This window comes from Streptomyces sp. NPDC025651, assembly GCF_055558735.1.
Map to the genome: position 1 here is coordinate 1 of NZ_JBVHLZ010000012.1, position 222,766 is coordinate 222,766.

General features: G+C 71.4%; 220 protein-coding genes, 1 tRNA gene, 4 pseudogenes and 1 riboswitch (1 of these 226 cut by a window edge). Of the genes and pseudogenes, 110 read left to right on the plus strand and 115 right to left on the minus strand.

Translation table 11 applies throughout. The features are described 5' to 3' along the window. Positions 1–200: pseudogene (locus ACZ4D5_RS34250) on the plus strand (ABC transporter); the annotation flags it as partial. Continuing rightward, positions 197–982, plus strand: coding sequence for an ABC transporter permease (locus ACZ4D5_RS34255; RefSeq protein WP_467776387.1), 786 nt, complete (start codon positions 197–199; stop codon positions 980–982). The pseudogene ACZ4D5_RS34250 and the gene ACZ4D5_RS34255, both read left to right, overlap by 4 nt. Before the next feature lie 79 nt (positions 983–1,061). On the opposite strand, the gene ACZ4D5_RS34260 is transcribed toward ACZ4D5_RS34255, so the two are convergent. Genes ACZ4D5_RS34260 through ACZ4D5_RS34275 form a run of 4 tightly spaced genes read right to left on the minus strand, consistent with a single transcriptional unit; the run spans position 1,062 to position 4,559 of the window. Next, positions 1,062–2,303: an ABC transporter permease gene (locus tag ACZ4D5_RS34260; RefSeq protein WP_467776388.1), complete on the minus strand. Its 1,242-nt coding sequence runs from the start codon at positions 2,301–2,303 to the stop codon at positions 1,062–1,064. Continuing rightward, positions 2,303–3,010 carry an ABC transporter ATP-binding protein gene (locus ACZ4D5_RS34265; protein ID WP_467776389.1) on the minus strand — a complete coding sequence of 236 codons (708 nt, stop codon included), beginning with the start codon at positions 3,008–3,010 and terminating at the stop codon, positions 2,303–2,305. Before ACZ4D5_RS34265 ends, ACZ4D5_RS34260 begins: the two co-directional genes overlap by 1 nt. Continuing rightward, entirely contained in the window at positions 3,007–4,077 is a 1,071-nt protein-coding gene (locus tag ACZ4D5_RS34270; protein ID WP_467776390.1) for a peptidoglycan-binding protein, read from the minus strand. Before ACZ4D5_RS34270 ends, ACZ4D5_RS34265 begins: the two co-directional genes overlap by 4 nt. Continuing rightward, positions 4,074–4,559, minus strand: a complete 486-nt coding sequence (locus ACZ4D5_RS34275; RefSeq protein ID WP_467776391.1) for a hypothetical protein — start codon at positions 4,557–4,559, stop codon at positions 4,074–4,076. The genes ACZ4D5_RS34270 and ACZ4D5_RS34275 overlap by 4 nt, the downstream gene beginning before the upstream one ends. Before the next feature lie 123 nt (positions 4,560–4,682). Here ACZ4D5_RS34275 and ACZ4D5_RS34280 point away from each other — a divergent pair, with 123 nt between their 5' ends. Further along, positions 4,683–5,351 carry a response regulator transcription factor gene (locus ACZ4D5_RS34280; RefSeq protein WP_467776392.1) on the plus strand — a complete coding sequence of 223 codons (669 nt, stop codon included), beginning with the start codon at positions 4,683–4,685 and terminating at the stop codon, positions 5,349–5,351. Then, positions 5,348–6,550, plus strand: coding sequence for a sensor histidine kinase (locus tag ACZ4D5_RS34285; RefSeq protein WP_467776393.1), 1,203 nt, complete (start codon positions 5,348–5,350; stop codon positions 6,548–6,550). The genes ACZ4D5_RS34280 and ACZ4D5_RS34285 overlap by 4 nt, the downstream gene beginning before the upstream one ends. On the opposite strand, the gene ACZ4D5_RS34290 is transcribed toward ACZ4D5_RS34285, so the two are convergent. After that, positions 6,547–7,320, minus strand: a complete 774-nt coding sequence (locus ACZ4D5_RS34290) for an SIS domain-containing protein (RefSeq protein WP_467776394.1) — start codon at positions 7,318–7,320, stop codon at positions 6,547–6,549. The two genes, ACZ4D5_RS34285 and ACZ4D5_RS34290, sit on opposite strands and share 4 nt — an antisense overlap. A 159-nt stretch (positions 7,321–7,479) precedes the next feature. Between ACZ4D5_RS34290 and ACZ4D5_RS34295 the strand changes: the two genes are divergently transcribed. Next, positions 7,480–8,172 carry a metal-dependent transcriptional regulator gene (locus tag ACZ4D5_RS34295; RefSeq protein WP_055702402.1) on the plus strand — a complete coding sequence of 231 codons (693 nt, stop codon included), beginning with the start codon at positions 7,480–7,482 and terminating at the stop codon, positions 8,170–8,172. Positions 8,173–8,707: 535 nt separating this feature from the next. Then, positions 8,708–9,571: an alpha/beta fold hydrolase gene (locus ACZ4D5_RS34300; protein ID WP_362340959.1), complete on the plus strand. Its 864-nt coding sequence runs from the start codon at positions 8,708–8,710 to the stop codon at positions 9,569–9,571. Positions 9,572–9,661: 90 nt separating this feature from the next. On the opposite strand, the gene pdxH is transcribed toward ACZ4D5_RS34300, so the two are convergent. Beyond that, a complete protein-coding gene (pdxH, locus tag ACZ4D5_RS34305) occupies positions 9,662–10,378 on the minus strand; it encodes a pyridoxamine 5'-phosphate oxidase (RefSeq protein ID WP_467776636.1) in 717 nt (238 codons plus the stop codon). Between the two features lie 310 nt (positions 10,379–10,688). On the opposite strand from pdxH, the gene ACZ4D5_RS34310 reads away from it, so the two are divergent. Further along, entirely contained in the window at positions 10,689–11,789 is a 1,101-nt protein-coding gene (locus tag ACZ4D5_RS34310; RefSeq protein ID WP_467776395.1) for a citrate synthase 2, read from the plus strand. A 196-nt stretch (positions 11,790–11,985) separates the two neighbouring features. On the opposite strand, the gene ACZ4D5_RS34315 is transcribed toward ACZ4D5_RS34310, so the two are convergent. The 12 genes from ACZ4D5_RS34315 to ACZ4D5_RS34370 form a co-directional block, all read right to left on the minus strand. Then, the gene (locus ACZ4D5_RS34315; protein ID WP_467776396.1) at positions 11,986–12,579 is read right to left on the minus strand and encodes a TetR/AcrR family transcriptional regulator; all 594 of its coding nucleotides are present in this window, start codon (positions 12,577–12,579) and stop codon (positions 11,986–11,988) included. Beyond that, entirely contained in the window at positions 12,567–13,301 is a 735-nt protein-coding gene (locus tag ACZ4D5_RS34320) for an enoyl-CoA hydratase family protein (RefSeq protein WP_467776397.1), read from the minus strand. The genes ACZ4D5_RS34315 and ACZ4D5_RS34320 overlap by 13 nt, the downstream gene beginning before the upstream one ends. Positions 13,302–13,311: 10 nt before the next feature. After that, complete coding sequence (locus ACZ4D5_RS34325; protein ID WP_467776398.1) at positions 13,312–14,478, minus strand: acyl-CoA dehydrogenase family protein; 1,167 nt, start codon at positions 14,476–14,478, stop codon at positions 13,312–13,314. Beyond that, entirely contained in the window at positions 14,475–16,385 is a 1,911-nt protein-coding gene (locus ACZ4D5_RS34330; protein ID WP_467776399.1) for an acetyl/propionyl/methylcrotonyl-CoA carboxylase subunit alpha, read from the minus strand. Before ACZ4D5_RS34330 ends, ACZ4D5_RS34325 begins: the two co-directional genes overlap by 4 nt. A 33-nt stretch (positions 16,386–16,418) precedes the next feature. Continuing rightward, complete coding sequence (locus tag ACZ4D5_RS34335) at positions 16,419–18,023, minus strand: acyl-CoA carboxylase subunit beta (protein ID WP_467776400.1); 1,605 nt, start codon at positions 18,021–18,023, stop codon at positions 16,419–16,421. Next, a complete protein-coding gene (locus tag ACZ4D5_RS34340; RefSeq protein WP_467776401.1) occupies positions 18,020–19,723 on the minus strand; it encodes an acyclic terpene utilization AtuA family protein in 1,704 nt (567 codons plus the stop codon). The genes ACZ4D5_RS34335 and ACZ4D5_RS34340 overlap by 4 nt, the downstream gene beginning before the upstream one ends. A 133-nt stretch (positions 19,724–19,856) precedes the next feature. Beyond that, on the minus strand, positions 19,857–20,654 hold the full coding sequence (locus tag ACZ4D5_RS34345; RefSeq protein ID WP_467776402.1) for a TIGR03084 family metal-binding protein: 798 nt from the start codon (positions 20,652–20,654) through the stop codon (positions 19,857–19,859). A 108-nt stretch (positions 20,655–20,762) separates the two neighbouring features. Then, positions 20,763–21,842: an EamA family transporter gene (locus ACZ4D5_RS34350; RefSeq protein WP_467776403.1), complete on the minus strand. Its 1,080-nt coding sequence runs from the start codon at positions 21,840–21,842 to the stop codon at positions 20,763–20,765. 168 nt (positions 21,843–22,010) lie between these two features. Continuing rightward, a complete protein-coding gene (locus ACZ4D5_RS34355) occupies positions 22,011–22,940 on the minus strand; it encodes a C40 family peptidase (RefSeq protein ID WP_467776404.1) in 930 nt (309 codons plus the stop codon). A 25-nt stretch (positions 22,941–22,965) separates the two neighbouring features. Further along, positions 22,966–24,219, minus strand: a complete 1,254-nt coding sequence (locus tag ACZ4D5_RS34360; protein WP_467776405.1) for an SPFH domain-containing protein — start codon at positions 24,217–24,219, stop codon at positions 22,966–22,968. Between the two features lie 217 nt (positions 24,220–24,436). After that, positions 24,437–24,706: a hypothetical protein gene (locus ACZ4D5_RS34365; protein ID WP_467776406.1), complete on the minus strand. Its 270-nt coding sequence runs from the start codon at positions 24,704–24,706 to the stop codon at positions 24,437–24,439. Between the two features lie 126 nt (positions 24,707–24,832). Beyond that, on the minus strand, positions 24,833–27,682 hold the full coding sequence (locus tag ACZ4D5_RS34370; RefSeq protein ID WP_467776407.1) for an FAD-binding and (Fe-S)-binding domain-containing protein: 2,850 nt from the start codon (positions 27,680–27,682) through the stop codon (positions 24,833–24,835). 157 nt (positions 27,683–27,839) lie between these two features. On the opposite strand from ACZ4D5_RS34370, the gene ACZ4D5_RS34375 reads away from it, so the two are divergent. The 7 genes from ACZ4D5_RS34375 to serC all read left to right on the plus strand — a co-directional run bounded on the left by ACZ4D5_RS34375 (position 27,840) and on the right by serC (position 34,703). Further along, complete coding sequence (locus ACZ4D5_RS34375; RefSeq protein ID WP_467776408.1) at positions 27,840–29,570, plus strand: sensor histidine kinase; 1,731 nt, start codon at positions 27,840–27,842, stop codon at positions 29,568–29,570. Beyond that, on the plus strand, positions 29,567–30,010 hold the full coding sequence (locus ACZ4D5_RS34380; RefSeq protein WP_467776409.1) for a roadblock/LC7 domain-containing protein: 444 nt from the start codon (positions 29,567–29,569) through the stop codon (positions 30,008–30,010). Before ACZ4D5_RS34375 ends, ACZ4D5_RS34380 begins: the two co-directional genes overlap by 4 nt. Continuing rightward, the gene (locus ACZ4D5_RS34385) at positions 30,007–30,363 is read left to right on the plus strand and encodes a DUF742 domain-containing protein (protein ID WP_467776410.1); all 357 of its coding nucleotides are present in this window, start codon (positions 30,007–30,009) and stop codon (positions 30,361–30,363) included. Before ACZ4D5_RS34380 ends, ACZ4D5_RS34385 begins: the two co-directional genes overlap by 4 nt. Continuing rightward, entirely contained in the window at positions 30,344–30,979 is a 636-nt protein-coding gene (locus ACZ4D5_RS34390) for a GTP-binding protein (RefSeq protein ID WP_467776411.1), read from the plus strand. The genes ACZ4D5_RS34385 and ACZ4D5_RS34390 overlap by 20 nt, the downstream gene beginning before the upstream one ends. Then, the gene (locus ACZ4D5_RS34395) at positions 30,976–32,244 is read left to right on the plus strand and encodes a cytochrome P450 (protein ID WP_467776412.1); all 1,269 of its coding nucleotides are present in this window, start codon (positions 30,976–30,978) and stop codon (positions 32,242–32,244) included. Before ACZ4D5_RS34390 ends, ACZ4D5_RS34395 begins: the two co-directional genes overlap by 4 nt. Beyond that, the gene (locus ACZ4D5_RS34400; RefSeq protein ID WP_467776413.1) at positions 32,241–33,476 is read left to right on the plus strand and encodes a cytochrome P450 family protein; all 1,236 of its coding nucleotides are present in this window, start codon (positions 32,241–32,243) and stop codon (positions 33,474–33,476) included. Before ACZ4D5_RS34395 ends, ACZ4D5_RS34400 begins: the two co-directional genes overlap by 4 nt. 108 nt (positions 33,477–33,584) lie before the next feature. Then, positions 33,585–34,703: a phosphoserine transaminase gene (gene serC / locus ACZ4D5_RS34405; protein ID WP_467776414.1), complete on the plus strand. Its 1,119-nt coding sequence runs from the start codon at positions 33,585–33,587 to the stop codon at positions 34,701–34,703. A 91-nt stretch (positions 34,704–34,794) separates the two neighbouring features. On the opposite strand, the gene ACZ4D5_RS34410 is transcribed toward serC, so the two are convergent. Together ACZ4D5_RS34410 and ACZ4D5_RS34415 are read right to left on the minus strand one after the other, a co-directional pair. Continuing rightward, positions 34,795–35,625, minus strand: a complete 831-nt coding sequence (locus ACZ4D5_RS34410) for an ABC transporter permease (RefSeq protein ID WP_467776415.1) — start codon at positions 35,623–35,625, stop codon at positions 34,795–34,797. Next, positions 35,622–36,611: an ATP-binding cassette domain-containing protein gene (locus ACZ4D5_RS34415; RefSeq protein ID WP_467776416.1), complete on the minus strand. Its 990-nt coding sequence runs from the start codon at positions 36,609–36,611 to the stop codon at positions 35,622–35,624. Before ACZ4D5_RS34415 ends, ACZ4D5_RS34410 begins: the two co-directional genes overlap by 4 nt. A gap of 114 nt (positions 36,612–36,725) precedes the next feature. On the opposite strand from ACZ4D5_RS34415, the gene ACZ4D5_RS34420 reads away from it, so the two are divergent. After that, complete coding sequence (locus tag ACZ4D5_RS34420) at positions 36,726–37,493, plus strand: TetR/AcrR family transcriptional regulator (protein WP_467776417.1); 768 nt, start codon at positions 36,726–36,728, stop codon at positions 37,491–37,493. A 24-nt stretch (positions 37,494–37,517) separates the two neighbouring features. Here ACZ4D5_RS34420 and ACZ4D5_RS34425 read toward each other — a convergent pair whose 3' ends face one another. Then, the gene (locus tag ACZ4D5_RS34425) at positions 37,518–38,468 is read right to left on the minus strand and encodes a WD40 repeat domain-containing protein (RefSeq protein ID WP_467776418.1); all 951 of its coding nucleotides are present in this window, start codon (positions 38,466–38,468) and stop codon (positions 37,518–37,520) included. Between the two features lie 152 nt (positions 38,469–38,620). On the opposite strand from ACZ4D5_RS34425, the gene ACZ4D5_RS34430 reads away from it, so the two are divergent. Next, complete coding sequence (locus ACZ4D5_RS34430; RefSeq protein WP_467776419.1) at positions 38,621–39,340, plus strand: GDSL-type esterase/lipase family protein; 720 nt, start codon at positions 38,621–38,623, stop codon at positions 39,338–39,340. Here the strand turns inward: ACZ4D5_RS34430 and ACZ4D5_RS34435 are convergent. Then, the gene (locus ACZ4D5_RS34435) at positions 39,321–40,184 is read right to left on the minus strand and encodes an MBL fold metallo-hydrolase (RefSeq protein WP_467776420.1); all 864 of its coding nucleotides are present in this window, start codon (positions 40,182–40,184) and stop codon (positions 39,321–39,323) included. The genes ACZ4D5_RS34430 and ACZ4D5_RS34435 overlap by 20 nt on opposite strands. 95 nt (positions 40,185–40,279) lie before the next feature. Between ACZ4D5_RS34435 and ACZ4D5_RS34440 the strand changes: the two genes are divergently transcribed. Beyond that, a complete protein-coding gene (locus ACZ4D5_RS34440) occupies positions 40,280–41,230 on the plus strand; it encodes an AraC family transcriptional regulator (protein ID WP_467776421.1) in 951 nt (316 codons plus the stop codon). On the opposite strand, the gene ACZ4D5_RS34445 is transcribed toward ACZ4D5_RS34440, so the two are convergent. Together ACZ4D5_RS34445 and ACZ4D5_RS34450 are read right to left on the minus strand one after the other, a co-directional pair. Beyond that, entirely contained in the window at positions 41,212–41,373 is a 162-nt protein-coding gene (locus tag ACZ4D5_RS34445; protein WP_467776422.1) for a hypothetical protein, read from the minus strand. The genes ACZ4D5_RS34440 and ACZ4D5_RS34445 overlap by 19 nt on opposite strands. Positions 41,374–41,441: 68 nt before the next feature. Beyond that, entirely contained in the window at positions 41,442–41,789 is a 348-nt protein-coding gene (locus ACZ4D5_RS34450; protein WP_467776423.1) for a hypothetical protein, read from the minus strand. A gap of 192 nt (positions 41,790–41,981) precedes the next feature. Between ACZ4D5_RS34450 and ACZ4D5_RS34455 the strand changes: the two are divergent. Next, positions 41,982–42,299: pseudogene (locus ACZ4D5_RS34455) on the plus strand (transposase); the annotation flags it as partial. A 68-nt stretch (positions 42,300–42,367) separates the two neighbouring features. Here the strand turns inward: ACZ4D5_RS34455 and ACZ4D5_RS34460 are convergent. After that, entirely contained in the window at positions 42,368–42,799 is a 432-nt protein-coding gene (locus ACZ4D5_RS34460; protein ID WP_467776424.1) for a VOC family protein, read from the minus strand. 37 nt (positions 42,800–42,836) lie between these two features. On the opposite strand from ACZ4D5_RS34460, the pseudogene ACZ4D5_RS34465 reads away from it, so the two are divergent. The 3 genes and pseudogenes from ACZ4D5_RS34465 to ACZ4D5_RS34475 form a co-directional block, all read left to right on the plus strand. Beyond that, positions 42,837–43,052, plus strand: a pseudogene (locus tag ACZ4D5_RS34465) (DUF397 domain-containing protein); the annotation flags it as partial. 47 nt (positions 43,053–43,099) lie between these two features. Further along, positions 43,100–44,380 carry a DUF418 domain-containing protein gene (locus tag ACZ4D5_RS34470; protein WP_467776425.1) on the plus strand — a complete coding sequence of 427 codons (1,281 nt, stop codon included), beginning with the start codon at positions 43,100–43,102 and terminating at the stop codon, positions 44,378–44,380. Then, positions 44,377–44,571 (plus strand): hypothetical protein, encoded by a 195-nt coding sequence (locus ACZ4D5_RS34475; protein ID WP_467776426.1) that lies wholly within the window; start codon positions 44,377–44,379, stop codon positions 44,569–44,571. The genes ACZ4D5_RS34470 and ACZ4D5_RS34475 overlap by 4 nt, the downstream gene beginning before the upstream one ends. A 7-nt stretch (positions 44,572–44,578) precedes the next feature. Here ACZ4D5_RS34475 and ACZ4D5_RS34480 read toward each other — a convergent pair whose 3' ends face one another. Then, positions 44,579–45,034 carry a carboxymuconolactone decarboxylase family protein gene (locus tag ACZ4D5_RS34480; protein ID WP_467776427.1) on the minus strand — a complete coding sequence of 152 codons (456 nt, stop codon included), beginning with the start codon at positions 45,032–45,034 and terminating at the stop codon, positions 44,579–44,581. Positions 45,035–45,110: 76 nt separating this feature from the next. On the opposite strand from ACZ4D5_RS34480, the gene ACZ4D5_RS34485 reads away from it, so the two are divergent. The 3 genes from ACZ4D5_RS34485 (at position 45,111) to ACZ4D5_RS34495 (ending at position 47,360) form a co-directional block, all read left to right on the plus strand. Next, positions 45,111–45,653, plus strand: a complete 543-nt coding sequence (locus tag ACZ4D5_RS34485; RefSeq protein ID WP_467776428.1) for a MarR family winged helix-turn-helix transcriptional regulator — start codon at positions 45,111–45,113, stop codon at positions 45,651–45,653. A gap of 71 nt (positions 45,654–45,724) precedes the next feature. Then, positions 45,725–46,309: a Uma2 family endonuclease gene (locus tag ACZ4D5_RS34490; protein ID WP_467776429.1), complete on the plus strand. Its 585-nt coding sequence runs from the start codon at positions 45,725–45,727 to the stop codon at positions 46,307–46,309. Positions 46,310–46,367: 58 nt separating this feature from the next. Next, positions 46,368–47,360 carry an aldo/keto reductase gene (locus ACZ4D5_RS34495; RefSeq protein WP_467776430.1) on the plus strand — a complete coding sequence of 331 codons (993 nt, stop codon included), beginning with the start codon at positions 46,368–46,370 and terminating at the stop codon, positions 47,358–47,360. A gap of 158 nt (positions 47,361–47,518) precedes the next feature. On the opposite strand, the gene thpR is transcribed toward ACZ4D5_RS34495, so the two are convergent. The 3 genes from thpR to ACZ4D5_RS34510 form a co-directional block, all read right to left on the minus strand. Next, entirely contained in the window at positions 47,519–48,109 is a 591-nt protein-coding gene (gene thpR / locus ACZ4D5_RS34500) for an RNA 2',3'-cyclic phosphodiesterase (RefSeq protein ID WP_467776431.1), read from the minus strand. Positions 48,110–48,295: 186 nt separating this feature from the next. Then, positions 48,296–49,639 (minus strand): MFS transporter, encoded by a 1,344-nt coding sequence (locus tag ACZ4D5_RS34505; RefSeq protein ID WP_467776432.1) that lies wholly within the window; start codon positions 49,637–49,639, stop codon positions 48,296–48,298. A gap of 72 nt (positions 49,640–49,711) precedes the next feature. After that, the gene (locus ACZ4D5_RS34510; protein WP_362341058.1) at positions 49,712–50,149 is read right to left on the minus strand and encodes a MarR family winged helix-turn-helix transcriptional regulator; all 438 of its coding nucleotides are present in this window, start codon (positions 50,147–50,149) and stop codon (positions 49,712–49,714) included. A 143-nt stretch (positions 50,150–50,292) separates the two neighbouring features. Between ACZ4D5_RS34510 and ACZ4D5_RS34515 the strand changes: the two genes are divergently transcribed. After that, positions 50,293–50,475: a ribbon-helix-helix protein, CopG family gene (locus ACZ4D5_RS34515; protein WP_467776433.1), complete on the plus strand. Its 183-nt coding sequence runs from the start codon at positions 50,293–50,295 to the stop codon at positions 50,473–50,475. Positions 50,476–50,532: 57 nt separating this feature from the next. Here the strand turns inward: ACZ4D5_RS34515 and ACZ4D5_RS34520 are convergent, their stop codons facing one another. Further along, a complete protein-coding gene (locus ACZ4D5_RS34520; protein ID WP_467776434.1) occupies positions 50,533–51,981 on the minus strand; it encodes an NCS2 family permease in 1,449 nt (482 codons plus the stop codon). A 200-nt stretch (positions 51,982–52,181) separates the two neighbouring features. Here ACZ4D5_RS34520 and ACZ4D5_RS34525 point away from each other — a divergent pair, with 200 nt between their 5' ends. Together ACZ4D5_RS34525 and ACZ4D5_RS34530 are read left to right on the plus strand one after the other, a co-directional pair. Then, positions 52,182–52,451, plus strand: a complete 270-nt coding sequence (locus ACZ4D5_RS34525; RefSeq protein WP_467776435.1) for a DUF2530 domain-containing protein — start codon at positions 52,182–52,184, stop codon at positions 52,449–52,451. A gap of 95 nt (positions 52,452–52,546) precedes the next feature. Beyond that, positions 52,547–54,946 (plus strand): cation-translocating P-type ATPase, encoded by a 2,400-nt coding sequence (locus ACZ4D5_RS34530; protein ID WP_467776436.1) that lies wholly within the window; start codon positions 52,547–52,549, stop codon positions 54,944–54,946. Between the two features lie 20 nt (positions 54,947–54,966). Here ACZ4D5_RS34530 and ACZ4D5_RS34535 read toward each other — a convergent pair whose 3' ends face one another. The 3 genes from ACZ4D5_RS34535 to ACZ4D5_RS34545 form a co-directional block, all read right to left on the minus strand. Beyond that, a complete protein-coding gene (locus tag ACZ4D5_RS34535) occupies positions 54,967–55,806 on the minus strand; it encodes a calcium-binding protein (RefSeq protein ID WP_467776437.1) in 840 nt (279 codons plus the stop codon). A 200-nt stretch (positions 55,807–56,006) separates the two neighbouring features. Further along, complete coding sequence (locus ACZ4D5_RS34540; RefSeq protein WP_467776438.1) at positions 56,007–59,141, minus strand: sacsin N-terminal ATP-binding-like domain-containing protein; 3,135 nt, start codon at positions 59,139–59,141, stop codon at positions 56,007–56,009. A gap of 282 nt (positions 59,142–59,423) precedes the next feature. Next, a complete protein-coding gene (locus ACZ4D5_RS34545) occupies positions 59,424–60,377 on the minus strand; it encodes a DUF3027 domain-containing protein (protein WP_467776439.1) in 954 nt (317 codons plus the stop codon). Between the two features lie 393 nt (positions 60,378–60,770). Between ACZ4D5_RS34545 and ACZ4D5_RS34550 the strand changes: the two genes are divergently transcribed. From ACZ4D5_RS34550 to ACZ4D5_RS34565, 4 genes are read left to right on the plus strand one after another with little or no spacing between them, the layout of a single operon-like run. Then, on the plus strand, positions 60,771–62,183 hold the full coding sequence (locus ACZ4D5_RS34550) for an MFS transporter (protein ID WP_467776440.1): 1,413 nt from the start codon (positions 60,771–60,773) through the stop codon (positions 62,181–62,183). Between the two features lie 60 nt (positions 62,184–62,243). Next, complete coding sequence (locus ACZ4D5_RS34555) at positions 62,244–62,759, plus strand: DUF2771 domain-containing protein (RefSeq protein ID WP_362341077.1); 516 nt, start codon at positions 62,244–62,246, stop codon at positions 62,757–62,759. Further along, the gene (locus ACZ4D5_RS34560; protein WP_467776441.1) at positions 62,723–63,439 is read left to right on the plus strand and encodes a futalosine hydrolase; all 717 of its coding nucleotides are present in this window, start codon (positions 62,723–62,725) and stop codon (positions 63,437–63,439) included. Before ACZ4D5_RS34555 ends, ACZ4D5_RS34560 begins: the two co-directional genes overlap by 37 nt. After that, positions 63,432–64,325: a 1,4-dihydroxy-6-naphthoate synthase gene (locus ACZ4D5_RS34565; protein ID WP_467776442.1), complete on the plus strand. Its 894-nt coding sequence runs from the start codon at positions 63,432–63,434 to the stop codon at positions 64,323–64,325. The genes ACZ4D5_RS34560 and ACZ4D5_RS34565 overlap by 8 nt, the downstream gene beginning before the upstream one ends. Before the next feature lie 55 nt (positions 64,326–64,380). Here ACZ4D5_RS34565 and ACZ4D5_RS34570 read toward each other — a convergent pair whose 3' ends face one another. After that, complete coding sequence (locus tag ACZ4D5_RS34570; protein ID WP_055701393.1) at positions 64,381–64,764, minus strand: cold-shock protein; 384 nt, start codon at positions 64,762–64,764, stop codon at positions 64,381–64,383. A 190-nt stretch (positions 64,765–64,954) separates the two neighbouring features. Between ACZ4D5_RS34570 and ACZ4D5_RS34575 the strand changes: the two genes are divergently transcribed. Then, entirely contained in the window at positions 64,955–65,206 is a 252-nt protein-coding gene (locus ACZ4D5_RS34575; protein WP_467776443.1) for a hypothetical protein, read from the plus strand. Here ACZ4D5_RS34575 and ACZ4D5_RS34580 read toward each other — a convergent pair. Then, complete coding sequence (locus ACZ4D5_RS34580; RefSeq protein WP_467776444.1) at positions 65,199–65,828, minus strand: HAD family hydrolase; 630 nt, start codon at positions 65,826–65,828, stop codon at positions 65,199–65,201. The two genes, ACZ4D5_RS34575 and ACZ4D5_RS34580, sit on opposite strands and share 8 nt — an antisense overlap. 114 nt (positions 65,829–65,942) lie before the next feature. Between ACZ4D5_RS34580 and ACZ4D5_RS34585 the strand changes: the two genes are divergently transcribed. The 4 genes from ACZ4D5_RS34585 (at position 65,943) to ACZ4D5_RS34600 (ending at position 69,883) form a co-directional block, all read left to right on the plus strand. Then, positions 65,943–66,941: a FecCD family ABC transporter permease gene (locus tag ACZ4D5_RS34585; RefSeq protein WP_467776445.1), complete on the plus strand. Its 999-nt coding sequence runs from the start codon at positions 65,943–65,945 to the stop codon at positions 66,939–66,941. Further along, positions 66,938–68,014, plus strand: a complete 1,077-nt coding sequence (locus ACZ4D5_RS34590; protein ID WP_467776446.1) for a FecCD family ABC transporter permease — start codon at positions 66,938–66,940, stop codon at positions 68,012–68,014. Before ACZ4D5_RS34585 ends, ACZ4D5_RS34590 begins: the two co-directional genes overlap by 4 nt. A gap of 83 nt (positions 68,015–68,097) precedes the next feature. Further along, positions 68,098–68,886 carry an ABC transporter ATP-binding protein gene (locus ACZ4D5_RS34595; RefSeq protein ID WP_467776637.1) on the plus strand — a complete coding sequence of 263 codons (789 nt, stop codon included), beginning with the start codon at positions 68,098–68,100 and terminating at the stop codon, positions 68,884–68,886. A 19-nt stretch (positions 68,887–68,905) separates the two neighbouring features. After that, positions 68,906–69,883 carry an ABC transporter substrate-binding protein gene (locus tag ACZ4D5_RS34600; RefSeq protein ID WP_467776447.1) on the plus strand — a complete coding sequence of 326 codons (978 nt, stop codon included), beginning with the start codon at positions 68,906–68,908 and terminating at the stop codon, positions 69,881–69,883. A gap of 4 nt (positions 69,884–69,887) precedes the next feature. Here the strand turns inward: ACZ4D5_RS34600 and ACZ4D5_RS34605 are convergent, their stop codons facing one another. Further along, positions 69,888–70,958 (minus strand): hypothetical protein, encoded by a 1,071-nt coding sequence (locus ACZ4D5_RS34605; RefSeq protein WP_467776448.1) that lies wholly within the window; start codon positions 70,956–70,958, stop codon positions 69,888–69,890. Positions 70,959–71,107: 149 nt separating this feature from the next. On the opposite strand from ACZ4D5_RS34605, the gene ACZ4D5_RS34610 reads away from it, so the two are divergent. Continuing rightward, positions 71,108–72,307 carry a glycosyltransferase 87 family protein gene (locus ACZ4D5_RS34610; protein ID WP_467776449.1) on the plus strand — a complete coding sequence of 400 codons (1,200 nt, stop codon included), beginning with the start codon at positions 71,108–71,110 and terminating at the stop codon, positions 72,305–72,307. Here the strand turns inward: ACZ4D5_RS34610 and ACZ4D5_RS34615 are convergent. The 5 genes from ACZ4D5_RS34615 to ACZ4D5_RS34635 all read right to left on the minus strand — a co-directional run bounded on the left by ACZ4D5_RS34615 (position 72,209) and on the right by ACZ4D5_RS34635 (position 81,016). Further along, positions 72,209–72,490 (minus strand): hypothetical protein, encoded by a 282-nt coding sequence (locus ACZ4D5_RS34615; protein ID WP_467776450.1) that lies wholly within the window; start codon positions 72,488–72,490, stop codon positions 72,209–72,211. The two genes, ACZ4D5_RS34610 and ACZ4D5_RS34615, sit on opposite strands and share 99 nt — an antisense overlap. Before the next feature lie 108 nt (positions 72,491–72,598). Then, entirely contained in the window at positions 72,599–74,242 is a 1,644-nt protein-coding gene (locus ACZ4D5_RS34620; protein WP_467776451.1) for a DNA repair helicase XPB, read from the minus strand. A gap of 52 nt (positions 74,243–74,294) precedes the next feature. Beyond that, complete coding sequence (locus ACZ4D5_RS34625) at positions 74,295–76,682, minus strand: tetratricopeptide repeat protein (RefSeq protein ID WP_467776452.1); 2,388 nt, start codon at positions 76,680–76,682, stop codon at positions 74,295–74,297. Beyond that, complete coding sequence (locus tag ACZ4D5_RS34630) at positions 76,679–78,256, minus strand: hypothetical protein (protein ID WP_467776453.1); 1,578 nt, start codon at positions 78,254–78,256, stop codon at positions 76,679–76,681. Before ACZ4D5_RS34630 ends, ACZ4D5_RS34625 begins: the two co-directional genes overlap by 4 nt. Before the next feature lie 228 nt (positions 78,257–78,484). Beyond that, a complete protein-coding gene (locus ACZ4D5_RS34635) occupies positions 78,485–81,016 on the minus strand; it encodes a helicase-associated domain-containing protein (RefSeq protein ID WP_467776454.1) in 2,532 nt (843 codons plus the stop codon). A gap of 603 nt (positions 81,017–81,619) precedes the next feature. Between ACZ4D5_RS34635 and ACZ4D5_RS34640 the strand changes: the two genes are divergently transcribed. Continuing rightward, the gene (locus ACZ4D5_RS34640; protein WP_467776455.1) at positions 81,620–83,701 is read left to right on the plus strand and encodes a HelD family protein; all 2,082 of its coding nucleotides are present in this window, start codon (positions 81,620–81,622) and stop codon (positions 83,699–83,701) included. 7 nt (positions 83,702–83,708) lie between these two features. Here the strand turns inward: ACZ4D5_RS34640 and ACZ4D5_RS34645 are convergent, their stop codons facing one another. The 4 genes from ACZ4D5_RS34645 to ACZ4D5_RS34660 form a co-directional block, all read right to left on the minus strand. Continuing rightward, the gene (locus ACZ4D5_RS34645; protein ID WP_467776456.1) at positions 83,709–84,293 is read right to left on the minus strand and encodes a DUF2165 domain-containing protein; all 585 of its coding nucleotides are present in this window, start codon (positions 84,291–84,293) and stop codon (positions 83,709–83,711) included. Between the two features lie 51 nt (positions 84,294–84,344). Continuing rightward, positions 84,345–85,034, minus strand: coding sequence for a copper homeostasis protein CutC (locus ACZ4D5_RS34650; protein ID WP_467776457.1), 690 nt, complete (start codon positions 85,032–85,034; stop codon positions 84,345–84,347). Between the two features lie 153 nt (positions 85,035–85,187). Beyond that, positions 85,188–87,470: a heavy metal translocating P-type ATPase gene (locus ACZ4D5_RS34655; RefSeq protein ID WP_467776458.1), complete on the minus strand. Its 2,283-nt coding sequence runs from the start codon at positions 87,468–87,470 to the stop codon at positions 85,188–85,190. Positions 87,471–87,513: 43 nt separating this feature from the next. Beyond that, a complete protein-coding gene (locus tag ACZ4D5_RS34660) occupies positions 87,514–87,732 on the minus strand; it encodes a heavy-metal-associated domain-containing protein (RefSeq protein ID WP_467776459.1) in 219 nt (72 codons plus the stop codon). A 215-nt stretch (positions 87,733–87,947) separates the two neighbouring features. Here ACZ4D5_RS34660 and ACZ4D5_RS34665 point away from each other — a divergent pair, with 215 nt between their 5' ends. Beyond that, the gene (locus ACZ4D5_RS34665) at positions 87,948–88,901 is read left to right on the plus strand and encodes a hypothetical protein (protein WP_467776460.1); all 954 of its coding nucleotides are present in this window, start codon (positions 87,948–87,950) and stop codon (positions 88,899–88,901) included. 101 nt (positions 88,902–89,002) lie between these two features. Here the strand turns inward: ACZ4D5_RS34665 and ACZ4D5_RS34670 are convergent, their stop codons facing one another. Then, positions 89,003–89,689, minus strand: a complete 687-nt coding sequence (locus ACZ4D5_RS34670; protein WP_467776461.1) for a maleylpyruvate isomerase family mycothiol-dependent enzyme — start codon at positions 89,687–89,689, stop codon at positions 89,003–89,005. A gap of 110 nt (positions 89,690–89,799) precedes the next feature. Here ACZ4D5_RS34670 and ACZ4D5_RS34675 point away from each other — a divergent pair, with 110 nt between their 5' ends. The 3 genes from ACZ4D5_RS34675 (at position 89,800) to ACZ4D5_RS34685 (ending at position 92,125) form a co-directional block, all read left to right on the plus strand. Then, positions 89,800–90,438 carry an HD domain-containing protein gene (locus ACZ4D5_RS34675; protein ID WP_467776462.1) on the plus strand — a complete coding sequence of 213 codons (639 nt, stop codon included), beginning with the start codon at positions 89,800–89,802 and terminating at the stop codon, positions 90,436–90,438. A gap of 75 nt (positions 90,439–90,513) precedes the next feature. After that, entirely contained in the window at positions 90,514–91,590 is a 1,077-nt protein-coding gene (locus tag ACZ4D5_RS34680; RefSeq protein WP_467776463.1) for a GNAT family N-acetyltransferase, read from the plus strand. 178 nt (positions 91,591–91,768) lie between these two features. After that, positions 91,769–92,125, plus strand: a complete 357-nt coding sequence (locus ACZ4D5_RS34685; protein ID WP_467776464.1) for a Pepco domain-containing protein — start codon at positions 91,769–91,771, stop codon at positions 92,123–92,125. 45 nt (positions 92,126–92,170) lie between these two features. Here ACZ4D5_RS34685 and ACZ4D5_RS34690 read toward each other — a convergent pair whose 3' ends face one another. Together ACZ4D5_RS34690 and ACZ4D5_RS34695 are read right to left on the minus strand one after the other, a co-directional pair. After that, on the minus strand, positions 92,171–92,437 hold the full coding sequence (locus tag ACZ4D5_RS34690) for a DUF4031 domain-containing protein (protein ID WP_467776465.1): 267 nt from the start codon (positions 92,435–92,437) through the stop codon (positions 92,171–92,173). After that, complete coding sequence (locus tag ACZ4D5_RS34695) at positions 92,434–92,790, minus strand: hypothetical protein (protein WP_362341131.1); 357 nt, start codon at positions 92,788–92,790, stop codon at positions 92,434–92,436. The genes ACZ4D5_RS34690 and ACZ4D5_RS34695 overlap by 4 nt, the downstream gene beginning before the upstream one ends. A 102-nt stretch (positions 92,791–92,892) precedes the next feature. Here ACZ4D5_RS34695 and ACZ4D5_RS34700 point away from each other — a divergent pair, with 102 nt between their 5' ends. The 3 genes from ACZ4D5_RS34700 to ACZ4D5_RS34710 are packed head-to-tail and all read left to right on the plus strand — an operon-like array spanning position 92,893 to position 96,429. Continuing rightward, entirely contained in the window at positions 92,893–93,813 is a 921-nt protein-coding gene (locus tag ACZ4D5_RS34700) for a MurR/RpiR family transcriptional regulator (RefSeq protein WP_467776466.1), read from the plus strand. Between the two features lie 49 nt (positions 93,814–93,862). Next, complete coding sequence (murQ, locus tag ACZ4D5_RS34705; RefSeq protein ID WP_467776467.1) at positions 93,863–94,837, plus strand: N-acetylmuramic acid 6-phosphate etherase; 975 nt, start codon at positions 93,863–93,865, stop codon at positions 94,835–94,837. A 44-nt stretch (positions 94,838–94,881) separates the two neighbouring features. Next, entirely contained in the window at positions 94,882–96,429 is a 1,548-nt protein-coding gene (locus ACZ4D5_RS34710; protein WP_467776468.1) for a PTS transporter subunit EIIC, read from the plus strand. 52 nt (positions 96,430–96,481) lie between these two features. Here the strand turns inward: ACZ4D5_RS34710 and ACZ4D5_RS34715 are convergent, their stop codons facing one another. Both ACZ4D5_RS34715 and ACZ4D5_RS34720 read right to left on the minus strand, forming a co-directional pair. After that, positions 96,482–96,709, minus strand: coding sequence for a hypothetical protein (locus ACZ4D5_RS34715; protein ID WP_467776469.1), 228 nt, complete (start codon positions 96,707–96,709; stop codon positions 96,482–96,484). Further along, complete coding sequence (locus ACZ4D5_RS34720) at positions 96,706–96,918, minus strand: hypothetical protein (protein ID WP_467776470.1); 213 nt, start codon at positions 96,916–96,918, stop codon at positions 96,706–96,708. Before ACZ4D5_RS34720 ends, ACZ4D5_RS34715 begins: the two co-directional genes overlap by 4 nt. Positions 96,919–97,034: 116 nt before the next feature. Here ACZ4D5_RS34720 and ACZ4D5_RS34725 point away from each other — a divergent pair, with 116 nt between their 5' ends. From ACZ4D5_RS34725 to ACZ4D5_RS34735, 3 genes are all read left to right on the plus strand, one after another. Then, positions 97,035–97,874: a helix-turn-helix domain-containing protein gene (locus tag ACZ4D5_RS34725; RefSeq protein WP_467776471.1), complete on the plus strand. Its 840-nt coding sequence runs from the start codon at positions 97,035–97,037 to the stop codon at positions 97,872–97,874. Then, entirely contained in the window at positions 97,858–98,121 is a 264-nt protein-coding gene (locus ACZ4D5_RS34730; RefSeq protein WP_467776472.1) for a DUF397 domain-containing protein, read from the plus strand. Before ACZ4D5_RS34725 ends, ACZ4D5_RS34730 begins: the two co-directional genes overlap by 17 nt. 385 nt (positions 98,122–98,506) lie before the next feature. Beyond that, the gene (locus tag ACZ4D5_RS34735) at positions 98,507–99,748 is read left to right on the plus strand and encodes a lipase family protein (protein WP_467776473.1); all 1,242 of its coding nucleotides are present in this window, start codon (positions 98,507–98,509) and stop codon (positions 99,746–99,748) included. On the opposite strand, the gene ACZ4D5_RS34740 is transcribed toward ACZ4D5_RS34735, so the two are convergent. After that, positions 99,702–100,280 carry a SpoIIE family protein phosphatase gene (locus tag ACZ4D5_RS34740; RefSeq protein ID WP_467776474.1) on the minus strand — a complete coding sequence of 193 codons (579 nt, stop codon included), beginning with the start codon at positions 100,278–100,280 and terminating at the stop codon, positions 99,702–99,704. The two genes, ACZ4D5_RS34735 and ACZ4D5_RS34740, sit on opposite strands and share 47 nt — an antisense overlap. Positions 100,281–100,522: 242 nt before the next feature. Here ACZ4D5_RS34740 and ACZ4D5_RS34745 point away from each other — a divergent pair, with 242 nt between their 5' ends. Then, positions 100,523–102,637, plus strand: coding sequence for an ATP-binding protein (locus ACZ4D5_RS34745; RefSeq protein WP_467776475.1), 2,115 nt, complete (start codon positions 100,523–100,525; stop codon positions 102,635–102,637). Positions 102,638–102,692: 55 nt separating this feature from the next. Here the strand turns inward: ACZ4D5_RS34745 and groL are convergent, their stop codons facing one another. From groL to thrC, 4 genes are all read right to left on the minus strand, one after another. Beyond that, the gene (gene groL, locus ACZ4D5_RS34750; RefSeq protein WP_467776476.1) at positions 102,693–104,318 is read right to left on the minus strand and encodes a chaperonin GroEL; all 1,626 of its coding nucleotides are present in this window, start codon (positions 104,316–104,318) and stop codon (positions 102,693–102,695) included. Positions 104,319–104,650: 332 nt separating this feature from the next. Continuing rightward, positions 104,651–104,854, minus strand: a complete 204-nt coding sequence (locus ACZ4D5_RS34755; RefSeq protein ID WP_005315736.1) for a cold-shock protein — start codon at positions 104,852–104,854, stop codon at positions 104,651–104,653. 419 nt (positions 104,855–105,273) lie between these two features. Then, positions 105,274–105,549: a ubiquitin-like small modifier protein 1 gene (locus ACZ4D5_RS34760; RefSeq protein WP_095752309.1), complete on the minus strand. Its 276-nt coding sequence runs from the start codon at positions 105,547–105,549 to the stop codon at positions 105,274–105,276. A 113-nt stretch (positions 105,550–105,662) separates the two neighbouring features. After that, positions 105,663–106,958 carry a threonine synthase gene (thrC, locus tag ACZ4D5_RS34765; RefSeq protein ID WP_467776477.1) on the minus strand — a complete coding sequence of 432 codons (1,296 nt, stop codon included), beginning with the start codon at positions 106,956–106,958 and terminating at the stop codon, positions 105,663–105,665. 17 nt (positions 106,959–106,975) lie between these two features. After that, positions 106,976–107,124, minus strand: a riboswitch (SAM riboswitch). Positions 107,125–107,279: 155 nt separating this feature from the next. Between thrC and ACZ4D5_RS34770 the strand changes: the two genes are divergently transcribed. From ACZ4D5_RS34770 to ACZ4D5_RS34790, 5 genes are all read left to right on the plus strand, one after another. Next, positions 107,280–108,224 (plus strand): glucosyl-3-phosphoglycerate synthase, encoded by a 945-nt coding sequence (locus tag ACZ4D5_RS34770; protein ID WP_467776478.1) that lies wholly within the window; start codon positions 107,280–107,282, stop codon positions 108,222–108,224. Between the two features lie 65 nt (positions 108,225–108,289). After that, positions 108,290–110,359, plus strand: coding sequence for a DUF7927 domain-containing protein (locus ACZ4D5_RS34775; RefSeq protein ID WP_467776479.1), 2,070 nt, complete (start codon positions 108,290–108,292; stop codon positions 110,357–110,359). A 104-nt stretch (positions 110,360–110,463) separates the two neighbouring features. Next, positions 110,464–111,873, plus strand: a complete 1,410-nt coding sequence (locus tag ACZ4D5_RS34780) for an alpha,alpha-trehalose-phosphate synthase (UDP-forming) (protein WP_467776480.1) — start codon at positions 110,464–110,466, stop codon at positions 111,871–111,873. A gap of 86 nt (positions 111,874–111,959) precedes the next feature. Further along, positions 111,960–112,346, plus strand: coding sequence for a hypothetical protein (locus tag ACZ4D5_RS34785; protein WP_467776481.1), 387 nt, complete (start codon positions 111,960–111,962; stop codon positions 112,344–112,346). A 69-nt stretch (positions 112,347–112,415) separates the two neighbouring features. Next, entirely contained in the window at positions 112,416–113,453 is a 1,038-nt protein-coding gene (locus ACZ4D5_RS34790) for a right-handed parallel beta-helix repeat-containing protein (protein WP_467776482.1), read from the plus strand. Here the strand turns inward: ACZ4D5_RS34790 and otsB are convergent. The 3 genes from otsB to ACZ4D5_RS34805 are packed head-to-tail and all read right to left on the minus strand — an operon-like array spanning position 113,441 to position 115,869. Continuing rightward, positions 113,441–114,313, minus strand: a complete 873-nt coding sequence (otsB, locus tag ACZ4D5_RS34795) for a trehalose-phosphatase (protein WP_467776483.1) — start codon at positions 114,311–114,313, stop codon at positions 113,441–113,443. The two genes, ACZ4D5_RS34790 and otsB, sit on opposite strands and share 13 nt — an antisense overlap. A gap of 19 nt (positions 114,314–114,332) precedes the next feature. After that, positions 114,333–114,566, minus strand: coding sequence for a DUF3263 domain-containing protein (locus tag ACZ4D5_RS34800; RefSeq protein WP_467776484.1), 234 nt, complete (start codon positions 114,564–114,566; stop codon positions 114,333–114,335). Positions 114,567–114,603: 37 nt separating this feature from the next. Continuing rightward, on the minus strand, positions 114,604–115,869 hold the full coding sequence (locus ACZ4D5_RS34805) for an ABC transporter substrate-binding protein (protein ID WP_467776485.1): 1,266 nt from the start codon (positions 115,867–115,869) through the stop codon (positions 114,604–114,606). Between the two features lie 226 nt (positions 115,870–116,095). Here ACZ4D5_RS34805 and ACZ4D5_RS34810 point away from each other — a divergent pair, with 226 nt between their 5' ends. The 5 genes from ACZ4D5_RS34810 (at position 116,096) to ACZ4D5_RS34830 (ending at position 121,360) form a co-directional block, all read left to right on the plus strand. After that, positions 116,096–116,989 (plus strand): SIS domain-containing protein, encoded by an 894-nt coding sequence (locus ACZ4D5_RS34810; RefSeq protein WP_467776486.1) that lies wholly within the window; start codon positions 116,096–116,098, stop codon positions 116,987–116,989. A gap of 157 nt (positions 116,990–117,146) precedes the next feature. Next, positions 117,147–118,127 carry an ROK family protein gene (locus ACZ4D5_RS34815; protein WP_467776487.1) on the plus strand — a complete coding sequence of 327 codons (981 nt, stop codon included), beginning with the start codon at positions 117,147–117,149 and terminating at the stop codon, positions 118,125–118,127. Next, the gene (nagA, locus tag ACZ4D5_RS34820; protein WP_467776488.1) at positions 118,127–119,305 is read left to right on the plus strand and encodes an N-acetylglucosamine-6-phosphate deacetylase; all 1,179 of its coding nucleotides are present in this window, start codon (positions 118,127–118,129) and stop codon (positions 119,303–119,305) included. The genes ACZ4D5_RS34815 and nagA overlap by 1 nt, the downstream gene beginning before the upstream one ends. Before the next feature lie 156 nt (positions 119,306–119,461). Next, positions 119,462–120,397, plus strand: a complete 936-nt coding sequence (locus ACZ4D5_RS34825; RefSeq protein WP_467776489.1) for a 1-phosphofructokinase family hexose kinase — start codon at positions 119,462–119,464, stop codon at positions 120,395–120,397. A gap of 87 nt (positions 120,398–120,484) precedes the next feature. Further along, entirely contained in the window at positions 120,485–121,360 is an 876-nt protein-coding gene (locus ACZ4D5_RS34830) for a class II fructose-bisphosphate aldolase (protein ID WP_467776490.1), read from the plus strand. Here ACZ4D5_RS34830 and ACZ4D5_RS34835 read toward each other — a convergent pair. Together ACZ4D5_RS34835 and cdgB are read right to left on the minus strand one after the other, a co-directional pair. Beyond that, positions 121,357–122,343, minus strand: a complete 987-nt coding sequence (locus tag ACZ4D5_RS34835) for a carbohydrate-binding protein (RefSeq protein WP_467776491.1) — start codon at positions 122,341–122,343, stop codon at positions 121,357–121,359. The two genes, ACZ4D5_RS34830 and ACZ4D5_RS34835, sit on opposite strands and share 4 nt — an antisense overlap. Positions 122,344–122,431: 88 nt before the next feature. Next, on the minus strand, positions 122,432–124,069 hold the full coding sequence (gene cdgB, locus ACZ4D5_RS34840) for a diguanylate cyclase CdgB (protein ID WP_362341198.1): 1,638 nt from the start codon (positions 124,067–124,069) through the stop codon (positions 122,432–122,434). A gap of 442 nt (positions 124,070–124,511) precedes the next feature. On the opposite strand from cdgB, the gene ACZ4D5_RS34845 reads away from it, so the two are divergent. Beyond that, entirely contained in the window at positions 124,512–125,003 is a 492-nt protein-coding gene (locus tag ACZ4D5_RS34845) for a flavin reductase family protein (RefSeq protein ID WP_467776638.1), read from the plus strand. 137 nt (positions 125,004–125,140) lie between these two features. Here the strand turns inward: ACZ4D5_RS34845 and arfB are convergent, their stop codons facing one another. Continuing rightward, positions 125,141–125,569, minus strand: coding sequence for an alternative ribosome rescue aminoacyl-tRNA hydrolase ArfB (arfB, locus tag ACZ4D5_RS34850; protein WP_467776492.1), 429 nt, complete (start codon positions 125,567–125,569; stop codon positions 125,141–125,143). 200 nt (positions 125,570–125,769) lie between these two features. On the opposite strand from arfB, the gene ACZ4D5_RS34855 reads away from it, so the two are divergent. From ACZ4D5_RS34855 to ACZ4D5_RS34870, 4 genes are all read left to right on the plus strand, one after another. Continuing rightward, entirely contained in the window at positions 125,770–126,345 is a 576-nt protein-coding gene (locus ACZ4D5_RS34855) for a TerD family protein (protein ID WP_055696644.1), read from the plus strand. A gap of 169 nt (positions 126,346–126,514) precedes the next feature. Further along, complete coding sequence (locus tag ACZ4D5_RS34860) at positions 126,515–126,871, plus strand: PadR family transcriptional regulator (protein WP_467776493.1); 357 nt, start codon at positions 126,515–126,517, stop codon at positions 126,869–126,871. Next, positions 126,849–127,898, plus strand: coding sequence for a hypothetical protein (locus ACZ4D5_RS34865; RefSeq protein WP_467776494.1), 1,050 nt, complete (start codon positions 126,849–126,851; stop codon positions 127,896–127,898). Before ACZ4D5_RS34860 ends, ACZ4D5_RS34865 begins: the two co-directional genes overlap by 23 nt. Before the next feature lie 10 nt (positions 127,899–127,908). After that, entirely contained in the window at positions 127,909–128,418 is a 510-nt protein-coding gene (locus ACZ4D5_RS34870) for a GNAT family N-acetyltransferase (protein ID WP_467776495.1), read from the plus strand. 9 nt (positions 128,419–128,427) lie between these two features. Here the strand turns inward: ACZ4D5_RS34870 and ACZ4D5_RS34875 are convergent, their stop codons facing one another. The 4 genes from ACZ4D5_RS34875 to ACZ4D5_RS34890 all read right to left on the minus strand — a co-directional run bounded on the left by ACZ4D5_RS34875 (position 128,428) and on the right by ACZ4D5_RS34890 (position 132,307). Beyond that, positions 128,428–129,864: a M1 family metallopeptidase gene (locus ACZ4D5_RS34875; RefSeq protein WP_467776496.1), complete on the minus strand. Its 1,437-nt coding sequence runs from the start codon at positions 129,862–129,864 to the stop codon at positions 128,428–128,430. Positions 129,865–129,940: 76 nt separating this feature from the next. Beyond that, on the minus strand, positions 129,941–131,062 hold the full coding sequence (locus tag ACZ4D5_RS34880; protein ID WP_467776497.1) for a YncE family protein: 1,122 nt from the start codon (positions 131,060–131,062) through the stop codon (positions 129,941–129,943). Continuing rightward, positions 131,059–131,661 (minus strand): ankyrin repeat domain-containing protein, encoded by a 603-nt coding sequence (locus ACZ4D5_RS34885; protein WP_467776498.1) that lies wholly within the window; start codon positions 131,659–131,661, stop codon positions 131,059–131,061. The genes ACZ4D5_RS34880 and ACZ4D5_RS34885 overlap by 4 nt, the downstream gene beginning before the upstream one ends. An 88-nt stretch (positions 131,662–131,749) precedes the next feature. Next, positions 131,750–132,307 (minus strand): GlcG/HbpS family heme-binding protein, encoded by a 558-nt coding sequence (locus ACZ4D5_RS34890; RefSeq protein ID WP_467776499.1) that lies wholly within the window; start codon positions 132,305–132,307, stop codon positions 131,750–131,752. A 294-nt stretch (positions 132,308–132,601) separates the two neighbouring features. Between ACZ4D5_RS34890 and ACZ4D5_RS34895 the strand changes: the two genes are divergently transcribed. The 3 genes from ACZ4D5_RS34895 to ACZ4D5_RS34905 all read left to right on the plus strand — a co-directional run bounded on the left by ACZ4D5_RS34895 (position 132,602) and on the right by ACZ4D5_RS34905 (position 134,941). Further along, complete coding sequence (locus ACZ4D5_RS34895; RefSeq protein WP_467776639.1) at positions 132,602–133,735, plus strand: sensor histidine kinase; 1,134 nt, start codon at positions 132,602–132,604, stop codon at positions 133,733–133,735. Next, positions 133,732–134,370: a response regulator gene (locus ACZ4D5_RS34900; RefSeq protein WP_467776500.1), complete on the plus strand. Its 639-nt coding sequence runs from the start codon at positions 133,732–133,734 to the stop codon at positions 134,368–134,370. Before ACZ4D5_RS34895 ends, ACZ4D5_RS34900 begins: the two co-directional genes overlap by 4 nt. A gap of 67 nt (positions 134,371–134,437) precedes the next feature. After that, positions 134,438–134,941, plus strand: a complete 504-nt coding sequence (locus ACZ4D5_RS34905) for a hypothetical protein (RefSeq protein WP_467776501.1) — start codon at positions 134,438–134,440, stop codon at positions 134,939–134,941. 12 nt (positions 134,942–134,953) lie between these two features. On the opposite strand, the gene ACZ4D5_RS34910 is transcribed toward ACZ4D5_RS34905, so the two are convergent. After that, on the minus strand, positions 134,954–135,640 hold the full coding sequence (locus ACZ4D5_RS34910) for a pentapeptide repeat-containing protein (protein WP_467776502.1): 687 nt from the start codon (positions 135,638–135,640) through the stop codon (positions 134,954–134,956). Between the two features lie 109 nt (positions 135,641–135,749). Here ACZ4D5_RS34910 and ACZ4D5_RS34915 point away from each other — a divergent pair, with 109 nt between their 5' ends. The 3 genes from ACZ4D5_RS34915 (at position 135,750) to ACZ4D5_RS34925 (ending at position 139,404) form a co-directional block, all read left to right on the plus strand. Next, the gene (locus tag ACZ4D5_RS34915) at positions 135,750–136,970 is read left to right on the plus strand and encodes an FAD-dependent oxidoreductase (protein WP_467776503.1); all 1,221 of its coding nucleotides are present in this window, start codon (positions 135,750–135,752) and stop codon (positions 136,968–136,970) included. A 93-nt stretch (positions 136,971–137,063) separates the two neighbouring features. Continuing rightward, positions 137,064–138,080, plus strand: a complete 1,017-nt coding sequence (locus tag ACZ4D5_RS34920; RefSeq protein WP_467776504.1) for a zinc-binding dehydrogenase — start codon at positions 137,064–137,066, stop codon at positions 138,078–138,080. A 70-nt stretch (positions 138,081–138,150) separates the two neighbouring features. Then, entirely contained in the window at positions 138,151–139,404 is a 1,254-nt protein-coding gene (locus ACZ4D5_RS34925; protein WP_467776505.1) for a GNAT family N-acetyltransferase, read from the plus strand. A gap of 21 nt (positions 139,405–139,425) precedes the next feature. Here ACZ4D5_RS34925 and ACZ4D5_RS34930 read toward each other — a convergent pair whose 3' ends face one another. Further along, positions 139,426–139,905: a GNAT family N-acetyltransferase gene (locus ACZ4D5_RS34930; RefSeq protein WP_467776506.1), complete on the minus strand. Its 480-nt coding sequence runs from the start codon at positions 139,903–139,905 to the stop codon at positions 139,426–139,428. A 95-nt stretch (positions 139,906–140,000) separates the two neighbouring features. Then, a complete protein-coding gene (locus tag ACZ4D5_RS34935) occupies positions 140,001–140,924 on the minus strand; it encodes an aminoglycoside phosphotransferase family protein (protein WP_467776507.1) in 924 nt (307 codons plus the stop codon). Here ACZ4D5_RS34935 and ACZ4D5_RS34940 point away from each other — a divergent pair. Next, positions 140,923–141,606, plus strand: a complete 684-nt coding sequence (locus ACZ4D5_RS34940; RefSeq protein ID WP_467776508.1) for a rhomboid-like protein — start codon at positions 140,923–140,925, stop codon at positions 141,604–141,606. The two genes, ACZ4D5_RS34935 and ACZ4D5_RS34940, sit on opposite strands and share 2 nt — an antisense overlap. Here ACZ4D5_RS34940 and ACZ4D5_RS34945 read toward each other — a convergent pair. Then, the gene (locus tag ACZ4D5_RS34945; protein WP_467776509.1) at positions 141,584–142,297 is read right to left on the minus strand and encodes a DsbA family protein; all 714 of its coding nucleotides are present in this window, start codon (positions 142,295–142,297) and stop codon (positions 141,584–141,586) included. The two genes, ACZ4D5_RS34940 and ACZ4D5_RS34945, sit on opposite strands and share 23 nt — an antisense overlap. A 154-nt stretch (positions 142,298–142,451) precedes the next feature. Here ACZ4D5_RS34945 and ACZ4D5_RS34950 point away from each other — a divergent pair, with 154 nt between their 5' ends. Both ACZ4D5_RS34950 and ACZ4D5_RS34955 read left to right on the plus strand, forming a co-directional pair. Further along, complete coding sequence (locus ACZ4D5_RS34950; RefSeq protein ID WP_467776510.1) at positions 142,452–143,873, plus strand: NAD(P)/FAD-dependent oxidoreductase; 1,422 nt, start codon at positions 142,452–142,454, stop codon at positions 143,871–143,873. A gap of 120 nt (positions 143,874–143,993) precedes the next feature. Further along, entirely contained in the window at positions 143,994–147,218 is a 3,225-nt protein-coding gene (locus ACZ4D5_RS34955) for a Tat pathway signal protein (protein WP_467776511.1), read from the plus strand. 277 nt (positions 147,219–147,495) lie between these two features. Here ACZ4D5_RS34955 and ACZ4D5_RS34960 read toward each other — a convergent pair whose 3' ends face one another. After that, the gene (locus ACZ4D5_RS34960) at positions 147,496–148,686 is read right to left on the minus strand and encodes a hypothetical protein (RefSeq protein ID WP_467776512.1); all 1,191 of its coding nucleotides are present in this window, start codon (positions 148,684–148,686) and stop codon (positions 147,496–147,498) included. Between the two features lie 288 nt (positions 148,687–148,974). Then, positions 148,975–149,442, minus strand: coding sequence for an NUDIX hydrolase (locus tag ACZ4D5_RS34965; RefSeq protein ID WP_467776513.1), 468 nt, complete (start codon positions 149,440–149,442; stop codon positions 148,975–148,977). Between the two features lie 17 nt (positions 149,443–149,459). On the opposite strand from ACZ4D5_RS34965, the gene ACZ4D5_RS34970 reads away from it, so the two are divergent. The 14 genes from ACZ4D5_RS34970 (at position 149,460) to ACZ4D5_RS35035 (ending at position 160,551) form a co-directional block, all read left to right on the plus strand. Beyond that, positions 149,460–150,239 (plus strand): GntR family transcriptional regulator, encoded by a 780-nt coding sequence (locus ACZ4D5_RS34970; RefSeq protein WP_467776514.1) that lies wholly within the window; start codon positions 149,460–149,462, stop codon positions 150,237–150,239. 462 nt (positions 150,240–150,701) lie between these two features. Further along, a complete protein-coding gene (locus tag ACZ4D5_RS34975) occupies positions 150,702–150,968 on the plus strand; it encodes a DUF6284 family protein (protein WP_467776515.1) in 267 nt (88 codons plus the stop codon). Beyond that, positions 150,965–151,852 carry a DUF2637 domain-containing protein gene (locus ACZ4D5_RS34980; RefSeq protein ID WP_467776516.1) on the plus strand — a complete coding sequence of 296 codons (888 nt, stop codon included), beginning with the start codon at positions 150,965–150,967 and terminating at the stop codon, positions 151,850–151,852. The genes ACZ4D5_RS34975 and ACZ4D5_RS34980 overlap by 4 nt, the downstream gene beginning before the upstream one ends. After that, complete coding sequence (locus ACZ4D5_RS34985) at positions 151,852–152,238, plus strand: RRQRL motif-containing zinc-binding protein (protein WP_467776517.1); 387 nt, start codon at positions 151,852–151,854, stop codon at positions 152,236–152,238. Before ACZ4D5_RS34980 ends, ACZ4D5_RS34985 begins: the two co-directional genes overlap by 1 nt. A 25-nt stretch (positions 152,239–152,263) precedes the next feature. Next, the gene (locus tag ACZ4D5_RS34990; protein WP_467776518.1) at positions 152,264–152,767 is read left to right on the plus strand and encodes a hypothetical protein; all 504 of its coding nucleotides are present in this window, start codon (positions 152,264–152,266) and stop codon (positions 152,765–152,767) included. 14 nt (positions 152,768–152,781) lie between these two features. Further along, the gene (gene traA, locus ACZ4D5_RS34995) at positions 152,782–153,327 is read left to right on the plus strand and encodes a plasmid transfer protein TraA (RefSeq protein WP_467776519.1); all 546 of its coding nucleotides are present in this window, start codon (positions 152,782–152,784) and stop codon (positions 153,325–153,327) included. 61 nt (positions 153,328–153,388) lie between these two features. Beyond that, a complete protein-coding gene (traB, locus tag ACZ4D5_RS35000) occupies positions 153,389–155,392 on the plus strand; it encodes a plasmid transfer protein TraB (RefSeq protein WP_467776640.1) in 2,004 nt (667 codons plus the stop codon). A gap of 170 nt (positions 155,393–155,562) precedes the next feature. Next, positions 155,563–156,006, plus strand: a complete 444-nt coding sequence (locus tag ACZ4D5_RS35005) for a hypothetical protein (RefSeq protein ID WP_467776520.1) — start codon at positions 155,563–155,565, stop codon at positions 156,004–156,006. Between the two features lie 17 nt (positions 156,007–156,023). Further along, positions 156,024–156,194 (plus strand): hypothetical protein, encoded by a 171-nt coding sequence (locus tag ACZ4D5_RS35010; protein ID WP_467776521.1) that lies wholly within the window; start codon positions 156,024–156,026, stop codon positions 156,192–156,194. A gap of 89 nt (positions 156,195–156,283) precedes the next feature. Further along, positions 156,284–157,195: a bifunctional DNA primase/polymerase gene (locus ACZ4D5_RS35015; protein ID WP_467776522.1), complete on the plus strand. Its 912-nt coding sequence runs from the start codon at positions 156,284–156,286 to the stop codon at positions 157,193–157,195. Then, positions 157,192–157,545: a hypothetical protein gene (locus ACZ4D5_RS35020; RefSeq protein ID WP_467776523.1), complete on the plus strand. Its 354-nt coding sequence runs from the start codon at positions 157,192–157,194 to the stop codon at positions 157,543–157,545. The genes ACZ4D5_RS35015 and ACZ4D5_RS35020 overlap by 4 nt, the downstream gene beginning before the upstream one ends. Beyond that, the gene (locus ACZ4D5_RS35025; protein ID WP_467776524.1) at positions 157,542–158,708 is read left to right on the plus strand and encodes a DUF3631 domain-containing protein; all 1,167 of its coding nucleotides are present in this window, start codon (positions 157,542–157,544) and stop codon (positions 158,706–158,708) included. The genes ACZ4D5_RS35020 and ACZ4D5_RS35025 overlap by 4 nt, the downstream gene beginning before the upstream one ends. Positions 158,709–158,886: 178 nt before the next feature. After that, positions 158,887–159,090, plus strand: coding sequence for a helix-turn-helix domain-containing protein (locus ACZ4D5_RS35030; protein WP_467776525.1), 204 nt, complete (start codon positions 158,887–158,889; stop codon positions 159,088–159,090). Positions 159,091–159,153: 63 nt separating this feature from the next. Next, a complete protein-coding gene (locus ACZ4D5_RS35035) occupies positions 159,154–160,551 on the plus strand; it encodes a tyrosine-type recombinase/integrase (protein WP_467776526.1) in 1,398 nt (465 codons plus the stop codon). A 48-nt stretch (positions 160,552–160,599) separates the two neighbouring features. On the opposite strand, the gene ACZ4D5_RS35040 is transcribed toward ACZ4D5_RS35035, so the two are convergent. Further along, a tRNA-Thr gene (locus ACZ4D5_RS35040) sits at positions 160,600–160,673 on the minus strand. 209 nt (positions 160,674–160,882) lie between these two features. Between ACZ4D5_RS35040 and ACZ4D5_RS35045 the strand changes: the two genes are divergently transcribed. From ACZ4D5_RS35045 to ACZ4D5_RS35055, 3 genes are all read left to right on the plus strand, one after another. Beyond that, positions 160,883–162,019 carry an ABC transporter ATP-binding protein gene (locus ACZ4D5_RS35045; RefSeq protein ID WP_467776527.1) on the plus strand — a complete coding sequence of 379 codons (1,137 nt, stop codon included), beginning with the start codon at positions 160,883–160,885 and terminating at the stop codon, positions 162,017–162,019. Positions 162,020–162,243: 224 nt separating this feature from the next. After that, entirely contained in the window at positions 162,244–162,702 is a 459-nt protein-coding gene (locus ACZ4D5_RS35050) for a hypothetical protein (protein ID WP_362343746.1), read from the plus strand. A 36-nt stretch (positions 162,703–162,738) separates the two neighbouring features. Next, positions 162,739–163,458 (plus strand): nucleotidyltransferase family protein, encoded by a 720-nt coding sequence (locus ACZ4D5_RS35055; RefSeq protein WP_467776528.1) that lies wholly within the window; start codon positions 162,739–162,741, stop codon positions 163,456–163,458. A 91-nt stretch (positions 163,459–163,549) separates the two neighbouring features. Here the strand turns inward: ACZ4D5_RS35055 and ACZ4D5_RS35060 are convergent, their stop codons facing one another. From ACZ4D5_RS35060 to ACZ4D5_RS35090, 7 genes are all read right to left on the minus strand, one after another. After that, positions 163,550–165,196 carry a DoxX family protein gene (locus ACZ4D5_RS35060; protein WP_467776529.1) on the minus strand — a complete coding sequence of 549 codons (1,647 nt, stop codon included), beginning with the start codon at positions 165,194–165,196 and terminating at the stop codon, positions 163,550–163,552. 155 nt (positions 165,197–165,351) lie between these two features. Beyond that, on the minus strand, positions 165,352–166,293 hold the full coding sequence (gene rlmB, locus ACZ4D5_RS35065; RefSeq protein WP_467776530.1) for a 23S rRNA (guanosine(2251)-2'-O)-methyltransferase RlmB: 942 nt from the start codon (positions 166,291–166,293) through the stop codon (positions 165,352–165,354). A gap of 107 nt (positions 166,294–166,400) precedes the next feature. Beyond that, positions 166,401–167,804 (minus strand): cysteine--tRNA ligase, encoded by a 1,404-nt coding sequence (gene cysS, locus ACZ4D5_RS35070; protein ID WP_467776531.1) that lies wholly within the window; start codon positions 167,802–167,804, stop codon positions 166,401–166,403. Positions 167,805–167,883: 79 nt separating this feature from the next. Beyond that, entirely contained in the window at positions 167,884–168,288 is a 405-nt protein-coding gene (locus ACZ4D5_RS35075; protein WP_467776532.1) for a PPOX class F420-dependent oxidoreductase, read from the minus strand. Between the two features lie 76 nt (positions 168,289–168,364). After that, entirely contained in the window at positions 168,365–168,874 is a 510-nt protein-coding gene (ispF, locus tag ACZ4D5_RS35080; protein WP_467776533.1) for a 2-C-methyl-D-erythritol 2,4-cyclodiphosphate synthase, read from the minus strand. After that, a complete protein-coding gene (gene ispD / locus ACZ4D5_RS35085) occupies positions 168,864–169,592 on the minus strand; it encodes a 2-C-methyl-D-erythritol 4-phosphate cytidylyltransferase (protein ID WP_362342300.1) in 729 nt (242 codons plus the stop codon). The genes ispF and ispD overlap by 11 nt, the downstream gene beginning before the upstream one ends. Positions 169,593–169,884: 292 nt before the next feature. Beyond that, a complete protein-coding gene (locus ACZ4D5_RS35090) occupies positions 169,885–170,367 on the minus strand; it encodes a CarD family transcriptional regulator (protein ID WP_003953493.1) in 483 nt (160 codons plus the stop codon). Positions 170,368–170,970: 603 nt separating this feature from the next. Between ACZ4D5_RS35090 and ACZ4D5_RS35095 the strand changes: the two genes are divergently transcribed. Next, entirely contained in the window at positions 170,971–171,693 is a 723-nt protein-coding gene (locus ACZ4D5_RS35095) for a copper chaperone PCu(A)C domain-containing protein (RefSeq protein ID WP_467776534.1), read from the plus strand. A 72-nt stretch (positions 171,694–171,765) separates the two neighbouring features. Here the strand turns inward: ACZ4D5_RS35095 and phoP are convergent, their stop codons facing one another. Together phoP and phoR are read right to left on the minus strand one after the other, a co-directional pair. After that, positions 171,766–172,446: a two-component system response regulator PhoP gene (gene phoP / locus ACZ4D5_RS35100; RefSeq protein WP_030682312.1), complete on the minus strand. Its 681-nt coding sequence runs from the start codon at positions 172,444–172,446 to the stop codon at positions 171,766–171,768. Beyond that, a complete protein-coding gene (phoR, locus tag ACZ4D5_RS35105) occupies positions 172,443–173,708 on the minus strand; it encodes a two-component system sensor histidine kinase PhoR (RefSeq protein ID WP_467776535.1) in 1,266 nt (421 codons plus the stop codon). The genes phoP and phoR overlap by 4 nt, the downstream gene beginning before the upstream one ends. Before the next feature lie 273 nt (positions 173,709–173,981). On the opposite strand from phoR, the gene phoU reads away from it, so the two are divergent. Beyond that, entirely contained in the window at positions 173,982–174,662 is a 681-nt protein-coding gene (phoU, locus tag ACZ4D5_RS35110) for a phosphate signaling complex protein PhoU (RefSeq protein WP_362342310.1), read from the plus strand. 125 nt (positions 174,663–174,787) lie between these two features. Here phoU and ACZ4D5_RS35115 read toward each other — a convergent pair whose 3' ends face one another. After that, on the minus strand, positions 174,788–174,946 hold the full coding sequence (locus ACZ4D5_RS35115; RefSeq protein WP_467776536.1) for a hypothetical protein: 159 nt from the start codon (positions 174,944–174,946) through the stop codon (positions 174,788–174,790). Between the two features lie 233 nt (positions 174,947–175,179). On the opposite strand from ACZ4D5_RS35115, the gene ACZ4D5_RS35120 reads away from it, so the two are divergent. Then, positions 175,180–177,168 carry an Ig-like domain repeat protein gene (locus ACZ4D5_RS35120; protein WP_467776537.1) on the plus strand — a complete coding sequence of 663 codons (1,989 nt, stop codon included), beginning with the start codon at positions 175,180–175,182 and terminating at the stop codon, positions 177,166–177,168. 127 nt (positions 177,169–177,295) lie between these two features. Continuing rightward, positions 177,296–177,511: a hypothetical protein gene (locus ACZ4D5_RS35125; protein ID WP_467776538.1), complete on the plus strand. Its 216-nt coding sequence runs from the start codon at positions 177,296–177,298 to the stop codon at positions 177,509–177,511. A 122-nt stretch (positions 177,512–177,633) separates the two neighbouring features. Here ACZ4D5_RS35125 and ACZ4D5_RS35130 read toward each other — a convergent pair whose 3' ends face one another. The 3 genes from ACZ4D5_RS35130 to ACZ4D5_RS35140 form a co-directional block, all read right to left on the minus strand. Continuing rightward, complete coding sequence (locus ACZ4D5_RS35130; RefSeq protein WP_467776539.1) at positions 177,634–178,590, minus strand: CU044_5270 family protein; 957 nt, start codon at positions 178,588–178,590, stop codon at positions 177,634–177,636. Between the two features lies 1 nt (position 178,591). Continuing rightward, positions 178,592–179,185 carry an RNA polymerase sigma factor gene (locus ACZ4D5_RS35135; RefSeq protein WP_467776540.1) on the minus strand — a complete coding sequence of 198 codons (594 nt, stop codon included), beginning with the start codon at positions 179,183–179,185 and terminating at the stop codon, positions 178,592–178,594. 175 nt (positions 179,186–179,360) lie between these two features. Beyond that, a complete protein-coding gene (locus tag ACZ4D5_RS35140; RefSeq protein WP_467776541.1) occupies positions 179,361–179,666 on the minus strand; it encodes a hypothetical protein in 306 nt (101 codons plus the stop codon). 170 nt (positions 179,667–179,836) lie between these two features. On the opposite strand from ACZ4D5_RS35140, the pseudogene ACZ4D5_RS35145 reads away from it, so the two are divergent. Together ACZ4D5_RS35145 and ACZ4D5_RS35150 are read left to right on the plus strand one after the other, a co-directional pair. After that, a pseudogene (locus ACZ4D5_RS35145) lies at positions 179,837–180,260 on the plus strand (site-specific integrase); the annotation flags it as partial. 422 nt (positions 180,261–180,682) lie between these two features. Then, positions 180,683–180,862: a hypothetical protein gene (locus tag ACZ4D5_RS35150; RefSeq protein ID WP_467776542.1), complete on the plus strand. Its 180-nt coding sequence runs from the start codon at positions 180,683–180,685 to the stop codon at positions 180,860–180,862. A gap of 79 nt (positions 180,863–180,941) precedes the next feature. Here the strand turns inward: ACZ4D5_RS35150 and ACZ4D5_RS35155 are convergent, their stop codons facing one another. Beyond that, the gene (locus ACZ4D5_RS35155; protein ID WP_467776543.1) at positions 180,942–181,703 is read right to left on the minus strand and encodes a phosphoglyceromutase; all 762 of its coding nucleotides are present in this window, start codon (positions 181,701–181,703) and stop codon (positions 180,942–180,944) included. 126 nt (positions 181,704–181,829) lie between these two features. Here ACZ4D5_RS35155 and ACZ4D5_RS35160 point away from each other — a divergent pair, with 126 nt between their 5' ends. Further along, positions 181,830–183,152, plus strand: a complete 1,323-nt coding sequence (locus tag ACZ4D5_RS35160) for an MDR family MFS transporter (protein WP_467776544.1) — start codon at positions 181,830–181,832, stop codon at positions 183,150–183,152. On the opposite strand, the gene ACZ4D5_RS35165 is transcribed toward ACZ4D5_RS35160, so the two are convergent. The 3 genes from ACZ4D5_RS35165 to mshA form a co-directional block, all read right to left on the minus strand. Continuing rightward, positions 183,094–184,758, minus strand: a complete 1,665-nt coding sequence (locus tag ACZ4D5_RS35165; protein ID WP_467776545.1) for a glycosyl hydrolase family 28-related protein — start codon at positions 184,756–184,758, stop codon at positions 183,094–183,096. The genes ACZ4D5_RS35160 and ACZ4D5_RS35165 overlap by 59 nt on opposite strands. 294 nt (positions 184,759–185,052) lie before the next feature. Then, positions 185,053–185,574, minus strand: a complete 522-nt coding sequence (locus tag ACZ4D5_RS35170) for a type III secretion system chaperone family protein (protein WP_467776546.1) — start codon at positions 185,572–185,574, stop codon at positions 185,053–185,055. After that, entirely contained in the window at positions 185,567–186,922 is a 1,356-nt protein-coding gene (gene mshA / locus ACZ4D5_RS35175; protein ID WP_467776547.1) for a D-inositol-3-phosphate glycosyltransferase, read from the minus strand. Before mshA ends, ACZ4D5_RS35170 begins: the two co-directional genes overlap by 8 nt. Positions 186,923–187,091: 169 nt before the next feature. Between mshA and ACZ4D5_RS35180 the strand changes: the two genes are divergently transcribed. The 3 genes from ACZ4D5_RS35180 (at position 187,092) to ACZ4D5_RS35190 (ending at position 190,837) form a co-directional block, all read left to right on the plus strand. After that, complete coding sequence (locus tag ACZ4D5_RS35180) at positions 187,092–187,889, plus strand: class I SAM-dependent methyltransferase (RefSeq protein ID WP_467776548.1); 798 nt, start codon at positions 187,092–187,094, stop codon at positions 187,887–187,889. A gap of 278 nt (positions 187,890–188,167) precedes the next feature. After that, positions 188,168–189,250, plus strand: a complete 1,083-nt coding sequence (locus ACZ4D5_RS35185) for a C40 family peptidase (protein WP_467776549.1) — start codon at positions 188,168–188,170, stop codon at positions 189,248–189,250. A 273-nt stretch (positions 189,251–189,523) separates the two neighbouring features. Beyond that, on the plus strand, positions 189,524–190,837 hold the full coding sequence (locus ACZ4D5_RS35190; RefSeq protein WP_467776550.1) for a PP2C family protein-serine/threonine phosphatase: 1,314 nt from the start codon (positions 189,524–189,526) through the stop codon (positions 190,835–190,837). 50 nt (positions 190,838–190,887) lie between these two features. On the opposite strand, the gene ACZ4D5_RS35195 is transcribed toward ACZ4D5_RS35190, so the two are convergent. The 6 genes from ACZ4D5_RS35195 to ACZ4D5_RS35220 all read right to left on the minus strand — a co-directional run bounded on the left by ACZ4D5_RS35195 (position 190,888) and on the right by ACZ4D5_RS35220 (position 194,439). Continuing rightward, the gene (locus tag ACZ4D5_RS35195) at positions 190,888–191,220 is read right to left on the minus strand and encodes a DUF2516 family protein (RefSeq protein WP_190415451.1); all 333 of its coding nucleotides are present in this window, start codon (positions 191,218–191,220) and stop codon (positions 190,888–190,890) included. 112 nt (positions 191,221–191,332) lie between these two features. After that, the gene (locus tag ACZ4D5_RS35200) at positions 191,333–191,944 is read right to left on the minus strand and encodes a hypothetical protein (RefSeq protein WP_467776551.1); all 612 of its coding nucleotides are present in this window, start codon (positions 191,942–191,944) and stop codon (positions 191,333–191,335) included. 29 nt (positions 191,945–191,973) lie between these two features. Next, on the minus strand, positions 191,974–192,444 hold the full coding sequence (locus tag ACZ4D5_RS35205) for a helix-turn-helix domain-containing protein (protein WP_467776552.1): 471 nt from the start codon (positions 192,442–192,444) through the stop codon (positions 191,974–191,976). 403 nt (positions 192,445–192,847) lie between these two features. Further along, positions 192,848–193,405 carry a hypothetical protein gene (locus tag ACZ4D5_RS35210; protein WP_467776553.1) on the minus strand — a complete coding sequence of 186 codons (558 nt, stop codon included), beginning with the start codon at positions 193,403–193,405 and terminating at the stop codon, positions 192,848–192,850. Between the two features lie 83 nt (positions 193,406–193,488). Continuing rightward, positions 193,489–193,671, minus strand: a complete 183-nt coding sequence (locus ACZ4D5_RS35215; protein WP_467776554.1) for a hypothetical protein — start codon at positions 193,669–193,671, stop codon at positions 193,489–193,491. Between the two features lie 384 nt (positions 193,672–194,055). Continuing rightward, positions 194,056–194,439, minus strand: a complete 384-nt coding sequence (locus ACZ4D5_RS35220; RefSeq protein WP_467776555.1) for a hypothetical protein — start codon at positions 194,437–194,439, stop codon at positions 194,056–194,058. Positions 194,440–194,615: 176 nt separating this feature from the next. On the opposite strand from ACZ4D5_RS35220, the gene ACZ4D5_RS35225 reads away from it, so the two are divergent. Further along, positions 194,616–195,755 carry a MerR family transcriptional regulator gene (locus tag ACZ4D5_RS35225; protein WP_467776556.1) on the plus strand — a complete coding sequence of 380 codons (1,140 nt, stop codon included), beginning with the start codon at positions 194,616–194,618 and terminating at the stop codon, positions 195,753–195,755. A gap of 12 nt (positions 195,756–195,767) precedes the next feature. Here ACZ4D5_RS35225 and ACZ4D5_RS35230 read toward each other — a convergent pair whose 3' ends face one another. Together ACZ4D5_RS35230 and ACZ4D5_RS35235 are read right to left on the minus strand one after the other, a co-directional pair. Beyond that, a complete protein-coding gene (locus tag ACZ4D5_RS35230) occupies positions 195,768–197,231 on the minus strand; it encodes an MFS transporter (protein WP_467776557.1) in 1,464 nt (487 codons plus the stop codon). Positions 197,232–197,395: 164 nt separating this feature from the next. Further along, positions 197,396–197,764: a winged helix-turn-helix transcriptional regulator gene (locus tag ACZ4D5_RS35235; RefSeq protein WP_467776558.1), complete on the minus strand. Its 369-nt coding sequence runs from the start codon at positions 197,762–197,764 to the stop codon at positions 197,396–197,398. A 50-nt stretch (positions 197,765–197,814) separates the two neighbouring features. Here ACZ4D5_RS35235 and ACZ4D5_RS35240 point away from each other — a divergent pair, with 50 nt between their 5' ends. Further along, a complete protein-coding gene (locus ACZ4D5_RS35240) occupies positions 197,815–198,702 on the plus strand; it encodes an NAD(P)-dependent oxidoreductase (RefSeq protein ID WP_467776559.1) in 888 nt (295 codons plus the stop codon). Positions 198,703–198,737: 35 nt separating this feature from the next. On the opposite strand, the gene ACZ4D5_RS35245 is transcribed toward ACZ4D5_RS35240, so the two are convergent. Then, the gene (locus ACZ4D5_RS35245) at positions 198,738–199,766 is read right to left on the minus strand and encodes an oxidoreductase (RefSeq protein ID WP_467776641.1); all 1,029 of its coding nucleotides are present in this window, start codon (positions 199,764–199,766) and stop codon (positions 198,738–198,740) included. Between the two features lie 378 nt (positions 199,767–200,144). Between ACZ4D5_RS35245 and ACZ4D5_RS35250 the strand changes: the two genes are divergently transcribed. Further along, on the plus strand, positions 200,145–201,224 hold the full coding sequence (locus ACZ4D5_RS35250; RefSeq protein ID WP_467776560.1) for an extracellular catalytic domain type 2 short-chain-length polyhydroxyalkanoate depolymerase: 1,080 nt from the start codon (positions 200,145–200,147) through the stop codon (positions 201,222–201,224). Here ACZ4D5_RS35250 and ACZ4D5_RS35255 read toward each other — a convergent pair. Continuing rightward, on the minus strand, positions 201,205–202,197 hold the full coding sequence (locus ACZ4D5_RS35255) for a GlxA family transcriptional regulator (protein ID WP_467776561.1): 993 nt from the start codon (positions 202,195–202,197) through the stop codon (positions 201,205–201,207). The two genes, ACZ4D5_RS35250 and ACZ4D5_RS35255, sit on opposite strands and share 20 nt — an antisense overlap. A 110-nt stretch (positions 202,198–202,307) precedes the next feature. Between ACZ4D5_RS35255 and ACZ4D5_RS35260 the strand changes: the two genes are divergently transcribed. Continuing rightward, the gene (locus tag ACZ4D5_RS35260) at positions 202,308–203,258 is read left to right on the plus strand and encodes an NAD(P)-dependent oxidoreductase (RefSeq protein WP_467776562.1); all 951 of its coding nucleotides are present in this window, start codon (positions 202,308–202,310) and stop codon (positions 203,256–203,258) included. 100 nt (positions 203,259–203,358) lie between these two features. Continuing rightward, a complete protein-coding gene (locus ACZ4D5_RS35265) occupies positions 203,359–204,834 on the plus strand; it encodes a peptidoglycan D,D-transpeptidase FtsI family protein (protein WP_467776563.1) in 1,476 nt (491 codons plus the stop codon). An 18-nt stretch (positions 204,835–204,852) separates the two neighbouring features. On the opposite strand, the gene ACZ4D5_RS35270 is transcribed toward ACZ4D5_RS35265, so the two are convergent. Next, positions 204,853–207,024 (minus strand): HelD family protein, encoded by a 2,172-nt coding sequence (locus tag ACZ4D5_RS35270; protein WP_467776564.1) that lies wholly within the window; start codon positions 207,022–207,024, stop codon positions 204,853–204,855. Between the two features lie 66 nt (positions 207,025–207,090). Between ACZ4D5_RS35270 and ACZ4D5_RS35275 the strand changes: the two genes are divergently transcribed. After that, complete coding sequence (locus tag ACZ4D5_RS35275) at positions 207,091–207,750, plus strand: TetR/AcrR family transcriptional regulator (RefSeq protein WP_467776565.1); 660 nt, start codon at positions 207,091–207,093, stop codon at positions 207,748–207,750. A gap of 75 nt (positions 207,751–207,825) precedes the next feature. Here the strand turns inward: ACZ4D5_RS35275 and ACZ4D5_RS35280 are convergent, their stop codons facing one another. From ACZ4D5_RS35280 to ACZ4D5_RS35295, 4 genes are all read right to left on the minus strand, one after another. After that, positions 207,826–208,704, minus strand: coding sequence for an ATP/GTP-binding protein (locus ACZ4D5_RS35280; RefSeq protein WP_467776566.1), 879 nt, complete (start codon positions 208,702–208,704; stop codon positions 207,826–207,828). Positions 208,705–208,888: 184 nt separating this feature from the next. After that, positions 208,889–210,721, minus strand: coding sequence for an HAD-IA family hydrolase (locus ACZ4D5_RS35285; RefSeq protein WP_467776567.1), 1,833 nt, complete (start codon positions 210,719–210,721; stop codon positions 208,889–208,891). Positions 210,722–210,923: 202 nt separating this feature from the next. After that, positions 210,924–211,649, minus strand: coding sequence for an HAD family hydrolase (locus tag ACZ4D5_RS35290; protein WP_467776568.1), 726 nt, complete (start codon positions 211,647–211,649; stop codon positions 210,924–210,926). Positions 211,650–211,691: 42 nt separating this feature from the next. Then, a complete protein-coding gene (locus ACZ4D5_RS35295; RefSeq protein ID WP_467776642.1) occupies positions 211,692–212,588 on the minus strand; it encodes a winged helix-turn-helix domain-containing protein in 897 nt (298 codons plus the stop codon). Between the two features lie 125 nt (positions 212,589–212,713). Between ACZ4D5_RS35295 and ACZ4D5_RS35300 the strand changes: the two genes are divergently transcribed. Next, the gene (locus ACZ4D5_RS35300) at positions 212,714–212,902 is read left to right on the plus strand and encodes a hypothetical protein (RefSeq protein ID WP_467776569.1); all 189 of its coding nucleotides are present in this window, start codon (positions 212,714–212,716) and stop codon (positions 212,900–212,902) included. 19 nt (positions 212,903–212,921) lie between these two features. Here ACZ4D5_RS35300 and ACZ4D5_RS35305 read toward each other — a convergent pair whose 3' ends face one another. Then, positions 212,922–213,833, minus strand: a complete 912-nt coding sequence (locus ACZ4D5_RS35305) for a FadR/GntR family transcriptional regulator (RefSeq protein ID WP_467776570.1) — start codon at positions 213,831–213,833, stop codon at positions 212,922–212,924. A 189-nt stretch (positions 213,834–214,022) separates the two neighbouring features. Between ACZ4D5_RS35305 and ACZ4D5_RS35310 the strand changes: the two genes are divergently transcribed. Then, positions 214,023–214,208 (plus strand): hypothetical protein, encoded by a 186-nt coding sequence (locus tag ACZ4D5_RS35310; RefSeq protein WP_467776571.1) that lies wholly within the window; start codon positions 214,023–214,025, stop codon positions 214,206–214,208. A gap of 129 nt (positions 214,209–214,337) precedes the next feature. On the opposite strand, the gene ACZ4D5_RS35315 is transcribed toward ACZ4D5_RS35310, so the two are convergent. Next, positions 214,338–215,594 carry a GNAT family N-acetyltransferase gene (locus tag ACZ4D5_RS35315; protein ID WP_467776572.1) on the minus strand — a complete coding sequence of 419 codons (1,257 nt, stop codon included), beginning with the start codon at positions 215,592–215,594 and terminating at the stop codon, positions 214,338–214,340. A gap of 80 nt (positions 215,595–215,674) precedes the next feature. Further along, on the minus strand, positions 215,675–216,313 hold the full coding sequence (locus ACZ4D5_RS35320; RefSeq protein WP_467776573.1) for an RsiG family protein: 639 nt from the start codon (positions 216,311–216,313) through the stop codon (positions 215,675–215,677). 161 nt (positions 216,314–216,474) lie between these two features. On the opposite strand from ACZ4D5_RS35320, the gene dtd reads away from it, so the two are divergent. Beyond that, on the plus strand, positions 216,475–216,900 hold the full coding sequence (gene dtd, locus ACZ4D5_RS35325; protein ID WP_467776574.1) for a D-aminoacyl-tRNA deacylase: 426 nt from the start codon (positions 216,475–216,477) through the stop codon (positions 216,898–216,900). Between the two features lie 48 nt (positions 216,901–216,948). Here dtd and ygfZ read toward each other — a convergent pair whose 3' ends face one another. The 3 genes from ygfZ to ACZ4D5_RS35340 are packed head-to-tail and all read right to left on the minus strand — an operon-like array spanning position 216,949 to position 219,000. Further along, positions 216,949–217,914 carry a CAF17-like 4Fe-4S cluster assembly/insertion protein YgfZ gene (ygfZ, locus tag ACZ4D5_RS35330; protein WP_467776575.1) on the minus strand — a complete coding sequence of 322 codons (966 nt, stop codon included), beginning with the start codon at positions 217,912–217,914 and terminating at the stop codon, positions 216,949–216,951. A gap of 34 nt (positions 217,915–217,948) precedes the next feature. Further along, the gene (locus ACZ4D5_RS35335) at positions 217,949–218,395 is read right to left on the minus strand and encodes a Fur family transcriptional regulator (RefSeq protein WP_467776576.1); all 447 of its coding nucleotides are present in this window, start codon (positions 218,393–218,395) and stop codon (positions 217,949–217,951) included. Between the two features lie 32 nt (positions 218,396–218,427). Further along, positions 218,428–219,000, minus strand: a complete 573-nt coding sequence (locus ACZ4D5_RS35340) for a heme-binding beta-barrel domain-containing protein (RefSeq protein WP_467776577.1) — start codon at positions 218,998–219,000, stop codon at positions 218,428–218,430. A 248-nt stretch (positions 219,001–219,248) separates the two neighbouring features. Between ACZ4D5_RS35340 and ACZ4D5_RS35345 the strand changes: the two genes are divergently transcribed. Continuing rightward, positions 219,249–219,509: a DUF3099 domain-containing protein gene (locus ACZ4D5_RS35345; RefSeq protein WP_467776578.1), complete on the plus strand. Its 261-nt coding sequence runs from the start codon at positions 219,249–219,251 to the stop codon at positions 219,507–219,509. A gap of 92 nt (positions 219,510–219,601) precedes the next feature. Here ACZ4D5_RS35345 and ACZ4D5_RS35350 read toward each other — a convergent pair whose 3' ends face one another. From ACZ4D5_RS35350 to ACZ4D5_RS35370, 5 genes are all read right to left on the minus strand, one after another. Beyond that, positions 219,602–219,889: a DUF1416 domain-containing protein gene (locus ACZ4D5_RS35350; protein WP_030784848.1), complete on the minus strand. Its 288-nt coding sequence runs from the start codon at positions 219,887–219,889 to the stop codon at positions 219,602–219,604. A 34-nt stretch (positions 219,890–219,923) separates the two neighbouring features. After that, entirely contained in the window at positions 219,924–220,769 is an 846-nt protein-coding gene (locus ACZ4D5_RS35355) for a sulfurtransferase (RefSeq protein ID WP_467776579.1), read from the minus strand. A gap of 155 nt (positions 220,770–220,924) precedes the next feature. Continuing rightward, on the minus strand, positions 220,925–221,005 hold the full coding sequence (locus ACZ4D5_RS35360; protein WP_467776643.1) for a putative leader peptide: 81 nt from the start codon (positions 221,003–221,005) through the stop codon (positions 220,925–220,927). A 196-nt stretch (positions 221,006–221,201) separates the two neighbouring features. Then, positions 221,202–221,954 carry an LmeA family phospholipid-binding protein gene (locus ACZ4D5_RS35365; RefSeq protein ID WP_467776580.1) on the minus strand — a complete coding sequence of 251 codons (753 nt, stop codon included), beginning with the start codon at positions 221,952–221,954 and terminating at the stop codon, positions 221,202–221,204. A 142-nt stretch (positions 221,955–222,096) separates the two neighbouring features. Then, on the minus strand, positions 222,097–222,766 hold the 3' portion of the coding sequence (locus ACZ4D5_RS35370; protein ID WP_467776581.1) for a hypothetical protein. 503 nt of this gene lie beyond the right edge of the window; the window shows 670 of its 1,173 coding nt (coding positions 504–1,173); the start codon falls outside the window, past its right edge; it ends in the stop codon at positions 222,097–222,099.

Consider the following 222,766-nt stretch of genomic DNA (forward strand, 5'->3'; position numbering starts at 1 on the left):
ACCACGCCACGCCCGACGACGAGGCCCTGACCCTGCAGCTCCCCAGCGACGGCAGCCAACGCGAACTGCGCGCCGTACTCGACCGGTTGGACACCGCCGGCATCGAGGCCGACGAACTGACCGTGCACACCCCCGACCTCGACGACGTCTTCTTCGCCCTGACCAGCGGTACCGACAAGGCCGAGGAGGCCGTCCGATGAGCTCCGTCGCCCTTGCCCTGCGCGACTCCTCCACCATGCTGCGCCGCAACCTCCTGCACATCAGGCGCTATCCGTCGCTCACCCTGAACCTGCTGCTCACGCCGGTCATGCTGCTCCTGCTCTTCGTCTACATCTTCGGCGACGTGATGAGCGCGGGCATCGGCGGCGCGGACCGCTCCGACTACATCGCGTACATCGTCCCCGGCATCCTGATGATGACCGTCGGCGGCACCGTGATCGGGGCCGCGGTGTCCGTCGCGACCGACATGAACGAGGGCATCATCGCCCGCTTCCGCACCATGGCCGTCCACCGCGGGTCCGTGCTCGTCGGACACGTCGTCGGCAGCGTGCTGCAGTGCGTCGTCAGCGTGGTCCTCGTCGGCGCCGTCGCCCTGGCCATCGGCTTCCGCGCCACCGACGCCACGGCCCTGGAGTGGCTGGCCGCGTTCGGACTGCTCGTGCTCTTCTCCCTCGCGCTCACCTGGATCGCCGTCGGGATGGGCATGGCGAGCCCGAACGCCGAGGCCGCGGCGAACAGCGCGCAGCCGCTGATCCTCCTGCCGCTGATCTCCAGCGCCTTCATCCCGGCCCACACGATGCCGGGCTGGTTCCGGCCGATCGCCGAGTACCAGCCGTTCACCCCGGCCATCGAGACCCTGCGCGGCCTGCTGCTCGGCGGCGGGATCGGCAACAACGGATGGCTCGCGGTCGCCTGGTGCGTCGGGCTCGCGGTCCTCGGCTACTTCTGGTCGGCCGCGAAGTTCAACGGCGACCCGAAGTAGCCGGCATGACGGCCCCACCCGAAGGCGGCGCACCCCGACCCCCACGTCGGAGTACGCCGCCTCGCTCGTCCGCGGTGTGTCACACCGCGTGCAGCGCCAAGGTCGGCGAGAGCCGCGCCGCCCGCACCGCCGGGTAGAGCCCGGCCACCGTGCCGATCGCCAGCGTCGCGCCGAAGCCGCCTGCCATCGCCCAGGGCGGCACCACCCACGGCAGCCCGCCCGACGCGGCGTACGCGGCCGTCGCCGCGGCGCCGAGCGCGACGCCCGCGAGCCCGCCGAGGCCCGACAGCATCAGGGACTCCGTCACGAACTGCACGCGGATCTGCCCCCGGGTCGCGCCGAGCGAGCGCCGCAGACCGATCTCGTACCGCCGTTCAAGGACGGAGATGATCATGGTGTTGGCGACGCCGACCCCGCCCACGAGCAGCGCGATCCCGCCGAGGCCGAGGAGCAGCGTGGAGAACGCGCCCTCCGTCGCCGCCTTCGCCTGGAGCGCCGACGACGGGTCGGTGACCTGGACGTTGCGCGGGCTCTCCGGGTCGATCGACGGGGCGAGCAGCTTGCGGACGTCCTGCACGGAGGCGTCGGTGGAGCGCTCGTACACCGACGTCGGACGGCCGTCGAAGCCGAGCAGCTTCTTCGAGGCGTCCCAGCCGGTCAGCGCCGACCGCTCGATGTCGGGCGCCAGCGGCAGGGCGTCGAGGATGCCGATGACCGTGAAGTACCGGTCGTCGATCCAGACCTGCTGCCCCGGCGAGGTGATGCCGAGCCGCTCGGCCGCGACGTGTCCGAGGACCACCGACGGGTAGCGGCTGTTCGCCGCGTTGAACCAGCTGCCGTGCGCCGTCCTGCCGCGCAGCACCTTCAGCAGGCCCTCGGTGGACGCCTTCACGGAGATGCCGCCGGTCTCGTCCTCGGGGATCTTCTCGCTGCGCCGCACGGAGCGTTCGAGGTCGCCGGTCGCGCCGACGTCCTCGACGCCGTCCATCCGCGCGACCCGGCCCACGGCGTCGCGCGGCAGGGTGACCTTCTCGCCGGAGAACATCGCCTCGCCCGGCGCGGCGACCAGCATGTTCGTGCCCAACGCGTCGAGTTCGCGCATGAGTTGGGCCTTGCTGGAGGACGAGATGCCCACCACCGCGACCATGGTCGCGATGCCGATGGCGATGCCGAGCGCGGACAGGACGACCCGCACGGGGCGGCTGCGCAGACCGGCGGAGCCGACGTGCAGGACGTCACGGGGGCCGAGCCGCGCGGCCTTCAGCTTCGTACGTCTCGTACGCCTCGTACGCCCCTCGGGCTCCGTACGTTTCCCGGGCATCAGGCGGCGACCTCCGCGGGCCGCGTGTCCGCGACGACCCGTCCGTCCCTGATCCGCACCTGCCGCGGCAGCCGCTCGGCGATCTCCGTGTCATGGGTGATGACGGCGATGGTCGCGCCCTCCGCGTTGAGGTCGTGGAGCAGGGTCATGACGGCCTCGCCGGACTCGGAGTCGAGCGCGCCGGTGGGCTCGTCGGCGAGGAGCAGGTCGGGTTCGCCGACGACCGCGCGGGCGATGGCGACGCGCTGCTTCTGGCCGCCGGACAGCTCGTGGGGGCGGTGCCTCATGCGGTCGGCGAGGCCGACGCGCTCCAGGGCGTACGCGGCCCTGCGGCGGCGCTCCGCGCGGGAGAGCCCGGAGTAGAGCAGCCCCTCGGCGACGTTGTCGCGGGCGCTGATGCCGGGGACGAGGTGGAACGCCTGGAAGACGAAGCCGATGTGCCGGGCGCGCAGCGCGGAGAGGCTGCGGTCGGCGAGCGTCGCGACGTCGTGCCCGGCGATGGCGACGGTGCCCGCGGTGGGGCGGTCGAGGGTGCCGACGATGTGCAGGAGGGTGGACTTGCCGGACCCCGAAGGGCCGACGATGGCGAGGAGTTCGCCGGCGGTGACGGTCAGGTCGACGCCGCGCAGGGCGGCGACGCCGCCGGGGTACTCCTTGGTGACGCCCGCCAACTCGACGACGGCGGACGGGGACTGGTCCTCGCTCATACCTTCGGCACCCCCACCTTCACGCCCTCCCGCAGCCCGCCGCCGGTGACCTCGACGCGGCCCTGGCCGAACATGCCGAGCTCGACCTTCACCTCGCGAGTGCGGCCGCCCTCGACGACCTGGACGCCGAAGCCGCCGCCGGGCAGCGCGAGAAGCGCGTTGACGGGTACGGAGAGGACGTCCTTCCGGGTCTCGCCGGTGAGGTTCACCGTGACCGGCGACTGGTCGAAGCCCTCGACCTCGCCGGGGTGGTCGAAGGTGACGGTGACGGGGATCTTGGGGGTCTTGTCGGAGGGGTCGTCGCCGGGCTTGGCGGTCTTCCCGACGGCCGCGACCTTGCCGTCGACCGTCGTGCCGTCGGGGAGGGTGACGGTCACCTTGGTGCCCTTCTTCGCCAACTTGCCCTCGGACACGTCGAGTCGGACGCGCACGACCCGTTCGGATCCGGTCGTCGAGAGCACCGGCTTGCCGGGGGCGACCTGGTCGCCGACCGTGGACTCGCCGGACTTCACGCGGACCGCGGCCGGCTGGAAGGAGATCTGGTCGGGCCCGACGCGGCCGGTCTGCTCGCGGTCGTGGGCCTTCTGCCACCGCTTGACGGCGGCGGCCGTGCCGTCGGTGTACGTGTCGTCGACGGCGAGCCCTGCGCCGTGGCCGAGCGCGACGAGGTTCTCCTCCAACTGCCGTACGTCGTTGCCCTTGTCGCCCGGCTTCAGCGTGCGGTACATGGGCTCGGTGCCGTACATGAGGCGGACCGGGGCGCCGTTGACCTCGTAAAGGCGCCCGTCCCGCCCGACGGTGGAGCCGGATTCGGCGCACCACGTGAGCGTGCCCGCCGTGCCCGCGTTGACCTTGCGCTCCTTGGCGTAGCCGAGGGTGCCGTCGACCTGGGTGCTGCTGCTGAGGTCGCCGCGCTCGACGGGCGAGGTGGCGGGCGGCAGGCCCGCGCCCCGGTGGGCGGAGTCCTGCTCGCCGCCGGCGTCGGCGAGGGCGGTGACGGCGATGCCGCCGCCGGTGATCGCGAGCAGGGCCACGACGGTGGCGACGACAGCGGTGCGGCGCCTCATTCGACGATGCCCTTGCACGCCTTGGCGGCCTTCTCCATCTTCTTGGCCTCGGCCCCCTTCGGCATCGGCATGGCCTCGACCGAGCCGCCGCCGAACTTCGGGTCGGGCATGTTGTAGCCGTTCTTGCGCATGCACTGGGCGTACTTGAGCATCTTGTCCTTGTCGGCCTGGGAGATGCCGCCGCCCTTGGAGCCGCCGCCCATGCCGCACTCCTTCATGGCCTTCTCCATCTTCTCCTTGCTCATGTCGCCGCCGATGGTGAGGCCGCGGCTGTCCTCGCCTGACTTGGGCTCGGGCACGTCGAGGCCGTTCCTGCGCAGGCACTCGCGCTGCTTGAAGGCCTTGTCGGCCTCGGCGCCCTTGCCGCCGTCGGCACTGTCGGACGTGTCGCTCTCGCCGGAACCGCCGGAGCAGGCACCGGCGAACAGGGCGAGGGCGGCGAATCCTGACGCGAGAGCCGCTGAGCGCTTGCGAGTCCTCATCGAGTGGCTTCCCTTCACATGGGGCGGGGCTGACGGCCACAGGCTGGCGGGAAGCGGCATTTCGTTTCTCTCAACGGAGACGCTTACACCGGCGAAAGGTCACTCTCCGGTACACAGGGCGGCATGCGCGTACTGCTGGTGGAGGACGAGGAATTCCTGGCCGAGATGATCGCCGACGGGCTGCGGCGCGACGCGCTGGCCGTCGACGTCGCGGCCGACGGCCTGACCGCGCTGCGCAAACTCCAGCTCGGGGAGTACGACGTCATGATCCTCGACCGCGACCTGCCGGGCGTGCACGGCGACGAGGTGTGCCGCCGCGTCGTCGAGCAGCGCCTGCTGACCCGGGTCCTGATGCTGACGGCGGCGGGCACGGTGCGTGACCGGGTCGCGGGTCTGGGCCTGGGCGCGGACGACTATCTGACCAAGCCGTTCGCGTACGACGAACTGCTCGCCCGCGTCCTCGCGCTCGGCCGCCGGGCGCGCCCCGCGCTGCCCCCGGTCATCGAGCGCGCGGGCCTCGTCCTGGACACCGCGCGCCGCCAGGCGAGCCGGGACGGCCGCCATCTGGCGCTGTCCCGCAAGGAGTTCGCGGTCCTTGAGGCGCTCCTTCGGGCGGACGGCGCGGTGGTCAGCGGCGAGGACCTGATCGAGCAGGTCTGGGAGGAGGACACCAGCTACCGCACGAACGCGGTCCGCGTCACCCTCTCCAAGCTGCGCGCGAAGCTGGGCGAGCCGCAGGTGGTGGAGACGGTGCCGGGCGCCGGGTACCGGATCGTGGGGCGCTCGCTGTGAGGGCGGGGACGACCGGCGAGCGCGGCCGGCTCACCGCCCTGTACGGCGGGCTGCTCGTGCTGGCCGGTGCGCTCCTGACGGGCGTCGTGTACCTGCTCGTGCAGCAGGGTCTGTACGGGTCGATCAGCTCGGCGGTCACCACGGCGGTGCCCCGCGACCCCGTCCCGCCCTGGGCGCCCGCGCCGCTGCCGATGTCCTCCGTCACGCCTGCCCGGCGGGCGGAGCCGCTGCCCGTGGACATCGAGCAGGGCCTCGCGGTGACGAAGATCAGCGACCTCGCGGGAGAGGCCGCCCTGAACCGCCTCCTGACCGTCTCCGCGATCGTGTTCGCCGCGTACGCCGTCCTGTCGATCGCCCTGGCCTGGTGGATGGCGGGGCGCGTGCTCCGCCCGGTCGCCGTGATCACCGGGACCGCGCGCCGGCTCTCCGGGGCCAATCTGCACGAGCGGATCGCGCTCGACGCCCCGCCGGGCGAGCTGAAGGAACTCGCCGACACCTTCGACGAGATGCTGGACCGGATAGAGCAACTGGTCGGCGCGCAGCAGCGGTTCGCGGCCAACGCGGCGCACGAGCTGCGCACCCCGCTGGCCGTGCAGCGGGCGGCGGCGGAGATCGGTCTGGCCGGTGAGCCGGACCCCGAGCGCGTGGCGAGGATCCGTACGAAGCTGATCGCGGTCGCGGACGACAGCGAGCACCTCATCGAGGGGCTGCTGCTGCTCGCCGCGTCCGAGCAGGGCCTGGACCGGCGCGAGCCCGTCGCGGTGGACGTCCTCGCGCACGCCGTCGCGGACGGTCTGGCCGAGGAGGCCGCCGCGCGGGACGTCACCGTGTCCGTGCGGGCCGATCCGCTGACGGTGGAGGGCGACGGCGTGCTCCTGGACCGTCTCGTGCACAACCTGGTGGCGAACGCGGTGCGCCACAACCGGCCGGGCGGGCGGGTCGGCGTGACGACCTCGGCGGCCGGGATCGAGGTCACCAACACCGGCCCCGAGATCCCCGCCGACACGGTCCCGCTCCTGTTCGAACCGTTCCGCCGGCTGCACGAACGCACCCACGCGCGCGGGGAGGGCGCGGGCCTTGGCCTCTCCATCGTGGCGGCCATCGCGCGGGCGCACGGCGCGGAGGCGGCGGCGGAGGCGAACGGGGAGGGCGGGGGGCTGACGGTGCGGGTGCGGTTTCCGCGTCCCGCGCAGACCTAGTGCCGGTAGAAGATCCGGTCCCCGTACTCCTGGAACACCCGCCCGTTCCAGTCGTGCCCGCCGTCCACGTTCCCCGAACGGAGCAGCGGCGGCTGGATGCCGCGGCCCGCGAGGTCCTCGACGGCGGCGGCCGTCATGGCCTGCATGAGGGCGTTGGTGACGACACTGGAGGCCGGTCCGAACGGCGCCTCGACCCCGTCGAGGGTCAGCTCCGCGTCGCCGACGCCGATCTTGGAGTCGACCACCACGTCGCAGTGGTCCTTGAGGAAGGTCCCCGAGACGTGCCGCGACTTCGTCTCCGTCGCGTACGCCACCGAGGTCACGCCGATGACCTTCAGCCCCAGGGCGCGGGCGTTCATGGCCATCTCCACCGGCAGCGAGTTCCGCCCGGAGAGCGAGATGATCACGAGTACGTCGCCGGGGCGGGCCGGCGAGGAGTCCAGGACGGCGCCCGCGAGCCCGTCGACCCGCTCCAGGGCGGAGCCGAGCGTGGCGGGCATCACGTCCACGCCGACCACGCCGGGCACGGCCAGGAGGTTGATCAGGGCGAGGCCGCCCGCGCGGTAGACGACGTCCTGCGCGGCGAGCGAGGAGTGCCCGGCGCCGAAGGCGAAGAGGCGGCCGCCGGACGCGACCGCGTCGGCGAGCAGACCGCCCGCCGCGGCGACGTTCCCCGCCTCCTCGTCGCGGACCCTCTGGAGCAGACCGATCGCGGCGTCGAGATACTGACCCGCCAGCTTGCTCTCACCGCTCTGGTTGCTCTCGCTCATCGAGCTCATTCGCATCACGTTGCGGTCTGGACCACGGCCCTGTCAACACGGTCGCAGGCCGGTACTGGGCGGGAATTCCACCGGCGCGGCACGGTTGTCAGTGGTATGCGTCAGAATTGAGGGCAGGGCCAGCGCACGAGCGAATTCTGAGGGGCACCCATGTCGGGGCTGATTGACACCACTGAGATGTATTTGCGCACCATCCTCGAGCTCGAGGAGGAAGGTGTGGTCCCCATGCGCGCCCGGATCGCCGAGCGGCTCGACCAGAGCGGACCGACGGTGAGCCAGACCGTGGCGCGCATGGAGCGCGACGGCCTGGTGGCGGTCGCCAGCGACCGCCACCTGGAGCTCACCGAGGAGGGCCGCCGCCTGGCCACCCGTGTGATGCGCAAGCACCGCCTGGCGGAGTGCCTGCTCGTCGACGTGATCGGGCTCGAGTGGGAGCAGGTGCACGCCGAGGCGTGCCGCTGGGAGCACGTGATGAGCGAGGCCGTGGAGCGTCGCGTCCTGGAGCTCCTGCGCCACCCCACCGAGTCGCCGTACGGCAACCCGATCCCGGGCCTGGAGGAGCTGGGCGAGAAGGACGGCGCGGACCCGTTCCTGGACGAGGGCATGGTCTCCCTGACCGAGCTCGACCCGGGCGCCGAGGGCAAGACGGTCGTCGTGCGCCGCATCGGGGAGCCGATCCAGACGGACGCCCAGTTGATGTACACGCTGCGGCGGGCCGGCGTGCAGCCGGGCTCCGTGGTGAGCGTGACGGAGTCGGCGGGCGGCGTGCTCGTGGGCAGCAGCGGCGAGGCCGCCGAGCTCACGGCGGAGGTCGCGTCGCACGTCTTCGTCGCCAAGCGCTGAGGCCACGCGCGGGTCTTGGTCAACTTCCGCTTCCCTGGCGGAAGTTGACCAGATATTCAGTGTGCGGAATCGCAGCGCGGGAGCGTTTTGCGTGCGAGGCTGTCGCGAGAGGCATATGACCTGAGGGCTCTTGACCGTGTCGGCACCGGGTCTGGCCGCACGGCCGGAGAGGGGGCAGGAGGATGCGCCCGACTGGTGAGCGCGAACGTCCGGGCGGACGCCTGCGCGCGCCCCGCGAGCAGGCCGGAAAAGGCGAGGGCCCCGGCGCCCTCGAGCGCCGGGGCCTGTCCTCCCCTGTGCTGACCTGGAGCCCCGAGCTCTCAAGGTCATTCCCCTCGGACCGGTTTCCCCGAGCGGCCCGCCTCCCGATGAAGATCTCCCCTCGGCTGCGCCGGTCAATCCTTGAGCATGGTCACCCGAACGAGGGGTGTTATCGGCGATCCGGCCGCTTTCGAAAAGAGGTTCGATAGCGTGCTGGGTGTGGGGCAGGACCAGTCGTGGATCCCGAGCTGAATCCAGGGGGGTGCCAGGAATCATGGTGCGGCGCATCGACGTGACGGGCGCGGGTGGCGTACGCCTCGCCGCCTGGGAGTACGCCGACCCTCCCAAGCTCAGGGAGGCCGAGAGGTCACCTGGCGGGGTGCTGTTACTGCACGGCCTGATGGGCCGCGCATCGCACTGGGCGGGCACCGCCCGCTGGCTCTCCGAACGGCACCGCGCGGTCGCCCTCGACCAGCGCGGCCACGGCAGGAGCGAGAAGCCCCCCGAGGGCCCCTACACCCGCGAGGCGTACGTGGACGACGCCGAGGCCGCCCTCGTCCAGCTCGACCTCGCGCCCGCCGTCCTCATCGGCCACTCCATGGGCGCGCTCACCGCCTGGCAGCTCGCCGCGCGCCGCCCCGACCTCGTCCGGGGCCTGATCATCTGCGACATGCGGGCCTCCGCGCTCGGCGCCGCCTCGCAGCGCGAGTGGGAGGACTGGTTCAAGTCCTGGCCCGTGCCGTTCGCGACCCTCGCCGACGTCCGCAAGTGGTTCGGCGAGGACGACCCCTGGGTGGAGCGCCCCAACCCCGCGCGCGGCGCGTTCTTCGCCGAGGTGATGGCCGAGAGCCCGGACGGCTGGCGGCCCGTCTTCGACCGCGCCCAGATGCTCAGGTCCCGCGAGACGTGGGTGCACGACGCGCACTGGGAGGAGCTGGTCCAGGTCCGCTGTCCCGCGCTCGTCGTCCGCGGCCAGGACGGCGAGCTGGGCCGGGCCGAGTCCCAGGAGATGGTCCGCGTGCTGCCCCGCGGGGAGTACGCGGAGGTGGCCGACGCCGGCCACCTCGTGCACTACGACCAGCCGAGCGCGTGGCGCGCCGCGATCGAACCGTTCCTGGACGGGGTGCTGACGGGGTAGGGCGCGCCGTCTGTCGTGCCCTTCGGCCTACTCGTCCTCGATCTCCCCCAAGCTCTGAAGGAGCAGGGGGACCCCCTCGACCGGCTCAACCTATGGGCTGAGGCGTTCCAGTCGCCACCCCTGTCCGCCTTCCGTCCGCACGTACCTCAGACGGTCGTGCAGGCGGTTCGTCCTGCCCTGCCAGAACTCCACGGACTGCGGGCTCACCCGGAAGCCGCCCCAGTGCGGCGGCACCGGCACCTGCTCGCCCTCGGGGTAGCGGGCCGCCAACTCGGCGTACGCGCGGTCCAGTTCGGCCCGTGACGTGAGGACGGACGACTGGGCGCTGGCCCAGGCGCCGAGGCGGGAGCCGTGCGGGCGGGTGCGGAAGTAGGCGACGGTCTCCTCGCGCCCGACGCGCGCCGCGGTGCCGGAGACGATCACCTGGCGGGCCATGGGATGCCAGGGGAAGAGCAGCGAGACGTACGGATTGGCGGACAGCTCACGGGCCTTGCGGGACTCGTAGTTGGTGAAGAAGACGAAGCCCCGCTCGTCGAAGCCCTTCAGGAGAACCGTGCGGGAGCTGGGCCGGCCCTCGGCGTCCGCGGTGGAGACCACCATGGCGTTCGGCTCGTGGACGGACTCGCTGTCGCGTGCCGCCTCCTTGAACCAGAGCGCGAACTGGTCCATGGGCCCCGCGGCGAACTCGGCCTCGTCGAGCCCCGCCGTGGCGTACTGCTCACGCATGGCGGCCGGCTCCGGCAGGGAGTCCGGAAGGGGTTCGTGGCGGGGCGCACTGGAGTCGGTCACGCGGTCATCTTGCCGTATACGAAGGGGCGCTCGGCGGGGCGTACGTCACCTCGGAGAGGTGACGTGTGGCACTGAGTGCCGCATTCCATCGCCAAAGGTGGCACCAAGGGATATCGTCCTGCTGCCTGATCGGTTGGGTGACCACCAGCCTCACGGGGCATCACCGGGGTGACCGATCCGGACCGCGAGTCGCCGGGTTCGCCGGACATTTGGCGTACTCGACCGTGGAACCGGACCGTAACCGCCCATTTTTGACACATGGTCATGAGCTGATCGCAACCCCCTCTCTCGAAACCATCATGTCGAACCCATCACGAGGAGCCGCCTGATGTCCGACTTCGTACCTGGACTTGAAGGAGTCGTCGCGTTCGAGACGGAGATCGCCGAACCGGACAAGGAAGGCGGCGCGCTCCGCTACCGCGGCGTCGACATCGAGGACCTGGTCGGCCACGTCTCCTTCGGGAACGTGTGGGGCCTGCTCGTCGACGGCGCCTTCAACCCCGGTCTGCCGCCCGCCGAGCCCTTCCCGATCCCGGTGCACTCCGGCGACATCCGCGTCGACGTCCAGTCCGCGCTCGCGATGCTCGCGCCCGTCTGGGGCCTGCGGCCGCTGCTCGACATCAGCGAGGAGCAGGCCCGCGAGGACCTGGCGCGCGCCGCCGTCATGGCCCTCTCCTACGTCGCCCAGTCGGCCCGCGGGCAGGGCCTGCCGATGGTGCCGCAGCGGGAGATCGACAAGGCCGAGACGGTCGTCGAGCGGTTCATGAAGCGGTGGCGCGGGGAGCCCGACCCCAAGCACGTCCAGGCCGTCGACGCGTACTGGACGTCGGCCGCCGAGCACGGCATGAACGCCTCCACGTTCACGGCGCGGGTCATCGCGTCGACGGGCGCGGACGTGGCGGCGGCGCTGTCCGGCGCCGTGGGCGCCATGTCCGGCCCGCTCCACGGCGGCGCGCCCTCCCGGGTCCTCGGCATGATCGAGGAGATCGAGCGCACGGGGGACGCGGTCGCGTACGTGAAGCAGGCCCTGGACAAGGGCGAGCGGCTGATGGGCTTCGGGCACCGGGTGTACCGGGCCGAGGACCCGCGGGCGCGGGTGCTTCGCCGTACCGCCCGTGAGCTGGGCGCGCCCCGCTTCGAGGTCGCGGAGGCGTTGGAGAAGGCGGCGCTGGACGAGCTGCACGCGCGGCGTCCCGACCGGGTCCTCGCCACCAACGTGGAGTTCTGGGCGGCGATCGTCCTCGACTTCGCGGAGGTCCCGGCGCACATGTTCACGTCGATGTTCACGTGTGCGAGGACGGCCGGGTGGTCGGCGCACATTCTCGAACAGAAGCGGACGGGGCGGCTCGTCCGTCCCTCGGCGCGCTACATCGGGCCGGGCAGCCGCTCTCCGCAGGCGGTCGAAGGGTTCGACGAGATCGCCCGCTGAGGTCTGCCTCCGGCGGTCCTCCCCCCGGCCCCGCCCCTTCCCGAAACCGGGGCTCCGCCCCAGACCCCGCTCCTCGAACGCCGGAGGGGCTGAATGATCAGCCCGTCCGGCGTTCGAGGACGAGCGCGGAGCGCGATCGACCGAGCCACGGGCGGCGGAGCCGCGAACCTCGGGAAGGGGCGGGGTCGGGGAAGGCTCAGGCTTGTAGCGCCTCCTCCACCAGCCTCGTCCACTGCGCCACCACCCGCTCCCGCCGAACCCCGTCATCCGTCAGCAGATTCGCCAGGCCAAGACCCCGCGCCATGTCCAGCAGGCCCTGGATCGTCTCGCGGACACCCGGCCGCGACTCGTCCGCGCCGAGCAGCTCCACCGCGATGCGATGCGTCTCGCGGCCCACGCGGGATTCCAGCTCCGTCACGCGCGAGCCCAGCGCGGGCTCGTTCGACGCCGCCACCCACAGGTGAAGCGCCGCGCGGAACAGCGGCCCCGTGTAGAGGTCGACGAGGGCAGCGACCACCGAGGCGCGGTCCTGGGCCGGCAGGGCGCGCAACGCCGTGGAGCGCTGTTCGGCCACGTACTCCACGGCGGCGGTGAAGAGGTCCTCCCGGGTGGGGAAGTGGTGCTGCGCCGCGCCCCGCGAGACGCCCGCCCGCTCGGCGACCACCGAGACCGTGGAACCCGCCCAGCCGTGCTCGGCGAGGCAGGACACCGCCGCCTCCAGGAGCTTCTGGCGCGTGGCACGGCTGCGGTCCTGCTTGGGCGCGCGGTCGGCGGCGGTCACAGCACCCATGGGCGCTCCCGTCGTTCGAGGAACGCCGCCATTCCCTCGCGGGCCTCGGCGGAGCCGAAGAGCCGCGCGGACAGGGAGATCAGGGCGTCCGAGTGGTCGTCGAATGCGTCGAGCACCCTAGCCGTGAGCAGCTTCTTCGTCTCGGCCAGGGCCTGCGGCGCCGCCGCGCGAAGCCCGTCCAGGATCGGTTCGAGCCCGGCGTCGACGTCGGCCGCGTACGCCGTGACCAGACCGATCCGCGCCGCCTGAGCGCCGTCGAAGCGCTCCCCGGTCAGGAAGTAGCGGGACGCCGCGCTCGGGTCCAGGCGGGGCAGGAGCGGCATGGAGATCACGGCGGGGGCCACACCGATGTGGACCTCCGTGAACGCGAAGGAGGCGTCCGGCCCCGCCACCGCCATGTCGCAGGCGCCGAGCAGCCCGAGGCCGCCCGCCCGCACATGGCCGTCCACCCGCGCGACCACGGGTTTGGGCAGCGCCACGAGCTGACGCAGGAGCCCCACGAAGTCGTGCGGGTCCGGCGGCGCCTTCAGGTCCGCGCCCGAGCAGAACGCCGTCCCGGTGTGGGTGAGCAGGACGGCGCGGGTCTCGGGGTCCTTGCCGAGGTCGTCGAGCGCCTCGGCGAGCGCGCGCACCAGGTCCGCCGAGATCGCGTTGCGCCGCTCGGGGCTCGCCAGGGTGACGGTGGTGATGCCGCGCGCGGAGGAGGAGACGGAGAGAGTCATGGACGGCTCCTCAGTAGGACTTGGGCAGGCCCAGCGTCTGGTGCGAGACGTAGTTGAGGATCATCTCCCGGCTCACCGGGGCGATCCGCGCCACCCGTGACGCCACGATCAGCGAGGCGAGGCCGAACTCCGTGGTCAGGCCGTTGCCGCCGAGCGTGTGCACGGCCTGGTCGACGGCCTTCACGCAGGCGTCGGCGGCGGCGAGCTTGGCCATGTTGGCGGCCTCGCCCGCGCCCACGTCGTCGCCCTCGTCGTAGAGCCTGGCGGCCTTCTGCATCATCAGGCGGGCCAGTTCCAGCTCGACGTGCGACTGGGCCAGCGGGTGCGCGACGGCCTGGTGGGCACCGATCGGGGACTTCCAGACGCTGCGTTCCTTCGCGTACTCGACGGCGCGGGTCAGGGCGTACCTGCCCATGCCGATCGCGAACGCGGCCGTCATGATGCGCTCGGGGTTGAGGCCCGCGAAGAGCTGGAGCAGGCCCGCGTCCTCGTCGCCGACGAGCGCCTCGGGAGGCAGCCGCACGTCGTCGAGCACGAGCTCGAACTGCTTCTCCGCCGCCCGGAGTTCCATGGGGATCCGGCGCCGCTCGAAGCCGGGGGCGTCGCGCGGGACGATGAACAGGCACGGCTTGAGGTTGCCGGTCCGTGCGTCCGACGTGCGGCCGACGATGAGCGTGGCGTCGGCGATGTCGACGCCGGAGATGAAGACCTTGCGGCCGGTCAGCAGCCAGTCGCCGGAGTCCGGGTCGCGGCGCGCGGTGGTGGTGATGCGGTGGGAGTTGGAGCCCGCGTCCGGCTCGGTGATGCCGAAGGCCATGGTCCGCGAGCCGTCGGCGAGGCCCGGCAGCCACTGCCGCTTCTGCTCGTCGGTGCCGAAGCGGGCGATGACCGTGCCGCAGATCGCGGGCGAGACGACCATCATGAGCAGGGGGCAGCCGGCCGCACCCAACTCCTCCAGAACGATGGAGAGTTCGGCTATGCCACCACCCCCTCCTCCGTACTCCCCGGGCAGGTTCACGCCCAGGTAGCCGAGCTTCGCGGCGTCCGCCCACAGCTCGTCGGGGTGGCCGCCGCTCTCGGCGACGCGGGCGAGGTAGTCGCGGCCGTACCGCTTGCCGAGGGCCGCGACGGCGGCGCGCAGGGCCTGGTGCTCTTCGGTCTCAAGGACAGTACTCATGCGGGCTGTTCCTCCTGTACGACGGCGAGCAGCGCGCCGACCTCGACCTGACGGCCCGGTACGGCGTGCAGGGCGATGAGCGTGCCGGAGGCGGGAGCACAGACGCGGTGCTCCATCTTCATGGCCTCCAGCCAGACGAGGGGCTGCCCGGCGCTCACCTCGGAGCCCTCCACGGCCCCTTCGGCGACGCGCACGACGGTGCCGGGCATCGGGGCGAGCAGCGAGCCGGGGACGCGACGGGCTTCCGGCGCGGGGAGCAGCGGCAGCGGCACGAGGACGGTGTCCCCTTCGGACGTCCCCACGAACACGCGACCGTCGCCGTACCGGTCCACCGTGAACTTCCGTCGCACACCGTCCACTTCGAGAACCACGAGGCCGGGCGCCACGCTGACCACGCCGACGCCGTCGGCCGTCAGGCCGTCCCGCGTGTGGTGGTAGCGGACCTCGTGCTCGGTGCCGTCGGGCTCGCCGCGGTAGCGCTTGAGGTGGGGCTGGGAGCGCAGGTTGCGCCAGCCGCCGAACCGGGAGCGTCCCTGCGCGTCGGCGAGCGCGGCGGCCAGCGGGGCAATGGGGTCTCCCCTGTTCGAGCGAAGCCGAGAACTTGGGGATGGGTCGGGGGCGGTGGCCGCGAGCGCGGTGGCGTGGCGGTCGTAGAAGCCGGTGTCCATGCGGGCGCCGGTGAACTCGGGGTGGCGCAGGGAGCGTACGAGCAGGTCGCGGTTGGTGACCGGGCCGTGGACGGCGGCGCGCTCCAGGGCGCCGGCGAGCTTGCGCAGGGCCTCGGCGCGTGTGGGCGCGTGCGCGACGACCTTGGCGAGCATGGCGTCGTAGTGCACGCCGACGGTGTCGCCCGCCGCGTAGCCGCTGTCGAGGCGCACGCCGCCGGGTACGTCGACGCGGTGCAGGGTGCCGGTCTGCGGCGCCCAGTCGGCCGCCGGGTCCTCGGCGTACAGGCGGGCCTCGACGGCGTGCCCGCGGGCGGTCGGCGGCTCGCCTTCCAGAGCCCCGCCCTCGGCGATCCGGATCTGCAGGGCGACGAGGTCGAGGCCGAACACCGCCTCGGTGACGGGGTGTTCGACCTGGAGGCGGGTGTTCATCTCCAGGAAGTGCGCGCGTCCTTCGGCGACCAGGAACTCGACGGTGCCCGCGCCGCGGTAGTCGGTGACGCGGGCGGCCCGCACGGCCTGCGCGTGCAGTTCGGCGACGAGGCCGGGGGCGAGGCCGGGCGCCGGGGACTCCTCGATGACCTTCTGGTGGCGGCGCTGCAGGGTGCAGTCGCGGGTGCCGAGCGGCCACACGGTGCCGTGCGCGTCGGCCATGATCTGCACCTCGACGTGGCGCCCGCCCTCGACGAACGGCTCGACGAACACCTCGCCGTCCCCGAAGGCACTGGCGGCCTCGGCCCGCGCCGCCGCCAACTCGTCTGCCAACGCGGCCAGTTCCCGTACGACGCGCATGCCGCGTCCGCCGCCGCCCGCCGCCGCCTTCACCAGGACGGGCAGGTCGGCCTCGGTGACCTCGCCGAGCGGTGCGATGCCCATCAGCTCCTTGGCGCGCGTCTTGGACGCCATCGCCTCGATCGCCTCGGGCGGCGGGCCGATCCAGCCGAGGCCCGCGTCCAGGACGGCGCGCGCGAAGCCCGCGTTCTCGGAGAGGAAGCCGTAGCCGGGGTGGATCGCGTCGGCGCCCGCGGCCTGTGCCGCCTTCACGACGAGGTCGCCGCGCAGATAGGTCTCGGAGGGCGCGGAGCCCGGCAGCCGCACCGCCGTGTCGGCCTCGCGCACGTGCAGGGCGTCCGCGTCGGCGTCGGAGTACACGGCGACGGTGGCGATGCCGAGCTCGCGGCAGGTGCGGAAGACACGGCAGGCGATCTCGCCCCGGTTGGCCACCAACAGGGAAGTAATCACAAGGAGTTCCTCGCAGTACTCATGGGAAGGTCCTCACATCCGGAAGACGCCGAAGCCGCCGCGCGCGCCCTCGTAGGGGGCCGTGTGGATCGCGGACAGGCACAGGCCGAGGACGGTGCGGGTGTCGCGCGGGTCGATGACCCCGTCGTCGTACAGCCGCCCCGACAGGAACATCGGCAGGGACTCGGACTCGATCTGCTGCTCCACCATGGCGCGCAGCCCGGCGTCCGCCTCGTCGTCGTACGGCTGACCCTTGGCCTGCGCGGAGGCGCGCGCCACGATCGACAGGACGCCGGCGAGCTGCTGCGGGCCCATGACCGCGGACTTGGCGCTCGGCCAGGCGAAGAGGAAGCGGGGGTCGTAGGCGCGCCCGCACATGCCGTAGTGCCCGGCGCCGTAGCTCGCCCCCATGAGGACGGACAGGTGCGGCACCTTCGAGTTCGACACCGCGTTGATCATCATCGCGCCGTGCTTGATGATGCCGCCCTGTTCGTACTCCTTGCCGACCATGTAGCCGGTGGTGTTGTGCAGGAACAGGAGCGGGATGTCCCGCTGGTTCGCCAACTGGATGAACTGCGCGGCCTTCTGGGACTCCTCGCTGAAGAGCACGCCCTGGGCGTTGGCGAGGATGCCGACGGGGTAGCCGTGCAGGGCGGCCCAGCCGGTGACGAGCGAACTCCCGTACAGCGGCTTGAACTCGTCGAAGTCGGAGCCGTCGACGATGCGGGCGATCACCTCGCGCGGGTCGAAGGGCTTCTTCAGGTCGCCGGGGACGATGCCGAGCAGCTCGTCCTCGTCGTACTTGGGTGGCGCGACGGACGCCGGGTCCGGATCGGCGTACTCCTTGCGCCAGTTGAGGCGGGAGACGACGCGGCGGGCCTGGCGGAGCGCGTCGCGCTCGTCCTCGGCGAGGTAGTCGGCGAGGCCGGAGGTACGGGCGTGCATCTCGGCGCCGCCCAGCGACTCGTCGTCGCTCTCCTCGCCGGTCGCCATCTTCACCAGGGGCGGCCCGCCGAGGAAGACCTTCGCGCGCTCCTTGACCATGATCACGTGGTCGCTCATGCCGGGCACGTACGCGCCGCCCGCGGTCGAGTTCCCGAAGACCACCGCGACCGTCGGGATCCCCGCGGCCGAGGACTGCGTGAGGTGCTTGAAGAGGGCGCCGCCCGGGATGAAGATCTCCTTCTGGGACGGGAGGTCGGCGCCCCCGGACTCCACGAGGTGGATGGAGGGCAGCCGGTTGGCGTGCCCGATCTCGTGCGCGCGGAAGGCCTTCTTCAGCGTCCAGGGGTTGGAGGCGCCGCCGCGCACCGTCGGGTCGTTGGCGGTGATCAGGCACTCCACGCCCTCGACGACGCCGATGCCGGTGACCATGGAGGCGCCGACGGGGTAGTCGCTGCCCCAGGCGGCCAGCGGCGACAGCTCCAGGAAGGGCGTGTCCGGGTCGAGGAGCAGCTCGATGCGTTCACGGGCGAGCAACTTGCCGCGCTTGTGGTGCCGTTGGACATACTTCTCCCCTCCCCCTTCGAGGGCCTTGGCCTGCTCGGCGTCGAGCTCGGCGAGCTTGGTGAGCATGGCCTCGCGGTGCTCGGCGTACTCGGCGCTCTCGGGGTCGAGCGCGGAGGCGAGGACGGTCACAGCAGTACCTCCGGTATGTCCAGGTGGCGGGCGCGCAGCCACTCCCCGAGGCCCTTGGCCTGCGGGTCGAAGCGGGCCTGTGCGGCCACGCCCTCGCCGAGCAGCCCCTCGACGACGAAGTTCAGGGCGCGCAGGTTCGGCAGGTCATGGCGTACGACGTTCAACTCAGCCGTCTCCGGCAGCAGTTCACGCAGGCGCTCGACGGTCAGCTCGTGGGCGAGCCACCGCCAGGCGTCGTCGGTGCGCACCCACACGCCGATGTTCGCGTCGCCGCCCTTGTCGCCGCTGCGGGCCCCGGCGACGAGGCCGAGGGGGGCGCGGCGGGTGGGGCCCGGGGGCAGGGGCGCGGGCAGCGGCGGGGCTTCCAGGTCTTCGAGTACGCGGGTGTCGGCGCCGGAGGGGACGGGGCGCCGCTCCCCGTCCGGCAGCACGGCCACGTGCGCCACGTCGGCCCGGTCCACATAGGCGGCCTCGAAGACCCCGTACGGCGCCCCCTTGCCGGGCGGTGCCGTCACGTGGAAGCCGGGGTAACTGCCGAGGGCGAGCTCGATCGCGGCGCCGCTCAGGGCGCGGCCGACCGCGTCGGCGTCGGTGTCGCGCACGACGAGGCGGAGCAGGGCGCTGGCGGTCTCCTCGGTGGCGGCGTCCGCGCGGTCGGTGCGGGCCAAGTCCCACCGCACCTCGGCGGGGCGGGACTTGGCGCGGTCGAGGGCGTCCTCCAGCTGGGCGCGGACGAGGGCGGCCTTGGCGTCGATGTCGAGGCCGGTGAGCACGAAGACGACCTCGTTGCGGAAGCCGCCGAGGCGGTTGAGGCCCGCCTTGAGCTCCGGGGGCGGCGCCTCGCCGCGCACGCCGTCGATCCGTACGCGGTCGGGGCCCTCCTGGGTGAGGGCGACCGTGTCGAGCCGGGCGGTGACGTCGGGGCCCGCGTACCGGGCGCCCTGCGTCTCGTAGAGGAGCTGCGCGGTGACCGTGCCGATGTCGACGAGGCCGCCGGTGCCGGGGTGTTTGGTGATGACCGCGGACCCGTCCTCGTGCATCTCGGCGAGGGGGAAGCCGGGTCGACGCAGGGCGGTTGAGAAGTCCTGGCGCTCGGCAAAGAAGGCGTAGTTCCCGCCGGTCGCCTGGGTGCCGCACTCCAGGACGTGCCCGGCGACGACGGCGCCCGCGAGCCTGTCGTACGCGTCGGGGCCCCACCCGAAGTGGGCGGCGGCGGGCCCGGTGACCAGGGCGGCGTCGGTCACGCGACCGGTCACGACGACGTAGGCCCCCGCCTCCAGGCACGCGGCGATTCCGGCGCCGCCGAGGTAGGCGTTGGCGGTGAGGGCGCCGGGGAAACGCCCGCCGAGGTCGTCGCCCTCGACATGCGCGACCCGCACACCGAGCCCGAGCCGCTCCGCCAACTCCCGTACGGCGTCGGCGAGTCCGGCGGGGTTGAGCCCGCCGGCATTGGCGACGATCTTCACGCCGCGCTCCCGGGCGGTCCCGAGGCACTCCTCCAACTGCCGCAGGAAGGTCTTGGCGTACCCGCGCGCGGGGTCCTTGAGGCGGTCGCGGCCGAGGATGAGCATGGTCAGCTCGGCGAGGTAGTCGCCGGTGAGGACGTCGAGGGGGCCGCCGGTGAGCATCTCGCGCATGGCGTCGAAACGGTCGCCGTAGAAGCCGGAGGCGTTGCCGATGCGCAGGGGCGCCGCACTCATCGGACGCCTCCCTTCGGGACACGCCCACGACAGCGCCCCCGCCCCGCGGCAACCGGCTCACACACCACCGCGAAGCCGACGCCACCGAAACCAGACGCGCCACCGATCCATAAGGGCAGCGAGAGCGGCATCATCACTCGACGCCTCCCTTCGGGGCCCGCCCCGTGCCCGGCGGGCCCGCGAAGGCCTGGGCGATGTCCAGCCAGCGGTCGGCGTCGGGGCCCTCGGCGCGTACCGCCAGGTCGGACCGGTGGGCGCGGCGCGTGACGAGCAGGCAGAAGTCGAGGCCGGGCCCGGTCACGCGCTGGGCGGCGCCCTCGGGGCCGTACGCCCACACCTCCCCCGTCACGGGCGAGGTGAGCTCGACGCGGAACTCCTCGCCGGGCGCGCCCAACCCCCGCACGGCGAAGGCGAAGTCACGCGCCCGCACCCCGATCCGCGCCACGTGCCGCAGCCGGTCGGTGGGGGCCCTGGTCACGCCGAGCGCGTCCGCCACGTCCTGGCCGTGCGCCCATGTCTCCATGAGCCGCGCGGTCGCCATGGAGGGCACGGCCATCGGCGGCCCGTACCAGGGCAGGCGGGTACCGGCGGGGGCTTCGGCCAGGGCCTGCCACAGCCGCTCACGCCCGTCCCGCCAGCGGCCGAGCAGCTCGGCGTGCGGCAGCGCGGCGCCCTCCTCGGCACCCTCGTCCACGAACGTGTCGGGGGCCGCGGCCGCCTTCTCGGCCTCCGCGGCGAAGGCCTCCGGGTCGGTGGCGGCGAGCAGGGCGGCCCGGTCGGTCCAGGCGAGATGGGCGATCTGGTGGGCGATCGTCCAGCCGGGCGCGGGCGTCGCGAGGGACCACCGCTCCTGGCTCAACTCCCTCACCAGACGGTCGAGTTCCTCGCTCTCGCTGCGCAGGTCGTCGAGCACGGGCAGGGCATCGGACACGGAACGCTCCCCTCGGGGCACGGCGGTGCTGGGAGCATGGCAGCGCGCACAGAAACAAGCAAGCGTGCTTGCATTACTTTCCGCCGCCTCCGCGCCGGGCTTCGGCGCCTACCCGGCAACCGGCCCCGCACCCGACCCCGCGCCCGACCCCGCACCGGATTCGCCGCCCGCCCCCGCCCCAGCCCCCGCTCCGGCGACCGCGCGCCCCGCCTTCCCCCGCCCCACCTGCGTCCGCACCGCGCCCATGCTCGCCGCGATGACCAGGGCGATGGCCAGGGCCTCCGCCGCGGACAGGGCCTGGCTGAGGACGAGGAAGCCCGCGATGGACGCGATGGCCGGTTCCAGGCTCATCAGGATGGCGAAGGTGTGCGCCGGCAGCCGCCGCAGCGCGAGGAGTTCGAGGGTGTACGGCAGCACAGACGACATCACCGCGACGGCCGCGCCCAGCGCCACCGTGCCCGGCTGGAGCATCCTCGACCCGGCGTCGACGATCCCGAGCGGCAGGAAGAGCACCGCGGCGACCACCATCGCGAGGGCGAGCCCGTCGGCCTGCGGGAAGCGCCGCCCGGTGCGCGCGCTGAAGACGATGTACGCCGCCCACATCGCGCCGGCGCCGAGGGCGTGGGCGACGCCGACCGGGTCGAGGCCGTCGAGCCCGCCCCCGCCGCCGAGCAGGAAGACGCCGCCGAGCGCGAGGGCCGCCCAGACCACGTTCACCGCGCGGCGCGAGGCGATGACGGAGAGCGCGAGCGGGCCGAGGACTTCGAGGGTGACGGCCGGGCCCATGGGGATGCGGTCCAGGGACTGGTAGAAGAGGCCGTTCATCCCGGCCATGGCCACGCCGAAGGCGACGACCGTGCCCCAGTCGGCGCGCGAGTGCCCCCGCACCTTCGGCCGGCACACGACGCACAGCACGAGCGCGGCGAAGAAGAGCCGCAGCGCCACGATGCCCACCGGACCGACCCGCGGCATCACGGTCACCGCGACCGCGCCGCCGAACTGCACGGAGATCCCGCCCGCGAGGACGAGCCCGACGGGACCGAGGGCGCCGACGCGACCGCGGAGACCGTGCGGACCACGCGGTCCACCGACGGCCGCGGGCTGCGCCGGAGCCGCCTCGGAGGCGGTTGCGGGGGCCGCCTCCGAGGGCGCCGTCGATGTGGCCTGATCGCTGCGCGTGACGTTCACGGGACGAGCCTTCCCTGGTGCGATTCCCGACTGCCCGGAGTCCAGTTCCCTGGACTTCACCGTCCAAGGTAGTGCACCAGGTCAGGATTGTGGACCCTCTTTGCTCCTGTCCACATTCCCGAGAACCCGCAGATCACGAACCACTGCCCGGCGGAATCCCGCGGCGCGCTACCTCACCCGGCCGTACATGTTCGGGTTGTACCAGCTGAAGGACGAGATCCGGACACTCTTCCCGGGCCGCGGGGCCTCCAAGTACTGGCCGCCGCCCAGGTAGATCGCCACGTGGTGGATGCCGGACGAGCTGCCGTTGCCGCTCCAGAACACCAGGTCCCCCCGGCGCAGCCGGCCGCGCGAGATGGGCTGCGTGGCGCGGTACTGCGCGTCGGCGACGCGCGGCAGGCCGATGCCCGCCTGCCGGTAGGCCGCCATCACCAGGCCCGAGCAGTCCCAGCCGTGCGGTCCGTTGCCGCCCCACACATAGGGGTCGCCGAGGTGCGCCATCGCGTACTGAATGGCGGCCTCGGTGCCGTGCCTGCTGGGCGTACCCGTACCGGAACCCGGACCGGAGCCCCGGCTCCCGCCCGCGCCGCCCGTGCCCCGCGACGCGGTGGACGACGAGCCCGCGGAGCGGCCCGTATACCGCTCGTACTTGTCCTTGTGGCTGGTCCAGTACCAGTGCCCCGCCTTCCGGTACCAGTACACGCGGTCAGTGGCGTCCCAGCCCCCGCGGCCGCGGAAGACGGGCTCACCGGACGAGGCCCGGCGTCCGGTGGCGGCCGCGGCCTTCCCCGGTGAGGTCGCGGCCCCCTTCCCGGAGCGCGCCACGTACTTGTCGTAGTGCGACGTCCACCGCCACCAGCCGGTCGCGTCCTTGTACCAGTACTTGGAGCCGTCCCAGCCCGCGCGGCTCGGCGCGGGCTCGGCCGACGCGGTCCCGGCCGCCGTGCCCACCAGCACGGCGGCGCCGACGGCCGCGACCACGGCCCCGCGCACGGTGCCGCACCCGCGCCGCTCCCCGCCGGCCGCGGCCGGCGCCGCCGCGCAGTGCCCGCAGGCGCAGTCGGCGGGTATCTCTTCGGTGAATCGGGGTGTCTGCACGTGAGGGCCTCTCGTTCGGTGCGGCTCAGTGGGTGTCGACGGCGTTCCCCCGCGCCGTGTAGAAAGCCACCGTCAAGTCCTTGACCAGGGCCTTCCGTTCGTAGTCGTCGAGTGTGACGAGCCCCCGTTCGGTGAGCCTGCGGACGGTGTCGTCCACGGCGTCGAGCACCGACGTCAGCACGCTGTCCCGGTGCTTGGCGTCGATGGCGGCGATCTGGCGGCGCTGCATCGCGGCCGCCACCTCCGGCGCGTACTCCACGCGCGTGGGCCTGGCCGAGAAGACCTCGATGCCGACGGCCCTGCACTCCGCGGCGAGCGTCCTGGAGAGCGCGTCGCCCACCGCCTCGGCGTCCCGCAGGGTCGGCGCGTCGTCGGCGGGTTCGCGGAAGGAGTCGGCGGGCAGCCGGGAGACCACACGCGCGGTCACCGCCTCCACCTGCTCCCTCAGGTACGCGGTGTGGTCGTCGACCGTGAACAGCGCGCGCGCCGCGTCCTTGACCTGCCACACCACCAGGACGACCACCCGCAGCTCGACGCCCTGCGCGTCGACGACGGACATCGGTTCGCTGCGCCAGTGCCGCAGCCGCACGTCCACGCGCCTGCGCAGCATCAGCGGGCTGATCCACACGAGGCCGGTGCGCCGTACGCTGCCCCGGTACCGCCCGAACAGCGACAGGGTCCACGCGCTGCCGACCCGCCCGCGGGTGAGCCCGCCGAGCGCGAAGAGGGCGACGACCCCGCAGCCGCCGACGGCCGCCCACCGCCAGGCGTCGAGCCCGTGGTCCGGCCGCTCGGGCAGGTGCAGGAACTCCGTGATCCGCCCGGGCAGCAGGCCGCCGGACCAGACGAGGCAGGCGGCGCCCGCGAGGGAGAGCAGCGCCACGAGCAGGGCCCACCAGCCGGAGCAGGCGGGTCCGGACCGTTCGACGAGGTCGCGGTCGGGGCGGGGCGGGGAGAGCGGCTGCCGTCGCCCTTCGGGGGTCGGCGCCTCTTCCTCCCCGGCGAACCGCGGCTTCTTGGTCCGCTGCGCCGCGGTGGGCGACGCCGACTTCCTGGGCGTCGACGACTCCGAGGGCGCCGACGGCTTCGAGAGTGCCGACGGCTTCGAGGGCTTCGGCAGCTCTGCCGTGTCGCCGCGGAAGAGCAGGTCCATCGGTATGGAGTCGTGGCGGTTGCGCACGACCAGTGCGCGGGGGCCGGTGCCGTCCCCCGACGCGGCCGGTTCCGCGGGCCCTTCAGGGCCCTTCCGATCCTCGGGTTCCTTCGGCTCTTCCGGCACGGGCACAACCAGACTTCTCACGGGCGTACGTCAACTGACGCCTCGACAGATGATCATGAACCATCCCGATCCTGCCTGAACCGGACAACGGGACCTACCCGCAAAGGTCCTTTCCGGTCGGGACTTTCGTCCCGATTCGACCGACGGAACGGGCCGTCGGCACCCCGGGGCCGGGGGTGCCGACGGCCCGAAACCGTCTGTGCCGCGAATCCGCCGACTAGCGGCCGACCTTCGCACCCTGCAGGGCGTTGGTCTTGCTGGCGAGGTCGTTCTTCGTGGCCAGCTTGTCCGCGGCCTTCGCGACCGCGTCGGCGATCACCTTGATGTTGATGTCCTTGAGCGGGTTCTTGACCTCGTTCTTGGACACGGTGTTCGAGTCCACAAGCTGGTTGTCCTCGCTCGGCGACGGAGCGGCGAGGGCGGGCGAGGCAGCCCCGAGCGCCAGCGCGACTCCGACGACACCCGCAGCAGCCTTGGCCATCTTCATGCTTGGTCAGTCCTTCCGACAGCGTGCTCCGCAGGGTGCGACGGTCACGCCCCGGAGTGCCGCTCCGGCACTCGCATCACGCTGTCGACATCCGCAACGGCCCAGCTCGGCAGAGGTGTTGGGGCTTCACCTCTTCGGCCCAGGAAGCTCCTCCGCAAGGACCTCTGCCAGGTGCCTTCCGCGCACCCCCGCCAACTGCCCCAGCTGGGTCCGGCAGGAGAACCCGTCGGCGAGGACGACCGCACCCTCCGCGGCGTCCCGCACCGCGGGCAGCAACTGCTCCTCGGCGCAGGCCGCCGACACGTCGTAGTGGCCCCGCTCGAAGCCGAAGTTCCCCGCGAGTCCGCAGCAGCCGCCGCTCAACTCGCCGCCGAGCCCGGCCCGCTCGCGCAGCCGGCGCTCCGCGGCGTCGCCGAGGACCGCGTGCTGGTGGCAGTGGGTCTGGCCGACCGCGGGGCGGTCGACGCGAGGCGGCTGCCACCGCGGGGCCAGTTCCTCCAGGGCCTGGGCGAAGGTGCGGACGGCCGCGGCGAGGCGGTGGGCGCGCGGGTCGTCGCCGAGCAGCTCGACCAGGTCGGTCCTGAGCGCGGCGGCGCAGCTCGGCTCCAGGACGACGACCGGCACCCCGGCGTCCAGGAGCGGGCCGAGCCGGTCCAGGGTGGCGCGCAGGACGGCACGGGCCCGGTCGAGCTGGCCCGTGGAGACGTACGTCAGACCGCAGCACACGCCGCGCGGCGGCAGCCCGACGGTGAGCCCCGCGTCCTCCAGGACCCGAACCGCGGCCCGCCCCACCGACGGCGAGAGGTGGTCGGTGAAGGTGTCGGGCCACAGCGCGACGTCGGGGCGGGCGCCGGTCCGCGGCCTGCTCCGCCACCACTGCCGCAGCGTCCGCGGCGCCACTTCGGGCACCGCGCGCTCCGGCGCGATCCCGCCGAGCCGCTTGCCGAGCGCCGCCAACGGACCCACCCGGGCCAGGGTGTTGACGATCCGGGCCGTGCGGGTCGCCGCGACGGCCCGCAGCCAGCGCGGCAGCCACCCCATCGTGTAGTGGGCGGCGGGCCTGCGGCGTCCCTCGTAGTGGTGGTGGAGGAACTCCGCCTTGTACGTGGCCATGTCGACGCCGACCGGGCAGTCCGAGCGGCAGCCCTTGCAGGAGAGGCAGAGGTCGAGGGCGTCCTTGACCTCCGTCGAGCGCCAGCCGTCGGTCACCACCTCGCCCGCGAGCATCTCGTGCAGGAGGCGGGCGCGGCCGCGCGTGGAGTGCTCCTCCTCGCCCGTGACGCGGTAGGAGGGACACATCACGCCGGTGGGGGAAGTCGACGACGACGTACGGCACTTGGCGACGCCGACGCACCGCCTGACCGCCGCCGAGAAGTCGCCGCCGTCGTGCGGATAGCCGAAGGCGACGTCGACCGGCTCGCGCGGCAGCGGGTCGAAGCGCAGGTCGGCGTCGAGGGGCGCGGGGCGCACCAGCATGCCCGGGTTGAGCAGGCCCGCCGGGTCCCACACGTCCTTCACGCGCTCGAAGAGGCGGACGAGTTCGGACCCGTACATCCTCGGCAGGAGCTCCGCGCGGGCCTGCCCGTCGCCGTGCTCGCCCGAGAGCGACCCGCCGTGGGCGACGACGAGTCCGGCGAGGTCCTCGGAGAACCTGCGGAATCCCGCGACACCTTCACGGCTGAGGAGGTCGAAGTCGATGCGTACGTGGATGCAGCCGTCCCCGAAGTGTCCGTACGGAGTGCCGCGCAGGCCGTGTTCGCCGAGCAGCTTCCTGAAGTCCCGCAGGTAGTCGCCGAGTCGGGTGGGTGGTACCGCGCAGTCCTCCCAGCCGGGCCAGGCCTCTCCCCCAAGTCCTCGCCTTCGCTCGGACAGGGAGGTACCCCCCTCGTCCGGCATCCGCGTGGCCGTGCCGCTCGCGTCCTCGCGCACGCGCCACAGCGCCCGCTGCCCCGCCGGGTCGTCGACGACCACCGCGTCCGTCACGTCGGCCGCCCGCACGATCGACTCGGCCCGCGCGCGGGCCTCGGCCGGGCTCGTGCCGCCGGTCTCCACGAAGAGCCAGGCGCCGCCCCTGGGCAGCCCCGCGGTGTCGCCCACCAGGTCGGCGGCCATGCCCTCGACCGTCAGCGGGCCGTGCGGGAGCAGGCCCGCGGCGGCCTGGGCCGCGGCGCTCTCGTCCGCGTACCCGAGGACGGCGAGCGCCCGTGCGCGGGGCGCCTCCACGAGCCGTACGGTCGCTTCGGTGAGGACGCCGAGCGTGCCCTCCGAGCCGCAGAAGGCGCGGGCCAGGTCGACGCCGCGCTCCGGGAGCAGCGCGTCCAGGGCGTAGCCGGAGATGCGGCGCGGCAGGTCGGGGTAGCCGGTGCGCAGGAGCGCCAAGTGGCCGTCCACCAGCGGGCGCAGCCCTTCGGGGGCGCCGTCCCAGCCCCGGCCGAGGCGGAGGGCCTCCCCCTGACCGCCGACGACCGACAGCTGACGGACGTTGTCCGCCGTCGTGCCCCAGGCCACCGAGTGCGAGCCGCACGAGTTGTTGCCGATCATGCCGCCGAGCGTGCAGCGGCTGTGGGTGGAGGGGTCGGGGCCGAAGGTGAGGCCGTGCGGGGCCGCGGCGGCGCGCAGGTCGTCGAGGACGACGCCCGGCTGGACCACCGCCGTGCGCTCCTCGGGGTCCAGGGAGACGATGCGGCGCATGTGCCGGGTGAAGTCGAGGACGACGCCGACTCCCGTGGCCTGCCCGGCGATCGAGGTGCCCGCGCCGCGCGCCACGACGGGCACCCCCCGCTCCCGGCAGACCGCGAGCGCCGCCGTCACGTCGTCGGCGTCGCGCGGGGCGAGCACCACGTCGGGGACGCGGCGGTAGTTGGAGGCGTCCATCGTGTGCAGGGCCCGCGCGGTGACGGAGGGATCCACCGCACCGCGCACGGCCGCGCGGAGGTCGCGTACGAGGCCGCCGGAGTCGCCGTCGAGATCGCTCATGCCGTCCAGGATGCCTCCGCGCAGGCCCCTCCTGACCACCCCGCCCCACCCGTATTTTCACGATCCGGACGGAATGATTCCCACCTTGGTCGACAACTCTCCTATAGTGACCACGCATTGAGCAGAGAGTGTCGCTTCCGATCGAGGACCCCGATTGATGACCGCGCAAACCCCCCTAGCGCGCACCGGGACGAGTGGGGCCTCCCCTGCTCGAGCGGAGTCGAGGGCTTGGGAGAAACCGCCGCCGCGCCCGACCGCGCTCGTCCTGCTGGCCTGCGCCCTGGTCACCGCGGCGCTCACCGGAGCAGCCGTGGCCCTCGCGCCCCCCTCCGTGCGCGACCCGCTGGCGTGGGGGTGCGGGGCCGCGTCCCTCGCGCTCAGCGCCGCCGTCACGCTGGCCTTCCACACGCTGCGCGCCAACTCCCTGTTGCGCGAGCAGGTGACGGACCTACGGCAGGACGCCGACCGGATCGCGCGCGAGCAGGCCGCCCGCGCCGAGGAGTTCACCCGCGAACGGACCGCCCTGACCGAGTACTTCGCCCGTGAGCGGACCGAACTGACCGTGCGGGCCCGCACCGCCGAGTCCGAGCGCGCCGCCGCCCTCGCCGCGTGTGCCAACGCGGCGGGCCGCATGCAGGCCCTGGCCACCGGCATGCTCGCCGACCTGCGCGAGATGGAGGGCAGGCACGCGGACGAGGACGTCCTGACCGACCTCCTCCACCTGGACCACAGGACCGCGCAGGCGGGCCGCATCGCCGACTCCGTGGCGGTGCTCACCGGCGCCCGCTCGGGCCGCCGCTGGGCACGGCCCATCGTCATGGAGTCGATCCTGCGCGGCGCCATGGGCCGCATCGGCGGCTACCAGCGCGTGCGCGTCCACTCGGCCAGCGAGGTCGCCGTCGCGGGCCACGCCGCCGAGGGCGTCATGCACGCCCTGGCCGAACTCCTCGACAACGCGGCGAACTTCTCGCCGCCCACCTCCGAAGTGCACGTCTACATCGAGGAGGTCGCGGCCGGCGTCATCATCTCCGTCGAGGACAGCGGCCTGGTGATGGGCCCCGTCCAGCAGCGCCGCGCCGAGCACGCCGTGTCCGGTGAGACCAAGGGCCTCGGCGGCCTCTCCGGCACCCGGCTCGGCCTCGCGGTGGTCGGCAGACTGGCCCGCAAGCACGGCCTGACGGTGTCGTTCCGCCCCTCGGCACGGGGCGGCACGGGGGTGCTCCTGCTGATACCGCAGGAGCTGATCTCCCGCCCCTCGGAGACGGCTCCGCCCCGGGCACAGACCTCGCCGAAGCCTCAGGCACAGGCCCTGACGCAACCCCAGGCACAGCCCCTTCCGCAGCCCCGGACCACGGCCCCTGCCGCGCTCCCCGGCCCGGCCGGTCTCACGCCCTCCACCGGCACCCCGGACTCCTCCACGGAGTCCCCTGCCCCGCCCCGCCCCGCGGCCTCCACCGGGGACACGGGCACCTCCCGGCCCGCCCCGAGTACCCCGAGTACGGGCACCGCCCCGGCCACCCCCGGGACCGCCGCCCCCGAGGCCGGGACCCCCGTCCCCGAGGCCCCTCTCGACCGCGTCGACCGCGACCCCGTGCCCACGCACGAGTCCCCGGCCGACACCCCCGAAGCCGCCGGTCGCGCCGCCGCCGAGGCCGCGCCCCTGCCCAAGCGCCCCCGCGGCCGCACCCTCGCCGCCGCCGAGCGGGCCCGGGGCAACAGCGACACCGGCGAGACCCGGATCCGCCCCCGTGCCGCCGCCGACACCGCGGCCCGCTTCAGCAGCTTCCGCCAGGCCGTCCGCGCCACTCCCCCGGACCCCTCCGGTCCCTCCGAAGAGCCGGACGCCCCCGCAACTCCCCCGCACCCGGAAGGCGACACCCCCCGATGACCACCGGCACCACCCCCGGCAGCACCACCGACGCCAAGCTCACCTGGCTCCTCGAAGGGCTCCTGGAGCGCACCCCCGGCGCCCGCCACGCCCTCGTGCTCTCCCGGGACGGCCTCAAGCTCTGCCGCACCCCCGAGCTCTCCGTCGACCAGGCCGACCAGCTCGCCGCCATCGCCGCCGGCATCCAGTCCCTGTCGCACGGCGCCTCCGCCGAGTTCGGCGACGGCAGCGGCGGGGTCCGCTCGGCGATGGCCGAGTTCTACGGCGGCATCCTCTTCATCGTCGAGGCGGGCGAGGGCGCGCACCTCGCGGTCATCGCCGCCGAGGACGCCGACGCGGGCCTCGTCGGGCACACCATGAGCGAGCTGGTCGAACAGCTCGGCGAGCACCTGCGCGCCGCGCCCCGCGCGGACGGCGCCCGCACGCTGCCCGCCTCATGAGCCGCCCCGGCCGGGACGACTCCCCCGACCGGCTGTACACCCTCACCGGAGGACGCAGCCGGTCCGCGCCCGACACCCCGTTCGACCTGGTGACCCTCGTCGTCGCCGAGTCGGGACCCGTCCCCGGCATGCAGTCGGAGCACGCCGCGATCCTGCGCCTGTGCCGGCTGCCGACCGCCGTGGTGGAGGTCGCCGCCGAGCTCGGCCTGCCGGTGAGCATCACGCGCATCCTGCTCTCCGACCTGCTCGACGCGGGCCGGATCAGCGCACGGCACCCGCGCGCGGCGGCCGACCACAGTCTTCCCGACCCCGACATCCTGGAGCAGGTGCTCGTTGGACTCCGCAATCTCTGAACTGAGCGGCACAAGAAGCGAGTTGACCGCCAGCGCCGACAACGGACTGAAGATCGTCGTGGTCGGCGGCTTCGGCGTCGGCAAGACCACCCTGGTCCGCTCCGTCAGCGAGATCCGTCCCCTCAACACCGAGGAGACGATGACGCAGGCCGGAGCGGGCATCGACGAGACCGGCGGCCTCGAAGGGCTGCACGGCAAGACCTCCACGACCGTCGCCTTCGACTTCGGCCGCATCTCGCTCGACGCGCGCAACATCCTCTACCTCTTCGGCGCCCCCGGCCAGGAGCGCTTCTGGTTCCTGTGGGACCGCCTCTTCGCCGGCACGCTCGGCGCGGTCGTCCTCGTCGACACCCGCCGCCTGGAGGACTCCTGGTACGCGATCGACCGCCTGGAGCACCACGGCACGCCGTTCGTCGTGGCCCGCAACGACTTCGGCGGCCCCGCGCACACCCCGGGGCAACTGCGCGAGGCGCTCGACCTCGACCCCGGGGTGCCGCTCCTCGACTGCGACGCGCGCTCCCGCGAGTCCAGCAAGAACGTACTGATCACGCTCGTGGAACACCTCAAGTCGCTGTACGCCGACCGGCGACACGCCCCACAGGAGACCGCCAAGTGACCTGCCCCGCAACCGGCGCCGGCGCCGCCGCGCCCGGTCCCGTCCCGCTGTCCGGGCCTCGGTTCGCCACCGAACCCACCCGGCTGTACCGGGAGATGCGGCGCGACCACGGCCCGGTCGCGCCCGTCCTCCTCGACGGCGACATCCCCGCCTGGCTGGTGCTCGGCTACCGCGAGCTGCACCAGGTGACCGGCGACCCCGTCCTGTTCAGCCGCGACTCCGAGCTGTGGAACCAGTGGCCGAACATCCCCGCCGACTGGCCGCTGCTCCCGATGATCGGCCACAAGCAGCCGTCGATCCTCTACACCGTCGGCGAGCGGCACGTCGAGCGCGCCGCGATGATCGCCCACGCCCTGGAGGCCGTCGACCCCTTCGAACTCAAGGCGCACGCCGAGCAGTTCGCGGACGAGCTGATCGACCGGTTCTGCGGCAAGGGCACCACCGAGATCGTCGCCGAGTACGCGATGCTCCTGCCGGTGCGCGTCCTGGCCCGCATCTACGGCTTCCCCGACGAGCAGGGACCGGGCCTCGTCACCGCCATGAACGACATGATCGACGGGCGTGAGCGGGCGCTCGCGGGCCAGCAGCACCTCGCCTCCTCGATGTTCGCGCTGATCGCCGACAAGCACGAGAAGCCGGGCCAGGACGTCGCCTCGTACATGATCGAGACGCAACTCCCCGGCGGCGCGGGCTTCACCGACGAGGAGATCGCCCAGGACCTGATGGTCATGATGGCCGCGGGCCACCAGCCGACCGCCGACTGGATCGGCAACTCGCTGCGCCTGATGCTCACCGACGACCGCTTCGCCGCCTCCCTCTTCGGCGGCCGGCACAGCGTCGCCGAGGCCATGAACGAGGTCCTGTGGGAGGACACCCCCACCCAGAACGTCGCGGGCCGCTGGGCCTCGCGCGACACCCAGCTGGGCGGGCGCCGCATCACCTCCGGCGACCTGCTCCTGCTCGGCCTCGGCGCCGCCAACGCCGACCCGCAGGTCCGCACCGACGGCTCCGCCATGACCGGCGGCAACAGCGCCCACTTCTCCTTCGGCCACGGCGAGCACCGCTGCCCCTTCCCCGCCCAGGAGGTCGCCGAGGTCATCGCGCGGACCGGCATCGAGGTGCTCCTGGACCGCCTGCCCGACCTCGACCTCGCGGTGCCCGCCGCGTCCCTGACCCGCCGCCCCTCGCCCTGGCTGCGCGGCCTGACCGACCTGCCGGTGACGTTCACCCCGACCCCGACCTCAGCGCTAGGAGACCCCAGATGAACGGCAGTTGCGCCCGCATCGCCCTGGACCCGTTCGTCACCGACCTGGACGGCGAGAGCGCCCGGCTGCGCGCGGCGGGCCCGCTCGCCGCGGCGGAGCTGCCCGGCGGCGTCCCCGTGTGGGCGGTCACGCACCACGCCGAGGCCCGCCAACTCCTCACCGACAGGCGCCTGGTGAAGGACATCGAGGTCTGGGGTGCCTGGCGGCGCGGCGAGATCCCCGCCGACTGGCCGCTGATCGGCCTCGCCAACCCCGGCCGCTCGATGCTGACCGTCGACGGCGAGGAGCACCGCAGGCTGCGCACGCTGGTCGCGCAGGCGCTCACCCCGCGCCGCGTGGAGCGCATGCGGGAGCGGGTCGCGGAGCTGACGACGACCCTGCTCGACAGGCTCCCCGCCGACTCCGACGTGGTGGACCTGAAGGCCGAGTTCGCCTACCCGCTGCCCATGCACGTCATCAGCGACCTGATGGGCATCGACGAGGCCGACCACCCCCGCCTGAAGTTCCTCTTCGACAAGTTCTTCTCCACCCAGACGCCGGCCGACGAGGTCGTGGCGACCCTCGGCGAGCTCGCCGAGATGATGGGCAAGGTCGTCGCGGCGCGCCGCGCGGAGCCGGGCGACGACCTGACCAGCGCGCTGATCCAGGCCTCCGAGAACGGCGACCACCTCACCGACGCGGAGATCCTCTCCACGCTCCAGCTGATGGTCGCGGCAGGACACGAGACGACGATCTCCCTGATCGTCAACGCCGTCGTGAACCTCTCCGCCCACCCCGACCAGCTCGCGCTCGTCCGCTCCGGGAAGGTCGGCTGGGACGCGGTGGTCGAGGAGACCCTGCGCCACTCGACCCCGAGCACGCACGTCCTGATCCGCTTCGCCACGGAGGACGTCCCGGTCGGCGACAAGGTGATCCCCAAGGGGGACGCGCTGATCGTCGCGTACGGCGCGATAGGCCGCGACGAGAAGGCCCACGGCCCCACGGCGGGCGACTTCGACATCACCCGCACGTCCCCCACCCGCCACATCTCCTTCGGCCACGGCCCGCACGTGTGCCCCGGAGCGGCCCTCTCCCGCCTGGAGGCGGGGGTGGCGCTGCCTGCGCTGTACGAGCGCTTCCCCGACCTGACGTTGGCGGTCCCGCGATCACAGCTCCGCAACAAGCCGGTGGTGACGCAGAACGATCTTTATGAACTGCCGGTGCGGCTGAGGAACAGCCCCTCCGGCGTCTGAGGAGCGGGGTCCGGGGCGGAGCCCCGAGTCGTCCACGCCAGGTGGCAGGGAGATCTCAGCCGCCGGACACCCGAAAGACGGCGCGCCCTGAGCCGCTAGGCTCCCCCCGTGGCTGAGATCCAGATTCCCGCTGACATCAAGCCCGCCGACGGACGTTTCGGCGCGGGCCCCTCCAAGGTGCGGACGGAGGCGCTGGACGCCCTGGCCGCCACCGGTACCTCTCTGCTCGGCACGTCCCACCGCCAGGCCCCGGTCAAGAACCTGGTCGGCCGGGTGCGCGAGGGCGTGCAGAACCTCTTCTCCCTCCCCGAGGGCTACGAGGTGATCCTCGGCAACGGCGGATCCACCGCCTTCTGGGACGTGGCGACGCACGGCCTGATCGAGGGCAAGTCGCAGCACCTCAGCTTCGGCGAGTTCTCCTCGAAGTTCGCGAAGGCCGCCAAGCTCGCCCCGTGGCTGGCCGAGCCGACCGTGATCACGAGTGACCCCGGCACGCACCCCGACCCGAAGGCGGAGGCGGGCGTCGACGTCTACGCCCTCACGCACAACGAGACCTCCACCGGCGTCGCGGCCCCGGTCAAGCGCGTCGCGGGCGCCGACGAGGGCTCCCTCGTCCTGGTGGACGCCACGTCGGGCGCGGGCGGCCTCCCGGTCGACGTCGCCGAGTCGGACGTCTACTACTTCGCCCCGCAGAAGTCCTTCGCCGCGGACGGCGGCCTGTGGATCGGCCTGTTCTCCCCGGCCGCGATCGAGCGCGCCGAGCGGATCCACGCGTCCGGCCGCCATGTCCCGGAGTTCTTCTCGCTGCCCACGGCGATCGACAACTCCCGCAAGAACCAGACGTACAACACCCCGGCGCTCGCCACGCTCTTCCTGCTCGCCGAGCAGCTGGACTGGATGAACGGCCAGGGCGGCCTGGAGTTCACCACCGGCCGCACCGCCGCCTCGTCCCGCACGCTGTACGGCTGGGCCGAGGAGTCGAAGTACGCGACGCCGTTCGTCACGGACCCGGCCAAGCGCTCGCAGGTCATCGGCACGATCGACTTCGCGGACGAGATCGACGCCGCGGCGGTCGCGAAGGCGCTGCGCGCCAACGGCATCGTGGACACCGAGCCGTACCGCAAGCTGGGCCGCAACCAGCTGCGGATCGCGATGTTCCCGGCGATCGACCCGGCGGATGTCGAGGCGCTCACCAAGTGCATCGACTACGTGATCGAAAAGCTGTAGGGCTCCCTGAGACCGGTCCACGTCTGCGGGTCTGACGTGGCTGGTCGCGCAGTTCCCCGCGCCCCTTGCGGGGCACGGGGAACTGCGACTCTCAACGGCTCAGCCGCTTGAACTGCCGTACCGCCAGCGGCAGGAAGACCAGCGAGATCGCCACCGGCCAGGCCACGGACATCAGCAGGGCGTTCCGCTCGACCCAGCTGTCGCCGCCCGCGCCGGGGTTGCCGAACAGCTCGCGCACGGCCGTGCCGGTGGAGGACACCGGGTTCCACGCGGCGATCGGCGCCAGCCAGCCCGGCATCAGGGACGGCGCCACGAAGATGCTGGAGATCATCGTGAGCGGGAAGGCGACCGCGTAGAGCCCGCCCGCGGCCTCCGGTGACGGCACGACGAGCCCGAGGAAGACGCCCACCCAGATCAGGCTGAACCGCAGGAACAGCAGCAGCCCGAAGGCGGCGAGGGTGTCCGGGAGCCCCGCGCTGGAGCGCCAGCCGATCGCGAGGGCGGTCAGCGCGAGGATGGCCAGTTCGGCGCAGGCCACGATCAGGTCGGCGAGACCGCGCCCCGACGCCACCGCGGAGGGCGCCATCGGCATCGAGCGGAAGCGGTCGATGACGCCCTTCGTCGAGTCCGTGACGACGCCCATCGCGGTGTTCATGAACCCGAAGGCCATGGTCATCACGAACATGCCGGGCATCAGAAACTGCTTGTAGTCGCCGTCGGCCCCGCCGCCCGGCACCTTCATCGCCTCGCCGAAGACGAAGCCGTACAGCAGCACGCTGATGATGGGGAAGCCCAGCTGCCAGGCGATGAGGACCGGCTGGCGCAGGAAGTGGGTCAGATAGCGGCGGGTGACGTTCCAGCAGTCGGCGAGGGCCCAGAAGAGCCTGCCGTGCGCGGGGTCGGCGGTCAGGGCGACGCTCATGCGGCCACCTCCAGCTTCCGGTCGTGGTCGTGGTCGCTGTCGGACGTCTGTCCCGTCAGGCGCAGGAACACGTCGTCCAGGCTCGGCCTGCGCAGGCCGATGTCCTCGACGGGGACGCCCGCGTCCTGGAGGGTCCGGGCGACGTCGGTGAGGGCGCCGACCCGGTCGGTCACGGCGGCCTGCACGCGCCGCTCCACGTCGACGACGAGCGGTTCGCCCGCGCAGACCCGGGCGACGGCCCTGACCGCGGCGGGCAGGTCCGCCGCGTCGCGCACCACGACGTCGAGGTGGCTGCCGCCCACCGTGTTCTTCAGGCCGTCGGGGGTGTCGTCGGCGATGGCCCTGCCCCGGTCGATGACGGTGATGCGGGAGGCGAGGCGGTCGGCCTCCTCCAGGTACTGGGTGGTGAGCAGCACCGTCGTGCCGCCTGCGACCAAGTCCCGCACCGTGTCCCAGACTTCGAGGCGGCTGCGCGGGTCGAGCCCGGTGGTCGGCTCGTCCAGGAAGAGCACCGAGGGCGCGAGGATCATCGAGGCGGCGAGGTCGAGGCGGCGCCGCATGCCGCCGCTGTACTGACCGGCGCCCTTCTCCGCCGCGTCCTGGAGGTGGAACTGCTCCAGGAGCTCCTGGGCGCGCAGGGCCGCGCGCCTGGCGCCGAGGTGGAAGAGGCGGCCGAACATCTCCAGGTTCTGCCGCCCGGTGAGGATCTCGTCGACCGCCGCGTACTGCCCGGTGAGGCCGATGCGACCGCGGACGAGGCCGGGCTCGCGCGCCACGTCGGCGCCGGCCACCTCGGCGCGACCGCCGTCGAGGCGTACGAGGGTGGAGAGGATCCGCACGGCGGTGGTCTTGCCCGCGCCGTTGGGCCCGAGCAGTCCGTGCACCGTGCCTTGCTCCACCTCCAGGTCGAAGCCGCCCAGGGCGTACTTCTCCCCGTATCGCTTCTCGAGCCCCTCGGCCCGTACCGCGAAGCCGTTCCCCTTCATGGCCTGCCCCTCTTCCCCTTATCTGGGTACGCCGTACTCAATAGAGAGTACACCGTACCCAGTTTCGCGGGTACGGCGTACCCAATTCCCGCGCCGCCGCATAGGGTGAGAGCCATGACGAGCACGAACGGCGACGAGGAACAGCGCACCGGCAGCGAGGTCGCCCGGAGCCTCGAACTGCTCTGGGGCGAGCGCGAGCGCCCCACCCGCGGGCCCAAACCGGGGCTCACGCTGGACCGGATCGTCACCGAGGCGGTGCGCCTCGCGGACGCCGAGGGCCTCTCGGCGGTCTCGATGCGCCGCCTCTCCACGGAGCTCGGCACCGGCACGATGTCCCTGTACCGGTACGTCCCCGGCAAGGGCGACCTGCTCGACCTGATGCTGGACCGCGTCTACACCCCGCCCGAGGACGAGGAGCCCTGGACCGGCACCTGGCGCGAGGCCGTCGAGGCGTACGCCCGCGAGACCCTCGCCGACTACCGCAGCCACCCCTGGCTGCTCCACGTCAACCAGGCCCGCCCGGTCCTCGGCCCCGGCGCCGTCGGCGGCCTGAACCGCACGCTGTCCCGGATCAAGCCGATGGGCCTGACCGACCCCGAGCTGATCGGCGTGATCGTCATGGTCGAGGGGTACGTCACCGGGGTCGCCCGCACCCAGGTGCACGAGGCGGAGGCGGTGAAGAAGAGCGGCCTGACGGACGAGGCGTTCTGGGAGGCGCAGGGCCCGACCCTCGAAAGGATCATGAACAGCGGCCGCTACCCGGTCCTCGCGAACCTCAGCGAGGACTCGTTCGGCTCCGACTTCGACCACTTCGAGTTCGGCCTGCAGCGCCTCCTCGACGGCCTTGACGTCCTGGTCGCCCGGCGCGCGCAGGACGGATGACGCCAGCGGACACGTCCCGCCTCTCTACTTCTTGCGCAGCAGCCGCTTCAGACCGAAGAAGGCCAGTAGGACCGCGGCGAGCGCGATGGCGCCGGTCTTGAAGTCGCCGTCGACGCCGGAGCCTCCGTCGCCGCCGCCCGAACTCCCGTCGCCCGAGCCGGAGTCGGAACCGCCGCCCGCGCCGCTCACCTCCACGGACGTGACCTTGCTCTGCGCCCCCTCGGTGCCGTACATCAGCGTCGTGCCGTCCGTCGTGTACGTGACGGACTCGCCCTGCCGCTGGAACGGCACGCTCAGGCGCCCCTCCCGCTCCGGCGCCCTGCCCGCGCCCTTCCAGGCGAAGGAGGCACCGCCGAAGTACTCGCGCAGGGCGAGCTGTTGACCGTCGGGCGAGAAGGCGCCGTCGGTCACCCACATGTCCGTGTCGGCGATCTTCTTGAAGACGTTGGTGCCTGAGGCGGACATCTCGGCGGGCCCCTCGTAGAGGCTGCCGCCCTGCTCCTTCTTGTCGGCGACGTAGATCCGGCCCGTCTTGGGATGCACCATCAGCGCCTCGGCGTCGCGCGGCCCGTCCGCGTACTTCACGACGTACTGCGTGGCACGGATCGTCTGGTCCTTCAGCTCCTTCGGCTCGGGCAGCTTGTAGATCCAGACGTGGGACCAGGTGCCGCCCATGTTGTCGCCGATGTCGCCGACGTAGAGGTTGCCGTCGCCGCCGACGGAGATGGCCTCCACGTCACGCGGCGAACCGACCCCGGTCATGGTGACCGTGGCGACCGTCTCGCCCGTCCTGGAGTCGACGGCGTAGAGGAAGGCGCCCTTGTCCTGGTCGTTGTGCGTCCAGTAGACGCCGGGGTGGGCGCGGGACGCGGCGAGGCCGCTGGACTCGACGATCCGCGGGTCCTTGATGGTGAACGAGTCGTGGCCGTCGGCGAAGGCGGGCGCGGTGGACGCGCTCATGGCGACGAGCGCCATGACACCGGCACCGGCGAGAACGGACCGAACACGACCAGACGGAACACCCCGAAGCGAACGCATGCGCCCAAGCGTGCCATCCCCGCGCGCGGCCGTGCGGCGTGCTCGGTCTCACATCGCAGGTGGAGCCCCTGATCCGCCATGATGAGCGGATGCTCAGGTTCATGTTCGTCGGCGACTCGATGACGATCGGAAGCGCCGGGGAACGCACCTGGCGACACCGCATGTGGCAGCACCTGCGGAGCGCGTACGGAGACGACGGCTTCGCGGTGGTGGGCCCGCGCACCGCCCTCTACGACAAGGCGGCGGGAGCACCCGTCTCCCACGACTACGCGGACGCCTCCCCGGACTTCCCGCGCCGGCACCTCGCGGGCTGGGGCGAGGGCTGGCTGCACATGGCCCCGCGGATCGCGGGGGCGCTGGCCGAGGACCCGGCGGACGTCCTGCTCATCTCCCTCGGCCTGATCGACCTGGGCTTCTACACGAACGCGGAGCAAACAGCGGAGAACGTGCACGCCTTCGTCGCCCGGGCCCGCGAGGCGAATCCACGAATCCGGATGGTCCTCCTCCCCGTGATCCCGAACATCCGCGCCGAGTCGGACGCGCCGTTCGCCGAGGAGGTGGCCCGCTTCAACGAGCTCCTCGCGAAGGCGGTCGCGAACCTGGACACGGGCGCGTCCCCGCTCCTGCTGGCCTCGCGCCCGCCGTCGTACGACATCCACGTCGACACGTACGACGGAACGCACCCGAACGAGAGCGGCGAGGACAAGCTGGCGGGCGCGTTCGTGGAGGCGATGGCGCAGGGGTGGGGCATCGGCGCCCCGCACACGGCAGCGACGACAACACCCCTGTCTACGCAGCCCACCGGCTGATCGCGAACCCCCCTCCCTCCCGCCGCACTTCGACCGCTCCCGCCGCCCCGCCGAAGTGCGCGGGCATGACCAGCTCCCGCTCGTCCGCGGCCCGCCCGAGGACCTTGATCCGGCTCTCGGCGGCCTGCACCGGGTCCTCGCAGAAGCAGCTGCTGCAGCCGGGCGCGGCGAGTTGGGCGGGGACGTGGAGCAGATCCCCGACGAAGACGGCCCTGTCGCCCCCGGACTCGACCCGCAGCACGGAAGACCCCGGAGTGTGGCCGGGCGCGGCTTCGAGGGTGAGGTGGGCGTCGATGCGGTGGGTGCCCTCCCAGTACACGGCCTGCCCGGCCCGCTCGACGGGCGCGATGCTGTCGGCGAAGACGGCCCGGTGGTCCTCGCGTACGGCGTCGCCGCGCTCGGGTCCGAAGTAGGCGCGGTCGGCGGCGGGGACGAGATGGACGGCGTTGGGAAAGGTGGGCACCCAACTCCCGCCTTCCTCCCGGGTGTTCCACCCCACATGATCGCCATGGATGTGCGTATTGACGACGACGTCCACGTCCTCGGGCCGGACCCCGGCGGCGGCGAGCCGCACGAGGAAGTCAGTGTCGAGCCCTTCGAAGTACGGCGCGCCAGGCCGCCGCCGCCCGTTGCCCACACCGGTGTCGACGAGGACGACCCGCCCCTCGCTCCGCAGCACCCAGGTCTGCACGGCGGCGACGTCACCTTCGTGGCGGCGCCACACTTCCTCCGGGATGCCGGGGACGATGGAACGGGGGTCGAGGGAGAGGTCCGGCAGCTCGACGACGCGACGGGCGTCGACGTCGCCCAACGTGATGTGTGTGTCCTTGTGTTGTACGTCCATGAGTCGACCGTAAGGAGACCGATGTGAGCCCCTCAATGCCGGACCGCCTCATCTGAATACGCATACGTCTCACACCACGCGTACGCTCGCCCTCCATGGACGTCGTCAGCGATGCGATCTCCGCCGTACGGATCGGGCGGCCGACCACGAACCGGATCAGGGTGTCCGGCACGTGGTGCACCCGGCTCTCCTCCTACGACGGAATGGGCTTCCACGTGGTCCTGGAGGGCAGTTGCTGGCTGCTGCCGGAGGGCGGCGCACCGTTCACGCTGACGGCGGGCGACGCGGTGCTGCTGCCGAGGGGCGCGGGACATGTGCTGGCGGACTCCCCCGCCGATGAACGTACGGTCGCCCAGGCGGTGCGATTCGAGCACTGGCAGGCGACGGAGTACGCCCAACAGTCGGCCCCCTGCGCGGAGTTGCTGTGCGGCAAATACCGCCTGGACGGCACCAGCCAGACGCACCCCCTGCTGGCGGAGCTCCCGGAGGTGGTGCACCTGCCGCGCAGCCCGGAGCGCCACCCGGAGATGCAGGCGGCGATCGAGCTGCTGGGCAGGGAGGCGGGGTCGTCGCTTCCGGGCGCGGACGTGGCAGTGCCCGGCCTCCTGGACCTGCTCCTGGTCTACATGGTGCGCGCCTGGACGACGGACCCCGCCTCCGCGGCACGCTGGCCTGCGGCGCTCACGGACCCGGTGGTGGCAAAGGCACTGCACCTGATCCACACGTCACCACAATCCCCCTGGACCAACGAGGAGTTGGCGACGCGCACGGGCGTCTCCCGCGCGACACTGGCCCGCCGCTTCACCCCGCTGGTGGGCCGCGCGCCCATGGCCTACCTCACGTGGTGGCGGATGTCCCGTGCGGCGACGCTCCTGCGCGACACGACGGCCCCGCTGGACACGGTGGCCCGCCGGGTCGGCTACAGCTCCCCGTACGCCCTCTCCCACGCGTTCAGCCGGACCTTCGGTACGACACCAGGTCGGTACCGGACGCGCAGCGCGACGCTCACACAGAGCTCTTTCCAACCTCACGCCGACGTGCGATGAAGGACGAGTACGGCTTGGACGATCGCGGTGATGCGGTTGGTGCTGCGGCGGATCTTGGCGTGCGTGCTGTTGTGCCGCCGCTGCCGGCGCTTGAGTCGGCGGCCGCGGAAGGGCACCCGGACCGGGCGGCTGGCGCCGGACAAGCACGCGAAGCTCGCTCCACCAATCAAGACGCGCCCAGCAGCCCGGTCCGAGCGTGCGAGCTCGGGTATCAACTACGGACGACGCCGTCGGAGTCTGGGAGCACCTTCTTCGCCCTTGTGTGGAGCCATTCGATCAAGTGGGTTTCGAAGAGTGCGGCAGCAAAGTCAGCCTCCCAGTCCGCACTTGGATCCGGAATGATGTTCTGGCTACGGATGAATCGGACTCCAGGGTGAGCCGCCATCGAGAAGGTTGCAGTAGCCCAGACACCGCCCTCGCGGTGATCGACGGCCAGTTCATGGAGAGTTCCCTGATCAGCTTCAGTGCTGAGCTGACTCCGCAAGTTCTCCTTAGCGGATCTGAGGAACCGGGCGATCCAAGCGTCTGCGCCGAGTCCACCATATGCCGCATGTTCCATCGGAGGCATCCTTGGTTTCCATCATCTGGCCTGCTGTACCTCTGTCCGGCTCGGGGTGGCTGGCTTGTATGTGCTTGTACCCGAAATTGGAGTCACCGACCCGGAGGGGTAAATCTTCGCCATTCTTCCCGAAAAATATCGTCTTGACTTTCCATTTTCCGGACCGTGCTTGCACTGAAGATACGGATTGATCGGCTCCATTTAGGCCTGCGCAGGCAGCCGCCGGCCCACCTAGACCAATTACTAGGAGGAGGACCGGGTGCTACTGGTGACGGCGGATACCTGGGCACCGGGCTGATCATGCCGCACCGCCGGCGCAAGGGCGAGGAGCTACCCGACTGGAAGCAGGCCCACAACAAGAGCCACACAAGGGTTCGCGCCCGCGTGGAACACACCTTCGCCCGTATGAAGACCTGGAAGATCCTGCGCGACTGCCGCCTGAGGGGCGACGGTGTGCGCCACGCGATGCACGGCGTTGCCCACCTGCACAACCTGGCTCTCACGGGATGACTCCCGCCGCACGCGCGACCTGAGAGGCCCGCCGGAGATGACTCCCACCTCGCAGTCTCAGAGGAGGATCAGTCGAGGCAGAACTCGTTGCCCTCGATGTCCTGCATCGTGATGCACGACTCGTTGACGCCATCGGCGCGCTGCGTCAGCACGTGTTTCGCGCCGAGTGCCATCAGTCGTGCGCATTCGGCCTCGAGTGTGGCCAGGCGCTCGTCACCCACGAGCCCTGTGCCGGCCCGCACATCGAGATGCACCCGGTTCTTGACGATCTTTCCTTCGGGAACTCGCTGGAAGAGCAAGCGCGGGCCCGCACCCGAAGGATCGGTGCACGCGAAGTAGATCTCATCCTCGGGCGGCAGCGAGAGGTGGTACTCCTCCCACGTGGCGAAGCCCTCCGGGACCGTCGGCACGACGTACCCCAGCACCTCGCACCAAAAGGCGGCGAGGCGCGCAGGCTCCGCACAGTCGAAGGTCACTTGGAACTGTTTGATCGTTGACATCGGCGCACGGTAACAGGGCCCTGCTCATCTCCCCAGGTCGGGAGGTACGCAATGCCTAGAGGTAGCCCTCACCTGGACCAAGTCCAGCTACAGCGGCAGCCGAGGCGGCGAATGCCTGGAGATGGCTCCCTCCCCCACCACCATCCACATCCGCGACTCAAAGCTGAACCCCACCGGCCCCACCCTCCAGGTAACCCCAACCACCTGGACCGCCTTCCTCCAACATCCGCACACTTTGGTCGCCGCCCCCTAGCCGGAAGACGGACGCCCGCCCCACCCCCCTCTCCCTACCGTCCAGACATGACGGTCGAGACCACAGGCACCACGGCACACGAGACGGCGACGGCGACGCCCCTACGTACAGGCGAACGGGCCCTCGCCCCGGACCTCGCCCGAGGGCTGATGCTCCTGCTCATCGTGCTGTCCAACACCGCCTTCCACCTCTGGAAGGCGGAGCGCGGGCCCTCCGGGTGGCAGCCCGTGGACGGCGGGGTGCTCGACCACGCCGTGCAGTTCACGATGATCATCGGCCTCGACATGCGGGTGTACCCCCTCTTCGCCTTCCTCTTCGGCTACGGCATGACGCAGCTGTACCTGCGCCAGACCTCCGCCGGGACGAGCGAACGCGGCGCCGTGAAGATCCTCCGCACGCGCAGCCTCCTCCTGATCGTCATCGGCCTCGCGCACGCCACCCTCCTCATGGCGGGCGACATCGTCGGCTACTACGGACTGCTGAGCCTCGCCCTCGGCCTGCTCTTCCTGCGCCGCAGTGACCGCGCGCTGAAGTGGTGGATCGGGATCGGCGCCGCGCTGCTGCTCTTCGGGGCGCTCGAACCTGTCGTATCCGCCTGGATGCGAGGCGAGTTGGGGTCACTCGGCGACGCGGGCGCCGAACCCGGCTCGGCCGCCTACGCCGCGGACGACCCGAGCTGGGTCAGCGCCGCCAGGACCCGCCTGGAAAGCGGCCTCTTCGTCACCTTCGTCGCCGCGCCGCTCTCCCTCGTCGGCGGCGGCTTCACGGTCTTCCTGATCGGGTTCTGGGCCGCGCGGCGCCGGATCCTGGAGGAGCCGGGCCGCCACCTCCCCCTCCTGCGCCGCACGGCGGTGCTCGGCATCGCGGTCGGCTGGCTGGGCGCGCTGCCCGCCGCCCTCGCCCACATCGGCGTACTCGACGTACCGGACGACGCACAGAGCGAGTCGGGGGCCCTGAGCCTGCTGCGCGACGTCACCGGCAACGCCGCCGGCCTCGGCTACGTCGCCGCGCTCGCCCTCCTCGCCCACTGGTGGACGCGGCGCCCGACGCGGCACGGCGCACGGGCTGCCGTCGCGGTCACCGCCGTCTCCGCCGTCGGCAAGCGCTCCCTGTCCTGCTACCTCGCGCACTCCCTCCTCTTCGCTCCCCTCCTCGCCGCCTGGGGGCTGGGCCTCGGCGCACGCCTGACCAGCGCGACGATGGCGCTGGTCGCCACAGGGGTGTGGCTGGTGACGGTGGCGGGGGCGTATGCGCTGGAACGGGCGGGGCGGCGGGGTCCCGCGGAGGCGGTCCTGCGGCGCCTGATGTACGGCAGGATCAAGCCATGAACTACCAGGAACGCAGGCTGCAACGCCAAATATGGACGTACACCGGCTTCACCATCCTCGGCATCGCCATCGGGTTCGGCGTCGCCATGCTGCTGGGCCTCGGGGACACCACCCGGTCCGTCGTCGTGGGCATCGGGGCCGTACTCGGCGTATTCGGCGCCGTGGCCTTCTTGCTACGGACGGAGGACTGAACGCCCCTCACGCCGCCCGCGTCAGCCGGTTCGCCAGCGTGGACATCGTGTACGTACCGATGCCCAGGACGACTTCGAGGGCGTTGCGCTCGGTGTAGCCGTGCGCGAAGAACTCCTTCAGCCGGTCGTCGTCCACACTGCCCGCGGACGCCAGCACATCCAGCGTGAACTGCCGTACTGCTTCAAGGCGTTCGTCGTCCAGCGGCCGCTGTTCCCGCAGAGCCGCGATCACCCCCGTCTCCGCGCCCAGCTTCCGCAGCTTGCCCGTGTGCATGGTCACGCAGATGTGGCAGTCGTTGCGCACGGCCACCGTCATGATGACGACCTCCCGGGCGACGGGGTCGAGGGTCGTGCGCTCGAAGGCCTCGCTCAACTGCAGGAAGCCGTTGAGGAGTTCGGGCGACTCGGCGAGGCGGGCGACCGCGTTCGGCACTGCCCCGAAGGCGGCGGCGGTGTTCTCCATGGCCTGACGCGAGGCAGGCGGTGCGGTTTTCACTGTGTGCTCGGCAAACATCACGTACCCCTTGAAGGCCTCTAGAATGGACAACATGGTTGACGAAAAGAAGGTAAACCAGGTTGTCGATACCGGCAAGGGGGAAGGCACGGGGGAAACCGAAGGGGACGGCCGGGGCTACGAGCTCCCCCTCCTCCTCTTCGCCGGCTTCCGCACCCTCATCGACCGCCTGCACGCCGAACTCGCCCACCAGGGCCACCCCGACATCCGCCCCGCCCACGGCTTCGCGATGCAGGCCATCGGGGCACAGGGCGCCACCGCCAGCGAGGTCGGCCGCCGCCTCGGCGTCTCCAAGCAGGCCGCGGGCAAGACCGTCGACCGCCTCATCGCCCTCGGCTACGCGGCCCGCACGGACGACCCCGCCGACGCCCGCCGCAAGCTCGTCCGCCTCACCCCGCACGGCATCGACGCGTTGCGCCGCTCGGCGGCGATCTTCGACGAGCTGCGGGCGGAGTGGGCCGAGCAGATCGGCGCACGGCGCGTCCGGGCCCTGGAGGACGACCTGCGCACGGTCGTTCCGCCTGAGGCGTTCCGGCTCGACGCGGCGGGGTGGCTGGGCGGTACGTGACCTTGTCTCCGTGCGTATCGTTGTACTGCGCGGCTGCCCGTCTCAAGCGGCGGCCGGGGAGGAGCGCCACGATGACCCTTGTGGAAGACAGGATCAAGATGGCCGACAGCAACACCAGGCGCTTGGACGAGATGTTCGAGGCGCTTGAGCAGGGGCCCTTCCTCGAGGGATACAAGATCGACATCATCGAGGGGGTCGTCTACGTGGCGCCGCAGCGGGCCAACCACTGGGACATCATTCTGGGCATCCTTGAGCAGCTGAGGCCCAAGTATCAGCGTCGGCGTCTCCTGTCCGATGTCCGTATCGACTACCCCGGTGAGCTCAACGCCTTCTGCAGTGACGTGGCGCTGGTCGCCGAGGGCGCCGAACACACAAAGCAGGGCGGCTTCCTGTGTGAGGACGTCGAGTTCGTCGCCGAAGTGATCTCACGGGGCACGGGCCCGAACGACTACGGCCCCAAGAAGACCGGGTACGCCACGGCCGAAGTCGCCGTCTATCTCATCGTCGACCCCTACCAGGGCAAGTGCCACGCGTACACCCAGCCCGAGGACGGCGACTACCACGTCGTGACGACCGTCGACTTCGGCGCAAAGATCGACCTGACCCATACCTTCCTCGGCCTCACCCTCGACACCTCCGACTTCGCCCGCGACTGACCCGGGCCACCCCAACTCCCTTGCCTCTAGCCCACTCCAAGGCATTGGCTAGACCCCCATGAGGTACACACAACTCGGCCGCACAGGGCTCAAGGTCAGCCGGCTCACGCTCGGCACCATGAACTTCGGGCCGCAGACCAACGAGGCCGACAGCCACACGATCATGGACGCCGCGCTCGGCGCGGGCGTCAACTACTTCGACACCGCCAACGTCTACGGCCAGACCGTCGGCAAGGGCCGCACGGAAGAGATCATCGGCACCTGGTTCGCCCAGGGCGGCGGACGGCGCGACAAGGTGGTGCTCGCCACCAAGGTGTACGGGGGCATGGACCCGCACGGCGAGGCGACCTGGCCCAACCACGACCGGCTCTCCGCGCTCAGCATCCGCAGGGCGGTCGAGGGCAGCCTCAGGCGGCTGCAGACCGACCACATCGACATCTACCAGTTCCACCACATCGACCGGCAGACGCCGTTCGAGGAGATCTGGCAGGCCGTCGACACCCTCGTCACCCAGGGCAAGATCCTCTACGCCGGATCGTCCAACTTCCCCGGCTACAAGATCGCCCAGGCCAACGAGACCGCCCGGCGCCTCGGCGGCTACGGCCTCGTCAGCGAGCAGTGCCTCTACAACCTCGCCGTGCGCGACGCCGAGATGGAGGTCATCCCGGCCGCACAGGACTACGGCGTCGGCATCATCCCCTGGTCCCCGCTGCACGGCGGACTGCTCGGCGGCGTCCTGAAGAAGGAGGGCGAGGGCTCGCGCCGCACCGGCGGGCGCGCCGCGGCCGAGCTCGCCAAGCCGGAGGTCCGCGCGCAGGTCCAGGCGTACGAGGACCTGCTCGACAAGCACGGCCTTGAGCCCGGCGAGGTCGCGCTCGCCTGGCTGCTGACCCGGCCCGGCGTCACCTCACCGATCGTCGGCCCCCGCACGGACGGCCAGCTCGCCTCCGCGCTGCGCGCCGTCGATCTTGAGCTGTCCGAGGAGATCCTGACCTCGCTGGAGGAGATCTTCCCGGGGCCGGGGCCCTCTCCGGAGTCCTTCGCCTGGTAGCCCGGGCAGAGCCGCGCAGGAGTACGCGGGGCGGCGCGCGTCGGACAGGCCTCCGGGCCTAACCGCCGAACGCGGCCGCCACCGCCACCACGACGAACATCAACACGAGCACACCGGCCATGATCCGGTTCCTGGTCTTCGGGTCCACGTAGTCGAGGTTAACCGGCGCCGCCCGGCGCCCCCGCGCCGCCTCCCAGTGCCCACCGACCGCAGACCTCGTAGCGCGGCCGCTCCCCCGGCACCCCGCTCCTGGGCAGGTTGCTGCGTACGAGAGCCAGCTCCCCCACCGTCCACTCCGCGCCCTCGAAGGGGCGAAGGGCATCCACGTACGGCCCGAGGTCGGTCTCGCCGCGGCCGCGCGCCAGCGTCAGATGCGGGCGGTAGTGGCGGTGCTCCTCCATCGTGACGCCCGCCTTGCGCGCCGCCGCGTCCGCCCGCGCGGCAAGCAGCCGCAGCGCGCCCACGTCACCGGCGGCGCCCGCCCACAGCGCCCGTCCCCCGAAGTGTCCGCCGCCGCGCAGGGCGAGGGAGAAGGGCGGGGTGCGGTGCGCGGCCCGCTCCAGGCGTACGGAGAGGTCCGGCACCGTCTCCTCGGCCACCTCCCCCATGAAGGCGAGCGTGAAGTGCCAGCCGTCACGACCCGTCCAGCGCAGCTCGTCGGCGCCGGGCAGCGCCTTCAACTGGTCCGCGGCGGCGCCCAGTTCGGCGACCGCGACGGGCGGGGGAAGAACGGCTGCGAAGAGTCTCATGGGGAGACGCTAAGCGACCTCAGTGAAGTCCGCTGCGGTTCGGCCGCGCCCCCGCAGGGGCGCGGGGCCCTGACATATGCGGCTCCGCCGCGGGGCGCGACCAGCCACGACGCACCCGCGGACGTCCGAGGACGTGATGCGGCGTACCCAGACCCGGCCCCCCGCGCGCCCGCGCCCCGCACGGCGTCACGCCGCCGTCGCCAGCTCCCGCTCCCTCGGCACGAACTGCACGTGCTGCCGGCCGCGGCGCAGGTCCACCTTGAGCCGCAGGTTCGCGGCGCGCCCCAGCATCAGGCCGACGCCCACCGCGGCGAGCGCGCAGACGAGGCCGCCGACGGCCATGCTGACCCGGACGCCGTAGGCGTCGGCGAGCCAGCCGAAGAGCGGCCCGCCGAGCGGCGTACCGCCGGTGAAGACCATCATGAACAGCGACATGACACGGCCCCGCATCTCCGGGTCCGTGGCCATCTGGACCGAGGAGTTGGCGGTGACGTTCACCGTCAGGCCGAGGATGCCGATCGGGACGATCAGCGCGACGAACAGCCACAGGTCGGGCGCGAAGGCCGCGACGATCTGCAGCACGCCGAAGGCGACGGCCGCCCCGGCGAGCAGCCGCAGCCGCGAGGTGCCGCGCCGCGCGGCGAGCAGCGCGCCGGCCAGCGAGCCGATCGCCATCAGGGTGTTGAAGAGCCCGTACATCCCCACGCCGCCGTGGAAGATGTCGTCCGCGAAGGCGCTCAGCCAGATCGGGAAGTTGAAGCCGAACGTGCCGACGAAGCCGACGAGGACGATCGGCCAGATCAGCTCGGGGTTCTTCGACACGTAATTCAGGCCCTCCCGCAGCTGCCCCTTGCCGCGCGGCCCCCGCGCGGTGTGGTGCAGCTCGCTGGTGCGCATCAGCATCAGGCCGGTGAGCGGGGCGAGGAAGGACAGGCCATTGGCGAGGAACGCCCAGCCGGGCCCGACGGCCGCGGTCAGCGCGCTCGCCACGGCGGGGCCGATGAGCCGCGCGGACTGGAAGTTCGCGGAGTTCAGCGAGACGGCGTTGCGGACCTGGTCGGGGCCCACCATCTCGGAGACGAAGGACTGCCGGGTCGGGTTGTCGACGACGGTGACGAGGCCGGTGAAGAAGGCCGCGAAGTAGACGTGCCAGACCTGGACGTGGCCGCTGAGCGTGAGCGCGGCGAGGAAGAGCCCGCTGAGGCTCATGGCGCCCTGGGTGAGGAAGAGCAGGTTGCGCTTGGCGAACCGGTCGGCGATCACGCCGCCGTACAGGCCGAAGAGCAGCATCGGCAGGAACTGCATGGCCGTGGTGATGCCGACGGCCGCGGAGGACCCGGTGAGGCTCAGCACCAGCCAGTCCTGGGTGATGCGGGCCATCCAGGTGCCGGTGTTGGAGACGACGGCACCGGTCGCGAAGAGCCGGTAATTGCGGATCTTCAGCGAGCTGAACATCGAGGTCTTGGGGCGGATGGTCTTGTCGAGGGCGGTTGGTGCGGGGGCGGAGTCTGCTCCGGGTCCCGTACTCAAAGTGGGTTCGCCTCCTTGGCGTACGTACGTCTCCCGCGGGCGGTGCGGGAGTGCCCGCGGGGTGCCGCGGGACTACAGGTGCGCGAGCTTCTCCAGGACGGGTGCGGCCGCGCGCAGCCGCTCCCACTCGTCCTCGTCGAGGTGCTCGACCAGACCGGCCAGCCAGGCGTTCCGCTTGCGGCGGCTCTCCTCGAGCATGGCCTCGGCGGTCTCGGTCTGGGTCACCACCTTCTGGCGGCGGTCCTCGGGGTGCGGCTCAAGACGGACAAGCCCCTTGGCCTCGAGCAGGGCGACGATGCGGGTCATCGACGGCGGCTGCACGTGCTCCTTGCGGGCGAGCTCGCCCGGAGTGGCGCTGCCGCAGCGGGCAAGGGTGCCGAGCACCGACATCTCGGTGGGGCTCAGCGACTCGTCGACGCGCTGGTGCTTGAGTCGACGGGACAGGCGCATCACAGCGGAGCGCAAGGCGTTCACGGCGACGGCGTCGTCACCATGGGAGAGGTCCGGCATGTTTGTTAGCGTAACTCATTACCCTCGCTAAAGACCACTCGGTTTCCCGTGACTCGGACACCGAACCCTTTCGTCACCCATATGAGTGAGGCGACTTCAGAAAGCGACGCATCCGCCCTCGGAGCCCGTGGACCCTGTCTCGCATGGGATCGACAGTGCTCAGCCTGCGGATAGACGGTGAGCTGCTCGACCGGCTCCGGCAGCACGCCGCGAAAAGAGGAATGAGCGTCCAGGACTATGTGGTCCGGACGCTCATTCGGGACGACTTCGACGAACGCTTCGCGACGTCCGTCGAGGAGACGGAGAAGTTCTACAGGGCCGTGTGACATCTGCGGGTCGGCGGGGGCCGGTCGCGCGGTTCCCCGCGCCCCTTCGGGGCGCCCTTACGTCAGGTTCAGCGCCGGCATCAGGTAGTAGAAGGCGAACACCGCCGACACCACGTACATCGCCACCGGCACCTCACGACCGCGGCCGGCGGCCAGGCGCAGCACGGTGAAGGCGATGAAGCCCATGCCGATGCCGTTCGTGATCGAGTACGTGAACGGCATCATCAGCATCGTCACGAACGCGGGGATCGCGATCGTGTAGTCGCTCCAGTCGATCTCCCGGATGGACCCGGAGAGGATCAGGAAGCCCACCGCGAGCAGCGCGGGCGTGGCCGCCTGGGACGGGACCATCGTGGCGAGCGGCGTGAGGAACAGCGCCACCGCGAAGAGCCCGCCCGTGACGACGTTCGCGAAGCCCGTGCGGGCTCCTTCGCCGACGCCCGCCGTGGACTCCACGAAGCAGGTGGTGGCCGAGGAGGACGAGGCGCCGCCCGCGGCGACCGCGATGCCGTCGACGAAGAGCACCTTGTTGATGCCGGGCATGTTGCCCTTGTCGTCGGTCAGCCCGGCCTCGTCGCCGATGCCCATGATCGTGCCCATCGCGTCGAAGAAGCACGAGAGCAGCACGGTGAAGACGAAGAGGATGCCGGTCAGGACGCCGACCTTCTCGAAGCCGCCGAAGACGCTGATCTCGCCGACGAGCCCGAAGTCCGGGGTGGAGACCGGGTTGCCGGGCCACTCCGGGCTGGTCAGACCCCAGGAGGGGATGTCCGCGACGGAGTTGATGATCATCGCGACGATCGTCATGACGACGATGCTGATGAGGATGGCGCCGGGGACCTTGCGCACCATGAGGGCCAGGGTGAGCAGCACGCCGAGCACGAAGACGAGGACGGGCCAGCCGTTGAGGTGTCCGTCGCCGCCGAGCTGCAGCGGGACGGTGGTGTGCGCGGCGTCCGGGATACGCGAGACGAAGCCGGAGTCGACGAGGCCGATCAGCATGATGAAGAGGCCGATGCCGATCGCGATGCCCTTGCGCAGCCCGAGCGGCACGGCGCTCATCACGCGTTCGCGCAGACCGGTCGCGACCAGCAGCATCACGACGAAGCCCGCGAGGACGACCATGCCCATCGCGTCGGGCCACGACATGCGGGGCGCGAGCTGCAGGGCGACCACGGTGTTCACGCCGAGGCCCGCGGCGAGCGCGATCGGGACGTTGCCGATGACGCCCATGAGGAGCGTGGTGAAGGCCGCCGTCAGCACGGTCGCGGTGACCAGCTGCTTGTTGTCGAGCTGATGCCCGTACATGTCCTTCGCGCTGCCCAGGATGATCGGGTTCAGCACGATGATGTAGGCCATCGCGAAGAAGGTGGCGAAGCCGCCGCGCACCTCGCGGGCGAGCGTCGACCCCCGCTCGGAGATCTTGAAGTACGCGTCGAGCCCGTTCTTCGGGGGCTGCGGCGGCTCTTTGCTGGCGTCGACCGGGGCAGTGGCCGAGGAAGGCATGCGGGACCTCGTGAACTCAGGGAAGGGAAAGATCGTTAAGCATTTACTTCCGGTCGATTTGGAACTTCGTACGAAAGCAACCGGCCATTAACGAGCGGTTTCAGTATGAATACATGAGGCGGAAATCGCTATCTCCGCGCGTAGACCCTTGAGGCACAAGGGGTGTAAGGGGCGATGCCCGCGCCTCGTAAGCTGTACGCATGGCGAAGTGGACCCCTAAGCACGAGGCGCCGGAGCCCCTGGAGGGGCCCGTGGTCGCCACCATCACGGGCGGCACGATCCTCTGGTTCGTCCTCTTCCTGGCCCAGCTCCCGTTCTACGGCTGGTTCGACGACCGCGACGCGACCTGGTGGATCTGGACCTGTCTGGCCGGCGGCGGGCTCGGGCTCGTCGGCGTCTGGTACGTACGGGGGCGCGACGCCGCGATCAAGAGGGCGAAGGTCCCTTCGGGGGAGCCGCAGCCGCGGTAGTCCGTACAACCACGGGACGGGACACGTCCTACCGTGGTCGGATCTTTGGGGCATTCAAGGGGTGAAGCCCACGGACCCCGCTTACCGTCGAATGCATGACGCATATCGACGCGGGCGCCGAACTCGACCCGGTCCACCCGGTGCCGCCCCCGACCCGGGCCACCGGCCTGACCACCGCGGAGGTCGCCGAGCGGGTCGCTCGCGGCGAGGTCAACGACGTACCCGTACGCAGCTCGCGCTCCCTGAGCGAGATCGTCCGGGCCAACGTCTTCACCCGTTTCAACGCGATCATCGGCGTGCTCTGGGTGATCATGCTGTTCGTCGCACCGATCCAGGACAGCCTCTTCGGCTTCGTGATCGTCGCCAACACCGGCATCGGCATCATCCAGGAGTGGCGCGCCAAGAAGACCCTGGACGGGCTCGCGGTCATCGGTGAGGCCAAGCCGACCGTGCGGCGCGACGGCAGGGCCACCGAGGTCTCCACCTCCGAGATCGTCCTCGGCGACGTCATCGAGCTCGGCCCCGGCGACAAGATCGTGGTCGACGGCGAGGCCGTGGAGACCGACAGCCTCGAAGTCGACGAGTCGCTCCTGACCGGTGAGGCCGACCCGGTCATCAAGAAGCCCGGCGACAAGATGATGTCCGGCTCGTTCGTCGTCGCGGGCGGCGGCGCGTTCACCGCCACCAAGGTCGGCCGCGAGGCGTACGCCGCGCAGCTCGCCGAGGAGGCCAGCCGCTTCACGCTCGTCCACTCCGAGCTGCGCTCCGGCATCTCCACGATCCTCAAGTACGTGACGTGGCTGATGATCCCGACCTCCATCGGCCTGGTCATCTCCCAGCTCGTCGTCAAGGACGACAACTTCAAGGAGTCCATCGCCTACACGGTCGGCGGGATCGTCCCGATGATCCCCGAGGGGCTGGTGCTCCTGACCTCCGTGGCCTTCGCGATCGGCGTGATCAGGCTCGGCCGCCAGCAGTGCCTCGTGCAGGAGCTCCCGGCGATCGAGGGCCTGGCCCGCGTCGACACGGTCTGCCTCGACAAGACCGGCACCCTCACCGAGGGCGGCATGGACGTCACCGAGCTGCGCCCTCTGAACGGCAGCGACGAGAGTTACGTCCGCACGGTCCTCGGCGCCCTCGGCGAATCCGACCCGCGGCCCAACGCCTCGCTCCAGGCGATCATCGACGCCTACCCCGACAGCGAGGACTGGCGCTGCACGGAGTCCCTGCCCTTCTCCTCCGCCCGCAAGTACAGCGGCGCCTCCTTCAGCGAGGGCGACGGCACCGCGTCGACGTGGCTGCTCGGCGCGCCCGACGTGCTGCTTCCCGACGGCGACCCGTCCCTCGCCGAGATCGAGGAGCTCAACCACCAGGGCCTGCGCGTGCTGCTCCTCGCCCGCGCGGCCGGCGACCTCGACGACCCCGAGGTGGCCGCCGGGGCACAGGCCACCGCGCTGGTCGTCCTGGAGCAGCGCCTTCGCCCCGACGCCGCCGACACCCTGCGCTACTTCGAGGAGCAGGACGTCGCCGCCAAGGTCATCTCCGGTGACAACGCCGTCTCGGTGGGCGCCGTCGCGGGCAAGCTCGGCCTGCCCGGCGCGGAGAACACCGTCGACGCGCGCCGCCTGCCCACCGACAAGGAGGAGATGGCGAAGGCCCTGGACGACCACACCGTCTTCGGCCGGGTCACCCCGCAGCAGAAGCGGGACATGGTGGGCGCCCTCCAGTCGCACGGCCACACGGTCGCGATGACCGGCGACGGCGTGAACGACGTGCTGGCCCTGAAGGACGCCGACATCGGCGTCTCGATGGGCTCGGGCTCGGAGGCGACGCGGGCCGTGGCCCAGATCGTGCTCCTCAACAACAGCTTCGCGACGCTGCCCTCGGTGGTCGCGGAGGGACGCCGCGTCATCGGCAACATCACGCGCGTCGCCACGCTGTTCCTGGTGAAGACCGTCTACTCGGTGATCATCGCGCTGCTGGTGGTCTGCTCACAGGTCGAGTACCTCTTCCTGCCGCGCCACCTGACGCTGCTCTCCACCCTCACCATCGGCGTCCCCGCGTTCTTCCTGGCCCTCGCCCCCAACAAGGAGCGGGCCAAGCCCCACTTCGTACGAAGGGTCATGCGGTACGCCATTCCGGGCGGCGTCGTCGCGGGCCTCGCGACCTTCGCGACGTACCTCCTGGCCCGGCACCACTACGAGGGCGCGGGCGCGCGGGAAGCCGAGACCAGCGCGGCGACCCTGGCGCTGTTCCTGATCGCCATGTGGGTGCTCGCCATCATCGCCCGCCCCTACACGTGGTGGCGGATCTGCCTGATCGGCGCGATGGGTCTCGGCTTCCTGCTCGTCCTGACCGTGCCCTGGCTCCAGGACTTCTTCCAGCTGAAGCTGGTGGGCACGACGATGCCGTGGGCGGCGGTCGCGATCGCGGCGGTGGCCGCGGGGGCCATCGAACTCATCTACCGCTGGGTGGACCGCCGGTTCCCGGCATAGGGACCGCTACTGGACGTCGCCTACTGGACGTCCACGAAGTCGCTCGTCGAGGTGACGGCCGGGGTCGTGGACGTGCCGGCGAAGACGTAGCGGTAGTAGCCGTCCGCGGAGGCCGTCACCGTGGTCTTCAGGTTGCCCTTGGTGTCGGACTTGATGGTCTTGAGGGTCGTGTAGCTGCTGGCGCCCTTCTTCTTGTACTGCAGCTTCACGTCCTGCTTGGTGTAGCCCGCGTACTTCTGCGTGTCCCAGTTGGCGCGGGTCAGGGCGCCGGTGACGGTGAGGGTCTTGCCCTTCTTGATGGGCTCCGGGGAGGCGTTGGTGGTCAGCTTGGCGGCGCGCTTGACCGAGTGGGACTGGAAGTTCTCCACGAAGAACTCGTTGTCCTTGCCGTCCACAGCGCCCACGGCGACCTTCCACTTGCCCGCGAGGAGGTTGCCGTAGATGTTGTCGTTCGGGTTGGCGATGATCTCGATCGTGCAGGTCGAGGTGGTCTCGTCCGCCTTGACGCAGTCGGCGTCCTGGACGCCGTCCGGCGGGGTGATGGCGCCGTCGATCTTCGTCTCGAAGTCGCTGCCGTGCCACAGGAAGCCGATGGAGTCCTTGATGCCGTCGGGGTCGGTCAGGGTGACCGCGACCTTGACGAACTTCGTCTTCGTGGTGCCGACCACGATGTCCTTGCCGCCGTTGACGACGACCTTCGTGACCTTGGTGTCGGAAGCGCCCGCGGCGGACGGGGCGTTCGCGACGAACGGGGAGAGGTTCGGGGCGCTCGGCCCGTCGGCCGCGGTCGCGGCGGGAACAGCGAGGGCGGAAAGGGCCAGGGCGCCGGAAACGGCGGCCACAGTGGCACGGATACGCATGTTGTTTCCCCTGTTGCAAAGGGAGCTCGCGGTGCATTGCGACTGCCGTCACGCGAGTCCCGAATGATCTAGGAGTCTGTTGACTCGCAAGATCAGACCCTCGACAGGGACGACTGGTTGTACAGGTGATGAAGAATTCGTGACCGGGTAATGGAACGCCCGGTTCCGTCCCATTCGGCGGGACGGAACCGGGCATTCCGTCAGTCGAACCAGCGGTCCCGCGCCAACTCCTCGGTCCGCGAGGGATCTTCGAGCAGCGCCGCCACCTCGAAGCGGCGCGGCCACTGACCCGCCGCCCAGGCGAGCCCCGCCGCGACGCCCTCCAGCGTCGCCGCGTGCACCGTGCCGTCCGGGGTGCGCCGCCAGTCCAGCTCCACGCCGCCCGCGACCAGCTCCTCGTGCTCGACGTACGTCTCCGGGGTCGCCGCCCCGAGCAGGATCCGCACCGACTCCGGCACCGCGTGCTCGACACCCTCGCCCGCCGGTTCGACGGCCGCCGTCTCGCTCAACCGCCGCACCTGGAACAGCTCCGCCAGGTCCCCGGCCTTGCGGGGCGCCACGGGCAGCAGCGCCACGCCGTCGGCCAGCGGCAGCAGGTCGGGGGCGTCGGCGACCACCGCGTCCGCCGCGTCGACCACCACGACCTCGCCGTCCACCACCGCGCGCAGCTCGTCGGGGAGCGTCACCTGCTGCGGGTCGAGATCCGCCAGGGCGCCGTACAGGGCGTGCAGTTGAGCGGCGGAAACGGTCCGCTCCGGGTCCGCGAGACGGTCGAGCAGCTCGGCGGCGCCGCCGGGCTCCTCCAGGAGGGCGCCGACGGAGGTCCGTACGCCGAGGGCCCGCAGCACCTGCTCGTCGCCGAAGCCGGACGCGTCCGCGGCGTCGTACAGGCCCACGAGGAGCGGATCGCCGCCCTCCGCGCGCAGCCCTGCGGGACGGCGGCCGCCGAGGACCGGATTGCCGCGCAGCCACCACGCCGTGTACGAGCGGACGGTCTCCGTCGTGCCGTCCGGAAGCAGCACCCGCAGCGGCTGTGTCAGCGCGTCGCGCAGCGGCGGCCGCGAGAGCATCACAAGGGCCTGCGGCCAGCAGGCGTCGTCGACCAGGTCGAGATCCCGTACGGCGACGATCTCCGTGGCCACGGGCGGCACCGGGGTGTCCGGCAGCCGGTCGAGCACGTCCTCGCACCACACGTCCACGGCGTCCAGGAGGCCCGCGTCGTCCGGCTCGGCGAAGTCGCCCTCGCGGGGCTCCAGTTCGTCGGGGTCCAGGACGACGTCGGTGGCGCGCACAAGGGCGAAGGTGGCGAGCACGCCGCACGCCGCCAGCGGCTGCTCACCCCAGCGGTCGGCCAACTCCTGGTCGGCGAGGGCAAGTTCGTCCTCGCGCATGACCTCGGCGAACGGGCTCCCCGGCAGCACGAGCTCACCGGCGGGCGCGAGCTCGCCCTCCTCGTCGGGCAGGGCGAGGGCGCCGAGCCACGGCTCGTCGCCCGGCGCGAGGTTCGCGTCCCGCACGAGACCGAGCACGACGTCCGCCAACTCCTCGGCGTCCAGCGCCTCCTCGTCCCAGGTGTCGTCGTCGAGGGAGGCGGCCACGGCGGCGCGCACCTGCGGCGTGGTGAGCACGGCGCGGGGCGTCGCGGGCAGCGCGCCGAGCTTCTCCAACAGGGGGTGGGCGGCGTCCGGGTGGGCGACCTTCAGGCCGAGCCGGGCGAGGGAGGCGGGGTCGCGCTCGTCACCGGGCGACGGGAGCAGCACCTGCCGCGGCCCGATCGTCGTACGCCGGTCGGCCAGCGGCACCGGAAGCCCGGAGAGCCGGTCGGGGTCGACCCCGGCCAGGGTGTCGTACAGCCGCCGCCACCAGTCCGGCTCCTTCTCCAGACCGGCGAGGCGGTCGATCGCCTCGGTCAGCGGGACCCGGGCGACGCCGAGGGTGCGCAGCTCGGCGCGGCGTTCGAGGCCCGCGGGCAGCAGGCTCGGCAGCACCTCGGCGAGGACCCGTACGGTGTCGGCCCCCGCGCCCTCCACGACCTCCGCGTCACGGGGCCGCAGGACTTCCGGGAGCTCGTCCTCGTCGCCTTCCGCCCGGGGCAGGGCGGGCGGCAGGAAGGCGGTGCGCGGCAGCCGCTCCAGGATGCCGTGGCGCAGCGCGCCGTCGACCTCGCTCTTGCCGAGCGGGCCCGGCACGAGACCGATGATCCCCTCCCCCACCGGCCGCCAGTCGGCGAGGAGTTCGACGTACGCGTCGGCCGCGCGCTCCACCAGGAAGTCGGCGAGGGGCCCGGCCGCGACGTGCCGCCGGGCGGTGTCCAGGGGGAACGACGCGATGAGCAGCGCCGGTACGCCCAGCGGCTCGTCACTCGGCGTCGGCGCGTGCACGACGGGGGTGGTGCGGGGGCGCTCCGGGGCGCCGTCGGGTCCCGCGGGCACGGCCCAGGTGACGGACCAGTGCGGGCGCAGCCGCTCCTCGACGGGCCGGTCCTTCAACAGGGCGGCGTCGAGCGGGCCCTGCCTGCTGACGGTGCGCCAGCGCGTGGTGCCGTCACGGCTGTCCTCGACGACGGTGTACGGGGCCTCGGAGCGGCGCCGCAGGGTGCGGGTGGCGCCGTCGGGGGTGTGGATGCTGACTTCTTCGAGCCCGGGGAGGGCGAGGAGCAGGGCGTCGTCCACGCCGTCGAGGAGGCGGGCCACCAGGTCCTCCGCGGCGGCGTCGCGCAGGGGCAGGATGACGACGGTGTCGTAGCCGTCGGGGGCGGTGCCCTCGGCGGCCATCGGGAGGCGGAGCAGCGGTACGTGGCCGTCCCTGCGCCGCACCTCGTCGCCGAGGCCGGGGCTGAACCGGGCGGTCTCCGCGGTGAGTTCGCGGGCCTCGGACAGGGACCAGCGGACGCCGCCGGTGCGGCCGACGACGGCGGGTTCGTCGGTGACGGCGAGCACGGCGGCGAACCCGACGCCGAAGCGGCCGACGCTCGTGCTCGCGCCCGTGCCCGTCTCGTGTGCCTCCCGCTTCGCGGAGGCGCGGAGGGTGGAGAGGGACTCGACGCCGGCGGCGTCGAGGGGGGCGCCGCGGTTGGCCGCGGCGAGGACTCCGTCGCGCAGGGTCAGGGCGAGGCGTCCGGGGACGCCCGTGCGGGCGGCGGCGTCGGAGGCGTTCTGGGCGAGCTCGACGACGAGGCGGTCGCGGTAGCCGCCGAGGGCGAGGTCCTCCTCGGCGTTGGCGTCCTCACGGAAGCGGGCCGGGGCGGCTGCCCAGGCGTCGAGGACTCCGCGGCGGAGGCGGGCGGTGCCGAAGGGGTCGGTGCCCTCGGCCGCCGGCCGCACGGTCTTGCTCACGGTGGTCTGCTCTCCTCTGCGGTGGCGCTGCGCTGGCTCGGGCGGTGACTCTGCGCCGGAACGCTACCGCGTCCCGCGAGGGGCTCCGGCGGGCCTGCGGCCCGCGCCCACGTTTCGCCGCTGCGCGGCGCTTGCCCACCCACCCGTTTACCCGCCGTCAGAAGGGCGGGCGGGTGGGGAAAACGCCGCGAAGCGGCGACGCGGAAGCACGACGGCGCAGGACGGGTCCTCGGCCCCACCGCACCCGAAGCAACCGGGCACGCACGACAACGCCCGACAGGGCTAGCTGTGGCCGAGGTCCTCGCCGGGCCCCTCCGCGCTCACCGAGCCGGAGTCCGCCGCCGGCCGCAGCGGCAGGACGTCCACCTTCGTCTCGTCGAGAACCGGCGGCGCAGGCCGCGGCGGCTTCGGCATGACCGCGGCCTCCGAGTGCCCACCGCACCCGTACGACAGGGAGACCACCCGACCGTCCGCCGGGCCGAACTCATTGGCACAGACCCCGAACGCCTGCCCGAGCGAGCCGCCGATCGGCAACAGGAACCCACAGCTCGCGCACCCCGCAGGGGCCGCTTGCGCCATCGGGGTCTTCGCGCCGTACGCCTCGTCCCAGCGATCGGCGGCGACATGCAGCCCGTAGCGCGAAAGGACCCGCGCCCGCCGCATGCCCAGCTCGTCCGCGACCGCCGCGATCGAGCCGCGCGCGGGCGCGACCGGCAGATCGGCCGGCGGCCCCGCCGTGACCTCGGCGTCCTCCGCCTCGACGAGCTCCGCCAGCTCCTGAGAAGACACGGCCTGCGCCACCACGGAGTTCGGCGGCGGCTCCTCCTCGCCGGAGAAACCGGGCTCCAGACGCAGATCCTCCGCGTCCGTCGGCAGCAGGTCGCCGGGGCCCATGTCACCCGGCCGCAGCCGCTCGCTCCACGGCACCCACTCGGGGGCGAGGAGCGCGTCGGGGCCCGGAAGCAGCACCGTCTCGTCGAGCGTGACGACCTTCGCCCGCGAGGCACGGGCCACCGTCACCGCCCAGCGCCAGCCGCGGTAGCCGAACTCCTTGCACTCGAAGAGGTGCGTGACGACACGGTCGCCCTCCACGACGACCTCGACGTGCTCACCGACCACACCGGGCGCGGCGGCCTCCTCGGCCGCGGCACGCGCCAACCCCACCGCCTCGGCGCACAGGCGGTCGGGGGTACGCGGGGTGCGCGGGGTACGGCTTCGCGTTGTCGCTGCGCTCACAAGTATCGCTTCTCTCCTACGCCGTCTCACGAGTGCGCCACCCTTACGCGGGGGCACGGACGGAGCGGCAGGGGCACCTCCCAGGCTCTTCAAGCGCTGGGGGCGGGCCGCGTCAACGTCCGCGCCCGACGTCCTCGGGCGCACCTACGTCATCCATTCTGCGGGATGACCGAGAGGCGCGCGGCCAAGAACAACCGCCGCAGGCGCGCTACGCACGCTACCTTCTCCCGGCCCGTGGGCCTACACCGACGTACGCGACGACCTCCCGCGCCGCTCCCCCGAACGCCTCCGAACCCGCCCACGAGCCTCCACGGAACGTCCACGGCACAGGCGCGGCACGGCTCACATCCCGTATCCGCACTAGTCGACCCCCCGAGGGGGCACTATGACGAGGTGGCCCCCACCAGGTCGACGTCCGTAGGAACCGTCTCGCCGGGACCGGCGAGACGGACCGCGCGTGCGCTGGGCCGGGCCCTGCACTTCCCCTTCACCGGCACGGCCAGGGGAATCCGCAAGGCGACCCACGCCCACGGCGCCGGCGAATCGGGGCTCGGCAAGCTGATCGAGCTGCACGCGGTGAACGGCGCGGGGGACGTGATGATCACCGTCGCGCTCGCCTCCACCGTCTTCTTCTCGGTGCCCACCGACGAGGCCCGCGGCCGCGTCGCCCTCTACCTCGCCATCACGATGGCGCCGTTCACGCTCCTCGCCCCCGTCATCGGCCCGCTCCTGGACCGGCTCCCGCACGGCCGCCGCGCCGCGATGGCCGGCGCGATGCTGGCCCGCGCCCTGCTCGCGCTCGTCCTTTCGGGCGCGGTCGTCACCGGCAGCGTCGAGCTCTACCCCGCGGCACTCGGCGTCCTCGTCGCCTCCAAGGCGTACGGCGTGGTCAGAAGCGCCGTCGTGCCAAGACTCCTGCCGCCGCGCTTCTCCCTCGTGAAGGCCAATTCGCGGGTCACGCTCGGCGGTCTGCTCGCCACCGCCGTCGCCGCCCCCGTCGGGGCCGGGCTGCAGGCCGTCGGGCCGCGCTGGCCGCTGTACGGCGCCTTCGTGATCTTCGTGTCCGGGATGTTCCTGTCGTTCTCGCTGCCGCACAAGGTCGACTCGGCCAAGGGCGAGGCGAAGGCCCTGCTCGCCGCCGACGAGGAGCACCTGCACCTGCACGCCCGCGCCGAGGCCTCCGCCGACACCACCCGCAAACGCCGCCTCGGGCTGCGTACGGTCGGCCCGGCCGTCACCCACGCCCTCGCCGCCAACGCCTCGCTGCGCTGTCTCTCCGGCTTCCTCATCTTCTTCCTCGCGTTCCTGCTGCGCGAGCACCCGCTCACCGGGCAGAGCGCGGCGGTCTCCCTCGGCATCGTCGGCGTCTCGGCGGGCGCGGGCAACGCGCTCGGTACGGCCGTCGGCGCCTGGCTGAAGTCGCGGGCCCCTGAGGTCATCATCGTGACCGTCGTCGCGGTGGTCCTGGGCGTGGCGGTCACGGCCGCGGTGTTCTTCGGGGCGGTGGCCGTCGCCGTCCTCGGCGCGTGCGCGGGCTTCGCGCAGGCCCTGTCGAAGCTGTCCCTGGACGCGCTGATCCAGCGGGACGTCCCCGAGCAGGTCCGCACCTCCGCCTTCGCCCGCTCCGAGACGCTGCTCCAGATGGCCTGGGTGGTCGGCGGCGGCATCGGCATCGCCCTGCCGCTGATCGGCACGCTCGGCCTGTCGGTGGCCGCGGGCATCGTCGCGGTCGGCTGGCTCTCGACCGTACGGGGGCTTCTCGCGTCGGGCCGTCAGGGCGGCGCGAGAAGCCCCCGGGTGGCGTGAGCGGCACGCCCGCGACCCCCACGTAACCCGACCCCCCGACGCGCCCGATAGCCTTCGGCCATGACCTCCCTGCTCCGCGGCGGAGCCGCGAATGTGAACAGCGCGGCCCGTCGCCGCCGCACCGTGGCCGCCCTTGGCGCCGTCTCCGCCGGACTCCTCGTCCTCTCGGCCTGTGACAAGCCGACGCCGCTGGCCACCGTGACGGTCGGCAGCAAGTCGGTGAACACGGAAGCCTCCTGCTACAACGACGGCAAGGAGCTCAAGGACTCCCAGCTGAAGTCCTGCCTGATGGACAAGGACGTCAAGTCCATCAAGGTCGATCCCGACGAGAAGGTCCGCTTCGGCGTCGACCCGGAGATCGCCGAGAAGGGCTGGACGCTGCTGATGAACGGTCAGCCGCTGACCGAGGCCAGCAAGAAGACCTACGTGGTCATCCCGGGCAGCGTCTTCTTCAACCAGCAGTACGGCGGTGGCGGCAGCAAGTCGACCGTCAGCCTCCTCGAGGGCGGCAAGGGCGGCACGCAGAAGGCGACCGGCCTGTGGTCGTTCAAGTTCGAGAAGGACTCCGACTCCTGACCGTGGCCGCACCGTCCGGTCCGCGCGTCCTCGTCGCCACCGCCGTCCCAGCCGAGCTGGAGGCGGTGGCACGGGGGCTGCCCGCGGACAGCGGCGTCGACGTGGTCACCGTCGGGGTGGGCCCCGCCGCCGCGGCGGCCGCGACCTCCCTGCACCTGGGCGTCGCCGCACAGCACGACCAGGCGTACGACCTCGTGATCTCCGCGGGCATCGGCGGCGGCTTCGCGCCCGACGCGCCGCTCGGCTCGGTCGTCGTCGCCGACGAGATCACCGTCGCCGACCTGGGCGCCGAGACCCCCGACGGCTTCGCGCCCGTCACCGAGCTCGGCTTCGGCGCCGTCACCCACCGTCCGCCGCGTTCCCTCGTACGGGACGTGGCCGACGCCTGCGGTGCCGCGCGGGGCACCGTCCTCACCGTCTCCACCGTGACCGGCTCCGCCGAGCGCGCCGCCGAACTGCGGCTGCGCCATCCGCGCGCCCTGGCCGAGGCGATGGAGGGCTTCGGCGTCGCCGAGGCGGCCGCCCTGCACGGCCTGCCCGTCCTGGAGGTCCGCGCGGTCTCCAACGCCGTCGGCCCGCGCGACCGCGCCGCCTGGCGGATCGGCGACGCGCTGACCGCGCTGAGCGACGCGTTCGGGAAGTTCGCGCCGGTACTGAGGAGTTGGAACACACATGACTGAGCCCCAGGCCACGGCCCTCGACCGCCCGCTGCGCATCGCGTACTCGCCCTGCCCCAACGACACGTTCGTCTTCGACGCCTGGGCGCACGGCCGGGTGCCGGGCGCCCCCGCACTGGACGTCACGTTCGCGGACATCGACATCACCAACGGCATCGCGGAGCGCGCCGCGTCCTCCGCGCAGGCGTCCGACCTGGACGTCCTGAAGGTGTCGTACGCCGTACTCCCCTACGTCCTCGACGAGTACGCGCTGCTGCCCTGCGGCGGCGCGCTCGGCCGCGGCTGCGGGCCCCTCGTCCTGACGCGCGAGCCCGGCGTCGACCTCACCGGCAAGACGGTGGCCGTGCCCAGCGAGAAGTCGACGGCGTACCTGCTCTTCCGGCTCTGGGCCGCGGACACGCTCTCCGGCGGTGGCGTCGGCGAGATCGTGGTACTGCCCTTCGACCAGATCATGCCCGCGGTGCGCGACGGCAAGGTCGACGCGGGCCTGGTCATCCACGAGGCGCGCTTCACGTACCAGAACTACGGCCTGCACCGCCTCGCCGACATGGGCGAGCACTGGGAGGCCACGACCGGGCTGCCCATCCCGCTGGGCGCGATCATCGCCAGGCGATCCCTTGGCGAGGACCTGCTGCGCTCCCTCGCGGACGCCGCCCGCGCCTCGGTCCGCATGGCCTGGGACGACCCGGAGGCCTCGCGGCCGTACGTCCTGGAGCACGCCCAGGAGATGGACCCGGCGGTCGCGGACCAGCACATCGGCTTGTACGTGAACGAGTTCACGGCGGACCTCGGCGAGGACGGCTACGCAGCCGTGCGCGGGCTGCTGACGCGGGCGGCCGCGGAGGGGCTTGTCCCCGCCCTGGCGCCGGACGCGCTGAGGTTCCCCTGAGGAATCAGCCCGTCCGGCGATTGAGGACCGGGGTCCGGGGCGGAGCCCCTGTGCATCAGACGTCCAGCTGATCCGCTACCGCTCGCAAGAGCCCCGCGATCTTCGCGCCGGACGCCTTGTCGGGGTAGCGGCCCTTCTCCAGCATCGGCGTGATGTTCTCGAGCAGCGTCGTCAAGTCCTGGACGATCGACGCCAGTTCGTCCGGCTTGCGGCGCTGCGCGGCCGCCACCGACGGGGTCGGGTCGAGGATCGTCACCGACAGGGCCTGGTCGCCGCGCTGCCCCGCGACCACACCGAATTCCACACGCTGGCCCGGCTTGAGTGTGTCGACGCCGGCGGGCAGTACGGAGGAGTGCACGAAGACGTCGCCGCCGTCGTCGCGGGAGAGAAAGCCGAAGCCCTTCTCGCTGTTGAACCACTTGACCTTGCCGGTAGGCACGTGAAGTCCTCGTCCTCGTACTCGTCGTACTCGTCTATGCCGCATCCGCCCGTCCGGTACGACGGGCAAAACGGCTCTGGATAGCACTACAGCGGGTCGCCCGACCCGCCGGCACCAAGACTATTGGTCCGTGGGCCGGTGACAAGACGTCCCCGGATTCTTCCTACGCGCTGGGAACTACCCTGGTCGGGTGCGTGACAAAACCCAAGCGAATTCCACCGGCCCGGGCGACGGCATGGTCCGGACCGGAGCAATCGTCTTCTTCGTCGGGGCCGTGGCCACACTGGTCACCGTGGCCCCGCTGTTCCTGGGCACCGATCCCTTTCCGTCCATCGCGTACGCGGTGTGCATGCTGATGGGCGTCGGGTTCCTCATCGCCGCGGCCGGAGTGCTGCGCGGCATCGCGGTACAGCGAAGCCAGGCGAAAACCAACGCTACCTAGCGGCACCACCGGCGACGTACGCATCCAGCCAGGCCGGGAACTCCGTCAGATCGCCGAGGACCACGTCCGCGCCCGCCGCGCGCAGTTCCGCTGCGTCGCACGGCCCGGTCGCGACCGCCACGGAGAGCGCGCCCGCCGTACGCGCGCCGCGTACATCCCCGGTGTGGTCCCCGACGTACGCCGACGCACCGTGCTCGCGCAGTGCCTCGGCCTTCGCCTCCGCCCACAGCCAGCCGATGACCGCGTCGGCCTCGATGCCGAGGTGCGACAGGTGCAGCTTCGCGTTCGGCTCGTGCTTGGCGGTCACCACGATCGCCCGCCCGCCGTGCGCGTGGACCGCCGCGACGGCCTCGCGGGCGCCGGGCATCGCGAGCGTCGGCTCTATGGCGTGTGTGGGATAGATCTCACGGTAGAGATCGCCCATCTCCTGGATCTCCGCCTCGGGGAACCAGTGCCGCAACTCCTCCTCCAGCGGCGGCCCGAGCCGCGTCACGGCGAGGTCGGCGTCGATGTACGCACCCGTCCGCGCGGAGAGCGCCCGGTAGGCCGCCCTGATGCCGGGCCGGGAGTCGATGAGGGTCATGTCGAGGTCGAAGCCGACGGTCAACGCGCGTGAGGTCATGCGCCCATTGTGCCGAGGGCCGCAAACCCGCCCGCCCGTAGACTTAGCCAAGCCTTACCGACTCCGTCCCCACCTCGTCACTCCCCGTCACTCCCCGTGAAACGAGCTCAGCCGATGCGTGTGCCCGTCAGACGCGCTGCCGTGATGACGGCGGCCGTCGTGGCCCTGCTGCTCGCGGTCCTGCTCAGCCTCGCCGTCGGCGCCCGCGCGATCGCGCCGTCCGCCGTCCTCGACGCGCTGCTGCACGGCGGGCACAGCGACTCCGCCGAAGTGATCCGTGAGATGCGAGTGCCACGCACCGTGATCGGCCTGATGGTGGGCGCCGCGCTCGCCCTCGCCGGCACGGTCCTCCAGGGCATCACCCGCAATCCGATCGCCGACCCCGGCATCCTCGGCATCAGCCAGGGCGCTTCGGTGGGTGTCGTCCTCGCCATCGCCTTCGCCGGGGTGCACACCCTGACCGGATACGTGTGGTGGGCGTTCGCCGGCGCGGGGCTCGCCTCGGTCGCCGTCTACGCCATCGCGTCCAGCGGGCGGGGCGGCGCGACCCCGGTGAAGCTCGCGCTCGGCGGCGCCGCGATCAACGCGCTGCTGGTCTCCGTGACGACCGCGATCCTCACCACCAAGGCGTCCGCGCTCGACGAGTTCCGCTTCTGGCAGGTGGGCTCGCTCTCCGGGCGCGACGCCGAGATCGTCGGCCAGATCTGGCCGTTCCTGCTCGTGGGTCTGGTGCTCGTCCTCGCGGTCGCGCGCGGCCTCGACGCGCTCGCGCTCGGCGAGGACGTGGCGAAGGGGCTCGGCCAGAACGTCGCGACGGTACGGATCGTCGGCGGGCTCGGCGCGACGATCCTGACCGGCGCGGGCGTGGCCGCCGCCGGGCCCATCGCCTTCATCGGGCTCGCCGTGCCGCACATCGCCCGCGCGATCGTGGGCAGTGACCATCGCTGGGTGCTGCCGATGGCGGCGGTGCTCGGGCCCGTGATGCTGCTGGTCTCCGACACGGTGGGGCGGATCGTGTTCCCGCCCAGTGAGGTGCCCGCGGGTGTGATGACCGCGTTGATCGGGGTGCCGTTCCTGGTGACCCTGGTGCGCCGGAAGGCGGTGGCGGCGTGAGCGCGGTGACCACCGCACGGCCTCCGGTCAGGCCCGCCGGGTACGCCGTTCTCCGCGTGCGCAAGGCCGCCTTCCTCGTCCACCGCCGCGCCGCCGCGGTCGCGGCCTGCCTCGCCCTGCTGCTCGCCGCGAGCTGTCTCGCCTACCTCTGTGTCGGTGAGTCCTTCGTGCGGCCCGTCGAGGCCCTCAAGGTCGTCTTCGGGCAGCCCTCGGCCGACGAGCTGGTCGTGGGCACGCTGCGCGAACCCCGCATGGTGGTGGGCCTGCTCGTCGGTGCCGCGTTCGGGGTGGCGGGCGCGCTCATCCAGACCGTGGCCCGCAACCCCCTCGCCAGCCCCGACATCATCGGCATCAGCCAGGGAGCGAGCGCGCTCACCGTCGGCGCGATGACCTTCGGCGTCACCTCGTACACGGTCCTCCCCTACCTCTCCGTGGCCGGCGGCATCGCCGCGGCCGCGCTCGTGTACGTCTTCGCGTGGCGCGGCGGCCTGCACGCCACCCGCTTCGTCCTGATCGGCATCGGCTTCGCCATCGCCCTGCGCTCGGTGACGACGCTCTTCATGACGAAGGGCGACTACCTCGTCGCCCAGCAGGCCCAGATCTGGATGACGGGCTCCCTCAACGGCCGCGGCTGGGCCGAGGCGAACCCGCTCGGCCTGACCCTGCTCGTCCTGCTCCCGTTCGTCCTCTGGGCGGCCCGCGCCCAGCGCTCGGTCACCATGGACGACGACACGGCGACGGCCCTCGGGGTGCGCCTGGGACGCGTACGCCTCGGGCTCGTCCTGCTCGGCGTGGTCCTCGCCTCGGTGGCGACCGGCGCCGCCGGCCCCGTCGACTTCGTGGCGCTCCTCGCCCCGCAGATCGCCCGCCGCCTCACCCGCACCGCGCAGATCCCGCTGCTGTGCTCGGCGCTCCTGGGTGCCCTGATCGTGGTCCTGGCCGACCTGCTGGCCCGCCGGGTGTTCGCGCCGACCGAGCTGCCCGTGGGCGTCCTCACGGCGGCTGTCGGAGCGCCGTACCTGATCTGGCTCATCATCCGCAGCCGTTCCGTCCGCAATGGAGGCACGTCGTGACCGCCCGCCCGTCGCCCGGCCACCGCCCCCCGGCGAGCGCTGACGCGCGCCCCGATCGCTCGGCCCGCCTCACGGCCCGCGAGCTGACCCTCGCCTACGAGGACCGCACGGTCGTCGACCGCCTCGACCTCGCGATCCCCGACGGCAAGGTCACCGTGATCGTCGGCCCCAACGCGTGCGGCAAGTCCACGACGCTGCGTGCGCTCGGCCGGCTGCTGAAGCCGAAGAGCGGCGCGGTCCTGCTGGACGGCGAGGCGCTCGCCAAGCTCCCCACCAAGAGGATCGCCCAGCAGATCGGGCTGCTCCCGCAGACGCCCGTGGCGCCCGAGGCGATCACCGTCGCCGACCTCGTCGCGCGCGGCCGCCAGCCCCACCAGCACTGGTGGCAGCAGTGGTCCGACGAGGACGAGAAGGCGGTGACGGAGGCGATGGAACGCACCGACGTCGCCGCGCTCGCCTCACGCTCCGTCGACGAGCTGTCGGGCGGCCAGCGCCAGCGCGTCTGGATCGCGATGGCGCTCGCCCAGGACACGGACCTGCTGCTCCTGGACGAGCCCACGACGTATCTGGACATCTCCCACCAGGTCGAAGTCCTCGATCTGGTACGTCAGTTGAACCACGACCGCGGCCGCACGGTCGTCGTCGTCCTGCACGACCTGAACCAGGCGGCGCGCTACGCCGACCACCTCGTCGCCATGAAGAGCGGCGAGGTCGTCGCCGAGGGCGCGCCCTCGAAGGTCGTCACCGAGGGCCTCGTACGCGAGGTCTTCGGCCTGGAGTGCGTGGTGGTCCCCGACCCCGTGACCGGCTCCCCGCTGGTCGTCCCCGGGGCGCCGTGGTCCGCCGCCGCTCCCGCCCCCTCCCCCGCCTGACCTCATGAAAGGCGTCCCCATGACCCGCTTCCGCACCCCGCCGCACCGTCGCGCGCTGCTCACCGGCTCCCTGGCCCTGACCGGCGCGCTCGCGCTGACCGCCTGCGGCTCGTCGGACTCCGGCGCGGGCTCCGCGGGCTCGGGAAAGACCCGTACGGTCAAGACGGCGATGGGGGACGTCGAGGTCCCCGTCAGCCCTCGGCGCGTGGTCGTCCTCGACACCGCCGAGCTGGACTCCGCGATCACGCTGGGTGTGAAGCCGGTCGGCTCCACGCACGTCGAGGCGGAGTCGGGCTTCCTGAGCTACCTGCCCAAGGACAAAGTCAGCGGCATCAAGGACGTCGGCGAGATGCTGAACCCGAACATGGAGGCCATCGCCGAGCTCAAGCCCGACCTGATCCTGACCTCCAAGATCCGGCACGCCGCGAAGTACGACCAGCTCAAGAGGATCGCGCCGACGGTGATGACCGAGACGACGGGCTACCCCTGGAAGGAGAACTTCCAGGTGCACGCCGACGCGATGGGCAAGCAGGCCGAGGCGGAGAAGGCCGTCGCCGACTACGAGGCGCACGCCGGGAAGGTCACGGCGGCCATCGGCGGCCCCGCGAAGGCGAAGCGGACCAAGGTCAACGTCATCCGCTTCATGGAGGGCGCCGACATCCGCCTCTACGGCGAGCAGAGCTACATCGCCACGATCCTCAAGGACGTGGGCCTCGGTCGCGCGCCGATCTCCGCGAAGGCCAAGGACGGCTTCTCCTACGACCTGTCCCCCGAGAAGATCGACCTCGCGGACACGGACGTCATCTTCCAGTCCACGTACGGCGACCCGAAGAAGGCCAAGGAGACGCAGACCGTGGGCAGCAGCCTGTGGAAGAACATGAAGGCGGTGAAGTCGGGCAACGTCCACACCGTCGAGGACGAGCTGTGGATCCAGGGCATCGGCTACACGGCGGCGGACAAGATCCTGGACGAGATGCAGAAGGACCTCACGAAGTAGCCCGTCACGGCCGTTGCCGCTGCGATCTCCACAGCAGGAAGAGCGCGGAGGCGACGGCCGCGCCGCGCACCACCCACGGCCAGGTCTCGGCCATGGCGTCGCTCATGTGGCCGTCCCTGATCGGCTCGCCCCAGCGGCCGTCGCCGCGCCCCCACAGCCAGGTGATCCCCGCGGCCGCCGCGAGCCCCGGGAGGCCCATCACGGCCAGCTTGGCCTCGGTGCGGGTGAGTCTGCGGGAGGCGTAGGCGATGAGCCAGCCGCCGCCGAGGGCAAGCCAGTTGTCGAGTACGGCGCCGACAATCAGCAGGGCGGCGGCGAGGACGAGCAGCGGGTTGCCGAGTCCGGCGCCGGACGCTCCGGGGAGGCGGGGGATCCAGCGCCGCGTGCGTGCTTCCTCGTACGCCTCGTCCGCGTCGCCCTCCCCGGCTTCCTCTTCTTCCTCCCCCTTCTTCCGGAGAAGGTCACGGGGGCCGTCCGCGTCGTCCGGGGACGGCGGGGGCTTGAGTATCTCGGGGATCTCCACGCCGCCGACGAAGCCGGGGACGCTGTCGGCGAGGCCGAACGGGCTGCTGTCCACCCGCCACCAGTCGGGCTCGGAGCCGCTCGGCCCCAACTCGTCGGAGCCCGCGAGGTGCGGGGGCGAGGCCCAAGGGCCTTGCGGTTCCGCCTCTTTGGGGGCCTCCGGGGCGGCTTCCGGGGCCTCGGCGGCCTCCGGGGGCCCCGGAGCGGCGCGGCGGGGCCGGGGCACCATGCGCCGAAGCCGCTTGGCGGCGCCGTCCCCTTCGCGCTGCGCCGGTACGGCGGCGGTCGGAGTGCTCGCGCCCGCCTCCGCCGACACGTCCGCGGAGGCGCCGTCCGCGGCCTCGACGACCTCTTCCGGGGTGCCGAGACGGGCGAGGATGCGGCGGACGGCGGCGGGGCTGTCGACGACGGCCTTGGAGCGGCTGCGGTCGATCCTGTTCCGCAGGTCGGCGACCAGGCGCATCCGGGCGCCCGACGGCAGCTGCCGCTGCTGGGCCAGGTCTCCGACCCGGCTCAGATAGTCGTAGACCAGCTGGTCGCTCTCGATCCCCACGAAGTCCCCTCCGGGGCAGCACCGTTGACACCTCGCCCCGCCCGACGGTACCGCGTCCGCCCGGGCCCGGACGTCACGTCGGGATAGGCTCCCCTCCCGTGAGACGACGGACGGTGAGCGGGCGAACGCATACGGTTACGGATGCGGTGGTGGGGGCGCGTGCGGGAACCGGCGCCGCCGCCGCGGGAGTTCTCCTCGCCGTCTCCCTCTCCGCCCTCGCCGCCCTCTGCGTGATCCAGCGCGTCCCCATGGCCGACGCCCTCGTCTACCGGGCCGAAGGGGCCGCCGTGGCCCGCGGCGGGGATCTCTACGGGTTCACCGTCACCGAGTGGGAACTCCCGGCCACGTACCCGCCGTTCGCCGCCGTCCTCTTCGTCCCCACCGCCTGGCTCCCCCTCCCCGCCCTCAAGCTCGCCTTCCTCGTGGGCAACGTCGCCCTCCTCGCCCTCCTCGTCCACCTCTCCTGCAAGCTGACCGGCCTGCCCACCCGCGCCGCGCCCCTCTGCGCCGCCACCGCCCTCGGCCTCTGGCTCGAACCCGTCTTCCAGACCGTCCTGTTCGGGCAGATCAACCTCGCCCTCGCCTGTCTCGTCCTCTGGGATCTGACCAGGCCGAAGGGGGCCGCGGGGCGCACGAACGCCACGGGCGTCGCCATCGGGATCGCCGCCGGGATCAAGCTGACCCCCGCCGTCTTCATCGCGTACCTCTTCGTCACCGGACGTGTCCGCGAGGCCGTCACCGCCACGGCCGCCTTCGCCGGGACCGTGGTGTGCGGCGCGCTCGTCCTGCCCGCCGCCAGCGTCGAGTTCTGGACCGCGCGGATCTTCGAGACGGGCCGCGTCGGCAAGGCCTGGATCGTCGACAACCAGTCGCTGCGGGGCCTGGTGGCCCGGCTCGCGCACGAGGCGGAACCCGGCCTCGCCTGGGCCGTGCCCGCGGCGCTGACCGCCGCCGCGGGCCTGTGGCTGACCCGCCGCGCCGCCGGCGAACCCCGCGCCCTGCTCCTGACCGCGCTCACGGCCCTGCTGATCTCCCCGATCAGCTGGTCCCATCACTGGGTGTGGTGCGTACCGCTCCTGGCCCTGCTGATCGCCGAGGGCAGACCGCGCCTCGCCGTGGCCGTGGCCGTGCTCTTCACGGCCCGCACCTTCTGGCTGCTGCCCCACCAGGGGGACCTGGACCTCCGTCTGCCGTGGTGGCAGCAGCCGTTGGCGTCGCCGTACGCGCTCCTCGGCGTGGTGCTGCTCGCGTCAGCCTTCCGGCAGCAGAATGTCCGCGTCGTCGAACACCCGCAGGACGACGAGAAGCAGGCGGCCACGCGACACCATGTACTCGGCCACGATCTGTGAGGTCAGGCGGATCTCCCGGTCCTGCTCACCCACGCCGATCGCCCGCGACCGCTCCGTGTACGGATCGCGGGCCAGGATCTCGATGGCCTTGTCGAAGGACGCCCTGCGCACGGGGTCGAGGCGGTCACGGTCCTGGGCCGCGGGCTCGGTGTAGAGCACCTCGTAGATCTCCTGGTGCGGCATGACACCCTCCTTGCCCCTGACGCGCCTGGTTCATCGGCTTCCCGTCAGCTCACCAGCGTACCGATCGGTGACGGCCCGCGGAGAGCCGACCGGAAGCCGCTCCTGCCCTCAGCCCCCGGCCAGCAGCTCGTCCGCGTCCATGATCCGGTACGCGTACCCCTGCTCGGCGAGGAACCGCTGCCGGTGCGCGGCGAAGTCCTGGTCGATGGTGTCCCGCGCGACCACCGAGTAGAAGCGGGCCTCGTGGCCGTCCGCCTTGGGACGAAGGACCCGCCCGAGCCGCTGCGCCTCCTCCTGGCGCGACCCGAACGTGCCGGACACCTGGATGGCGACGGTGGCCTCCGGCAGGTCGATGGAGAAGTTCGCGACCTTGGACACGACGAGGACGGAGATCTCGCCCTCCCTGAACGCGTCGAAGAGCTTCTCGCGCTGTGCGTTCGTCGTCTCGCCCTTGATGACGGGCGCGTCCAGGTGCTCGCCCAGCTCGTCGAGTTGGTCGATGTACTGCCCGATGACGAGGGTCTGCTCCCCGGCGTGCTTCTTGACGAGCTCCTCCGTCACCTTCCGCTTGGTGGCGGTCGTCGCGCAGAAGCGGTACTTCTCCTCCGCCTCGGCGGTGGCGTACGCGAGCCGCTCGCTGTCGGTCAGATTGACCCGCACCTCCACGCAGTCGGCGGGCGCGATGTAGCCCTGCGCCTCGATCTCCTTCCACGGGGCGTCGAACCGCTTGGGCCCGATGAGCGAGAAGACGTCGGACTCACGCCCGTCCTCGCGTACGAGGGTGGCGGTGAGGCCGAGGCGGCGGCGGGCCTGCAGGTCGGCGGTGAACTTGAAGACGGGCGCGGGCAGCAGGTGCACCTCGTCGTAGACGATGAGGCCCCAGTCGCGGGAGTCGAAGAGCTCCAGGTGCGGGTAGACGCCCTTCCGCTTGGTCGTCAGCACCTGGTACGTGGCGATGGTGACCGGGCGGATCTCCTTCTTCGTACCGCTGTACTCACCGATCTCGTCCTCGGTCAGGGACGTCCGCTTGACCAGCTCGTGCTTCCACTGGCGGGCGGAGACGGTGTTGGTGACGAGGATGAGGGTGGTGGCCTTGGCCTGCGCCATGGCCCCGGCGCCGACCAGCGTCTTCCCCGCCCCGCAGGGCAGCACGACCACACCGCTGCCGCCGTGCCAGAAGCCCTCGACGGCCTGCTGCTGGTAGGGCCGCAGCGACCAGCCGCTCTCGTCGAGGTCGATCTTGTGCGCCTCGCCGTCGACGTACCCGGCGAGGTCCTCGGCGGGCCAGCCGAGCTTCAGCAGCGTCTGCTTGATCTGCCCGCGCTCGGAGGGGTGCACGACGACGGTGTCCGGGTCGATCCGGGCACCGACGAGCGGCTGCACCTTCTTGGAGCGCAGGATCTCCTCGAGGACCGGCCGGTCGGTGGTGGTGAGCACGAGCCCGTGGGTGGGGTGCTTGGAGAGGGTGAGGCGGCCGTACCGCGCCATCGTCTCGGCGACGTCGACGAGCAGCGCGTGCGGCACGGGGTAGCGCGAGAACTCCACGAGCGCGTCCACGACCTGCTCGGCGTCGTGCCCGGCGGCGCGGGCGTTCCACAGGCCGAGCGGGGTGACGCGGTAGGTGTGGATGTGCTCGGGCGCCCGCTCCAGTTCCGCGAAGGGCGCGATCGCACGGCGACAGGCGTCGGCCTGCTCGTGGTCGACCTCGAGCAGGAGGGTCTTGTCCGACTGGACGATGAGGGGACCGTTCACGCGAGCGCCCTTTCGTTTGGCCAAACGTCCAGTGTGCCGCATGCACGAGTGATCACATCCGGCTCACAACAGGTCGTCTGCCGACTCCGACCCTCCTGCGCACCTGGTCGACGGCATCGAGCGTGTCCACAGCCCTCGCGGTATCGCCGGTCTGGTGGTACAGCTCGGCGGCGAGCTCCAGATTCTCCAGGGCCTCGGTGTTGCACCCCTGCTGGAGCAGCGCACGCGCGAGACTCGTGAGCTCGTCGGCCAGTCCGTGATCGTCTCCGCCCTCGAGGAACGCCTCCAGGGCGAGGGTATGCAGCCGTACCGCTTTGCTCCACTTGTCCTGCTGTTGGCGGGCGAGGGCCATGTTGCCCAAGACCATCGCCTCCCCACGGCGGTCTCCCAGCCTCCGGAAGATGCCCAGTGCCTCCTGCTGCGCAGTGAGAGCGGCTTCGAAGTCTCCGGCAGCGATCAACGTTCCGGAGAAGTTGGACAGCTCGACCGCTCGCTCGTGGGGCAGGAGGAGCCCGTCGGCCATACCGAGCGCGCGTCTGTGCAGTTCCGCAGCCTGCTCCGCCTTCCCGTCACTGCATGTCGCCCTGGCGAGGCTCCCAAGTGCCTGGGCATAACCGCGCAGGTCGCCGTGTTTCCGGAAGATCTTCGCGCTCTTCCGAAAGGCGCGGGCAGCCTCCTCCGTGCGGCCCAGCTCAGTCAGTGTCTCGCCGGTGTTGATCAGAGCATGCGCCACCCCCACCCGGTTACCGGAGCGCTTGAAAAGCCGCGCCGACTCGGTGTGGGCCGCCACAGCCTGTTCGAACTTGCGCTGCTCGTGGAGGGAGAGCCCGAGATTGTTCAGCGCACTGGCCAAGGCCTGGCGCTTCTTCAGCCTCCGACAGATCTTGATTGCCTTGTGGTGCGCGCGAACGGATCTGCGCAGCTTGCGTCGCTCCCGCAGGACCACACCGAGGGAGCTCAGCAGGGATGCCTCATGAAAGCTGTCCTTGCCCCGGCGACTCGACCGGATGCCTGCGGAGAGCACTGCCCCGGCATCCTCCAGGTAACGCATCTCCGTCAGGAACTGCGAGACGGGCGCTGCCAAAGCCAGACACATCAGATCGTCGCCGGCGTCATGAGCCCAGAGTGCAGCCGCGACCAGAGTGTGCCGCTCGGTCTCAAGCCACTGCAACGCCTCGGCTCGAGCCACGAAGGCGGACGCCGCCGCGGGACACGATTCCGCAGAGGCGAAGAGCCTGTCACACGCCAGGGTCGTCATCTTGTGGAAGTAGGCGAGCAGACGCATGAGGCCCTTGCCCCAGGTGTCATCGCCCGACACGAGTCGTTCGCGGGAGTAGAGGCGCACGAGGGCGTGCTGCTGCCAGCGGCCGTACGGTTCCCGTGGCTCGACCAAGTGCCGACGAGCCAGATCCAGCAGTAGCCGCTCTGTCTCCTTGACGCTCTTCCCGTGCAACTCCGCTGATGCCTCGGTGGAGAAGTCCGGTCCGGGGTGCAGGGACATGAGCCTGAAGAGCTTGGCCTGGTCCTTTGCAAGCCTCTGGTAGGACAGCTCAAAGGCCGCCGTCACAGCACGTTCCTCCCGGCTCAGCACGGAGAGCCTGGAGTGTGCGTCCTCGAGGTCCCGTCGAAGGTGGGACAAAGGACGGGTCGGCACGTCCACGAGCAAGGACGCCACGATGCGCAGGGCCAGCGGCAAGCCACCGCATAGCGTGACGAGCCGATCTACCTCACTCTCCTCGGCCACCACTCGCGAGTCCTCGGGGAGAGCCACGCTTAGGGCGTCGCCGAGCAGCTGCCGGCCCTCGTCGACGGGCAGCTCCCGCAAGGTCAGCGCCAGGGCGTCCAGTTCCGCGAGAGAGTGCCGCGAGGAGATGAGGGTGACCGCGCTCGTGTCGCCCGGCAACAGATGGCGAAGCTTGCTGGTGGCCGGTACGTCGTCCAGGACGACCAGGACCCGTTGCCCGGCATCGGCAAGCGCGCCGAGCGCTGAACGATAGACGAGCGCGCGTTCCTCGATCCCGGAAGGAATGTGTTCCGGAGGGATGCCGAGTGCCCGCAGCAGGGTGCCGAGCGCTTGCTTCGGCGACAGCTTGTGCTCCGCGTCGTAGCCATGCAGGTCGACGAAGAGAACCCCACCGGGGAACCAGTCCTCCTCCCGCAGCGCTCGGTGTGCGGCCTGGAGTACGAGCTCGGTCTTCCCCGTACCAGCGAGCCCGGTCACCACCACAGCCCTGGCCGTCTTGTCCGACTCTGTGGGCGCCAACGCCGCGCAGACAGTATCCAGCTGAGTACGGCGTCCCGCGAAGGTCTCCGATTGCCGCGGCAATCCGGCGAGCGCGGAGTCCGGTCGGTCCGGAAGCGTCAGATTGACGGTCTGCCCCTGCACAACGATGCCGAAGAAGACTCCTCCACTGATGTGGTTCTTGACTCTGTCGTTCATTCCCCAGCCTGTTGGTGTCGGACGACAGCCCTGCTGAAGGCAAGGACCTCAGCTGTGGTGAACATGCTCCTGTTTTCTTCGGTGACGACGTACCCGACCTCACGCCAGGCATGGAGGAAGGCGGGGTCGATACCCACCTCGGCTGCGCGTTCCGCCATGTTCAGCATCATGTTGTCGAAGGACTCCTTGGTGAGAGGGGTGGGCTCGTCGGCATCGGGGTCGAAGAAGATCGGGTCGTCCGGTCCCGGTTCACGTCCGAACTTCTCTCGGAAGGCTTCCCGTTGGCGTTCCAAGCCCTCCTTCACCTCCTCTCCGTGCGGATTGTCCGCGGAGAACCGCACCACAGAGCTGCCGTCCGCGTTCCAGATGCGCTCGACGGGGTGGTCGGACCGGCGTGGCGGCGGTGCGGTTCTGCGGGCCCTCTTGCGGACCTTGTGCAGCACGGCCTCACGCCGCTCAGCCCAACGTTCGTCCGACTCCTCTTGTATGCCGCCCACGCCGTCGGCGCTGTCCATCTCCTCGAGACCGGCGGACCTTCTGCGAGTGGCGGCGCTCAGGCGCATTCTGGCGTGCATGCCCACCCAGTCCAGGAGGTCCGGGGTGACCACTGATTCCTGCGTGTACACCTCGGGAATGCCCAGTTCGAAGGCCAAGCGCGGCAGGGCGAGACCAGGTGAGCTGGTCCAGAGCAGGGCCTCCGATGGGATCGGCTCGGTGAATGCGGGCACAGCGAAAAGACGTCCGAGAGTGTCGGCGACAGACATTCCCCATTCGGGGGCGACAAGGAGGATGTCGAGCACCGGGGCCAGTGTCGACACCTCGTCCAGGGAAGCAGCCCATGCCCAGGCATGCTCCCCCATGTCCTCCAGAAGCTCGCCGGGCTTCGCCATGAGCACGGCGTACAAGGCCGGCAGCAACAGCCCGGACTCCTCCTCCACCGGCATCCCCGCATCCTGGAACCGGCGCAGTCCATCGCGGAGAACCGCCTGAAGCGTGTCATCGGCCCGCACCTGCTCCCCGTCGTCCTCCCAGAACCGCCGGACCAGCTCCACCGCATCCTCTGGTGGATCGGGAAACCGCAAACCCACAGACGGTCCACGAGCCGCTCGGCAGTCCTGAAGGGCCACCTCCGGCAGCAGTCGCCGGGGCAGTCGGCGCTGGTCGAGCCCGGCTGCTTCGAGCCGACCGGTCAGGGCCAGCATGAGTTCCCCGTTGTCCACAGGAAGCCCCAGGTCACGGCTTGCCGAGATGGCTTCGTGCACGAAGCGCTGGACCCCCTTCCCGTGCACTGTGCCTCGCAGGAGGCGCAGCCACGCATCGCGGGCGTTGGCGAACTCGAACTCGTCACTGAACGACTTGGGCCAGACCGTTCCCAGGAACAGGGCGTCCAAGGGATCGATCTCCTGGTACCAGCCCGGCTCGGTCCCCTCCTGCTGGGCGTGTCCCAGCGCCGCGTAACCCCACGCGTAAGCGCCGGCCAGGCTGAGCCGCCCTGGCGTGCTCGAGCGCAACAACCGCCCGAGGGCCTGTTCACCCAGCGTTCGCGGATCGTCGCCACTGCTGGCTTCGGCCACGGGCGCCGACGCCGCTTTACATGCCCGCTGTTCCCGCTTCTTCCTCGATGCTTTACCCACACCGCCCTCCCAGGGGCAAGGATGGCGCATCGCAGCGGCCCCGAGAGCGGTATCCCGGGAAACCCGACGAGCGGGCCGAGGAGCCCTTGGCCCGAGAGCGGACACCATGTCGAACAGGCCTTGCCAGGACGCCCGGACCACTGAGGTGTGTGACCAGGAGCCCGTGGCTCAGTCGTCGGCGAGCTCGGCGACGCCCGTGATCCGGTGCAGGGGGTAGGTGCGGACCTCGTCCGCGGTGTGGTCGTAGGCCGTGACGAAGCCGCCCTCCACGCGTACGGGGGCGATCACCCGCTGGCTCGCGGAGCCCTCCGCGTTGACGTAGCCGATCCACACCGCCTCGCCGGTCAGGACCGCGGCCTGCATCGTGGCGAGGGTCTCGGCGGCCGTGGTGCGGGGCAGCCGGCCGTCCGACGTCTGCGGGGCCTCCTTGCGGGGCGCCGTGGACGCCAGGTCGCCCGCGCGGATCGCCCGCACGGCCGCGCCGACGAGGACGGCGTCGGGCAGCGGCGGGCCGTCCGGCACGGGCTCGGGGGCCGAGCGGGGCGGGGTGCGGTGGGCGTGGGCGCGGGTGACCAGCACGTCGCCCTCCGCGGACTCGGCGGCGGGCGCGAAGCCCATGGAGCGCAGCCCGTCGAGGAGCGTGCCGGGGTCCGCCTGGGCGGCGAGCACGGTGGGCGCGAGGCGGCGCAGGCGCAGGCCCTGGGCGCGCTTGTCGGCCAGGATCTCGTTGAGCAGCGCCTCGTCGTCGCAGCGGACGTACGCGGACGCGGCGCCGATGCGGAGGTGGCCGTGCTTGCGGGCCACGTCGTCGATCAGGTACGCGAGGGGCTGCGGGACGGGGGTGCGGGAGTGCGCCGCGAGGAACGCGTGCAGGTCGGAGGCGGACTGCCCGGCGTCGAGCGCGCGGCGTACGGATCCCGGCGTGAAGCGGTAGACGGTCGCGCCGCCCTTCGACTCGACGTCGGCGAGGACGGCGAGGGCGTCGGCGAGCGGGCGCTCCAGGGGGCCGGGGGCGACGGCGGTGAGGTCGGCCTGGAGGAGGACGTGGTCCAGGGGCTCGGGCAGGAGGGGCGCGAGGAGACGGGCGGCGCGGGCGGCGGAGACCGGTTGTTCGGCGGGGCCGGAGGCCTGGGTGGGCGGCTGCTTCGGCTTGGGGGAGGGCTCGGTGTCCGGGCTCGTGTCCGCTTCCGGGTCGGCGGCCAGCAACGCCCTGCCGTGCGTCGACAGCGCGCCCCTTCCCGTGATGCCCAGCAACTCCGCCTCGTTCAGCGTCCATTGGGTGATACGGGTGCGCAGGTCGAGGGAGGCCGGGGACGGCCGGAGCCAGCGGAGGTGGGACAGGAGGGACTCGGGGGTCGGTGCCGTGCCCTCGGGGAGCGCGGCGAGGAGGGCGAGGACGCGGTGGCGGACCTCGGGCGCCACCGAGCGGTCCAGGTGCGGGCCGAGCGCGGAGAGCGTGCGGTCCTTGCCGTCGCGGCCGCCGACCAGGCCCGCGGTGCGGGTCGCCGCGAGCCAGGCCGTGGCGAGGACCGACCAGCGCTCGGGGGCGGGGAGCTCCTGCCATTCGTCGTAGGCGGGGGTCGCCGCGTACCGCTCGTCGGCCTGGCCGTCCGAGGCCAGCAGGCCCGCCGCGTAGGCCAGTTCGACCCAGAACGCGGCCAGCGGCTCGGTCGTGTCGAGGGCGACCGCCGTCCGCTTCAGGTCGCGCACGCTGAGGCCGCCGGCGCGCAGGACCGCGGGGCCGCCCTCGTCCCAGTCCTTGAGGAGCTCCTCGACGGTGGCGAGTGCCGTGTACGCCTGGCCCGCCGCCGTCGCGTCCACAACCTGTGGACGGGTCTCGCGGGCGGCCTCCACGGGCGGCGGGGTCGGCTCGGGCGTGCGGTGGGCGCGGCCCGCCCGCAGGTGCAGGGCGGCCTCGCGGGGCAGGACGACCGTGCCGGGCGCGGTCGGCAGGAGCAGGCCCCGGTCCAGGAGCCAGCGCAGGTGGCGGGCCGGGTCGGCGGTGACCTGGCCGTAGGGAGGACCCCAGACCAGCCGGGACAGGACCTCCACGGACTCGGCGGGCGCCTGGTCGAGCAGCGCGGACATCCGGGTGCGGTCCTTGAAGAGGGCGGTGAGGGACTCGACCGCCGAGACCGGATCGTGGGTGGTGGGCAGGCCCGCCGCGGCGACGATGTCCTGGACGCGGGTCGGGGACATCCCGGCGGTGGCCTCGGCGACGGTGGGGCCGAGGCCGGTGGGGGACGGGTGCTGCGGGGTGGGGGCGAGGAGTTCACGGACCGTGCGCACGAGCCGGAGACGGTCGTTCCGGCCCCAGACGAGCGCCTGCTTGTGCAGGGTGGCGAGGGCGCGGGGCAGGGCTCTGGTGACGGCGGCGTCGCCGTCGTCCCCCGCCAGGAGCGCGAGCAGCTCGTCGTACGTCGTGGGGTCCGGGGCCACGGCGAGGGTCTCCGCGACCTGCTGGGCGAACCGGTCCAGGCGCTCCAGGGCGCGCACGGCGGAGGCGCGGGTCCCGGCGCGGGTGGCGAGCTGGGTGAGGTCGGTGGGGACGGGGTTGAGGAGGTCGGGGCGGGCGTGGAGCAGGGCGGCGAGGTCGGCGTCGTCGCGGGAGCGGAGCGCTTCGGCGAGGGAGCGGGGCGGGTCCGCGGGGCGCGGCGGGGTGGGTGCGCTGTCCGTGGGCTGCGACTCGTCGGTGCTCATCCGCCTCACGGTAGCGGGTCGGGGGGCCGGGGCGGGGGCTGCGCCTTGGTTCGCCCGTGGGGCGGGCCGCGGCGTGGTGGACGTCTGCACCTGGGGTTCCGGGTGCCGCCTTGGGGCGGGCAGCGCTTGAGGCTCGCCTCCGCGTATGACCGCGAGGGCGGGGGTCAGCGCCCGAGGGCCGTCTGTGAGGCAGAGCTGCGCGGGTATGTCCGCACCCGCCATCTTGCTGCGGGTCTAGTTGCTGACGTTACTGCGGGGTCTTGTTGCTGCGGCTCGCGTGAGCTTCGTACGCAGTGCGCACATACCCCCGTGTCTCCCCGCTCCGTCTGACGTCTACGGGTCGTTGCCGGTTGCTCTGCCTGTTTGTGATGTCCGGCCGCGGAACGGCGGGGCAGAGGGACACCGCCGGGCGGCTGATCGCCCAGGACCCCGTGGAAAATCGTTGGAGTGGGCACATAGATCTCACCTAAGATGCCCCCTTCCCGCCTCCCTCATGGAGCGCCCCGCCCGGTCGGAAACCGGTCGGCAGCAAGAGCCAGAGCCGACGCAGCAGCACGAAGCAGAGGCCCGCCACAGACACCGCTGAACCGCCGGAGGCCCCCCGTGCACGCGCACGCCCAGTCCGAGTCGGAGTCCGCCGACTCCCCAGACCCCCTCGCCCGTGAGCGAGGGCACCTCGCCGCGTCCCGTTCCGCCCTGCGCGCCATGCGCGAGGACGCCGAGGCGCTCGACATCCGTGACGTCACCGCGAACTGGGTGAACGCCGCGGTCCTGGAGCGACAGCTCGACGAGCGGATCAAGTCCCTTGCCGATCTTGCCCATACGCCCTTGTTCTTCGGGCGGCTCGACTATCTGCACGCCCCTGGTGCCGAGCAGGCGGAGGGCGCGGACGGCGAGCAGTTCTACATCGGGCGGCGGCACGTGCACGACGCCGACGGGGACCCGATGGTCATCGACTGGCGCGCGCCGGTCTCCCAGCCGTTCTACCGGGCCTCCAAGAAGGACCCGATGGACATCGCGCTGCGCCGCCGCTTCGGCTACACCGGCGGCGACCTCACCGCGTACGAGGACGAGCACCTCAGCGACGCCACCGAGGGCGAGCGGACCAGCAAGCTCCTCCAGCAGGAGATCGAGCGGCCGCGCGTGGGTCCGATGCGGGACATCGTCGCCACCATCCAGCCCGAGCAGGACGAGATCGTCCGCAGTGGGCTCGGCGGCAGCGTGTGCGTGCAGGGCGGGCCCGGGACCGGGAAGACCGCCGTCGGGCTCCACCGTGTCGCCTATCTGCTGTACGCCCATCGCGAGCGCCTCGCCAGGACCGGCACCCTCGTCATCGGGCCGAACGCCTCCTTCCTGCACTACATCGAGCAAGTCCTGCCCGCGCTCGGCGAGTTGGAGGTCAGGCAGGCCACCGTCGACGACCTCGTCGCCCACGTGGAGGTGCGGGGCACGGACGGTCCCGCCGCCGCCCTCGTCAAGGGCGACGCCCGCATGGCCGAGGTGCTGCGCAGGGCCGTGCGCTCGCACGTGACCCTGCCCACCGAGCCCCTCGTCGTCGTGCGCGGGTCCCGGCGGTGGCGCGTGCCCGCCCATGAACTGGAGGAGATCGTGGGCGAGTTGCTCGCACGCGACATCCGGTACGGGGCCGCCCGGGACGCCCTTCCCCAGCGCATCGCCCACGCCGTCCTCGTCCGCATGGAGCAGGCGGGCGAGGCCCCCGACGACCGTGTGCAGGACTCCGTCGCGCGCAACGCCGCCGTGAAGGCCGCGGTCAAGGCCGTCTGGCCGCCCGTCGATCCGGCGAAGCTCGTCCTGCGGCTGCTGTCCGACGCCGGCTTCCTCGCCGAGCACGCCGAGGGGATCCTGGACGAGGAGGAGCAGAAGGCCGTCCTGTGGGCCAAGCCCGCCCGTAGCGTCAAGAGCGCCAAGTGGTCCGCCGCCGACGCCGTGTTGATCGACGAGGCGAGCGATCTCGTGTCGCGCACGCACTCGCTCGGGCACGTGGTGCTCGACGAGGCGCAGGACCTCTCCCCCATGCAGTACCGCGCCGTGGGGCGGCGCTGCACCACCGGGTCCGCCACCGTCCTCGGCGACCTCGCGCAGGGCACCACGCCCTGGGCGACCCGGAGTTGGGCCGAGGCCCTGGCCCATCTCGGCAAGGGCGACGCCGTGGTGGAGGAGCTGACGGCCGGTTTCCGCGTGCCGCGCGACGTCATCGCGTACGCGTCCCGGCTGCTGCCCGACATCGCGCCCGGGCTCGCCGCGGTCGACTCGGTGCGGGAGTCGCCGGGATCGCTGGCCGTGCGGCGCGTCGAGGACGGCGCCGAGGGCCTCGACGCCGCCTGCCTGCGGGCCTGTGCCGATTCGCTGCGGCACGAGGGGTCCGTCGGGCTGATCGCCGCGGACGCCCGTGTCCCCGCGCTCGCCGACGCCCTGACGGCGGCCGGGATCTCGTACCTCTCCCCCGGCCAGGAGACGACGGCGGAGGCCCGGCTCACGCTGGTGCCCGCGTCGCTGGCCAAGGGCCTCGAGTACGACTACGTGGTCCTGGACGAGCCCGCCGCCGTGGTCGACGGCGAGCCGGACGAGCGGACCGGTCTGCGCCGGCTGTACGTGGCGCTGACCCGTGCGGTGTCCGGCCTGATCGTGGTGCACTCGGCCGGACTGCCCGCACAGCTCGCCTGACGTCCCGTCAGGACTCCTCGCCGGAGCCGTCCGCCCTGGTCACGGCGGACGGCAGGTGCGTCACGATGAGCGCGACGCCCGCGAACGTCACGATGCGGATGGCCGCGTCCAGGCCGTTCCAGTCCTCCGACTGCCACATCGCGAACCACTCGCCGCCGATCCCGATGAAGCCCACCCCGAACAGCAGGAGGAGCATCAACAGGCCGATGGTGCCTGCGCGTTGGGCGCGGCGCAGGCCCTCCGCCCGGTGCGTCCCCGCGGGGCGGCGCAGGCCCTTGGCCCACAGGACCGTGGCCGTGCCGAGGACGAGCGCGGCCAGCGTCTCCCAGGCGATGATCCCGACGTACGCGGTGTCCTGGAGCGCGGTGGACTCCACCGCGCGCCACATCAGGTCGTCGTCCTTGAACGTGGTGTCCATCGCCAGGACATGGCGTACGAACTGCTGGTTGGAGTCGAAGTCGGTGATGTTCCCGAACGCGACGAGCGCGATGTAGAGCGCGAGCGTCCCGGTGAGCAGCATCGCGGCGACGGGCAGTGTCCCGGCCGCGAGTATGCGTTCCGCGGGGCGCGTGTTTTCTGCTGGTCTCGGCATGAGGTCCCCTCCGTTTCGACCCCAGTTCTATCGCGCCCCGCGGGGAAACGATCAATCGTCGACCGCGGCCCTCCACTGGGCGACGGCCGCCGCGGAGACCGGTGCCGACCAGCCGTCGGGCCGCGCGGCGCCGCCGATGTGGAAGGCGTCGACGCCGGCCGCCTTCAGACGCGGCAGGTGGTCGAGGCGCAGACCGCCGCCGATCAGGAGCCGCGGCTCGTACCCCTGCTCGCCGCGGCGTGCCGCCTCGGCGAGGAGCGTGGGCAGGCCGTCGTCGACGCCGGCCGCGGAGCCCGCGGTGAGGTAGGTGTCCAGGCCCGGCAGGTCCGCGAGCTGCTTGCGCAGGGCGTCGCGGTCGGCGGCGCGGTCGATCGCCCGGTGGAAGGTCCACCGGCAGCCGTCGAGGGCGGCCACCACGGTCTCCACGGCGGCGAGGTCGGGGCCGCCCGCCTCGTCGAGGAAGCCGAGCACGAACTCGTCGGCGCCCTCGGCCCTGAGCTCGCGCGCACGGCGTACGAGCTCGTCGACGTCGCCCGCGGCGAACCCGTCGGCCAGCCGCAGCATCACGCGCAGCGGGATGTCGACGCGGGAGCGGATCGCGGCGAAGGTCTCGCGGGACGGGGTGAGGCCGTCCGCGGCCATGTCGGTCACCAGCTCGAGGCGGTCGGCGCCTCCGGCCTGGGCGGCGACGGCGTCCTCGGCATCGAGGGCGATCACCTCCAGGACTGCACGCTTGCTCATGGATGTCTCTTCCTTCTGGTCGCGTCGGCTGGGCTGCCGACTACCGCCGGAAACCTGGCATAGGTCTAGTCCAATTACCAGCCTACGCGCAGAACACCCCGGCGCGAGCCGAGTCGCTCGCACCGGGGTGACCGAAGTGGCCGCGGGGACGGATCAGGACAGTGGCTTGAACCCCCTCAGGCGGAGGCTGTTGCCGACCACGAAGACCGAGGAGAAGGCCATGGCCGCGCCCGCGATCATCGGGTTGAGCAGGCCGGAGGCGGCCAGCGGGAGGGCTCCGACGTTGTAGGCGAAGGCCCAGAACAGGTTCGACTTGATCGTGCCGAGCGTGCGGCGCGAGAGGCGGATCGCGTCGGCCGCGGCCCGCAGGTCGCCGCGGACCAGGGTCAGGTCACCGGCCTCGATGGCGGCGTCCGTGCCCGTGCCCATCGCCAGGCCCAGGTCGGCCTGGGCCAGGGCGGCCGCGTCGTTCACGCCGTCGCCGACCATCGCCACGCTGCGGCCCTCGCCCTGCAGCCGCTTCACGACGTCGACCTTGTCCTGCGGCATGACCTCCGCGACGACGTGCTCGGGGGCGATGCCGACCTCCGCGGCCACCGACTCGGCCACGGCCCTGTTGTCGCCGGTCAGCAGCATCGGGGTCAGGCCGAGGGCGCGCAGCCGCCGGATCGCCTCGGGGCTGGTCTCCTTCACCGCGTCGGCGACCTCCAGGACCGCGCGGGCCTCGCCGTCCCAGGCGACCGCGATGGCGGTGCGGCCCGCCGCCTCGGCCTCGGCCTTGGCGCGCTCCAGGCCGACGGGCAGGTGGATCTCCCACTCCTTGAGCAGCTGGGTGCGGCCGACCAGGACCGCGTGGCCCTCGACGACGCCCTGCACACCGAGGCCCGCCACGTTCGCGAAGTCCTCCGGGGTGGGCAGCTCGCCCGCCTCGGCGGCGGCGCCGGCGGCCACGGCCCGGGCGACGGGGTGCTCGGAGGAGTGCTCCAACGCACCGGCGAGGCGCAGGACTTCGGAGGTCGTGGTGCCGGGGGCGGTGTGGGTGGCGAGCAGGGTCATCCTGCCGGTGGTGACGGTGCCGGTCTTGTCCAGGACGATGGTGTCGACCTTGCGGGTGGACTCCAGGACCTCCGGGCCCTTGATCAGGATGCCGAGCTGGGCGCCGCGCCCGGTGCCGACCATGAGGGCGGTCGGGGTGGCGAGGCCGAGCGCGCAGGGGCAGGCGATGATCAGGACGGCGACGGCGGCGGTGAAGGCCGCGGTGAGACCGGCCCCGTTGCCGAGCCAGAAGCCGAGGGTGGCGAGCGCGAGGCCGATGACGACCGGCACGAACACCGCGGAGATCCTGTCGGCCAGGCGCTGGGCCGCGGCCTTGCCGTTCTGCGCGTCCTCGACGAGCTTGGCCATGCGGGCGAGCTGGGTGTCGGCGCCGACGCGGGTGGCCTCGACGACGAGGCGTCCGCCGACGTTGAGGGTGGCTCCGGTGACCGCGTCGCCGGCGGCGACCTCGACGGGCACGGACTCGCCGGTGAGCATGGAGGCGTCCACGGCGGAGGTGCCCTCGACGACCTCGCCGTCCGTGGCGATCTTCTCGCCGGGGCGGACCAGGAAGCGGTCGCCGACCTTCAACTCGCCCACGGGGATGGTCTCTTCGCGCCCGCCGTCACGGATGACGGTGACGTCCTTGGCGCCGAGCTGGAGCAGCGCCTTGAGGGCGGCGCCCGCCTTCCGCTTGGAGCGGGCCTCGAAGTAGCGCCCGGCGAGGATGAAGGCGGTGACACCGGCGGCGGCCTCCAGGTAGATGTTCCCTGCGCCGTCGCTGCGCTCGATGGTGAGCTCGAAGGGGTGCGTCATGCCGGGCGTTCCGGCCGTCCCGAAGAACAGCGCCCACAGCGACCAGAGGAACGCCGCCGACGTGCCGACCGAGATCAGCGTGTCCATGGTGGCGGCGCCGTGCCGGGCGTTGGTGAACGCCGCCTTGTGGAAGGGCCAGGCCGCGTACGTCACGACGGGCGCCGCGAGGGTGAGGGACAGCCACTGCCAGTACTCGAACTGCAGGGCGGGGACCATCGCCATCGCGATGACGGGCACCGAGAGGAGGACCGCGGCGGTCAACCGCCGGCGCAGCGGCCGCAGTTCGTCGTCGGCCCGCCGCTCCTCGCCGGCGGGCTCGGATTCGTCCCGTACGGGGGCGGGCTCCTGCGCGGTGTATCCGGTGGCCTCGACCGTGGAGATCAGGTCCTGTACGGAGACGTCCTGGCCGCGGTAGCTGACCTTGGCCTTCTCGGTGGCGTAGTTGACGGTCGCCTCGACGCCGTCCATGCGGTTGAGCTTCTTCTCGATGCGGGCCGCGCACGAGGCGCAGGTCATGCCACCGATGGCGAGTTCGACCTCGGCGGTGGGCGCCGCTCCGGGGGCACCGGATGTGGTGGTGGACATGTCTGCGGACTCCTCGTGACGTGGGACGGAAGGGAAGAAGGGGTTAGACGCGGCCGACGTAGTCGTATCCGGCGTCCTCGACGGTCTCGGCGATCCGTGCGTCGTCCGGCTCGGCGGCGGTGGTGACGGTGACCAGGCCCTCCGGGATGCGCACCCGCACGGAGGAGACGAAGCCGAGGCCGCCGACGGCGTCGGTGACGACGCCCTGGCAGTGGGCGCTGTGCACGCCGTCGACCTTGTACGTGGTGGTGATCGCAGCCATGGGGCGCTCCTGTACGAGAGGGGTCGAGAGGGGTTTCGACACCCGGTGGGGCGATACCCGGGGCGGGTACCGCTGACGGGATCCATGTATACCCCTGGGGGGTACCCGGCGCAAGGGGCGGACAGGACTTGACTTAATACCCCCAGGGGGTATCTTCATGGGCATCGCGTCCGACCGGCCGGAACCACCGGGCGGGAATCACCGAGGGAGCCCCCATGAACACCGGACTGAAGATCACCGCATTCGCCGCCGCCGTCGCCGCGACCTTCGGTACCGCGTACGGAGTGGGCCAGGCCGTCGACCCGGTCACGGACAAGGCGCCCGCGGCCCGGCACGGGGAACACGACGGCGAGCGGAAGGAGGGCGAGCCGACGGCGACCGTGCCCGGCGGCCTGAACGTCTCCGAGCGCGGCTACACGCTGGACCTGGAGACGGACCGCGTCGAGGCGGACCGGCGGCAGGAGCTGCGCTTCGCCGTCGTCAGGGACTCCTCGGGGAAGAACGTGACCTCGTACGCGAAGGAGCACGACAAGGAGCTCCACCTCATCGTCGCCTCACGCGACCTGACGACCTACCGCCATCTGCACCCGACCCGCGCGGCGGACGGCACCTGGTCGACGAAGGTCGAGCTGCCCGAGGCCGGCGGATACCGCGTCTTCGCGGACTTCCGCCCCGAGGGCGCGAAGGAGGGCCTGACCCTCGGCGCCGACCTCGCGGCGGCGGGGAGGTTCGAGCCGAAGGAGCTGCCCGCGCACGACACCACCGCGAAGGTCGACGGCTACGACGTCACGCTCAAGGGCCGGTTGAAGACCGGCGCGGGCGGCGACCTCACCCTGAACGTGGCGAAGAACGGCAGGCCGGTGACCGATCTCCAGCCCTACCTGGGCGCGTACGGCCACCTGGTGGCCCTGCGCTCCGGCGACCTCGCCTACCTCCACGTGCACCCGAACGGCGAGCCGGGCGACGGGAAGACGAAGGCGGGCCCCGGCATCTCGTTCAGGACGGCGGCACCGAGCAAGGGCGCGTACCGCCTGTTCCTGGACTTCAAGCACGAGGGCAAGGTCCGCACGGCGGCGTTCACCGTGCATGCGGACGGGGCCGACAAGAGCGGGGAGAAGACCGGCGACGAGCACGGCGGCGCGGAAGAGGGCGGCGGCCACCAGCACTGACGGCGGTCCTGGCCCGACCCGGACGGACACCCGTCGCACATCGGCCCCGAGCCGCTCGGCTCGGGGCCGCTCGGCTCGAGGCCACCGCCGTCCGCGGCCGCTCAGTCGAAGAGCGCCAACTCCTTTTCCACCGCGCCCGCGAGCTCGTACCGCGTCCCCGTGAGCGGCCGCCCCGCGCAGAGCCGGATCAGGGTCGGCGCGTCGCCGATGTAGCGGGCCGGGGGCCTGCGCCCGTCGGTGGCGCCGAGGATCAGCGGCTCGTCCCACCCGTCCACGTCCGCGTGCACCGCGAGACCGGGCGTCGCCGCGCTGAACTCCGACCTGCTGTGCGCGGCGAGCAGCGGCAGCGCGTCCGCGAGCCGTTCGCCCCCGTACGCCCCCGGCTCGCCCCACGCCTCGCGTACGTCGCCCGAGTGCACCCACTCCCCCAGCGCGACGCCGTCGAGGCGCCCCTTGGCGGCGGCCATGGCGGGCCCGGCCTCCGTCATGCCGCGCTCCAGCTCGTCCACGATGCGGGAGTTGGGCCAGTCGGCCCGCTCGGCGATGTCGCGCTCGTTGCTCTCGGGCGAGTACACGCCCTTCTCGAAGCGGCTCTCCACCACCCGCGTCAACGCGGAGCCGCAGTGCGCGAGGAGATGCCGCACGGTCCAGCCGGGACAGCAGGTGCGAATCGCGTACGCCTCTTCGGGCGCGGCCCTCAACAGCGGTACGAGGGCGTCGCGTTCGGCCAGGAGAAGGCGTCCGGCACGGTCGGGTTCGTAGGTCTCGTCAGCGGTCGTCACGGTCATGGACGCAGCCAACCTCCTGAGACCGGCGCATGGCAACGGACGAGCCGGAGATTCCGGGCCGGACGCACCCCCAATACCCCCAGGGGGTACGCAGCGATTAGAGTCGCGCCATGGCCGACGAAAAGGACCTCCACGCCCGCTGGGCCGCCACCCTGCTCCGCGCGAGCCGGGGCACCCCCGACCCCGCGCCCTACGCGGACCGCCTCCTCGCCCGCTGGGCCGAGCCCCAGCGCCGGTACCACACCATCGCCCACCTGGCGGCGGTCCTGGACCACATCGACGTACTGGAAGACCACGCCGACGACCCCGAACTGGTCCGTCTGGCGGCCTGGTTCCACGACGCGGTGTACGCGCCCGACCGCTCCGAGAACGAGGAGCGCTCGGCGCGCCTCGCGGAACGGGCGCTGGCGGAGGCCGAGTTGAGCGAGGAGGCGATCGCCGAGGTGGCCCGCCTGGTCCGCCTCACCCTCACGCACGACCCCGCGGAGGGCGACCGCAACGGCGAGGCGCTGTGCGACGCCGACCTGGCGATCCTGGCGTCGCCGCCGGACGCGTACGCCGCCTACGCGGCCGCGGTCCGCGAGGAGTACGGGTTCGTGCCGGACGAGGCGTTCCGCGCGGGAAGGGCGGAGGTGCTGCGCCAACTCCTGGCGCTCCCATGCCTGTTCAGGACGGATCACGGGGCGGCCGAGTGGGAGGCGCCGGCCCGGGAGAACCTGGCGACGGAACTGGCGCTGCTGGAGGCCTGAGGCGTCCGCCGCAACACCTGAGCCGCCCGCCGAAACCAGGAGCCCGTCGCCCCTCCGCTCCCGTACTCTCTGCGCATGCTTCTCATGGGTGGGGACCGGATCGACGAGGCCGTCGCGCACGCGGCGAAGGTGCTGCGTGCGGCGGAGGACCGCGACTGGAACGCGAAGGCGGGCGGGCTCGACTGGAACTGCCTGGAGACGGCGGACCACATCGCGGGCTGCCTCCTCGCGTACGCGGGCCAGCTGGCGGGCCGGGCCGCCGACTCCTGGATCCCCTTCGAGACGGCGCTCGACAAGGGCACGGGCCCCGGGGGCGCGATCCGCGCGATCGAGGCGGCCGGGACGATCCTGACGGCGGTGGTCCGCACGACGCCCCGCGGGGTCCGCGCCTACCACCCCTACCCCTCGGGGAGCGCGGACGCGACGGGGTTCGCGGCGATGGGGGTGGCGGAGCTCCTGCTCCACACCCACGACATCGCCCGGGCCCTCGGCGTCGACGCGGAACCGCCCGCGGCGCTGTGCGAGGGGGTCCTCGGCCACCTGTTCCCGCACGTCCCGCCGTTCCCCGCGGGCGGAACCCCGTGGACGACCCTGCTCTGGGCCACCGGCAGGGGAACGCTCCCCGGCCGCACGCCCGTCCCCCACTGGCGCTGGCGCAACGCCGCCTCGCTCCCGGCGGGCGCCGTCGCCCTGCGCGAGGTGACCCCGGCGGCCGCGGCGGATCTCGCCGCGGGCGGCACGGGAGGTCTGGCCTGGATCGAAGGCGGCCCCTTCGAGGGGACGCGGACGGCCGCGGAGATGGTGACCAAGGCGTACACGTCCGGGGTGTACCGGCCCGAGTGGGGCATGTACGCGCTCGTACGCACCGCCGACGAGACGGCGGTCGGCGGCATGGGCTTCCACGGCCCGCCGGACGACAACGGCGTCGTCGAGGTCGGGTACGACCTGGCGGTGCGGGCGCGGGGCAACGGCTATGCGACGGAGGCGCTGCGGGCCCTGTCGGAGTGGGCCCTGACCCACTCCGAAGTGACGTCCCTGCTGGCGGTGACAGAGCCCGCGAACGCGGCGTCCCAGGCGGTGGTGACCCGCGCGGGGTACACCCGCCTCCCGGACCGCGACGCGAACAGGGCGTACGGCCTGCGCCGGGCCTGAACGCCTGGGTCACCGGCACACGGCGCCGGATGCCGTGACCTCGGCGGATGACGCCGCCAACAGCCCGCCCTGGACGTAGAGTTGACCCACCACACTCCTGCCCGGCGGCTGCGGCAGCCGCCGCTTCGGCGGGACGGGGTGGCGGCAGCTTCGGTGGCGGACGAGCCCAGGGGACGGGATGACCGAGAACACGACGGACCGGTTCGAGGGACAGTCCTTGCCCTTCTGGGTCGCGGCCACCGACGAAACCGACGCGATCGGCACGCACAGCGATTCCATGGGCCTCTTCGACCGGGACGGCGACGCCGTGCTCCGCTCCGTCCCCCTCGGCCCGCTCCGGAAGAACCTCGCGGACACCGTCGACGCCCTGCAGCAGATCTTCAAGGACGTCTCGGAGCGCGAGAGCACACTGCCACTGGCCGAGGCCCAGCTCTCCTTCCAGGTGACCGCGAGCGGCTCCATCCAGCTCATCGGCACCGGGCAGGTGCAGGGGACGCGCGGGCTGACCCTGACGTTCAAGCGCCCCTCGTCCTGAGCGCGCGCCCGTGTCGTAGACGGCGGCCGCCCCTGAGCCGGCCCCCTAACCCGGCCGCCCCTTGGGCCTCCGCAACCCCGCCGCCGTGAGCCTGCGCACCAGCTCCTTCGAGCCGATCTGCACGGCACCGGCCCGCACCGCGTCCTCGTAGCGGTGCGAGGGCACGTCGTAGTGATCGCGTTCGAAGGCGCGGGGCGGGCAGCCGATGCCCGCCGCGAAGGCGTGCAGTTCCTCGTACGAGACGTCGCTGACCAGGTGCGACCACAGCCGCCCGTGGCCCGGCCAGGTCGGCGGGTCTATGTAGACGGTCATGTGAGGCCGCCCACCGGCGCCACCACCACGCCCGCCTTTCCGCACACCCAGTGCGGATCGGGCCCCAACTCCGGCTCCACGTCCAGCGCGTGGGGGTCCCCCGAGCCGCACACGGGGCACAGCGGCCACCGTCCGTACCGCTCCAGGAGGGCGTCCTGGACGTCCTGGGCGACGAGCCCGGCGACGTACTCGATGCCTTCGGGCCACTGCTCGACCCACCAGCGCCGGTGCGCCACCGACTCCTCGACGAGCGAGACGACCTCGGCCTCGGCGACCTCACGGGCGACGAGGTCGGCGAGGACGAGTGCGCGGGCGGCGTGCAACGCCTGCTCCAGGGGGTCGATCGTGTCCATGCAGCAATTGTCACCCCGCGCGCACCGTGGTCGAAGGTCCCGCCGAACCTCGGGACCAAAGAGGTATTGACCCGCTCGACGCCGTGAAAATATCTTTCAAGTGTGACCAATGATGTGAAGGAAATTTTCGCGGGCGCCACGCCCCCCGCCCCCGCCGCCCTCGCGGCCAAGGTGCGGACCCTGGCGCCGTCGATGACCCGCTCCATGCAGCGGGTCGCCGAGGCCGTCGCAGGCGACCCCGCGGGATGCGCGGCCCTCACGGTCACCGGCCTCGCCGAGCTCACCGGCACCAGCGAGGCGACGGTCGTCCGCACCGCCCGCCTCCTCGGCTACCCCGGCTACCGCGACCTGCGGCTCGCCCTCGCCGGCCTCGCCGCCCAGCAGCAGTCCGGCCGCGCGCCCGCCGTGACCGCGGACATCGCCGTCGACGACCCCATCGCGGACGTCGTCGCCAAGCTCGCGTACGACGAGCAGCAGACCCTCGCCGACACGGCCGCCGGACTCGACACCGTCCAGCTCGGCGCCGCCGTCGCCGCGCTCGCCACCGCGCGGCGCGTGGAGGTCTACGGCGTCGCCGCCTCCGGTCTGGTCGCCCAGGACCTCGCCCAGAAGCTGCTCCGCATCGGCCACATCGCGCACGCCCACTCCGACCCGCACCTCGCGGTCACCAACGCCGTGACGCTGCGCGCCAAGGACGTGGCCGTCGCGATCACGCACTCCGGCTCCACGGGCGACGTGATCGAACCGCTGCGCGTCGCCTTCGAGCACGGGGCGACCACGATCGCCATCACCGGCCGTCCGGACGGCGCCGTCTCGCAGTACGCCGATCACATACTGACCACCTCCACGGCGCGCGAGAGCGAGCTGAGGCCCGCCGCGATGTCGTCCCGCACGAGCCAACTGCTCGTCGTGGACTGCCTGTTCGTGGGCGTCGCCCAGCGGACGTACGAGACGGCGGCGCCCGCACTCGCCGCCTCCTACGAGGCACTCGCCCACCGCCACAGCCCGCGTACGAACCGCTAGCCGCCGCAGCCCAGCCGCCCACAAGAGACACGAAAGAGCCGCAGACGCCATGACCTCCACCACCGACGCCACCCCCTCCCGGCACGGGGACTCCGACAACTACGGCGCACTCCGCGCCCAGCTGGCCACCCTCACCACCGAGGCGTTCCGGCCCGAGCTCTCCGAGATCGACCGGCTGCCCACCGAGGAGATCGCGCGGATCATGAACGGCGAGGACGCCTCCGTGCCCGCCGCCGTCGCCGAGCAGCTCCCCTCCATCGCCGCCGCCATCGACGGCACCGCCGAGCGCATGGCCCGCGGCGGCCGGTTGATCTACGCGGGCGCGGGCACGGCGGGCCGCCTCGGCGTGCTCGACGCGTCGGAGTGCCCGCCGACCTTCAACACCGACCCGGCCGAGGTCGTCGGCCTCATCGCGGGCGGCCCGAGCGCCATGGTCACCGCCGTCGAGGGCGCGGAGGACAGCAAGGAGCTCGCGGCAGAGGACCTGGACGCCCTGGACCTGACCGCGGACGACGTGGTGGTCGGCATCTCGGCCTCCGGCCGCACCCCGTACGCGATCGGCGCCGTCGAGCACGCGAAGGAACGGTACGGCGCCCTGACCATCGGCCTCTCCTGCAACGCGGACAGCGCGCTCGCGGCCGCCGCCGAGCACGGCATCGAGGTCGTCGTGGGCCCCGAACTCCTCACCGGATCCACCCGGTTGAAGGCGGGCACGGCCCAGAAGCTCGTCCTCAACATGCTCTCGACGATCACGATGATCCGCCTCGGCAAGACGTACGGAAACCTGATGGTGGACGTCCGCGCGTCGAACGAGAAGCTGCGGGCCCGCTCCCGCAGGATCGTCTCCCTCGCCACCGGCGCCGCCGACGAGGAGATCGAGACCGCCCTCGCCGCGACCGACGGGGAGGTGAAGAACGCCATCCTGACGATCCTCGGCGGAGTCGACGCCGCCACTGCCGCGGACCTCCTCGCCGCCTCGTCCGGCCACCTCCGCACGGCCCTCGACGCGGCCCGCACCGCCTGAACCAACCCCGCCCCACCGGGCACCGCACAGCAAGGCACCGCACCATGGCACCAGACAAGAACCGCGCCACCGCCGCCGCGATCCTCCCCCTCGTCGGCGGCGCCCAGAACGTCACGTCCGTGGCCCACTGCATGACCCGGCTCCGCCTCGGCCTCGCCGACCGCTCCCTGGTCCAGGACGAGGCGCTGAAGGCCCTGCCCGCCGTGATGGGCGTGGTCGAGGACGACACGTACCAGATCGTGCTCGGCCCGGGCACGGTCGCCCGGGTCACCCCGGAGTTCGAGGCCATGGTGGCGGAGGGCCGCACCGGAGCGCGTACCGAGGTCCCCGCCGAACACGCCCCCACCGCCGAGGAGTTGGCGGCACAGGGCGCCGCGATCAAGGAAGCGAGGAAGGCGAAGAACGCGACCCCCTTCAAGCTCTTCCTGCGCCGCATCGCGAACATCTTCGTGCCGCTGATCCCGGCCCTGATCGGCTGCGGCATCATCGCGGGCATCAACGGCCTGCTGGTCAACCTGGAGTGGCTGCCCGCCATCACCCCCGCCCTCGCCGCCATCGCCTCCGGATTCATGGCGCTGATCGCGGTGTTCGTCGGCCTCAACACGGCGAAGGAGTTCGGCGGCACACCGATCCTGGGCGGCGCGGTCGCGGCGATCATCGTCTACGCGGGCGTCGCGAACATCGAGGCGTTCGGCCAGAAGCTCTCGCCGGGCCAGGGCGGCGTCCTGGGCGCGCTGGGAGCGGCAGTCCTCGCCACCTACATCGAGAAGTGGTGCAGGAAGTGGGTGCCGGAGGCGGTGGACGTCCTGGTGACCCCCACCCTCACGGTCCTGATCTCCGGCCTCGTCACGATCTTCGGCCTGATGTTCCTCGCGGGCGAGATCTCGACCGGCATCGGCACCGCGGCCAACTGGCTCCTGGACAACACCGGCGCCTTCGCGGGCCTGGTCCTGGGCGGCCTGTTCCTCCCCCTGGTCATGCTGGGCCTGCACCAGGCCCTGATCCCCATCCACACCACCCTCATCGAGCAGCAGGGCTACACCGTCCTGCTCCCCATCCTGGCGATGGCGGGCGCGGGCCAGGTCGGCTGCGCGATCGCGGTCTTCAAGCGCCTGAAGAACAACACCTCGATCCGTACGACGATCAAGTCCGCGCTCCCCGCGGGCTTCCTGGGCGTCGGCGAACCCCTCATCTACGGCGTCTCGCTCCCCCTGGGCCGCCCCTTCGTCACGGCATGCGTGGGCGGCGCCGCGGGCGGCGCGTTCGTCGGGTTCTTCTCGATGATCGGCGACAAGGTCGGCTCCACGGCGATCGGCCCCTCGGGCTGGGCCCTGTTCCCGCTGCTCGACGGCAACAAGGGCCTCGGCCTCACCGCCGCGATCTACGCGGGCGGCCTCCTCGTGGGCTACCTGGTCGGCTTCTTCGCCACGTACTTCTTCGGCTTCAGCAAGGAGATGCTGGTGGAGCTGAACGTGGCCTCCGAGGCAACGGACGCGGGCGAGCCTGCGACGGCCCGCGTGGCACAGGGCCCTTCGGCTCCCGCGTCGGCCGGGGCCGACGGCGAAGGGGAGAGGCAACCGGCGGCGGTCTGACCTCGGAGGGGTCGGGTTCGCCGGACACCCGGTGAACCCGACCCCTCGGCGCTCACGGCAGCCGCCCCTCCCGGTTCACCTGCCGCACCCGCTCCCGCAGCACGTCCCCCGCCGGCGCCTTCCCGACGGACTCCGGCGGGCAGTCCCACTCCCTGCCGCCGCCCAGGGGCCTCAACTGCACGAGCCCTCCCTCGCAGCCCATGACCTGCCCCACGCTGCCGTCCCGGTAGTCGACGGCGTACGTCCCCGTCTCCGGCACGCTCGGGTCGCCGTCGTTCACCGCGCGCCCTCCAGTACGGCGGCGAGACGCAGCGCCGTGTCGAGGTTGCAGCGCCCCAACTCGACCAAGGGCATGGCCCCTTCGTCCGCCGCGGTCAGCGGGTCCATCCGCAGGGACGGCAGGGTGACCCCGGCCCGTTCCAGGCCCGCTCTCAACTCCCGCACGGCCCCCTCCACCGCCCGCACCCGCTCCTCCGCCGTCAGCGCCATGACCTCCGCCTCTCACACTGCGTGTTGCCGATTCCTCACCCAGCGTGTCCGTCGGTGCGTAACCTGAGAAGCGTCGGCGACCCAACAACCCCCCATGTTCGGCGGAGGAGTTGCCCATGACCCGCCCCAAGGACCTCGACCCGTCCTCCAACCCCCGCGCCCTGCTGGGCGCCGAACTGCGCCACGCCCGCGAACGGGCGGGCCTCAGCCAGGAGGCGCTGGGCGCGCCGATATTCGTCAGCGGTTCGTTCATCGGCCAGTTGGAGGCGGGTACGCGGCGGATGCATCTGGAGTACGCGGCACACTTCGACGAAACCCTCGGCACGGGGGGCTTCTTCGCCCGCAACTGCCAGGCCATCGCCAAGTCCAAGTATCCGGACCACTTCGCGGAGGCGGCGGAGGCGGAGGCGGTGGCGACGGCGATCCGCGAGTACGCGCCGTTGCTGATCCCCGGGTTGCTGCAAACAGCGGATTACGCGCGGGCCGTCTGCCGCGCATACCAGCCGACGGCAACGCAAGACGTGATCGACGGACTGGTGGCCGCACGACTGGAGCGGGCACACCTCCTGGACGACCCCACAACCCCCTTGTTGTGGACGGTGCTTGACGAAGCCGTGCTGCGCCGGAAGGTAGGCGGCGGGACCGTGATGGCGCAGGCGTTGCGGCACATCGCCGAACTCGCGCGGAGGTACCGGATCATCGTGCAGGTACTGCCGTTCTCGGCAGGAGCACACATGTCCCTGGCTGGCCCACTCAAGCTCATGGCATTCGCTGACGCGCCCCCACTCGCCTTCGTCGACGGCCTGGGCATCGGGCGGTTGGAGGACGACCCAGCAACCGTGGCCCGACACGAACTGACCTACGATTTGGTTGGGGCCAGCGCGCACTCACCGCAAGAATCCCTGGCCCTGATCGAATCAGCGGCAGAGGATTACGCCCATGAGGACTCCCCCTGAGCACGACCTGACTGCGGCAACCTGGCACAAGTCCAGCTACAGCGCCGGAGACGGCGGCAACTGCCTGGAGGTCGCCACCTGGCGCAAGTCGGCGCACAGCGACGCTAGCGGCGGCAATTGCCTCGAAGTGGCCGACGGCCACCCCGCGTTCGTCCCCGTCCGCGACTCCAAGAACCCCGAAGGACCACACCTCCGCTTCCGCGCCGCGAGCTGGACCGCCTTCGTCACCGGCATCAAGGCCCCCTGACCCCCCGCCCGCCACGCAACCGATCGGGTGCAGCCGGAGTGGGACACCCAGCCCGAGAACGTCCCACTCCGGGAAGGCCCGAGCCGGAAGTCGGCGAACCGCACGACGACCAGGTCGCACTGAATCGCGACATACTTCCCCGGTCCGCGCGGCCGAAGGATGACCGAGTTCGACCGGCCCCTCCCGCAGGTGCCGCTCCGGCCGGCCGCAAAGGCCACGCACCCCCACGTACGACACGCGCGAAAGCGGCCACCGCTCCGCTGTCGAAAAACCCTCCGCGGGCCCTCCGGTCTCCTTCCGGCGGCTACCTGACGTATCGAAGATGACACCGCACGTCATCGGCGCGCGTACGTCCCATCGACGCGGCACAACCGGAGGGGACCCCATGACCGAGCCCAACGAAGAGCAGATCGTGGATGCCTGGCAGTCCGCCGCCCACATCACCCTGGCGCCGGGACCCAGGGAAATCACCGCCACCGCACCGGAAGCGGACCAGGAGTGGACGCTGCCCGGCGGCAGGGCCTGGGTGTATCTCGCCGACCCCGCGAAGGGCCTGACCCGCCCGGTGATCCTCGCCGACGGCTTCAACACCGGCCCGACCGACCTGGACTTCCTCTGGGAGGGCCTGGAGCGGGGCGCGTACCCGTTCATCAGCGAACTGCGGGCGCGCGGCAGGGACGTCGTGATCCTCGGCTTCGACGAGCGCAGCGCCTCGATCCTGGACAACGCCGTCGTCGCCAGGGCCGCGATCCGGGAGGCGATCGCGCGGCGCACCGGCAACCACCCCCTGGCCGTCGGCGGATTCAGCATGGGCGGCCTGGTCACGCGGTACGCGCTGGCCAAGATGGAGCACGACGGGGGTGAGGAGAACGACCACCAGACCGAGCTGTACTTCTCCTACGACAGCCCGCACCGCGGCGCCTGGATCCCCATCGCACTGCAGTCGTTCGCGCACTACATCCGGCATCTGAACGCCGCCTTCTCGAACCAGATGAACAGCCCGGCCGCACGCCAGCTCCTGTGGCAGCACATCGCGGAATGGGGCGACACCCCCGAGACGGACAAGGAGCGCGGCACGTTCCTCGCAGAGCTGCAGCGGGTGGGCGGCTGGCCGTCGCGTCCCAAGAAGATCGGCGTGGCCAACGGCGTGCGCACGGGCGAGAGCAACGGCATCCGCCCCGGCGACAAGGCCTTCCACGGCAAGGGCCTGGCCATCACCGGCACCCACCTCTACACGCAGTCCGCGGGCGAGGACCAACTCGTCGCGCAGCTGCGGGTGGTGACCCTGCGCAGGCCCCGGATCCGCACCTCGGGCCTGCCGGAGATCGACGGCGCCCCCGGCGGCACCCTGGAGGGCTTCGGCATCCTCGCCGACGAGCTCAACAAGATCCCCGCCATCATCGGCCTCGGCTCCCAGGCGGACATCCGCGAGCACTGCTTCGTGCCGACGGTCAGCGCGATCGCCCTGCGCGACATCGACAGCCACGAGAGGCTGTACGGGCCGGTCACGGCATCGGCGGAGGAGGAGAGCGAGCTGGACGAGTTCCTCTGCGCCTCGCAGAACGAGGGCCACACCCTGATCACCGAGGAACTCTGCACCTGGATCCTGGACCGGCTGCCGGGCTGACCCCCTCCTGGGGGCGGGCGGTGAGCGGGGCCGCGGTCGCATCGGTCGCCCGGCACAGGACGAGGACCACGTCGTCCGTGAGCGGGCGGCCGGTGTGCGCGATCACCATGGCGTACAGAGCGTCGAGCGCGTCGCAGTCAGCGGGCTCGGCCGGCGCCTCGGCCACGCGCGGGAGAAGAGGGAAGACCGCGCCGTCGGCGCCGTGGGCCTCGCTCAGGCCGTCGGAGTAGAACAGGAGGCGCTCCCCCGGCTGCAGGAAGGCCCGCATGGCCACCGCGGCGGTCCGCAGCGCCGCGAGGCCATGCTCGCGGACGCCCCCGACGAACAGCCGCGGCCCGTACGGGGTGTGTACGACGTCGTACAGGTCCCCGCAGGCCGAGGCCCTCCGCACCGGGCTGTGGTGCCGGGTGCACACCTCGATCCCGCCGACCTCGACCGCCAACGGCCGCAGCAGCGCGCTCTGCGACGCCCGCGCCACCTCCTCATGACCGCCTCCCGGCACGACCTGCCGACGGACAGGGCACCACCCCATCCCCACGCTTACGCTCCGTGACGGCAGACGGACACCATGGCCACCGTGCCCCTGCCCAGGGGGAGTGATCGGAGTAGGCGGTGGATGACCGGTGCTGGCGCCGAGATGTGACGAAGCGATCGTCCTGCCCAAGGAAATGGACACCTCCTGGCATCCATGAGCCAGGGTCCGGGCCGACGAGCAGACTCGGGCGGCGGGGGCCACGGTCGGAGTGGTCCCAGGGACCGGAGGGGAACCCCACCATGCAGGAGTCCGGGCAGGCCCGACAGACGGGAAACCTGTCACCCGAGACAACGAGCTTCGTCGGGCGCGGGGCCGAACTGCGGGCCGTCGCGGCGGCGGTGGCCGATGCCCGCCTCGTGACGCTGACCGGCGTGGGTGGAGTGGGTAAGACGCGCCTCGCCCAGCGCGCCGGGGCCGAACTACGGGGCGGCTTCCCCGACGGGGTGTGGCTGGTCGGCCTCTCCCAGCTGAGCGAGCCGGCCCTGATGGCACTCGCCCTGTACGAGGCCCTGCGCCTCACCGACCAGACCACCCGGCCCGCGATCGAGGTGGTGGCCGACTGGCTGGCCGACAAGGAACTGCTGCTGATCCTGGACTGCTGCGAGCATCTGGCCGCCGACTGCGCCGACTTCGTACGAACACTGCTGGCCGCCGCCCCGGGAGTACGCGTCCTTGCGACCAGCCGCCGCCCGCTGGGCCTCGCGGGCGAGGACGTCGTGCCCGTGCCCCCGCTGCCCGTCGACTGCCCGGGACCAGAACTGCCGGACGCGGTGCGGCTGTTCATGGATCGCGCCGAGGAAGCCGCGCCCGGCGCGGTCCTCGCGGAGAAGGACGGCGAGGCGGTAGCGGAGATCTGCGCTCGCCTCGACGGCATCCCCCTCGCCATCGAACTGGCCACCGCTCGATTGCAAGAGATGGGCCTGGGCCTGCTCCAACAGCGCCTGGACGCCCGCTTCGAGACGCTCACCGCCCCACCCACCTGGCACGACGAGGGCGAGCCCCGGCACCAGGCCCTGCGCACCACCATCGGCTGGAGCCACCAACTCTGCACCCCGGAAGAGCGGTTGGCCTGGGCCCGCCTCTCCGTCTTCGCCGACGGCTTCGAGCAGGAGGCGGCCGAGCTGGTGTGCGCCGGAGGCCCGCTGGACAGCGACCGGATCGGAGGGCTGCTGTCCTCGCTGGTGGACAAGTCCCTCCTGCGGTCGACGACGACCCCGCGCGGCCCGCGGTACTCGATGCTCGACACCGTCCGTGAGTACGGCGAGGAGTGGCTGCGCGAACTCGGCGAGGAACAGCGCCTTTCGGAGCGGCACCGGGACTACTACCGCTGGCTGGCCCGCCTGGGCTACCAGGAGTGGTCGGGGCCCCGGCAACTGGACTGGTACCGGCGCACCACGGCGGAGCACGGCAATCTGCGTACGGCGCTCGACGCGTGTCTCACCGACCCGGACCCGCGCCTCGCGCTGGAGATGGCGGGCAGCCTGTGGTTCTTCTGGTGCTGCTGCGGTTTCCAGCGCGAGGGCCGCCACTACCTGGACCAGGCCCTCGCCAGGGAGCCGGACACCGGGCCGGGACCGGAGTGGTTCCGCGCGCTGTGGGCCGGCAACCTCCTGGCCTCCATGCAGGGCGACTTCGAAGCCGCAGCGGCGTTCGAAGCCGTCAGCACGCCGATGGCGGAGAAGATCGGCGACCCGGCGACGATCGCCGCGGCGCGCTGCGGCACGGGGGCGCGACTGGCGCTCTCCGGCCAGGTGGAACAGGCGCTGGCTCCCTTCGCCGAGGCACTGGACCCCCCGGACCGCGGCGCCTACGCCGTCAGGTTCCTCGCGATGGGCGGCGTCGCGTTCAGCCGCTTCCACAAGGGCGAGTTCGCCCTGGCCACCGTGGCCGCCGACGCCCTGCGCGAGCAGTGCGAGCAGCGCGGCGAGCTGTGGTCGCGTGGTTATGCCCTCTACTGCCTGTCGCTTGCCGCGCTGGGCAGCGGGGATCCGGCCACGGCCGTCCGCCACGCCCGTAAGGCCCTTGCCGTCAAGTGGCTGCTGCACGACGCCCTCGGGGCGGCGATGATCCTTGACGCGATGGCTCCGGCCGTGGCCGAGCACGACCCGGAGCAGGCCGCGCTGCTGCTCGGCGTCGCCGACACCCTCTGGCGCTTCACCGGCCGCGCGCAGTTCGGCGCTCCGGAACTCGTCGCGGCCCGCCGGGCCTGCGAGCGCCGGATCCGCGACGCCATCGGTGGCGCGGCGTACGAAGCCGCCTACCGAAAGGGCATGGAGAGCGACTACGACGACGGCATCGCCCACGCCCTGGAAGAAGGGCCCCGCGCAACGCCCGAGGGCGGCACCCCTGCCTGAGCAGGGGTGCCGCCCTCGGTTCGCGTGAAGCGATGAACCGCCGATCCGCGAGGGATCAGAAGTCCATGTCACCGCCCGGCATGCCGCCCGGAGCGGCGCCGGCGGCGGCCTTCTCCGGCTTGTCGGCGATGACGGCCTCGGTGGTGAGGAACAGCGCGGCGATGGAGGCGGCGTTCTGCAGGGCAGAGCGGGTCACCTTCGCCGGGTCGAGGATGCCCTCGGCGATCATGTCGACGTACTCACCGGAGGCGGCGTTCAGGCCGTGGCCGACGGTCAGGTTGCGCACCTTCTCGACGACGACACCGCCCTCCAGGCCGGCGTTGACGGCGATCTGCTTCAGCGGGGCCTCAAGGGCCAGCTTCACAGCGGCGGCACCGGTGGCCTCGTCGCCGTCCAGCTCCAGCTTCTCGAACACCTGGGAGGCCTGCAGCAGGGCCACGCCACCACCGGCGACGATGCCCTCCTCGACGGCCGCCTTCGCGTTGCGAACGGCGTCCTCGATGCGGTGCTTGCGCTCCTTGAGCTCGACCTCGGTCGCGGCACCGGCCTTGATGACCGCAACACCGCCGGCGAGCTTCGCCAGGCGCTCCTGCAGCTTCTCGCGGTCGTAGTCGCTGTCCGAGTTCTCGATCTCGGCGCGGATCTGGTTCACACGGCCCTGGACCTGGTCGCTGTCGCCAGCGCCGTCCACGATCGTGGTCTCGTCCTTGGTGATGACGACCTTGCGGGCGCGGCCGAGCAGGTCGAGACCGGCGTTCTCCAGCTTGAGGCCGACCTCCTCGGAGATGACGGTGCCACCGGTGAGGATGGCGATGTCGCCGAGCATGGCCTTGCGGCGGTCACCGAAGCCCGGGGCCTTGACGGCGACGGACTTGAAGGTGCCACGGATCTTGTTGACGACGAGCGTGGACAGCGCCTCGCCCTCGACGTCCTCCGCGATGATCAGCAGCGGCTTGCCCGACTGCATGACCTTCTCCAGCAGCGGAAGGAGGTCCTTCACGTTGGAGATCTTGGAGTTGACGATCAGGATGTACGGGTCATCCAGGGCCGCCTCCATGCGCTCCATGTCGGTCGCGAAGTACGCCGAGATGTAGCCCTTGTCGAAGCGCATGCCCTCGGTGAGCTCGAGCTCCAGACCGAAGGTCTGCGACTCCTCGACGGTGATGACGCCTTCCTTGCCGACCTTGTCCATGGCCTCGGCGATGAGCTCGCCGATCTGGGTGTCGGCGGCGGAGATGGAGGCCGTCGAAGCGATCTGCTCCTTGGTCTCGACATCCTTCGCCTGCTCGAGCAGGGCGCCCGAGACGGCCTCGACGGCCTTCTCGATGCCGCGCTTCAGAGCCATCGGGTTGGCACCGGCGGCCACGTTGCGCAGACCCTCGCGCACCAGGGCCTGGGCCAGGACGGTCGCGGTCGTCGTGCCGTCACCGGCGACGTCGTCCGTCTTCTTCGCGACCTCCTTGACCAGCTCGGCGCCGATCTTCTCGTACGGGTCCTCGAGCTCGATCTCCTTGGCGATGGAGACACCGTCGTTGGTGATCGTGGGGGCGCCCCACTTCTTCTCGAGGACGACGTTGCGACCCTTGGGGCCCAGGGTCACCTTGACGGCGTCGGCGAGCTGGTTCATGCCGCGCTCGAGGCCGCGCCGTGCCTCCTCGTCGAACGCGATGATCTTGGCCATGTGAAGTGGTCCTCCCGGACGGGGTGGAAAAGCAAACGGACCGTGCTGGTGCCCGCGACGGACGGCCTGCGTGCCTTGTGGTTCCTTGCCCCACCCGGCCTGCGGACCTCACCGACCCGATCCAAGTTCTGTCACTCTCACTCGGAGAGTGCTAAGCCCAATGATTAGCACTCGACCCCTGCGAGTGCAAGCGCCTCTCACGGATCCAGGACAGCCTCAGGGCTGCCCGCCGAGGCGCCCCGGCACACACGACCAGCGCACACGAGGGGCCCGTACCCCTGATGGGATACGGGCCCCTCGCGATGCTTGCGTCGGTGGCCGATCGCGCCGAGCTAGACGGCGAGCTTGACCATGTCCGCCTGCGGACCCTTCTGGCCCTGCGAGATCTCGAACTCGACTCGCTGACCTTCTTCCAGGGTGCGGTAGCCGTCCATCTGGATCGCGCTGTAGTGGACGAAAACATCCGCACCACCGTCGACCGCGATGAAGCCGTACCCCTTCTCCGCGTTGAACCACTTGACGGTGCCCTGAGCCATGCCTAACTCCCCTATTACTGGCCCTTGCACAGGACCGCACTTCGCGGACCCGGGTCAGACCTCACCCCCCATTGGTTGGGGGTGTGCGCCGGAACGCGTCGACCGCCGCTGAATGTATCTGTCCAACTGCCGTCTGCAACAGGTCAATCGGACGAGAATTCTGGGCACGACCGATCGGGAAAATGCGGAGATTCTGCCGGAATTCAGGGCAAGTCGGGCCAGGCAAATGCCGCATAAGGCTCAAATGGGCAGCTCTGTTTGGCTACTTCTTGTCGACTCAGGGCCGACTTCATATATGCGCTCGGCACTAACGGCGAAGCACGCTTCCCAACTGTACCGCGCTCAACCATGCAGAATTGCCCCCTCCGTTTCTCTCGCGGAGGGGGCAATTCAGATAACGCAGGGTACTTGCGAAAACATCAGCCGCCGGCGACGGCGGGAATGATCGAGACGCCCGCGCCGTCCGGCGTCGCGGTCTCCAGGCCCTGCTCGAAGCGGACGTCGTCGTCGTTCACGTACACGTTCACGAAGCGGCGCAGCTTGCCCTGGTCGTCCAGGACGCGGGCGGCGATGCCGGTGTGGTTCTTCTCCAGGTCGGCGATGACCTCCCCGAGGGTGGCCCCCTCGGCGACGACCTCGGCCTGACCGCCGGTGTAGGTGCGGAGGATGGTGGGGATACGGACGTTGACGCTCATGGGGTTCACCTCTGAAGTACGGGGCGGGAGTGTGCCCCTGGAAGGGGCGCGGGGAACTGCGCGAGGACGGACCACGACCGCACGTCGGCAACGGCGATCAGGCCCTGCGGCGCCTAGCCGGCCAGCCCCGCGGAGCGGAACGCCTCAAGGCTGGGCTTGATCGTGGCGGTGGCCTGCGAAGTCTCGGCGACGGCGTCCAGCGTCTTCAGGCCGTCCCCGGTGTTCAGCACGACCGTCGTGAGGGACGGGTCGATCAGCCCCGCCTCGACCAGCTTCTTCGTGACGCCCACCGTCACACCGCCCGCGGTCTCCGCGAAGATCCCCTCGGTCCGCGCGAGAAGCTTGATGGCATCGACGACCTGCTCGTCGTTCACGTCCTCCACCGCACCACCCGTGCGACGCGCGATGTCGAGGACGTACGGCCCGTCGGCAGGGTTGCCGATCGCCAGCGACTTGGCGATGGTGTTCGGCTTCTGCGGGCGCACGACATCGTGCCCCGCCTTGAACGCGGCCGACACCGGCGAGCAGCCCTCCGCCTGCGCACCGAAGATCTTGTACGGCTTGTCCTCGACGAGGCCGAGCGCGATCAGCTCCTTCAGCCCCTTGTCGATCTTCGTGAGCTGCGAGCCGGAGGCGATGGGGATCACGAGCTGATCCGGCAGGACCCACCCCAGCTGCTCGCAGATCTCGTACGCGAGGGTCTTGGAGCCCTCGCCGTAGTACGGCCGCAGGTTCACGTTCACGAAGCCCCAGCCCTCGCCCAGCGGGTCGCCGATGAGCTCGGAGCAGAAGCGGTTCACGTCGTCGTAGTTGCCCTCGATGCCGACGAGCTCGCCGCCGTAGACCGCGGCCATGACGACCTTGCCCTGCTCCAGGTCGTGCGGGATGAACACGCAGGACCGGAAGCCGGCGCGGGCCGCGGCGGCACCGACGGCGCCCGCGAGGTTGCCGGTGGAGGAGCAGGACAGGGTGGTGAAGCCGAAGGCACGCGCGGCTTCCAGCGCCTGCGCCACGACGCGGTCCTTGAAGGAGTGCGTGGGGTTGCCCGAGTCGTCCTTGACGAACAACTTGCCCTGCTCGACGCCGAGTTCACGGGCGAGGTTGTCGGCCTTGACGAGCTTGGTCCAGCCGGGGTTGAGGTTCGGCTTGTCGGCCACGTCGGCGGGGACGGGGAGCAGCGGGGCGTAGCGCCAGATGTTGGCGGGGCCCGCCTCGATCCGCTTGCGCAGGGCCTCCGGGTCGCCGAGGGGAAGGTCGTACGCGACTTCGAGGGGGCCGAAACACTCGGCACAGGCGAAGATCGGTCCGAGCGGGAACCTGGTGCCGCACTCCCGGCAGGAGAGTCCCGATGCGGGGCCCAGGTCTACGGGGGTGGTGGTGCTTTCGGTGGCGACAGTCTGCACAGCCATGGAGGCGAGGCCCTTTCTCCTCATCTTCCTCGCGACGCATCTCGCCGCGAGACGGAATTGGCACCTTCCCTAGCCGGGAGCCTCGCGGCGCTGACTGCGCACGAGACCGGCTGGAGGGTTGCCGGGGCTTCAACGGGCCGTATCCCTCTGCCCCTCTGGATGAGCGGTATTCGATTGTGGGTTTCAGTTGTTGATCTCAACGCGGCGGCGACCCCGACATGCGATGGTCACCGGCGTTGTTCAAGACTGTAACCGAAGCCCTGGACCCTTGAGATAGTCGTCCGAACCGCGAGATGGATCACATACGGGAGGACCCTGACCGTGCTGGAAGAGGTCGAGTGCTGGCTGAGCAGGCGTTCCTGGTCCGTCACCGACCGTCCACTGGAGCGCCTCGTCGCCGCCAAGCGCGCGTCCGGCACCTCGGTGAGCGTCGTGCTGCCCGCCCTTGACGAGGAGGGGACGGTCGGCGAGATCGTCTCCGTGATCCGCGGCGAGCTGGTCGAGAAGGCCCCGCTGGTCGACGAGCTCGTGGTGATCGACTCCGGCTCCCGGGACCGCACGGCGGAGGTCGCGGCGGCCGCGGGCGCCAAGGTCGTCCACCGGGACGAGATCCTGCCGCGCATCACGCCCGTCCCCGGCAAGGGTGAAGTTCTGTGGCGCTCGCTGCTCGTCACGAGCGGTGACGTCGTGGCGTTCGTCGACGCGGACCTGAAGGAGTTCTCCGCGGACTTCGTCTCGGGGATCGTGGGCCCGCTGCTCACCGACCCGGACGTGGACTTCGTGAAGGCGATGTACGACCGGCCGCTGGGTGAGGCGGTGGGCCAGGGCGGCCGTGTGACCGAGCTGATGGCGCGCCCGCTCCTGAACATGCACTGGCCCCGACTGGCGGGCTTCGTCCAGCCGTTGGGCGGCGAGTACGCGGCCCGCAGGTCGCTCCTTGAGCGGCTGCCGTTCCCGGTGGGGTACGGCGTGGAGCTCGGCCTGCTCGTGGACGCGCTGCACACGGTCGGCCTGGACGCCCTCGCGCAGGTGGACGTGGGCGTGCGCAGGCACCGGCACCAGGACGGGCAGGCGCTCGGGCGGATGGCGGCGGCGATCTACCGGACGGCGCAGCTGCGCCTGGCGCGTGGCCATCTCGTACGCCCCGAGCTCACCCAGTTCGAACGCGGCGAGCACGGATTCGAACCGAGGACGTATGCGATCGACACGGAGGAGCGGCCCCCTATGACCGATATCTCCGAGTATGCACACCGTCGCGTGGCGTAACCGCCCACGATCATGCGCTTTGCCTACATTGCCCATTCATGTGGGTCAGACATGCAAGGAAAGCCATGCGGCGGGCGGCGGCACTGACGCTCGCCACCGCCACCGTCGCGGCCGGGGTGCTCACCGCGACCGCGACGCCCGCCGCCGCGGAGGTCGTCGAGCCCTTCGCCAAGCGCTACGACGAATCGCTGTACGGCGACTTCAAGACCATCGGGAACACGGTCCTCGACTGCCCGACGAGCCCCGCCGACGTGGCCGCCGCCTGCAAGGAGACCCAACAGGCCAAGGGCACCAAGAACAACAACAACTTCGTCGAGCGCCGCATCGACGTGGCCGGGATGACCGGCACCTTCGACTCCAGCACCGGCCAGGTGACCATCCCGCCCGGCGCGAAGGTCGACTACGCGCGGCTGTTCTGGGGCGGCAACGCGGGCACGCACCGCTTCGGCAGGACGGTCCGCGACATCTGCGACCTCAACCGCGACGGCAACCTCCCCGTCGACCCGGCCCCCGGCGACCCGCTCACCACCCGCCCGGTCATCCGGGTCGGCGGCGGCGCCCAGTCCAGGGTGAACGTCGAGAACGCGGTGCGCACCCCGAACGCCACGCAGGGCCCGCACTACTACACCGCCGAGGCCGACGTGACCTCCTCCTTCGCGGGCGCCGCCACCGGCAGCCCCGTCGAGGTCGCCGTCGGCGACGTCTGGGCGCCGACCGGGCAGGGCTGCGTCGGCGGCTGGTCGCTGACCGTCGTCTACAAGTACGACGGGCCCAACGAGCAGTACGCCCCCGACCGCCGCAACGTCTACATCTGGGGCGGCCACGTCATCCAGCGCTCGGTCAAGAAGCGGGCGGCGGCCCCGGCAGGATCCACCACCATCCCGGTGGACGGCTTCTACCGCACCGACGGCGACATCCACGCGAGCACCACGGCGTACGAGGGCGACTGGAACACCAAGGGAGACCAGTTCCTGGTCAACGACCAGCCCGTCACCGAGTCGCACACCGGCAGGGCCGACAACTTCTTCATCAGCGAGGACGACGGCGCGGTCGACCCGAAGTACGAGAACAACCTGAGCATCGACGCCAAGGCCTTCGAGGTGCCGGACGGGGCGATCCCCGTGGGCGCCACCTCGGCCAAGCTGACGTTCACCAGCACCGGCGACGTGTACGTCCCCTCGCAGCTGGCGCTCTCCGTGCCGGTCCCCGACCTGGAGGTCACCAAGACCGCCTCGCCCGCCAAGGTCAAGCCGGGTGACAAGCTGACGTACACGGTCAAGGCCGAGAACATCAGCAAACTGCCCTACCCCGGCGCCAAGTTCAGCGACGACCTGAGCGGCAACCTCGACGACGCGACGTACAACAACGACGCGAAGGCCTCCACCGGCACCGTCTCGTACACCAAGCCGAAGATCTCCTACGTCGGTGACATCGCCCCGGGCCAGACCGCGACCGTCACCTACTCGGTGACCGTCAACGACCCCGTCAGCGGTGACGGCAAGCTGCTCAACAACGTCGACGTCCAGACCCCGCGCTCCAACTGCGACAAGGACAGCACCGACCCGAACTGCACGTCCGAGCCGGTCATCGACTACCCCGAGCCGCCGATCACCGTCATCTCGCGGCCCGCCGACCCGACCGTCCCGGCCTGCGGCTCCACCACCAACACCATCACCCTCAAGAACCCCTCCGGTGACCCGCGCATCGGCGCCTCCGCCTCGTGGCCCGTGAAGCCGGGATCCACGCCCGTCGCGAGCTCCGGCACGGTCACCAGGCAGGGCTCCGCGTACGTGTGGCGGGGCACCGTCCCCGCCCGGGGCAAGGTCACCGTCACCCAGAAGGTCAAGGTGTCCTGCACGCCCGGCGAGGTCACCGTGATCACCGTGACGGCGCCCGGCAGCAACTGCCCGAAGTCGAAGCGGGGCGGCGACGACCCGTGCACCACGGCGATCCTCGCCCAGCGGGTGCAGGGGCGGCCCGCGCCGCCGCAGCAGCCCGGACAGCCGGAGCGGCCGCGCGATCAGCTCGCCGAGACCGGCAGCGACTCCTCGACCATGCTCTACGGCGGGGTCGCGGCCGCGCTGTGCGGGCTCGGCGTGCTGGTGCTCGCCGCGGTGCGGGGACGGCGCGACTGACCTGACGTCGTGGACGGCCGGGCTCCGCGGATGTGCCGGAGTCCGGCCGTACGTTTGCCCGGCCGCACGTTTGCCCGCCCCCGGGACGGGCTACGTTTTGCCACATGGTCTCCGAGTCCGGATCGGCATCGGCCGCGGCTTCCGCGGCGCAGGTACTCGTCGCGTCCAACCGCGGCCCCGTCTCGTACGCGGTCGGGGAGGACGGGGAGCTCACCGCCAAACGCGGCGGGGGCGGCCTGGTCTCCGGGCTCAGCGCCATCGGCGACCGGGCGGACTCGCTGTGGGTGTGCGCGGCGCTCGGCGAGGGCGACAGGGAGGCGGTGCGCCGCGGCGTCGGTGAACCGGGCGTACGGATGCTGGACATCGCCGCGGACGTGCACGCCGCCGCGTACAACGGCATCGCGAACTCAGTGCTCTGGTTCGTGCACCACATGCTCTACCAGACGCCCCTGGAGCCCGCCTTCGGCCCGGAGTTCCGCGCCCAGTGGGCGGCGTACGAGACGTACAACCGCGCGTTCGCCGAGGCACTGGCCGCGGAGGCGGGGCCGGGGGCGGCGGTCCTCGTGCAGGACTACCACCTGGCGCTGGTGCCGGGGATGCTCCGCGAGCTCCGCGACGACCTGCGCATCGGCCACTTCTCCCACACGCCCTGGGCGCCCGCCGACTACTTCCGGATGCTGCCGGACGACGTGGCCGAGCAGCTCCTTCGGGGCATGCTCGGCGCCGACCGGCTCGGCTTCCTCACCGGGCGCTGGGCGGACGCGTTCACGGAGTGCTGCGTGCGGATCGTCGGCGGCACCACGGGCACCCGGATCGGGGTGCACGGTCTCGGTGCCGACGCGGACTTCCTGCGGGAGCGCTCACGCCGTGAGGACGTCGAGGAGCGGATGCGGGCGCTGCGCGAACAGGCGGGCGAGGGCCGGAAGCTGATCGTGCGGGTGGACAGGACGGAGCTGTCCAAGAACATCGTGCGCGGGCTGCACGCCTACCGGCAGCTCCTCGATGACCGTCCCGAGTGGCGCGAGCGGGTCGTGCACGTCGCCTTCGCCTACCCCTCGCGGCAGGACCTCGCGGTGTACCGCGACTACACGGCGGAGGTCTCCCGTCTCGCGTCGGAGATCAACTCCACCTACGGCACCGGCAGTTGGACCCCGGTCGTCCTGCACGTCGAGGACGACTTCGCGCGCTCGCTCGCGGCGTACCGCCTCGCGGACGTGGCCCTGGTCAACCCCATCCGCGACGGCATGAACCTCGTCGCGAAGGAGGTCCCCGTGGTCTCCGACGAGGGCTGCGCGCTCGTGCTCTCGCGGGAGGCCGGTGCGTACGAGGAACTCGGCGAGGACGCCCTGCCGGTGAACCCGTACGACGTCACGGCCACCGCCGCGGCCCTGCACACGGCGCTGACCATGCCGGACGCCGAGCGCGCCGAGCGCACCAAGCGCCTCGCCGCGGCGGCGACGGCGCTGCCGCCCGCCCAGTGGTTCCTGGACCAGCTGCGGGCGCTCACCGGCTGACGGCCGCCGTCCGGCCGCGCCCAGTCCAAGGACCGCTGCGGTTTGTCCATGGGCCCGGCGCGCCGGGCGTCACTACGGTCCCCGGCATGACCCTGCGTCGCACGAGCATCGTGGCCCTCACGGCCCTCACCGCCCTCGCCACGACCGGCGCGGGCCTCACGCCCACCGCCGCCGCGCGCTCCGGCACCGCGTACCACGTGGACTGCGCCAAGGGTGACGACACCGCGTCCGGCACCTCCGCGAGGACGGCCTGGCGCACCGTGGCCAAGGCGAGCGGACACGCCTTCGGGCCCGGCGACCGGCTCCTGCTCAAGCGGGGTACGAGCTGCACGGGGGTGCTGGCTCCCAAAGGTGCGGGTGCGGCCGGCGCCCCCGTGCGCATCGACGCGTACGGCGACAAGCGGGCCGCGAAGCCGCACATCGAGGCCCAAGGGGCGCGCGCCGCACTGCACTTGGTGAACACCGAGCAGTAGGAGATCCGGAACCTGGACCTCTCCAACACCGGGCCCGCGACCACCACCGAGCGCCGTGCGGGGCTGTACGTGCAGCTCACCGACTACGGCACGGCCGAGCACTTCGTCGTCGACGGGGTGGACGTGCACGACGTGAACGGCGCCGACTTCAAGGACCCGGACCCCTCCGGCGGCATCCTCTTCGTCGTGCGGGGGACGGCGAGGCCCACGCGGTTCGCCGGGGTGCGCGTCGAGGACTCCACCGTGCGCCACGTCGACCGCACCGGCATCGGGATCATGTCGACGTGGGACGGCCCGGGGAAGTTCGCGACCGGCGTGCGGTTCCGGCGCAACACGGCGTACGACGTGGGCGGCGACGGCATCGTCGTCCACGAGACGAGCAAGGCGCGCGTCGAGCACAACTACGTCGACGGCTTCAACATGCGCTCCGCCGGCTACAACGCGGGCGTGTGGGCCTGGGAGTCCGAGGACGCGCTCTACCAGTACAACGAGGTGACCGGCGGCCACGGGACGCGCGACTCGATGGCGTACGACATCGACGGCGGCAACGTCCGCAACACCTACCGGTACAACTACAGCCACGACAACGAGGGCGGCTTCCTGCTCGTCTGCAACGGCGAGGGCAAGGTCAGCGACGGCAACCGGATCCACGACAACGTCAGCGTCAACGACCGCAACACGACGTCTCCCTACGCCGTGATCTCGGTGGTGTGCGGGGCGGCCACCGACACGCAGGTCTACCGCAACACGGTGGTCACCGACCGCTCGGACACCGCCCTGGTCTCCAACAACGGGCCGACCGGCGTGACCTTCCGCGACAACGTCTTCGTCGGCGCGTCCACCGGGCCGGGCTCCCCCATCAAGGACACGGTCAGCACCTACGAGGGCAACCTGTACTGGAACACCGCGCAGCCCCGCGACACGAAGGCCGTGAACGCCGATCCGCGGTTCGTCTCCGCGGCGCCCACGAAGCCCGGTGACGTACGCCTGAAGGACGGTTCACCGGCGCGGGGCGCCGGGACGGGCACGGACGACGGGACCGCGTACGACTACTTCGGGAACCCGATCCCCGACCCGCCCAACATCGGCGCCGATCAGTCGAGTTGAGCGGAGACCGCCGCCAGCAGACGCACCACGCCGAGCGGTCCGTCCACCACCAGGTCGGCCCGCCCGGCGAGCTCCGCCACCTCCGCGTTGCCGCTGCACACGAGCAGGCCCGCGACACCGTCCGAGCGGAGCTTCTCGACGGCGCCGAAGGCGGGCAGGTCGCCGAGGTCGTCACCGGCGTAGAGGACGGACTCCGCGCCGACCTCGCGCAGGTACTCGGCGAGGGCCACGCCCTTGTCCATGCCCGGCGGCCGCAACTCCAGGACGAGGCGGCCGGGTTCGACGATCAGGCCGTGCCGGGCCGCCAGGTGGCCGAGCGGTTCGCGCAGCGCCTCGAAGGCGGCCCGCGGGTCCTCGGCGCGGCGTGTGTGGACCGCGACGGCGCGGCCCTTCTCCTCGATCCAGGTGCCGCGCCAGGCGCCGATCGAGTCGAGGAATCCGGGGAGTTCGGCGCGGACGGCCGCGACCCCGGGGTGCGGCTCGGCGGCGTGGACGGTGCCGGTGACGGCGTCCCAGCGCTCGGCGCCGTAGTGCCCGAGGACGACGAGGTGGTCCAGGCCCGGCACGCCCGCGAAGCCGCCGTACCGGACGGCGACGCCCGCGGGGCGCCCGGTGACCACGGCGACGGACCGCAGGCGCGGGGCGAGCGCGGCCAGCGCGGGGACGGCGTCGGGGTGGGCGCGGGCCTGCTCGGGGTCGGGCACGATCGGGGCGAGCGTGCCGTCGAAGTCCAGGGCCACGACGGCCCGTTCGGGGCGCGCGAGGAGCGCGGCGAGGCCGTCGCGCCCCGCGGGCGTCACGGGCTCGGGCAGGTCCGACGGCTCGGGCGGGTCCGGCAGGGAGTACGTAGGGTCACCCATGGGCCCGACCTTAGCCGCGTCAGCGCTCGTCGCGCCGTGACTCCCGCACCCGCCGCAGCCGATTGACCGTAATCGGGTCATGGGCGAGCGCCCTGGGGTCGTCGAGGAGGGCGTTCAGGACCTGGTAGTAGCGCACCGGGACCATGCCGAGCTGTTCCCGGATGGCGCGTTCCTTGGCGCCCGGGCCCGGCCAGTCCCGCCGTTCCAGGGCGAGGACGGCGCGGTCCCGCTCGGAGAGCTCCTGATCGGTCATGCCCGACACGTTATGCCGTGCCTCCCTCGTCGCCCGGTTATTCCGCGTTCTCCTCGGACACCGCGCGGTTCTGGATCCTGCGCAGGATCGAGGCGGGGTCGCCGCTCTTGTCGACGGTCCTGCCGATGTCCTGCTTGATGTCCGCGGAGACCTGCGCCCAGGACGTCTTGCCCACCGGGTAGAGCTGGGAGGTCGGCAGCTCCTCCAGGAACTTGCCGAGGTCGGTGTGGCCGCGGTCCTTGGCCATCGCCTCGGACGCGGAGGTCGTCACGGGCAGGATGTCGTACTCGTTGGAGAAGTCGAGCACGTTCTTCTTGCTGTAGACGTAGTCGAGGAACTTGCCGGCCTCCTTGCGGTGGCCGTTCTGCTTGAACGCCATCATCCAGTCGGCGACGCCCATCGTGGCCTGCGCCTTGCCGTTGATGCCGGGCGCCGGCACCATGCCGAACTTCACGCCCTTCTTGGCGGCCATCTTCATCAGCGTGGGGTGGCCGTTGAGCATGCCGACCTCGCCGCGCGTGAACGCCGCGAAGGCGTCGGCGCGGTTCATCTTGCCGGGCGGCGTCGGTCCGGTCAGGCCCTTGCCGACGAGCTCGTCGCGCAGCCAGGTGAACGTCTTCGCGTTCTGCTTGGAGTCGATGTCGTACGAGCCGACGTTGTCGGTGTAACCGCCGCCGCCGCTCAGCATCCACATCAGCGTCTCGGCGGGCGCCTCCTCGGAGCCCAGCGGCAGCGCGTACGGGATCTTCACGCCGCGTGCCTTGAGCGTCTTCGCGGCGGCCTGCAGCTCGCCCCAGCTCCGCGGCGGGGTGAGGTTCGCGTCCTTGAAGAGCTTGGTGTTGTAGAAGAGCAGGCGCGTGGAGGAGGCGAACGGCATGCCGTACTGGATGCGGTTGACCTCGCCGGCCTGGGAGAGCGGGGCCAGGAAGTCGGCCTGGGTGGCGATGGAGAGGAGCTCGTCGGCCTCGTAGAGCTTGCCCTGCGCGGCGTAGTCGGCGTAGGCGCCGATCTGTGCCAGGTCGGGGGCGTCGCCCTTCTTGACCATCTCCTTGACCTCGCGGTCCACGTCGTTCCAGGAGTGGACGGTGACGTCGACCTTGATGCCCGGGTTCTCGGCCTCGAAGCCCTTGGCGAGCTTGTCCCAGTACTTCTTGGAGCTGTTCGCCGCGGAGTCGCCGTAGTCGGCGGCGACCAGCTTGAGGGTGACGTCGTCGCCGCCACCGGGACCGCCGCAGCCGGCCAGGACTCCTGCCATGCCCAGTGCGGCCACCGCCGCGGTCAGTCCTGTCACGCGCCGCTGCACAGCTGTCCCACCCTCATTGCTTCCACGTTCTGAGGCGTCCCCGCCTCAATGCCCTTGAACTGCGAGTTTCCCCCGAGTCCGGACACAAGGTCTACACCACCCGCGTATCACTTGTGCAACGGCGGCCTCGGCTTTGTCCATTGCCCGGGCGGTCCGACGGCTGCTAAGCACATCACGTTCACGCACAGCACACCCGAACGTCCCGCACGACGAGGAGCCTTGCCGCATGTCGCGTACCGCAGCAGAGATAGCCACCCAGCCCGCGTGCTGGCGCAGGGCGGCGGAGGCAGCCGCCTCGTTCGAGGCGTTCCCGAAGCCGGGTGAGCGGGTCGCCGTCACCGGGTGCGGGACGTCGTGGTTCATGGCCATCGCGTACGCGGCGCTGCGCGAGGCCGCGGGGCAGGGCGAGACGGACGCCTTCGCGTCCTCGGAGTTCCCGGCCGGGCGGACGTACGACCGGGTGGTCGCGATCACGCGGTCGGGCACGACGACGGAGGTCCTCGAACTCCTCGCCGGTCTGAAGGGCAAGGTCGCCACGGTCGCGCTCACCGGCGATCCCAAGACCCCGGTCATGGACGCGGCCGACGCGGTGGCGGTCCTGGACTGGGCGGACGAGGAGTCGGTCGTGCAGACCCGCTTCGCGACGACGGCGCTCGCCTTCCTGCGGGCCGGGCTCGGTGAGATCCCCGGCGTGAAGTCGGTGGCCGACGCGGCGGTCGACGCGGAGCTCGCGGTGACCGAGCCGCTGCCCGCCCCGGTGGTCGCGGCCGAGCAGTGGACGTTCCTGGGCCGCGGCTGGACGTACGGCCTGGCCCTGGAGGCCGCCCTGAAGATGCGCGAGGCGGCGGGCGCCTGGACGGAGTCGTACCCGGCGATGGAGTACCGCCACGGGCCGATCTCCATCACGGGCCCGGGCCGGGTGGCGTGGATGTTCGGCACGCTGCCCGAGGGCCTGGCCGGTGACGTGGCCCGGGTCGGCGGCGAACTGGTCGCCCGCCAGGAGGCGGACCCCCTGGCCGACCTGATCCGCGCGCAGCGCCTCGCGGTGGCCCTCGCCGAGTCCCGCGGCTTCGACCCTGACCGCCCGCGCAACCTGACGCGCAGCGTGATCCTGAGCTGAGCCACCGGGGGCGGCCGGGGGCGTCCGGAGGGCGCCCGGGGTGAACAACCGGCGCCCCCCGCATGAACCCCCGTACGCGACAAAAAGGACCTTCGTCCCGCAGCAGTACCCGAAGTGGACTAGACCTCTCACGGGGTGACACGCGAGACTGTCCCCCGTGAGACACGTCATCGCCCTCGATGTGGGCGGCACCGGAATGAAGGCCGCCCTGGTGGGGGCGGACGGCACCCTGCTGTACGAGGCGCGCCGCCCGACCGGGCGCGAGCGCGGGGCCGAAGCCGTCGTCGAGTCCATCCTCGACTTCGCGGCGGACCTGCGCGCCCACGGCACCGAGCGGTTCGGGGAACCCGCCGCCGCGGCCGGTGTCACGGTGCCCGGCATCGTCGACTCCGAGCGCGGCATCGCGGTGTACGCCTCCAACCTCGGCTGGAGCGACGTCCCCCTGCGGGACCTCCTCAGCGCCCGTCTGGAAGGCGTCCCCGTGGCCCTCGGCCACGACGTCCGCACCGGCGGCCTCGCCGAGGGCCGCATCGGCGCGGGCAAGGGCTCCGACCGCTTCCTCTTCGTGCCGCTCGGCACGGGCATCGCCGGCGCCATCGGCATCGGCGGCTCCATCGAGCCCGGCGCCCACGGCTCGGCCGGCGAGATCGGCCACATCGTCGTACGCCCCGACGGACCGCCCTGCGGCTGCGGCCAGCGCGGCTGCCTGGAGCGCCTCGCCTCCGCGTCCGCGGTGAGCAAGGCCTGGGCCGAGGCGAGCGGCGACCCCGAGGCGGACGCCGCCGACTGCGCGAAGGCCGTGGAGTCCGGCGACCCCAGGGCCCAGGAGGTCTGGCGGAACGCCGTCGACGCCCTCGCCGACGGCCTCCTCACCGCCCTCACTCTGCTGGACCCGCACACCCTGATCATCGGTGGCGGTCTCGCCGAGGCGGGGGAAACCTTGTTCACACCGCTGCGGGCCGCCGTCGCGGCGCGCATCGTCCAGTTCCAGACGCTGCCGGAGATCGTCCCCGCGGCCCTCGGCGACACCGCCGGGTGCCTGGGCGCGGGCCTGCTCGCCTGGGACCTCCTCGACCAGCAGACCGCCCCCACAGCGACCGCCGCCACAGACACCGACCCCACGGAGGTAACCACCTGATGGCCACTAGCAAGGTTCTCGCCGGTGCACAGGTGGTCCTGCCCACCGGGACCCTCACGAACGGCCGCGTGATCGTCGACGGCACGCGCATCGCGGAGAGCTCCCCCGAGCACTCCGACGAGCTCCGTGCAGGGGGGACCCCCTTCGCGGACGCACAGACCCTCGACCTGTCCGGCCACTGGGTGGTCCCCGGCTTCGTCGACATCCACAACCACGGCGGCGGTGGCGCCTCCTTCACCTCGGGCACCGTCGAGGACGTCCTCAAGGGCATCCACACCCACCGGCTGCACGGCACCACCACCGTCGTCGCCTCCTTCGTGACCGGCGAGGCGGACTTCCTCACGCAGCGCGCGGGGCTCCTCTCCGAGCTCGCCGAGCAGGGCGAGATCGCGGGCGTCCACTTCGAGGGGCCGTTCATCTCCCCGTGCCGCAAGGGCGCCCACGACGAGACGCTGCTGCGCGACCCCGACCCGGCCGAGGTCCGCAAGCTGATCGACGCGGCCCGCGGCCACGCCAAGATGGTCACGCTCGCCACCGAACTGCCGGGCGGCATCGACTCCGTACGCCTCCTGGCCGAGCACGGCGTGATCGCGGCCATCGGCCACACGGACGCGACGTACGAGCAGACGGTGGAGGCCATCGACGCGGGCGCCACCGTCGCCACGCACCTCTACAACGCCATGCCGGCCCTCGGCCACCGCGCCCCCGGCCCGATCGCCGCGCTCCTGGAGGACGAGCGGATCACCGTCGAGCTGATCAACGACGGCACGCACCTCCACCCGGCCGCCTTCGAGATGGCCTTCCACCACGCGGGCGCCGACCGCGTCGCGCTGATCACCGACGCGATGGACGCGGCGGGCTTCGGCGACGGCCGCTACATGCTCGGCCCGCTGGAGGTCGAGGTGAAGGACAGCGTCGCGCGCCTCGTCGAGGGCGGCTCGATCGCGGGCTCCACCCTCACCCTGGACCGCGCGTTCAAGCGCTCGGTGACCGTCGACGGCCTGTCCGTGGAGGACACCGTCCGCGCCATCTCCGCCAACCCGGCCCGGCTGCTCGGGATGTACGACACGGTGGGCTCCCTGGAGCCCGGCAAGGACGCGGACCTGGTGGTCCTGGACGCGGCCTTCGACCTCAAGGGCGTGATGCGCAAGGGCGAATGGGTGGTTGACCCCTTTTAGCCCCCAACTCGGGTGATTCCACCACCCGTTCACTCCTCGTGGAACGCAAGGCGGTTGGCCCCGACCTCTGGGCCAACCGCCTTCTGTTTGGCATGATCAGACCCCGTAGGAAGGCCGACGAACAGGCGCGTCAGAAGCACTTCGGGGGTGGTACGAGTGATCCTCACCGTCACGCTGAACGCCGCCCTCGACCTCACCTACCGCGTGCCCGCGCTCACCCCGCACGCCTCGCACCGCGTCACCGAGGTGACCGAACGCCCCGGCGGCAAGGGCCTGAACGTCGCCCGCGTGCTCGCCGCCCTCGGCCACGACGTGACCGTCACCGGCTTCGCGGGCGGCGACACCGGCCGCACCCTGCGCGAGCGCCTCGCCCTCGAACCGCGCGTCACGGACGCCCTCGCCCCGGTCGCGGGCCCCACCCGCCGCACCCTCGCCGTGGTCGACGACGCGACCGGCGACACCACGCAGCTCAACGAACCGGGCCCGGCCGTCACCCCCGAGGAGTGGGCCGCCTTCCTGGACTCCTACGAGGAGTTGGTGCGCCGCGCGGACATGGCCGCGGTCGCGCTCTGCGGCAGCCTGCCGCCCGGCGTGCCCGTCGGCGCCTACGCCCTGCTGATACGGGCCGCACGCGCCGTCCGGGTCCCCGTCCTGCTCGACACCAGCGGGGAGCCGCTGCGCCGCGGCGTCGCCGCACGCCCCGACATCGTCAAGCCCAACGCCGACGAACTCGCCGAGCTGACCGGCTCCCACGAGCCCGCGCAGGCCACCCGCGACGCCCGCCGCAGGGGCGCGCACACCGTGGTCGCCTCGCTGGGCGCCGACGGCCTCCTCGCCCTCACCCCGGACGGCGGCTGGCGCGCACGGCCCCCGAAGCGGGTGCGCGGCAATCCGACGGGCGCCGGCGACTCGGCCGTGGCGGGGCTGCTCTCCGCGCTCGCCGAAGGGATGCCGTGGCCCGACCGCCTGGCCCGCGCCGTGGCGCTGTCCGCGGCGACCGTGGTGGCGCCGGTGGCGGGCGAGTTCGACCCCTCGACGTACGAAGACCTGCTGCCGCGGGTCGCGGTGACCGGACTGGCCACCGCGGCGTGAACCGCCGCAGCGACGCATAGAGCCGTTCTCGCACCACGTTTTCGCACCGCACAACGGGGCGCAGCGCCCTGGGAATTGGGGAGCATCGTGCCACTCGTCAACACCGGGGAACTCGTCGCGGACGCCCGCGCCGCGGGTCACGGAGTCGCCGCGTTCAACGTCATCACCCTGGAGCACGCGGAGGCCGTCGCGCGGGGCGCCGAACGGGCGGGGACCCCGGCGATCCTGCAGATATCCGAGAACGCGGTGAAGTTCCACGGCGGGCACCTGTCCGCGATAGCGGCCGCGACGGCAGCGGTGGCCCGCGCTTCGTCGGCCCGCCTCTCCCTCCACCTCGACCACGTGACGGACGTCGAACTGCTGCGGGCCGCGCACCCCGAGGGCTTCAGCTCGGTCATGTTCGACGCGTCGAAGCTGACGTACGGCGAGAACGTGAAGGCGACGGCGGACGCGGTGCGTTGGGGCCACGAGCGCGGCATCTGGGTCGAGGCCGAGCTCGGCGAGGTGGGCGGCAAGGAGGGCGAGGCGCCGCTGGACGCGCACGCGCCGGGGGTGCGCACCGATCCGGCGGAGGCGGCCGCGTACGTCGCGGAGACGGGCGTCGACGCCCTCGCGGTGGCGGTGGGCTCCTCGCACGCGATGACGGAGCGCACGGCGGCCCTGGACCACGCGTTGATCGCGTCCCTCGCGGCGGCGGTGCCCGTGCCCCTGGTCCTGCACGGCTCAAGTGGCGTACCGGACGAGGAGATCCGCCGCGCCGTCGCCTCCGGGATGGTGAAGATCAACGTGGGGACGGCGCTCAACACGGCGTTCACGGGCGAGGTCCGCGCGTATCTGGCCGCCCACGACAAGGGCGTCGACCCCCGGAAATACCTCGTCCCGGCTCGCGAGGCGATGGCCGGGACGGTGGCGGGTTTCCTGGGGCTGCTGAAGCAGCCCCGGGATCCAGGTGATCGGGGCTAGCCGTTGCTGCCCTCGACGAGCCACATCTGGTCGATGTTCGCCCCGGTCGTCCCGCAGAGGTCGCTCTGCGCGCAGGTCAGCGTGACGGTGTTGGTCCCCTTGGTGAGCTGGACCACCGCCCAGGTGTTGGTCCAGCCCTTCTCCCAGTCGCCTTCCTTGGCGCCGGCGAAGTTCTTCATGTTCAGGGGGCGGGTCTGCTTCTTGCCGTTGACGAGGATGGTGGCGTTGGAGTCCTTGCCGGGCACTCCGTAGTTCACCCGGAGGCTGTAGCTGCCGTCCTTGGGGATGCCGTTGACCGTCCAGGTCAGCTGGGCGCCGACCTTGTCGAAGCCCGCCACGTAGACCCCGCCGGCCGCCTTGGACCCCTCGACGTCGGAGGCGGTGGTGGTGCCGCCCTCCAGCTTCAGGGCCTTGGCGTCCGTCTTGGGGAGCTCGACGTTCTCCTCGGGCTTCTTGGACGGCTTCTCGCTGGGCTTCACGGACTCGGCCTGCGACGGCTTGCCGCCGGCCTGCTTGCCCTCGTCGCTCTTGTTGCCGTCGCCTCCGAAGAGCACCGCGGCACCGATCCCTATGGCGACGACCGCGACCACGGCGATGGCGGCGATCAGCAGGCCCTTGGTGTTGGGCCCGCGGCCCCGGCCGGCGGGCGCGGGCGCGTGAGGGCTGGTGACGGGGGCGCCGCCGGGCTGTGCCTCGGGGGCGGTGTAGTGGGCGTTCGGCTGGCCGTAGCCCTGCTGGCCCTGCTGCTGCGGGACCTGCTGGCCGTACTGCTGCGTCGGCTGGGTCTGCCCGTACTGCGGGCGCCGGTCGCCGACCGCTCTGACCTGGTTGTACGAGGACCGGGGACCCGGGTACCCGTAGCCGCCACCGCCGCTCGGCGGGGTCGCTCCGGCTGCCTGTCCGTCCTCGTACAGGTAGCCGAACGGATCGTCGTCGCCCTGCGGCGCGCTCGGCGTGTTCTCGCCGTTATTGCCGGGCGTCATTCCCAGGTCACTCCCTCACATCGCTGACGCCCGGGAGCCTACCCGGTCCGAGTGAGCCCACGGGGTGGCGTTGACCTCATCCGGACCGTCAGCCGGCCCGGCGGTGCTGCTTGGCACGGGACCGTTTCTCCACGTACATCCGCTGGTCAGCGGAGTGCAACACTTCGTCGGCCGACATCCCGCAGTGGGCCCAGCCGATGCCGAAACTGGCTCCCACACGGACCGCTCTTCCGTCGACGCGGATCGGCGGGATGATCGCGTTCCGCAGCCGGACCGCGAGGTCCTGGGCGTCGGCCCGGCCGAGGCCGTCGGCGAGGACGACGAACTCGTCGCCGCCGAGCCGCGCCACGGTGTCCCCGTCCCGAACGCCGCTGGTGAGGCGCCTGGCGACCTCGATGAGGACGGCGTCGCCGGTGTGGTGCCCGAAGCGGTCGTTGATCGACTTGAAGCCGTCGAGGTCGCAGAAGAGGACCGCGAGCCCCTTCGTGCCGTCGTCCACGTCGCCGTCGCCGCCCTCGGGGGCGATGGTGTGGACGTGGTGGTCGAAGCCTTCGTCCTGCTGGTGGGAGGCGTGGCCGAAGTCGAAGCCGTGTTCGTAGGCGGCGTCGAGGGAGTCCACCGCGCTGGGCTGCCCCGCGTGGGGCCTCCTGCAGAGCCGGGCGCTGAGCCGGGCGCGCAGCTCGGCGGAGTTGGGCAGGCCGGTGAGCGAGTCGTGGCTGGCCCGGTGGGCGAGCTGCAGCTCGCGGCGCTTGCGGTCCTCGATGTCCTCGACGTGCGTGAGCAGGAAGCGGGGCCCGTCGGCGGCGTCCGCGACCACGGAGTTCCGCAGGGAGACCCAGACGTACGTCCCGTCGCGGCGCGCGAGGCGCAGCTCGGCGCGGCCGCCCTCGGCGGAGGTGCGCAGGAGGGTGCCGATGTCCTCGGGGTGGACGAGGTCGGAGAAGGAGTAGCGCCGCATGGCCGAGGCCGGGCGGCCCAGGAGGCGGCACAGGGCGTCGTTCGTCCGCAGGATCCGGCCGTGCTGGTCGCCGCCCATCTCGGCGATGGCCATGCCGGAGGGGGCGTACTCGAAGGCCTGGCGGAAGGACTCCTCGCTGGCCCGCAGTGCCTGCTGCTCGCGCTCCAGCCTGACCAGGGCGCGCTGCATGTTGGCCCGCAGGCGGGCGTTGCTGATCGCGATGGCGGCCTGGAAGGCGTACATCTGCAGGGCCTCGCGGCCCCAGGCGCCGGGCCTGCGGCCGTTGCGGGGCCGGTCCACGGAGATCACGCCGAGGAGCTCGCCGCCGGCCGCCCCGGTCGCGTACATGGGGGCGAAGAGGCGGTCCGAGGGGTGCCACTCGTCCTCGAAGCGGGGCTCGGGGCCTTCGGTGTACCACTGGGGGACGTCGTCGTCGTCGAGGACCCAGCCCTCGGTGTACGAGATGAAGCGCAGGGCGCCCCACGGCTCGCCCATGGCGAGGCGGCGCTCCCAGGCGTCGCGGGAGCCGACGCGTCCGGTGATGAGGGCTTCGGCGGAGGGGTTGCCCGCGAAGGCGGCGACGACGAGGTCGCCGTCCGGGCGCACGAGATTGACGCACGCCAGCTCATAGCCAAGGCCGTTGACGACGCCGTCGGCGACGGTCTGCAGCGTGTCCGCCAGGCTCCGGGCCGTGTTGAGCTCCGCCACCACCTGGTGCAGCTGCCGCAGGGTCGCAAGACGGACGTACGGCTCCGACTCGGTCTCCATGCTCGTTCTCCCCGAGACCTCGACAGCAACTCCAGGATGCGCAGCGCCCGCAGTGTTCTTCAGTGCCGTTGGCACTGGTTCTTCTGTGCCCTTGTGCCCTCAGTGTCTTATTGCCACCGTCACTGAATCACAGCGAGCTGCCCACTCGGTACACAGGGTCAACAAAATATGGGTCCTGTGACTCAAGTCACAGGAGGGGAGCCGCCGTTGGTCCAGTCCCTTGGCCTAGTCCACCGCATTTCGGGGCACTGCGTGCCACCTTCTCCGAGATTGGTCCTAGGACCCGGCCTCGTCCCAAGGCCCGATGTGGCGGAGGGTACCGCCGGGCTAGCGTCGACGCGTGGCTCACGTACTGAAGACTCTCCCGGCCCCGCCCACCCCGCGCCGTCCGTCACCGGATGGGCATGCTGATGGGGTGAGCAACGACGAGTTCCGCGCGGCGATGTCCCGCCTGGCCGCGGGCGTGGTCCTGGTGACGGCGCGCGAGCCCGCCCTGGACCCCGACGACCCGACCGCCCCCGCGGGCGAGGACGTGGGCATGACGGCCACGGCCTTCGTGTCCGTCTCCCTGGACCCGCCCCTGGTGATGGTGAGCCTGCGCGAGGGCTCCCGGATGGACGACCTGCTCGCCGAGCAGCCGCTGTGGGCGGTGTCGGTGCTCGCCGAGAGCCAGCGGCACATCGCGGGGCGCTTCGCGATGAAGGGCCGGATCAGCGACCGCCTGCTCTTCGAGGACATCCCGTACGTACGGGGCTCCGCGTCCGGCGCCCCGCTGATCGGCGGGGCACTGGCGACGCTGGAGTGCCGGACGGAGCAGACGGTGGCCGCGGGGGATCACACACTGGTGATCGCCCGCGTCCTGACCGCGTCGCTGCCGAGTGCCGAAGGCGGGCCTCTGACGTACTTCAGGGGCCGCTATCGACAGCTGGGCTGAGCCCCGTAAGGGGCGCGGGGAACTGCGCGAGCAACCCAAAGAAAGCCGCAGTCGCAACTGCCGAGATCCCGGCAGACGCGTCTGCGGCTTTTTCGTGGCTGAGCGCGCAGTTCCCCGCGCCCCTTACGGGGCGCTGATCAGCCCCAGCCTTGGCCCGATCTGCCCCTCTTCGTCTCGCTCCGCTGCTTCTTGTTCCTCAGGCGGCGTTCGTTGATGCCCCGCGGGACCTTGGTCGCGCGCCGCGGCTTCGGGGGCGGGGCCGTGGCCTCGGCGAGGAGGGAAGCGAGGCGGGTGGCGGCCATCTCCCTGTTGCGCCACTGGGAGCGGTGCTCGCTGGCGCGTACGGCGATGACCCCGTCGACCAGCCGGGGCGCGAGGCGCTCCAGCGCACGCCGCTTCCACACCTCGGGCAGCGCGTCGGTGCTCGCGAGGTCGAACCGCAGCTCGACCTGGGAGTCGCTGGTGTTGACGTGCTGCCCACCCGGCCCCGACGACCGCGAGAAACGCCACATGAGCTCGGCCTCGGGCAGGAGGACCGAACCGCGGATGACATGAGGACCGGACATGCCCCCATGGTCCCGCGCCTGTCGGGCGCACGTCACGTTCTTTTCCGCCGCCCGGCCGGATCCGGCGGGTAAAGAAAGTAAAGCGAACTGGAACCTTGGGGACCCCCGACGGCGTTGGTACGGGTGAAGGTAGCTTCGTCCCCAGTACGAAGCGCCTATCGCACACTGTGCGTACGTAACGAGGGAAGGGACTCCCAACAATGGCAGTAAGCCTGTCCAAGGGTGGCAACGTCTCGCTCACCAAGGAGGCTCCGGGCCTGACCGCCGTCACCGTGGGCCTCGGCTGGGACGTCCGCACCACCACTGGCACCGACTTCGACCTGGACGCCTCCGCGATCGCGGTGAACACCCAGGGCAAGGTCTTCTCGGACCAGCACTTCGTCTTCTTCAACAACAAGGCGACGCCGGACCAGACCATCGTCCACACCGGTGACAACGTCACGGGCCAGGGCGAGGGCGACGACGAGCAGATCAACGTGAACCTCGCGGGCCTGCCCGCCGACATCGAGAAGATCGTCTTCCCGGTCTCGATCTACGACGCCGAGAACCGCTCGCAGAACTTCGGCCAGGTCCGCAACGCGTTCATCCGCATCGTGAACCAGGCCGGCGGCACCGAGATCGCGCGTTACGACCTCTCCGAGGACGCCGCCACCGAGACCGCCATGGTCTTCGGCGAGCTGTACCGCAACGGCGCCGAGTGGAAGTTCCGCGCCGTCGGCCAGGGCTACGCCTCGGGCCTGGTCGGCATCGCGCAGGACTTCGGCGTGAACGTCTGAGTCGACGCCACCGGCTGAGGATCCAGCCGACAGTCCAGAGGGCCCCGGCACCGCCGGGGCCCTCTGGCGTTCCCGCGCCCTCCCCCCCGGGTTTTACAGTTCGCGGACTATTCTGGATACTTGAATAGTCTGCAGACCGGCAGACCGCACCTGCGAAGGAGAGGGCACCGTGGCCGACGCTCACACCCCGTGGACCCGCGCCGCGCTGCCCCTCTGTCTGCTCGGGATCCTCGACGGCGAGGAGAAGAGCTACGGCTACGCCCTGCTGAACCGCCTTGCCGACGCGGGACTCGGCGGGGTGAAGGCGGCGACGCTCTACCCCGCCCTCGCGCGCCTCGAAGAAGAGGGCTCCGTCGAGGTCGAGTGGGGCGCCGGAGAGGGCGGCCCCGGGCGGAAGTACTACCGGATCACCGAGGAGGGGCGGGCGAGGCTGCGGCATGACCAGGCCGCGTGGGGTGACTTCACCCGGACCGTCGCCTCGCTCCTCGGCAAGGGGGATGACAGTGAGCAAGACGCATACGCCTGAGCTCAGTTGGGCCCGCGAGGAGGACGAGGACTGGGCGGACTCGGTCCGCGTACGGCTCGTGCTCGACCACGACGCGCCCGCCGGGCTCGCCGACGAGGTGCTCGCCGAGGCCCACCAGGTCGTGGCGGAGGCCGGGCTGCCGGCCACCGAGGTCCTCGGCGAACCGGACGCGTACGCGCGCACGGTCGCCGCCGAGCGCATCGGCGAGGAGCACCGCGCCAAGGTCGACCCGCACGGCCTGACGCCCGGCGAGCGCGTCACCGCCTCCCTCGGGACGCTCGGGTTCATCGGGTTCATGCTCTGCGTCCTGTACTGGATCGAGGACGGCCTCTGGCTGGAGGGGAGCTGGACCTCGGTCGCGGGATGCTCGACCGTCGTGGTCGTCGCCTCGCTCGGCACCCTCGCCTTCGTCGCCCGCGCCGCGGGACGGATGCGCGGCATGTGGGCCTTCCTCGCGGGGGCCGCGGGGACCGTCGCGGCCGGGGCCGCCGTCATCGACGCGGCGCCCGGGGAGCGGCTGTTCAGCGTGCCCGTGCCGGTCCTCATGGCCGTCTGCGTCGCCTGGGCCGTCGGCATCTACCTCTTCCCCGACACCACCCTGGACCGGTGGTTCACACCGAGGCCGCACCGCGACGACGAGGAGTGGCTCACGCGCCTCGAAGGGCTGCTGCGGGGGCGGCACGCCATGACGGCAGCCGAGGCGCGCGGCCATGTGCAGGAGGCCAGGCAGCACCTCGCGGGCTCCTTCGGCGAGCGCGCCGACGACGCCTTCGGCGACGTCGAGGTGTACGCGATGCGGCTCGCCGAAGGGCCCCGCAAGCGCCTGCGCCTCGCGCGGCACAAGCTGTACCGCGCCGCCGCGTTGACCGTGCTCCTCCTCGTCCTCGCCGTCGACGAGGCAGTCAGGGAGGGCCACTTCACGGGCTGGTTCGCCGCCTATGTGGGCGCGGCCGGCTGCTGGGCGTGGAACGTGTTCACCGAGTGGCGCGAGTCCCGCGGGGCGCCCGACGCGGAGCCGTCCCGCTAGCCTGCCCCGCATGATCCTCGAACCGCTCGTCGCCGTCGACGGAGCCCTGCCCGGTCACCTCCTCACCGAGGTGACCGCGCTGTACGCGGCGAACCGCGAGTTCTTCGCGCTCAGCGGGGACTTCCCCGACCCCGACGACATCCGCGTCGAGCAGGTCGCCAAGGCCCTGGCGGACGAACTCGCCCACCCCGACACGGAGGTGCTGCTCGCCCGCTCCGAGGGGCGGCTCGCCGGGGTCGCCGTCACCCTCGCCCACCACCCCGACCCCACCGACCCCGACCCGTGGATCGGGCTGCTCGTCGTGGCCGCCGAGCTCCACCGCACCGGCGTGGGGCGGGAGTTGGCGACCCTGGTCGAGGGGCGGTTCAGGGACGCGGGCCGGGACGCCGTGCGCCTGGCCGTCCTGGAGAACAACCCCAAGGGGCTGCGGTTCTGGACGGCGCTCGGCTACCTCGTCATCGGCCACCGCGGGGACCGCGCGCGGCACCGGCCGTGCGCGGTGCTGCGGAAGCCGCTGTGAGGGAGGGCTTCACCGCCGCTCCGGCTTGCCCTCCCCGTACAGCCAGTCGCCCCAGATGCCCGCGACCTTCTCGCGCGCCTCGTCGCTGCCCGCGTGCTTCTCGACGTACTCCGTGAAGTCCTTGGTGTCCGCGTTCTTGTGGCGGTACGTCCTCGCCCAGCCCTGCACGATGTCGTAGAACGCTTCGTCGCCCACGGCCTGGCGGATCTTGTGGATGACCATGGCGCCGCGGTCGTACACGGGAGCGTCCGAGACGCTGCCGGCGTCCGTGGGCTTGGCGGGCGGGAAGTCCCAGGTCTCCTCGTTGTCCTCGTCTTCCTCGTAGCGCTCGTCGTCGTAGAGCGCGTCGAAGACCTCCTGCGCGGTGTCGCCGCCGTTGTCCTCCTCGTACAGCCACTCCGCGTACGTCGCGAAGCCCTCGTTGAGCCACATGTCCCGCCACGTCTTGGGCGTGACGGAGTTGCCGAACCACTGGTGGGCCAGCTCGTGGACGAGGGTCTCGGTGTCGAAGCTGTCGGCGGGGAAGACGGGGCGGGTCTGGGTCTCCAGGGCGTAGGCCGCGTCCTCGGGCCGGTCGACGATCACTCCGGTCGACGAGAAGGGGTAGGGCCCGAAGTTGTACTCCGCCCACTCCATGACGTCCGGGACCTTCGACAGGACCTTCCTGCTCTCCTTGGCCACGGTGCGGTCGACGGCCGTGACGACCGGCAGCCCGTCCTCCGTCACCGAGGTCTCCATGTCGTACTTCCCGATGGCCACGGTCGCCACGTAGCTCGCCATCGGTTCGGCGCTGTGCCAGGCGAAGGTGGTGCGGCCGTTGTGGGTCGTCTCGCGGGTCAACTCACCGTTGGAGACGGCCTGCAGGCCCTTGGGGACGGTGATCTCCATGTCGTACGCGGCCTTGTCGCTCGGGTGGTGGTTGCCGGGGAACCACGCCATCGACCCGGCGGGCTCACCGAGCGCGAGCGCGCCGTCCGCCGTCTTGAGCCAGCCCTCCTCGGCGCCGTCGACGTCGGTGATGGTCTCGGGGGTGCCGGAGTAGCGGACGGTCGCGCGGAACGTCTCGTCCCGGTCGAGGTCGTGGGCGGGGCGGATCTTCAGCTCCTGGCCCGCGCGCTGGAAGCGGGCGGGCTTGCCCTCGACGGTGACGGCGGAGACGTCGAGCCCCTTCAGGTCGAGGTTGAAGGCGCTGAGCTTCTTGGTGGCGCGGGCGGTGATCTCGGCGGTGCCGGTGAGGTGCCGCGCGTCGGGGTCGTAGCCGAGGGTGAGGCCGTAGTGCTCGACGTCGTAGCCGCCGTTGCCCAGCTTGGGGAAGTACGGGTCGCGCACGCCGTCCGCGCCCGGGGTGCCGTCGGCGCCCGAACCGCTGCAGGCGCTCACGGTGGCGAGCAGGGCGAGGGCGCAGGTCAGGGTGGCGGCTCGGACGGCCGGAGATCGCTTGTCCACCCGATCGATCTTATGCGGCACATGTTCGGGCCTGGGGCGATATCGCCCCAGGCCCCGCCTCCTGCCCCACGGCAGGTCAGAGCACCGCGATGCCCAACGGCCGCTCTCCCGCCGGGAGTCGGCGCACCGTGCCGTCCGCCACGTCGACGACCGAGACGCCGTTCCAGTAGCCGTCGCGCGTGAAGCCGCCGGTGACGTACGCGGTGCGGCCGTCCCCGGACACGGCGACGTCCTCGTGCGGTCCGTCCAGCGCGATCACGCGCTCCTTGCCGTCCTTCGTCCGCACGGTCAGCGAGGGCCCGTCGTCGGCGTCCGGGTCGATGGGCCCGGTGCCGACCGCGAACAGGGTGCCGTCCTCGGTGACGGCCGCGCCGTGCTGGTGCGTGTTTGCGGTCATCTTCTCGACGTCGTACTCACCGGTGCGCGGGTCGAGTACGACGAGCTTCTCGCCCTCGAAGGGCAGCAGCAGCCGTCCGTCGGAGGGCCGTACGGCCGTGTAGTGCGGCTTCAGCCAGGAGCCGAGGCCGCCCTCCGTGCCGTAGGGGGCGACCTCGATGCGGCGCGGCTTCAGCGAGTCGGCGCGCACCACGGTCACGTCGAAGGAGTCGTGGCCGGTGGCGTAGACCTCGCGGCCGTCCTGGGAGACGTCGACGTCGAAGGGCCGCCGCCCGACGGGCACGGTGTCGGTGACCTCGCGCTCCTCGGTGTCGATGACCTCCAACGTCCCGTTTCCGCCGGGCACGTTGACGCCCACGTAGACGTGCTCGCCGTCGGGCGCGAGGGCGATGCCCATGCCGCCGCCGCGGTACTCGCCCGTCGTCGCGGGGCCGGTCTCCGTCTCGTACGGGACGCGGTCGACGCGCTTGCGGGCCGCGGTGTCGACGACGGCGACGCCCTCGGCCGTCGCGACCCAGGCACGGCCGTCCTCGCCCACGGTCAGCCCGTAGGGCGCCCTGCCGACCTCGACGGAGTCGATGGGCCCCTGCTCGGGGTCCACGAAGGTCACCGTGTCGGACCCGAAGTCGGCGACCAGAAGGGTGCCTTCGGGGGTCCTCGTGTCAGCGGGCAGGGTGGCGGTGGCCTTCGCGCGGGTGGGCTCGGGGGCGGCGGCGGGCGCTTCGGCCCCGGACGCGCAGCCCGCGAGGACGGCGGCGGCCAGCAGGGCCGACGTCCCGGCCGCGAGGGCACGGCCCTTCACGCGGCACCCCGCAGCAGACCCGCGATCTCCGTGAAACCGCGGCGCTCCGCGTGCGCGAGCGGGGTGGCGCCGTCCCGGTCGGCGAGAGAGGGCGTGGCGCCCGCGGCGAGGAGCAGCTCCACGATCTCCTGGTGCGCACGGCCGCCGTCGCCGAGGATGACGGCCTCCAACAGGGCGGTCCAGCCGAGGTCGTTGACGTGGTCCACGTCGATGTCGGTGACGCGGAGCACCTCCCGTACGTACGCGACGTGGCCGCGCTCGGAGGCGGGGATCACGCTGATCCCGCCGAAGCGGTTGCGCAGCTTCAGGTCGGGGCCCGCGGGCAGCAGCACGTGCAGCATGGCGACGCTGCCCGTCACCCCGGTCACCAGCCAGGGGCTGTCGGAGCGGTGGTCCTGCGCGTCGACGTCGGCACCCGCGGCCACCAGGACCCTCGCTGCCTCGACGTGGTCGCCGATGGCGGCGAGCAGCAGAGGGGTGCGCAGTTCGGTGTCGCGGGCCTCGACGCGGGCCCCCGCGTCGAGGGCGGCGGCCACCTCCGAGGCGTTCCCGGCCCGTGCGGCGTCGAGCAGCCGCTGGTCGGCAGCGGTGATGTTCATGATCGTTCTCCTCGTCGTCGTACGGGCCGGGAACAACCTCAGCATGGTGAGATCCGTCGGCTTCGGCAGCTCAGCGGCCCAGGGGGTGTCAGCGGCCCAGCGCCGCCACGCCCGCCTTGGCGAACTTCTCGTCCAGGTCGCCGCTCGGGGCGCCCGCGACACCGATGCCCGCGACGGGCGCGCCCTTGGCGGTCACCGGGGCGCCACCGGCGAGGAACAGGGTGCCGGGGATGTCCTTCAGGGTGGGGGCCTGCTCCAGGCGCTTGGTCAGCTCGGAGGTGGGGGCGTTCCAGGAGACGGCGGTGTACGCCTTCTTCTCGGCCGACTCGTAGGACTGCGGGCCCGCGCCGTCGCCGCGCAGCGTGACGATGGTGTTGCCGTTGCGGTCGACGACGGCGACGGAGACGCGCTGGTTCTCCTTCTTCGCGGCGTCGAGGGTGGCCTGCGCGGCCTTGGTGGCGGCGGCGACGGTGAGGTGCGTCGACTGCGTGAGGTTCTTGTTGCCGGCGTCGGCGGTGACGGCCGCCTTGGTGGCGGCGTCCGGGGTGCCGGCGGTGGCGGAGACGGCGCCGAAGGTGCCGGCGCCGAGGACGGCGGCGGTGGCGGCGACGGTCAGGACACGGGTGCGGCGGGACAGCTTCTGCATCGGGGGCTCCTGGGGTGAAGGCGAGGTCCGGGGTTCGAGGGGGCTTGTTTCCCTCTGCCACCAATCCTCAGGTCGCCTCCGCCCCTCACCCCTCGACGTACCGGCTGGGAGCCGCGCGCGACTCGGCCGACACCAGGGTCAACCGATCGGTTGACCCCTTTGTGGTCCCGGCGGGCCACAATGAGGGTGTTTGCCCAGTTCAGCGACTGCCTGACGGCGGTACGAGCACGAGAAGGAGGCGCCCCGGTGGAACGGCGCACGGCCGACCCCGACGCCCGCTGGCTCGCGGCCGTCATGCACACGGCCTTCTTCCTTCTGCTCGGCTCGTCGCTGGCCCGCTTCCTGATGCGGCACCCCGGCGAACCGCGCACCCCGTGGATCATCGCGCTCTCGGTCTCCCTCGCGCTCCTCTACGTGCTCGGCCCCACCGTCGGCGCCCGCCCCTCCGCGCCGCGCCGCCTCATCTGGCTGACCCTCGTCGTCGCCGTCTGGGTCGTGATCGTGATACTCGCGCCGAGCTTCGCGTGGTGCGCGGTGCCGCTCTTCTACACCGGGCTCCGTACGCTGCCGCCGCGCGCCGCCCTGTTCCTGGTGGCCGTCCTGACCGCCTTCGTGGTCGTCGCGCAGCTGAAGCTCGCGAGCGGCTTCGACCCGATACTGCTGTTCGCGCCGCCCGCCTGGGCCGCGGTCGCGGCCGCCGTCTTCCTGTACATGCAGCGCCAGGCGGCCCGCCAGCGCGAGCTGATCGACGACCTGATCCGCACCCGCCGCGAACTGGCCGCCACCGAGCGGCGCGAGGGCACCCTCGCCGAGCGCCAGCGCCTGTCCATGGAGATCCACGACACCCTCGCGCAGGGCCTGTCCAGCCAGCAGATGCTGCTGCAGGCGGCCGACCGGGTCTGGGACACGGACCCGGCGAAGGCCCGCGCCCACGTCCGCACCGCCGAGTCGATCACCGAGCACGGGCTCACCGAGGCGCGCCGCTTCGTGCACGACCTGGCGCCCGCCGACCTCGCGGACGGCGGGGGCGTCGCGGAAGCACTGCGCACGCTCGCGGCCCGCGAATCGGACGCGGGCCTGACCGTCCGCTTCCACGCGGAGGGCACGCCGGTGCCGCTGCCGGACCGGGTCAGCTCGGCGCTGCTGCGCATCGCGCAGGGCGCCCTTGCGAACGTACGCGAACACGCGGACGCGACCACGGCGGCGCTGACCCTGACGCTCCTGGACGACCAGGTGGTCCTGGACATCGCGGACGACGGCCGCGGCTTCACACCGCCGCCCGTTTCCGGGGCGCCCGCGGGCGTACGGGGCCACGGGCTGCCCGCGATCCGCGCGCGGGCGGTGCAGCTGGGAGGCACACTGACGATCGAGTCGGCGCCGGGCGAAGGCGCGGTGCTTTCGGTAGCGATCCCCTTGGAGCCACAGTGACCAGTGATGCCCCCGTCCGTCTCCTGGTCTGCGACGACCACGTCGTCGTCCGCGCGGGACTGCTCGCCCTGCTCGGCAGCGCGCCGGACATCGAGGTGGTCGGCGAGGCGGGCACGGGCGAGGAAGCGGTGGCCCTGGCCGCGAAGCTGACGCCGGACGTGGTCCTGATGGACCTGCAGCTGGGCGAGGGGATCGACGGCGTGGAGGCCACCCGCCGCATCACGTCGTCCACGCCTCCCGCCCCGCACGTCCTGGTCCTGACGACCTACGACACGGACGCGGACATCACGCGGGCGATCGAGGCGGGCGCGACGGGCTACCTCCTCAAGGCGGAGCGCCCCGAGGAGCTCTTCTCCGCGATCCAGGCCGCGTCACAGGGCCGCACGGCGCTCTCTCCCCCGGTCGCCTCGCGCGTCATGGCCCGCATGCGCGCCCCGCGGCCCACGCTCACCGACCGCGAACGCGACATCCTCGGCCAGCTCTCCCAGGGCCTCGGCAACCGCGAGATCGCCCGCGCCCTGTTCATCAGCGAGGCCACGGTGAAGACGCACCTGGGCCGCATCTACGACAAGCTGGGCGTGGACACCAGGGCGGGCGCGGTGTCAGTGGCGAAGGAACAACGCCTGCTGCCGTGAGGCGCCGGTGACCGCCGCCGTGAGGCACCCGGAAGCCCGGTCCTCCCGGCCATGACACCATCGACCCGTGCTCGACATCGGTTACGCCCTCTCCCGCCGCTTCCCCGACCCCCCGGAGCTGGACTACGGCCGGGCGGACGTCCACACCCTCCGCCACGACCTGTTCTGCGGGGACGTGTACCTGGCGGACACCAAGGCGGACCGGGAGCTGTCCACGGCCTGGGGATGGGTGCCGGTCCTGGACTTCGCGTGGGCGCTGTGCGACATCGTCGAGACGCTGGACAAGGATCCGCTGGGCAGCCGGGCCTCCCGCCCCCAGTACGCGGAGCTGGACTTCACGGAGTCGACGGACCGCATGCTGTTCGCCCGCCGCTTCGGCTGGGTGGACATCGAGGCGGACTGGATGGACCCCGAGGAGCCCGCCCTCACCTTCTCCCACACGGAACTGCGCCGCGAGGCCCGCGACTTCCTCCACGACCTGGTGGCCGACCTGACGGACCTCCACGACACGCTGGCGGACAACCCGGCGATCTGGTCCCTCCAGTCCCGCTTCCCGCGCGTCCCGCGCTGACGGCTTCCCCGCCTAGAACCCGGCCTCGGCCACCCGCACCCCCACCTGCGCCGCGAACGCCGGTGCCAGGTCGATCAGTTGCCCCGGACTGATCACCGCCCCGGCCAGACAGTCGATCCCCCGAGCCACCTCCAGCTCCCCCGCGGCCCGCAGGTCCACGTCCTTCATGCGCGTCCCGCTGAAGTCGACCCCGCGGATCGCGCAGTCCCGGAACTCCACCCTCTCCAGGGACGCGAGCCCGAAGTCCGGCTCCACAAGGACGCACCCCTCGAAGACCACGTCCCGCAACCGCGCCTTCCGCACGTTCAGATAGTCGATCTTGCCGCCCCGCACCACCACCCGCTCCAGCACTCCCCCGTGCAACTGCACGCCGCCGAGCCGCGCGTCCACCACCTCGACGTCCCGCAGCGACGCCTCCACGAGGTCCGTCCCCACCCCCCGCAGCTCCGTGAGCACGGAGTCCACGAACCGCGCACGCGTCAGCCGGGTCTCGTCGATCCCGCACCCCACCACCGCGGAGTCCATGAACAGTGCCCCACCGCCGTCCTGCCCGCCGAGGTCGAGCCCCCGGAACTCCACCCCGTCGTAGTCCCCGTCGGGCTCCAGCTCCCCTCCTCCGAAGGGCCGGAGCGGAGGCAACCGCACCTCGGCCCGACGAGCTTCCCTGACCACACGCTGCGCCTTCGCCTTCTCCGCCATCCCCCCATCGTGCACGCCCCCACTGACAACCGGGCGATGTCACATCCACCGCACCCCCGGCCGTCCAAGGAAGGAGCCCCCCCTCCACCGACCTCAGGGAGCCCGAACCATGCGCGACACCACTCACAGGAGGCCCGGCAGCCCCAGGCCCACCGCCCCCCGCATCACCGTCGTCGGCGGTGGCTTCGCCGGTCTCACCGCCGCGATCACCGCCGCCGAGGCAGGCGCCCGCGTCACCCTCCACGAGGCCCACCACACCCTCGGCGGCCGCGCCCGCACCGCCGAAGGCACGTACAAGACGAACGACGGCCCCCACGCCCTCTACAACGGCGGCCCCCACTGGACCTGGCTCAAGCAGCGCGACCTCATCGGCCCGCTCGCCCCGATCCCGCCCCTCGAAGGCACCCGCCTGCGCCTCCACCACCACGGCGCCCTGCGCCGCACCCCGCCCCTCGCCATGCTCAAGCTGCTGCGCCGCAGGACCGAACAGGCCCCGGTGGACCAGGACTTCACGACCTGGGCGACGGGCCAGGTCGGCGAGGAGGGCGCCCGCGCCGCCGCGCACTACGTCGCCGTGGCCACGTTCCACCACGACCCCGGCTCCCTCTCCGCCCGCTTCGTACAAGAGCGCCTGCGCCGCGCGGCCAAGCTCCCCCCGGAGGCGCACTACCCCCGCGGCGGCTGGGGCTCCGTCGTCGACCGCATGGCCGCCCTCGCCTGGAACCTGGGCGTCCGCACGGAGACGCTGACCCGCGTCGACAGCCTGGCCGACCTCGCCCACGACGGCCCGGTGGTCGTCGCCACCTCCCTCGCGTCGGCCCGCCGCATCCTCGGCGACGACTCCCTGCACGGGGAGAGCGGCCGCACCACGCTCGTCGACGTGGCGTTCCGCACCCGCAGGGGCGACGCCTTCGCCGTCTCCGACCTGGACCGCACGGGCTGGGTCGAGCGCTTCACCGCCCAGGACCGCACCCTCGCCCCCGCCGGCGAACAGCTCGTCCAGGCACAGATCCCCCTCTCCCCCGAGGAGACCAAGGCGGACGGCGTGGCCCGCGCCGAGCACCTGCTCGACCTCGGCTGCCCCGGCTGGCGCGACCGCCTCACGTGGCGCCGCGCCTCCGTCGCGAACGGCCGCACCGGCGCGCTCGACCGCCCCGGCACCACCTGGCGCGACCGCCCCGCGATCGACCGCGGCGACGACGTGTACCTGGCGGGCGACCAGGTGGCGGCGCCGGGACTGCTCTCCGAGGTGTCGTTCAACAGCGCGGTGGAGGCGGTGTCGCTGGCGCTCACCAGGTCGAGGCTTGACCTCAAGTCCGCTTCAGGTTGAAAGCTGAGCGGCGTACGGACAACAGCCCGGCCGCGAAGCCGCGTACGGACAGCAGCCCGGCCGAGGGGCCGAGCGCCCACCCGAGGAGTCCCCATGCACGCCATCCGCCTCCACGCCTTCGGCCCCGCCGAGAACCTCACGTACGAGGAGACGGCGGCCCCCGAACCCGCCGCGGGCCAGGTCCGCGTCACCGTGGCCGCGGCCGGCGTGCACCTCCTGGACACCGCGATCCGCGAGGGCGTGCGGGGACCGCTGCCCGAACTCCCCTCCCTGCCCACGGTTCCCGGCCGCGAGATCGCCGGCACCGTCGACAAGCTCGGCGAGGGAGTCCCCGCCCACTGGCTCGGCAAGCGCGTCGTCGCCCACATCGGCTTCGCCCCCGGCGGCTACGCCGAGCAGACCGTCACCGAGGCGTCCCGCCTGCACGAACTCCCCGCGGACCTGGACTTCGCGGAGGCCGTCGCCCTGATCGGCACGGGCCGCACGACGATGGGCATCGTCCAGTTCACCGACCTCACACCGGAATCCGTGGTCGTCGTCCCCGCCGCGGCGGGCGGCATCGGCACGCTCCTCACGCAGTACGCCAAGCACCGCGGCGCCACCGTGATCGGCCTCGCGGGCGGCCCGGAGAAGACGGCACGCGTGCGCGCGAACGGCGCGGACCTCGCCGTGGACTACAAGAACCCCGCGTGGCCGGACGAGGTGCGCGCGTACCTGAAGGAGCGCCACGACGACCGCCGCGCCACCGTCGTCTTCGACGGCGTGGGCGGCGACGCGGGACTCGCCGCCGTCGACCTGCTCGGCCCCGGCGGCACCCACGTCGTCTTCGGCTGGTCCGGCAAGGGCCTGCACGACGACGAGGCGCTGACGTTCACCGACGAGGAGCTGGCCGAGCGCGGCATCACGCAGGTCAACGTCCTCGGCCCGGCGATGATGGCCAGGGCGGGCGGCGAGAACCCCGTGCGCACCCTGGAGCTGGCCGCGCTCGCCGAGGCCGCCACGGGCCACTTCACCCCGGCCGTGCAGCGCTACCCCCTCGCCGAGGCCGCGGCGGCCCACCGCGCGCTGGAGACGCGGGGCACGATGGGCAAGGTGGTCCTGATCCCCTGACAGAACCCGCCCGACAGCCCGTTCCGAAATCCAGATGCCCTCACGACATGCGGGAACTACCGTCCGTTATATGGATATGGAACCTGTCCACCCCTCTGCGCCGCCCCGCATCCAGTTCCGCGACATCCCCGAAGCGGGCATCGACCGCGCCCTCTCCCTCGCGTACCTCGTCTTCCACGAGAACCCGGAGGACGAGAAGCGCAAGCACCACCAGGACCTGCTGCTCGGCTGCACCCGCATCGGCGCGTACGACGGCGACGAACTCGTCGGATTCCTCGCCGCGTTCCCTTTCACCGTGTCCGTCCCCGGCGGCGAACTCCCCTGCCCCTGCCTGACGTTCGTCTCCGTGGCGCCGACGCACCGGCGCCGGGGCGTGCTCTCCGGGATGCTCGCGGAGCTCTTCGCGAGGTCGGCCGCGGACGGCGCCCCGATCGCCTCCCTGTGGGCGTCGGAGGACGCGATTTACGGCCGGTTCGGCTTCGGCCCCGCCACCCTCGGCCACACCGTGGAGATCGACTCCCGCCGTCCGCTGGCCCTGCGCATCACCCCGGACGACCGCCCGCTGCGCCTGGTCGACCCGGCCGACGCCCCCGAGCTCCTCGGCGCGTACTACGACCGCACCCGCTCCGACCGCGCGGGCCGCCTCGCGCGCGGCGAGGCGTGGTGGCGCGAGGAGTGGCTGGTGGAGGAGGACGAGGAGGACGACGAGCTGTCGCCGCCCCGCGTGGTCGTCCTCGGCGACCCCGCGGGCCCCGTCGCCGGTTACGCGATCTACCGCACCAAGACCCGCGACGACGCCCCCGGCCTGGTCCGCCTGGACGAGCTGGAGGCGGACACCCCGGCCGCGGCGGCCGCGCTCTGGCGCTATCTCGCGTCGATCGACCTGACGGGCCTGATCCGCGCCTGGGGCCGCCCCCTGGACGACCCGCTGCACCTCTTCGCGGCCGACCGCGACCAGGTGCGCGTCACGGGCGAGTTCCCTGCGCTGTGGGTCCGCCTCATCGACGTGCGCAAGGCGCTGGAGTCCCGCTCCTGGGCGGCGCCGGTGGACATCGTCCTCGACGTGGTCGACGACCGCCTCCCGGCCAACGCGGGCCGCCACCGCCTGACGGCGTCCCCGGACGGCTGCGCGTACGGGGCCACGGAGGACCCCGCGGACCTCACCATCGACGTACGCGACCTGGCGGCGAGCTACCTGGGCGGCACGAAGACCGACGCCTTTGTGCGCGCGGGCCTGGCGACGGAGCACACGCCGGGCGCGGCGGCGGCCCTGGACGAGGCGCTGCGCACGGCCCGACTGCCGCACACGGTGGACGAGTTCTAGGAACCGGGAGGCCCCTGAGAGCTAGGAACGACCGCCGAGCCGCGCGAGCGCGCCGTCGGTCAGCCGGTACACGGTCCACTCGTCCTGGGGCTGCGCCCCGAGCGACCGGTAGAAGTTGATCGACGGCTCGTTCCAGTCGAGCACGGACCATTCGAGGCGCTCGTAGCCGCGCTCCCCGCAGATCCGCGCGAGCTCGGCGAGGAGCGCCTTGCCGTGCCCGCCGCCGCGCGCCTCGGGGCGTACGTACAGGTCCTCCAGGTAGATCCCGTGGACCCCGCGCCAGGTGGAGAAGTTCAGGAACCACAGCGCGAAGCCGACGACCTCGCCGGAGGCGTCGTCCTGCGCGATGTGCGCGAAGGCGGCGGGCCGCTCCCCGAAGAGCGCCTCGCGCAGCTGCTCCTCGGTCGCCCTGGCCTCGTCGGGCGCCTTCTCGTACGCGGCGAGATCGCGGACCAGGGTGTGGATGACGGGGATGTCGGCGGGCGTTGCGGTACGAATCATGGCGGCAGCAAGCCACGCGGGCCCCGCCGAGGTCAAAGCCGTCTCACCGACCGGGCAGCGGCCGCGCCCGGCCGGGCAACCGGCAGCGGCCGCGCTCAACGCCCCATGAGCCGCCGGGCGATCTCCATGTCGTCCGCCACCATCGGGCGCCCGTCCTCGGCCTCCCAGATCGCGTTCTGCAGGACGCGGCCCAGCGTCCAGGCGCGCGCCCGCTCGCGGTCGAGGCCGAGGACCTCCGTCATGGCGTCGAAGCGCCACAGCACCTCGTCCGGCTCGAAGCGGTTGTCGATGGCGGGCCAGAGGTCGAAGCCGGGGTCGCCGGCGAGCGGCTTGGGGTCGATGGCGAGCCACGGCTCGCGATCACTGGCCAGCACGTTCTCGAAGTGCAGGTCCCAGTGCAGCATCCGGTCCCCGGGCTCGCCCATGACCTCACGCACCGCGCCGCCGCACCGCTCGACGATCGCGCGCTCGGCCGGGTCGGCGATCGCCCTCAGGGTGCCGGGCAGGTCGTCGATCATCTCCGCGGCGATGTCTCCGAGCGTCCGCATGCCTTCCGGGGCGGGCCCCGCGGTGAGCCTGGCGAGGAGCTCGGCGATGACGAGGACGGCCTTGCGGGTGTCGGCCATCGTCGACAACATCCGCCCGGAGTCGAGGCGTTCGAGCAGCATGGTGCCGGTGCCTTCGTCGTGGTCCAGGAGCCGCACGGCCCCGTCGCCGTCCCACACCCGCAGCGCGACCGGCTCGCCCTCGGTCTCCTCGTCGAGGAGCTGGAACTTGACCGCGGCGGGGGTGCCGTCGCGGCGCACCACGGGCAGCACGAGCGCGGCCATGCCGTGCATGGGGTCTCCGTCGAGCGTGAGGTCCCACCGCTCGACGATGTCGTTCACGCGGTCGGGCAGCGCGGCGATGAAGGCCCGCCCCGGCTCTCCCGCGTAGGTGTGCTGCGACTCGATCAGCTCGTCCGGGATGCGAATGTCGATCACGTTCGCGACCCTAGCCGCGTGCGTGAATCGGCACATGTCATTTTTCCGGCGCGCACCTTCCCTGCGCGCGCCTCTCCTGCGCGCGCCCCACGCGATCCGGTCCTACGTCCGCGGTGCCCCGGGAACGTACCTCTGGCTCGCGGCCCTCTTCGTCACGACCGTCGCGATGCACCACATGTCGCCGGAGTTCGAGGACGAGTTCCTGCGCCGGCGCTCCACGAACATCCACGAGCTGTCCCGCGACCCGGTGCGGGTGCTGGTCTCCAGCGCGTTCTGGGTCGACGGCAGCAGCTGGCTGCCGTACGCCGTGCTGTACACGGTCTTCCACGCGACCGCCGAGCGCTGGCTCGGCACCTGGCGCTGGCTGGCGGTGGCGGCGCTCGCGCACGTGCTCGCCACGCTGATCAGCGAGGGCGTCCTGGCGTTCGCGATCCACCACGGGGCCGCGCCGCGGTCGTCCGTCAACACCCTTGACGTGGGCGTGAGTTACGCGCTGGCGGGTGTGGTCGCGGTGCTGACCTACTGGGTGCCGACGCCGTGGCGGTACGCGTATCTCCTCGTCGTCCTCGCGGTGTACGGCACCCCGCTGATCACCGGCAGGACCTTCACCGACCTGGGCCACTTCACGTCGGTCCTGATCGGCCTGGCCTGCCACCCGCTCACGCGAAGTGCCGTACCCACCGCCCCGTGGACGCTCAGGAGATCCCGGCGGCCTTGAGCTCCTTGGCGAACGCGGCCTGGTCGTACAGCGCGTCGCCCGAGGGCTTCTTGCCGTCGATGAAGACGGTCGGCGTGCCCTCCATGCCGTCGTCGGTGAAGGCCTTCATCGCCTCATCGACCCACTTCTTGTACGTCCCCTTGTTCACCGCCTCGTCGAAGGCGTCGCCCCGCAGTCCGTCCACCTTGTCGGCGACCTTCAGCAGGTAGGCCGGGGTGAAGCCGTCGTCCGTCTCCTCCGGCTGCGCGGCGAACACCTCGGCGTGGTACTGCGGGAACTTGCCGGCCTCCACCGAGGCCCGCAGCGCGTTGGCCGCGTTCACCGAGCCGCTGCCGCCGAGGTTCTTGTCGAGGAACGAGGCGATCGTGTACTCGACCTTGACCTTGCCGTCGGCCACCGGCTTCACCAGCGCCTGCGCGCCGGTCTCCTCGAACTTCTTGCAGATCGGGCAGCGCGGGTCCTCGTACAGCTTGACCGTATGCTTGGCCTTCGGATCGCCGACCGTGATCACGCCGCCCTTGACCGAGGCGGGCACACCCGCGAGCGCACCGCTGTCCGCCGAAGCGGCGGGCTTCTCCGTGACCTTGCCGCTGCCCTTGTTCTCATCGGGACCGCAGGCGGACGCGGCCGCCCCGATCAGCGCCACCGCTGCCACCGCGGCGGCGACGCGCCCGGCCTTGTGTACGGCCATGAGTTGAGCCCTCCAGGATTCGACACGTAACGCTCAAAGTATCGGAATCTATCCCGCGCCCCGACCGCCGAACGACCCGCCCCACGGGACCAAGGCCCCAGCACCCTCCGCAACCCCCTGCCCACGGCCCCCACCTGCGCAGTAACGTCCGCCCATGAGCAGCACGAGCGACGCGACCGGCACGGTCGGCACGATCAACGGCGGCATATCGTTCTGGTACGCGGACCAGGGCATCCCCACGGCCCGCACGCCACTGACCTGCGACGCCACGGCGGACGTCTGCATCGTCGGCGGCGGCTACACCGGCCTGTGGACCGCGTACTACCTGAAGAAGGCCGCCCCCTTCCTCCGCATCACCGTCCTGGAGCAGAAGTTCTGCGGCTACGGCGCATCGGGCCGCAACGGCGGCTGGCTCTACAACGGCATCGCGGGCCGCGACCGCTACGCCGCGCTGCACGGCCACGAGGCCGCGGTCCGCCTCCAACACGCCATGAACGACACGGTCACCGAGGTGATCGCGACGGCAGAGGCGGAGGGCATCGAGGCGGACATCCACCACGGCGGCGTCCTCGAAGTCGCCTACACCCCCGCCCAGTTGGCACGTCTGAAGGCCTTCCACCGAACGGAGCTCTCGTACGGCGAGAAGGACCGCACCCTGCACGGCGCCCGCGAGACGGCCGAGCGCGTGCGCGTGGCGGGAGCGGTCGGCTCGACCTGGACCCCGCACGGCGCCCGCCTGCACCCGGTGAAGCTGGTCCAGGGCCTGGCGGCGGCCGTGGAGGCCCTGGGCGTCACGATCCACGAGTCGACGCCGGTCACGGAGATCAGGCCGAAGCACGCGACGACCCCCTACGGAACGGTCCGCGCCCCCTACGTCCTGCGCTGCACGGAGGGCTTCACCGCGTCCCTGAAGGGCCAGCGCCGCACCTGGCTCCCGATGAACTCCTCGATGATCGCGACGGAGCCGTTGACGCGGGCCCAGTGGGAGTCGATCGGCTGGGAGGGCGGGGAGACCCTCGGCGACATGGCCCACGCGTACATGTACGCGCAGCGCACGGCGGACGGCCGCATCGCGCTGGGCGGCCGAGGCGTCCCGTACCGCTACGGCTCGAAGACGGACAACGACGGCCGCACCCACCCCGCCACCATCGAGTCCCTCCACTCGATCCTGACCCGCTTCTTCCCCCAGCTCACGGGCGTCCGGGTGGCCCACGCCTGGTCCGGCGTCCTCGGCGTCCCCCGCGACTGGTGCGCCACGGTCACCCTGGACCGCGCGACGGGCCTCGGCTGGGCGGGCGGCTACGTCGGCTCGGGCGTCGCCACCGCCAACCTCGCCGCCCGCACCCTGCGCGACCTGGTCCAACAGGACTCGGGCCAGTCGGGCCCCACGGACCTGACGACGCTGCCCTGGGTCGACCACAAGGTCCGCAAGTGGGAACCCGAACCCTTCCGCTGGCTGGGCGTCCACGCCATGTACGCCACGTACCACGCGGCCGACCGCCGCGAACTCACCACGCACACCGCGGAGTCGTCCCGCCTTGCCCGGTGGGCGGACAAGGTGGCGGGACGGGGCTGAGGTCCCGGGCGCGGCCCCTTCCCCTGGCCGAGAACAGGTGAAATCAGTAGCCCCTCCAGGCCCGTTGTCACACCCTTGTGCCACGATCGCCCGATCATCCGTTCAGCCTGGGGGGGCTCGATGCCTGAACCATGTCCTTCTGAGAGACGCACTTCCGCGAGACGCACGGCGCACACCGCGGCGCTGCTCGCCCTGACCGCACTCCTCGCCCTGTTCGTACCGTCCGCGCTGCCGACGACGGCGGCCCACGCCGCCGAACCGGAGTGCGCGCCGCTGGCGCTCGCGCCGTTCGGCGATCCGGGCGGCGCGGTCGGCAGGGCGGTGGTCGCCCCCGACGCGACCGCCTGCCACACCTTCACCGCCACCGAGGCGGGACTCCACCAGGTCTCGCTCGACGACAGCAACAACGAGGCGCACACCGAGGTCCACGCCGGTGACACCCGGATCGACTGCAGCGGCGCCATCTGCGACCTGCCCGCGGCGGGCACCTACACCGTCAAGGTCGTCAACAACGGCTTCGACGACGCCGAGACGGCCGTCACCGTCGTGGCGCTCGGCGACACCCGCGGCTGCGCCCCGACCACCGGGACCGCCTGGGACGAGAAGCCCGTCACCAGGAAGAGCACCGGTCCCCTGGAGATCGGCTGCCAGCCCTTCGAGGCCGAGCCCGGCGACCGCATCCGGCTCACCCATGGCACCAAGGCGTACGGCGACACCATCGCCTGGATCACCGACGCCACCGGCGCCCGGATCTGCCCCCGTTTCCCCGAGGACGGCGAGGACAACTGCGTCCTGCCGGGCAAGGGCCCCTACCGCGCCCTCTCCTACGTCTCGTACGCCGAGAAGGGCTTCCCCGCCGAGTACGCGGTCACGGCGCGCCGCCTGAACGACCCCAAGGGCTGCCGGCCCTCACCGGTCCGCCCCTACGGCCCGCTGACCGCGCAGGACCTCACCACGACGCCCTGCTTCACCGTCACTGCCGAGAAGGCGGGCAGCCACCGCGTCGACTCCCTCGACAAGGAGGGCGACACCGGCCCCGCCCGCGTGTACGACCGGTCCGGCAAGACCGTCTGCCGCACCACCGAGCAGCCCTGTCGGCTGCCCGCCGCGGGCACCTACACCGCCACCCTCGACGGCGACGACCCCTTTCACGACACCGCACGCGGCCTGATCGTCCTCGACCGGGCCTCCGGCAACGGCTGCGCGAAGGCCGACATGGGCCTGCACAAGGGCGAGTTCAGCACGGCAGGACAGTACGACTGCCTGGAGCTCGCCGCCCCCAAGGACGCCCGCGTCGCCGCGCTCACCCCGCTGGGCACCTCCGGGGTCGACGCCGCGGTGGAGGTCCTCGACAGCACCGGCACCGTGCAGTGCGACGCGGAGGAAATCGCCGCGGGCGACTGCGCCCTCACCGGGACCGCGCCCTACCGCGCGCTCGTCCACGCCGACGGCACCCCCCGCACCGGCCCGTACGCGGTCGCCGTCCACCGCACGGACGCGGCGGACGACTGCCCCGTCCTGCCCGCGGGCAGCTTCGCCGCCGACGGCGCCAAGGCCGCCTTCTCCACCGGGGACGGCACCTTCTCCCACTGCCTGACCATCCCGGCGGACGCCCACACCTCGGCCGAGGTCCTGCAGCTCGTCGCCACGTCCGGCGACGTGCCCGCCAAGTTCTCCGTGCTCGACTCCACGGGCAAGCGCGTCTGCGACCGCTACGCCACCACCCACGGCTGGACGCTCTGCGCGCTCACGCCCGGCAAGGCCCACACCGTCCTGGTCACCGGCCGCGACCAGGCCGCGAAGTACACGCTGACGCGGCGCGACGTGACGTCGACGGCGTCGTCGGCGGGCTGCGCGAAGACGCCGGCGGGCAAGGTCGGCGGCCCCTCGGTCAAGGGCACCTCGGGCACGCCCGGCGCCCTCCGCTGCCACCAGGTCACCACGCCCGCCGCCACCGACGTCGTGCACCTCAACGTGCGGGACGCGCTGAGCACCGCCGACATGTACGTCTTCGACGGCGACGGCAGGAGCGAGTGCTCCCTGCGCGCCCGGGCCTGCGCCGCCACCGGCAGCACCACACACCAGGTCCTCGCCCAGGTGCCCGTGAACCGGGAGGCGGCACCCGGGTACCGCCTCGACGCCCTGCGCATCGCCACCGCCGAGGGCCCCGTCTCCGAGTGCGCCGTCGTTCCCTCGGTCGCCTACGGGTACGGGCCCGTGACCGGCACCCTCGACGAATCGCACACGGCCACGTGCGCGGTCCTGCCCACGGCCCGCCACGACAGCTTCGAGGTCGAGATCTCCGACACCACGGGAGCCACCGAAGAGGCGGTCCCCGCCCTCTACAACAGCTCGTGGGAGAACGGCTGCCACGGGGTCGACCCGGGCGACTACACCTGCGGGGTGAACGACTCGGCCACGGAACCGGCCAAGCCCTCCGTGTTCGTCCTCGGCCTCCCGGAGAAGACCTCGACCACCTCCTACAGGGCCACGCTGAAGTGCTGGTCCGCCCGCTGCGGGGGCGAGAAGGTCACGGTGACCGGCCTGACGCCGGCCACGGCCCCCAGCGGCACCAAGCCCACGCTCACGGTGACGGGCACCGCCCTCCACCCCGACTTCACGGTCCGGCTGACCCAGGCGGGCAGGACCCTCACGGCGAAGACGAACTCGGTGTCGGCCGACAACCGCACGCTGAAGGCGACGCTCGACCTGACGGACGTCCCCGCCGGCGACTGGCACGTCAGCGTCATCGGGGGCGGCTGGGAGTACCAGCGGGGCACCTTCACCGTGACCGCCCCGGAGCTGCGCAACACCACCGCGCCCAAGGTGACAGGCACGGCCGCCGTCGGCGCCAAGGTCACCGCCACGAACGGCAGTTGGTCGGAGACCCCCTCCTCGTACACCTACCAGTGGAAGGCGGACGGCGAGGCGATCACGGGCGCCACGGCCGCGACGTACAAGATCCCGGCGGCGCACCTGAACAAGAAGCTGACCGTCACCGTCACGGCACACAAGCCCGGCCGGCAGGACGCCACCGCGACCTCCTCGCCGCTCACGATCGCCAAGGGCGCCGCCCCCAAGGCGACGGAGAAGCCGTCGATCACCGGCACCGCCGAGGTCGGCAAGGTCCTCAAGTCCTCGAAGGGCACCTGGTCGCCCACCCCGGGCACGTACTCCTACCAGTGGTACGCGAACGGATCGAAGATCACCGGCGCGACCAAGGCCTCACTGACCCTGAAGTCGGCCCAGCGCGGCAAGAAGATCACGGTCAAGGTGACGGCCCACCGCACCGGCCACCACGACGGCACGTCCACGAGCAGGGCGACCGGAACCGTCACCGGCTAGCCACGCACGACCCCGGACAGACGAAGGCCCAGGTCACCGCAGAGGTGCCCTGGGCCTTCGCCGTACCGAGCCCCCTGTCGGATTCGAACCGACGACCTACGCATTACAAGTTGTCCGATCTCGATGCGCAGGCATCCGCAACCGTCCTCACGCCTGCTCATGGCCCTACACAGCGGCGGCCTGGGATGGTGATGGATCGCGGTGGACAACGCCGCATCGGGCGCCGATCGAGACCACAACTGAGACCCCACCGCGAACCCTCCACTAGCCCCCGACGTTACGAACGTTCCCGGCGCCTTCGAGATGGCACTCTAGCGGCGAATGAGAGTGATCGGCGGAAACGCCGAAGTACACGCGCCCGCCGAGTCGGAAGACGCAACGGCCATGGCTTCACGATTTTTTCAGGACTTACCACACCCTCAAAAGAGACCTCGCCAGCAATCATTCTGGCACCCTTGAAGGTGACACTTCCCGATTCAAATGATGCATCATCGAAAAGAATGGCTGCATCGAGCAGCCTAATATCATTCAAATCCACATGCGACCCATCGAATCGCGCCCCCATAAAACTCAGCGCCCCAGATTTAAGGTCCGCACCGGCAAAATGGACATCCCCACCGAGGAGTTCTGACCCCACCCAGACTGGCCCGCCGAAGCTGACAAATCCTCCACCACCAAGCCTGCAGGAACTGAACGTAAAAGACGCCCCCGGGAGGAACTTCGCATTGCCAAAGTCAACACTACAGGATGCGAATTCGGCAAAGATGAAGGTGAATGTTGCCCCCACATCAAAAGTGGCACCGATAAACTGAACGTGCCCCCCATTGAATAGCGCCGGGACACTCTCCCCATCACCAAAGTCCACGTGCACGTTCCTGAAGGTGGTCCGATGAAACAACGTCGTACCATCCGTAAACATACACCCGCTGAAGCTGACGTCACAGTCCACGAAGTGCGCGCCATTGAACGACCCGCCGTCAAAAACAGCTCCGCTGAAATCTAGGTCGTACCCGCACCAGCTAGAATCCACCCCTGGGTCTTGGAGGTGATCTGAGATCACCTTGATGACGGTGTGGCGGACTTCTCGCTCGCCAGGATGCTCCTTGTCGCCGCTGTACGGAATCCGTAGATAACCACAGAGGAGCTTAGAGATCGTCTCACGCTGACCGCTGTCTTCATCCGCCAACCTAGATAGAGCGAAAACACCGGCCAAGCGTACAGGGGCGCTCTCACTGCCGAGTTGTTCTGCAGCTTCCTGATACCTAGTACCAAGGCTGTCTGCGTCGGCCCTGTGACTGGTCGCCTCCTCAATGCGCTGCTTCCTGTAGGAGTAGACAATTGCGAAAACACCAGCCAATAGACCTGCCGCAGTGACCGTACTTCTGGTCAAATCGAAAAGTCGATCAGCTGGCAGAGAAGAAGCTCCCCCCGGAAGGATTCCGATATTCGATCCCGTGAGGCTTGCCATGCCTGTAAAGATCAGCCAAGCGCAGACAGACGCCACAATGAACGCAAATAGGACCGAAAGAGGGAAGCTTGGCATTCGAGGTGTATGACGCCCCTTATCCAGGTTCCTCTTAACCGTAGTCGCCCGAGAAGGAAGCGGGGGAAGTCGCTTCATCAGCCAACGCATAGCAACGAAGTCTAGCGGGGAAATACTTCGGCTACAGGCAAGTGAAATCTTGCTCTGTGATCTCTACGAGCATCCCGTCGAAGTTTGGTCAGACTGCCTCATTGACACACGGATCAGGCCGCTTCACCTGGCCTCCAGGAAGCGCCGTCCATCGTGCGCACGGACATGAGGAGCTGCGGAGTCGAGGGCGTCCAGCACACGCACCGCGTAGACCTCGCCCATGCGCTGCGCAACGTCCTCAGGCGTGAGCCACTCAACGGCCGTGGACTCACTCGACGTGCGCACCTCGCCGCCAACCGGCCGGCAGAGAAAGACGAGGGCCACGACGCCCCGGCTCATGTTCTTGTAGACGCCGGTCAATCGCTCCACAGAGACACGGATGCCCGTCTCTTCCAGCACCTCGCGCACGGCGCCGTCTTCTGGTCGCTCGTCCAGTTCGAGCACCCCGCCGGGGGCCTCCCAGGTGCCGTTGTCCGCGCGACGGATCGCCAACACACAGCCATCGTCACGTACGACCACGCCCGCGACCGAGACCGAGTGAAGCGACATTGACGCGCCTTCCTGGGTAGCGTTACTCATGTACAGGACCATAGGAGGAACAGAAGGACATGGGCACCACGCCTTCGAGAGATTCCGGGAAGCCACGGTACCTACAGATCGCTGACGACCTCGCTCAGCAAATCAAGGAGAAGGTCCTGCCTTCAGGCGAGCAGGTACCCAGCGAGGCCGACCTCATGGATCGGTACTCCGTATCGCAGGGGACCGTCCGCAAGGCCATGACCGAACTACGCACGACAGGCCTGATCGAGACCCACCACGGCAAGGGTTCGTACGTAAAGAGTCGGCCGCCGGTGCGCCGCAAGTCGTCGGATCGCTTCCGGCGGTCGCATCGCACAGCAGGCAAGGCGGCGTACCTCGCCGAGGCCGAACAGGCTGGCAGCAAACCCAGCGTGCGGGTCCTCTACGTCGGCCCCACCGAAGCGCCATCAGAGATCGCCGAAAGGCTCTCGATCCCGCCGGGCACCAAGGTGCTTGCACGTCGACGCCTCTACTTCAGCGATGGCGTACCGACTGAAGAGGCGACTTCGTACCTTCCCTGGGACATCGCGAAGGACATCCCGGAGCTGTTCCAGGAGAACCCCGGCGGGGGCGGCATCTACGCCCGGCTTGAGGAGCACGGTCACACGCTGGCCGAGTTCACGGAGACGATCCGCGCCCGGTTGGCGACCAAGCAGGAGACCGTTGCTCTCAGCCTGAGCCCCGGATCACCCATCATCCACCTGACACGCGACGCCCAATCTGAAGCAGGGCGAGTCGTCGAGGTCTGCGACACCTACATGGCCGCTGACCAGTTCGTATTGGACTACCGAATCCCCGCCGGGGACTGAGCAGCCCGACTCCTGCACCACAGCCCGTCGTAGCAAATTCGCGCGGCGGGTTGACTCATGTGCAGGAGTTAGGCACTCTCTTACACATCACTCCTACACATGAGTGCAAGAGTGAAGGAGCTGCCTCGTGCGGCACCGCCAGGAGCCCCGCATTGGACGGGGGGAGGCACCCCGGCGCCTTGTCAGTCGGGAGGGCTTAGACCTCAAGGTCATGTCCCCATACGCCTTCGCCAGGCATGGCGGCTCTACCTGATACGGGAGCCGCAGTCCTGAAGGGGACTTGCACAACCTCACCTCGCTGCAGTGCCCACTCGCTACTGCGGCCGGTTGCCTCCGCTGCTCGTCTCGTACGAGCAGCGCTGAGGGGAGCCGGACTACCGACTTCAACGGCGCGCGCCTCCCGGAGCTGCAACTCCGGGAGGCGCTGTTCGGGCCGTACCTACTGCTAGGGAGAGACGACCCATGAAGCACATCGTCACTGTTCAGGACGCTGTTACGGCGTTCGCTCCGTTCATGGAGCCCACGGACGCGGAACTGGACGCCATCGAGCACGAGACGCCGCTGATCGACGCGGAGGTTGAGCTGCTCGACGTGCAGATCACCTTGCTTGACCGTCCGGTCTCGGAGCTGGGCGCGCGCCGACTGCGTCGGGCCGCGAACAAGGTCCTGGCCGCGCGCTGCGAGCTGGCCAACCTCGCGTCCGCCGCGGACGTGGACGGCGCAGCGTGAACCTGCACCGCAAGGGGCGGGCCGCCCTTGTGCTGGCCCTCGTGGGCGTGGTCGGCATGGCGTTCCGGGTCTCGTGGAACGCGCTGCGCGACATCGCGAATGCGGTCGGCGCGGATGCCACCGCGGCGACGCTCTACCCGTTCGTGGTCGATGGCCTGATGGCCCTCGCCCTGGTCGCCACCCTCGTACTGGCCGGGCGGGACCGGGCTTTCGCACTGCGCGTGCTGGGCGCCTACACCGCCGCCTCGCTGGTCCTCAACTACGTGCACGGACTGGTGCCGGAGCTGCACGGTCGATCGGTCGACTGGACTCGACTGGCCGACTGGGACCCGGCCAACTGGGCGTTGGTACTGCTGGCCACGTCGCTGCCGGTCGGTTCGATCTACTTCGGCTCGGACCTGGTGGCCAAGGTGCTGCACCATCACCCGACCGAATCCACGAATACGCAGAAAACAACGCAGGTCGATTCAAATCGGTCTACCTCTGACGTTGCCGAGTCGATCGACCCGGACGTCACCGCGGCCACCGATTCCCTGCCGCTGGCGCTCGCGCAGTCGACCGTGCCGGTCGAGGAGGAGTCGACCGATCGGGACACGGTGCGGGCGGTGGCGGCGGAATCGAGTCGACCGCACCGGGCGACCGGTCGCGTGCCGGAGATTGCCCGATCGCCCCGGCCGCGGCGCACCCCGGAGGAGTTGCTCGCTGAAGCCCGCACGGTGACGGCTGACTGGCCGGACGAGCGGTTGACCGGTGAAGGCATCCGTAAGGCCGTGCACACCTCGCCGGAGAAGGCCCGCGGTCTCCGGGAGGCGTTGCGTGCCGAGCGCGCCACGGCCGCCGCTCAGGCCAGCAAGCAGCCGGTTCTCGACGGGGTGACGGGCTGATGGGCACCGCGTACAGCAAGTGCTTCGACGCCAGCGGTGCCCGCTACGGCATCCCCACCTACCCGTGGCGCTACGCCCCCGCGGGCTTGGCCACGCGCCGACAGCTCCGCGAACGCGGTCTGCGTCCCGGTGGCCAGCCGATAGCGGCCCAAGTGATGCTGCGTCACCGCGGCCGAAAGAGCGGGGCCCAGGTCGCCTACCTTTACCGCGTCGACCGGGCCAAGCCTGTCCGGCCGATGACCTCCCGCAAATGGGGCGCGCTCGCGCTGGCGATGCTCGCCCGCCGCACCTGCCCGGCATGCAGCGTGGTCTACAGCTACTGCCTGCCCACCTCGCTCGGCATGTGCGTGCTGTGCGCCGACGCAGACCGGCAGCGCGCCGCCTGACCTCTTCGACTTCTGGAGTACCGCTGTGTCCAGTCGTACCCGTACCCGGCGTGCTGTGAAGGTGTCCGCCGGGGCCACCACCGTCCGTATCCCGCGCCAGCGTGGCCGCCGTTCGGCTCAGCCGTTCATCGTGGTCGTGCCCGACCGCCCGTCCCTGACCCGCGAAGCGCTCGGCTTCCTGGGACGGATGCTGTGGGCCCACCGTCGCCCGCTCGTCCCGCTCTCGCTCGCGTTACTGGCCTGGCCGGTCACCGCCGCGCTGCACGCGCTGGCCTGGTGGTCCGGGCTGCTGCTCGCGCCGCTGGCCGCGGGCCCGCTGGTGTGGTTCGCGATCCTGCAGCGTCGCCGCCCCGCCCGAGGCACCGTGCTCGCCTGGCGGATCGGTCTGGCCCTGCTCGCCACCGCCGCCACCGCCTGGGTCGCGCTCGCCGCCGCCTTCGGGCCGCTGGCCGGGCCGTTGGAGCTGCTGTGGCTGCTCACCTTCCTGGCCGCGCAGACCGCCTGGCTCATCGTCCGCCGCACGCACTGACCTGAGGAGACCCGATGGCTCGCACCACCAACGGCCAGCGCCAGCAGCCGACGACGAACGATGCCAAGACCGGCAAGTTCGCCAACGCCGGGGCCGCCGCCGGCGGCTTCGTCGGCGCCATGGGCGGCAGCTTCGTCCCGCCCATCAACGTCACCGTGAACAACAACAAGACTGCGGCCCGCGCCAACGGGGGCCGCCCGCACTCCGACTCCCTGCTGCCCGCCCCGGAGTTCACCTCCCCCGCGCAGGTGCGCAACTACTGCAACACCCTGCGCGCCGCCGGGGTGACGCTCTCCATCGAGGTGGCCATGGGCGTGGAGATCCTCAAGGGCGTCCTCGAAGCGGTCCCCGACCCCGAGGGCCGCGCGTTCGGCTCCAAGATCCGGGCGCGGAAGGTGGCCCGCAAGCTCGCCAAGTCCGCCGATGCGCTGCGGGATGCGGCCAAGAACGCCGCCGCCTGCTACGCGGTCTTTCAGCAGGAGTACGAGGAAGAGATCAACCGCGTCCGTCACCGCGCCCGCAAGCCGCAACAGCCGGTCATGAACTGGGCCCAGCAGTAAGGGAGGAAGAGCCATGATGCGACGCAGCGACGTCGACGAGCAGCAGCAACTCCTCCGGCTGATGGAGGCCCAGCGGGGCAACGCGGACGGCGGCGGGATCGGTGCCTACCTCCTGCACCGCGCCAAGCCCCACATCCCCCCGTGGCTGGCCATGGGCGGCACCGGCCTGGCCGGAGTGCTCGGCAACTGGCGGTGGGGCGACAGCACCGCCGCCGGGGTCGGACTCACGCTGGCGTCGGTGGCCCTGTCCGGCGGCGCCTACGTGATCGGCAAGACCACCAGCAAGCAACGCCGCCTGCACAGCGCGCTGACCACCGGGCTCGGGTCGGCGTGGCTGACCGCCGCGTGCCTGGCCGGACCCACCGCCGGACCGCTCGATGACCTCTACCTGATGGGCGGGCCCGCGCTCGCGCTCTCCTGGAACGTGCGCATGATGATGCGCCACAACCCCGAAGCCGGTGCCGGAAGTTCGGACGGTGGCCTGCTGGAGAAGGTGGGTCTGGCGGGGGCGAAGTTCGGGGCGACGAAGGTGGAGCCGAACAAGGTCACCGCCTCCCTCGCGTTGGAGCCAGGCGAGCAGACCAACGACGACGTGTCCAAGTCGCTGGCCCGCCTCGCCTCCGCCCTGGACCTGCCCACCTCCGCGGTGCGCTACCAGGCCGACCCCGGCTCGGCCCGCCGCGGCGAGCTGGTCATCGTCCCCGAGGACATGCTCGCCCAGCCCGTGCAGTGGCAGGGCCCCTCCAACGTGGGCGGCTCGATCGCCGACCCGCTGGTCATCGGCCGCTACGACGACGGGTCCCCGCTGCTGCTGTGGCTGCCCGGCAACCCGGAGGCGGGCCGCAACAGCACGCATGTGCTCATTGCGGGCGGCACCGGCTCGGGCAAGGGCGACACCGCCCTGAACGTGCTGACCGAGATCCTCTCCCGCACGGACGTCATCGTCTGGTTCTCCGACCCCAAGGAGTTCCAGGACTTCGCCCCGCTACGGCCGGGCATGGACTGGCCGGCCGGAGGCGGCACGGACACCGAAATCCTGGTCGAGGGCGTCAAAGCGGCCATTCCTGCCCGCACGCGCTGGCTGGGAGCACACGGCTACCGCCAGTGGGTGCCCGAGGCCGCCCAGGAGCAGACCAGCACCAAGCACACCTGCCGCAGCGACGGGCGGGCGTGCGGCTGTGCGGGCATGCCGTTCCTGGTCGCCTGGTTCGAGGAGGCCGCCAACACCCTGCGCAACCTGGGCGACGACGCGTTCACCGGCATCGCCCAGGAAGCCCGCTCCGCCGGGGTCTCCTTGGTCGTCTCGCTGCAGCGGCCCTCCTACGACCAGATGTCCACCAGCACCCGCGCCTCCATCCCCTCCGTCATCGCGCTCGGCTGCGACCCGCGCGATGAGGGGTTCTCCCTGCCGGACGCGGTGCTCGACGCGGGCGCGCATCCGGGCGCGTGGGGCAACCGCCGCCCCGGCTACTGCTACGTCGTCTCGCCCGGCATCGATGAGACCAAGTACGCCGCCCCGGGCCGCACGTCACAGTTCACCGTGAAGGCCGTGCCGGTCATGGAGATGCTCGCGCAGTGGGCACTGCGCAACGGCGCCACCGCGGACCCCATCACCACCGGCGCGGCCCGCAGCGTCGCCGGGACCGCCTACACCGGCCGCACCCCCGACACCGGACACCGGCCCACCACGGCCGATGCGGAGGACGACGACATGGACGACACCAGCACCGGTCTGAACGTCGATCCGGAGGACGCGGACATCGACCCGGAGGAAGAACTCCCCGAGAACCAGCAGGGCGACGACACTCCGATCTTCGACCAGGGCACCGGCCGCAAGCCGTCCCCGGAGGAGGCGCGACGGCTGTTCGCTCAGGCGCTGGAGGAGTTCGAGCGCGCCGGGCAGATGGTCGTGGGACCGGTCGACTTCAAGGACTGGTGCGACGCACACGGGCTCTCCCGCCCGTGGGTGTCGGGCCAGCTGAAGGAGGCCTACCTCGAAGGCCGGTTGCAGGAGACCAGCAAGACCGGCCGGTGGCGCATCGTCCCCACCCTGGCCGCCGCCTGACACCTGTCTGACGCCTGACACCGTCACGCGGCCCTGACACCCAAACCCCTAGGCAAACCCGGTGTCAGAAACGCGTGACGCCCTGCTCTGACACCGCCTGACACCTGTCCTGACACCCCGAGCCCGCGCCACTCCTGGCGCGGGCCCACTGGCCATCCGAGGGAGACCTCATGGACCACCACGAGCGGCCCACGGCCGTCGAAGTCCACCACCCCATACCCATCACGCCCGCCGCCCCTCTCGTCCCGGTGCAGTCGGGCCACGTCCCCGCGGTGCAGAGCATCGTCCTGCCCAACGGACAGATCGCCACCGGCTACACCCTCACCCCCACCCCGGCATCCACGCCCGCCCCGGCTCCCCAGGCGGCTGTGAGCCGGACCGCGGTGAACATCGCGCTCGGAGGCATCGGCTTCGCCGGGGTCTGCGGCGGCCTGGCCCTGGCCGCCGCCTTCATCACCGCACTCGCCGCTCTCGTCCAGCAGCTCATCATCCTCGCCGCGGTCATCTTCGGCGGCTTCATCGCCGTGCAGCTCTTCCGCACCGGCCCGCGCAGCGGCGGGACGACGGTCAACATCCGCAAGGCCGTCTTCAAGCGCAACCACTTCCACGGCTGACTAAGGAAGGACCTCACGTGTTCGACGAGGACGAGCAGTACTGCGACGACTGCGCCGACTACGGCTGCCCCGGTCACAGCTTCTGCGACCAGTGCTGCGACGACATCTGCAACGAGTGCGGTGGCTGCTCCTGCCCCGAGAGCGAGTGCCCCGGCTACCTCGCCCACTACACCGGCACCGACTACTAGCTACGCCAAGGGCGGCCCCCGCATCTCGCCAAAGAACCGGGGCCGCCCTTGTCAGCCAGTACCCAACTCAGGAACTGGAGGACTCCAGCATGACCCAACCCACCACCGACAGGCGAGAGGCCCTGTTAGGCGCAGCTCTCAGCGCTGCTGAACACGGTTGGCACGTCTTTCCCCTCCGTCCTGGTACGAAGCGGCCCGCCCTGCACGGCGAAGCGGCCTGCCCTCGTACCGGCTCGTGCGTCGACGGCCACGTGAAGTGGGAACAGCGCGCCACCGTCGACCCCGAACGCATCCGCACCGCGTGGGCGCGAGCGCCGTTCAACGTCGGTATCGCCACCGGCCCTTCCGGTCTGCTGGTCGTCGATCTCGACATGCCCAAAGGCAAGGGCAGTTCGGATGCGCCGTGCGGCGCAACGACCTTTGAGGCGCTCTGCGAGCGCGCCGGACAGCCCGTGCCCACCACCTACCGGACCCGGACCGCGAGCGGTGGGGCGCACCTGTACTTCACCGCCCCCACCGGCGTCCGGCTCGCCAACACCGCGGGCACCCTGGCCCCGTTGGTCGACACCCGCGCGTGGGGCGGCTACGTCGTCGCCGCGGGCAGCATCACCCCTGCCGGAACCTACGAGGCCTTGGGCGCCCACGACGTGGCCCCGTTGCCCGCATGGCTGCTGCGCCTGCTGCAACCGGCCCCCGGTCGCCCTGCCGAGCCACTTCGCCTTCCCGCGGTCAGCGGTACTCGTGCCGCTCTGGCCGCGCTGGAAGCCGAGTGCGCGGTGGTCGGCGCAGCGCCGGAATCGCGACGCAACATCGTCCTCAACCGGTGCGCCTTCAAGGTGGGGCGCTTCGTCGCGTGGGGCGACCTCCCCCGGCACGTGGTGGAGGAGGCCTTCCAAGGGGTGGGAGAGGCCCACGGACTCACCGCTGCCGAGTGCCGCGCCACCATCCGCAGCGCCCTGGACGGCTCCCTCCGCAAAGCCCGCCCCCGGGAGACGGCATGAGCACCCCACCCCGCCTCCCCTTGGAAGGCCAGCCTCCCGCCGCGGCAAAGCTTCGCGCCGCCGAACCGGCCGCGCCGCAACGGGCCGTGGGCGCCCCGAAGGGCGTCGCCGAAGGCGTCCTTTCAGCTCTTCGCCCTGACCCGCAGACCGGAGACGGCCGCTACCCCATCGCGTGGCTGCACATCTGCGCCCCGCGAGGCACGGTCCCCACCGCCACCTCGACGTGCGAGTGCGGTCGTAACCGCAGCGCCGTGGGCCACGGCAAGGTGCTCGCCCTCATCGACGACCACACCGCCCACCGCGACACCTGCCCCCTCCGCAACCCCCAGGAAGGACGGGCCGCCGCATGACCGACCAGCCCACCGCCCCGCCCACTATCGACGGGGCCGCACTCCTCGACGAGGTGGAAGCCTTCCACCGCCGCTTCAACGTCTTCCCCACCGAAGCCGGATACGTCGCAGTCACCCTGTGGGACGCACACGCGCACCTGCTCGACGCCTTCGACTCCACCCCCCGCCTGGCGTTCCTCTCCCCCGAGCCGGGCTCGGGGAAGTCGCGGGCCCTGGAAGTCGTCGAAACCCTCGTGCCGCGCGCCATGGCAGCCGTGGACGCATCCGCCGCCGCCCTCTTCCGGTCCGTCTCCGGAATCGACGGGGGCCGCCCCACCATCCTGTTCGACGAGATCGACACCATCTTCGGCCCCAAAGCCGGAGAGAACGAGCAGCTCCGCGGCTTCATCAACGCCGGACACACCCGCGGACGCGACATGTACCGCTGCGTCGGGGACGGCGCCAACCAGCAAGTACAGGGCTTCCCCTCGTACTGCGCGGTCGCGGTCGCAGGACTCGGCAAGCTACCGGACACGATCATGACCCGCGCCGTCATCATCCGCATGCGCCGCCGGGCTCGGAACGAGAAGGTGGAGGCCTTCCGCACCCGCATTCACGTGAGCGAGGGCAACAAGCTTCGCGACCGGCTCGCCACCTGGGCCGAGGCCATCCAGGAGCAAGTCACCGACGTCTTCCCGGAGATGCCCGAAGGCGTGGCCGACCGGCCGGCCGACGTGTGGGAGCCGCTGCTCGCCATCGCGGACGCGGCCGGTGGCCACTGGCCCAAGCGCGCCCGTGAAGCCTGCCTCGCCCTGGTCAAGGCCTCCCGCGCCAACGACAAGGGCAGCATCGGCATCCGTCTCCTCACCGACCTGCGCGATCACGTCCTGATCGGCATCGACCGGCTTCCCACCGTCGCCATCCTCGACCGGCTCAACGCCATGGACGACGCCCCCTGGGCCGACCTGAACGGCAAGCCCCTCGACAACCGGCGCCTGTCCCGGATGCTCGGTGAGTACGTCACCACCGACGGAGACCCCATCACCTCCCGCAACATCAAGACCGGCGGCGGAGTCCTCAAGGGCTACTACGCCTCCGATCTGCACGACGCCTGGCAGCGCTACTGCCCTCCACCCCCGGAAAGTCCGCTACTTCCGCTACCCGAGGGCGAAAACGCCGCCTGACCTGCACAGACCCGGTAGCGGATAGCCCTGCGCCATCCGCTACCGAACAGCGTCTATCCGCTACCGCTACCTCCTGCCGCTACCTTCCACAGGCCCCTGACCTGCGAGGTAGCGGCGGTAGCGGAAGTAGCGGACTTCCCAGAAGGGTCCCGGACGACCTGCCGAGGAGGCACCCCGGATGAGTACCGCGATCGCTGCCCCCGTCGACCGGCTGCTTTACAAGCCGGAGGAGGCCGCCGAAGCGCTCGCTATCGGCCGCTCCACCGTCTACGAGCTGATGGCCGAAGGCGCCCTGAAGTACATCAAGTTGGGCCGCACACGCCGCATTCGCCGCACGGACCTGGAGGCATACGTGGAGAACCTCGCCCCGCTGCCCGCCTGATCCTCGTACGCCCTGAGGCGCCCCGGGCACTCCGCTCGGGGCGCCTCCCGCATGGAGGCCCACATGAGCCCGCGCAAGGCCAACAACGAGTCGTCCATCTACTTCGGCTCCGATGGCTGGTGGCACGGCCGCGTCACGATGGGCGTGAAGAACGACGGAAGCCCCGACCGCCGCCACCGCCGCGCCAAGACCGAACCCGAGATCAAGCGCAAGGTCAAAGAGCTGGAACGGCAGCGCGACCAAGGCCGTGCACCCACCGCTGGCCGCAAGCCGACCGTCGCGGCGTGGATGGAGACCTACCTCACCGACATCGCCAGCCTGAAGCTCAAGCCGCGCTCGCTCGACGACTACTGGTCCAAGACCCGCAACGACATCGTCCCCGGCGTCGGCCAGCACCGCGTCGACAAGCTGCAACCTGAGCACCTGGAGCGGATGTACCGCGCCATGCTCGATGCCGGACACGCCCCCTCGCACGTGCTGAAGGTGCACCGAATCCTGTCCCGCGCCCTGAAAATCGCCCACCGCCGCCGCCTCATCAGCGAGAACGTCGCCACCCTCGTAGACCCTCCCAGCGTCGACGAGACCGAGGCGAACCCCTTCACCAAGGAGGAGGCCAAGGCCTTCCTCGAAGCAGCCGCCAAGCGCCCCACCTTCATGCGCTGGATCGTCGGCGTCGGCATGGGGTTCCGGCAGGGCGAGACCCTCGGTTTGCGCTGGCCGTACGTCGACCTGGAAGCGGAGCTCTTCCACCCCAAGTGGCAGCTCCAGCGCCTCACTTGGCGGCACGGATGCGACGACCCGCACGCCTGCGGAGCGCGCCGCCACCGCTTCACGCCGTGCCCGCCGAACTGCACCGCACATGGGGGTTACAAGCGCGGCTGCCCGAAGCCCTGCACCAAGACGTGCACGAAGCACGCGAGCATCTGCCCCCAGCGCAAGGAGGGCGGTCTCGTCTTCACCCGCCCCAAGACCAAGAAGAGCCAGAACGCCGTACCGATCCCACCCGTCTTCGTCCCCTTCCTGCACGACCACAGGGCCCAGCAAGACGAGATGCGGTCCGCGGCTGGAGAGCTGTGGCAGGAGTACGACGTCGTCTTCTCCCGGCCGGACGGACGCCCCCTCGACCCGCGAGCCGATTACGAGGAGTTCAAGGAACTGCTCGCCGAAGCCGGAATCGACGACCGCCGCCTCTACGACGGAAGCCGCCACACCGCTGGCACGATCCTGAACGAACTGGGCGTCGACATGCCCACGATCATGGAGATCCTTCGGCACACCCAGATCAGCCAGACCCGCCGCTACGTGAAGGGCAGATCCCACCTGTCGAAGGACGCGATGCGGCGCATGGGCGAGTTCTTCGTGCCTGGTCCCCAGAACCCTTCCGAGGGCCCCACTGAGACCAGAACTGAGACCCCCGACACCCGCGCGGCCCGCTCCCGCCGACGCCGCCGCATCCGCTGAACGAGAAAACCCCAGGTCAGAGCGAATCTGACCTGGGGTTTCAGGATGAGCCCCCTGTCGGATTCGAACCGACGACCTACGCATTACAAGTGCGTTGCTCTGGCCATCTGAGCTAAGGAGGCACGCGCGGCCCTGTACGGACGCGCCCGTGCAGTGTAACCAACACCGCCCGGACGACCGTCGAAAATTTCCTCGAAGGTCACAGCACGCCGACTACTGACAGACCGCGGGGCTCCGGGGTACGGTCACGAGCAGTTCACCCAGGTGGACTACACCACTCCCTCTACTCGGATCGTCCGGCACGTTCCTGCCGGTGAAGGGGGCCCTCACCATGGCCACTGTTACGTTCGACAAGGCGACCCGGATCTACCCGGGCTCCGAGAAGCCCGCCGTCGACGGCCTCGACATCGAGATCGAGGACGGCGAGTTCCTCGTACTCGTCGGCCCGTCCGGCTGCGGCAAGTCCACCTCGCTCCGCATGCTCGCGGGGCTCGAGGACGTGAACGCCGGCGCCATCCGCATCGGAGAGCGCGACGTCACGCACCTGCCGCCCAAGGACCGGGACATCGCCATGGTGTTCCAGAACTACGCGCTCTACCCGCACATGACCGTCGCCGACAACATGGGCTTCGCGCTCAAGATCGCCGGCGTCAACAAGGCCGAGATCCGCCAGAAGGTCGAGGACGCGGCCAAGATCCTGGACCTCACCGAGTACCTGGGCCGCAAGCCCAAGGCGCTCTCCGGCGGTCAGCGCCAGCGCGTCGCGATGGGCCGCGCGATCGTCCGTGAGCCGCAGGTCTTCCTCATGGACGAGCCGCTGTCGAACCTCGACGCCAAGCTCCGCGTCTCCACGCGCACGCAGATCGCGTCGCTCCAGCGCCGCCTCGGCATCACCACGGTGTACGTCACCCACGACCAGGTCGAGGCCATGACCATGGGCGACCGCGTGGCCGTGCTCAAGGACGGCCTCCTCCAGCAGGTGGACTCGCCCCGCAACATGTACGACCGCCCGGCGAACCTCTTCGTCGCGGGCTTCATCGGCTCCCCCGCCATGAACCTCGTCGAGGTCCCGATCACCGACGGCGGCGTGAAGTTCGGCAACTCCGTGGTCCCCGTGAACCGCGAGGCCCTCTCCGCCGCAGCCGACCGCGGCGACCGCACGGTCACCGTCGGCGTCCGCCCGGAGCACTTCGACATCGTCGAGCAGAACGGCGCCGCCGCGAAGTCCCTCTCCAAGGAGACCGAGGACGCCCCGGCCGGCCTCGCCGTCTCGGTCAACGTCGTCGAGGAACTCGGCGCCGACGGCTACGTCTACGGCACCGCCGAGGTCGGCGGCGAGCAGAAGGACCTCGTCGTCCGCGTCAACGGCCGCCAGGTCCCGGAGAAGGGCGCGCAACTGCACGTCGTGCCGCGTCCGGGCGAGACCCACGTGTTCTCCACGTCGACGGGCGAGCGCCTCAGCGACTGAGGACCACCCAACTGCCTTGAAGGGCCCCGCACTTCGGTGCGGGGCCCTTCCGCGTACGTTTTTGCGTACGTTCGTGGGCAACCCCGGGTTGTCGACAAATACCCCGGCACAGCGGTCATTTCGCCCCTCCGGCGTCAACACCGAACCGGGGAAACCTTCTTCTCTGTCGCTCGACCGAGTGACTAAATGTCGCCAAATCATCACCGAGCGCTACGCTCACACGCGTGACGCACTCCGCCAACTACACCCAGAAGCCGCGCCGAGCCCACCGGGGCCCCGCCCGCCGCATCGGCCGCACGCTCGCCCTCGTCCTGCCCGTGATGCTGGTGCTTTCCGGGACCCTCGCGGTCACCAGCGTCAACTGGTCGGGGAATTCCTCGGATTCGATGCTCACCGCATCCGCCGACGACCTGTCCAAGCCCGCCAAGTCCCGTGCCCCGCAGGACGTCCTGCGCGACCGCCTTCTCATGGAGCTCCAGGAGAAGAACCCGGGCGTCGCGCTCACGCACCTCCAGCAGGAGGTGAACCGCCACCCGTCGCTCGCCCGCCACTGCGTCGCGATCGCCCGCGCCCTCGGCCGCGCCGCCGTCCAGGCCTACGGCCCCAGCCGCGCCCAGTCGTACGCGCGCCCCGTCTGCGACACGTCCTTCGCGACGGGCGTGGCCGCCCACCAGAACGGCTGAGCGGCCCTGCCCGTACCGCCGCGTAGGGTTTCGGGCATGACCACGCTGAAGCCCACGCAGGCTGTCGTCCTGGCCGGAGGCCAGGGTTCGCGCCTCCGCCCGTACACCGACGACCGGCCCAAGCCGATGGTCGAGATCCCCGGCACGGGGACCCCGATCATCGGCCATCAGCTTGCCTGGCTCGCCGAAGAGGGCGTCACGGACGCCGTCGTCTCCTGCGGCCACCTCGCCGAGGTCCTCCAGGAGTGGCTCGACTCCGCCGACCTCCCGCTGAACGTCACCACGGTCGTCGAGAAGGAGCCCCTGGGCCGCGGCGGCGGCCTCAAGTACGCCGCCCGCCACCTCCCGCACGCGGACCAGCCCTGGTACGCGACGAACGGCGACATCTGGACCCGCTTCTCGCTGCGCGACATGGCGGCCTTCCACGCCGAGCGCGACGCCACCGCGACCCTCGCCCTGGCCCGCCCCCGCATCCCGTGGGGCGCCGTCGAGACCGACGCGTTCGGCCACATCACGGACTTCATCGAGGCCCCGCCGTCCCCGTACCTCATCAACGCGGGCGTGTACGTCTTCTCGGCCTCCTTCACCGCGCTCCTGCCGGACCTCGGCGACCACGAGCGCACCACGTTCCCGCGCCTGGCCCGCGAGAAGCGCCTGGCGGGCTTCCCGCTCCCCCAGGGCGCGTACTGGCGGGCGATCGACACCGCGAAGGACCTCACCGAGGCCGCCAAGGAGCTTGCCGCACAAGGCCATTGAGCCTTCCCGCGCACTCTTTCCCGCGTACGTGGAGGGGCCCCGCACAGTCACTGTGCGGGGCCCCTCCACGTACGTCACGTACGTACGGTCGTCAGCGGCCCAGGACGCCGCCCAGAAGACCGCCGGGCTCCTGGCCGCCGGAGCCGCCGCTGCCGCCGCCGGAGCCGCCCGAGCCGCCGCTGCCGCCCGTGCTGCCGCCGCCGGACGACGGGCCCGCGCTCGTGGCCGACGGCTGCTGCTGCTGCTGCGGCGCCGACTGCTGCGGCGGGGCCTGCCCCGCCGTGCTGCTGCCCTGCGTCTGGCTGGGCCTGCTGTCGGCACCGGAGCCGACCGTGCCGGTCTCGCGGGCCGTGCCCGGCGTCGTCGCGCCCTGCGAGGGGCTCGCGGAGCTGCCCTGCGTCGGGGCCCCCGAGGACGCGGACGGGCTCTGCGACTGCCGCCGCTCCTTCTTCTTCGCGGGGTCCTCGGGGAGCGGGGAGCCCGGCAGTTCGTTGCGCGGGGCCTCGCCCGGCCCGGGCACGGTGACCCGGTCCGCGTCCCGCACCGCACCGCCGAGCAGCGACCCGACGAGCAGCGTCAGACCGACCACGACGGCACCGACGAGCCCGCCCCTGCGCAGCACGCGCCGCCGCAGCTCCCAGATGTCGGCGCGCGGCCCGAGCGTGCGCCAGGCCTCGCCGGCCAGGCGGCCGTCGACGGAGTAGACGGGGGCGCCCGCGATGATCAGCGGCGACCAGGCGGCGAGGTAGATGATGTCCGGCGCGTCGTAGGCGGGGACGGTCTTCCAGCTGACCGTGACGATGAGCGCCGCCGAGAGCAGCACGCCGATCGACGCGGCGACCCGCTGCCAGAGTCCGAGGACCGTCAGCACGCCGACGATGACCTGGAGGAAGGCGATGCAGAGGCCGGCGCCCACGGGGTGCTGGAGGGCGAAGTCGCGCAGCGGCTCGGCGAGCGCCCAGGGGTGCAGCGAGTTGAGCCACTTGACCATGGAGCCGCGCTCGCCGCCGTCGAAGTAGACGGGGTCGCAGAGCTTGCCCATGCCGGCGTAGATGGAGATGAAGCCGAGGAAGACGCGCAGCGGGAGCAGCACGACGCCGAGGTTCATCCGGCGCCCGGGGTAGTAGGCGTGCCGCACGGGGTCGGCCCCGTGCCGCCGGACACGCTCCTCCTCGCTCTCCTCCCCCTCGTCGTCGTACTCGTCGAACTGGCCGTCGGCGTCGGCCAGTTGCTCGTCGTAGTCGCTGCTGGGCATCCGCATCTGCGGCAGCAGCCTGGTCTCGGGTTCGGGGGTGCGCGGCCCGATGACGCCGGGCGTCTCGGCGGTCTCGGGGCCGTCGTCGAGGTCGACGCGCGGGATGACCTGGGTGGCACCCCCGTCGTCGAAGGGCCCCTCGGCCGTTCGGCGTACGCCGGTGCCGCGCACGGCCTGCAGCAGTCCGGTCGCGCCGGGGTCGCCCGGTTCGGACTTCCCGCTCCAGACGACGGGCGCGCGGCGCTTGGTCGCCGTACCGACGACGGGAATGCGCACCGTCTCGTCGGTGGCGCCCAAGTGCCGTGAGATGCGCGGGGATTGAGTGCGCCCAGCGGCGGGGAGCTGCACGCGGAAACTCGCGTGATTGACGATGACCTGCGCCGGGTCGCTCGGCACCTTCACCATGCTCAGCGCGGGAGCATCGTCGAATCCTGACGAGCTTCCCCCCGTGGGTGTGCGGGGTGTTCTGGTGTCCACACTCATCTAACCGAGTGATGTGTGTTTAGGACACTGCCTTGACCACGCAGAAATGTCCGGGCCGCGTCAAAAGATCACCGCGGCGAGCACGTCGCGCCCCGAAGGGGCGCGGGGAACTGCGCGATCAGCCACGACGCAGCCGCAGTTCCCCACGAAGCGGCTCAGGCCCGCCGACGCGACGCCTCGTACAGCACGACACCCGCCGCCACACCCGCGTTCAGCGACTCCGCGCCACCCGGCATCGGAATCCGCACCCGGAAGTCACACGTCTCGCTGACGAGGCGCGAGAGGCCCTTGCCCTCGCTGCCGACGACGATGACGACCGGGCCGCCGAGGGCCTCCAGGTCACCGACCTCGTGCTCGCCGTCCGCCGCGAGGCCGACGACGGCGACGCCCGCCTTCTTGTACTGCTCAAGGGCCCGCGTCAGGTTCGTGGCACGGGCGACCGGCGTCCGCGCGGCGGTACCGGCGGACGTCTTCCACGCACCGGCCGTCATCCCGGCCGCACGCCGCTCCGGCACGACCACGCCGTGGCCGCCGAAGGCCGAGACGGAGCGGACGACGGCGCCGAGGTTGCGCGGGTCCGTCACGCCGTCGAGCGCGACGATCAGCGGGTCCTGGCCCTCGTCGAACGCGGCGGCGACGAGGTCCTCGGGATGCGCGTACTCGTACGGCGGGACCTGGAGGACGAGCCCCTGGTGGTTGAGGCCGTTCGTCATGCGGTCCAGCTCGGGCCGCGGCGCCTCCATGAGGTGGATGCCGCCGCGCTCGGCCGCGAGCTGCAGCGCCTCGCGCACCCGCTCGTCGTTGTCGATGAACTGCTGGACGTAGAGCGTGGAGGCGGGCACGCCGTCGCGCAGCGCCTCGAAGACCGGGTTGCGCCCGACGACCATCTCCGAGGACGCCTTGCCGCCGCGCTTGGGCGCGGGACGGCGACCGGCCGCCTTCTTGGCCTTGGCGTTGGCGATGCGGTTCTTCACATGCCCCTTGCGCATCTCGGCGGGCGGCGTCGGACCCTTGCCCTCGAGGCCGCGGCGCCGATTGCCGCCGCTGCCGACCTGCGCGCCCTTCTTGCCGGACATGCGGCGGTTGTTAGCGGCCATGACCTACCTGTCTGTCGTGATGCGTGTGCGCATACGTGCGTACGCGCACGAGGTGTACGTCTATGAAGTGTGCCGCCCGGAAGGCCGGGCGGCACATCAGCGGGTGCCTAGCGCGGGCCGAGCGTCCAGCGCGGCCCGCTCGGGCTGTCCTCGATGACCAGGCCCGACTGGTTGAGCGAGTCACGGATGGCGTCGGCGGTGGCCCAGTCCTTGCGGCCGCGGGCGGCCTCGCGCTGGTCGAGGACCAGCCGGACCAGGGTGTCGACGACGCCGTGCAGGTCTTCGCCGCGGTCGCTCTCGCCACCGGCCCAGTGCGGGTCGAGCGGGTCGAGACCGAGGACGCCGAGCATGGCCCGCACCTCGGCGAGGCGCGCCACGGCGGCTTCCTTGTCGTCGGCGGCGAGGGCGGAGTTCCCCTGCCGGACCGTGGTGTGCACGATGGCGAGCGCCTGCGGGACGCCCATGTCGTCGTCCATCGCGTCGGCGAAGGCGGGCGGCACCTCGGCGGCGGGGGCGACGACACCGCCGGCCTTCTCCACCACACGCTGCACGAAGCCCTCGATGCGGGCGAACGCGGACTCTGCCTCGCGCAGGGCCTCGGGGCTGTACTCGATCATCGAGCGGTAGTGCGGGGTCCCGAGGTAGTAGCGCAGCACGATCGGGCGCCACTGCTTGACCATCTCGCTCACGAGCACCGAGTTCCCGAGGGACTTCGACATCTTCTCGCCGCTCATGGTCACCCAGGCGTTGTGCACCCAGTACTTCGCGAAGTCGTCGCCGAAGGCCTTGGCCTGGGCGATCTCGTTCTCGTGGTGCGGGAAGATCAGGTCGATCCCGCCGCCGTGGATGTCGAAGGCGGTGCCCAGATACTTGTGGGCCATGGCGGAGCACTCCAGGTGCCAGCCAGGACGGCCGCGCCCCCACGGGGTCTCCCAGCTGGGCTCCCCCTCCTTCGCCGCCTTCCACATGGCGAAGTCGCGCGGGTCGCGCTTGCCGGTCTCGCCCTCGCCCTCGGGCTGGAGGAGGTTGTCCAGCTCCTGGTTGGACAGCTCCAGGTACCCCGGGAAGGAGCGCACGTCGAAGTAGACGTTCCCGTCGGCCTCGTAGGCGTGCCCGCGCTCGATGAGGCCGCGCATCATCTCGACCATCTCGGTGATGTGGCCGGTGGCGCGCGGCTCGTACGTGGGCGGGAGGCAGCCGAGCGCGTCGTATCCGTCGTTGAAGGCGCGCTCGTTCGCGTACCCGATCGACCACCAGGGGCGGCCCTGCTCCGCCGACTTCTTGATGATCTTGTCGTCGATGTCGGTCACGTTGCGGATGAACGTCACGTCGTAGCCGCGGTAGGCGAACCAGCGGCGCATGATGTCGAAGTTCAGGCCGGACCTGATGTGCCCGATGTGCGGGGCCGCCTGCACGGTGGCACCACACAGGTAGATCGAGACACAGCCGCTGTTGAGCGGGCTGAAGTCACGGATCTGCCGGGCGCTGGTGTCGTACAGGCGAATAGTCACCACTCCAGGGTAGTGGGCGCAGGGCAGTGCCCCGCGCCCCCTGGGGACACGGGGCACGGAACTGTGACGTTGCGGCGCCTCAGATCCTGCCGACGACCTTGCGGGCCGAGACCCGGACGACGACGCGCTGGGCGTCGTCCTTGGATCCGGGGTTGAACTCCGCGTACTTCTTCCCGGTGTACTTCACCGACAGCTCGTCGATGAGCTCCTGCCCGCCCTCGGTCGTCATCTCGGCCGTGCCCCGGATCTCCGCGTACGTGTACGGGGCGTCGAAGGGCTGCAGCAGCACCGTCACGCGCGGGTCGCGCCGCAGGTTCTTCTCTTTCCGGCGGCCGATGGTCGTCGAGAACAGCACGTCGTCGCCGTCCCGCTTCACCCAGACCGGCGACAGCTGGGGACTCCCGTCGGGCTGGATGGTGGCGACGGTGATGAAGACGGGGGTGTCGAGAAGCTGCTTGAGATCGTCGGACAGTGCGGCGGACATGGACCTCACTCCTTCGTGGGCGGCTGCTGGCTGTACGAGTGGTACGCCGGTACGCGGCGTACCACTACCCCGAATATCAGCCTCGGCCCGCCGTGCGGACGACCAACGCGGTCGCGATCGCCTGCAGCCCCTCTCCGCGCCCCGGGAAACCGAGGCCGTCGGTGGTGGCCCCGGAGACCGAGACGGGGGCGCCCACCGCTTCGGAGAGGACCTTCTGCGCCTCCTCGCGGCGCTTGCCGATCTTCGGGCGGGGGCCGATGACCTGCACGGCGACGTTGCCGACGGTGAAGCCGGCCTCCCGGACGACGCGGGCGGCCTCGGTGAGCAGGGTCAGACCGGAGGCGCCGGACCACTCCGGGCGCCCGGTGCCGAAGTGCGCGCCGAGGTCGCCGAGGCCCGCGGCGGAGAACAGCGCGTTGCAGGCGGCGTGCGCGACGACGTCGGCGTCGGAGTGCCCGGCGAGCCCGGGTCCCTCGCCCTCCCACTTCAGGCCCGCGCACCACAGCTCGCGGCCCTCTTCGAAGGCGTGGATGTCGGTGCCGATGCCGACGAGGGGCAGGACGGGGGTCGGGGTCTCAGAAGCCATCGTTGGCCCTCCGGCGTGCGAGTACGGCTTCGGCGAGGACGAGGTCCAGGGGACGCGTCACCTTGAAGGCCTCCTCGTGGCCTGGCACGACCACGACCGGCAGGCCCAGCTGCTCGACCATGCTGGCGTCGTCGGTGACGTTGTCGGTGACGCTCTCGTGGGCGCGCACGAGCGTGGCGCGGTCGAAGCCCTGCGGGGTCTGCACGGCGCGCAGCCTGGCCCGCTCGGGCGTGGCCACGACGGGCTCCGGCTCTCCGGCCTCGCGCGGCTCGACCTGCTTGACGGTGTCGGCGAGCGGCAGCGCGGGCACGACGGCGGGGGCCCCGTCGCGTACGGCCTCGATGACGCCGTCGACGGTGTCGACGGGCACCAGGGGGCGGGCCGCGTCGTGCACGAGCACGATGTCGAAGCCGGGCGGCAGGGCGTCCAGGCCGGCCCGCACGGACTCCTGGCGGCTCTCACCGCCGGGCACGACGAGGTAGTCCGTTCGCTCGGGCAGCGCGTGGTCGTCGAGGAGGGTCTTGACCTCGGGGGCGCCGTCCGGCGGTGCCACCACGACGACGAGGGAGACGGCACGGGATTCCGCCATGGCGCGCACGGCGTGGATGAGCATCGGGGTGCCGTTCAGCGCGCGGAGTGCTTTGGGGGCGCCAGGGCCGAGGCGTACGCCCCGTCCAGCCGCCGGAATGACCACCGCGGTACGGGATTCGCTAGTCATCGGTTCCGTTCAGGTTTGTGTGCTCGGCCGACATGGGTATGGCCACACCGTGCCGGGCGCGACGCCTTGACCGGACCCTTCCGTGACATCTGGTCGAGCCAGCTGCCCGAGCCCGGCACGCCAAACACGGCTCCCTGGGGGGCCGCTCACATGTCTGCCTGGGTACGAGAAATATCTGGGTACGAACATGCCGCAGCGCCCGGCGACTCCATGAAGGGTCAGCGGGCACCGCGGCATTACTGCGCCTAGACAGCGCGCGACGGCGAGGGCATGTGCCTCGGGCCGTTCGCGTTCAGGACGCGAGGACCTCGTCCAGCAGGGCCTCGGCCTTGTCCTCGTTCGTGTTCTCCGCGAGGGCGAGCTCGCTCACCAGGATCTGCCGAGCCTTGGCGAGCATGCGCTTCTCGCCGGCGGACAGTCCGCGCTCGCGCTCACGACGCCACAGGTCACGCACGACTTCCGCGACCTTGATGACATCGCCGGACGCGAGCTTCTCGAGATTTGCCTTGTAGCGACGCGACCAGTTCGTGGGCTCTTCGGCGTACGGCGCGCGCAGCACCTCGAAGACCCGGTCGAGTCCGTCCTGACCGACCACATCACGCACGCCGACGAACTCCGCATTGTCCGCTGGCACACGCACCGTCAGGTCGCCCTGGGCGACCTTCAGCACCAAGTAGGTCTTGTCCACGCCTTTGATCTGGCGAGTTTCGATGGCCTCGATCAGCGCGGCCCCGTGATGGGGATAGACCACGGTGTCGCCAACCTTGAACGTCATGTGACAGGTACCCCTTCCGTGGCTATCCATCCTAACACGAGAACCGCCTCTTCTGAATGGCGTTTTCGCAGGTCAGGGCATATCTCGGGGCTTGACAACAGCAACAGGAACGTGCTGCGGAGGGCCGCCGGAACGGGGTATTCGCAGGTGGGAGCCGCTCTCCGGGGAGGCAGAAACGCGCACGTTACACACCCCTCAAGAGCGTCCCAAGAGGCCGAACGTCCCGGTTTGCGCGGTTCCAAGCGGTGAACTCTCGATACTCCGTTCGGTGATCGGAGAGGTGTACGGAGTGATGTCCGACGCGATTCCGGAATTGATCAAGCCGCCCGATGATCAATTCTCCGGACCCCCATGCATTCCTTACCGGAAATCCGCAAGACAGGGCGCGGGAGCTCTTGACGGCTCTTATGTGAATGGTGGACGAGAGGGCAATGGCGCAGGTGCGCCGTCGAGGGGCCGGGGAGGCTCGCGTGCCCAAGGGGCGGGTCGGGTGCGGTGGCGCGCGAAGGGCTCGGTAACCTAAGCCCGCTGACACACCCTTAGGGCGGCTTTACGGCCGCCCGCCCCTCCCGTACCGCCCACGTTCAAGGAGTTGCCGCCGCCGTGAGCCGCAGCCTTCGACGCGGCGCCATCGCCGCCACCGCCATCGCGTTCTCGCTTGCCTCGCTCGCCGCGTGCGGCGCCGGCAACAACGCTCAGACGATGGAGGTCAAGCCGGACAACGCCGCGACCTCCGTCGGTGACATCAAGATCCAGAACGCCATGGTCATCACGCAGCCGGACCTGGACTCCAAGGGTCCGGCCGTGGTCTCCGCCACGATCTTCAACACCGGCAGGACCGCCCAGGACCTGGAAGCGATCACGGTCAACGGCACCGACAAGAAGGCCAAGCTCTCGCCGGGCAAGGACGACAAGGACTCCAAGCCGAACGGTCCGCTGACCATCCCGGCCGGCGGCTCCGTCGTCATCGGCGGCAAGGACAACGCCTCCGCCGTCCTGCCCAGCAGCCGCGAGGCCATCAAGGACGGCAACGCGCAGAAGATCACCTTCGCCTTCAGCAAGACCGGCGACGTGAAGCTGCAGGCGTTCGTCGTGCCCGCCGAGAGCTACTTCAGCAAGTGGGGCCCGAGCGAGCTGCCGAAGTCGCCGGACGACAAGCCGTCGAAGCCGGGCAAGCCCTCTGGCGGCGCCTCCACCGACCCCTCGGGCAAGCCGTCCGGCGCCGCGTCCACCGACCCCTCGGGCGAGGCGGCCGACGGCGCGAGCACGGACCCGTCCGGCAGCGCGTCGCACGGCGCGGGCACCGGGACCGGCGCCGGGCACTGACCGACGTACGTATGGAGAAGGGCGGTACCCCGGCCGGGGTACCGCCCTTCTCCATGGATCCGTAGGCGCTGTTTACGGCTCGAACTTGTAGCCGAGGCCGCGGACCGTCACCAGGTAACGCGGCGCGCCCGGGTCCGGTTCGATCTTGGCGCGGAGGCGCTTCACGTGGACGTCCAGAGTTTTGGTGTCGCCCACGTAGTCGGCGCCCCAGACGCGGTCGATGAGCTGCATGCGGGTCAGGACGCGGCCCGCGTTGCGCAGGAGCATCTCCAGGAGGTCGAACTCCTTGAGGGGGAGGTCGACCTTGGAGCCGGAGACCGTGACCACGTGGCGGTCCACGTCCATGCGGACCGGGCCGGCCTCCAGGGCCTGCGGGGTGACCTCCTCCGGCTCGCCGCGGCGGCGCAGGACCGCGCGGATGCGGGCGACCAGCTCCCGCGAGGAGAAGGGCTTGGTCACGTAGTCGTCAGCTCCTATCTCGAGGCCGACCACCTTGTCGATCTCGCTGTCCTTGGCGGTGACCATGATCACCGGGACGTTGGAGCGGCTGCGCAGCTGGCGGCAGACCTCGGTGCCGGGCAGGCCGGGCAGCATCAGGTCGAGCAGGACGAGGTCGGCGCCGTTGCGCTCGAATTCGTCGAGTCCGTCCGGGCCTGTCGCGGCGATCGCGACTTCGAAGCCCTCCTTGCGGAGCATGTAGGACAGAGCGTCGCTGAAGGATTCCTCGTCCTCGACGACGAGCACTCGGGTCACGGAAGGACCTCCGGGGCAGGAATGGGTTCGTACGTAGTGGTCTCGTCGGGCGGTCCGGCGTCGGTGTCATCGGCACCGAGCCCGCCGCCGTGACCTGGTCCGCGGTCGCGGTGCGCGGCCGCCTCGGGCAGCCGCAGGGTGAAGGTGGAGCCCTGTCCCTCCGAGCTCCACACGGTGACCTCCCCGCCGTGCGAGGCGGCCACGTGTTTGACGATGGCGAGGCCGAGGCCGGTGCCGCCGGTGGCCCGGGAGCGGGCCGGGTCGACGCGGTAGAAGCGCTCGAAGATGCGCTCCTTGTCCTTGTCGGAGATGCCGATGCCCTGGTCGGTGACCGCGACCTCGATGAGGTCTCCGCCGGGTGCGGCGACCCGGCGGGCCGCGATGCCCACGCGGGTGCGGTTGGGGCTGTAGTTCACGGCGTTCTCGACGAGGTTGCCGAGCGCCGCGGCGAGCTGGCCGCGGTTGCCCCATATCTGCAGGTCGGCGGTGCCTCCCGCGGCCATGGTGATCTGCTTGTGCGAGGCCTGGTGACGGCTGCGGTCGATCGCCTCCGCCACCAGTTCGTCGACACGGACGGGTTCGGCGTCCTCCAGGGGGTCGTCGTTCTGCACCCGGGAGAGGTCGATGAGCTCCTGGACCAGGCTGGTCAGGCGGGTCGCCTCGATCTGCATGCGGCCCGCGAAGCGCTCGACGGCCTCGGGGTCGTCGGAGGCGTCCATGACGGCTTCGGAGAGGAGCGACAGGGCGCCGACCGGGGTCTTCAGCTCGTGGCTCACGTTCGCCACGAAGTCGCGGCGCACCGCCTCGATGCGGCGGGCCTCCGTGAGGTCCTCGACCAGGAGCAGCACGAGCCGGGAGCCGAGCGGGGCCACGCGCGCGGAGACCGCGAGCGCCTCGCCCCGGCCGGTGCCGCGGCGGGGGAGGTCCAGCTCGACCTGGCGTATCTCGCCGTCGCGGCGGGTGTCGCGGGCCATCTGCAGCATCGGCTCGACGGCGAGCTTCCCGCCGCGGACGAGCCCGAGTGCGTACGCCGCCGAACTGGCCTTGACCACGCTGTCGGCCTCGTCGAGGACGACCGCGGAGGAGCGCAGTACGGAGAGGACCGTGTCCACGCCGGGCGGCAGTACGGGGTCGGTGTGCAGGGAGGTCCGGGTGGGGCGTTTCTGGTCGCGCTCGCTCCAGCGGAACGCCAGCATGGCGATGACGCCGGTGCACACCCCGGCGATCGCTGCCGCTGCGGCGACCGCCGCGTTCACGTCCATGCATCCAGGTTATGCGCCGGGTGAGCGCCGCTCACAGCCATACGGGTGCCGGCTCGAACACTCGTCGCCCAGAGTTCACCGAGGGGACGGCGCTGGTTCATTTGTGCCGAGCGGGCCGGGGCGGGGCCGGGCGCGGGCGTCGCCCTCCGTCGCCCACAGTTCACCTTGATGACGGGGGCGGTTCATGTGGGATGCCGGAAACGGACGCGTCCGGGCCACACCGTGGGAGCGTAGGGGCCAGCCCCCTGAGACGTACGAGAGAGGGACAGCCACATGCGGGACGCGTACCACGAGGAACTTGACTCGATCGGCGAGGGCCTGGTCGAGATGGCCCGCCTGGTCGGGTCCGCGATCGGGCGCGCCACGACGGCCATGCTCGACGCCGACCTGAAGATGGCGGAGAGCGTGATCGCCGCAGACCAGAAGGTCGACGATCTCCAGCACGACCTGGAGGCGCGCGCGATAGCCCTGCTCGCCCGCCAGCAGCCGGTCGCCACGGATCTGCGCATCGTCGTCACCTCGCTGCGGATGAGCGCCGACCTGGAGCGCTCGGGCGACCTGGCCCAGCACGTCGCGAAGCTGGCGAGGCTCCGCTTCCCGGACTCGGCGGTGCCGCGCGACCTGCACGCCACGATCCTGGAGATGGGCCAGCTCGCGCAGCGCCTGATGGCGAAGGCGGCGGAGGTCATCATCACCAAGGACGTCGACCTGGCGCTCCAACTGGAGCAGGACGACGACGAGATGGACCAGCTGCACCGCACGCTCTTCCAGCACCTGATGGACGACCGCTGGAAGCACGGCATCGAGACGGCCGTCGACGTGACGCTGCTCGGCCGCTACTACGAGCGCTTTGCGGACCACGCGGTGTCGGTGGCGAAGCGGGTCGTGTACCTGGTCACGGGCGAGCACGCGGACGAGATCCAGCCGACGGCGGCGCCGGTGGAGGGGGCGTAGCCGTCTTCCCCGGACCGTTGTCCCTGCGGGCTCCTGTCCCTGCGGGCTCCCGTCCGTACTGCCTCCGCCTCGCGCGTATGTGCCCCGTGCCGCCGGATGTCCCGGCGGCACGGGGCACACGTGTGTCAGCCGCAGCCGCCACCGCACTGGCAGGAGCCGCCTGACTGGCAGCCGCAGCTGCAGCCGGGGCCGCAGCCGCAGGAGCCGAGCAGGGCGAGCACGGGCAGGGCCTGAGCGCCGGTCGGCTGCTCGGGGGCGGATTCGGGTATGGGGGACACGGCCATGGTCTCCTCCTCGAAGGCGTACTGGCGTACTGCCTGCTGCCCATTCCATGCCCAGGACGACGGGGCGCATCAACGGCGCACGCGCGCGTGGGGAGGGCCCGGAGTGCCGGTGCATCCCAGCCGAAACTCCATTCACGTCCTTCACAGGAATGCCCTAATGTGAGGGCGCTGTGACGGGGGCTCAAGTCCCGGGCGTCTGACCCGGGTTCTTCATATGTGGGGGGTCACATATCGTGCGTACGCGCACCATCTCGACCGCGACAGCGCTCGCGGTCCTCTTCAGCTCCGCCGCCCTGGTCGCGGTGGCGTCCGGGCCCGCCGCCGCGGACTCGGCCAAGGTCCTGAACGTGAAGTCGGCGGGCGACGTGCTGGTGGACGGGGAGCACCAGCGCGTCTACGTGTCCGACCCGCGCGGCGGCAAGATCGTCGTCACGGACTACGCGGGCGCCGTCAAGGCGACCCTCGACGGGCTGCCGGACGTCGAGGGCCTCGCGCTCTCGCCCGACTCCCGCCAGGTGTACGCGGCGGTGTCCGGGCTCAACCGGATCGTCTCCGTGGAGACGTCCACGTACACGCAGAGCGCGAGCTACGCGCTCGACGGCGCGGAGAAGCCGCGCAGCCTCGCGCTCGCGAGCGGCAAGCTGTGGTTCGGCTACGGGCCCTCCGCCGGGGGCGGCATCGGCTCGCTCGACCTCTCCGGTGACGAGCCGGTCGTCACGCTCGGCCAGGACGGCGACGCGAGCTTCTACGCCGCTCCCGAGCTCGGCTCCGACCCCGAGTCGGGGATCCTGGTGGCGGGCGAGAAGGACACCAGCGACGACACCCTGACCGTGTTCGACGTGTCGGGGCCCCGGCCGACGACGGTGGCGAGCAAGTCGGTCGAGGGCGGCTTCTTCGACGACATCGCGGTCTCCCCCGACGGCACGCAGGTCGTCACGGCCAGCGGCTCCCCGTACTACCACCCGGTGTACTCCACCAAGGACCTCTCCCCCGTGGGCCGTTACGACTCCGGGGCCTACGGCGCGGCCGTGGACATCGCCCCCGACGGCACCGTGGCGGCGGGCACGTTCTCCTGGTACGGCCCGGACGTGCACGTCTACCGGCAGGGCCAGTGGTCCAAGGTCCGCGAGTACGAGTTCCCGAACACCGGCAACAGCAGCGGCGGCGACACCCTCGCCGAGGGCGGCCTCGCGTGGGCGCCGGACGGCAGCCGGCTCTTCGCGGTCTCCTCCAACAGCGAGGGCGTCTTCTCGCTGCGGGTCCTCGACGACCCCGCGAAGTCCCTGCCCGAGCTCACGGTCACCGCGCCGGAGAAGGCCCCGCGGGCCAAGGAGCTCACGGTCAAGGGCAGGCTCAGCGGGTCCGGGATCCCGGCGGGCACCTCCCTGGCGGTCACGCGCACGGACGTCGAATCGCCCTCTCCCGGCAAGGCGCTGCCCTCGGTGAAGACCAAGGCGGACGGCTCCTTCTCCTTCAAGGACACCCCGCCCGCGGGCGGCAAGGTCACGTACAAGGTCGCGTACGCCGGTGACGCCACGCACGCCGCGACGTCGGCGTCGGGCACGGTGGATGTCTCCCGCCCCACGCCGAAGCTGACCCTCGACAAGAACGGCAACGTCTACTCCTACGGCGCCGACGTCTCCTTCACCGCACACCTCGGCAGCACCTACAAGAACCGCACCGTCGAGATCTGGGCCGACCCGTACGGCGGCGACAAGCCCAAGAAGCTCATCAAGAAGGCCAAGGTCAACTCCCGCGGCGACCTGTCCGCGACGGTCGACATGAAGCGGGACACGGTGGTCACGGCCGTCTTCTCCGGAGACGCGCGCTACGCCCCCAAGAAGGCCACGTCCACGGCGTACGCCAAGGTCAAGATCTCCAGCACCGTCTCCAAGCACTACAAGACGGCCAAGATCGGCTCGACCACGTACCACTACTTCCACAAGAACACCGATCCGGTCCTCACGACCTCGATGACCTACTACAAGGGCCGCAAGCAGCGCTTCGAGGTCCAGGTCTACGGCCCCGACCGCAAGTGGCACCCCACAGGCTCGGAGTACTTCGAGCTCGCCCCCGACGGCTACTCCGCGGTCCGCCTCGGCGCCCCCGGCGCATCGGGCATCCGCGCCCGCATCCGCTCGTCGTACGTGAACGGCAGCTCGGGCGACAACGTGAACTCGACGACGCACGGCGCGTGGAAGTACCTGAACTTCACCCGTTGAGCCAGTACGCCGATCCGGCCGTGGATGAGCATTTTACTGCCAACTACAGCTAACTCCCCTGTCGGGCAAGGGCGTTGGGACTACACAGGAAGTCCGGAACACCCTTGCCTGACGGGAGGACCGCGACGTGGTGCTGACGATCGACTTCGCCTTCCTCCTGGCGGTCGTCATCTTCTTCCTGCTCCGCAGACGCGTGGCGCCCCGGACGAAGCTCGACACGGGCCTGACCATGACGGTCGTCCTGGTCTTCGGCGTACTGATCGCCCCGACCGCCTTCGGTCACTGGATCCTGGACACGGCGGGCGGGCTCGCCCAGGGCATATCGGAGTCGACGCGGCCGTGAACGGCTCGGCGGGCTCCGCGGGCGTCGACATCAAGGACGAGGACAACACCCCCGGCCCCGTCGAGCGCGCCCGGGCCCGGCCTCGCGTGGGGGCGGCCCGTGGGCCGCCCCGCCTGGCCGGTTCAGGGCTTCTCGCCGTCCCGGTCGACGAGGGACTGGGCCGTCTTCATCTCGCAGAACGTGACCTCGCCCTTCTTGTGCGAGCGCCCGGCCGACGAGCCGTCCTCGTACGTCTCCTCGTAGTCGCGCACCGCGACCGACCGGCTCCCCTGGTACCGGAAGGTGTCGGGGTCGAGGAGGTACTCCCGGCGCTGAGCGGTCTTGCCGCCCAGGTCCGGGTATACGGCGATGGCCTCATGCCCCATGGGGTCCTTCACCAGGTGCGGGACCACCTCGATCCCGGGGTCCGCGGCCAGGGCCCGGTACAGCTTGGCCATCCCCTGCGGGTGCACGGGATAGGCCTCGCTGAGGGTCGTCAGGAGCGCGACGGTCTCGAGCTGCTCACCCGTCAGGCCGGTGTCCTTGCCCATGGGGAACATGTCCGCCGCCTGCTTCCGGATCTCGGCGGGGTCGTCCGGGAGCGAGGCGAGCAGGCGATACAGCCGCCGCTGCGAGGGCTCGTTGTCGCCGTCCTCGTCGTCCTCCCTCGCGGGGCTGTCGTACTGGACCCACTCCTCGCTGACCACGGGCTTGGCGTCGGGCGCCGCGTCCGACGCCCCGTTTCGGCACTGCGCGGTCTTCAGGTAGACCCACTGGCCGTCGCGCGGATGCGGATCCGGCTGCCGCGACACCACTTCCGCCGCCTGCTCCAGGAGTGCCGTCGCGGACGTCAGGTCGGGCCCGGCAGGCCGCACGCCCCGCTCGGGTCCATCGCCGCCATCGCCACCGACGAGCATGGTCACCAGCACCGCGATGGCGACCACCGTCGCGGCGGCCCCCGCAACCGTCATGCGCCAGTCCGGCCGCATCCCGCGGGCAGGGCCCTGCCGCGCCGCTCCCAGCAGCTTCTGGCGGCCGGCCACCAGCCGCGCCCGGTCCGGCGTCGGCGCGTCGGCGCGCAGCTCGTGCATCTTGGTCATGTCATCCATGGCTTACCGCCCCGCTGTGGTCGCCGACGAGGGTGGGGTCGGCGCCGAGCGCCGCACGCATCTTGCGCCGCGCCCGGTTCAGCCGGGAGCGGACCGTGCCGACCGGCACCCCGAGGGCGTCGGCACACTCCTGGTACGTGAAGTCCGCCCAGGCGACCAGCAGCAGCACATGCCGGTCCTTCCCGGGCAAGGCCGCGATCGCCCCGGCCAGCGCCTGCTGCGAGGCCTCGGCCGTCACCCGCTCGTCGGCCCGTTCCGACCAGGACTCGGCCACCGGGTCGACGCCGGTACGGGCCAGCGCCCGCAGCGCCCGCACTTCGGAGCGGCGGTGGCGGCCGATGAGGTTGCCTGCGATGCCGTAGAGCCACGGCCGGGCACTGGCGCGCGTGACGTCGTAGCGTGCGCGGTTGCGGAAGGCGACGAGGAAAGTCTGCGCCGTGATGTCGTCGGCGTGACCGTCGCCCAGCCGGCGCGTCACATACCGGTGGATCTCGGCGGCATGTCTGTCGTAAAGCCTGGCGAACGTCTCCGGCCGGTCCAGGGATTCCTGGATGACCAGCGCGTCATCGCTGGGTGGGTCCCCCACGAGGCCCTCGCTTCTTCGTGTCATAGGAGTGGTGTGCATTCCACTCCCTGTTGCCCGAAGCGGCCAGGAGGGTTCACGGGTAGGTGTCGAACCTGACCACGCCGACGCTCATCAGCGCGATGTCCAGCAGCTTTGCGGCGCGCGCCGCCGTGCGCGGCCAGCCGGGGCGAGCAGTTCAGCGGCCCTGGCCCGGCTCGCTGGTGATCTGCTTGACCGTGTTGAGTGCGAGGTCCCAGGGGTAGTTCTTCGGCTTGCCGGACCCGGCGGGGTCGGGCGTGAAGCCGTTCTCTCCGTAGAGGACGGTGACTCCCTGGTCGCGCAGTTCTGTGACGCTGCGGTCGAGTTGGCGGTGTTGGGCGTACGCCGCGTTCACGCAGGGCATCGTCACCGTGGGGATTTCCTTGCCGACGGCCTCGGCTGCGACGCCGATCACGAACGATGAAGTGAGGCCCAGGGCCCATGAGTTGATGCCAGCCTGCATTGTTGCAGCTCCAGGGCCTGGTCGCGACCGACTGACCGGTCGTCCTTGGTCGTTGTCGGCCGGTGTTGAGCGGCTTCGGACGGCCCAGAGACGGCCCAGGTCGAGGCCACTCCCAACCCTCGGCCTTCTGATCCGTAGCCCTAAGCAGATCGGTCAGTGACGGCTATACGGGCGGCGGGTGTGGTCTTCGCCGAGGCGAGATTCCGGGCGTGGCCGAGGACGCGATCGACTTCGACTCGGAGATGATCCATGTCGTCCAGCAGCTCAAGTTGAGCCGCAGCAAGCCGGTCTTCGCTCCGCCCAAAGGCGGCAAGCTTCGTGATGTGCCGTTGTCCAGGCCTGTGGCTGCTCGCTCCGCACCCACGTGAAGAGGTTCCCGCCGGTCGAGATCACGCTGCCGTGGAAGGTTGCCGATGGCCCGCCGGTCACCAAGCGGCTCGTCTTCTTCGCTCCGCGCGGTGGGCATGTCTGGCGTACCTCGGCCACTCAGATCCGGGCCTGACGCTCCGCGTGTACGCGCATCTCATGCCGACGAGCCAAGAGCGCACGCGGAAGGCTATCGCCTCGACCTACCAGGAATTTCGTAGATCTTGAAACATGCCGCACGAAGATCCAGGACTCCCGCGTTCCATCCGTGGACGGTTCGTCCATCCATGGACGGAATGGAAGCCGCCTCCTCGCAGGCATCTTTCTTGCTAGAAAGAAAGCTTCCCACCTTGGAAGGAATTTCCCGGCACCTACGGCACACTAGGGCGCTGACCTGCCCGTTTCCGTAGATAAAACGTCTACGGAAACGGACAGAGGAACGATCCTGCGGGCTGCGCAAGGAGTTATGCACGCATAAGTGCAGAGGCTAGAGTGCGGCCGCCACCCAATTAACCTGCCTGTTTGTCCGCCAGCTGAGGCCTATGAGAAAGTCTCAGCGGCATGCGAATGCCGCCCGTGGAGGGGCGGCATTCGGTTCCTTTGCCGTGTCCAGAATCCCTAGCCAGGAAACCGAACAGGATGGAGACTCAATGGTCCCACGCACAGGCGTTACGGTCGACGTTGGCCTTCGTGACCTGCCCATGGTGCTCATCGGCTCGGCCGGCGGCGCACTTGCCCTCTGGGCCGACGCGCCTGCCGAGATCGCCGTCCCCGTAGCCCTGCTGATCGTCCTCGACATCCGCATCCACCGCTGGCACCGTCACACCTGACGGCCCAGCCACGGCCCCAGCACAGCAAGAAGCCCCCTACCAGCGGAGAACCCGCAGGTAGGGGGCTAAAGCGTTCGGGTTACTTCTTCTTGCCCTGGTTCTTGACCGCCTCGATCGCCGCCTTCGCGGCCTCCGGGTCGAGGTACGTGCCGCCGGGCTTGACCGGCTTGAAGTCGGCGTCCAGTTCGTACGAGAGCGGGATGCCCGTCGGGATGTTCAGGCCCGCGATGTCCGCGTCCGAGATGCCGTCCAGGTGCTTGACCAGGGCGCGGAGGCTGTTGCCGTGGGCCGCGACCAGGACCGTCTTGCCCGTGAGGAGGTCGGGGACGATGCCGTCGAACCAGTACGGGAGCATGCGGACGACGACGTCCTTGAGGCACTCCGTCTGGGGGCGCAGCTCGGGCGGGAGCGTGGCGTAGCGGGGGTCCTCGAACTGGGAGTACTCCGCGTCGCGGTCCAGCGGCGGCGGCGGGGTGTCGTACGAGCGGCGCCAGAGCATGAACTGCTCCTCGCCGAACTCGGCCAGGGTCTGGGCCTTGTCCTTGCCCTGGAGGGCGCCGTAGTGGCGCTCGTTCAGGCGCCAGCTGCGGTGGACCGGGATCCAGTGGCGGTCCGCGGACTCCAGCGCGAGCTGGGCCGTGCGGATCGCGCGCTTCTGGAGCGACGTGTGGACCACGTCGGGGAGCAGGCCGGCGTCCTTGAGCAGCTCACCGCCGCGGACCGCCTCCTTCTCGCCCTTCTCGTTGAGGTTGACGTCCACCCAGCCGGTGAACAGGTTCTTCGCGTTCCATTCGCTCTCGCCGTGGCGGAGGAGGATCAGCTTGTACGGTGCGTCGGCCATGGGTCCGAGCCTAATCGACCCCTGCGGATTGACGCTCCCCGTCAATTCGCTGGCCGTGATCGACTCGTGAGTCGTAAGTTACGGATGCCCAGCGCGCCACTTACATCACATCCGGGGGATGCACCCATGTCAGTCACCTCGCTCAGACGTGCCGTCACGGAGTCCGTCTCGGGGCTGCCGAAGGCCTTCTGGTGGCTGTGGACGAGCACGCTGGTCAATCGGCTCGGGGCCTTCGTCGCGACGTTCATGGCCTTGTACCTGACCTTGGAGAGGGGGTACTCGGCCTCGTACGCGGGGCTCGTGGCCGCCCTGCACGGGCTGGGCGGTGTCGTCTCCTCCATCGGCGCCGGCGTGATGACCGACCGGCTCGGGCGGCGGCCCACCCTGCTGATCGCGCAGGCCTCGACGGCCGTCTCGGTGGCGTTGCTCGGGTTCATGGAGCACCCGGTCGCCATCGCGGGCGTCGCCTTCCTCGTGGGCATGGCGAGCAACGCGTCCCGGCCCGCCGTGCAGGCGATGATGGCGGACATCGTGCGGCCCGAGGACCGGGTGCGGGCGTTCTCGCTCAACTACTGGGCGATCAACCTGGGGTTCGCGATCTCGTCCGCGGGCGCCGGGTTCATCGCCTCGTACAGCTATCTCGCGGGCTTCCTGATCGAGGCCGCCATGACCATGGTCTGCGCGATCGTCGTCTTCGTGAAGCTGCCGGAGTCGCGGCCCGTGCGGACCGCTCTGGAGAAGGCCGCGGAGCCGGCGGTCGGGCTCGGGACCGTGCTGCGGGACGGGCGGTTCATGGGTGTCGTGGGGTTGTCCTTTCTCGTCGCGCTGATCTTTCAGCAGGGGTCCGTGGGGCTGCCCGTCGCCATGGGCGAGGCGGGGTTCACGCCCGCCGACTACGGTCTGGCCATCGCCGTGAACGGCGTGCTGATCGTGGTCCTGCAGATCCCCGTCACCCGGTTCATCGAACACCGGGATCCGCGGCGGCTGTTGGTGATCTCCTCGGTCGTCGCGGGGTACGGCTTCGGGCTCACCGCGTTCGCCGGGTCGGTCGGGGTGTTCGCGCTGACGGTGTGCGTGTGGACGCTCGCCGAGATCGTCAACGCGCCGACTCAGACCGGACTCGTCGTGCGGCTCTCCCCGGTTCATGGCCGCGGGCGCTACCAGGGCATGTACACGCTGTCGTGGGCGGTGGCGTCCCTGGCGGCGCCCCTGATGTCCGGGTTCCTGATCGACCGGTTCGGGGCGGAGTGGCTGTGGGGGACGTGCGCGGTGCTGGGGACGGTGGCCGCGGTGGGGTACTGGGCGTTGATGCGGGAGATGCCGGAGGACGAGGCCGCGGCGGGATCGGGGGACGTGCCGGTGGACGACTCCCCCGCCGAGCCCCTCGGCATCAGCGCCGCAGGGCCCTCTGCGCCTCGTACAGATTCCGCGGCCGCACCTCGTCCGTAGTGCCGTACAGCTCAAGGCGCGTGTGCAGGTCGCCGGTGAAGTCGGGTACGTCGATCTGGTCGAACTCGCGGACCGTGTTGAGGCCGACGGTAGCGCTGTAGGGCGCCAGGCCGTCGATCTTCATCAGGCCGGCGCGTTCGTTGGTGACGCGGATGTTCCAGTGCGTGAAGCGGGCCCCGAAGAGGGGGCCCGCGCTCGCGTCGCCGCCGTGGCGGCCGTTGTTGTTCACCGTGATGTCGGTGCGGACGTTCGCGAAGGGCATGCCGCGGTGGCTGTCGAAGGTGCCCATCTCCATGCGGCCGCGGGACCAGACGTTGGCGGAGGAGAGCCCTTCCACGTTGATGCCGTGCAGCTGGGTGCCCGCGGGGGCGGGGGTGGTCCTCGCCTCGATCGTGAAGTCGTCGACCAGGTTGTCGTGCGAGCCCTCCCGGCAGAAGTACGGGTGGTGGGAACCGCGGCCCGCCACGCGCGTGCGGCGCAGGGTGCAGGCGGAGGCGGCGACGAGTCCGAAGCCGTTGTCGACGTGGCGTACGACGATGTCGTCGGCCCAGCAGTCGTACGCGCACTGGAACGTGACGCCGTTGTAGCCCTTGTCGAGGAGGTGCGGGGACTGCGGGGTCTCGATCGCCTCCAGGGTGAGGGCCTCGACGCCTGAGCCGGTCAACTCCCTTGCGTGGGTGGTGAGGCGGGGGTCCCACTCGGGGCGGATGTCCAGGGGGAGGGGGCGTTCGAGGGTGACCGTGCGACGGTCGGGGTCCACCGCGGTGATCCTTACGGGCCACTCGTAGGGGACGTACGAGGTGAGCTTCGTCTTGTCGCCCCAGGGGTACGCCTCGGGGCCCGGGCCGTCGCCCGCCATGTGCCGGAGGAGCGTGTGGTCCGCGTCGTCGGCGAGACGGAGGAGGACGAGGGCGCCCTCGCGGAGGCGGGTGGTGTCGGCGACGCCGACCGTCCATGCGCCGCGGCGGGCCCGGTGGACGGCGGTGAGGGTCCGCCACTCGTCGCGCTTGTTGCCGGTCCAGCCCTCGAAGGGCCAGTCCTTGGCCTTGATGGCGGCGGTGAGTGAGTCCCAACGGGCCTGCGGGCAGAGCCAGATGACGCCGCCCGCCCAGGACCAGCTGGACTTGTCGCCGCCGTAGCGGGAGCCGTAGGGGCCGATCAGCTCGGTGAGGTTCCTCGTGGCGAGGAGGGTGGTGCGGGCGCTGCCGGCGCCGCGGAGGGTGACGTGGTCGTGGGCGATGCGGATGACGTCGTCGATGCGGAAGGTGCCGGGCGGGATGAGGACCGTGCCTCCGCCGGACGCTCCGGCGTCGGCGAGAGCCCGGTTGATCGCGGGGGCCGCGTTGGACTTGCCGTCCGGGGTTGCTCCGTAGTGGCGGACGTCGAACCGGCGCTCGCGGTGGGGGAATCGGCGGGTGCCGGTCAGGGCTCCCGCGCGGCCCACGTAGGGGATTTGGGGGTGGGTGTAGGGGGTCGCGGTGAACTCTCGCCAGAGGGTGGGGGTCTGGGTCTGGCGCGGTGCAGAGGCGTGGGCCGTGCCGCCGGTGGCGGCCGCCGCGACGGCTATCGCGCCGCCGAGTACGCCACGTCTACTGGGGTACGCCATGGGCCGCCACCTTCCGTTGTCCATGGACATGAACGAGGTTCATGTCTGCGGGTTGCGGGAGCATGGCATGGGGGTGCCGCCTGGCGGAAGGGTGCGGGTCGGATATTTCGTCGCCGCCGCTTCGCGGCGGATGCTTTCCCGCCCACCCATTTCTCCGCACCGGACCGTTCAGGTAGGCCCGCAGGGGTGGGGTGCGGGCCCCACAGGGGCGCGGGGAACTGCGCGATCAGCCACGAGGGACGCAGGCGCCCGACGGCATCACTCGGCGCACCCCGGCGGAGCGCCCCGCGCCCCTCAGCCCCGCGGCTGGGTCAAGTTCGTGAACGCGTCCAGGTTGCGCGTCGACTCGCCCCGCGAGACCCGCCACTCGTACTCCTTGCGGATCGCCGACGCGAAACCGAGTTCGAGGAGGGTGTTGAAGGAGTCGTCCGATGCGGAGAGGACCGCGCCGAGGAGGCGGTCCAGTTCCTCGGGGGTGACCGCGGCGAGCGGGAGTTTGCCCGCGAGGTAGATGTCGCCGAGCGAGTCGATGGCGTAACTCACGCCGTACAGGCGGAGGTTGCGCTCCAGGAGCCAGCGGTGCACCGCCTCGTGGTTCTCGTCGGGGTGGCGGATCACGAAGGCGTTCAGGGAGAGCGAGTGCTTGCCGACGATCATGGAGAGCGTCGTGGAGAGCTTGCGGGTGCCCGGGAGCTTCACCACGTACGAGCCGGGCTCGGGGGACTCCCATTCGAGCTCGGCGTCGTCCAGGGTCCGCTCGATGATCGTCGCGGTGTCCGGAGCGCCTGCCTGCCCGGTACCCGTCTGCTCAGCCATGGTGCGAGCGTACGTGACGGCGGAAATCGTGCATCGCCGCGGTGTAGACGTCCGCCGTCGCGGACGCCGCCGTGTCCCAGCCGAAGGACTGCGCGTGCCGCGCCGCGGCCGCCCCCATCTCGTCCGCCAGGTGGGGATGGTCGGCGAAATCGCGCAGCACGCGCGCGTAGTGGGCCGGTTCGTGGCCGGAGACCAGGAAGCCGGTCACCTCGTCGCGTACGGCCACGGGCAGGCCGCCCACCGATGCCGCGAGGACCGGCGTGCCCGCCGCCTGGGCCTCTATCGCCACCAGACCGAACGACTCGCTGTAGGAGGGCATCACCAGGACCGACGCCGCCCTGAACCAGTCCGCCAGCTGCTCCTGGCCCACCGGCGGCTGGAAGCGCACCACGTCCGCGATGCCCAGCTTCGCGGCCAGCTTCTGCAGGCCTTCCGGCTTCGCGAGGCCGCTGCCGCTCGGGCCGCCGACTACGGGGACGACGATGTTCGAGCGCAGCGCGGGGCGCTCATCGAGGAGGACGGCGACCGCGCGGAGCAGCACGTCCGGGGCCTTCAGCGGCTGGATGCGGCCCGCGAAGAGCGGGATCAGCGCGTCCTGCGGCAGGCCGAGGCGGTGCCGGGCCGCGGCGCGCCCGTCGGCGGGGCGGAAGCGGTCGAGGTTCACGCCCGGGTGGACGACGGCGACCTTGCCCGGGTCGGCTTCGTAGTGGCGTACGAGTTCGTCGGCCTCTTCGGCGGTGTTGGCGATGAGGCGGTCGGCCGCCCGGACTATCTGCGTCTCGCCGATGACGCGGGCCGCGGGCTCGGGGGTGTCGCCCTCGGCGAGCGCCGCGTTCTTGACCTTCGCCATGGTGTGCATGGCGTGGACGAGGGGGACGCCCCAGCGTTCGGCCGCGAGCCAGCCGACGTGGCCGGAGAGCCAGTAGTGGGAGTGGACCAGGTCGTAGTAGCCGGGCCGGTGGCCCGCCCAGGCCTGCATCACGCCGTGCGTGAAGGCGCACAGCTGGGCGGGGAGCTCTTCCTTGGCGAGGCCTTCGTAGGGGCCCGCGTCCACGTGGCGCACGAGGACGCCGGGCGCCAGCTCGACGGTGGGCGGGAGGGCGCCCGTGGTGGCGCGCGTGAAGATCTCGACCTCTACGTTGATCGCGGCGAGGCGCTTGGCCAGCTCGACGATGTAGACGTTCATGCCGCCCGCGTCGCCCGTGCCGGGCTGGTGCAGCGGCGAGGTGTGCACGCTCAGCATGGCCACGCGGCGCGGGCGCCGGTGGGGGCCGGGAATGCCGGGGATACGGAGCCGTGAGGGTGCCGCCGGGGAGCGACGCCCGAGCCTGGACACGTACTGGCTCACGTGGCGGTCCTCCTTGCGTACGGGCATGACTACGGGGAGGGCGTACGGGTCCTCCAGAGGGGGAACACCGGAAGACTCACCTCCATTTCCGCTGCCTCTCCTCACCGACCCTTTTTGCCAAAGCGTTACCCGGCGCCCCGCGGCCGCCGTCCCCGCATACCCTTTCCCCATGGCCCCACGCACCGCTTCCCGCCCCGTAGGGACGGTGACGCGCGGGACCACCAATCCGAACCGCCTGCGCCGCATGGACCGCTGGATCGCCGCCGTCCACGGCGCCGCGCTGCGCCGCTCCGACCACCCCGTCGCCGTCGACCTCGGCTACGGCGCGTCCCCCTGGACCGCCGTCGAACTGCTGCTGCGGCTGCGCACCGTCGCCCCACGCGCGCGCGTGGTCGGCATCGAGATCGACCCGGCGCGGGTCGCGGCCGCCGAGCCGTACGAGCGCGAGGGCCTCTCCTTTCGCCACGGCGGCTTCGAGGTGCCGCTGACCGGCGCCCCGGCCCTGATCCGGGCCGCGAACGTCCTGCGGCAGTACGACGAGGAGCAGGTCGCCGCCGTCTGGGAGCGCCTCCGCGCCCGCCTCGCACCCGGCGGGCTGCTCGTCGAGGGCACCTGCGACGAGATCGGGCGGCGGCACGTGTGGGTCGCGCTCGGACCCGAGGGGCCGCGCACGGTGACCTTCGCGACGCGGCTCGGCTCCCTGGAACAGCCCTCCGATCTCGCCGAACGGCTGCCGAAGGCGCTGATCCACCGGAACGTGCCGGGCGAGCCCGTGCACGCGTTCCTGCGGGACTTCGACCGGGCCTGGGCGGCCGCGGCGCCGTACGCCTCGTACGGGGCGCGGCAGCGCTGGATCAGGGCGGTGCGGGATCTGGCCGCCGACTGGCCCGTGGTCGACGGGACTTCGCGGTGGCGGCAGGGTGAAGTGACGGTGCGGTGGGAGGCGTTGGCGCCGAAGCCGCGCTGAGCCCCCGGCGTGCGGCGACAGCCCGACCCCGCTCGACTCCCCTGCGCCACACGGGCGTTGAACACATGTACGCCGCCATGCACCGTGATTTCCCGGCCCTCGCGTGGAACGCATCGCTGTGACCTGCGGGGAACGATCTCTGCGTGCCATTCGTCACAGGGGACGGGTGGGGGGATCGGAGTTGCTGTCGAGCTCTGTCGCATTGAGCGCCGACATGGCACCATCCCGAAGGCGACCGGAAGTTACTGACGGTAAATCAGCTTTGGGGGTGGCGGGGCGTGACTGGCAAGCGATACTCGACGGCGACGGCCGTGGCGCTGATCTGCGCGGCGACGGTGCTGACCGCACCGGGGACGGCCTTCGCGAGCCCGGCGAGTTCCCCCGCGAGCCCGGCACGGCCACCGGCCGACCCGACACCCAGGTCGGACAAGTCCCTTGAGCAGGTCCGCAAGGAGATCGAGAAGCTCTACCACGACGCGGGCGTGGCCACGGACGCGTACAACGCCGCCGAGGAGAAGGCCGAGAAGCAGTCCGAGCAGATCGTGAAGCTGGCCAAGGACATCACCAAGGGCCAGGCGAAGCTGGAGAAGCTGAAGGCCCGCGCGGGCGCCGCGGCCCGCGCGCAGTACCGCGGCGGCGGCATGCCGGCCGAGGCCCGCCTCATGCTCAGCGACGACCCGGGCCAGTTCCTGGACGGTGCCGGGCGCGTGCGGCAGGGCGAGAAGGCCACCAAGGGCCTGCTGACCGAGCTGGAGCGGACCCAGGAGGACCTCCGGATCTACGCCGAGGACGCCACCGCCCGCTGGAAGAAGCTGGAGGCCAACCGCAAGGCGAAGGCCGCGTCGAAGAAGAAGATCAAGAAGAAGATCGCGGACGCCGAGAAGCTCGAGTCGCGCCTGGAGAAGAAGGAGCGGGAGCGGCTGCGCGGGCTGGAGGAGGCGGCCGCCCTCAAGAAGCAGTCGGCGTGGGTGAGTTCGGGTGTCATGAAGGACATCAGCGGCAAGGCGACGCCGCAGGGCAAGAAGGCCATCGCGTTCGCCACGGCCCAGATCGGCAAGCCGTACGTGTGGGGCGCCGAGGGCCCCGGGTCGTACGACTGCTCGGGCCTCACCTCGAAGGCCTGGGCCGCGGCCGGCAAGGGCATTCCGCGCACCTCGCAGGAGCAGTGGAAGCAGCTGCCGCGCATCGACATCACGAACATGCGCCCCGGCGACCTGATCATTTACCACTCGGACGCGAGCCACGTCGGGTTGTACGTGGGCGACGGCGCCATCGTGCACGCCCCGCGCCCGGGCCGTGACGTGACGATCGCGGGCGCGGGCTCGATGAAGATCCTCGGGGTCGTGCGTCCTGACAAGTAGTCGTGCGGCCGGCCGAGTAGTCGCCGAGCGCCGCGAGGCCGAGGGCGTGTGACCCAGCACACGCCCCGCTCCCCCGCTCAACCCCCGCGACGTGATGTTCGTCATCCCAGACGGGACCGTGCCGTGCCCAATTGCGTTCCTGGATGCGGCATATGACGGTGGCCGTTTGCCGTGCGGCATTCCAATGGAGGCGCGGCTACCGCTAAGGTCCCCGTCGGTGCTGCGACGACCTGCGTGGCGCCATGCCCTCGGGGGGAGGGAAGGAACCAAGCGATGCCCGTACCCATACCGCGGCAGAGAGAAGTCCCGGCCGCGGAAGGCGGTCAGGCTCATGCGGCGCCCCGGCACGACGCGGCGGCGCCCGCCCACGACACGACCGCCCAAGGCAACGGCAACGGCAACGGCTCCGGACTCAGCCTCCTGGTGATCGAGGACGATCCGGCGGGCTCCCTGCCCGTACCCGAACTGCTCGACTCCGCGGGCAAGCCCATCCGCATCCGCACCGCCCGCAACCTCACCGAGGCCGAGCGGCTCCTCACCGACGACGTGCACTGCATCCTGCTCGACCTCGCCCTGGCGGGGCCCGGCGCCAACGCCGAGGACGAGGACGAGCTGGTCGCCCTCAAGCACGTGCTGCGCCTCGCGCCCCGGCACGCCGTCCTCGCGCTCACCGCGGACGGCGACGCCGAGCGCGGCGCCGAGGCCGTGCGGGTCGGCGCGCAGGACTACCTCTTCCGCGACGAGCTGGACGGTCGGCTCCTGAGCCGCGCGATCCGGTACGCGGTGGAGCGCAAGCGGGCCGACGCCGCCCAGCGCCAGCTGACCGAGTCACGCCTTCGCGCCCAGGAGAACGCCCGCCTGGAGCGCGGCCTGCTGCCGACGCCGCTCCTGGAGGGCTCGCCGCTGCGGTTCGCCGCGCGCTACCGGCCGGGGCGCTCCCGCGCGCTGCTCGGCGGCGACTTCTACGACACCGTGCGCACCCCCGACGGATCCGTGCACGTCATGATCGGCGACGTCTGCGGCCACGGCCCCGACGAGGCGGCGCTCGGCGTCGAGCTGCGCATCGCCTGGCGCGCCCTGACCTTCGCGGGCCTGTGCGGCGACGAGCTGCTGTCCACGCTGCAGAAGGTCCTGGAGCACGAGCGCGCGGACGACGAGATCTTCGCGACGCTCTGCACCGTCGACATCGCCCCGGACGGCCGCAGGGCCGGGCTGTGCCTGGCAGGACACCCCTCGCCGCTGATCGCGCGCGAGGGCCGCCTCGCCGAACTTCTTCCGTACGAGAGCAGCGGGCCGGCCCTCGGTCTGCTGCCGCGGGCGCGCTGGCCGCGCAAGCAGGTGGAGCTCGGCGGGAAGTGGAGCCTGATGCTCTACACGGACGGCCTGATCGAGGGCCGCATCGGCCAGGGCAACCAGCGCCTCGGCCAGGAGGGCATGGTGGAGATGGTCCGCCGCCAGATCGCCGCGGGGCTGCAGGGCGACGAGCTCCTCGAGGCCGCGGTGAACGAGGTGCGCGACCTCAACGGCGGGGACCTGACGGACGACGTGGCGGTGCTGCTGCTCGACCGGGCGCCCGGCGGGCGGTGACGTCCGCCGGGCGCCGGGGGCCGTCACCGGGGTGGTGACGGTCCTTTCGGCTACCGGCCGCCGTTGTACGGCCCGTACGGACCGTCGCTGCTGGAGCCGCCGCGGCGGCCGCCGCCACCGGTGATCTGCCGGATCGCGGGGCGCACGTCGACCATGTACACGATGGTCGCGACGAGCCCGATGATCGGCAGGAAGGACAGGATCGGGAACAGCAGGTTCACGACGAACGCGAGCCCGAGGATGATCAGCCAGAACGGCTTGGTCTTCTTGTCCGCGGCGCGATAGGCGTCCTCGCGCCGGACCGCGGCGTCGATGAGCGCGAATCCGCTGAACACGATCAGGGCCAGCGACAGCAGCCACATGAAGTTCGCGAACCCCTGCATCAGCACAACGTCCACCACCAGTCTCGGCTCATCGATTACCCGGCCACGGTACCCGCTACCCCGTCAACGGGGCGGGCACGCCGTGAGTGCCCGCCCCGCACTTCCCGACTTCTCACTTCGCGGGCGGCGTGGTCTTCTTCGCCGTCGTCTTGCGGGTCGTGGTCTTCTTCGCGGCCGGCTTCTTCGCCGGGGCGGCGGCGCTCTTGGGCGCGGCGGTCGCGGGCTTCGCGGCCGCCGTGGCGCCCTCGCTCTCCGCGGACTTCTCCTCCGCGTCCGGCTCGACCGTCTCGGCGATCTCGAAGATCTCCTCGGCGGCCTCGCCGCGCCAGGCCTTCACGGTCTGCTCGCCGTGCTCGGCCACCTCGTCGTACTTCTCGCGGGCCTTGACGGCGAGCTCGGCGGCCACGCCGACGCCGCGCAGCGCGAGGTCCTGGGCGGTCTCGCCGAGCTTCTTCAGGTCGGTGTCGAGCGTGCCGATCACCTCGGTGACCTTGGCCTGGATGGTCTCCTGCGCCTCCTTGGCGCGGGCGGCGGCCTTGTCCTGGACGGCCTTGGGGTCGGTGTTGCGCACCGCGTCGATGCGGGACGGCGCCTCGGCGATCAGCTGCTCGACGAGTCCCGGCACCTTCTTCGCCTGCTGGAGGGCGAGGTCCGCGGACCCGGCGACGAAGTACGCGGGGGTGGGGTTGCTGAGGGTCTTGCGCAGGTCATCGGTGATGGCCATGAGGATGGTCCTCCCGGTTCGCAGCTTGGTCAGCTTGAGGGGTTCTGCTTCTGGTCGGCATCACCGGCGTCGGCCGTGCGGGGGCCTTCGACGGCGGTGTCCACATCCGCGTACGACTCGTCCGCGTACGACTCGTCCGCATACGACGAGGTCTCGAAGCCGTTCTCCTTGCGAAACGACTCGTAGATCTGCAACAGCACTTGTTTCTGGCGCTCGTTGATGGAGGGGTCGGCGAGGATGACGGCGCGCGTCTCCAGCTCGTCCCGCTCCTTCTCGTCGAGGATCCCGGCCCTTACGTACAGCGTCTCGGCGGAGATCCGCAGGGCCTTGGCGACCTGCTGCAGGACCTCGGCGCTCGGCTTGCGCAGGCCGCGCTCGATCTGGCTCAGATACGGATTGGACACCCCGGCGGCGTCGGCGAGCTGCCGCAGCGACAGTTGCGCGTTGCGCCGCTGCTCGCGCAGGTACTCACCGAGATTGCCGACGTTGAGTGATGCCATACGTCGATGGTGCGGCATCCCTGCTAACTATTGCAAGCGCCTGCTTGCAATAGTGCGCCATGCCACAACGCGGCAACTTGAGCCTGGGCACGGTACTTGCCGTCTGTGCACGACATCTGTCGTGTGAAGCCTTGACCTGGGCAAACGCCCTGCTCGGAAGACCGCGCCCCAACTCCTGGAGGGGTAGGCGACAAGGGGTGCGGTTCTTCTGAAGTGAAATTCGCGATCAGGCCCGGATGCGCAAGTTGGCCCTGTTGAGCTCGTACTCCCGGACGACGCCGCGGACGGCGGAGTGTCGAACATCGGGACCAGACTGTTCGTCGGCCGCACCGATGAACTCGCAAAGCTGGAGGAGGCGTTCACCCGCCCCGGCGAGGTCGCCGTGCACGCGGAGCCCGGGCACTCATGACATGGCGCGTCCCCACCAGCGTCCAGACCACCGCGACGTGAGTCCGGCATTCAGGTGCGCGCTCGCGGCCTTTGCGAACTTGTCCACCGCTTCCTGGAGCCTCAAGTCGTGGTCGCCGATGCGCTCACCGGGCTGCAGCCCTCTTGCCTCGGCGATGGTGAGGTCAGTGACGAGGCTTAGGGAGTGGGCCCTCAGGGCGGGTGTCAGTGCGGCGACGTGCGCCGGCCCGTCGAGGCTTACCACCGCCGCACACTCAGTGATCCGGTTCGCAAGGCCGCTGACACGCTCCACGGCGTTCTGCGCCCATCCTGCCTCCGCGCCAGGCGGCGGATAGGCCAAGTAAGCCCCCTCCAGTATCGAAATGACCTTGGTCGCTTCGTGCAGGAACGCCCAACACGCGGAGAGGAGCTGTGCGTACGACTCCCGTTGAGACGTGCGGCGTACGGAGTCCACGGCACTCCGGCCCTGCACCTTCCCCGCCCCATACGCCGCCCATGCCGCGAAGAGAGACGCGGGGACAGCCATGAACGCTGCAACCACCTCGGACTCCATGGGCAGAGTCTGCCCGGCGCCGCCACCAGGTGAGGCGCGACCGCTGCAATCGGCGCTCACACGCCCACCGCACCGCCTACCCACTACAGAATGTCCCGGTACACGTGTGGCAGACCGTCCACACTCATATCCGGCTGCCAGTCGGGCACGGACAACACCCCAACCACCCGCCGCTCGGCACCGGCGTATGCCGACGCCTCCTCGACCTCAGCCGCCACGGCATCCGGCTCTGGCGCGACCGCAGCGTCCATCGACATCTCGGCCACCCCTCCTCCACCACCAAGGTGGAGACGAGACAACGCGAACACACCCCGGTCAGCGTTTCCCCTGCTCACTCTTCCCTTCAGAGGAACTGCACCCGGCGACAAGTACGGTGCGAATCTCCCGACCGATACCGTGCAACTTCGGCGGCCAGCCGCTGGTCGGAAGGCCGACGCACGACAAGTCCCGCGCTCCGGCACAAACGCGGGACCGGGCGCAGGCCCCAACGCAAAGAGTCCCACCCCGTGTTCACGGGATGGGACTCTTTCTCGGAGCGCCGGGCAGGCCTTGCACCTGCATTTCCCCGCAGGAAGCGGGGCGTCTTTCCTTGGACCACCAACGCATGGTCCGTCACCGGGAGTTCGGCGACGAGCACAAGATCAAATGTATCACGCCTCGCGCGCTCGCCGGACCAGGAACGCGGCCGCGACGACCGGCAGCATGCAGAGGACTTGCGTCGCGGCGTACCACGGCGGGCAGACGCCCGGGATCAGGTCCACGGCGATGATCGCGATCGGCAGGACGACGGTGACGGTGCCCAGTCGCTCGAAGGACCGTCGCGAACCCCGGGAGGCCGAGACGGCCATGCGGTGGAGGAGCACCGCGGCCACGGGCAGCAGGACGGCCCTGACCCACATGAACGTGTTCACCATGTGGCCGCCGCCCGCGACCACGAGGACCGCCACGAGGGCGGCGGCGCTGAGGACGCCGTAGGCCTTGACGCTGTTCTTCACCGCGCCGAGGGCGCCCTGGGTGTGCGTGCTGGTTTCCATGTCGTCGACGCTATGGAGCGCGGGAGCGGCGCGGTATCCGGCTCAACGCACGGGCGGGTGGGGCCAGACCCACCCCTGTGGCGGAGGCGGTGAAAGCATCTGTTGACCTTCACCTTGGGGGAAGCCACAGCATCGGTGGGGCCGGGCCGGACGCCCGGCACGAGGGAGGAGCGGGCATGGGGTTGCTGACCATCGGGGCGTTCGCGAAGGCGTCCCGGCTTTCGCCGAAGGCCCTGCGTCTCTACGACGAGCTCGGTCTGCTGGCCCCCGCCCGCGTCGACCCGGTGACGGGCTACCGCCTCTACGCCCCGGACCAGTTGGACCAGGCCCGCCTGGTCGCCTGGCTCCGCAGGCTCGGCATGCCGCTCGCCCGCATCCGGCGCGTCTGCGCGCTGGAGGACGGGGCGGCGGCCCAGGAGGTGCGCGCCTACTGGGCCGAGGTCGAGGCCGAGACCGCCGCGCGGCGGGACCTCGCCACCTTCCTCGTCAGCCATCTGTCGTGGAAGGACACCGCCGTGGCCCGTGCCACCGACCGCCTGACCATCCGTTACGCCGCACTGACCGACGCCGGTCTGGTCCGCGAGAGCAACCAGGACACCGCCTACGCCGGAGCCCGCCTCCTCGCCGTCGCCGACGGCTTCGGCCGCGAGGGAGCGCCCGCGAGCGCCGCCGCCGTCGACACCCTCAAGCGCCTGGAGCACGGGACCGACGGCATTCCCGCGGGCAGTCTCCTCAATGTCCTCGAAGACGCCGTCGAGGAGGCCGCCCGTGCCGTGCACAGCGCCTCGCGCACCGGTTCGCGGGAGGACGAGGGCGGGACCACGCTCACCGCGATGCTCTGGACCGGGTCGCAGCTGGCCCTCGTCCACATCGGGGACTCCCGCGCCTACCTCCTGCGCGACGGCGAGTTCTTCCAGATCACCCACGACCACACCATGGTCCAGTCGATGGTCGAGGACGGGCGCCTCACCCCCGACGAGGCGTCCAGCCATCCCCAACGGGCGATGCTCGCACGGGCGTTGGGCGTGGGTCCGGTCGTCGACGTCGACATGCGGCTGCACGACGCGCGGCCCGGCGACCGCTACCTGCTCTGCTCCGACGGCCTGTCCGCCGTCGTCCCCTCCGACGAGGTCCGACAGGTCGTCACGGAGGCCACCGAGCCCGAGCAGGCCGTACGCACGCTCGTCGAGCGGGCCAACCGCCTCGGAGGGCCCGACAACATCAGCTGCGTCGTCGCCGACGTACGGGAACAGGAACGGGAGCCGGAACGAGAGCTGGAACAGGGGCTGGAGCAGGGGCTGGAACTCGGTGCCTGAGGTGGGCGGTCGCTACGCCTGTGTCGCGCGTGCCCTCGTCGCGAGCACCGCGACCAGGGCGCTCGGCACGAGCAGCAGGGCGAACGCCGCGCCGTAGCCCGCCGCGTCCGTCGAACTGACGGCGAGGAAGCCCGTGAACAGGGCCGAGGTGAGCGCCATGACCGTGACCTGGCCGAGGTTCTGCGTGGTCTGCATCGCGCCGCTCGCGTAGCCCTGCCGCTCCGGCGGGCTGTGCGAGAGCGACAGGAGGGTGAGCGAGGGCGCGACCAGGCCCATGCCGACCGCCGCGAGGGGCATGGCCGACGCGGCCGTCAGGTCGGGCATGGCGGGCAGCGTCCCGAGCGCGGCGAGCGCCACCGCCGCCGCGAGGATCAGCGACCCCGCGACGACCAGGTGGTGGCGTGGCCGCCGGTCGAGGACGTGCCCCTGCGCCCAGGAGGCGCCGGCCCAGGTCACGGCGGCTCCCGTGAAGACCAGGCCGGTCATCAGGGGCGACACGTGCCGCTCGGTCACCAGGAAGAGCGGCACGAAGGCCTCCAGCGTGAAGAACGCGCCGGAGGAGAGGCCGCGCAGCAGCACCGAGGCGGGCAGGCCGCGGGCCGCCCGCCAGGTGCCCGGCGGCAGCAGCCGTGACGCGAAGGCCACGAGGAGCGCGAACCCGGCCGCCCCGCACAGCAGATGGAGCGTGTCCCAGCCGGAGACCGCGTACTGCGCGAGGGCCGCGCCCACGCTGACCGCCGTCGCGACGAGGAGGGCGGGGCGCCGGGAGTGCTCCGCGGAAGCGGGCCGTTCGTGGCCGCGCAGCAGGGCCACGACCACGACCGCCGGGATCACCGTCACCACCGCGAGGCCGTAGAACACCGCGCGCCAGGACCACCAGTCCGCGACCAGGCCCGCCAGCGGGGGCCCGGAGAGGGACGGCACGATCCAGCAGGTGCTCATCAGGGAGAGGGCGCGCGGCCGCAGGCGCTCCGGATAGGTCTGCGCGACGGCCGTGTTGACCGCCACCGCGATCATTCCGGCGGCCAGGCCGTCCAGGAAGCGGCCCGCCGCCAGCTGCCAGACGGACGTGCTCGACGCCGAGATCAGCAGGGTGGCCACCGCAAGGGCGACGCCCGCCGCCAGCGGCCTGCGTGCCCCTGCGCGGTCCGCCCAGTCGCCGCCGAGCACCCCGCCCAGCAGGCTCGCGGCGACGAAGCAGCCGGCCACGAGCGGGTAGAGCGCCACCCCGTCCAGATCGCGCGCGGCCACCGGCAGGGTGGGCACCACGGCGAGCGCGGCGAAGCCGGTCAGGAACATCACCGCGGCGATTCCGGCGGTGGCCCCCCGATACGTACGGGACCACAACCCCTCGTCGGCGGGCTCCGCCCGGGACTCGGCGCGTTCCTCTGCCTGTGCCTCTGCCTGTGCCTCTGTCCGTTCCCCTGCCCGTACCTCTGTCCGTTCCCCTGCCTGCGCCTCTGGGTGATCGGTCACGAGCGCACAAGCTAGGCGGGCGCCCGGTCACCCGCCACTCGTTTTCGCACGCCCCGTGGGCGGCCGTCGGATGGCCACTTTTTTGTGGGTACTTGGCGTACCGGCCGCCAGCGGCCAACCTGGTGGGGACGCCGAGACCCGGGGAGGAGCGAAGTGACGATGCGTCAGGAGGCCTGGAGTTCCGAGGAGTCCGGCTGGGACTGCGCCAGCATGTCCAGGCGACGGTGGCCCCAGTCCGACAGCGGGCCGAGCGCCTCGCAGAGGTCGCGGCCGAACTCCGTGAGGGAGTAGACGGTCTTCAACGGCCGTACGTCGTGCACCTCCCGGTGCACGAGGCCGTCCGCCTCCATCTCGCGCAGCGCCTGGGTCAGGACCTTCTCCGTGAGACCCGGCAGCAGCCGGAGCATCTCGCCCGGGCGGTGCGGACCCTGCTCCAGCGGCCAGAGCAGCGCCGTCTTCCACTTGCCGTCGATCACGGCGATGGCTGCGGTCACACCGCACACGTTCGGGTCCTGAGCACGGCTGCGCGTCATTTCCATCCCCTTTTAACGCCATTTACCAGTACTTGCACGGGAGTTCCCTCATGTCCTCGCACACCGAACAGTCTGCCGTCACCGTCCTCGGTCTCGGTCCGATGGGCCGGGCCCTGGCCTCCGCGTTCCTGGCCGCCGGCGTACGGACCACCGTCTGGAACCGGACGCCCGGCCGGGACAAGGAGCTGGTCGCGCAGGGCGCGATCAGTGCCGCCTCGGCCGAAGAGGCCGTCGCGGCAAGCCCGTTGACCGTGGTCTGCGTCGTCAACTACGACGCCTCGGACGCCGTCCTGCGCCGCGACGCCGTGGCCGACGCCCTCAAGGGCCGCACGGTCGCGAACCTCAGCGCCGACACCCCCGACCGGGCCAGGGACACCGCGCGGTGGGCCCAGGAGCACGGGATCCGGTACCTGGACGGCGCGATCATGACGCCGGTCACGACCATGGGCACGCCCCACGGAGTGTTCCTCCACAGCGGCCCCGCCGACCTCTACGAGGAGTCCCGCCCCGTCCTCGACGCGCTCGGCGGGACCCACACCCACCTCGGCGAGGACACCGGCCGGGCGGCGGCGTACGACGTGGCACTGCTCGACATCTTCTGGACCGCCATGACCGGCTACATGCACGCCCTGGCCATCGCGAAGGCGGAGGGCATCACCGCGCAGGAGCTGGCCCCGTTCGCGGCGGGCATCGGCGCGATCCTCCCGGCGATCTTCGAGGGATCCGCCGCGGAGGTGGACAACGGCACCTACTCCGGCGAGGACAACCCGATCACGTCGGCGGCCTCGACCATGTCCCACGTCATCCACACCGCCGAGTCCCACGGCATCGACGCGAGCGTGATGCGCGCCGCCGAGGGCCTGCTCCGCCGCGTCATCGGCGAGGGCCACGGCAACGACGGGATGACCCGCATCGTGGAACTCATGGGCCGCCGCTGAGAGTTGCCGGTGCCGAGCCGGTCCGCCGTACGCCCTCATGCCCGGTCGGCGTCGCGCAGGGTGGGGTAGTCGGTGTACCCGGCCGCCCCGCCCACGTACATCAGGCCCTTGTCCCGCAGGGCGTTGAGCGGTGCCCCGATGCGCATCCGCTCGACCAGGTCGGGGTTGGCGAGGAACGCGCGGCCCAGCGAGATCAGGTCGGCTCCGGCGGCGAGCAGCCGCTCACCGGCGAGCCTGCCGCCGTCGGCGGGCAGCGGTCCGCCCCAGCCGAGGACCGGGTTGGCGACGAGGGCGCCCTGCCAGCTCCCGCGGATCCGCCGGAAGAGGACGTCGTCGGGGTCGGCGAAGACGACGTGGAGGTAGGCGAGCGGGCCGATGTCCGTGAGGGCGTCGACCAGCTCCGGGTAGATGTCCTCGGTGTCGCCCTCCTCGATGCCGTTGACGGTGATGCCGGGCGCGATGCGTACGCCGACCCGCTCGGCGCCGATCGCGTCGGCGACGGCGCGGACGACCTCGACGACGAAGCGGACGCGGTGGGAGACGGGGCCGCCGTAGGCGTCGGTGCGGTGGTTGGTGTTCTTCGCGAGGAACTGGTGGAGGAGGTAGCCGTTGGCGGCGTGCACCTCGACGCCTTCGAAGCCGGCGTCGATCGCGCGGCGGGCGGCGGCCGCGAAGTCGGCGACCGTCTCCTCGATGTCCTCGGCGGTCATCTCCCGTGGTTCGACGGCGGGTTGGTGGCCGCCGGGCGTGTGGATGGTGTCCGGCAGCGGCACCGGCGAGGGCGCGACCGGCGTCAGACCGCTGTTGTCCGGGTGCCCGACCCGGCCGCCGTGCTGCAGCTGCAGGAACATCCGGCCGCCCGCCTCGCGCACGGCGTCGGTGACCCGCCGCCAGCCCGCGACGTGCGCCTCGCCGTGGATCGCGGTGATGTTGGCGTAGGTCTGGCCGACCGCGTTGGGCGTGGACGCCTCGGCGATGATCAGGCCGGCGGAGGCGCGCTGGGCGTAGTACGTGGCCATGACGGGCTGCGGGACGCCGTCGGCGGAGGCGCGGTTGCGGGTCATGGGGGCCATGACGAGGCGGTTGGGGAGGGAGAGGTCGCCGAGGCGGGTGGGGTGGAGGAGGGGGGAGCTGGTGACGGTGGGGGTGGTGGCGGTGGCGGTAACAGCGGCGGCGGTGGCAGTAGTGGCGGCGGCGGTCATGGCGTGCTCCCTGGTGTCCTGTGTTCTTCGGCCGAGTGCCGCTCGGCGCTTCTGACAGGGACGACTGTGCTCGGCGGCGCTTCGGAGCCGCTGATGGTCCGCTGATGAGCCCGCCCGGGTGTCACCCCCCGGTGGCTGCACGCCATACCCCGGGCCCCCGCCCTGTGGCCCCCGCCCACCTCGTCCGCCCCGCGGGAAGCGCCCAGAATGACGGCCCCCACACCCCCTCCGGAGGCACTCATGGCGTACAGGAAGACGTACCGAGAGACGTACAAGGAGACGTACGGAAAGCCCCTCGGGAAGACCCTTCTGACCCTGGCCGCCGCGCTCGCCCTCTCCCTGGGCGCCGCGACCGGCGCCACCGCCGCCGTCCCCTCCCCCACCCCCGGCGAACTGCCGCCCCTGGAGATCGAGTCGACGTACGTGTCGGGCGTCTCGTCCGGCGGATACCTCGCCGACCAGTTGCACGTGGCGCACTCCTCCGTCATCAAGGGCGCCGGAATCTTCAGCGCGGGCGCCTACGAATGCGCGCAGGGCAGCCTCAACACCGCCCTGTACGCGTGCATGGACACCTACCTGCCGCGCAGGAGCCCGGCGCAACTGGAGCAGCTGACCAGGGAGCGCGCGGCGGCGGGCCGCGTCGACCCGGTGGCGAACCTGTCGGGCGACCCGGTGTGGCTGTACCACGGCGGGAACGACAGGACCATCGACCGGCCCGTGAACGACGATCTGGCCGCCTACCACCGGGACTTCGGCGCGAACGTCGCCTACGACACGTCCTCGGCGGCGGGCCACGCCTGGGTCTCCCCGCTCGGCCAGGTCTCCTGCGCGAGCACGGCGTCGCCCTACCTCAACAACTGCGGCACCGACCCCGAACGCGCCATGCTCTCCCACCTGTTCGGTGCCTCCGTGCGCCCCGCCACGACCACCCCACTGGACGGCACCCTCGTCCGCTTCGACCAGAACCGCCACGTCCCCGGCGGCGACGCGGCCGCGGTCAGCATGGGCAGGGACGGCTTCGCGTACGTCCCGAAGGCCTGCGCGGCAGGCTCGGGCGGGCCGTGCCGCCTGATGGTCGCCCTGCACGGCTGTCAGCAGACGTACGGCCAGATCGGCGACACCTTCATGCGCCAGGCCTACTTGAACGAGTACGCCGACACCAACCGCATGGTCGTCCTGTACCCCCAGGCCACCACCTCGCTCGACAACCCGCGCGGCTGCTGGAACTGGTGGGGGTACGGCGGTGACACCCACTACGCCGACCAGGGCGGCAGGCAGATCACCGCGATCATGAACATGGTCAAGCGACTGGGCGGCTGAAGAAGGAGCGCCGGTAGTCCCCGGGCGACACCCCGACCTGCTTCAGGAAGTGGTGCCGGAGGTTGTTCGCCGTACCGAGCCCGCTGAGCTCGCCCACCTTCTCCACCGGCAGGTCCGTCGACTCCAGGAGGCTCTGGGCCCGCGCGAGGCGCTGGCCCAGGAGCCACTGGAGCGGCGTCGTGCCGGTGGCCGCCTGGAGTCGGCGGTAGAAGGTGCGCGGGCTCATCGCCGCGCGGCGCGCCAGGTCGTCGACGGTGAGCGGCCGGTCCAGGTGCGCGCGGGCCCACTCCAGTACGGGACCGAGGCCCGCGTCGTCCGTCTCGGGCACGGACAGGTCGATGAACTGGGCCTGGCCGCCGTGGCGATGGGCGGGCACCACCATGCGTCGCGCCAGCTGGTTGGCGACGTGCGCGCCGAGGTCGCGGCGGACCAGATGCAGACAGAGGTCGAGGCCCGCGGTGAGCCCGGCGCTGGTGAGGACGTCGCCGTCGTCCACGTAGAGGACCGAGTCGTCGACGTCCACCTTCGGGTACCGGGCGGCCAGTTGGGCGGTGTGCATCCAGTGGGCGGTGGCCCTGCGCCCGTCGAGGAGGCCCGCCTCGGCGAGCGCGAAGGCGCCGGTGCACAGCGAGACCATGCGGGCGCCCGCCTCGTACGCCCGGCGCAGGGCGTCGGCGAGACCGGGCGGCAGCGGCGCGCCCTCCTCGACACAGGCGTCCGGCACCGAGGTCACCACGACGGTGTCGGCGCCGACGAGCCCGTCGAGGCCGTGAGGGGTGCGCAGCCCGACGCCGAAGTCGCCGCCGCTCGTGTCCCGTTCGCCGGTGGTGCACAGCCGCAGGTCGTACCAGGGCTCGGCCAGGTCGGGCTGCGGCTTGCCGAACACCGTGAGGGGGATGCTCAGTTCGTACAGGTCCCAGGAAGGGACCCCGATCTCATCGGCCACGACGACCGCGACGGAACCAGCGCTCATCCCCCGAGCGTACGAGGGCAGGGCCCCCTTGCGGCGGGTGGCAGGAATTTGGTGGTCACCGTCACCGCTGTCACTGTCGGCGGCGGCCGCGCGCTGCGAGCGTGATCCCCATGAACGCCACCACCGGCACGCACGCGAACGCCACCACCCGCACGGACGCGACCCCCGCCCCCAACGTGAACGCCACCCCCGTCACCGTCATCGGTCTGGGCCTCATGGGCTCCGCCCTCGCCGCCGCCCTCCTGGACCGCGGCCACCCCACCACCGTCTGGAACCGCTCCGCCGAGAAGGCGAAGCCCCTGGCCGACCGCGGCGCGCGGGTGGCCGCGGCCCCGGACCAGGCCGTCGCCGCGAGCGGTCTCGTCCTGGCCTGCGTCCTCGACCACGACGCCCTGCGCGCCGTCCTCGCCCCCGTCGCCGAGGCGGGAGGACTGAAGGGGAAGTCCCTGGTCAACCTCACGTCGGGATCGCCTGAGCAGGCCGACGAGATGGCGCGGTGGGCGGCCTCGCACGGCGCCGACTACCTCGACGGCGGCATCATGACGACCCCGCCGGGCGTCGGCAGCCCGGAGATGATGTTCCTCTACAGCGGCCCGGAGGCGGTCTTCGAGGCCCACCGCGCCACGCTCGCCGCGCTCGGCGACCCGCTGTACCTCGGCACGGAGCCGGGCCTCGCCTCGCTCTACGACGCCGCGCTGCTCGGCCTGATGTGGGCGGCGTTCACCGGCTGGCTGCACGGCACCGCCCTGGTGACCTCCGAGGGGGCGTCGGCCGAGGCGTTCACGCGGATCGCGCTGAGCTGGCTGAACGGCGCGGTCTCCGGGTTCGTCGCGACGTACGCGCCCCAGGTGGACGCCGGGCGCTATCCGGGCGACGACGCCACCGTCGACGTACAGATCGCGGCGATCGACCACCTGATCCACGCCGCGAAGGCACGGGGCGTCGACAACGCCCTGCCCGAGCTCCTGAGGGCGACGATGGAACGCACGGCCGCCGCGGGCCACGGGGGCGACAGCTACGCGAGCGTGATCGAGGTGCTGCGGGGCGCGCCCCCGCGCTAGACCAGGGGTCCGGAGATAGATCGCCGGATTAGCCCCCGCGCCGCCGCGGTAGCAGAGAGGATGGACCGGACCGATTCGCCGGCCCGGGGGGAGCCACTCCATGAACCGCCCACTGCGGCACATAGCCGTCTTCTGCGGGATCCTCACGCTCGCCCTGCTCCTGCGGGCGACGTGGGTGCAGTTCGCGGAGAACGACGAGCTGTCGAACCACAAGCAGAACCGCCGCGTGCAGATCGAGGCCTTCTCCCACCCGCGCGGCGACATCATCGTCGGCGGCAAGTCCATCACCGGCTCGAAGGAAACCCCGGGCTCCGACTTCAAGTACAAGCGGACCTTCAAGGAGGGCCCGATGTACGCGCCGGTGACGGGCTACTTCTCGCAGGCCCAGGGCGCCACCTTCCTGGAGGGCGTCCACAACGGCATCCTCAGCGGCAACGACGACCGCCTGTTCATCAAGCGCACCCTGGACATGCTGACCGGCAAGAAGCAGCAGGGCGGCGACGTCGTCACGACCATCGACCCCAAGGCGCAGAAGGCCGCCTACGACGGTCTGGTGAACCTGAACGCCAAGGGCGCGGTGGTCGCCCTCGACCCCCGCACCGGCAAGGTGCTCGCCCTGGCCAGCACTCCCTCGTACGACCCCTCGGTCTTCGCGGGCATCTCGTCCGACGAGGGCAAGAAGTTCGACGCGCTCGGCAAGCGCAAGGACAAGCCGCTCAACAACCGCGCGCTGCGCGAGATCTACCCGCCCGGCTCCACCTTCAAGATCCTCACCGCGGCCGCCGCCCTGGAGCACGGCGTGGTGACGGACGTGGACAAGCCGACCGGCGCCCCGACCCCGTACAAACTCCCCCTCAGCTCCACCCGCATCGGCAACGACGTGCCGGACTCCAACTGCGACAAGGTCTCCGTGAAGACCGGCATGCAGTGGTCCTGCAACAACGTCTTCCTCGACCTCGCGGACAAGCTCGGCACGGACAAGATGCGCGAGACGGCGGAGAAGTTCGGGTTCAACGAAGAGCAGTTCATCCCCGTGCGCGCGGTCGCCAGCAGCTACCCGGAGGAGCTCGACAAGCCGCAGACCGCGCTGACCGGCATGGGCCAGGGCAGCCTGACCAGCACGCCGCTGCAGATGGCGATGGTCACGGCGGGTCTCGCCAACAACGGCGAGGTCATGAAGCCCTACCTGGTCGAGGAGTTGCGCGGCCCCGACCTCACGACGATCGAGAAGGCCTCGCCCGACCCCCTGAACCAGGCCGTCTCCGAGAAGACCGCGAAGACCGTGCAGGCCATGATGGAGAACACCGTCGAGAACGGCACGGCGAACAAGGCGAAGATCGACGGCGTCACGGTCGGCGGCAAGACCGGCACCGCCCAGCACGGCGCGGACGTCAACGACGAGCGCCCGTACGCCTGGTTCGTCTCCTACGCCAAGAACGGCGACGGCGAGTCCCCCGTCGCCGTCGCCGTCTTCGTCGACCCCTCCGACATGGACATCGCGCGCTCGGAGATCGCGGGCGGCAAGCTGGGCGCGCCGATCGCGAAGGCGGTCATGGAGGCGGTCCTGGAGCGGTGACCGCTCCTCGGCGGCTCCTCACTCCTCCCACGGCAGCGCCCTGCCGTGCACCACGTCGAGCCGTGACACGGCGCGGGTCAGCACCACGTACAGCCGGTGCGGGCCGCGCTGTTCGGCCTCGACGATGTCGGCGGGCTCGACGGCGACGACGTGGTCGTACTCCAGGCCCTTGGCGACGGTGGCGGGCAGCAGGGTCACGCGCGCGCCGAGGTCGTCGGGCCCGGCGCTCTCGATGCCCGCGGCGTCCAGGGCGGCGCGCAGCCGGTCGACGCGGCGGTCGGCGGCGATGACGCCGATGGACCCTTCCCGTCCGAGCGCACCGCGTACGGCATCGACGACCGCGGCATCGACTCCGGCATCGACGTCGGCACCGGCACCGGCATCACCCGTCTCCGCCCTCCGGATCCGCAACTCCCCGTCGGCACGCAGGGATTCGGCGGGCGGCACGTCCACGTCGAGCCGCGCGAGCAGCCGGTTGGCGAGCCCGACGATGGCGCGCGGCACCCGGAACCCGGTGGTCAGCGGCGTCACCGTGGCGTCCGGCTTGCCGAGGTGACCGAGGAGGTCGGCCCAACTGCGGGCGGCCCAGGGGGTGGTGGCCTGCGCGAGGTCGCCGAGGACGGTGAGCGAGCCGAAGCCGGCGCGGCGCGCGATGGCGCGGCACTCCATGGGAGACAGGTCCTGCGCCTCGTCCACGACGATGTGCCCGTACCCCGCGGGCCGCTCCAGGAGCCCCGCCAGCTCGTCCAGCAGCACCAGATCGGCGGCGCTCCACTTCGCCGACTTGTACGAACGCGGCGGCTTGGCCCACAGGACGGCCCTCTGTTCGTCGGCGTCGAGGATGCCGTCGGCCGCGGCGGCCAGCGCCTCGGCGTCACCGAGGAGCCCGGCGAGCACCTCGTCGGCCCGGACGCGCGGCCAGGCGGCGTCGACGAACGCGCTGACGGGCCTGGCCCTGCCGATCTTCTGCAGCCAGGTGTTGTTCTGCGGCCCGGCCCTGCGCTCGGCCTGTTCCTGGATGGCCCGCACGGCCCTGACCCGCACGCGCTCGCGCCCGACGGCGTACGGCGGCTCCTCCTCGCGCACGTCCTCGATGATCCGCTCGAGATCGCCGAGCGACACGCGCCAGCGGTACGAACCGTCGGGCACCGCAAGGGAGTCGGCGGGCGGCGCGACACGGGAGTACAGGGCGCGGCGCAGCACCTCGGCCATCCGGGCGTCGTGCTTGACGACGGCGGCGGCCTCGTCGTCGACGGCGCGCACCGGGTGGCCGCCGACCTCGTCCCGCACGACGTCCCGCACGGTGGACTGCCGCACGCCGGTCTCGCCGAGCGAGGGGAGCACCTCGGCGATGTAGCGCAGGAAGGTGCGGTTGGGGCCGAGGATGAGGAGCCCGGAGCGCTGGACGCGCTGCTCGTAGGTGTAGAGCAGATAGGCGGCGCGGTGCAGCCCGACGGCGGTCTTGCCGGTGCCCGGGGCGCCCTGCACACAGACGGACACGGCGAGTTCACCGCGTACGAGGTCGTCCTGCTCGGGCTGGATGGTGGCGGCGATGTCGCGCATGGGGCCGACGCGGGGTCGCTCGATCTCTCCGGCGAGGATGCGGCTCTCCTGCGCGCCGGAGACCGGGCCCGCGCCCGCGCTGCCGCTGCCGCCGTTGGCGTCGCCGTCACCCAGGGACTCGTCCTCCATGCCGGTGAGGTCGGTGGACGCGCCCTTGCTGCCGGGCGCCCAGCCGAACCGGCGGCGGACGGCGACGCCTTGGGGATCGCGGACGCCTGCCTGGTAGAAGGCGCGGGAGACGGGGGCGCGCCAGTCGACGACGAGGGGCGGGGCGGAGGGGTGTTCGGTGACGCGGAGCCGCCCGATGTAGTAGCGCTGCCCGCGGTGGTCGCCCGCGTCCTCGGCCGCGGCCCCGTCGGCGGCGAAGTCGAGGCGCCCGAAGAAGAGGGGCGCTTCGGGGAGCTCGCGCATGGCCTTGGCGTGGCTGCGGAACTCGTAGCCGAGCACTTCGGCGTCGGCACCGGACGCGGACACGTCCGCTCCTCCGACAACCCGCTCCTCCGCTCCTTCGACCATGCCGGCGAGGGCCGCGCGGCAGGCGTCGTGGTAGCTGCGTTCCTGGGCGAGGCCGGGGAGCGGCGAATCGGGCGTCGAGTCGGGCGTCGTCGCGTCGGGTGTCGTCGTCATGCGTTCCACGATAATGTAACCGAGTTAAATTTTTAACCAGGTATCGACGAGCGTTAGACTGCGGCCATGACCACGCCGACCACGCCGACCACACCCAGCAGCGCCCCCGGACTGCGCGCACGCAAGAAGGCCCGCCGCTACGAGTCGATCTCCGAGACGGCGATCGCGCTGTTCCTGGAGAAGGGGTTCGAGAAGGTCTCGGTGGCGGAGGTGGCGGCGGCGGCCGAGGTCTCCAAGCCGACCCTGTTCCGCTACTTCGCGTCGAAGGAGGACCTGGTCCTGCACCGCTTCGCCGACCACGAGGACGAGGCGGCCCGCGTGGTCACCGCCCGCCCGGAGAAGCGCGCCGCGCTCGACGCCCTGCAGCGCAACTTCCTCGACGGCCTGGAGCGCCGCGACCCGGTGACGGGCCTCAACGACGCCGAAGGAGTCCTCGCCTTCCACCGCCTCCTCTACGGCACGCCCTCCCTGCTGGCCCGCCTCTACGGCTACCAGGACCGCTCCGAACAGGCCCTGGCCGCCGCCCTGGTGGACGCCCACGGCGGCAACACCCTGGAGGCCCGCCTGGCCGCGGGCCAGATCATCGCCGTACAGCGGATCCTGGCCGAGGAGAACTGGCGCCGCATCGCGGCGGGCGAGACGGCGGACGAGGTCTGGCCGGACGCGACGGCATCGGCGAACAGGGCCTTCGGCCAACTGCGTTCGGGCCTGTCGCGCTACGCGTGAGGGGGCCCGAGACCCCGCCCCCCTTCGCGGACCACCGGCCGGCGCCCCAGGCCGTCGAGGTCCCGCCGGTCCGCTTCAGGGCGCCGCCCCGGCCGCGGGCAGCGGTGAGGCCACGCGCCACAGGGTGTCGAAGAAGTCCTGCCGCTGAGTGACCTTCTCGCGCCCCGCGGCCCCCGATTCGGAGCGCCAGCGCGTGAGGACCGCGTGGTACCCCATGAGGTCGAGGACCTGCCGCTCCGGGGGCGTCCTCGCGGGCCGCTGCTCGACCTTGTCGTAGATGCCGTCGAACAGCTCCTCGCCGTTGATCAGGCAGAACTTCAGCTGCGGCGTGATGAGCAACACCCTGAACTGCACGTCGAGCTCGGCCCGTTCGCCCTGCCGCAGCCGCCGGGCGAGGGCCTGCATGTCGTACGCGTAGTCCTGGACCTTGCGCAGCAGATCGTCGCGGAACCCCGGGTCGTCCACGGCCTTGCCCCGCCCGTCGAGCATGCCGGGTATCGCCATCGGCGCCGTGAAGTCCGGCACGAGGATCCGCAGGCTCACCTCGCGCCGCGAGCCGTCCTCCAGGGCCTCCAGGCTGCGGCTGATCGGGTACAGCACGGTCTCGCCGGTGAAGCCGATGGCGTCGATCCGTACCGGCCTGCCCTTCTTCGCCTGCAGGGCCCGGTCGAAGTACCGCCCCAGGTCGGCGGTCTGCACCTCGTCCCTGACCTCGGGCCGCAGGGCGTCGTTCAGGCGCCGCACCTCGGTGTAGAGGACGTACCCGACCAGGCTGAGGACGGCGCCGCCCAGATAGGCCTTGCCCTCCAAGGCGTCCCCCACCGGCTGCACGAACTGTGCGACGAGCCCGAGGACGAACACGGCGAGCAGCAGCGCCTTGGTCACGGCGCTCTCCGCGTTCGCCCAGCGCTCCGCGGCCCGCTCCCGTGCCGTACGCCGACCGCTCGCTGCCACCAAACCTCCCTGGTTCCCGGCGAGTTGGGCAGAGCACCCCACAGCGAGGCCATGGTGCCGCGCGCCGCACCGATCAGGAAGAGCGCGGACAGATCAGCGGCACGGAGCAGTCGGCCGAAGCAGTCGATCGGATCAGTCGGCCGAATGAGTCGAACGAATCAGACGACCGGATCAGTCGAACGAATCAGTCGATCGGATCAGCGGGCGCGGCCCCCAGGAGCCCGAGCAGCGGCCCCAGGCCGGGGACGACCAGCTCGGCCCCCGCCCTCCGCAGCAGCCCGGCCTTGCGGTCGTCGCGGGCGTATCCGACGAAGAGGACCTTCGCGTCCCGCGCGGCCGCCAGGTCCGTCGCCGTGTCGCCGATCATGAACGCGTCGGCGGGTTCGGCGCCGAGACCGTGCAGCGCCCGCTCCAGGCTGTCGGGGTGGGGCTTGAGGAGGCCCGGCCTGTCCGTACGTCCGTAGAGATGCGGCCCGAAGGCGTCGGTCAGGCCGTGCCGATGGAGGTAGGCGGCGACGGCACGCGGCGAGTTGTTGGTGACCACGGCGATCCGCGCGCCGCGCGCCCGCAGCTCGCGGATGAGCCGATGGGCGCCGGGGGTCGGGGGTGCCGAGTGCGTCGCGGCGACCTCGCCCGCCGTGAGGAGCTCCTCGCACTCGGCGACCAGGTCGCCGCCGGGGAACGCGCGGTCCATGGCGCGCAGCACGACGTGCGGGTCGATCGACCGCTCCTCCTCCGGCGTGAGGACGCCCTGGACGCCGCGCTGCCGCGCGAGCTCCCTGAGGCCGTCGGCGACCTTCAGTGACGACCCGTCCGGGAAGAGCCGGCAGATGGGGCCGTCGAAGTCGAAGAGCACGCAGCTGTCGGCGGGCGCCTTCAACAGGGCCGCCACACCGGCCAGTTCCCGTTCTCCGGTTTCCGTCACGTCTGGTGCCACGGGACCCCATTCGTCAGCGTCGTCGGCGGTGTCGCGCGCCCCGCGCACCACTCCTTCGCCCAGCGCGCGGCCGAACGGGCCCTCGAACCAGTCGCGCAGGGCCCGCTCCGCCAGGCCCTCGTCGGGCACTTCGTCCAGCTTCAGGGGTTCGGCCGCGCGCCGCAATGCCCGGCAGACCCGCACGGCCGCGCCCGCGTAGTCGGCGCGGTCGGGCTCCCCCGGCAGCGCGGTCAGGTCGAGCGCGGCGCGCATGATGTCCGGGAAGACGGACTGCGCGTACTCGAAGTCCAGGTAAACGGGCAGGTCGGTGTCGAGCCCGTCCGCCATGTCGCCGTGTCCGGCCCGCTCCATGGCGTCGGCCCACAGCTCCTTCATCAGGGTCTGCTCGTCCTTCTCGTAGTCCATGCGTACGAGATGGGTGGCGAGGTCGTGGAGGGGGTCGCCGTACATCGCCAACTCCCAGTCGATCACCGCGAGTTGCTGCCGGTCGACGACGACGTTGGCGCGGTGGACGTCGGTGTGGAGGAGGCAGAAGGGCCGGCGCTTCAGCGGCGGGCGGCCCGGGTCGTCCCGGAAGGCCGTCATGACGTCCGGGTGAAGGCCCACGGCCGTGAAGAGTTCGTGGAACCGCCAGCGGTTGGGTCGGTGCACCCGGTTCTCGGTGAAGCCGATCAGCCAGTCGAGGAACTCCTGGCTCTGCCGGTCCTCGGGCCAGTCGGCGGGTCTGGGCGGCAGCTCCCGCGCGGGCACCGCCGCCGTCCTGGCGAAGAAGTCCGCGAACAGGCGCAGCATCGGCTCGCCGACGCGCCCTTCGGGCTGCAGCTCGGAGAGCGCCGTGCCCGCCCGGTAGGAGTGCAGCGACCAGTCCCCGAAGTCCCGGAAGCAGCGGGGGACTTGCTTGAGGTGCCGGCTCACCACCGCGAGCACCTCGGTCTCGCTCGGCCAGATGCGCGGCACCACCTCCACCGCCTCGCGGGGCATCCGGCACTTGACCCGGGCCCGGAACGGCATGGTGTGCAGCAGCAAGGCCAGGGACCAGCCGAGCGGCACGACGTAGTTGATGTTGTGGTGACCTGCCACGACCTGACGGTCCGGGTGGTCCCTGTGCGAGTCGGCGAGGCGTCGGATCCACGACTCTCGGCGCCCGCTCTTCGGCGCCTCGTGGGGGGAGCGAGGCGGAGGTGACGGCATGAGCGCAGAGGGTATCCCCTGGACGGAACCGTTCCTGCCCGATGCCAGGATGTGGACACCGGCGCGCCGTTTGCCGCCGCTGCCTGCCGCTTTACTGCGCCTTATTTTTTCCTGCGGCGTATACGACCTTCAGGACCGGATCCAGCGTCGAGACCAGATGCTTCGCGCCCGCGCTGTGCAGCAGGCCGGCTTTGCGCGGGTTGCGCGCGTAACCCAGGAAGCCCACTCCCGCCCGCCGGGCCGCCGCGAAGTCCGACGGTGCGTCGCCGATCATCAGGGTGAGGGCGGGGTCGGCCCCCATGGCGCTGAGCGCGCGGTGCACGCAGTGCGGGTCGGGCTTGAGCAGACGCAGGTCCTTGGTGCGGCCGTAGAGGTGCGGGGCGAAGCACTCCAGGAGGCCGCGCGAGGTGAGGTAACGGCTCACCGCGCGCGGGGCGTTGTTGGTGGTGACGGCCAGCCTGGCGCCGGTCGCCCACCAGGTGCGGATCAGCGGGTCGACGTACGCCGTCGGCCGGGCGGACGCCACGGCGTCCACCTCCTGCCGCGTGAGCCATCGCTCCAGTTCCTCGATCAGATCGCTGCGGGGGTGCCTGCGGTCCACGGCGCGCAGCACCACGTAGGGGTCGGGTTCCTCCCGCTCCTCGGCGGTGAGCAGGCCGTGCAGGCCGCGTTCCGCCAGCCACCGGACCAGGTCCTTCGCCACGCTGTCGGCGGGGCGGCCGGCGAAGAGGCGGCACACGGGCCCGTCGAAGTCGAAGAGCACGAAACGAACAGGCTCGATCAGATTGCGTAGCCTTTCGTGCTCTTCATTGACCATCTCGGGCCATACTGCGTCGGATTGCGTCGAGTCAGGGGTCACCTAAGAGAGTGTCAGGTCCGTGGTGATGGTTGCCCAGAGTGCGTCGAACCACTTCTGCGACTCGTCGACGAACATGACGTCACGCGGCGCCGCGGCCGCCTTCTCGAAGGAGAACAGGAGTGCCTTGACGCCTCCCGCGTCATAGACGGTCGCGCTGCCGCCGTCGGTGTCCAGCTCCACCTGCTGTTCGTCCAGCGTGTAGTAGGCGAGGAGCGCCTCGCGGCCGTTCAGCAGGTAGAGCTTGACCGGGGTGGTGAACGGCAGCGCGCGGAAGGTCACGTGGACGTCGATGCCGTGCGAGGCCCGCAGCGCGCGGAGGTTGTGGCGCAGCACCTGCCCCTGCGCGTTCCGCTGGGCGAGCCAGCGCTGGTGGAGCAGCCCCCTGCTCTCCGCGTCGGGGGCGATCGGCACCGGAAAGGCCAGCTCGATGTCGCTGCTGGGCAGCAGGATGCGCACGTCGATCGACTCCGGCCTGATCCGCCCCTCGTGGATCAGGCGCACCGGTTCACCGAGCGCGATCATCAGTGTCTCCGCGGTGTACGAGACCACGTCGATCCGCACCCGTTGCTCCGCGAACGCCGCCGCGAGGCGCGGTGCCAGCGCGACCATGGACGGCTGGGGCTCCTTGCCCACCGGCGCCGCCCCCGCCTGAGCCACCCGCGGCGGACTCCCCTTGCTGACGTTGGACAGGAGACCTTCGCTCTGGAGCTTCTTCATCGCCTGGCGTACGGCGCCGCGTTCGACGCCGAACTCCTCCGCCAGTTCGGCCTGGGTCGGCAGGCGGTCTCCCGCTTTGAGTTCGCCCGCCCGGATGCGGTCGCGGAGGGTGTCGGCGATGTCCTGAGGTGTGAGTTTTCTGCTGCCGTTCACTGCAACGTTCTCCTGGGTCACGACCAGACGATACAACTGACCGCCATCTCGCGGGAGTTGATGGGAAGTTGTTTATGCACTCACACCAAGTGGGGACAACTTAAGCAGAGTTGGTTGCCAACTTACTCAAGATGGCAGAAGGAGGAACCACCATGCCCGCCCTAGCCCTCCTCGCCGCCGTGGTCGCCGTCACCGTCGAACAGCTCGTGCAGTGGAAGTACGGCCCGATGGGCATCATCGGTCTCCTCCTGCTGACCATCGGCGTCAAGGCGAAGAGCCCCACGTGCAGTTCCGTCGGCGCCGTCGTCCTCGCCCTGATGGTGACAGGCCCGGCCATCTGACCGAGCCGGCGGCCGGGCCTCAGCCCGCCGCCAGCTCCAGGTCCCGACTGATCGTGTTCCAGAGGGCGTTGAACCACAGGTGGGACTGCTCCACGAACGTCGTGTCCCGCAGCCCGTCCCCCTGCTGGAACGGAAAGAGCATCGACTGCGCGCCCTGCGCGTCGTACATCTCCAGGGACGCCTGCCCGATCTCCTCGTTCCGCTTGCTGAGCGTGTAGTACGCGAAGAGCGCCTCCGAGCCGTTGATCAGGTACAGCTTCACCGGCGGCGTGAACGGCAGCGCGCGGAACTGCACCGACACGTCGATGCCGTGCGAGGCCCGCAGCGCGAGGAGGTTGTGGCGCAGCACCTGCCCTTGCGCGTTGCGCTGGTCGAGCCAGCGCCGGTGGACCTGGTTGCCCTCGTCGTCCCCGCCGTCGACCGGCGCGGGGAAGGCCAGGTCTATGTCGCGGCTCGGCAGCAGCACCCGGACGTCGACCTTGGCCGGTTTCCGCTGCCCGGCGTGGATCTGCCGCAGCGGTTCGCCGATCGCCATGGTGAGGGAGATGGACGTGAGACAGAGCGCGTCTATCTCCACGTGCGGCGATTCGAAGGCCGCCGCGATGCGCGGGGCCAGGCCGACCATCGTGGGCTGCGGACGCACCTCGCCGGGGCCCGCGAGCGCACGCTCCGAGGCCTCCGCGACCGTGGCCGGGCTGCCCTTGGACACATTGGACAGCAGATGCTCGCGATGCAGGATGCGCAGCGCCTCGCGCACCGCCCCGCGCTCCACACCGAACTCGTCGGCCAGCTCGGCCTGCGTGGGCATGCGCTGACCCGCACGCAGCGCACCGGACCTGATCCGGTCGCGCAGCACGTCGGCGACTTCGCGGTGGGACCGCTGCGACCTCTTGCGCCCGTTGACGGCGACATGTTCCGTGCTCACAACCAAACAGTACAACTTCGCGCCATCTTAGGGGAGTTGCAGGAAAGGTGGTTATGAGTCGACTCCCAGCGGAGATAAGTCAGTTGAAGTTGGTAGCCAACTTTGGCGACATGGTCAGACCCTCCCGGGGTTGGCCACCACCAGTTGGCCACCGGCCAACGGGGTCCGCCGCCCCGATCCCGAAGGAGGAACGCCATGCCGCTCATCGCCATCGTCGTCGCCGCCCTCGCCATCGGTTTCGAGCAGCTCATCCAGTGGAAGTACGGACCGCTCGGCATCGTCGCCTTCGTCCTGCTGACCGTTGGGATCAAGGCCAAGAACACCAAGCTCAGCGGCCTCGGGGCCGGACTGCTCGTCCTGCTTCTCGCCCAGTCGGGCTGACAGGTCGGGCTGGCCGGGCTCCCATCCGGAGGGGAGCCGGGAGTCCGGTCAGCCGTCTCCAACCGAGCCCCGGCTCCCGGCTACGGGGGAGCCGGGGCTCGCCCACGCCTCCCGGCCCGAGCGTTCGGATCAGAAGAGGTCCGGGCACCAAGGGCGCCTCGCCGTACGGAACACCCCTTCCGCCACCGCCGCGGCCCCCGCCCGCTCCTCCGCCACCTTGCCCAGCGCCACGAGCCGCGCCACGGACGCGTCTCCCAGCCACAGCGCCCCCAACTCCCGTACGTCGAGGACGAGATCGGCGGCTCCGGAGGTCGGCGCGCAGGAGGCCCCCTGCGGCGTCGCGTCGAGGCGGAAGCGCCCGCCGGCGAGCCCCGCACCGTCGACGACCTCCAGGACGAGCGACCCCGCCCCGCCGTACGTACGCGACTCAAGGGCCCGTACGACATCCAGGATCCGCAGCCAGAGCCAGTCCGCGTGCCCGACGACCTTGGCGGCGCGCGGGTCGGGCAGGAGATCAGGGAGCAGGTCGTCCGGGGCGAGCCAGCCGGTCCTGACCGCGAGGACCTTGTCGATCGCGCAGAGGTAGTGCCACAGGGCGCGCTCGGCCGCGGGCGTCGCGGCGGTCGTCGACAGCACGCTCAAGGTGTTCTGCGGCAGCCGCGAGCCGCCCCACTGGTCCTCCGTGGTGCGGTACGCGACCAAGCCGTCGACGCGGCCCGACGCATCGCGGTAGAGGGCGTAGAAGGGCTCCTGCCACGGGTATTCGGGGGTGGCCTGCTCACCGGTGTTGCGCAGCCACCACTCCTCGGGGCGGTCGATCGCGCCGTGCCGCGCGGACCGGAACCGCTCGTGCAGCTCGGGCCCCAGCTTGCGCACCTCGGAGCCGTCGACGAGGTCGATGCGGGCGCCGGCCTCCCCGGGCCCCGACCAGCGCGGGTCGAGCCCCGAGCGCGCCACGTCGATCTCCCACTCGGTGACGTGGGTCGCGGGCCCGAAGCCGTACCTGCCGTAGATCGCGTACTCGGCGGAGACGAGCGTGGCCACGACGTCGCCGCGCTCCTTCGCCGCGGCGAGGTCGGCGGCCATCATGCGGGTCAGGATGGAGCGGCGGCGGTGCGTGGGGGCGACGGTGACCCCGGAGATCGCGTCCGCGGGGACGAACGCGCCGCCCACCGCGGTGATTTCCTGCGGGAAGGACCGGAAGGTGCCCACGCAGCGCCCGCGGTCGAAGGCGCCCTGGGTGCGGGTGAGATCGGCGCGGGCCCGGAAGTTGGCCACGGCCTCGTCCGACATGGCGGGCAGCGGCCTGAGGAACCCGGTGTTGACGGCCCGCTGCCAGGCGGGCAACTCGGCGTCGGACACGGCTCTTACGTCGACATCGCTCATGTCCGCACGCTAGGCACAGGCGGCGGGGTCCCGCACATGGGTTTCCGCCCCGCCCCCGCCACGCGTCACGTCACGTCACGTCACGTCAGCAGGTCGTCGACCTGCGCCTCGCCCTCGCGGTACCGCCGCGCGATCTCCGCGCTGCAGTCGTCCGTGGTCCGCTGCAGCAGCTGGCGGCGCCTCGACACCTGCTGTTCGAAGCGCACGAGGCGGCCCATGGCCGTGTGCAGCTCCTCGTCCGTGCGCGCCGCCAGGTCCGAGAGCTCGACCTCGGCGAGCATCTCCGTGGCGAGCAGGCGGTACTCCTCGCTGTGCGGGGTGCCGAGCGTGACGTGCCGGGCCGAGGAGCGGTGCCGGGCCGGGGCATCCGTGAGGATCTGCGGGAGCCGGTCCACGAGCGGCGCCTCCGGCTCGGGCGCCGGCGGATGCGGCTCCCTGCGGCGCGCGATCTCGGCCCGCAGGATGTCGATGCGCCCCTGCAGAAGGCGCCGCACATAGCTGAGGTCGGCCTCGTCCTGCTGCGCGGCCCTGCGCACCTCCCGCAGCTCGGGCAGGCGCAGCGCGGCCAGGTCGTGCCGGGGCACGTCGGGCAGCAGCCGCTCGGCGACGCCCTGCTCGGCGGCGCGCTGCTCGCCCGTGCGCTGCGCGGGCGGACGCGGAACCGGCGTACGGCGCAGCGAGATACGGCCGGGCGACTGCCCGGTGCTTGGTGTACTCATGTGGCTCTACCCGTCCCCTCGACCGGCCGGCGCGGAGCACCGCGTGTGAGCATCGTGCCACCCCGAGTGGCCGCTATGTGAATGAGTGCCCGGAATCGGCCCCAGATGGGGGGATCGGAGGCATGTCCCGGGCGCCGTGCGCGGCACGGCATGATGGCCGTATGCGAGCAGTGGTGCAGAGGGTCGACGGCGCGAGCGTCGTCGTCGAGGGCGAGACCGTGGGCGAGATCAGCGGCGAGGGCCTGTGCGTCCTGGTGGGCGTCACGCACGACGACACCAAGGAGAAGGCGGCCCAACTGGCCCGCAAGCTCTGGTCGTTGAGGATGCTGGCCGACGAGAGGTCGTGCAGCGACGTCGACGCGCCGCTCCTGGTCATCAGCCAGTTCACGCTCTACGGAGACGCCCGCAAGGGCCGCCGCCCCACCTGGAACGCGGCGGCACCCGGCGATGTCGCCGAACCCCTGGTCGACGAGGTGGTCGCCCACCTGCGCTCCCTGGGCGCGACGGTGGCGACGGGCCGCTTCGGGGCGCAGATGCGGGTGGGGCTGACGAACGACGGCCCGTTCACGGTGCTTCTGGAGATGTGATCCCCGGGCTCCGGGAGATGTGACCTCCCGGGCTTCGGACGGGCCCCGTCAGGGCTCGACCACGACCTCCTGCGCCGCCGCGGTGTCCCCGGCGATCAGCTCCGCGTCCACCGGCACGTTCCGCTTGACCAGCGCGAGGGCGATCGGGCCGAGCTCGTGGTGGCGTACGGCGGTCGTGATGAACCCGAGCTTGCGGCCCTCGGCGCCCTCGCTCGCGAGGTGGACCGGGGTGCCCGCGACCGGCAGGTGCACCTCGCTGCCGTCCAGGTGCAGGAAGACCAGGCGGCGCGGGGGCTTGCCCAGGTTCTGGACGCGGGCGACGGTCTCCTGCCCGCGGTAGCAGCCCTTCTGCAGGTGCACCGCGGTGCCGATCCAGCCCAGCTCGTGCGGGATGGTGCGGTGGTCGGTCTCGAAGCCGAGCCGCGGCCTGTGGGCCTCCACGCGCAGCGCCTCGTACGCGAGGAGGCCTGCCGCGGGGCCGTTGTCCGCCGCGTACGCCTCCAGGTCGGCGCGCGGCAGGAAGAGGTCGCGGCCGTGGGCCGTCTCGCGCACCGCGACGCCCTCGGGGGCCGGGGCGATGGATCCGGCGGGCAGATGGACGACGGCGAACTCCTCCGTTCGGTCGGCGACTTCCACGCGGTAGAAGAACTTCATGCTCTCCAGGTACGCGATGAGGGCGTCCTGGGAGCCGGGCTCGACGTGCGCCCAGACGGTCTCGCCGTCGTCGACGAGGGCGAGGTGGTGCTCGATGTGGCCGTTGGCGGAGAGGATCAGCGCTTCGGTGGCCTGGTGCGCGGGCAGCTCGCTGACGTGCTGGGTGAGCAGCAGGTGCAGCCAGCTCAGCCGGTCGGAGCCGGTGACGGTGACCACGCCGCGGTGCGAGAGGTCGACGAAACCGGTGCCGTCGGCGAGGGCGCGCTGCTCGCGGAACAGTTCGCCGTAGTGGGCGGCGACGCCTTCGTCCACGCCCTCGGCGGGGACGGCGCCGGGCAGGGACAGCAGGGGGCTCTTCATGTTCACAAAGACTACGACCAGCGGGGCGCGGCTTTTATTTCTGGGCGCCCTTGTCTGCCCTCGCCTGCCCGCCGCACTTGCCGCACTGCCCGAAGATCGCGAAGTGCTTCAGGTCGGTGTCGAAGCCGAAGGTCTCGCGCAGCTTGGCGGTGAAGTCCGCCGCGATCTCCGTGTCGGCCTCGATGACGTCCGTGCAGTCGCGGCAGACGAGGTGGATGTGGTGGTGCCGGTCCGCCAGGTGGTACGTCGGGGCGCCGTGCCCGAGGTGGGCGTGCGAGACGAGGCCCAGCTCCTCCAGGAGCTCCAGGGTGCGGTACACCGTGGAAATGTTGACCCCCGACGCCGTCTTCCGCACTTCGCAGAGGATGTCGTCGGGGGTCGCGTGCTCAAGGGTGTCGACGGCTTCGAGGACAAGCTGACGCTGCGGGGTCAGGCGGTAGCCGCGCTGCCGCAGGTCGCTCTTCCAGTCGGTGCTCACCACACCTCAGAGTCTAGGCCCAACCGGGCGGGGGCCTACTTGAAGAAGGCGATGCCGTCGTCCGGCAGATCACCGAGGTTCCGCGCCATGTCGGCGACCTCCTCGGGCGTGACGACCTTCTTCAGCTGGGCCGACATGTACGGCCGCAGCGGCACCTCGGGGGTCTGCTTCTCGCCGACCCACATCAGGTCGCCCTTCACGTAGCCGTAGAGCCGCTTGCCGCCGGTGTAGGGGCCGGAGGCGGCGGTGCGCGCCACGGCGTCCGTGACCAGGTCGATCTGCGGCTTCTGGTCGGCCAGCTCGCCGTACCAGACCTCGACGACGCCGTCGTCGCGGACCATCACGACCTCGACCTTGCGGTCCTTGTCGACGCGCCAGAACCCGGACTCGCTCTCCAGGGGCTTCACCTTGTTGCCCTCGGAGTCGAGCACCCAGGTGTACGAGCGGTACTCGATGAAGTCCCGCCCGTCGTGCGTGAAGGAGACCTCCTGGCCGAAATTCGCCTTCTCGGCGCCGGGGAAGTCGGTGACGCCCGCACCCGCCCAGTTGCCGAGGAGGAAGGCGAGGGGGACGAGGGAGGGGTTCAGGTCGGACGGAATCTCGATCATGGGAAGCTCAGCTCAGGCGATCTGTGGAGGTGGCGGTTGTCAGCGCTGGCCCTGGTACAGCTTCTTCACGGTGAGCCCGGCGAAGGCGAGAACGCCGACGCAGACAAGAACCAGCAGGGCGGAGAAGAAGGCCTCAAGCACGGGGTGCTCCTCGGTGAGCTGTTGGGGCAGGTATCAGAGCCGGTCCCACTGTAGTCGGGCGGCGCCCGTCCCTCTCTGTGAGGGGCCTTACGGCGTACGCTGGACGTATGTACGCGCGCAGGCGTCATGTGTACTTCGCCATGATGGGGACCTGCGTCGGCCTCTTCGTCCTGGCCTGGGGCGTCGTACGGCTCTGGTCGGTCCCCGTCGCCGTCGGGATGTGCGTCGTGGCGATGGTGATCCCGCCGCTGGCCGCGATGGCGGCGAACCGGCGGGGGCCCGAGGACCGCTGGTGGGACGACCCGAGCGGGGACCCGAAGTCCGACGAGTGGTGGGACGAGCTGGACGGCAGACGGCGCCACCCGTAGGCAGCCGAAGGGCCGCACCCCGTCCAGTGGCGTCCAACCCCCTGGGGTGCGGCCCTTCAGCCGTTCTCGGTGCGGTGAGTGATCGCGGGTGATCAGACCGCGATCGCGACCTCCGCGAGGCCGCCCGTCTGCGCGACGACCGTGCGGTCCGCGGTGCCGCCGGGGATCAGCGCCCGGACGGTCCACGTGCCCTCGGCGGCGTAGAAACGGAACTGGCCGGTCGCCGAGGTCGGGACCTCGGCGGTGAACTCGCCGGTCGAGTCGAGCAGGCGCACGTAACCGGTGACGGGCTCGCCGTCGCGGGTCACCTGGCCCTGGATCGTTGTCTCACCGGGCTTGATCGTCGAAGCGTCGGGGCCGCCGGCCTTTGCTCCACACATGCGTACTCCTCGGGGAAAGAAAGGTCGGTCTTGCTTACTTGTTGGCGCCGAGCTCGATCGGCACGCCGACGAGCGAGCCGTACTCGGTCCAGGAGCCGTCGTAGTTCTTGACGTTGGTCTGGCCGAGCAGCTCGTGCAGGACGAACCAGGTCAGGGCCGAACGCTCGCCGATGCGGCAGTACGCGATGGTGTCCTTGGCCAGGTCGACCTGCTCGTCCTCGTAGAGGGCCTTGAGCTCGTCGTCCGACTTGAAGGTGCCGTCGTCGTTGGCGTTCTTGGACCACGGGATGTTGCGGGCGGACGGGACGTGGCCCGGACGCTGCGACTGCTCCTGCGGGAGGTGGGCCGGGGCGAGCAGCTTGCCGCTGAACTCGTCGGGCGAGCGCACGTCGACCAGGTTCTTGGAGCCGATGGCGGCCACGACGTCGTCGCGGAAGGCGCGGATCGAGGTGTCCTGGGCCTTGGCCTTGTACTCGGTGGTGGGGCGCTTGGGCACCTCGGCGCCGTCGACCAGGTCGCGGGAGTCGAGCTCCCACTTCTTGCGGCCGCCGTCGAGAAGCTTCACGTCCTGGTGGCCGTAGAGCTTGAAGTACCAGAAGGCGTACGACGCGAACCAGTTGTTGTTGCCGCCGTAGAGGACGACGGTGGAGTCGTTCGCGATGCCCTTCGCCGACAGGAGCTTCTCGAAGCCCTCCTGGTCGATGAAGTCGCGGCGGACCGGGTCCTGGAGGTCCTTGGTCCAGTCGATGCGGATCGCGTTCTTGATGTGGTTCTTGTCGTACGCGGAGGTGTCCTCGTCGACCTCGACGATGACGACCTTCGGGTCCTCGATGTGGGCCTCGACCCAGTCGGCGTCTACCAGGACGTCGCTGCGGCTCATGCTTTTCTCCTCCGGGGCAGTTGCGGCGGTACGGCTGTGCGAGGGGTGTGCGCGGGTACGGCTCGAAGACGCGGGGAGGCGCGGCGTACGTGGCACAGGGTGGCCCTGACCGGAAGCGTCAACGGGCCGGGGGAATACGGGAGTCGGAGCTCCCGCTAGAGGGTGCGACAGAGCATGGCGGCGACGCGGCACAGGTCTACTGCCCGCCGCTTCGTGAGGTCCGCCTGTCGGTTCATGCGTCCGATCGTAGGGACGGAGGGGCGACCGTGTCACCGGTGCTCCGCATAATGAGACTCGATCGTCCACCATGTGGGAATCGTTGAAGCCCGGAGCCGCCCCGGGAGGCCCCGGCGCCCGGTGTCGCCCTCGTCACATCCGCCCGCCGGACGCCTGTGTCTCGTACTGCGGACGCAGGGCGGCGGGAGACCCGGCTCAGCCGGTCAGGCTCACGTTCGAGCCGGTCACCGTCATGTCCACGCCGTCGGGCGCCGCCTCGACCTTCTCCAGCTTGATGCCGGCCGGCAGGTCGTCGATCTTCTGCTCGAAGTCCGTCACGTCACGGACCATGCCCTCGGGAAGCGGGATGGAGACGCCGAGGACCTCCAGGTTCTTCGGGATCCGGTCGGCGTGGACCTTGATGTTGTCGCCCTCGACGCGCACCGAGCTGAGCACGTGGACGGGCTTCGGCAGCTTCGCGCCGCCCTTGCTGACCTCGACCTCGACCTTGATCTTGCCGTTGCCGCCGTCGGAGAGGCCGACGACCTTGCCGGTGGCGCCGAGCGGCAGCTCCACGGGCTCGGACTTGCCGGCCTTCAGGAGCTCGTCGTACGAGACGCGCGCCGTGCCCGTGGCGGTGGCGGCGGTCGCCGAGCTGTAGTCGCCGGAGAACTTCACGCCCTTCATGTGGGCGGTGAGGTCGGCGATGCGGATCGAGTCCGAGCCCGACCTGGCGTCGTAGTCCTTGATGCCGACCTCCACGTCGTCGAGCTCGCCGCCCGCGACCTGGGTCAGGAAGGGGAAGCCCTTGATGGAGACGTCGGGCGTCTCGCTCAGCCCCTCGCTGGACTTCAGCTTGTCCGCCGCCTCGCCCTCGGCGAAGCTCACGGCGAGCCGGTCGGCCGCCACGAAGAGCCCCCCGAGGATCACGACGACGATCAGAAGTATTCGTACGGCGCGCTTGCTCATGTCCGGTGTTCCCCCACCTTGGTCCCCCGATTCGGCTGTCGTTCCGCGAGCCTAAAGGAACAGGTCCCCGGCCGAAGAGCTCGGCCGGGGACCTGTCGATCACCTGTGACGGTCGCCCGGGCGACCGCTCGCGCGAGGGCGGTCAGCCGATGGCCCGGCCCAGGACGTAGACGGCGGGGGCGGCGGCCGCGAGGGGCAGCGCGACACCCGCCGTCATGTGCACGAAGCGGGACGGGTAGTCGTAGCTGGCGGCCCGGTGGCCGATCAGCGCGCAGACACCGGCGCCGAGGGCGAGCAGCGCGCCCTCGCTGCCGTAGTCGGTCATGCCGCCGACGGCGACGCCCGCGCCGGCGGCCGCGAGCAGCGCGACGACCACGGAGGCCGGCGTGGGCAGCGGCAGCGCGCGGGCGAGGATCGCCACGGCGACACCGGCGCAGCCCACGGTCACGGCGTCGGCCGCGGCCGCGAGGTGCCCGGCCGCGATGATCGCGAGCGCGGCGGAGGCGACGGTGGCCATGAGCCCGTACATCCGCTCGTCGGCGCCCGCGTGGCTGCGCAGCTGCAGGACGAGGACGAGCAGGACCCAGACGCCGAGGGTGCCGAGGATGGCGGCGGGCGCGTGCTCCTTGCCCACGGTGAGCAGCGCGGCGTCCGCGACGACACCGCCGAGGAAGGCGAGGGCGATGCCCTGCCGGGCGGGCCACATGCCGTTGAGCCGGAACCATCCCGCGGCGGTCACGGCCTGGAGGATCACCAGCGGTACGAGCAGCGCGTACTGCCCGACGGCGGCGCCCCCGGCGAGCAGGAGCCCC

Coding starts and splice junctions, on each gene's coding strand:
- ACZ4D5_RS34255 (WP_467776387.1), top strand. CDS start 197: ATGAGCTCCGTCGCCCTTGCCCTGCGCGACTCCTCCACCATGCTGCGC.
- ACZ4D5_RS34260 (WP_467776388.1), bottom strand. CDS start 2,303: ATGCCCGGGAAACGTACGGAGCCCGAGGGGCGTACGAGGCGTACGAGA.
- ACZ4D5_RS34265 (WP_467776389.1), bottom strand. CDS start 3,010: ATGAGCGAGGACCAGTCCCCGTCCGCCGTCGTCGAGTTGGCGGGCGTC.
- ACZ4D5_RS34270 (WP_467776390.1), bottom strand. CDS start 4,077: ATGAGGCGCCGCACCGCTGTCGTCGCCACCGTCGTGGCCCTGCTCGCG.
- ACZ4D5_RS34275 (WP_467776391.1), bottom strand. CDS start 4,559: ATGAGGACTCGCAAGCGCTCAGCGGCTCTCGCGTCAGGATTCGCCGCC.
- ACZ4D5_RS34280 (WP_467776392.1), top strand. CDS start 4,683: ATGCGCGTACTGCTGGTGGAGGACGAGGAATTCCTGGCCGAGATGATC.
- ACZ4D5_RS34290 (WP_467776394.1), bottom strand. CDS start 7,320: ATGAGCGAGAGCAACCAGAGCGGTGAGAGCAAGCTGGCGGGTCAGTAT.
- ACZ4D5_RS34295 (WP_055702402.1), top strand. CDS start 7,480: ATGTCGGGGCTGATTGACACCACTGAGATGTATTTGCGCACCATCCTC.
- ACZ4D5_RS34300 (WP_362340959.1), top strand. CDS start 8,708: ATGGTGCGGCGCATCGACGTGACGGGCGCGGGTGGCGTACGCCTCGCC.
- ACZ4D5_RS34310 (WP_467776395.1), top strand. CDS start 10,689: ATGTCCGACTTCGTACCTGGACTTGAAGGAGTCGTCGCGTTCGAGACG.
- ACZ4D5_RS34315 (WP_467776396.1), bottom strand. CDS start 12,579: ATGGGTGCTGTGACCGCCGCCGACCGCGCGCCCAAGCAGGACCGCAGC.
- ACZ4D5_RS34320 (WP_467776397.1), bottom strand. CDS start 13,301: ATGACTCTCTCCGTCTCCTCCTCCGCGCGCGGCATCACCACCGTCACC.
- ACZ4D5_RS34325 (WP_467776398.1), bottom strand. CDS start 14,478: ATGAGTACTGTCCTTGAGACCGAAGAGCACCAGGCCCTGCGCGCCGCC.
- ACZ4D5_RS34340 (WP_467776401.1), bottom strand. CDS start 19,723: ATGAGTGCGGCGCCCCTGCGCATCGGCAACGCCTCCGGCTTCTACGGC.
- ACZ4D5_RS34365 (WP_467776406.1), bottom strand. CDS start 24,706: ATGAAGATGGCCAAGGCTGCTGCGGGTGTCGTCGGAGTCGCGCTGGCG.
- ACZ4D5_RS34370 (WP_467776407.1), bottom strand. CDS start 27,682: ATGAGCGATCTCGACGGCGACTCCGGCGGCCTCGTACGCGACCTCCGC.
- ACZ4D5_RS34375 (WP_467776408.1), top strand. CDS start 27,840: ATGACCGCGCAAACCCCCCTAGCGCGCACCGGGACGAGTGGGGCCTCC.
- ACZ4D5_RS34380 (WP_467776409.1), top strand. CDS start 29,567: ATGACCACCGGCACCACCCCCGGCAGCACCACCGACGCCAAGCTCACC.
- ACZ4D5_RS34385 (WP_467776410.1), top strand. CDS start 30,007: ATGAGCCGCCCCGGCCGGGACGACTCCCCCGACCGGCTGTACACCCTC.
- ACZ4D5_RS34400 (WP_467776413.1), top strand. CDS start 32,241: ATGAACGGCAGTTGCGCCCGCATCGCCCTGGACCCGTTCGTCACCGAC.
- ACZ4D5_RS34410 (WP_467776415.1), bottom strand. CDS start 35,625: ATGAGCGTCGCCCTGACCGCCGACCCCGCGCACGGCAGGCTCTTCTGG.
- ACZ4D5_RS34415 (WP_467776416.1), bottom strand. CDS start 36,611: ATGAAGGGGAACGGCTTCGCGGTACGGGCCGAGGGGCTCGAGAAGCGA.
- ACZ4D5_RS34420 (WP_467776417.1), top strand. CDS start 36,726: ATGACGAGCACGAACGGCGACGAGGAACAGCGCACCGGCAGCGAGGTC.
- ACZ4D5_RS34425 (WP_467776418.1), bottom strand. CDS start 38,468: ATGGCGCTCGTCGCCATGAGCGCGTCCACCGCGCCCGCCTTCGCCGAC.
- ACZ4D5_RS34430 (WP_467776419.1), top strand. CDS start 38,621: ATGCTCAGGTTCATGTTCGTCGGCGACTCGATGACGATCGGAAGCGCC.
- ACZ4D5_RS34435 (WP_467776420.1), bottom strand. CDS start 40,184: ATGGACGTACAACACAAGGACACACACATCACGTTGGGCGACGTCGAC.
- ACZ4D5_RS34440 (WP_467776421.1), top strand. CDS start 40,280: ATGGACGTCGTCAGCGATGCGATCTCCGCCGTACGGATCGGGCGGCCG.
- ACZ4D5_RS34450 (WP_467776423.1), bottom strand. CDS start 41,789: ATGGAACATGCGGCATATGGTGGACTCGGCGCAGACGCTTGGATCGCC.
- ACZ4D5_RS34460 (WP_467776424.1), bottom strand. CDS start 42,799: ATGTCAACGATCAAACAGTTCCAAGTGACCTTCGACTGTGCGGAGCCT.
- ACZ4D5_RS34470 (WP_467776425.1), top strand. CDS start 43,100: ATGACGGTCGAGACCACAGGCACCACGGCACACGAGACGGCGACGGCG.
- ACZ4D5_RS34475 (WP_467776426.1), top strand. CDS start 44,377: ATGAACTACCAGGAACGCAGGCTGCAACGCCAAATATGGACGTACACC.
- ACZ4D5_RS34480 (WP_467776427.1), bottom strand. CDS start 45,034: ATGGAGAACACCGCCGCCGCCTTCGGGGCAGTGCCGAACGCGGTCGCC.
- ACZ4D5_RS34485 (WP_467776428.1), top strand. CDS start 45,111: ATGGACAACATGGTTGACGAAAAGAAGGTAAACCAGGTTGTCGATACC.
- ACZ4D5_RS34490 (WP_467776429.1), top strand. CDS start 45,725: ATGACCCTTGTGGAAGACAGGATCAAGATGGCCGACAGCAACACCAGG.
- ACZ4D5_RS34495 (WP_467776430.1), top strand. CDS start 46,368: ATGAGGTACACACAACTCGGCCGCACAGGGCTCAAGGTCAGCCGGCTC.
- thpR (WP_467776431.1), bottom strand. CDS start 48,109: ATGAGACTCTTCGCAGCCGTTCTTCCCCCGCCCGTCGCGGTCGCCGAA.
- ACZ4D5_RS34510 (WP_362341058.1), bottom strand. CDS start 50,149: ATGCCGGACCTCTCCCATGGTGACGACGCCGTCGCCGTGAACGCCTTG.
- ACZ4D5_RS34515 (WP_467776433.1), top strand. CDS start 50,293: ATGGGATCGACAGTGCTCAGCCTGCGGATAGACGGTGAGCTGCTCGAC.
- ACZ4D5_RS34520 (WP_467776434.1), bottom strand. CDS start 51,981: ATGCCTTCCTCGGCCACTGCCCCGGTCGACGCCAGCAAAGAGCCGCCG.
- ACZ4D5_RS34525 (WP_467776435.1), top strand. CDS start 52,182: ATGGCGAAGTGGACCCCTAAGCACGAGGCGCCGGAGCCCCTGGAGGGG.
- ACZ4D5_RS34530 (WP_467776436.1), top strand. CDS start 52,547: ATGACGCATATCGACGCGGGCGCCGAACTCGACCCGGTCCACCCGGTG.
- ACZ4D5_RS34535 (WP_467776437.1), bottom strand. CDS start 55,806: ATGCGTATCCGTGCCACTGTGGCCGCCGTTTCCGGCGCCCTGGCCCTT.
- ACZ4D5_RS34555 (WP_362341077.1), top strand. CDS start 62,244: ATGACCTCCCTGCTCCGCGGCGGAGCCGCGAATGTGAACAGCGCGGCC.
- ACZ4D5_RS34565 (WP_467776442.1), top strand. CDS start 63,432: ATGACTGAGCCCCAGGCCACGGCCCTCGACCGCCCGCTGCGCATCGCG.
- ACZ4D5_RS34580 (WP_467776444.1), bottom strand. CDS start 65,828: ATGACCTCACGCGCGTTGACCGTCGGCTTCGACCTCGACATGACCCTC.
- ACZ4D5_RS34585 (WP_467776445.1), top strand. CDS start 65,943: ATGCGTGTGCCCGTCAGACGCGCTGCCGTGATGACGGCGGCCGTCGTG.
- ACZ4D5_RS34600 (WP_467776447.1), top strand. CDS start 68,906: ATGACCCGCTTCCGCACCCCGCCGCACCGTCGCGCGCTGCTCACCGGC.
- ACZ4D5_RS34615 (WP_467776450.1), bottom strand. CDS start 72,490: ATGCCGCACCAGGAGATCTACGAGGTGCTCTACACCGAGCCCGCGGCC.
- ACZ4D5_RS34625 (WP_467776452.1), bottom strand. CDS start 76,682: ATGAACGACAGAGTCAAGAACCACATCAGTGGAGGAGTCTTCTTCGGC.
- ACZ4D5_RS34635 (WP_467776454.1), bottom strand. CDS start 81,016: ATGAGCACCGACGAGTCGCAGCCCACGGACAGCGCACCCACCCCGCCG.
- ACZ4D5_RS34645 (WP_467776456.1), bottom strand. CDS start 84,293: ATGCCGAGACCAGCAGAAAACACGCGCCCCGCGGAACGCATACTCGCG.
- ACZ4D5_RS34650 (WP_467776457.1), bottom strand. CDS start 85,034: ATGAGCAAGCGTGCAGTCCTGGAGGTGATCGCCCTCGATGCCGAGGAC.
- ACZ4D5_RS34655 (WP_467776458.1), bottom strand. CDS start 87,470: ATGTCCACCACCACATCCGGTGCCCCCGGAGCGGCGCCCACCGCCGAG.
- ACZ4D5_RS34660 (WP_467776459.1), bottom strand. CDS start 87,732: ATGGCTGCGATCACCACCACGTACAAGGTCGACGGCGTGCACAGCGCC.
- ACZ4D5_RS34665 (WP_467776460.1), top strand. CDS start 87,948: ATGAACACCGGACTGAAGATCACCGCATTCGCCGCCGCCGTCGCCGCG.
- ACZ4D5_RS34670 (WP_467776461.1), bottom strand. CDS start 89,689: ATGACCGTGACGACCGCTGACGAGACCTACGAACCCGACCGTGCCGGA.
- ACZ4D5_RS34675 (WP_467776462.1), top strand. CDS start 89,800: ATGGCCGACGAAAAGGACCTCCACGCCCGCTGGGCCGCCACCCTGCTC.
- ACZ4D5_RS34680 (WP_467776463.1), top strand. CDS start 90,514: ATGCTTCTCATGGGTGGGGACCGGATCGACGAGGCCGTCGCGCACGCG.
- ACZ4D5_RS34685 (WP_467776464.1), top strand. CDS start 91,769: ATGACCGAGAACACGACGGACCGGTTCGAGGGACAGTCCTTGCCCTTC.
- ACZ4D5_RS34690 (WP_467776465.1), bottom strand. CDS start 92,437: ATGACCGTCTACATAGACCCGCCGACCTGGCCGGGCCACGGGCGGCTG.
- ACZ4D5_RS34695 (WP_362341131.1), bottom strand. CDS start 92,790: ATGGACACGATCGACCCCCTGGAGCAGGCGTTGCACGCCGCCCGCGCA.
- murQ (WP_467776467.1), top strand. CDS start 93,863: ATGACCTCCACCACCGACGCCACCCCCTCCCGGCACGGGGACTCCGAC.
- ACZ4D5_RS34710 (WP_467776468.1), top strand. CDS start 94,882: ATGGCACCAGACAAGAACCGCGCCACCGCCGCCGCGATCCTCCCCCTC.
- ACZ4D5_RS34720 (WP_467776470.1), bottom strand. CDS start 96,918: ATGGCGCTGACGGCGGAGGAGCGGGTGCGGGCGGTGGAGGGGGCCGTG.
- ACZ4D5_RS34725 (WP_467776471.1), top strand. CDS start 97,035: ATGACCCGCCCCAAGGACCTCGACCCGTCCTCCAACCCCCGCGCCCTG.
- ACZ4D5_RS34730 (WP_467776472.1), top strand. CDS start 97,858: ATGAGGACTCCCCCTGAGCACGACCTGACTGCGGCAACCTGGCACAAG.
- ACZ4D5_RS34735 (WP_467776473.1), top strand. CDS start 98,507: ATGACCGAGCCCAACGAAGAGCAGATCGTGGATGCCTGGCAGTCCGCC.
- ACZ4D5_RS34740 (WP_467776474.1), bottom strand. CDS start 100,280: ATGGGGTGGTGCCCTGTCCGTCGGCAGGTCGTGCCGGGAGGCGGTCAT.
- ACZ4D5_RS34745 (WP_467776475.1), top strand. CDS start 100,523: ATGCAGGAGTCCGGGCAGGCCCGACAGACGGGAAACCTGTCACCCGAG.
- groL (WP_467776476.1), bottom strand. CDS start 104,318: ATGGCCAAGATCATCGCGTTCGACGAGGAGGCACGGCGCGGCCTCGAG.
- ACZ4D5_RS34755 (WP_005315736.1), bottom strand. CDS start 104,854: ATGGCTCAGGGCACCGTCAAGTGGTTCAACGCGGAGAAGGGGTACGGC.
- ACZ4D5_RS34760 (WP_095752309.1), bottom strand. CDS start 105,549: ATGAGCGTCAACGTCCGTATCCCCACCATCCTCCGCACCTACACCGGC.
- thrC (WP_467776477.1), bottom strand. CDS start 106,958: ATGGCTGTGCAGACTGTCGCCACCGAAAGCACCACCACCCCCGTAGAC.
- ACZ4D5_RS34775 (WP_467776479.1), top strand. CDS start 108,290: ATGCGGCGGGCGGCGGCACTGACGCTCGCCACCGCCACCGTCGCGGCC.
- ACZ4D5_RS34780 (WP_467776480.1), top strand. CDS start 110,464: ATGGTCTCCGAGTCCGGATCGGCATCGGCCGCGGCTTCCGCGGCGCAG.
- ACZ4D5_RS34785 (WP_467776481.1), top strand. CDS start 111,960: ATGACCCTGCGTCGCACGAGCATCGTGGCCCTCACGGCCCTCACCGCC.
- otsB (WP_467776483.1), bottom strand. CDS start 114,313: ATGGGTGACCCTACGTACTCCCTGCCGGACCCGCCCGAGCCGTCGGAC.
- ACZ4D5_RS34800 (WP_467776484.1), bottom strand. CDS start 114,566: ATGACCGATCAGGAGCTCTCCGAGCGGGACCGCGCCGTCCTCGCCCTG.
- ACZ4D5_RS34810 (WP_467776486.1), top strand. CDS start 116,096: ATGTCGCGTACCGCAGCAGAGATAGCCACCCAGCCCGCGTGCTGGCGC.
- nagA (WP_467776488.1), top strand. CDS start 118,127: ATGGCCACTAGCAAGGTTCTCGCCGGTGCACAGGTGGTCCTGCCCACC.
- ACZ4D5_RS34835 (WP_467776491.1), bottom strand. CDS start 122,343: ATGACGCCCGGCAATAACGGCGAGAACACGCCGAGCGCGCCGCAGGGC.
- cdgB (WP_362341198.1), bottom strand. CDS start 124,069: ATGGAGACCGAGTCGGAGCCGTACGTCCGTCTTGCGACCCTGCGGCAG.
- ACZ4D5_RS34845 (WP_467776638.1), top strand. CDS start 124,512: ATGTCCCGCCTGGCCGCGGGCGTGGTCCTGGTGACGGCGCGCGAGCCC.
- arfB (WP_467776492.1), bottom strand. CDS start 125,569: ATGTCCGGTCCTCATGTCATCCGCGGTTCGGTCCTCCTGCCCGAGGCC.
- ACZ4D5_RS34855 (WP_055696644.1), top strand. CDS start 125,770: ATGGCAGTAAGCCTGTCCAAGGGTGGCAACGTCTCGCTCACCAAGGAG.
- ACZ4D5_RS34870 (WP_467776495.1), top strand. CDS start 127,909: ATGATCCTCGAACCGCTCGTCGCCGTCGACGGAGCCCTGCCCGGTCAC.
- ACZ4D5_RS34885 (WP_467776498.1), bottom strand. CDS start 131,661: ATGAACATCACCGCTGCCGACCAGCGGCTGCTCGACGCCGCACGGGCC.
- ACZ4D5_RS34890 (WP_467776499.1), bottom strand. CDS start 132,307: ATGCAGAAGCTGTCCCGCCGCACCCGTGTCCTGACCGTCGCCGCCACC.
- ACZ4D5_RS34895 (WP_467776639.1), top strand. CDS start 132,602: ATGCACACGGCCTTCTTCCTTCTGCTCGGCTCGTCGCTGGCCCGCTTC.
- ACZ4D5_RS34910 (WP_467776502.1), bottom strand. CDS start 135,640: ATGGCGGAGAAGGCGAAGGCGCAGCGTGTGGTCAGGGAAGCTCGTCGG.
- ACZ4D5_RS34915 (WP_467776503.1), top strand. CDS start 135,750: ATGCGCGACACCACTCACAGGAGGCCCGGCAGCCCCAGGCCCACCGCC.
- ACZ4D5_RS34920 (WP_467776504.1), top strand. CDS start 137,064: ATGCACGCCATCCGCCTCCACGCCTTCGGCCCCGCCGAGAACCTCACG.
- ACZ4D5_RS34925 (WP_467776505.1), top strand. CDS start 138,151: ATGGATATGGAACCTGTCCACCCCTCTGCGCCGCCCCGCATCCAGTTC.
- ACZ4D5_RS34930 (WP_467776506.1), bottom strand. CDS start 139,905: ATGATTCGTACCGCAACGCCCGCCGACATCCCCGTCATCCACACCCTG.
- ACZ4D5_RS34940 (WP_467776508.1), top strand. CDS start 140,923: ATGTCATTTTTCCGGCGCGCACCTTCCCTGCGCGCGCCTCTCCTGCGC.
- ACZ4D5_RS34935 (WP_467776507.1), bottom strand. CDS start 140,924: ATGTGCCGATTCACGCACGCGGCTAGGGTCGCGAACGTGATCGACATT.
- ACZ4D5_RS34945 (WP_467776509.1), bottom strand. CDS start 142,297: ATGGCCGTACACAAGGCCGGGCGCGTCGCCGCCGCGGTGGCAGCGGTG.
- ACZ4D5_RS34950 (WP_467776510.1), top strand. CDS start 142,452: ATGAGCAGCACGAGCGACGCGACCGGCACGGTCGGCACGATCAACGGC.
- ACZ4D5_RS34955 (WP_467776511.1), top strand. CDS start 143,994: ATGCCTGAACCATGTCCTTCTGAGAGACGCACTTCCGCGAGACGCACG.
- ACZ4D5_RS34960 (WP_467776512.1), bottom strand. CDS start 148,686: ATGGCAAGCCTCACGGGATCGAATATCGGAATCCTTCCGGGGGGAGCT.
- ACZ4D5_RS34965 (WP_467776513.1), bottom strand. CDS start 149,442: ATGGTCCTGTACATGAGTAACGCTACCCAGGAAGGCGCGTCAATGTCG.
- ACZ4D5_RS34970 (WP_467776514.1), top strand. CDS start 149,460: ATGGGCACCACGCCTTCGAGAGATTCCGGGAAGCCACGGTACCTACAG.
- ACZ4D5_RS34975 (WP_467776515.1), top strand. CDS start 150,702: ATGAAGCACATCGTCACTGTTCAGGACGCTGTTACGGCGTTCGCTCCG.
- ACZ4D5_RS34985 (WP_467776517.1), top strand. CDS start 151,852: ATGGGCACCGCGTACAGCAAGTGCTTCGACGCCAGCGGTGCCCGCTAC.
- traA (WP_467776519.1), top strand. CDS start 152,782: ATGGCTCGCACCACCAACGGCCAGCGCCAGCAGCCGACGACGAACGAT.
- traB (WP_467776640.1), top strand. CDS start 153,389: ATGGAGGCCCAGCGGGGCAACGCGGACGGCGGCGGGATCGGTGCCTAC.
- ACZ4D5_RS35005 (WP_467776520.1), top strand. CDS start 155,563: ATGGACCACCACGAGCGGCCCACGGCCGTCGAAGTCCACCACCCCATA.
- ACZ4D5_RS35015 (WP_467776522.1), top strand. CDS start 156,284: ATGACCCAACCCACCACCGACAGGCGAGAGGCCCTGTTAGGCGCAGCT.
- ACZ4D5_RS35020 (WP_467776523.1), top strand. CDS start 157,192: ATGAGCACCCCACCCCGCCTCCCCTTGGAAGGCCAGCCTCCCGCCGCG.
- ACZ4D5_RS35025 (WP_467776524.1), top strand. CDS start 157,542: ATGACCGACCAGCCCACCGCCCCGCCCACTATCGACGGGGCCGCACTC.
- ACZ4D5_RS35030 (WP_467776525.1), top strand. CDS start 158,887: ATGAGTACCGCGATCGCTGCCCCCGTCGACCGGCTGCTTTACAAGCCG.
- ACZ4D5_RS35035 (WP_467776526.1), top strand. CDS start 159,154: ATGAGCCCGCGCAAGGCCAACAACGAGTCGTCCATCTACTTCGGCTCC.
- ACZ4D5_RS35045 (WP_467776527.1), top strand. CDS start 160,883: ATGGCCACTGTTACGTTCGACAAGGCGACCCGGATCTACCCGGGCTCC.
- ACZ4D5_RS35055 (WP_467776528.1), top strand. CDS start 162,739: ATGACCACGCTGAAGCCCACGCAGGCTGTCGTCCTGGCCGGAGGCCAG.
- ACZ4D5_RS35060 (WP_467776529.1), bottom strand. CDS start 165,196: ATGAGTGTGGACACCAGAACACCCCGCACACCCACGGGGGGAAGCTCG.
- rlmB (WP_467776530.1), bottom strand. CDS start 166,293: ATGGCCGCTAACAACCGCCGCATGTCCGGCAAGAAGGGCGCGCAGGTC.
- ACZ4D5_RS35075 (WP_467776532.1), bottom strand. CDS start 168,288: ATGTCCGCCGCACTGTCCGACGATCTCAAGCAGCTTCTCGACACCCCC.
- ispF (WP_467776533.1), bottom strand. CDS start 168,874: ATGGCTTCTGAGACCCCGACCCCCGTCCTGCCCCTCGTCGGCATCGGC.
- ispD (WP_362342300.1), bottom strand. CDS start 169,592: ATGACTAGCGAATCCCGTACCGCGGTGGTCATTCCGGCGGCTGGACGG.
- ACZ4D5_RS35090 (WP_003953493.1), bottom strand. CDS start 170,367: ATGACGTTCAAGGTTGGCGACACCGTGGTCTATCCCCATCACGGGGCC.
- phoR (WP_467776535.1), bottom strand. CDS start 173,708: ATGGACGTGAACGCGGCGGTCGCCGCAGCGGCAGCGATCGCCGGGGTG.
- phoU (WP_362342310.1), top strand. CDS start 173,982: ATGCGGGACGCGTACCACGAGGAACTTGACTCGATCGGCGAGGGCCTG.
- ACZ4D5_RS35115 (WP_467776536.1), bottom strand. CDS start 174,946: ATGGCCGTGTCCCCCATACCCGAATCCGCCCCCGAGCAGCCGACCGGC.
- ACZ4D5_RS35130 (WP_467776539.1), bottom strand. CDS start 178,590: ATGACCAAGATGCACGAGCTGCGCGCCGACGCGCCGACGCCGGACCGG.
- ACZ4D5_RS35140 (WP_467776541.1), bottom strand. CDS start 179,666: ATGCAGGCTGGCATCAACTCATGGGCCCTGGGCCTCACTTCATCGTTC.
- ACZ4D5_RS35150 (WP_467776542.1), top strand. CDS start 180,683: ATGGTCCCACGCACAGGCGTTACGGTCGACGTTGGCCTTCGTGACCTG.
- ACZ4D5_RS35155 (WP_467776543.1), bottom strand. CDS start 181,703: ATGGCCGACGCACCGTACAAGCTGATCCTCCTCCGCCACGGCGAGAGC.
- ACZ4D5_RS35160 (WP_467776544.1), top strand. CDS start 181,830: ATGTCAGTCACCTCGCTCAGACGTGCCGTCACGGAGTCCGTCTCGGGG.
- ACZ4D5_RS35165 (WP_467776545.1), bottom strand. CDS start 184,758: ATGGCGTACCCCAGTAGACGTGGCGTACTCGGCGGCGCGATAGCCGTC.
- ACZ4D5_RS35170 (WP_467776546.1), bottom strand. CDS start 185,574: ATGGCTGAGCAGACGGGTACCGGGCAGGCAGGCGCTCCGGACACCGCG.
- ACZ4D5_RS35180 (WP_467776548.1), top strand. CDS start 187,092: ATGGCCCCACGCACCGCTTCCCGCCCCGTAGGGACGGTGACGCGCGGG.
- ACZ4D5_RS35190 (WP_467776550.1), top strand. CDS start 189,524: ATGCCCGTACCCATACCGCGGCAGAGAGAAGTCCCGGCCGCGGAAGGC.
- ACZ4D5_RS35195 (WP_190415451.1), bottom strand. CDS start 191,220: ATGCAGGGGTTCGCGAACTTCATGTGGCTGCTGTCGCTGGCCCTGATC.
- ACZ4D5_RS35200 (WP_467776551.1), bottom strand. CDS start 191,944: ATGGCCATCACCGATGACCTGCGCAAGACCCTCAGCAACCCCACCCCC.
- ACZ4D5_RS35205 (WP_467776552.1), bottom strand. CDS start 192,444: ATGGCATCACTCAACGTCGGCAATCTCGGTGAGTACCTGCGCGAGCAG.
- ACZ4D5_RS35210 (WP_467776553.1), bottom strand. CDS start 193,405: ATGGAGTCCGAGGTGGTTGCAGCGTTCATGGCTGTCCCCGCGTCTCTC.
- ACZ4D5_RS35220 (WP_467776555.1), bottom strand. CDS start 194,439: ATGGAAACCAGCACGCACACCCAGGGCGCCCTCGGCGCGGTGAAGAAC.
- ACZ4D5_RS35225 (WP_467776556.1), top strand. CDS start 194,616: ATGGGGTTGCTGACCATCGGGGCGTTCGCGAAGGCGTCCCGGCTTTCG.
- ACZ4D5_RS35235 (WP_467776558.1), bottom strand. CDS start 197,764: ATGACGCGCAGCCGTGCTCAGGACCCGAACGTGTGCGGTGTGACCGCA.
- ACZ4D5_RS35240 (WP_467776559.1), top strand. CDS start 197,815: ATGTCCTCGCACACCGAACAGTCTGCCGTCACCGTCCTCGGTCTCGGT.
- ACZ4D5_RS35245 (WP_467776641.1), bottom strand. CDS start 199,766: ATGACCCGCAACCGCGCCTCCGCCGACGGCGTCCCGCAGCCCGTCATG.
- ACZ4D5_RS35250 (WP_467776560.1), top strand. CDS start 200,145: ATGGCGTACAGGAAGACGTACCGAGAGACGTACAAGGAGACGTACGGA.
- ACZ4D5_RS35255 (WP_467776561.1), bottom strand. CDS start 202,197: ATGAGCGCTGGTTCCGTCGCGGTCGTCGTGGCCGATGAGATCGGGGTC.
- ACZ4D5_RS35260 (WP_467776562.1), top strand. CDS start 202,308: ATGAACGCCACCACCGGCACGCACGCGAACGCCACCACCCGCACGGAC.
- ACZ4D5_RS35265 (WP_467776563.1), top strand. CDS start 203,359: ATGAACCGCCCACTGCGGCACATAGCCGTCTTCTGCGGGATCCTCACG.
- ACZ4D5_RS35270 (WP_467776564.1), bottom strand. CDS start 207,024: ATGACGACGACACCCGACGCGACGACGCCCGACTCGACGCCCGATTCG.
- ACZ4D5_RS35275 (WP_467776565.1), top strand. CDS start 207,091: ATGACCACGCCGACCACGCCGACCACACCCAGCAGCGCCCCCGGACTG.
- ACZ4D5_RS35290 (WP_467776568.1), bottom strand. CDS start 211,649: ATGGTCAATGAAGAGCACGAAAGGCTACGCAATCTGATCGAGCCTGTT.
- ACZ4D5_RS35300 (WP_467776569.1), top strand. CDS start 212,714: ATGCCCGCCCTAGCCCTCCTCGCCGCCGTGGTCGCCGTCACCGTCGAA.
- ACZ4D5_RS35310 (WP_467776571.1), top strand. CDS start 214,023: ATGCCGCTCATCGCCATCGTCGTCGCCGCCCTCGCCATCGGTTTCGAG.
- ACZ4D5_RS35315 (WP_467776572.1), bottom strand. CDS start 215,594: ATGAGCGATGTCGACGTAAGAGCCGTGTCCGACGCCGAGTTGCCCGCC.
- ACZ4D5_RS35320 (WP_467776573.1), bottom strand. CDS start 216,313: ATGAGTACACCAAGCACCGGGCAGTCGCCCGGCCGTATCTCGCTGCGC.
- dtd (WP_467776574.1), top strand. CDS start 216,475: ATGCGAGCAGTGGTGCAGAGGGTCGACGGCGCGAGCGTCGTCGTCGAG.
- ygfZ (WP_467776575.1), bottom strand. CDS start 217,914: ATGAAGAGCCCCCTGCTGTCCCTGCCCGGCGCCGTCCCCGCCGAGGGC.
- ACZ4D5_RS35340 (WP_467776577.1), bottom strand. CDS start 219,000: ATGATCGAGATTCCGTCCGACCTGAACCCCTCCCTCGTCCCCCTCGCC.
- ACZ4D5_RS35345 (WP_467776578.1), top strand. CDS start 219,249: ATGTACGCGCGCAGGCGTCATGTGTACTTCGCCATGATGGGGACCTGC.
- ACZ4D5_RS35350 (WP_030784848.1), bottom strand. CDS start 219,889: ATGTGTGGAGCAAAGGCCGGCGGCCCCGACGCTTCGACGATCAAGCCC.
- ACZ4D5_RS35355 (WP_467776579.1), bottom strand. CDS start 220,769: ATGAGCCGCAGCGACGTCCTGGTAGACGCCGACTGGGTCGAGGCCCAC.
- ACZ4D5_RS35360 (WP_467776643.1), bottom strand. CDS start 221,005: ATGAACCGACAGGCGGACCTCACGAAGCGGCGGGCAGTAGACCTGTGC.
- ACZ4D5_RS35365 (WP_467776580.1), bottom strand. CDS start 221,954: ATGAGCAAGCGCGCCGTACGAATACTTCTGATCGTCGTCGTGATCCTC.